General features: G+C 42.9%; 173 protein-coding genes, 2 tRNA genes and 7 pseudogenes (1 of these 182 cut by a window edge). 79 read left to right on the forward strand and 103 right to left on the reverse strand.

Going from position 1 to position 230686, the window contains the following annotated elements; genetic code table 11:
• Positions 1-109: 109 nt before the first annotated feature.
• From H8S63_RS05845 to H8S63_RS05870, 6 genes are all read right to left on the reverse strand, one after another.
• Entirely contained in the window at positions 110-691 is a 582-nt protein-coding gene (locus H8S63_RS05845; protein ID WP_255467630.1) for a DUF4276 family protein, read from the reverse strand.
• A gap of 14 nt (positions 692-705) precedes the next feature.
• Entirely contained in the window at positions 706-1785 is a 1080-nt protein-coding gene (locus H8S63_RS05850; RefSeq protein WP_186926059.1) for an AAA family ATPase, read from the reverse strand.
• A 119-nt stretch (positions 1786-1904) separates the two neighbouring features.
• The gene (locus H8S63_RS05855; protein WP_186926061.1) at positions 1905-4322 is read right to left on the reverse strand and encodes a polysaccharide biosynthesis tyrosine autokinase; all 2418 of its coding nucleotides are present in this window, start codon (positions 4320-4322) and stop codon (positions 1905-1907) included.
• Between the two features lie 24 nt (positions 4323-4346).
• Positions 4347-5159 carry a polysaccharide biosynthesis/export family protein gene (locus H8S63_RS05860; protein ID WP_138343524.1) on the reverse strand — a complete coding sequence of 271 codons (813 nt, stop codon included), beginning with the start codon at positions 5157-5159 and terminating at the stop codon, positions 4347-4349.
• 57 nt (positions 5160-5216) lie between these two features.
• Complete coding sequence (locus H8S63_RS05865) at positions 5217-6623, reverse strand: undecaprenyl-phosphate glucose phosphotransferase (protein WP_061448671.1); 1407 nt, start codon at positions 6621-6623, stop codon at positions 5217-5219.
• Positions 6624-6773: 150 nt separating this feature from the next.
• Positions 6774-6923 carry a hypothetical protein gene (locus H8S63_RS05870; protein ID WP_008021935.1) on the reverse strand — a complete coding sequence of 50 codons (150 nt, stop codon included), beginning with the start codon at positions 6921-6923 and terminating at the stop codon, positions 6774-6776.
• A gap of 153 nt (positions 6924-7076) precedes the next feature.
• On the opposite strand from H8S63_RS05870, the gene H8S63_RS05875 reads away from it, so the two are divergent.
• Together H8S63_RS05875 and H8S63_RS05880 are read left to right on the forward strand one after the other, a co-directional pair.
• Entirely contained in the window at positions 7077-7709 is a 633-nt protein-coding gene (locus H8S63_RS05875; protein WP_061448687.1) for a BT4734/BF3469 family protein, read from the forward strand.
• 36 nt (positions 7710-7745) lie between these two features.
• Positions 7746-9578, forward strand: a complete 1833-nt coding sequence (locus H8S63_RS05880; RefSeq protein WP_186926063.1) for a DUF3987 domain-containing protein — start codon at positions 7746-7748, stop codon at positions 9576-9578.
• A gap of 181 nt (positions 9579-9759) precedes the next feature.
• On the opposite strand, the gene H8S63_RS05885 is transcribed toward H8S63_RS05880, so the two are convergent.
• A complete protein-coding gene (locus H8S63_RS05885) occupies positions 9760-9978 on the reverse strand; it encodes a DUF4248 domain-containing protein (protein WP_186926066.1) in 219 nt (72 codons plus the stop codon).
• Positions 9979-10198: 220 nt separating this feature from the next.
• Here H8S63_RS05885 and H8S63_RS05890 point away from each other — a divergent pair, with 220 nt between their 5' ends.
• Positions 10199-10687 (forward strand): DNA-binding protein, encoded by a 489-nt coding sequence (locus H8S63_RS05890; protein WP_007759257.1) that lies wholly within the window; start codon positions 10199-10201, stop codon positions 10685-10687.
• A 110-nt stretch (positions 10688-10797) separates the two neighbouring features.
• On the opposite strand, the gene H8S63_RS05895 is transcribed toward H8S63_RS05890, so the two are convergent.
• The 4 genes from H8S63_RS05895 to H8S63_RS05910 form a co-directional block, all read right to left on the reverse strand.
• Entirely contained in the window at positions 10798-11547 is a 750-nt protein-coding gene (locus H8S63_RS05895; RefSeq protein WP_186926068.1) for a polysaccharide biosynthesis/export family protein, read from the reverse strand.
• Positions 11548-11574: 27 nt separating this feature from the next.
• Entirely contained in the window at positions 11575-12153 is a 579-nt protein-coding gene (locus H8S63_RS05900; RefSeq protein WP_007759250.1) for a UpxY family transcription antiterminator, read from the reverse strand.
• Between the two features lie 342 nt (positions 12154-12495).
• Positions 12496-13443: a site-specific integrase gene (locus tag H8S63_RS05905; protein ID WP_186926070.1), complete on the reverse strand. Its 948-nt coding sequence runs from the start codon at positions 13441-13443 to the stop codon at positions 12496-12498.
• Positions 13444-13557: 114 nt separating this feature from the next.
• A complete protein-coding gene (locus tag H8S63_RS05910; protein WP_007759244.1) occupies positions 13558-14529 on the reverse strand; it encodes a type I phosphomannose isomerase catalytic subunit in 972 nt (323 codons plus the stop codon).
• Between the two features lie 164 nt (positions 14530-14693).
• Between H8S63_RS05910 and H8S63_RS05915 the strand changes: the two genes are divergently transcribed.
• The 4 genes from H8S63_RS05915 (at position 14694) to H8S63_RS05930 (ending at position 18619) form a co-directional block, all read left to right on the forward strand.
• Complete coding sequence (locus H8S63_RS05915) at positions 14694-15791, forward strand: aldose epimerase family protein (RefSeq protein ID WP_186926072.1); 1098 nt, start codon at positions 14694-14696, stop codon at positions 15789-15791.
• A 49-nt stretch (positions 15792-15840) separates the two neighbouring features.
• The gene (locus tag H8S63_RS05920; protein ID WP_007753700.1) at positions 15841-17151 is read left to right on the forward strand and encodes an MFS transporter; all 1311 of its coding nucleotides are present in this window, start codon (positions 15841-15843) and stop codon (positions 17149-17151) included.
• 38 nt (positions 17152-17189) lie between these two features.
• Positions 17190-18344, forward strand: coding sequence for a galactokinase (galK, locus tag H8S63_RS05925; RefSeq protein WP_007753699.1), 1155 nt, complete (start codon positions 17190-17192; stop codon positions 18342-18344).
• Positions 18345-18469: 125 nt separating this feature from the next.
• Complete coding sequence (locus H8S63_RS05930) at positions 18470-18619, forward strand: ATP-binding protein (RefSeq protein WP_237924148.1); 150 nt, start codon at positions 18470-18472, stop codon at positions 18617-18619.
• Positions 18620-18627: 8 nt separating this feature from the next.
• On the opposite strand, the pseudogene H8S63_RS05935 reads toward H8S63_RS05930, so the two are convergent.
• From H8S63_RS05935 to H8S63_RS19975, 4 genes and pseudogenes are all read right to left on the reverse strand, one after another.
• A pseudogene (locus H8S63_RS05935) lies at positions 18628-19070 on the reverse strand (family 43 glycosylhydrolase); the annotation flags it as partial.
• Between the two features lie 8 nt (positions 19071-19078).
• The gene (locus H8S63_RS05940; protein WP_186926074.1) at positions 19079-21061 is read right to left on the reverse strand and encodes an alpha-L-arabinofuranosidase C-terminal domain-containing protein; all 1983 of its coding nucleotides are present in this window, start codon (positions 21059-21061) and stop codon (positions 19079-19081) included.
• Between the two features lie 24 nt (positions 21062-21085).
• A complete protein-coding gene (locus H8S63_RS19970) occupies positions 21086-21295 on the reverse strand; it encodes a lipocalin-like domain-containing protein (RefSeq protein ID WP_007753693.1) in 210 nt (69 codons plus the stop codon).
• A 23-nt stretch (positions 21296-21318) separates the two neighbouring features.
• A complete protein-coding gene (locus tag H8S63_RS19975) occupies positions 21319-21516 on the reverse strand; it encodes a hypothetical protein (RefSeq protein ID WP_255467631.1) in 198 nt (65 codons plus the stop codon).
• A 359-nt stretch (positions 21517-21875) separates the two neighbouring features.
• On the opposite strand from H8S63_RS19975, the gene H8S63_RS05950 reads away from it, so the two are divergent.
• From H8S63_RS05950 to rpiB, 10 genes are all read left to right on the forward strand, one after another.
• Positions 21876-23015, forward strand: coding sequence for an aldose epimerase family protein (locus tag H8S63_RS05950; RefSeq protein ID WP_055278279.1), 1140 nt, complete (start codon positions 21876-21878; stop codon positions 23013-23015).
• Positions 23016-23040: 25 nt separating this feature from the next.
• Positions 23041-24735: a sodium:solute symporter gene (locus H8S63_RS05955; protein ID WP_007753687.1), complete on the forward strand. Its 1695-nt coding sequence runs from the start codon at positions 23041-23043 to the stop codon at positions 24733-24735.
• A gap of 27 nt (positions 24736-24762) precedes the next feature.
• Positions 24763-25440 (forward strand): NUDIX domain-containing protein, encoded by a 678-nt coding sequence (locus tag H8S63_RS05960; RefSeq protein WP_007759234.1) that lies wholly within the window; start codon positions 24763-24765, stop codon positions 25438-25440.
• A gap of 5 nt (positions 25441-25445) precedes the next feature.
• Complete coding sequence (locus H8S63_RS05965; RefSeq protein WP_007753683.1) at positions 25446-26129, forward strand: L-ribulose-5-phosphate 4-epimerase; 684 nt, start codon at positions 25446-25448, stop codon at positions 26127-26129.
• 40 nt (positions 26130-26169) lie between these two features.
• Positions 26170-27696: an L-arabinose isomerase gene (gene araA, locus H8S63_RS05970; protein ID WP_007753681.1), complete on the forward strand. Its 1527-nt coding sequence runs from the start codon at positions 26170-26172 to the stop codon at positions 27694-27696.
• Between the two features lie 12 nt (positions 27697-27708).
• Positions 27709-29304, forward strand: a complete 1596-nt coding sequence (locus H8S63_RS05975; protein WP_186926076.1) for a xylulokinase — start codon at positions 27709-27711, stop codon at positions 29302-29304.
• Positions 29305-29411: 107 nt separating this feature from the next.
• Positions 29412-31814, forward strand: coding sequence for a glycoside hydrolase family 127 protein (locus tag H8S63_RS05980; RefSeq protein WP_186926079.1), 2403 nt, complete (start codon positions 29412-29414; stop codon positions 31812-31814).
• A 28-nt stretch (positions 31815-31842) separates the two neighbouring features.
• Positions 31843-33387, forward strand: a complete 1545-nt coding sequence (locus H8S63_RS05985) for an alpha-N-arabinofuranosidase (RefSeq protein ID WP_186926081.1) — start codon at positions 31843-31845, stop codon at positions 33385-33387.
• Positions 33388-33528: 141 nt separating this feature from the next.
• On the forward strand, positions 33529-35538 hold the full coding sequence (locus H8S63_RS05990) for a transketolase (RefSeq protein WP_007759226.1): 2010 nt from the start codon (positions 33529-33531) through the stop codon (positions 35536-35538).
• Positions 35538-35972 (forward strand): ribose 5-phosphate isomerase B, encoded by a 435-nt coding sequence (gene rpiB / locus H8S63_RS05995; protein ID WP_007759225.1) that lies wholly within the window; start codon positions 35538-35540, stop codon positions 35970-35972. The genes H8S63_RS05990 and rpiB overlap by 1 nt, the downstream gene beginning before the upstream one ends.
• A 68-nt stretch (positions 35973-36040) precedes the next feature.
• Here the strand turns inward: rpiB and H8S63_RS06000 are convergent, their stop codons facing one another.
• Both H8S63_RS06000 and H8S63_RS06005 read right to left on the reverse strand, forming a co-directional pair.
• On the reverse strand, positions 36041-36517 hold the full coding sequence (locus H8S63_RS06000) for a DUF456 domain-containing protein (protein WP_055278273.1): 477 nt from the start codon (positions 36515-36517) through the stop codon (positions 36041-36043).
• A gap of 290 nt (positions 36518-36807) precedes the next feature.
• A pseudogene (locus H8S63_RS06005) lies at positions 36808-37629 on the reverse strand (DUF3874 domain-containing protein); the annotation flags it as partial.
• Positions 37630-37634: 5 nt separating this feature from the next.
• Here H8S63_RS06005 and H8S63_RS19980 point away from each other — a divergent pair.
• The 9 genes and pseudogenes from H8S63_RS19980 to H8S63_RS06050 form a co-directional block, all read left to right on the forward strand.
• Positions 37635-38025, forward strand: a pseudogene (locus H8S63_RS19980) (HU family DNA-binding protein); the annotation flags it as partial.
• Between the two features lie 368 nt (positions 38026-38393).
• Positions 38394-38663 (forward strand): hypothetical protein, encoded by a 270-nt coding sequence (locus H8S63_RS06015; protein WP_007753557.1) that lies wholly within the window; start codon positions 38394-38396, stop codon positions 38661-38663.
• Positions 38664-38672: 9 nt separating this feature from the next.
• Positions 38673-39227: a 1-acyl-sn-glycerol-3-phosphate acyltransferase gene (locus H8S63_RS06020; protein ID WP_186926083.1), complete on the forward strand. Its 555-nt coding sequence runs from the start codon at positions 38673-38675 to the stop codon at positions 39225-39227.
• Between the two features lie 12 nt (positions 39228-39239).
• On the forward strand, positions 39240-40019 hold the full coding sequence (locus H8S63_RS06025) for an amidohydrolase (protein ID WP_186926085.1): 780 nt from the start codon (positions 39240-39242) through the stop codon (positions 40017-40019).
• Between the two features lie 145 nt (positions 40020-40164).
• Positions 40165-42156 carry a glucosamine-6-phosphate deaminase gene (locus tag H8S63_RS06030; RefSeq protein ID WP_007759217.1) on the forward strand — a complete coding sequence of 664 codons (1992 nt, stop codon included), beginning with the start codon at positions 40165-40167 and terminating at the stop codon, positions 42154-42156.
• Positions 42157-42372: 216 nt separating this feature from the next.
• Positions 42373-45279, forward strand: coding sequence for a xanthan lyase (locus tag H8S63_RS06035; RefSeq protein WP_186926087.1), 2907 nt, complete (start codon positions 42373-42375; stop codon positions 45277-45279).
• 78 nt (positions 45280-45357) lie between these two features.
• Positions 45358-45675: a hypothetical protein gene (locus H8S63_RS06040; RefSeq protein WP_007753530.1), complete on the forward strand. Its 318-nt coding sequence runs from the start codon at positions 45358-45360 to the stop codon at positions 45673-45675.
• A complete protein-coding gene (locus H8S63_RS06045) occupies positions 45675-45887 on the forward strand; it encodes a sulfurtransferase TusA family protein (protein WP_007753529.1) in 213 nt (70 codons plus the stop codon). Before H8S63_RS06040 ends, H8S63_RS06045 begins: the two co-directional genes overlap by 1 nt.
• A 16-nt stretch (positions 45888-45903) precedes the next feature.
• Entirely contained in the window at positions 45904-47763 is a 1860-nt protein-coding gene (locus tag H8S63_RS06050; RefSeq protein WP_186926089.1) for a YgiQ family radical SAM protein, read from the forward strand.
• 4 nt (positions 47764-47767) lie between these two features.
• On the opposite strand, the gene H8S63_RS06055 is transcribed toward H8S63_RS06050, so the two are convergent.
• The 3 genes from H8S63_RS06055 to mfd all read right to left on the reverse strand — a co-directional run bounded on the left by H8S63_RS06055 (position 47768) and on the right by mfd (position 51730).
• Positions 47768-48064 carry a type II toxin-antitoxin system RelE/ParE family toxin gene (locus H8S63_RS06055; protein ID WP_186926091.1) on the reverse strand — a complete coding sequence of 99 codons (297 nt, stop codon included), beginning with the start codon at positions 48062-48064 and terminating at the stop codon, positions 47768-47770.
• A complete protein-coding gene (locus H8S63_RS06060; protein WP_186926093.1) occupies positions 48052-48264 on the reverse strand; it encodes a hypothetical protein in 213 nt (70 codons plus the stop codon). The genes H8S63_RS06055 and H8S63_RS06060 overlap by 13 nt, the downstream gene beginning before the upstream one ends.
• 91 nt (positions 48265-48355) lie before the next feature.
• On the reverse strand, positions 48356-51730 hold the full coding sequence (gene mfd, locus H8S63_RS06065) for a transcription-repair coupling factor (RefSeq protein ID WP_143864706.1): 3375 nt from the start codon (positions 51728-51730) through the stop codon (positions 48356-48358).
• Between the two features lie 335 nt (positions 51731-52065).
• On the opposite strand from mfd, the gene H8S63_RS06070 reads away from it, so the two are divergent.
• The 5 genes from H8S63_RS06070 to H8S63_RS06090 are packed head-to-tail and all read left to right on the forward strand — an operon-like array spanning position 52066 to position 56191.
• On the forward strand, positions 52066-52809 hold the full coding sequence (locus H8S63_RS06070) for a polyprenol monophosphomannose synthase (protein WP_007753522.1): 744 nt from the start codon (positions 52066-52068) through the stop codon (positions 52807-52809).
• Positions 52806-54143, forward strand: coding sequence for a dihydroorotase (locus H8S63_RS06075; RefSeq protein ID WP_186926095.1), 1338 nt, complete (start codon positions 52806-52808; stop codon positions 54141-54143). Before H8S63_RS06070 ends, H8S63_RS06075 begins: the two co-directional genes overlap by 4 nt.
• Positions 54144-54179: 36 nt before the next feature.
• Positions 54180-55091 (forward strand): vitamin B12 dependent-methionine synthase activation domain-containing protein, encoded by a 912-nt coding sequence (locus tag H8S63_RS06080; protein WP_007753518.1) that lies wholly within the window; start codon positions 54180-54182, stop codon positions 55089-55091.
• A gap of 5 nt (positions 55092-55096) precedes the next feature.
• Entirely contained in the window at positions 55097-55609 is a 513-nt protein-coding gene (locus H8S63_RS06085; RefSeq protein WP_007753506.1) for an RNA polymerase sigma factor, read from the forward strand.
• Between the two features lie 6 nt (positions 55610-55615).
• Positions 55616-56191, forward strand: a complete 576-nt coding sequence (locus H8S63_RS06090) for a hypothetical protein (RefSeq protein ID WP_007753503.1) — start codon at positions 55616-55618, stop codon at positions 56189-56191.
• 19 nt (positions 56192-56210) lie between these two features.
• On the opposite strand, the gene H8S63_RS06095 is transcribed toward H8S63_RS06090, so the two are convergent.
• Both H8S63_RS06095 and H8S63_RS06100 read right to left on the reverse strand, forming a co-directional pair.
• Entirely contained in the window at positions 56211-59078 is a 2868-nt protein-coding gene (locus H8S63_RS06095) for an AAA family ATPase (RefSeq protein WP_186926097.1), read from the reverse strand.
• The gene (locus tag H8S63_RS06100) at positions 59075-60325 is read right to left on the reverse strand and encodes an exonuclease SbcCD subunit D C-terminal domain-containing protein (RefSeq protein ID WP_186926099.1); all 1251 of its coding nucleotides are present in this window, start codon (positions 60323-60325) and stop codon (positions 59075-59077) included. The genes H8S63_RS06095 and H8S63_RS06100 overlap by 4 nt, the downstream gene beginning before the upstream one ends.
• A 120-nt stretch (positions 60326-60445) precedes the next feature.
• Here H8S63_RS06100 and H8S63_RS06105 point away from each other — a divergent pair, with 120 nt between their 5' ends.
• Positions 60446-61204 (forward strand): 1-acyl-sn-glycerol-3-phosphate acyltransferase, encoded by a 759-nt coding sequence (locus H8S63_RS06105; protein WP_007754498.1) that lies wholly within the window; start codon positions 60446-60448, stop codon positions 61202-61204.
• A 14-nt stretch (positions 61205-61218) separates the two neighbouring features.
• On the opposite strand, the gene H8S63_RS06110 is transcribed toward H8S63_RS06105, so the two are convergent.
• Complete coding sequence (locus H8S63_RS06110; RefSeq protein WP_007754496.1) at positions 61219-61947, reverse strand: DUF4369 domain-containing protein; 729 nt, start codon at positions 61945-61947, stop codon at positions 61219-61221.
• 163 nt (positions 61948-62110) lie between these two features.
• On the opposite strand from H8S63_RS06110, the gene H8S63_RS06115 reads away from it, so the two are divergent.
• The 3 genes from H8S63_RS06115 to H8S63_RS06125 are packed head-to-tail and all read left to right on the forward strand — an operon-like array spanning position 62111 to position 67715.
• Positions 62111-63361: an anaerobic sulfatase-maturation protein gene (locus tag H8S63_RS06115; RefSeq protein ID WP_022276071.1), complete on the forward strand. Its 1251-nt coding sequence runs from the start codon at positions 62111-62113 to the stop codon at positions 63359-63361.
• Between the two features lie 34 nt (positions 63362-63395).
• Positions 63396-65555: a S46 family peptidase gene (locus tag H8S63_RS06120; RefSeq protein ID WP_022276072.1), complete on the forward strand. Its 2160-nt coding sequence runs from the start codon at positions 63396-63398 to the stop codon at positions 65553-65555.
• Positions 65556-67715 (forward strand): S46 family peptidase, encoded by a 2160-nt coding sequence (locus tag H8S63_RS06125; protein ID WP_186926100.1) that lies wholly within the window; start codon positions 65556-65558, stop codon positions 67713-67715. It begins immediately after the preceding gene.
• 94 nt (positions 67716-67809) lie between these two features.
• Here H8S63_RS06125 and H8S63_RS06130 read toward each other — a convergent pair whose 3' ends face one another.
• On the reverse strand, positions 67810-68925 hold the full coding sequence (locus H8S63_RS06130; RefSeq protein ID WP_186926102.1) for a glycosyltransferase family protein: 1116 nt from the start codon (positions 68923-68925) through the stop codon (positions 67810-67812).
• Positions 68926-69116: 191 nt separating this feature from the next.
• Here H8S63_RS06130 and trxA point away from each other — a divergent pair, with 191 nt between their 5' ends.
• Positions 69117-69416: a thioredoxin gene (gene trxA, locus H8S63_RS06135; RefSeq protein WP_007754485.1), complete on the forward strand. Its 300-nt coding sequence runs from the start codon at positions 69117-69119 to the stop codon at positions 69414-69416.
• A gap of 15 nt (positions 69417-69431) precedes the next feature.
• Positions 69432-69896, forward strand: a complete 465-nt coding sequence (locus tag H8S63_RS06140; RefSeq protein ID WP_186926104.1) for a co-chaperone YbbN — start codon at positions 69432-69434, stop codon at positions 69894-69896.
• Positions 69897-69954: 58 nt separating this feature from the next.
• Here the strand turns inward: H8S63_RS06140 and H8S63_RS06145 are convergent, their stop codons facing one another.
• From H8S63_RS06145 to H8S63_RS06200, 12 genes are all read right to left on the reverse strand, one after another.
• The gene (locus H8S63_RS06145; RefSeq protein ID WP_186926106.1) at positions 69955-70590 is read right to left on the reverse strand and encodes a SagB/ThcOx family dehydrogenase; all 636 of its coding nucleotides are present in this window, start codon (positions 70588-70590) and stop codon (positions 69955-69957) included.
• A gap of 96 nt (positions 70591-70686) precedes the next feature.
• The gene (locus H8S63_RS06150; RefSeq protein ID WP_007754478.1) at positions 70687-71244 is read right to left on the reverse strand and encodes an NADH peroxidase; all 558 of its coding nucleotides are present in this window, start codon (positions 71242-71244) and stop codon (positions 70687-70689) included.
• Between the two features lie 22 nt (positions 71245-71266).
• Positions 71267-71695 carry a Fur family transcriptional regulator gene (locus H8S63_RS06155; protein WP_032839684.1) on the reverse strand — a complete coding sequence of 143 codons (429 nt, stop codon included), beginning with the start codon at positions 71693-71695 and terminating at the stop codon, positions 71267-71269.
• Positions 71696-71821: 126 nt separating this feature from the next.
• On the reverse strand, positions 71822-72304 hold the full coding sequence (locus H8S63_RS06160) for a lipocalin family protein (protein ID WP_186926108.1): 483 nt from the start codon (positions 72302-72304) through the stop codon (positions 71822-71824).
• Positions 72305-72336: 32 nt separating this feature from the next.
• Positions 72337-73146 (reverse strand): DUF1573 domain-containing protein, encoded by an 810-nt coding sequence (locus H8S63_RS06165; protein WP_186926110.1) that lies wholly within the window; start codon positions 73144-73146, stop codon positions 72337-72339.
• 17 nt (positions 73147-73163) lie between these two features.
• Entirely contained in the window at positions 73164-75224 is a 2061-nt protein-coding gene (locus H8S63_RS06170) for a S8 family serine peptidase (protein ID WP_186926112.1), read from the reverse strand.
• A 3-nt stretch (positions 75225-75227) separates the two neighbouring features.
• Complete coding sequence (locus H8S63_RS06175) at positions 75228-76937, reverse strand: BACON domain-containing protein (RefSeq protein WP_186926114.1); 1710 nt, start codon at positions 76935-76937, stop codon at positions 75228-75230.
• A 21-nt stretch (positions 76938-76958) separates the two neighbouring features.
• Positions 76959-79652: a DUF4458 domain-containing protein gene (locus H8S63_RS06180; RefSeq protein WP_186926116.1), complete on the reverse strand. Its 2694-nt coding sequence runs from the start codon at positions 79650-79652 to the stop codon at positions 76959-76961.
• Between the two features lie 11 nt (positions 79653-79663).
• Positions 79664-81220, reverse strand: a complete 1557-nt coding sequence (locus H8S63_RS06185) for a DUF5003 domain-containing protein (RefSeq protein ID WP_186926118.1) — start codon at positions 81218-81220, stop codon at positions 79664-79666.
• A gap of 17 nt (positions 81221-81237) precedes the next feature.
• Positions 81238-82152, reverse strand: a complete 915-nt coding sequence (locus H8S63_RS06190; protein WP_186926120.1) for a DUF4984 domain-containing protein — start codon at positions 82150-82152, stop codon at positions 81238-81240.
• Positions 82153-82173: 21 nt separating this feature from the next.
• Positions 82174-83703, reverse strand: coding sequence for a RagB/SusD family nutrient uptake outer membrane protein (locus tag H8S63_RS06195; protein ID WP_186926122.1), 1530 nt, complete (start codon positions 83701-83703; stop codon positions 82174-82176).
• An 18-nt stretch (positions 83704-83721) separates the two neighbouring features.
• On the reverse strand, positions 83722-86667 hold the full coding sequence (locus H8S63_RS06200) for a TonB-dependent receptor (protein WP_186926124.1): 2946 nt from the start codon (positions 86665-86667) through the stop codon (positions 83722-83724).
• 536 nt (positions 86668-87203) lie between these two features.
• On the opposite strand from H8S63_RS06200, the gene H8S63_RS06205 reads away from it, so the two are divergent.
• Positions 87204-89129: an NAD(+) synthase gene (locus tag H8S63_RS06205; protein WP_186926126.1), complete on the forward strand. Its 1926-nt coding sequence runs from the start codon at positions 87204-87206 to the stop codon at positions 89127-89129.
• 167 nt (positions 89130-89296) lie between these two features.
• On the opposite strand, the gene hisB is transcribed toward H8S63_RS06205, so the two are convergent.
• From hisB to H8S63_RS06240, 7 genes are all read right to left on the reverse strand, one after another.
• Positions 89297-90421, reverse strand: a complete 1125-nt coding sequence (gene hisB, locus H8S63_RS06210) for a bifunctional histidinol-phosphatase/imidazoleglycerol-phosphate dehydratase HisB (RefSeq protein WP_186926128.1) — start codon at positions 90419-90421, stop codon at positions 89297-89299.
• A gap of 3 nt (positions 90422-90424) precedes the next feature.
• Complete coding sequence (gene hisC / locus H8S63_RS06215; protein WP_186926130.1) at positions 90425-91465, reverse strand: histidinol-phosphate transaminase; 1041 nt, start codon at positions 91463-91465, stop codon at positions 90425-90427.
• Positions 91466-91481: 16 nt separating this feature from the next.
• Complete coding sequence (hisD, locus tag H8S63_RS06220) at positions 91482-92771, reverse strand: histidinol dehydrogenase (protein ID WP_186926132.1); 1290 nt, start codon at positions 92769-92771, stop codon at positions 91482-91484.
• 64 nt (positions 92772-92835) lie between these two features.
• On the reverse strand, positions 92836-93687 hold the full coding sequence (hisG, locus tag H8S63_RS06225) for an ATP phosphoribosyltransferase (RefSeq protein ID WP_186926134.1): 852 nt from the start codon (positions 93685-93687) through the stop codon (positions 92836-92838).
• A 253-nt stretch (positions 93688-93940) separates the two neighbouring features.
• Entirely contained in the window at positions 93941-94432 is a 492-nt protein-coding gene (locus H8S63_RS06230) for a PaaI family thioesterase (protein WP_186926136.1), read from the reverse strand.
• Between the two features lie 72 nt (positions 94433-94504).
• Positions 94505-96421 (reverse strand): fimbrillin family protein, encoded by a 1917-nt coding sequence (locus tag H8S63_RS06235; protein WP_186926138.1) that lies wholly within the window; start codon positions 96419-96421, stop codon positions 94505-94507.
• Between the two features lie 332 nt (positions 96422-96753).
• Positions 96754-97407, reverse strand: coding sequence for a DUF2490 domain-containing protein (locus tag H8S63_RS06240; RefSeq protein WP_186926140.1), 654 nt, complete (start codon positions 97405-97407; stop codon positions 96754-96756).
• A 392-nt stretch (positions 97408-97799) separates the two neighbouring features.
• Between H8S63_RS06240 and H8S63_RS06245 the strand changes: the two are divergent.
• The 3 genes and pseudogenes from H8S63_RS06245 to H8S63_RS06255 all read left to right on the forward strand — a co-directional run.
• Positions 97800-97904 (forward strand): annotated as a pseudogene (locus tag H8S63_RS06245) (glycoside hydrolase); the annotation flags it as partial.
• Positions 97905-98047: 143 nt separating this feature from the next.
• Entirely contained in the window at positions 98048-98656 is a 609-nt protein-coding gene (locus tag H8S63_RS06250; protein ID WP_186926142.1) for a DUF6088 family protein, read from the forward strand.
• Positions 98657-98670: 14 nt separating this feature from the next.
• Positions 98671-99690: a nucleotidyl transferase AbiEii/AbiGii toxin family protein gene (locus H8S63_RS06255; protein WP_186926144.1), complete on the forward strand. Its 1020-nt coding sequence runs from the start codon at positions 98671-98673 to the stop codon at positions 99688-99690.
• Between the two features lie 343 nt (positions 99691-100033).
• Here H8S63_RS06255 and H8S63_RS06260 read toward each other — a convergent pair whose 3' ends face one another.
• Both H8S63_RS06260 and H8S63_RS06265 read right to left on the reverse strand, forming a co-directional pair.
• Positions 100034-102085, reverse strand: a complete 2052-nt coding sequence (locus H8S63_RS06260) for a cytochrome c biogenesis protein CcdA (protein ID WP_186926146.1) — start codon at positions 102083-102085, stop codon at positions 100034-100036.
• A gap of 17 nt (positions 102086-102102) precedes the next feature.
• On the reverse strand, positions 102103-102402 hold the full coding sequence (locus H8S63_RS06265) for a Dabb family protein (protein WP_007754429.1): 300 nt from the start codon (positions 102400-102402) through the stop codon (positions 102103-102105).
• A 100-nt stretch (positions 102403-102502) separates the two neighbouring features.
• Between H8S63_RS06265 and udk the strand changes: the two genes are divergently transcribed.
• Both udk and H8S63_RS06275 read left to right on the forward strand, forming a co-directional pair.
• The gene (gene udk, locus H8S63_RS06270) at positions 102503-103114 is read left to right on the forward strand and encodes a uridine kinase (protein WP_007754428.1); all 612 of its coding nucleotides are present in this window, start codon (positions 102503-102505) and stop codon (positions 103112-103114) included.
• A 17-nt stretch (positions 103115-103131) separates the two neighbouring features.
• Positions 103132-104523 carry a transglycosylase SLT domain-containing protein gene (locus H8S63_RS06275; RefSeq protein ID WP_186926148.1) on the forward strand — a complete coding sequence of 464 codons (1392 nt, stop codon included), beginning with the start codon at positions 103132-103134 and terminating at the stop codon, positions 104521-104523.
• 3 nt (positions 104524-104526) lie between these two features.
• On the opposite strand, the pseudogene H8S63_RS06280 reads toward H8S63_RS06275, so the two are convergent.
• The 7 genes and pseudogenes from H8S63_RS06280 to H8S63_RS06305 all read right to left on the reverse strand — a co-directional run bounded on the left by H8S63_RS06280 (position 104527) and on the right by H8S63_RS06305 (position 110970).
• Positions 104527-105562, reverse strand: a pseudogene (locus H8S63_RS06280) (hypothetical protein).
• A complete protein-coding gene (locus H8S63_RS19985; RefSeq protein ID WP_229102133.1) occupies positions 105559-105684 on the reverse strand; it encodes a symporter small accessory protein in 126 nt (41 codons plus the stop codon). Before H8S63_RS19985 ends, H8S63_RS06280 begins: the two are co-directional and overlap by 4 nt.
• Before the next feature lie 112 nt (positions 105685-105796).
• The gene (metH, locus tag H8S63_RS06285) at positions 105797-108544 is read right to left on the reverse strand and encodes a methionine synthase (protein WP_186926151.1); all 2748 of its coding nucleotides are present in this window, start codon (positions 108542-108544) and stop codon (positions 105797-105799) included.
• 13 nt (positions 108545-108557) lie between these two features.
• Positions 108558-109010, reverse strand: a complete 453-nt coding sequence (smpB, locus tag H8S63_RS06290) for an SsrA-binding protein (RefSeq protein ID WP_007754410.1) — start codon at positions 109008-109010, stop codon at positions 108558-108560.
• Positions 109011-109020: 10 nt separating this feature from the next.
• The gene (locus tag H8S63_RS06295; RefSeq protein WP_007754408.1) at positions 109021-109566 is read right to left on the reverse strand and encodes a Yip1 family protein; all 546 of its coding nucleotides are present in this window, start codon (positions 109564-109566) and stop codon (positions 109021-109023) included.
• Positions 109567-109598: 32 nt separating this feature from the next.
• Complete coding sequence (locus H8S63_RS06300; RefSeq protein WP_255467632.1) at positions 109599-110387, reverse strand: hypothetical protein; 789 nt, start codon at positions 110385-110387, stop codon at positions 109599-109601.
• Positions 110388-110469: 82 nt separating this feature from the next.
• Positions 110470-110970, reverse strand: a complete 501-nt coding sequence (locus tag H8S63_RS06305) for a DMP19 family protein (protein ID WP_032839677.1) — start codon at positions 110968-110970, stop codon at positions 110470-110472.
• Between the two features lie 888 nt (positions 110971-111858).
• Between H8S63_RS06305 and H8S63_RS06310 the strand changes: the two genes are divergently transcribed.
• The 10 genes from H8S63_RS06310 to H8S63_RS06355 all read left to right on the forward strand — a co-directional run bounded on the left by H8S63_RS06310 (position 111859) and on the right by H8S63_RS06355 (position 127054).
• Complete coding sequence (locus H8S63_RS06310; protein ID WP_007759112.1) at positions 111859-112560, forward strand: iron-sulfur cluster assembly scaffold protein; 702 nt, start codon at positions 111859-111861, stop codon at positions 112558-112560.
• Between the two features lie 19 nt (positions 112561-112579).
• Complete coding sequence (locus tag H8S63_RS06315; RefSeq protein ID WP_007754403.1) at positions 112580-113590, forward strand: GGGtGRT protein; 1011 nt, start codon at positions 112580-112582, stop codon at positions 113588-113590.
• A gap of 313 nt (positions 113591-113903) precedes the next feature.
• Positions 113904-115004 carry a helix-turn-helix transcriptional regulator gene (locus tag H8S63_RS06320; protein ID WP_186926155.1) on the forward strand — a complete coding sequence of 367 codons (1101 nt, stop codon included), beginning with the start codon at positions 113904-113906 and terminating at the stop codon, positions 115002-115004.
• Between the two features lie 148 nt (positions 115005-115152).
• A complete protein-coding gene (locus H8S63_RS06325; RefSeq protein ID WP_186926157.1) occupies positions 115153-115551 on the forward strand; it encodes a LytTR family DNA-binding domain-containing protein in 399 nt (132 codons plus the stop codon).
• 57 nt (positions 115552-115608) lie between these two features.
• A complete protein-coding gene (locus H8S63_RS06330) occupies positions 115609-121209 on the forward strand; it encodes an alpha-2-macroglobulin (protein ID WP_186926160.1) in 5601 nt (1866 codons plus the stop codon).
• Positions 121210-121242: 33 nt separating this feature from the next.
• A complete protein-coding gene (pbpC, locus tag H8S63_RS06335) occupies positions 121243-123588 on the forward strand; it encodes a penicillin-binding protein 1C (protein ID WP_186926162.1) in 2346 nt (781 codons plus the stop codon).
• 69 nt (positions 123589-123657) lie between these two features.
• Complete coding sequence (locus tag H8S63_RS06340) at positions 123658-124092, forward strand: hypothetical protein (protein WP_186926164.1); 435 nt, start codon at positions 123658-123660, stop codon at positions 124090-124092.
• Between the two features lie 126 nt (positions 124093-124218).
• Entirely contained in the window at positions 124219-125646 is a 1428-nt protein-coding gene (locus tag H8S63_RS06345) for a Na+/H+ antiporter NhaC family protein (RefSeq protein WP_007754342.1), read from the forward strand.
• 68 nt (positions 125647-125714) lie between these two features.
• Positions 125715-126305 carry a DUF4251 domain-containing protein gene (locus tag H8S63_RS06350; protein ID WP_022275085.1) on the forward strand — a complete coding sequence of 197 codons (591 nt, stop codon included), beginning with the start codon at positions 125715-125717 and terminating at the stop codon, positions 126303-126305.
• 89 nt (positions 126306-126394) lie between these two features.
• Entirely contained in the window at positions 126395-127054 is a 660-nt protein-coding gene (locus H8S63_RS06355) for a response regulator transcription factor (protein WP_186926166.1), read from the forward strand.
• Between the two features lie 173 nt (positions 127055-127227).
• Here the strand turns inward: H8S63_RS06355 and mnmA are convergent, their stop codons facing one another.
• Positions 127228-128295, reverse strand: a complete 1068-nt coding sequence (mnmA, locus tag H8S63_RS06360) for a tRNA 2-thiouridine(34) synthase MnmA (RefSeq protein ID WP_186926168.1) — start codon at positions 128293-128295, stop codon at positions 127228-127230.
• Between the two features lie 176 nt (positions 128296-128471).
• On the opposite strand from mnmA, the gene H8S63_RS06365 reads away from it, so the two are divergent.
• Together H8S63_RS06365 and H8S63_RS06370 are read left to right on the forward strand one after the other, a co-directional pair.
• A complete protein-coding gene (locus H8S63_RS06365; protein ID WP_186926170.1) occupies positions 128472-129941 on the forward strand; it encodes a S41 family peptidase in 1470 nt (489 codons plus the stop codon).
• An 11-nt stretch (positions 129942-129952) separates the two neighbouring features.
• A complete protein-coding gene (locus tag H8S63_RS06370) occupies positions 129953-130825 on the forward strand; it encodes a DUF4595 domain-containing protein (protein WP_186926172.1) in 873 nt (290 codons plus the stop codon).
• A 91-nt stretch (positions 130826-130916) separates the two neighbouring features.
• On the opposite strand, the gene H8S63_RS06375 is transcribed toward H8S63_RS06370, so the two are convergent.
• Positions 130917-131729 (reverse strand): alpha/beta hydrolase family protein, encoded by an 813-nt coding sequence (locus tag H8S63_RS06375; protein WP_007754329.1) that lies wholly within the window; start codon positions 131727-131729, stop codon positions 130917-130919.
• A gap of 190 nt (positions 131730-131919) precedes the next feature.
• On the opposite strand from H8S63_RS06375, the gene H8S63_RS06380 reads away from it, so the two are divergent.
• The 4 genes from H8S63_RS06380 (at position 131920) to H8S63_RS06395 (ending at position 137102) form a co-directional block, all read left to right on the forward strand.
• The gene (locus H8S63_RS06380; RefSeq protein ID WP_186926174.1) at positions 131920-134298 is read left to right on the forward strand and encodes a TonB-dependent receptor; all 2379 of its coding nucleotides are present in this window, start codon (positions 131920-131922) and stop codon (positions 134296-134298) included.
• Between the two features lie 19 nt (positions 134299-134317).
• A complete protein-coding gene (locus H8S63_RS06385; RefSeq protein WP_007759054.1) occupies positions 134318-135103 on the forward strand; it encodes a M48 family metallopeptidase in 786 nt (261 codons plus the stop codon).
• Positions 135104-135285: 182 nt separating this feature from the next.
• The gene (locus tag H8S63_RS06390) at positions 135286-136572 is read left to right on the forward strand and encodes a hemolysin family protein (protein WP_186926176.1); all 1287 of its coding nucleotides are present in this window, start codon (positions 135286-135288) and stop codon (positions 136570-136572) included.
• Positions 136573-136625: 53 nt separating this feature from the next.
• Positions 136626-137102 (forward strand): copper resistance protein NlpE, encoded by a 477-nt coding sequence (locus tag H8S63_RS06395; RefSeq protein WP_007754320.1) that lies wholly within the window; start codon positions 136626-136628, stop codon positions 137100-137102.
• A gap of 94 nt (positions 137103-137196) precedes the next feature.
• On the opposite strand, the gene H8S63_RS06400 is transcribed toward H8S63_RS06395, so the two are convergent.
• The 11 genes from H8S63_RS06400 to H8S63_RS06450 form a co-directional block, all read right to left on the reverse strand.
• Positions 137197-138417, reverse strand: coding sequence for a glycoside hydrolase family 88 protein (locus H8S63_RS06400; protein WP_007754317.1), 1221 nt, complete (start codon positions 138415-138417; stop codon positions 137197-137199).
• A 41-nt stretch (positions 138418-138458) separates the two neighbouring features.
• The gene (locus tag H8S63_RS06405; RefSeq protein ID WP_186926177.1) at positions 138459-140105 is read right to left on the reverse strand and encodes a glycoside hydrolase 43 family protein; all 1647 of its coding nucleotides are present in this window, start codon (positions 140103-140105) and stop codon (positions 138459-138461) included.
• Between the two features lie 205 nt (positions 140106-140310).
• Positions 140311-141666, reverse strand: a complete 1356-nt coding sequence (locus H8S63_RS06410) for an alginate lyase family protein (RefSeq protein ID WP_186926179.1) — start codon at positions 141664-141666, stop codon at positions 140311-140313.
• Positions 141667-141673: 7 nt separating this feature from the next.
• Positions 141674-143110, reverse strand: a complete 1437-nt coding sequence (locus tag H8S63_RS06415; RefSeq protein WP_007754308.1) for a DUF4979 domain-containing protein — start codon at positions 143108-143110, stop codon at positions 141674-141676.
• A gap of 48 nt (positions 143111-143158) precedes the next feature.
• Positions 143159-144910, reverse strand: coding sequence for a RagB/SusD family nutrient uptake outer membrane protein (locus tag H8S63_RS06420; RefSeq protein ID WP_186926181.1), 1752 nt, complete (start codon positions 144908-144910; stop codon positions 143159-143161).
• A 10-nt stretch (positions 144911-144920) separates the two neighbouring features.
• Complete coding sequence (locus tag H8S63_RS06425; RefSeq protein ID WP_186926183.1) at positions 144921-148223, reverse strand: TonB-dependent receptor; 3303 nt, start codon at positions 148221-148223, stop codon at positions 144921-144923.
• A gap of 69 nt (positions 148224-148292) precedes the next feature.
• Positions 148293-148808: an RNA polymerase sigma-70 factor gene (locus H8S63_RS06430; protein ID WP_186926185.1), complete on the reverse strand. Its 516-nt coding sequence runs from the start codon at positions 148806-148808 to the stop codon at positions 148293-148295.
• A 530-nt stretch (positions 148809-149338) separates the two neighbouring features.
• Entirely contained in the window at positions 149339-152173 is a 2835-nt protein-coding gene (locus H8S63_RS06435) for a two-component regulator propeller domain-containing protein (protein ID WP_186926187.1), read from the reverse strand.
• A gap of 320 nt (positions 152174-152493) precedes the next feature.
• Entirely contained in the window at positions 152494-154416 is a 1923-nt protein-coding gene (locus tag H8S63_RS06440) for an alpha/beta fold hydrolase (protein ID WP_186926189.1), read from the reverse strand.
• Between the two features lie 127 nt (positions 154417-154543).
• Positions 154544-156472, reverse strand: a complete 1929-nt coding sequence (locus H8S63_RS06445) for a glycoside hydrolase family 127 protein (RefSeq protein ID WP_186926191.1) — start codon at positions 156470-156472, stop codon at positions 154544-154546.
• A gap of 76 nt (positions 156473-156548) precedes the next feature.
• Positions 156549-158159 (reverse strand): hypothetical protein, encoded by a 1611-nt coding sequence (locus H8S63_RS06450; protein WP_186926193.1) that lies wholly within the window; start codon positions 158157-158159, stop codon positions 156549-156551.
• A 153-nt stretch (positions 158160-158312) separates the two neighbouring features.
• Here H8S63_RS06450 and H8S63_RS06455 point away from each other — a divergent pair, with 153 nt between their 5' ends.
• Both H8S63_RS06455 and H8S63_RS06460 read left to right on the forward strand, forming a co-directional pair.
• Positions 158313-159095 (forward strand): HipA family kinase, encoded by a 783-nt coding sequence (locus tag H8S63_RS06455; RefSeq protein WP_004316035.1) that lies wholly within the window; start codon positions 158313-158315, stop codon positions 159093-159095.
• Positions 159073-159456, forward strand: a complete 384-nt coding sequence (locus H8S63_RS06460) for a DUF3037 domain-containing protein (protein WP_004316036.1) — start codon at positions 159073-159075, stop codon at positions 159454-159456. Before H8S63_RS06455 ends, H8S63_RS06460 begins: the two co-directional genes overlap by 23 nt.
• A gap of 112 nt (positions 159457-159568) precedes the next feature.
• Here H8S63_RS06460 and H8S63_RS06465 read toward each other — a convergent pair whose 3' ends face one another.
• Both H8S63_RS06465 and H8S63_RS06470 read right to left on the reverse strand, forming a co-directional pair.
• The gene (locus H8S63_RS06465) at positions 159569-161518 is read right to left on the reverse strand and encodes a glycoside hydrolase family 97 protein (RefSeq protein WP_186926195.1); all 1950 of its coding nucleotides are present in this window, start codon (positions 161516-161518) and stop codon (positions 159569-159571) included.
• A gap of 71 nt (positions 161519-161589) precedes the next feature.
• A complete protein-coding gene (locus H8S63_RS06470; RefSeq protein ID WP_008020334.1) occupies positions 161590-162471 on the reverse strand; it encodes an AraC family transcriptional regulator in 882 nt (293 codons plus the stop codon).
• 119 nt (positions 162472-162590) lie between these two features.
• Here H8S63_RS06470 and H8S63_RS06475 point away from each other — a divergent pair, with 119 nt between their 5' ends.
• Positions 162591-163406 (forward strand): SDR family oxidoreductase, encoded by an 816-nt coding sequence (locus H8S63_RS06475; RefSeq protein ID WP_186926197.1) that lies wholly within the window; start codon positions 162591-162593, stop codon positions 163404-163406.
• 35 nt (positions 163407-163441) lie between these two features.
• The gene (uxuA, locus tag H8S63_RS06480) at positions 163442-164629 is read left to right on the forward strand and encodes a mannonate dehydratase (RefSeq protein WP_186926199.1); all 1188 of its coding nucleotides are present in this window, start codon (positions 163442-163444) and stop codon (positions 164627-164629) included.
• 137 nt (positions 164630-164766) lie between these two features.
• Here the strand turns inward: uxuA and H8S63_RS06485 are convergent.
• The 15 genes and pseudogenes from H8S63_RS06485 to H8S63_RS06555 form a co-directional block, all read right to left on the reverse strand.
• Positions 164767-165072, reverse strand: a pseudogene (locus H8S63_RS06485) (hypothetical protein); the annotation flags it as partial.
• Between the two features lie 500 nt (positions 165073-165572).
• On the reverse strand, positions 165573-166997 hold the full coding sequence (locus tag H8S63_RS06490) for a glycosyl hydrolase family 28 protein (protein WP_370527605.1): 1425 nt from the start codon (positions 166995-166997) through the stop codon (positions 165573-165575).
• 16 nt (positions 166998-167013) lie between these two features.
• Positions 167014-168327, reverse strand: coding sequence for an alginate lyase family protein (locus H8S63_RS06495; RefSeq protein ID WP_186926204.1), 1314 nt, complete (start codon positions 168325-168327; stop codon positions 167014-167016).
• A gap of 71 nt (positions 168328-168398) precedes the next feature.
• The gene (locus H8S63_RS06500; protein ID WP_186926205.1) at positions 168399-170453 is read right to left on the reverse strand and encodes an IPT/TIG domain-containing protein; all 2055 of its coding nucleotides are present in this window, start codon (positions 170451-170453) and stop codon (positions 168399-168401) included.
• A gap of 20 nt (positions 170454-170473) precedes the next feature.
• A complete protein-coding gene (locus H8S63_RS06505) occupies positions 170474-171676 on the reverse strand; it encodes a DUF5013 domain-containing protein (RefSeq protein WP_186926207.1) in 1203 nt (400 codons plus the stop codon).
• A 41-nt stretch (positions 171677-171717) separates the two neighbouring features.
• Positions 171718-173475 carry a RagB/SusD family nutrient uptake outer membrane protein gene (locus tag H8S63_RS06510; RefSeq protein WP_007754245.1) on the reverse strand — a complete coding sequence of 586 codons (1758 nt, stop codon included), beginning with the start codon at positions 173473-173475 and terminating at the stop codon, positions 171718-171720.
• A 24-nt stretch (positions 173476-173499) separates the two neighbouring features.
• On the reverse strand, positions 173500-176760 hold the full coding sequence (locus tag H8S63_RS06515; RefSeq protein WP_186926210.1) for a TonB-dependent receptor: 3261 nt from the start codon (positions 176758-176760) through the stop codon (positions 173500-173502).
• Between the two features lie 48 nt (positions 176761-176808).
• The gene (locus tag H8S63_RS06520) at positions 176809-177339 is read right to left on the reverse strand and encodes a sigma-70 family RNA polymerase sigma factor (RefSeq protein ID WP_007754243.1); all 531 of its coding nucleotides are present in this window, start codon (positions 177337-177339) and stop codon (positions 176809-176811) included.
• A gap of 260 nt (positions 177340-177599) precedes the next feature.
• Positions 177600-177962: a hypothetical protein gene (locus H8S63_RS06525; RefSeq protein WP_186926212.1), complete on the reverse strand. Its 363-nt coding sequence runs from the start codon at positions 177960-177962 to the stop codon at positions 177600-177602.
• A gap of 62 nt (positions 177963-178024) precedes the next feature.
• On the reverse strand, positions 178025-182101 hold the full coding sequence (locus H8S63_RS06530) for a hybrid sensor histidine kinase/response regulator transcription factor (protein WP_186926214.1): 4077 nt from the start codon (positions 182099-182101) through the stop codon (positions 178025-178027).
• A 188-nt stretch (positions 182102-182289) separates the two neighbouring features.
• Complete coding sequence (locus tag H8S63_RS06535; protein WP_186926322.1) at positions 182290-184644, reverse strand: hypothetical protein; 2355 nt, start codon at positions 184642-184644, stop codon at positions 182290-182292.
• Between the two features lie 3 nt (positions 184645-184647).
• On the reverse strand, positions 184648-186702 hold the full coding sequence (locus H8S63_RS06540; RefSeq protein WP_186926215.1) for a tetratricopeptide repeat protein: 2055 nt from the start codon (positions 186700-186702) through the stop codon (positions 184648-184650).
• A 30-nt stretch (positions 186703-186732) separates the two neighbouring features.
• Positions 186733-187290 carry a DUF3575 domain-containing protein gene (locus tag H8S63_RS06545; protein ID WP_022274980.1) on the reverse strand — a complete coding sequence of 186 codons (558 nt, stop codon included), beginning with the start codon at positions 187288-187290 and terminating at the stop codon, positions 186733-186735.
• Positions 187291-187487: 197 nt separating this feature from the next.
• Positions 187488-190253, reverse strand: a complete 2766-nt coding sequence (locus tag H8S63_RS06550; RefSeq protein WP_186926216.1) for a heparinase II/III family protein — start codon at positions 190251-190253, stop codon at positions 187488-187490.
• A gap of 180 nt (positions 190254-190433) precedes the next feature.
• Positions 190434-190521 (reverse strand) — tRNA-Ser (locus H8S63_RS06555).
• A 229-nt stretch (positions 190522-190750) separates the two neighbouring features.
• Between H8S63_RS06555 and H8S63_RS06560 the strand changes: the two genes are divergently transcribed.
• The 9 genes and pseudogenes from H8S63_RS06560 to H8S63_RS06600 all read left to right on the forward strand — a co-directional run bounded on the left by H8S63_RS06560 (position 190751) and on the right by H8S63_RS06600 (position 201408).
• Positions 190751-192034 carry a site-specific integrase gene (locus tag H8S63_RS06560; protein WP_007756660.1) on the forward strand — a complete coding sequence of 428 codons (1284 nt, stop codon included), beginning with the start codon at positions 190751-190753 and terminating at the stop codon, positions 192032-192034.
• 63 nt (positions 192035-192097) lie between these two features.
• Positions 192098-193384, forward strand: coding sequence for a YhcG family protein (locus H8S63_RS06565; RefSeq protein ID WP_007756662.1), 1287 nt, complete (start codon positions 192098-192100; stop codon positions 193382-193384).
• 12 nt (positions 193385-193396) lie between these two features.
• Positions 193397-194461, forward strand: a complete 1065-nt coding sequence (locus H8S63_RS06570) for a hypothetical protein (protein WP_115485124.1) — start codon at positions 193397-193399, stop codon at positions 194459-194461.
• A gap of 221 nt (positions 194462-194682) precedes the next feature.
• The gene (locus H8S63_RS06575; RefSeq protein ID WP_005654521.1) at positions 194683-194991 is read left to right on the forward strand and encodes a DUF3853 family protein; all 309 of its coding nucleotides are present in this window, start codon (positions 194683-194685) and stop codon (positions 194989-194991) included.
• Between the two features lie 11 nt (positions 194992-195002).
• Entirely contained in the window at positions 195003-196070 is a 1068-nt protein-coding gene (locus tag H8S63_RS06580) for an AAA family ATPase (RefSeq protein ID WP_117680873.1), read from the forward strand.
• A 211-nt stretch (positions 196071-196281) separates the two neighbouring features.
• Positions 196282-196449 (forward strand): annotated as a pseudogene (locus tag H8S63_RS06585) (DNA primase); the annotation flags it as partial.
• A 563-nt stretch (positions 196450-197012) separates the two neighbouring features.
• Positions 197013-198821, forward strand: coding sequence for a reverse transcriptase/maturase family protein (locus H8S63_RS06590; protein ID WP_004308094.1), 1809 nt, complete (start codon positions 197013-197015; stop codon positions 198819-198821).
• Entirely contained in the window at positions 198811-199722 is a 912-nt protein-coding gene (locus H8S63_RS06595; RefSeq protein ID WP_117680874.1) for a toprim domain-containing protein, read from the forward strand. The genes H8S63_RS06590 and H8S63_RS06595 overlap by 11 nt, the downstream gene beginning before the upstream one ends.
• Positions 199723-200004: 282 nt before the next feature.
• Entirely contained in the window at positions 200005-201408 is a 1404-nt protein-coding gene (locus tag H8S63_RS06600; RefSeq protein ID WP_022210005.1) for a hypothetical protein, read from the forward strand.
• 146 nt (positions 201409-201554) lie between these two features.
• Here H8S63_RS06600 and H8S63_RS06605 read toward each other — a convergent pair whose 3' ends face one another.
• Genes H8S63_RS06605 through H8S63_RS06620 form a run of 4 tightly spaced genes read right to left on the reverse strand, consistent with a single transcriptional unit; the run spans position 201555 to position 204396 of the window.
• Complete coding sequence (locus tag H8S63_RS06605; RefSeq protein ID WP_005924033.1) at positions 201555-202430, reverse strand: radical SAM mobile pair protein B; 876 nt, start codon at positions 202428-202430, stop codon at positions 201555-201557.
• Complete coding sequence (locus tag H8S63_RS06610) at positions 202427-203095, reverse strand: radical SAM mobile pair protein A (RefSeq protein WP_005924036.1); 669 nt, start codon at positions 203093-203095, stop codon at positions 202427-202429. Before H8S63_RS06610 ends, H8S63_RS06605 begins: the two co-directional genes overlap by 4 nt.
• 23 nt (positions 203096-203118) lie before the next feature.
• On the reverse strand, positions 203119-203583 hold the full coding sequence (locus tag H8S63_RS06615; protein WP_005924039.1) for a cupin domain-containing protein: 465 nt from the start codon (positions 203581-203583) through the stop codon (positions 203119-203121).
• A gap of 33 nt (positions 203584-203616) precedes the next feature.
• Positions 203617-204396 (reverse strand): MBL fold metallo-hydrolase, encoded by a 780-nt coding sequence (locus H8S63_RS06620; protein ID WP_005924041.1) that lies wholly within the window; start codon positions 204394-204396, stop codon positions 203617-203619.
• A gap of 136 nt (positions 204397-204532) precedes the next feature.
• Between H8S63_RS06620 and H8S63_RS06625 the strand changes: the two genes are divergently transcribed.
• Positions 204533-205432, forward strand: coding sequence for an AraC family transcriptional regulator (locus tag H8S63_RS06625; RefSeq protein ID WP_025819263.1), 900 nt, complete (start codon positions 204533-204535; stop codon positions 205430-205432).
• A 226-nt stretch (positions 205433-205658) separates the two neighbouring features.
• Here H8S63_RS06625 and H8S63_RS06630 read toward each other — a convergent pair.
• A tRNA-Ser gene (locus H8S63_RS06630) sits at positions 205659-205743 on the reverse strand.
• 240 nt (positions 205744-205983) lie between these two features.
• On the opposite strand from H8S63_RS06630, the gene pflB reads away from it, so the two are divergent.
• Positions 205984-208212 carry a formate C-acetyltransferase gene (gene pflB / locus H8S63_RS06635; protein ID WP_186926219.1) on the forward strand — a complete coding sequence of 743 codons (2229 nt, stop codon included), beginning with the start codon at positions 205984-205986 and terminating at the stop codon, positions 208210-208212.
• 15 nt (positions 208213-208227) lie between these two features.
• Positions 208228-208956: a pyruvate formate-lyase-activating protein gene (pflA, locus tag H8S63_RS06640; RefSeq protein ID WP_186926221.1), complete on the forward strand. Its 729-nt coding sequence runs from the start codon at positions 208228-208230 to the stop codon at positions 208954-208956.
• Between the two features lie 92 nt (positions 208957-209048).
• On the opposite strand, the gene H8S63_RS06645 is transcribed toward pflA, so the two are convergent.
• The 3 genes from H8S63_RS06645 to H8S63_RS06655 are packed head-to-tail and all read right to left on the reverse strand — an operon-like array spanning position 209049 to position 210219.
• Positions 209049-209495 carry an N-acetylmuramoyl-L-alanine amidase gene (locus H8S63_RS06645; RefSeq protein ID WP_007754101.1) on the reverse strand — a complete coding sequence of 149 codons (447 nt, stop codon included), beginning with the start codon at positions 209493-209495 and terminating at the stop codon, positions 209049-209051.
• Complete coding sequence (locus H8S63_RS06650) at positions 209482-209649, reverse strand: hypothetical protein (RefSeq protein ID WP_007754099.1); 168 nt, start codon at positions 209647-209649, stop codon at positions 209482-209484. Before H8S63_RS06650 ends, H8S63_RS06645 begins: the two co-directional genes overlap by 14 nt.
• Before the next feature lie 27 nt (positions 209650-209676).
• Complete coding sequence (locus H8S63_RS06655; RefSeq protein WP_186926223.1) at positions 209677-210219, reverse strand: HU family DNA-binding protein; 543 nt, start codon at positions 210217-210219, stop codon at positions 209677-209679.
• 214 nt (positions 210220-210433) lie between these two features.
• Here H8S63_RS06655 and H8S63_RS06660 point away from each other — a divergent pair, with 214 nt between their 5' ends.
• Together H8S63_RS06660 and H8S63_RS06665 are read left to right on the forward strand one after the other, a co-directional pair.
• Positions 210434-210664 carry a DUF4248 domain-containing protein gene (locus tag H8S63_RS06660; RefSeq protein WP_007754094.1) on the forward strand — a complete coding sequence of 77 codons (231 nt, stop codon included), beginning with the start codon at positions 210434-210436 and terminating at the stop codon, positions 210662-210664.
• Between the two features lie 90 nt (positions 210665-210754).
• Positions 210755-212869, forward strand: coding sequence for a BT4734/BF3469 family protein (locus tag H8S63_RS06665; protein ID WP_186926225.1), 2115 nt, complete (start codon positions 210755-210757; stop codon positions 212867-212869).
• A 561-nt stretch (positions 212870-213430) separates the two neighbouring features.
• Here the strand turns inward: H8S63_RS06665 and H8S63_RS06670 are convergent.
• From H8S63_RS06670 to H8S63_RS06720, 12 genes are all read right to left on the reverse strand, one after another.
• Positions 213431-213613: a hypothetical protein gene (locus tag H8S63_RS06670; protein WP_017142324.1), complete on the reverse strand. Its 183-nt coding sequence runs from the start codon at positions 213611-213613 to the stop codon at positions 213431-213433.
• A 98-nt stretch (positions 213614-213711) separates the two neighbouring features.
• Positions 213712-213846: a hypothetical protein gene (locus H8S63_RS19990; RefSeq protein ID WP_007754083.1), complete on the reverse strand. Its 135-nt coding sequence runs from the start codon at positions 213844-213846 to the stop codon at positions 213712-213714.
• A gap of 127 nt (positions 213847-213973) precedes the next feature.
• Positions 213974-215329, reverse strand: a complete 1356-nt coding sequence (locus H8S63_RS06675; protein WP_186926227.1) for an MFS transporter — start codon at positions 215327-215329, stop codon at positions 213974-213976.
• A gap of 16 nt (positions 215330-215345) precedes the next feature.
• Positions 215346-216266: a glycerophosphodiester phosphodiesterase family protein gene (locus H8S63_RS06680; protein WP_186926229.1), complete on the reverse strand. Its 921-nt coding sequence runs from the start codon at positions 216264-216266 to the stop codon at positions 215346-215348.
• A gap of 30 nt (positions 216267-216296) precedes the next feature.
• A complete protein-coding gene (locus H8S63_RS06685) occupies positions 216297-218828 on the reverse strand; it encodes a glycerophosphodiester phosphodiesterase family protein (protein ID WP_186926231.1) in 2532 nt (843 codons plus the stop codon).
• Between the two features lie 21 nt (positions 218829-218849).
• Positions 218850-220196, reverse strand: coding sequence for a RagB/SusD family nutrient uptake outer membrane protein (locus H8S63_RS06690; protein ID WP_128859278.1), 1347 nt, complete (start codon positions 220194-220196; stop codon positions 218850-218852).
• A gap of 12 nt (positions 220197-220208) precedes the next feature.
• A complete protein-coding gene (locus H8S63_RS06695) occupies positions 220209-223628 on the reverse strand; it encodes a SusC/RagA family TonB-linked outer membrane protein (protein WP_186926234.1) in 3420 nt (1139 codons plus the stop codon).
• A gap of 170 nt (positions 223629-223798) precedes the next feature.
• Entirely contained in the window at positions 223799-225358 is a 1560-nt protein-coding gene (locus tag H8S63_RS06700; protein ID WP_186926236.1) for an ATP-binding protein, read from the reverse strand.
• Positions 225359-225434: 76 nt separating this feature from the next.
• Positions 225435-226415 carry a FecR family protein gene (locus H8S63_RS06705; protein WP_186926238.1) on the reverse strand — a complete coding sequence of 327 codons (981 nt, stop codon included), beginning with the start codon at positions 226413-226415 and terminating at the stop codon, positions 225435-225437.
• Between the two features lie 67 nt (positions 226416-226482).
• The gene (locus H8S63_RS06710; RefSeq protein WP_186926240.1) at positions 226483-227079 is read right to left on the reverse strand and encodes an RNA polymerase sigma-70 factor; all 597 of its coding nucleotides are present in this window, start codon (positions 227077-227079) and stop codon (positions 226483-226485) included.
• 168 nt (positions 227080-227247) lie between these two features.
• Positions 227248-228546 carry an outer membrane beta-barrel protein gene (locus H8S63_RS06715; protein WP_186926242.1) on the reverse strand — a complete coding sequence of 433 codons (1299 nt, stop codon included), beginning with the start codon at positions 228544-228546 and terminating at the stop codon, positions 227248-227250.
• A 6-nt stretch (positions 228547-228552) separates the two neighbouring features.
• Positions 228553-229086, reverse strand: coding sequence for an RNA polymerase sigma factor (locus tag H8S63_RS06720; RefSeq protein WP_195544964.1), 534 nt, complete (start codon positions 229084-229086; stop codon positions 228553-228555).
• Here H8S63_RS06720 and H8S63_RS20300 point away from each other — a divergent pair.
• Both H8S63_RS20300 and H8S63_RS06725 read left to right on the forward strand, forming a co-directional pair.
• Positions 228975-229247: a hypothetical protein gene (locus tag H8S63_RS20300; protein ID WP_368044774.1), complete on the forward strand. Its 273-nt coding sequence runs from the start codon at positions 228975-228977 to the stop codon at positions 229245-229247. The two genes, H8S63_RS06720 and H8S63_RS20300, sit on opposite strands and share 112 nt — an antisense overlap.
• Before the next feature lie 28 nt (positions 229248-229275).
• Positions 229276-229995, forward strand: a complete 720-nt coding sequence (locus tag H8S63_RS06725) for a NigD-like protein (RefSeq protein ID WP_186926246.1) — start codon at positions 229276-229278, stop codon at positions 229993-229995.
• Positions 229996-230093: 98 nt separating this feature from the next.
• On the opposite strand, the gene H8S63_RS06730 is transcribed toward H8S63_RS06725, so the two are convergent.
• A protein-coding gene (locus H8S63_RS06730) for an MIP family channel protein (RefSeq protein ID WP_143868758.1) crosses the window boundary here: on the reverse strand, positions 230094-230686 show its 3' portion. 88 nt of this gene lie beyond the right edge of the window; 593 of the gene's 681 nt are visible here — the last part of the coding sequence; its start codon lies beyond the right edge, outside the window; it ends in the stop codon at positions 230094-230096.

A 230686-nucleotide genomic window follows, 5' to 3' on the forward strand; every position in this document is an offset into this window, starting at 1 on the left:
AATATCTGCGCCGGCAACACGAGGCTGGCTAGCATGGTCAAATAATCGTTTTTCATAATGCGAAGTAAGCAATACTTCACGAGTATAAAAAATAATCCCCACTAAATTTCTACTGACCCAGTACAAGTCCACTATCGGCTACCTTGTTATAATTAAAAATACGTGACAGTCTTTTCGAAGGCGCAGTTTCCACTCCTCCGTTTATATCTTCGACGTTTGCATAAGAATCTAAGATTTCCTGAATCTGATCCAATTGTCCCCTATCATCAAGCAACAGATTAAATCCATCCATAGAAACAAACAATAAAGTTTCAAACTCATACTTCTGTATGTAAGGCACCAGTCTTTCATACCCCAGATCCGACTTTATCCCTTCCTCGATAGCATCTATATTCCTACACTCAAGACCGTAGTTAGGAAAATCATTAGGTAATCTAAAGAAATCCAGGAAAGTGGTTATCCACACATTACCTTGCTGGGCGGCCACCCGCTCTACCTCATTCTTCAAATAAGCATAGTTCACATTTCCACCTTTTCTGTTCAGCTTACGATTAGTGGTAATCTTTTGGGCATTCATGCTCCATTGGGAAGTCCCGACATACTTATAAAGATAGGGAATAATCATCTTATTAATGAAAGCAACCTCACAATCACCCTCTACGATAAAAACCAGTCTGTTTCCTTTTTCCATAGTGCCAATCCGCTTTAGAAAGGCTGTCCGCCAACAAGATTTTTCTCCCACAACTCGCCCATACTATAATCCTTCAGCCACCCCTCCAATTCCTTTCCGTCCAGACGACAGAATACTGTTTCGTTTCCTTTTCTATCAGCGACGATAATATCTTCCGGTGCGAAATTATCCACCAAATTCACGGACTGCGTCGATACGATGATTTGAGAGCTTGAAGATACTTTCTTCAACATGGCGCAGAGTTTGTTAATGGCCAAGGGATGCAACCCCAGTTCCGGTTCGTCTATCAAAATGGTTTGAGGCGGTTCGGGTTGCATCAGTAACGCAGCCAGACAAATGAAGCGCAAAGAGCCATCGGACAACTGATAAGCATTGAATGTCATATCCGGCACATCTTTCTGTTTCCATTCAAGACGAATCGTATTCGGATTCAATCGATTGGGCTCAAGCACGAATGAGTCGAAAAAAGGAGAAACCGATGCCACCATTTTCTCTATTCGCAGGTAATGCTTGAGATATTTCTGTTTCAGCAAATATAAATATGGCGCAATGTTCGATCCGTCACGTTTGAGACGTACATTGTCGTGTAAAGGTGCAAAGTCTTTCATAGGCGACTTATCTCCCGTATCATGGAAATGATAAATCTCAAACTGTTCCAACAGAGGGCCTACATACCACGCCTGTCCACAACGGTCTTGCTTGATAGACGCCTCTTCCTTATTTGTGTCGCAGGTCTGGATATGCCAAACCGCTCCACTAAGGAAGGCTGTTTTCGCTTCTTTCACAAACAATCGGTCCTGTGATTCCTCCAACACGACAATATATCTATTTTTACTGTGGTCATGCGTAAACAACAAGTCCACAGTGATTCGGTCAGTATACTTCTTGCCATTATAAAGCAGACAGTTGGCCCCTCCTTTTCTCAATACATGATTTTGCAATTGTTGCTCATAGATATCACGTATCAGTTCAAAGGCTGAAATAAAATTAGTCTTGCCTATACCATTTCCACCTATCAAGATATTGATGGGACTTAATTTCACCTCTTGAGCCTTGATGGACTTATAGCCTTCTATTGTTATAGCATCAATCATAATCTAACTTACATTTACTTGCAAAGATAGCACATTTTCTCAAACAATGATACTGCCGGTTATTCTTCTACAAATAGTTCCTCAAAAAAGATCTTAAATGCAAGATTGAATATTGCTATTTACTCTTCTTTTATTTTATGTTCCCCATAGCCATAACCATAGCCATAACGCTTACCATAACCATAGTACTTGCCATATTTACCATACCCGTAATAATAGCCATATTTCTTCTTCTGAAGATCCAGACCATTAATTATCGTACAGAGATTGGGCAGCTTATTGTTTTCAGCCAATTCATTAATTAATGTATATTCGGCTTTTCGGGTATAATCGGCACGACAGACATAGACTGCCAAATCCGCTACACGACCTATGAGCAAAGTATCCGTAACCATACCGATGGGGGCGGTATCCAAAATCACATAATCAAAATTCTTTTTCAACGTTTCAACCGCCTTATCCAAGCCATCACGAGCCAATAATTCTGTAGGATTGGGAGGAACCGTACCACCGGGAAGAATATACAGACTCTTGCTCACATCAGAAACCTGAACGAAATCCATCAGATTCTTTTCAGGATTCGACAGATATTGGGTAATGCCCTGCTCCTTTCGAGAAATATTAAAGACCTTGTTCAAACCAGGTTTACGGATATCAAGGCCGACAATGACCACCTTCTTTCCTAACAAAGAAAGGCTGATAGCAAGATTCGAGGCAACAAATGACTTACCTTCACCACTGATTGTTGAAGTCACCAAAATTACTTTCTGATCATTCTCAAGCATAAACTGAAGATTCGTACGAACATTGCGAAAAGTCTCACTCATCAGGTTATTCTGATTCTCAAATACGGCTATGGAACCTGTTCTTTCAGTAGTCAGAGGTACATCCCCTACAATAGGCAGACGAGTCAGTTTCTCCACATCACCACGACCTTCAATCTTGAATTTTGTTAGACCTATCAGAAAAATGACACCAACAGGCATCCCCACTCCTAGTACCAGAGCAATCATATAAATCATATTAGGTTTTGGAGAAAGCGGTCCTCCTGTCGCCACTGGTTCGTCAATAATCTTGGCATTATTCGCAGTAGCAGCTAATGTAATAGCATTCTCTTCACGTTTCTGCAAAAGCATCAAATAAAGCCCTGCCTTGATTTCCTGTTGACGTGCAATACTCACATACTGCCGTTCCTGTCCCGGAGCGTCACTGATACGACGGGAGAAGCGGCCCGCCTCACGCTCCAAATCAGCCTTGACAATAAGCAAGCCCTGCAAAGTTCCATTAATTGCAGCCTGCACGTTTGACTTCATTGCACGAATACTCGTATCCAGATTCACAATCATCGGATTACTCTCCGTAGAAGTACGAAGCAAACGCTTACGTTCGATTATCAATTCATTATAACGTCCTATCTGGGTGGTCAGTCCAGCGTCAGACAAACCAATATTACCAGGTAACAGTTCATACTCATTCAACGGATTATTGATGTATTTAATGAGATCACGAACTAAATTTATCTGTGTTCCGTTATCCACACGCCTCTTTTCATATTCCGCATTTCCAGATACGGCCAATTGAGCGTCACTGCTAATGTCCGTCAAGCCTGCGTTTCTTTTAAAAGCTTCCAGCTTATCCTCCGTACTACCCAGTTCCTCGTCTATAATTTTAATACGCTCATTGATAAATTCCCTCGTCTTTTCAGCCACCTCATTCTTGTCATTATTCGTATTCCGGTTATACATCTCCATCAACTTATTGATAAAGTCACGGGCACGTTGTATATTCGTATTCATCAATGAGACCACGGCAACAGAAGTAGTCCTAGAAGTCGGGGCTATACTTAACGCGCCCTGATATCCCTTTGCCACTCCAAATGGTCGGCTGACCACCGCGCGGATATGCCGTTCACCTTTATGCCCCTCCATCTGACCGCCTGACAATGAATCTTTCAACGCAAATCCAAACGTACCCGCGTCAGTAGGTAAGACGGCAGGCAGTTTTTCAAAACGCTGATTATATTCATTCAAACCGACTTTCAGATTTACATCCAGAACGCCTTCAGGAGACAATTTCATGGCAAGCAAAGCAGAACCCGGCAATTTATCCGCTTCTTGGGCTGTCAGGTTGACTATGACTGGAGAAGTCTGATACAACTCTTTTTCCGGAAATTCATCCTCATCATAATAAGTGATATAAAGTTCCAGATTATTGACCACTTCTTTCAATATTGTTTTTGAACGCAAGACTTCTATTTCATTATCAATACCTTGCGTGGAAGTAATTACTCCACCTATTCCCAAGTTCCCCAAATCAGTAGAACCACTGCCCTTCTTATCATCCTTAATCATGATGGAAGCGGAAACTTGATACACGGGAGTTTGAAAATGTAAATACACCCAGGCACCAATCAGACAGACCAAAACAGAAGCGACAAACCAAGGCCAATGGATTATATATCTGAAAAGAAGTTCCTGATAATTGATTTTCTCCTCATCCTGTTCATTCATATTATTTTCGTACGGATTTTCTTTCATTGTTGATCAATTATTTTATTAATTTTATCGTAATATAGTTATTAATAAATTGGCTATTGACATCAAAATTGAAATGCCAGAGAACCACAAGCCGGTACTGGCCCCAATATCCGAATTCTTCGCCTTAGTCTTATTAGGTGTCACATAAATTATATCATTCTGTTGTAGCTGATAATAAGGCGAAAGTACCGTTTCGGCCTTATTCAAGTCCAGAGTTATAATCTCCTGTTTATTATCCAGTCCAGTCCGGATTAATTTCACATTATCGCGCATACCATAAATAGTCAAATCACCTGCCATAGCGAGTGCTTCCAGCAAATTAATCTTTTCGTTAGAAACCACAAAACTACCCGGACTAGCGACTTCACCCAACACTGAAATCCGATAATTAACAATACGCACAGTTACAAGCGGTGCTTCTTTTAAATAAACCTTCAACTTATCTATAATCAGATTTTCTATCTCCAGTTTAGTCAATCCACCTACATGAATCTCTCCTAACACTGGAAAGTTTATATTCCCTTGATTATCTACTAAATATTGCTGTAGAGCAGATGACGCGTTTCCTTGTCCTACCGTCTTTCCCTCTGTTCCATTAGCAGTACCCGAATTTACCAGATTGAAAGGTGCAGCCAGTTCCGGAGTAGAACAAGATACGGCAATCGTCAACAAATCCTTGGGCATAACCTTCACACCTGTCTGACGAACACTCTGTTCTGTATCATTCACAAAAGCCGTATCCTGCAAATAAGGCACTTTCTTATATGATTGGCAGGATACCAGCAAAAAAGCAAGTAACGCACCCAAAGTCAATCGTTTCAATTTTCTCATAACCACCTACTCATGTAAATTACAACTATTGATTTAATTTTTATTCAAATTCCAACTCTTCGCCTAATAAGCCTCTTTATCCCCGCGGATTACATTATACACAGTCTTATACATGATATATAAATCCAAAAGAAACGTCCAATGCTCAATATACCAGATGTCACGTTGCACACGTCCTTCCATCTGCCAAAGCTCCTTCGTTTCTCCACGGAAACCTGTCACCTGTGCCCAGCCTGTAATACCCGGCTTTACAAAATGACGAACCATATATTTATTTATTAAATGAGAATATTCTTCTGTGTGCTTCAACATGTGCGGACGGGGACCCACTAAAGACATATCCCCTTTCAGGACATTAATAAATTGAGGAAGTTCATCCACATTCGTCTTACGAATCAGATCGCCAATTCGGGTTTTACGAGGATCATGTTCTGTAGCCTGTAATGTATCACATTGAGCATTTACCCGCATTGAACGAAACTTATAACACCAGAATTCACGACCATCCTCCCCACTTCGTTTCTGTTTGAAAAAGACAGGCCCAGGTGAACTTATCTTTATAGCCAGTCCCACAATGATGTATATAATCGGGAAAAGGGTACAAAGAAACAGTAGCGAGCAAATAATATCAAAGCCACGTTTCATAATACGGTTCTCCAATAACTCAAGTGGCTCACGACGGATAGAAAGTACCGGGACATTACCTAACATTTCAAAATACATTCTCCGTTTCAAATAGTTCCGGACATTGGGAACGCTAAAGAAACGAATCAGATGATTCTCACAATAGTTGATAATCGGCACTATTTCAACACTACGGGCGGAAGGAAGACTACAATAAAGTTGGTCTACCTTTCCCGCATTACGAGTCAAATAATCAACAGCTTCACACGGCTGTCCCAAATAAGCTATGTTCATAGGATAGCGGTCTGACGGAAAATCTTCAAAATATCCCAATACACGATACCCGGATGTCGGATCATCCGTCATGGAATGATAAAGTTCCTGCATATTTTCATGGCTACCCACCAACACTACCTTTCGGACATTTTCCCCACTTTTGCGATAAAGCTCCAGAATAGATCGGAACATCAGACGATAGGAAATGATAACGATAATGAGAACTATATAAAATACCCCCAACTGACGCAGATTGACACATTCAAAATGGAATATATATGAAAGCCCAAAGACTATCAATACAAAAGGAATCATATTCCGGGCCACCCGAAGCATAATTTGTTCCGGGCGAACCACCGGACGATGAAGGATCACTCCTGAACGGATGTTGCAAACCAGATAACATAAAGTCATCAGAGCCATATTCTGGAGAAGAGGCATTGAATACTCAAATAGAGACCGGTTTTCCCAGATCGAAGTAAACATCCATAACAGCAAGTTCAATAAGATGATGTCCCCTAGAAGGACAAAAGATTTTAGGACTTTATTGAAACGTTGGACTTCCTGCATTATTTTATTATCAATTGATTAAATTTCTTTCCCATCACCCGTGTTTCTCACGATAATCAATATAACGGTCGACCCATTCAATTGCTTTGGCTCGAAATTCCTCTTTGGTATGACAGTCATAGAAGTAAGCCAAAAGACGGGTGAAATGGCTTAAACGAACGTCTCCCCTTTTATAACCTTTGCATAGTAGACAGCTTTGCCCAAACCTATTTCAGCGCACATGGGAGCTATCTTCACACCTGCTTTCTTAAACTGCTCGGCGATGAAAAGGCCGAGTGCTACATGAGAGTACTTTTTCATTTTTGTAATTCTGTTAATTGTTAAAGTTATTAAATAATACATGATTCTACCTATAACTGTTCTGATATGTCAGAACAGTTGATTTAAAAGCTATTCCTACCTTCGCCCCGCGTTTTGAAAATTCAAGGCGATAATCAAATAATTAGATACGTTATGACAAACGATTTTAGAATGTCTTATTTCATGCCTCCCATTGCGCCCATTAAAGACGAACACGGACAACTAGTTACTCCTCCTACGCTTATTCCCTGCTGCGAAGTCTCCGTAGAGCAAGTCTTTCAAATGATTACCTGCAACGAGAATCTCAAAGTTCTGACCGAACAAGTACGCAACTCCGAAGATATACGGACGGCAAAAGCATCACTATTACCATACGTGACTCCCTGTGGTACATTCTCACGTCGCAGCAGCAAATGCCTCATAGATCCTTCCCTCCTAACAGTAGTAGATATAGACTATCTCACCTCCTATCAGGAAGCAGTGGAGATGCGTAAGACGTTGTTCAATGATCCTCTTCTCCACCCTGTGCTCACGTTTATCAGTCCTAGCGGACGGGGCGTAAAAGCCTTCATACCCTATAATCATTTACCCATGGCCGATGACGCAAACTGTATTACGGAAAAAATGAAGTTAGCAATGTTATACACTGTGATGATCTATGGTACAGGAACACCTCCTCCTTTCGGAGAAAAGAAAAAAGGCGTGGACTTTTCCGGTAAAGACATTGTGAGATCCTGCTTCCTTTGCCATGACCCGGGAGCATTATTTAGAGCCACCAACGAATAACCATAAATCATAAATTATAAATCATAAATCAAAATAATGACTGATATTGAATCTTTACGCCGCCTCACTGAAGCGGTTGAAACTGCAGGAGCGGATATTGCTCCTACCTATACTGAATATGTACAACTGGCGTTTGCCATCGCAACAGATTGCGGAGAAGCGGGACGCGAGTTTTTCCACCGTTTGTGCCGGACGTCCGCCAAGTACCAACGTGAACATGCCGAACGGATATTCTCCAATGCTCTCACTACCCGACATGGGGAAGTGCACCTGGGTACGGCTTTCCATCTTGCCGAAATGGCAAATGTGAAACTCTGTAATACGGAAGTTATGAACAACCGTAGAAATACAGAAAATACGGAAAATACACCGTCCAAAGTTCTCACACACGCACACGTATATAATAAGGTGGAGAATGACGAACCGGACGAATCCGAAGAGCTGCTGAACGGTAGTGACCCGAACCAGCCATTGCCCACTTTCCCCGAAGCGGACTGGCCGAAAATCCTCTTGCTCATCATGAGCTATGCCACCAGCCCTACCCAGCGTGACGTCATGCTGATTGGAGCATTGACTGCCATAGGTGCCAGCATGGAACGATATGTGAGATGTCCATACGCCGGCAAACTCCAGTCTCCTTGCCTGCAAAGTTTTATCGTGGCTCCTTCTGCCTCGGGTAAGGGAATTCTTTCGCTTATCCGTCTGCTCGTCGAACCTATCCATGACGAGATCCGCCAACAAGTAGCGACAGAGGTCAAGGCTTACAAAAAAGAGAAAGCCGCCTACGACGTCATGGGAAAAGAGCGTAGCAAAGTGGAAGCTCCCCAAATGCCCAAAAACAGAATGTTTCTCATCTCTGGCAATAACACCGGAACTGGTATTCTGCAAAATATCATGGATGCCAACGGCACAGGACTTATCTGCGAAACGGAAGCAGATACTATTTCTGCTGCCATCGGCTCGGAATACGGACACTGGAGCGACACGCTCCGCAAAGCGTTCGACCATGACCGTTTGTCGTACAACCGGCGTACCGACCAGGAATACCGGGAAGTAAAGAAAAGCTATCTGTCCGTCCTGCTTTCCGGTACGCCCGCACAAGTGAAACCACTTATTCCCTCGACAGAGAACGGTTTGTTCTCGCGCCAACTGTTTTATTACATGCATGGTATATGGGCATGGATCAATCAGTTTGAAAGTGGCGAAGCCGATCTGGAAGCTATCTTCACAGACATAGGCCTGGAATGGAAAAAGCAACTCGACCTAATGAAAACACATGGAGTCCATACGCTCCGGCTCACCGACGAGCAAAAGCAAGAGTTCAACACTCTCTTTTCCGATTTGTTCTTCCGTTCGGGACTTGCCAACGACAACGAAATGAGCAGTTCCATCGCCCGACTGGCTGTCAACACGTGCCGTATCATGGCAGAAGTAGCTATGATACGTGCACTGGAATGTGATCAACCTTATCAATTCAAAAATTCTTCTATCCATCTGCTTACTCCTGATAAGGAGATTGCCACTGATAATATCAAAGACGGCATTATCACCCGTTGGGATGTAACGATCACCGCTGAAGATTTTAAAGCGGTTCTGGAGCTTGTAACTCCGCTTTATCGTCATGCCACGCATATCTTGTCTTTTCTTCCCTCCACAGAAGTCAAGCATAGAGCCAATGCCGACCGGGATGCACTTTTCGAAGCAATGGGCAACCAATTCACCCGTGCACAGTTGTCGGAGCAGGCTACAATCATGAAAATCAAACCTAACACCGCTTTCGGCTGGCTAAATCGTCTGATTAAAAAAGGATTGTTTACCAACGCAGACGATAAAGGCATCTATACGCGCACGCACGTGTGCGTGTGTTAGGGAGAGGGGGGTAAAAGTGTATTTCTTGTATTTTAATAAAGCATCGCTTTAGCGTTCGTAAAGCATAGGTTTAGCAACCATAAAGCGCCGCTTTATCCCACACAAATCGCCTCTATTCCTCTCTCCATCTCCCACTTTCATTTTTCAACTCTCAACTCTCAATTCTCAACTCTCAACTTCTTCAAGGTTCTCCCAAAGCGTCCACAATCACTCTCACCTCCAACGGTGTGAATGAGCGACGCTTTGATTCGTACCCTAAGTCGTACAGACGTTGCAGAAGTCCGGGACATAAAGAGATCCATTTCTTCATTTTTCGATAAGCAGCAATGTCGGTAAGTGTCGGAGAATAAAGTTGCGCCAGTTCCATGCGCCCATAGGCACGTATTTTGAATTCGTTCATGATGAATAAGTTTCTGATTTACAGTTACAAAAATAACAAAACATATTCACATATCCTACGTTTTTCCATTGAATAACCGATCGTTACTGCGCATAATTGACAACAATCACGTGCAACTGTAGACTATTGATTTCTGCGGGTTTCAGGGTTGTATCTTTGTATCGTCGAAAGGGAAAAGAATCCCCCGGACACAATGTTTAACCCTTTTATTTATTGTTTTATGATTCGTTACAAAATTTATCAAAACCAACAGCAGAAAGGCCTGAATGCAGGCAAGTGGTTCGCCCGTGCGGTAAGCGACGAGACGTTTGATTTGGCCAAGCTTGCCGAACATATGTCGAAACACAATTCACCGTATTCCGGTGGTGTCATCAAAGGTGTACTTTCTGACATGGTAGACTGCATCAAGGAACTGTTGCTCGACGGCAAATGTGTGAAAATCGACGACCTTGCCATCTTTGGTGTGGGCATCCGCAGCAAGGCAGCTGATACACTGGAAGATTTCTCATTGGAGAAAAACATCACTGGTATGCGTCTGAAAGCCCGTGCTACCGGTAATTTGTCAACCACCAACCTGAAACTCGACAGCCAGTTGAAACAGCAGACCGAATATCAGAAACCGACAACTGCCGGAGGAGGTTCTGACTCGGGTGATACCCCTGATCCGAAACCGGATGGTGGCGGTGAAGCGCCTGATCCGGCTGCTTAAGGGATTCACCACAGAGGACGCAGAGCACACAGAGTCTTCGCTATCGGAGGCTTAATCGGAGTACAGAGCTGTATGTAGCCCTATGCGTACTTACCGGGAATTATAAAGTATTATCTAAGTATATTGATCAGCAGACTGGCAATAGACATTAAGATGGAAAATCCCGAAATCCACATCGTGGTACTTGTGCCGATGTCCGCACTCTGCGCTTTGATTTTATTGGGAGTGACATACAGGATGTCATTCTGTTGCAACTGATAGTAAGGTGACAATAACAGATCCGCGTCGTTCAGATTGAGTGTGACAAACTGTTTATGCCCGTTCTTGTCTTCGCGGATTAGTTTCACATTATCACGAACACCATAAATGGTCAAATCTCCTGCCATGGCAAGGGCTTCGAGCACATTGATTTGCTCATTCACCACCGGATAGACACCCGGAGCCCCCACTTCTCCCAAAACTGAAACTTTGAAGCCGGACATACGGACTACTACCGTAGGTCTTTCTTTCACATATGCTTTCAGTCTCTCCGTTATCAGGTTTTCAGCTTCACGACTTGTTAAACCATTCAAAGGAAGTTTACCTAGAACCGGATAATTGATATTTCCCTGATCGTCCAATAGAAACGTACTGCCTTGCGCATTGAAAGGCTGCGAAACAACCGGATCGGAAGTTGATACAAGAATGGAAACTTCATCACCCGGTATCAGCCTTGCGTCCTGAACAGGCGCAACTTGCGTATTCGCCTGTTTCAAAATTTCCGCATCCTGCAAGTAAGGTACTTTCTTATAGGACTGGCAAGCCGAGAAAAAGAAAAAAAAGAATATCAGTGCAAAAGCACCGGATAATTTCGTATTCATGTGAATGGTGGATAAATGATGACGGGATTAGTTTTTCTCGCAGATAGCCTCGACATAACCAATAGGCATATTGACACAAGCGCATCCCAGCATATTCAGCCGGACGGCAATCTTGCTTTTGCCATCGACATTGACCAGCTCACCAACCAGTCCGGTCAAAGGACCCTTGATGACACGTACTTTTTCACCACGTGCCAAAGGGGAACTACTCATACAAATAGCTTCTTCGGAATAATCGAGCATGAAACGGAAACGAGCCATCTGCTCATCGGGAATCACTGCCGGCGTGCTCTCACCTCGCATCACCATATAGCGACTAACTGTAGAAAGAGTTAGAACTTCTTTACGTTCCTTCGGATCGGCATGGACAAATACCATCATTGGAAGAAGAACTGCTTCAACCATCTTACGACGGTCACTCCACTGATGAATCTCCTGCTGGACAGGAACAAAATTCTCAATCCCCATTTTACCTAAATACTCGGCAACCTTCTTCTCATGGTGCATACGAACCAGGGCGACATACCAGCGTTTAGAGTGTGCTACGCCTTCCCCTGTCCCATTACTAGGCCCAGCATTTTCTGATTTTCGGTTTGTTAAAATCATGTTTTTTTACCCCATATGCATCCGTTACTTCTTAGGTAACGGATAAAATGCACTTTGACGGTATAGAGAGAATTTATACATACAAATGGGTATAAAAAGGTAAGAGCCTAATAATTAGTAAGAAAAAATCTTGAAATTAGGCAAAAGGAAACATAGAACATGAAAATACTGTTATTTCATGTTCAAGCATTTTTTATTCAAAAAATCGAATAAAACGAAAAAAATTAAAGGATTACTTGTTTACTATCTATGTTTTTGACTATCTTTGCGACAAATTTTAATTCCGTTACCTAAGAAGTAACTACTACTATTCACTATTGATTTATAGCACTTTGCAACTTTTTACTTGCCTGAATGGCTATTTTTGATGTAAGATAAATTTCCTTTATTTACCTCTGTCTGTTCCTTAAGTCCGAAGCCTTTCAAATAAGTTTGTGTGGTTTTTATGGATTTATGCCCTAATGCCTCACTGATCATTTCGATAGATACGCCCCTATATTTGGCAATAGTAGCCCAAGAATGGCGTAATGCGTACGAAGTGACAGGTGATTTTAAATGTAGGACTCTTGCCAGTTCTTTCAAATCGTTATTAAATTTCCGGAGGGCGGACTGGTATTCCCGATAAGCTCTTTCATCTTTCCGGCTCCTATCCCCGCGAAGAATATCAAACAGGTAGTCGGGACAATTCGGTTGGGGCTCACGCGTATTCCAGAGTCGGTTCATCTTCTCCATCGCGCTATCAAGCACTTCCACACACATAATAGTTTTGGTCTTGACACGTTTGTAACGCAGTACATTATTTTCAAGAGCCGACTTTTCCATATGAGCCAGATCGACGAACGGCATTCCACAGAGCTGAAACATCAGGGAAGCAATGTCCTGTGTACGGCGCAAACGTTCCGATTGGGGATCTTCATACAGAAGTTTATATAACTCGAAGAGAGGTAACGCCTTCTTTTGCCGGACATCGATCCCTGTATAAGCTTCATGAAACAGAGCAAACACATAGGGTGTATTGCCGGCTTTCACGCCACGATTATAGATACTACGAATCATACGCATATACGTAGAAACGGTATTGGGCTTTAAGCCACGCTCACAAAGGTGCTCCTCGTAAAGCCGCAAACACTCACGAGTAATTTGTCTGAACGACACATTACACGTACCACAAAACTTACTGAACGAAAAAATGGCACTCTGATAAACATGAGCCGTAGAATAACGTCCTTCCTCACGCAAACGACCGATGTAATCATTCGCACATCGGCTAAATCCTTTTTTGTTTTTCATTTACATTACTAATTAATTTATGTATTACATCTATATAATAAAAAGTCACCCGGCTTTGCCCATTATCATAACAGAACAAAGTCGGATGACTAAATTATGGCGATTAAGTATTAATTATACGTACGTTTCCAACAGTTTCACATTACCTCCTACGGGAGTAATAGTGACATCCTGCGTCGTAGCAGGCAGCAAGATCGATTCTCCCGCATTGACTGTCAGTTCATTGCCTTCATTATCTTTCATCACACATGATCCCTCCATACAGATAAAGATCACGAATGAGTCGAGTTCCGAATAATCACAACTGATTTCTTCAGTCATGTCATACAAAGAAGTAGTGAAGTAAGGACAAGCCACCAATTCCACCGGTTCATCCTTCAAAGGTTCGTACTTCGTGCGATAATCATCCAATACCTCATAGTTGATGGCTTCACGGGCTAAATCAGTGTGAAGCTCACGGGTTTTACCATTCGCATCTTTACGGTTGAAGTCGTAGATACGGTAAGTGATGTCGGAAGTCTGCTGAATCTCGGCGATGAATGAACCTGCCCCAATACTGTGCACACGTCCGGCAGGAAGAAAGAACACATCACCCGGATGAATCTCGTATTCCTGCAATACGTCAGTGATCGTATTGTTCAACACACGTTCTTTATATTCTTTCGGAGTAATCTGTTCGGAAAATCCCGAACGCAACTTTGCTCCTTTGTCGGCATCTACCACATACCACATTTCTGTTTTACCCATTGAATTATGGCGTTTCTTCGCCAGTTCGTCTGTCGGGTGTACCTGGATGGACAAATCCTGTTTAGCGTCGATAAACTTGATGAGCAACGGAAATTTGTTTCCGAAACGAGCATAGTTCGCTTCTCCCACCAATTCCTCGCGATACCTTCTTACCATATCAGCCAAGGTTAAACCTTTGTCCGGGCCATTCGCCACAACGGACTCATTGTCTTCAACGCCGGAAATCTCCCAGCTTTCTCCTACTCCCTTCAAGTCAGCGTTCAGATGCTTGAACGGAATAATTTTGTCGCCCCCCCAAAGCGTCTGCTTCAGAATGGGTTCGAATTTTAATGGATACATTTTTGTTTTTCTTGTTATAAACTTAGATTAAATTCGCTCGGATTGTTTCAATCCGGGAACAAACATACGAAAAATAGTTCAAATTTTAGACTATATTTAATAGGAATATTTGTGAGTAAGAAAGAATTTCCTTTTATTTGCAGGAAATTTTAATAATACCAGACATGAATAACACATTCCCAACAGAAGGGAATCTATCAGGGCTCAGCCGGAAAGATTTCCAAAAGGAGATAAACAATAAAGAGACTGATTTATTTATCCTCAAAAACAAGAAGGGAATGGAAGTAGCTGTAACAAATTACGGATGCGCCATTCTTTCTATTATGGTACCGGATAAAAACGGTAAGTATGCCAACGTGATTCTCGGACACGACAGTATCGACCATGTAATCAACAGTCCCGAACCTTTCCTGAGTACGACTATCGGACGTTACGGCAACCGCATTGCCAAAGGAAAATTCACCTTGTTCGGCGAAGAACATGAACTCACCATCAACAACGGACCGAACTCCCTGCATGGAGGACCTACCGGTTTCCACGCCCGCGTATGGGACGCTGTTCAGATTGATGAAGGCACAGTGCAATTCAATTATGTTTCCGCCGACGGCGAAGAGGGGTTCCCCGGTAATCTGGAAGTAGAAATGACTTACCGCCTGGATGACGAGGTGAATGCTCTGAATATTGAATATCGTGCTACAACGGACAAAGCTACAGTAGTCAATCTGACCAATCACGGTTTCTTCAATCTTGCCGGCATAGCCGCTCCCACTCCTACTGTCAACGACCATATCGTTACTATCAACGCTGATTTCTATACACCTATTGACGAAGTTTCCATCCCTACCGGAGAAATAGCCAAAGTAGAAGGTACACCGATGGATTTCCGTACTCCGCACACCGTAGGCGAACGTATCGATGATAAGTTCCAGCAATTGGTATTCGGCGCAGGATATGACCATTGCTACGTATTGAACAAGACAGAGAGCGGTTCGCTTGAGTTGGCCGCGACCTGCAAGGATCCGAAAAGCGGACGTCTCATGGAAGTATATACAACGGAAGCCGGTGTACAGCTTTATACCGGAAACTGGCTCAACGGATTCGAAGGCGCACACGGTGCTACCTTCCCTGCAAGAAGCGCTATCTGCTTTGAAGCTCAATGTTTCCCGGATACTCCGAACAAACCTCATTTTCCATCGGCTACCTTGCTACCGGGCGATGAGTACCAACAAATCACTATTTACAAATTTTCCGTAGAAGAATAACAATTAAAAATAACTAACCTAATTTATAAACTAACATTTTTTTTGAACCATGACACAAGAAAAAAAGAACGGTAAAATCATTGCAATCATTACGATGATTTTCCTTTTCGGTATGATTTCATTTGTTACTAACCTTGCTGCCCCTATGGGTATCGTGCTAAAAAATCAGTTCGACGTATCAAACGCATTAGGCATGCTGGGAAACTTCGGAAACTTCATTGCTTATGCAGTAATGGGTATTCCAAGCGGTATACTGCTGCAACGTGTGGGATATAAGAAAACAGCACTTATCGCAGTGGCTATCGGTTTCATAGGCGTAGGTATTCAATTCTTATCCGGTCATTCAAGCCCGGAAATGGCTTTTGCCGTTTATCTGATCGGTGCATTCGTTGCAGGTTTCTCCATGTGTCTGCTTAACACGGTCGTAAACCCGATGTTGAACAAACTTGGAGGTGAAGGCAACAAAGGAAATCAACTTATTCAGGTCGGTGGATCTTTCAACTCTGTAATGGCTACCATTACTCCGATGTTTGTAGGTATCCTTATCGCCGGTTCTATCGAAAAAGCGACTATCTCTCAGATATTCCCTGTGATGTATACCGCAATGGCTGTATTTGCTTTTGCATTCTTTGTTCTCCTGTTCGTACATATACCGGAACCCAATGCCGCTACTTCAACAGAACCTATTGGAAAATTGATGAAAGGCGCTTTGAAATTCCGCCATTTCATCTTAGGAGCTATTGCAATCTTTGTATATGTAGGTATTGAAGTGGGTGTGCCGGGTACTTTGAATTTGTTCTTGACAGATTCTGTAGAGAAAGGTGGAGCAGGTATAGCGTCTACAATCTCAGGATTCGTAGTAGGAACTTATTGGTTCTTAATGTTGGTCGGACGTCTGGCCGGTGCTTCACTAGGTGCCAAAGTATCCAGTAAAGCTATGCTTACATTTACTTCCGGCTTAGGCTTGATCTTGGTAATCCTTGCTATCTTCTCATCTACTGAGACATTAGTGAATCTTCCTGTACTTCAACAAAGCGAAACGGGTGGTTTGTCTTTCGGATTTGCCGAAGTGCCTATTAACGCCATGTATCTAGTTTTAGTCGGACTGTGTACTTCCATTATGTGGGGTGGTATCTTTAACCTTGCAGTAGAAGGACTGGGCAAATATCTTGCTGCAGCTTCCGGCTTATTCATGGTATTGGTTTGCGGTGGCGGTATCCTTCCTGTCATTCAGGGTATAGTTGCCGATATCGCAGGTTTCATGCCGAGCTACTGGGTTATTATCGCCGCTCTTGCTTATCTGCTGTTCTACGGTCTGGTAGGTTGCAAGAATGTAAACAAAGACATTCCTGTGGAATAATAATATACTAATTTATTCATCTTTAAAATATCAATATCATGGATACAGAATATGTAAGAAGTCGCTTTATCAAACACTTTGACGGAACTACTGGTTTTTTATATGCTTCTCCGGGCCGTATCAACCTGATCGGTGAGCATACCGACTACAATGGCGGATTCGTTTTTCCGGGTGCAGTAGACAAAGGTATGATTGCAGAAATCAAACCGAACGGTACTGACAAAGTAAGAGCGTACTCTATCGACTTGAAAGATTATGTAGAATTCGGCTTGAACGAGGAAGATGCTCCCCGTGCAAGTTGGGCAAGATATATTTTCGGTGTTTGCCGTGAAATGATCAAACGTGGCGTTGACGTAAAAGGATTCAATACGGCTTTCGCAGGTGATGTGCCTCTGGGTGCAGGTATGTCTTCTTCGGCTGCTTTGGAAAGTACATACGCTTTCGCATTGAACGAATTGTTCGGTGACAACAAGATAGATAAATTTGAACTGGCTAAGGTCGGTCAGGCTACAGAGCATAATTATTGTGGCGTGAACTGCGGTATCATGGACCAATTCGCTTCCGTATTCGGTAAAGCCGGCAGCTTGATCCGTCTGGATTGCCGTTCATTGGAATATCAGTATTTCCCGTTCCATCCGGAAGGTTACCGTCTGGTGTTGATGGATTCAGTTGTCAAGCACGAATTGGCTTCTTCCGCTTACAACAAGCGCCGCCAAAGTTGTGAAGCTGCCGTTGCCGCTATCCAGAAGAAACATCCGCACGTAGAATTCCTGCGTGACTGTACGATGGAGATGTTGGAAGAGGCTAAAGCTGAAATCAGTGCCGAAGACTATATGCGTGCAGAATACGTAATCGAAGAAATCCAACGTGTATTGGACGTTTGCGATGCTTTGGAAAAAGATGATTACGAAACTGTAGGTAAGAAGATGTACGAAACTCATCACGGCATGAGCAAGCTGTACGAAGTAAGCTGCGAAGAACTCGACTTCCTGAACGACTGCGCTAAAGAATACGGTGTAACCGGTTCACGCGTTATGGGTGGCGGTTTCGGTGGTTGTACAATCAACCTTGTCAAGAACGAATTGTATGACAACTTCGTTGAAAAGACCAAAGCTGCGTTCAAAGCTAAATTCGGCAGAAGCCCGAAAGTGTACGATGTAGTAATCGGTGACGGTTCTCGCAGATTGGAATAAAAGACCATCCGGTTGTATCAGATAATTATGTAGGGCGGCTTTCCGTAATGGAGAGTCGCCCTTTTATATACCAAAATCATTTATACAATGATGAAGGAGAAATTATCGGAGAAAACCGTTTTTCGATGAAAGGACATGAGTCATCAGGAACTAATAAATTATTTGACTTAGCGGCTTTAGTTATCGGCCAATTGGATTTTGGTTATCCGTTAATTGTGGATGAACTTGATTCCAAGCTTCATCCGTTACTAACCCAACATATAATTAAAGATTAAAGCACAGAGACAGGCGAATCCGACACAGCCACACCGATTGACTTTCCGGGAATCGTCTTATGTTCCACCGTCACATACCAGTAAAACTTACCGTCCCGTTCAATGACCTGACTTGCCCATGCTTCCCCCTTTGCCCAACTGAAATCTTTCGCTTTCAAAGGAACGGGATGCTCCGTCCATGTCTTCAAGTCGGGAGAAGAAAAGACACACCACTCATTGATTAAATAATGCTCATTGGGAGGGGGACACTCATCGTGTCCGCCATAAATATACACTTTCCCATCATGTACCATAGCAGCGGGATCACCTACATACTTATATTTATAATGGGGGTTCCATTCGCAACAAACGTAGTATCATTCTGCGCCGACAGCCCGGTAAAGGCTGCCAGCACAAATGATAAAACAACTAATCTAACCCCAACCAACCTTGCTTTATTAAAACGAATCATGTTATCCTTTATTTCTTCGTAAATTTATAAACAGCGAATGTGTTCGGCTCCAGCTCGGCAGTAAACACGTGGCCCTGAATAGACACGGGTGTTTCCTTTGGAGTGATGGCAAAAGGCTGTTCAAGCGTATTATCCTTGTCCAAATCAAGTGAGCGAAGCTTGATGCAACGGCCGTCAGATAATACGTTTTGTTTCTTCAAGCCTTCAAATTTCAACGAAACCGGTTGAGCCGTATCGGAAGTATTGGCTACTTTTACGATAAGCTCATTCTTATTCTTGTCGTACACCGCACTGGCGAAAAGCCCGTTCTGTCCTTCAGCTCCCGTCACATTTCTCTTGTTCATGGTAAGCGGAAGAACATTGGTCCCCTTATTATGGGCAAACAACTGTTGCACATAGTAGCTTACGGTGCGTACGGAATTCAGATTGTCGAACCAGATCATGTCCGGACGCCATTGCCATCCTTCCACATGAGCGAAAAGCGGAGCGTATGTAGCCATATGGACAATATCGGCATTACGTTCCAAACCGGTCATAAAGGCAGCCTCGAGCAAGGCTGCGTGGAAATGATTCCATTTCTTACCTTTACCGTGACAAGCATATTCGCCGGCAAAAACTTTCGGACCTTTGCGGTCGTAATTATCATAACGCGCACCTTGAGCCAAGAACCAACTTTCAGGGCGATAGAAATGCTCGTCTACCAAATCAGCTTTCAAGCGTTTCATTTCAGGCCACAGATAATCAAATTCTTTTCCTTCGGAATTAGGGCCGGAACTACCTACAATCTTCATATCCGGATAAGCCTTACGAATAGCCTTTATGAACGGTTCAAGACGTTCCGGATATTCTTTTCCCCATTGCTCGTTACCGATACCGATAAATTTCAGGTTGAAAGGAGCAGGATGTCCCATATCGGCGCGCACCTTTCCCCATGTAGAGTTCACATCACCATTGGCGAACTCAATCAGATCGAGTGCATCCTGAATATAACCGTCCAGATCGCAAACGGCAACGTGCGCTTTCGGATCGTTATTCTGGTATTGGCAGGAAAGACCGCAATTCAAAATAGGAAGCGGTTCGGCACCCATTTCTTCCGATAACAGGAAGTATTCATAGAATCCCAATCCGTAACTCTGATAATAATCCGGATAGAAACGATGGGTAAAAGTGTACTGCCAACGGTTCTCGTTCAAAGGTCGGTTTTCTACCGGACCCACCGATTTCTTCCAGTCATAACGGGTATTCAAATCAGTACCTTCCACAATGCAACCACCGGGAAAACGGAAGACTCCCGGATGGATATCTGCCAAAGCCTGTGCCAAGTCCTTGCGAAGTCCGTTTTCATGTCCTTTCCACGTATCGACCGGGAAGAGAGAGATATGCTCCAGATCCACTGTTCCTTTGGAAGTAAGGAAAATACGAAGTGTCGATTTCGGCTGGGTCATACCCGGCTTCAAGATCAGCTGGTACTTCTTCCATTCTTTCGAATCGACTGTCAAGTCAGCGGTGGCAAACGCCTGATGTTCACCCATAGATTTGGTATCCACCAATTCAATCCGCAATGTTTCTTTTCCGTTCCCCTGCGGCAGACGTGCCCAAACAGAGAAACGATACTCCTCCCCTTTTCGGACACCGATACCGAAGAAGCCTTCGTTATCCAGTCCGGTATGTTTATGGGCATGTCCCGGATTGGAAAGACGCACATAATGCGGATTCCGTTCAAAAGGACCGTCGTCCATCAAAGTTACTTTACCGTAAGTTTTCCATCCCATCAGGTTCTGCGGAAACTCAAACGAGCGGTTCTTCACCAGTTCGGCGTACAAGCCACCGTCGGCCGCATAGTTGATATCCTCAAAAAAAAGTCCGTACATGGTAGGCTGGATTTCCGCTCCCAGTTTCTTTGTCTGTATCACCATTTCATTGGTTTGCGCATGAAGTGCCATTCCGGCAGATAAGGCCACTACAGCCAATAAATTTGTGTATCTTCTCATGGTTTTCAATAAAAAATTATATAGTTATTCTATTCTTTTTCCCCAGACAGAACGTCCCCGACTATCGAGTCCGGTAAAGAGAATGGTTTCCGTCTCATTCTCCCAGTCGTGTCCTGCAAAGATAATCAGATTTTCTATCTTCTCCGTACCCAAATCAAGCATTAACAGATAGTTTTCGGTCAAAAAAGGCCACTTCCCGCTTGCAAGGACAAACTTTCCCTCCACATCAACCATTTCACCGTTACAAGTACCGTCTTTTAATAAATGGAAGCGGGAAGAATCTGTCCGGCTTCCAACTGACACTCATATCTCGGCTCCTGTACCCGTATGATCTCCCACTCCCCTGCCAGATCGGCTTCGGTGAAACGGCGTGACGGTGTACCTGCATACCTTTCGGGAGAAACGACCGGCCAACCTTCCGGAGTAAAGGACAACTGGCGTAAATGCAGCGCCATCAACTGATTCTGCGGAGAGAGGCGTCCCTGATGTGCCAGATAGTAATTTCCTTCCCCATCGGAGATCAGTGTATTTGTTCATCAATCATGGTACAAAAATACGCCCCGTTACACTAATCACAGGTGGACATACGAACACATAGACCGATATACATTCGCAACCGAATATTTTTCCTTCATCAGAAAAATATTTTTTTTATATCCGCCCTTTTATATATAATAATAAGGTATAACAATAAGTGCATTTTTTACGTTTTATGTTGTATAACATACATCAGTGTATTGAACACACCGAAACAAAGTGTTACTTTTACACCCGAATTAAGATAATCAACTCATTTACATAAAAAAATATAACCATGAAAAAACATTTTCTACTAGCAGGATTTGCCGCACTTATGCTCTTTGCGTGCAATAACAAGCCGGTTTCCGAGCTGACTCTATCAGGTCTTGATCCGGCAAAATTTCAAACAGAAGTAAATAATACCCAAACCAATCTTTATACTTTAAAGAATAAAGCAGGCATGGAAGTGTGCATTACTAATTTCGGAGGTCGTATCGTGTCTATCATGGTACCGGACAAAAACGGAAAGATGCAGGATGTAGTTTTAGGCTTCGATAGTATTGCCGACTACATCAATGTCCCCAGCGACTTCGGTGCTTCCATCGGACGTTATGCCAATCGTATCAATCAAGGACGTTTTGTTCTTGACGGTGATACCATCCAGCTACCACAGAACAATTTCGGGCACTGTCTGCACGGAGGTCCCAAGGGATGGCAATATCAAGTATATGAGGCAAATCTTATTGATCCGATGACATTGGAACTAACCCGTATCTCACCCGACGGTGATGAAAATTTTCCAGGTAATGTAACAGCCAAAGTCACTTACACACTGACAGAAGACAACGCTATCGATATTAAATATAGCGCAACTACCGACAAAAAGACGATCATCAACATGACCAACCACTCTTATTTCAACCTGGCCGGTAATCCGTCGAAAGCCTCAACCGACAATATTCTGTATGTGAATGCAGACTACTATACTCCGGTAGACAGCACTTTCATGACAACAGGTGAAATTGCCCCGGTAAAAGATACTCCGATGGACTTCACGACTCCGAAAACAGTAGGGCAAGACATCAGTAACTATGATTTTGTCCAGTTGAAAAACGGAAACGGTTATGACCACAATTGGGTACTGAACACTAAGGGAGACATTTCGCAGGTAGCTGCCAAACTGACTTCACCGGAAAGCGGTATCACTCTGGAAGTATATACCAACGAACCGGGTATCCAGGTTTATACAGGTAACTTCCTCGACGGTACTGTAACCGGAAAGAAAGGGATCGTTTACAATCAACGTGCTTCCGTATGTCTGGAAACGCAACATTATCCAGACAGTCCCAACAAAGTTGATTGGCCTTCAGTAGTTCTGGAACCGGGACAAACCTATAACAGCGAATGTATTTTCAAATTCTCAGTAGAGAAATAATATTAACTTATAAATCATATTTATTGTGGAAGCATTAGATTGGGGGGTAATCGGCGTCTTTTTTTTGGCGCTGATCGGTATTATTGTTTGGGTAGTCAGACAAAAACAAAATGACTCGGCAGATTATTTCTTAGGCGGACGTGACGCAACTTGGCTCGCAATCGGAGCCTCTATCTTCGCATCAAACATCGGTTCGGAACACTTGATCGGACTGGCAGGAGCCGGAGCCTCCAGTGGTATGGCGATGGCTCATTGGGAAATTCAGGGATGGATGATTCTGATTCTGGGATGGGTGTTCGTTCCATTCTATACACGAAGCATGGTATATACAATGCCGGAATTTCTGGAACGCCGCTATAATCCTCAATCACGTACCATCCTGTCGGTCATCTCTTTGGTGAGTTATGTGTTAACCAAAGTAGCTGTAACAGTCTATGCCGGTGGTTTGGTATTCCAACAGGTATTCGGTATCAAAGAACTTTGGGGAATCGACTTCTTCTGGATTGCTGCAATCGGATTGGTAGTTCTGACAGCACTTTATACTATCTTCGGGGGTATGAAATCCGTATTGTATACTTCTGTACTCCAGACTCCTATCCTTCTGCTTGGTTCGTTGATCATCCTCGTGCTTGGTTTTAAAGAATTGGGTGGCTGGGACGAAATGATGAAAGTTTGCGGTGCGGTAACTGTAAATGATTACGGAGATACAATGACTAATCTGATCCGTAGTAACGATGATCCGAACTTCCCTTGGCTGGGTGCTTTGATCGGTTCCGCTATTATCGGATTCTGGTATTGGTGTACTGACCAGTTTATCGTACAGCGTGTACTTTCCGGAAAGAATGAGATGGAAGCACGTCGCGGTACCATCTTCGGTGCTTACCTGAAACTGCTGCCTGTCTTCTTGTTTCTTATTCCGGGTATGATCGCATTTGCATTACATCAGAAATATATCGGTGCCGGTGGTGAAGGATTCCTTCCGTTACTGGCTAACGGAACAGCAAATGCTGATGCCGCTTTCCCCACTTTGGTCGCTAAATTGTTGCCGGCCGGTGTGAAAGGTCTGGTTGTATGCGGTATCCTTGCAGCTTTGATGAGTTCTTTAGCTTCTTTGTTCAACTCATCCGCCATGTTGTTTACTATTGACTTCTACAAACGTTTCAGACCGGAGACTCCGGAAAAGAAACTAGTAGGTATCGGCCAGATTGCAACAGTTGTAATTGTAATCTTAGGTATCCTTTGGATTCCTATCATGCGTAGTGTAGGTGATGTTCTTTATACTTATTTGCAGGATGTTCAGTCTGTATTGGCTCCGGGTATCGCAGCCGCTTTCTTATTGGGTATCTGCTGGAAGCGTACTTCCGCTCAAGGTGGTATGTGGGGATTGATAGCCGGTATGGTTATCGGCTTAACTCGTCTGGGTGCTAAAGTATATTATAGCAATGCCGGAGAAGTGGCAGACTCTACATTCAAATATCTGTTCTATGATATGAACTGGCTGTTCTTCTGCGGATGGATGTTCCTGTTCTGCATCATTATCGTAATCGCAGTCAGCCTGGCTACAAAAGCTCCGACAGCGGAAAAGATTCAAGGCTTGGTATTCGGTACGGCTACGAAAGAACAAAAAGCGGCTACACGTGCAAGTTGGAATCATTGGGATATTATCCATACAGCAATTATCCTGGCTATTACCGCAGCTTTCTACTGGTATTTCTGGTAACAATTAATTAACTAATATAAAAAAACAATGAACAATTATTATAGCTCGAATCCTAGCTTTCATGTAGGCATTGACTGCATCATTTTTGGATTTAACGATGGTGAATTAAGTCTGCTACTGCTGAAAAGAAATTTTGAACCTGCAATGGGCGAATGGTCTTTGATGGGAGGATTCGTGCAAGAAAACGAAAGTGTGGACGATGCGGCCAAACGTGTACTTGCGGAACTTACCGGATTGGAAAATGTGTATATGGAACAAGTGGGAACTTTCGGAGCGGTCGACCGTGATCCGGGAGAACGGGTAATCTCCGTCGCATACTATGCGTTGGTCAACGTCAATGAATATGACCGGAAACTGGTTCGGAAACATAACGCTTACTGGGTAAACATCAATGAACTTCCCCCACTGATTTTCGATCATCCTGCAATGGTGACAAAAGCAAGGGAGTTGATGAGACAAAAAGCTTCTACCGAACCTATCGGTTTCAACTTATTGCCTAAACTTTTCACACTATCCAAATTGCAGAGTTTATATGAAGCCATTTACGGTGAAACGATGGATAAGCGCAACTTCCGCAAGCGTGTTGCCGGAATGGATTATGTGGAAAAGACCGATAAGATAGATAAGCTATGTTCCAAACGAGGGGCAGCCTTATATAAGTTTAATAGCAAGGTTTATCGTAAAGATCCGAAATTCAAATTATAATCAATATGCTGGAAGAACTGAAAGAAAAAGTATTTCATGCCAATCTCGAATTGGTAAAGCATGGATTAGTCATCTTTACTTGGGGGAACGTTTCTGCCATCGACCGTGAAAGCGGATTGGTAGTAATCAAACCCAGTGGTGTAAGTTACGATGAAATGAAAGCAGAAGATATGGTAGTAGTGGATCTGGATGGCAAGGTCGTTGAAGGACGGCTGAAGCCATCTTCAGATACTCCGACTCACGTAGTACTCTACAAAGCATTCCCGGAAATCGGCGGAGTGGTACATACCCACTCTACCTATGCGACCGCTTGGGCGCAAGCCGGATGCGATATTCCGAACATCGGAACTACTCATGCCGATTATTTCCATGACGCTATCCCCTGCACGGCAGATATGACCGAAGCAGAAGTGAAAGGTGCCTACGAACTGGAGACCGGGAACGTGATCGTGAAGCGTTTTGAAGGTTTGAATCCTGTACATACACCGGGCGTGCTGGTAAAGAATCACGGTCCTTTCTCCTGGGGAAAAGACGCACACGATGCAGTACACAACGCCGTAGTAATGGAACAGGTAGCAAAAATGGCAAGTATCGCATACGCCGTTAATCCCAATTTAACAATGAATCCTCTGCTGATTGAAAAACATTTCAGTCGCAAGCATGGTCCGAATGCTTATTACGGACAATAATCAATTAAAAACTAGAAATTAAAAATTAAAGCAAAACATTATGAACGCATTTGATCAATATGAAGTATGGTTTGTAACAGGAGCACAGCTCCTGTACGGAGGTGACGCAGTAATCGCAGTAGACGCACACTCTAATGAAATGGTTAACGGGTTGAACAACTCCGGCAAACTCCCTGTAAAAGTGGTTTACAAAGGAACTGCCAACTCTTCCAAAGAAGTGGAAGCTGTTTTCAAAGCTGCCAACAACGACGAGAAATGTGTCGGTGTCATCACTTGGATGCATACTTTCTCTCCTGCAAAAATGTGGATTCACGGTTTGCAACAGTTGAAGAAACCGTTGTTGCACCTGCATACTCAGTTCAACAAGGAAATTCCTTGGGATACAATGGACATGGACTTCATGAACCTGAATCAGTCGGCTCATGGCGACCGTGAATTCGGACACATCTGTACTCGTATGCGTATCCGTCGCAAAGTGGTAGTAGGTTATTGGAAAGACGAAGACACACTGCATAAGATTGCTGTATGGATGCGTGTTTGTGCAGGTTGGGCAGATTCTCAAGATATGCTGATCATTCGTTTTGGCGACCAGATGAACAATGTAGCCGTAACTGACGGTGACAAGGTGGAAGCGGAACAACGTATGGGTTATCATGTAGACTATTGTCCGGTAAGCGAACTGATGGAATATCACAAAGATATCAAGGACGCTGACGTAGACGCATTAGTAGCTACTTATTTCAAAGAATACGACCACGATGCTTCTTTGGAAGACAAATCAACCGAAGCTTATCAGAAGGTATGGAACGCCGCAAAAGCAGAATTGGCTCTTCGCGCTATCTTGAAAGCGAAAGGCGCAAAAGGATTCACAACCAATTTTGACGACTTGGGCGACTTGGAACATAACGGTTTCGACCAGATTCCGGGACTTGCTTCTCAACGTCTGATGGCGGAAGGTTATGGTTTCGGCGCCGAAGGCGACTGGAAATCCGCTGCTCTCTACCGCACTGTATGGGTAATGAATCAAGGACTTCCGAAAGGCTGTTCTTTCCTCGAAGATTACACATTGAACTTCAACGGTGCACAAAGTTCTATCTTACAATCACATATGTTGGAAGTTTGTCCGCTTATCGCAGCCAACAAACCTCGTCTGGAAGTGCACTTCCTCGGTATAGGTATTCGTAAGAGCCAGACAGCTCGTCTTGTCTTTACTTCTAAAGTCGGTACAGGTTGTACTGCAACTGTAGTAGACTTAGGCAACCGTTTCCGTCTGATTGTAAATGATGTGGAATGTATCGAACCGAAACCGCTGCCGAAATTGCCGGTTGCTTCCGCTCTTTGGATTCCAATGCCTAACTTTGAAGTAGGTGCCGGTGCATGGATTCTGGCAGGTGGTACTCACCATTCTTGCTTCTCATATGATCTGACCGCTGAATACTGGGAAGATTATGCTGAAATCGCAGGTATCGAAATGGTACATATCAATAAAGATACGACTATCAGCTGCTTCAAGAAAGAGTTGCGCATGAATGAAGTATATTATATGTTGAATAAAGCACTTTGCTAAACACTATCCAACATGAAATCAGATGCAAAATCAACAATCGAAACAGGCAAAGCCATTCTTGGAATCGAACTCGGTTCTACACGGATAAAAGCCGTTTTGATTGATCAGGAAAACAAGCCGATTGCTCAAGGAAACCATACTTGGGAGAACCAGCTAGTTGACGGGCTTTGGACATACAGCATCGAAGCCATCTGGTCCGGTCTGCAAGATTGCTATGCCGATCTCCGCTCCAACGTGAAGAACTTATACGGCATAGAGATCGAGAACCTGGCAGCTATCGGTGTCAGTGCCATGATGCACGGTTATATGCCCTTCAATGCAAAAGAAGAAATCCTCGTACCTTTCCGTACCTGGAGAAATACGAATACCGGTCGCGCGGCAGCAGCTTTATCAGACCTGTTTGTCTACAACATTCCGTTGAGATGGAGTATTTCTCACTTGTACCAGGCAATTCTGGACAACGAAGCACATGTCAAAGACATTGACTTCCTGACTACTCTGGCAGGTTATGTGCATTGGCAGTTGACAGGCGAGAAAGTATTGGGCATAGGCGATGCATCCGGAATGCTCCCCATAGACCCGGCCACCCACAACTATTCAGCCGAAATGGTGGCGAAATTCGATAAGCTGATTGCTCCGAATCAGTACAATTGGACACTGCAAGATATCCTGCCCAAGGTACTGTCGGCAGGTGAAAGTGCAGGTGTCCTTACACCTGAAGGAAGCAAGAAACTCGATGCATCCGGTCATTTGAAGGCAGGAATACCGGTATGTCCGCCGGAAGGAGACGCGGGTACCGGTATGGTTGCAACCAATGCTGTGAAACAACGTACAGGAAACGTATCGGCAGGAACATCCTCTTTCTCCATGATTGTATTGGAGAAAGAGTTGTCAAAGCCATACGAGATGATCGATATGGTCACCACTCCGGACGGAAGCCTGGTAGCTATGGTACATTGCAACAATTGCACATCCGATCTTAACGCATGGGTTAACTTGTTCAAAGAATACCAGGAGCTTCTGGGTATACCTGTAGACATGAACGAAATTTATAGCAAGCTCTATAACATTGCTCTCACAGGTGATGCCGATTGCGGAGGTCTACTCTCCTACAATTATATTTCAGGTGAGCCCGTCACAGGACTTGCAGAAGGAAGGCCCTTGTTTGTACGTTCTGCCAATGACAAGTTCAATCTGGCAAACTTCATGAGAAGCCATTTATACGCTTCCGTCGGAGTACTCAAGATTGGCAACGATATCCTGTTCAATGAAGAGAAAATCAAAGTGGACAGGATCACAGGTCACGGTGGATTATTCAAAACAAAGGGAGTAGGTCAAAGAATACTCGCAGCTGCCATCAACTCGCCTATTTCTGTAATGGAAACAGCTGGTGAAGGAGGTGCTTGGGGTATTGCCCTGCTCGGTTCTTACCTCGTGAACAATGAGAAACAACAATCGCTTGCTGATTTTCTGGATGAGAAAGTATTTGTCGGAGACGCCGGTATCGAGGTATCGCCTACCGTTGAGGACGTAGCCGGTTTTAATACATACATCGAGAACTACAAGGCAGGATTGCCCATCGAAGAAGCAGCAGTGAAATTCAAATAGCCCTCATCATGGAGGGCTCTCCGCTTCTTTCTTAATCACCTAAGTATTAACATAAACTATCCCCATTCCCTCTCCGGAAAGGAGAGGGACAAGGGGAAACTATTATCATGAAAACCACACCGTTCATACTTGCACTTCTTCTATCCGCCTCACTGTCTAAAGCACAGAACGTTCCACAGGTTTCATACTTCCCCTTACAAGACGTCAAACTATTGGATAGCCCGTTCTTACAAGCCCAACAGACTGATTTGCATTACATACTCGCCCTTAATCCCGATCGCTTGCTGGCTCCTTTCTTACGCGAAGCGGGACTCACTCCGAAAGCTCCGAGTTATACAAATTGGGAAAACACCGGACTGGACGGACACATCGGCGGACATTATTTATCCGCACTCTCCATGATGTATGCCGCTACCGGAGATACCGCAATTTACAACCGGCTTAACTATATGCTTGACGAGCTATACCGTGCCCAACAAGCTGTCGGAACAGGTTTTATCGGAGGAACTCCGGGCAGTCTCCAACTTTGGAAAGAAATTAAAGCAGGTAATATCCGTGCCGGAGGTTTCGACCTCAATGGCAAATGGGTGCCTCTCTACAATATACACAAGACATACGCCGGATTGCGGGACGCCTACCTCTATACAGGCAGCAACCAGGCACGCCGGATGTTGATTGCTTTTACAGATTGGATGATCGACATTACTTCCGGTCTGAGCGATCAGCAAATACAAGACATGCTCCGTAGCGAACATGGCGGACTAAACGAGACTTTCGCTGACGTAGCTGCAATTACGGGAGATAAAAAGTACTTGGAACTGGCACGTCGGTTCTCCCATAAGATTATCCTTGATCCGCTTATCAAAGATAAAGACCGACTGACAGGCATGCACGCCAACACCCAAATACCGAAAGTGATCGGTTACAAACGAATCGCCGAACTTTCACAGGACGACAAAAATTGGAATCACGCCGAAGAATGGGATCATGCAGCCCGTTTCTTCTGGAATACGGTTGTCAACAATCGCTCTGTCTGTATCGGAGGGAATAGTGTACGCGAGCATTTCCACCCGGCCGATAATTTTACCTCCATGATAAACGATGTGCAAGGGCCGGAGACCTGCAATACCTACAATATGCTCCGCCTTACTAAAATGCTTTATCAGAACTCTCACAATCCCTGCAATATAAATGAGCCCGACCCCAACTACATCAACTATTACGAACGTGCACTTTACAACCATATCTTAGCGTCTCAAGAGCCGGATAAAGGCGGATTTGTATACTTCACCCCTATGCGGCCGGGACATTACCGCGTTTATTCACAACCGGAAACATCTATGTGGTGTTGTGTCGGCTCTGGTCTGGAGAACCATACCAAATACGGTGAATTCATTTATGCACATCAGAAAGATACGCTTTATGTCAATCTTTTCATCCCCTCACAACTGAACTGGAAAGAACAAGGCGTCATCTTGACACAGGAAACCCGCTTTCCCGATGACAATAAGGTTACTTTGCGAATAGATAAAGCTTCTAAGAAACAACGTACTTTAATGATACGCATTCCGGAATGGGCTAACCAATCTTCCAACTATTCAATTAGCATTAACGGGAAGAAAGAAACGTTTCCCACGAAAAAAGGAAATCAATATCTTCCTCTTTCCCGTAAATGGAAAAAAGGAGACGTCATAACCTTCAACCTGCCGATGAAAGTCACTATTGAACAAATCCCCGACAAGAAAGATTATTATGCTTTCTTATACGGTCCTATCGTTCTTGCAGCTTCCACAGGCACAGAGCATCTCGATGGTCTGTATGCCGATGACAGTCGCGGCGGACATATCGCACATGGCAAACAAATTCCTTTGCAGGAAGTCCCGATGTTGATAGGAGCTCCCAATTCAATATGCAAAGATCTTCACAAAGAAAAGGGGAACCGGATCGCTTTCCGCTACAATGGAGATGTCTATCCGGCACAAGGCAAAGCATTGGAACTCGTTCCTTTCTTCCGCCTGCATAATTCCCGTTATGCCATTTACTTCCGGCAGACAAGTGAAGAGCGCTTCAAAGCCATTCAGGAAGAAATGGCAACAGCCGAACGAGAAACGGCCGAATTAGCCAATCAAACTATTGATCTTATCTTTCCCGGTGAACAGCAACCGGAGTCTGACCATGCTATCCAATATGAGCAGGCAGAAACCGGAACGGATAAAGACAGACACTTCCGCCGTGCCAAAGGTTGGTTCGGCTATCAACTGAAAGTAAAAGAGGAAGCAAGCCGTCTCCTGATTACGATACGGAAAGATGACCGGAACAAAATGGCTATCCTCTTGAATAATGAAAAGTTGGCTGTTAAACCGACAATCAGTGAAGCGAACAAAGGCGGTTTTATTACTCTTTCTTATGCCCTGCCCCAAAAGTTGAACACGGGCAATTGTCCGATACGTTTCATCCCTGACGGAACGGAATGGACTCCTGCCATCTACGAAGTACGTTTGCTAAAATAAAAAAACAATCATTAAACAAATACCATTTATGAAAGCAAAATTATTAGTCAGCACAGCCTTTTTGGCAGCTTCAGTATCTCTCTCTGCACAAAAGAGCGCTACCATCACTTTACACGCCGATCAAGGTAAAGAAATTATCCCCAAAGAAATTTACGGTCAGTTTGCCGAACATTTGGGTTCATGTATCTACGGCGGCCTTTGGGTAGGCGAGAATTCGGATATTCCTAATATAAAGGGATATCGCACAGATGTATTCAATGCATTAAAAGAACTCGCCGTTCCTGTTCTTCGTTGGCCGGGTGGTTGTTTTGCCGATGAATACCACTGGATGGACGGTATCGGACCCAAAGGGAACCGCCCGAAGATGGTAAATAACAACTGGGGAGGAACCATTGAAGACAATAGTTTCGGTACTCATGAGTTTCTAAACCTGTGTGAAATGCTAGGTTGCGAACCATACGTCAGTGGAAATGTAGGCAGCGGTACGGTAGAGGAACTCGCCAAATGGGTAGAATATATGACATCTGACGGTGACTCTCCTATGGCGAACCTTCGCCGCAAAAACGGGCGCGACAAAGCATGGAAGATTAAATATCTGGGTGTAGGAAATGAAAGTTGGGGATGTGGCGGCAGTATGCGTCCCGAATACTATGCAGACCTGTACCGTCGTTACTCCACCTATTGCCGCAACTATGACGGCAACCGTCTCTTCAAGATTGCCAGCGGAGCCAGTGATTACGACTATAACTGGACTGATGTATTGATGAATCGTGTAGGACACCGTATGCAAGGTCTTTCTCTTCATTATTACACCGTAACGGGCTGGAGTGGCAGTAAAACTTCCGCTACTCAATTCAACAAAGACGACTATTATTGGACAATGGGCAAATGCCTTGAAGTGGAAGAAGTCCTCAAAAAACATTGCGCCATCATGGACAAATATGACAAGGATAAAAAAATCGCCCTTTTACTCGACGAATGGGGAACTTGGTGGGACGAAGAACCCGGAACCATCAGAGGACACCTCTATCAGCAAAACACATTGCGCGACGCTTTCGTTGCCTCTTTGAGCCTTGACGTATTTCATAAATACACCGATCGTCTGAAAATGGCAAATATCGCACAAGTTGTCAATGTACTTCAATCCATGATTCTGACAAAAGGAAAAGAGATGGTACTGACTCCCAGCTATTATGTTTTCAAAATGTATAAGGTACATCAAGACGCCACTTATCTCCCTATCGACCTGGAGTGTGAAAAGATGAATGTACGCGATAACCGTACCGTACCGATGGTAAGCGCCACAGCCTCCAAAGACAAAAACGGTGTTATCCATATTTCCCTTTCAAACGTAAATGCCGATGAAACACAGGAAATCACCATCAATCTGGGAGACACAAAGGCAAAGAAAGCTACCGGAGAAATCCTGACCTCTGCAAAACTCACCGATTACAATTCTTTTGAAAATCCTAATATTGTAAAACCGGCACCTTTCAAAGAGGTAAAAATCAATAAAGGCACAATGAAGGTAAAACTTCCTGCTAAGTCGATTGTTACTTTAGAGTTACAGTAAATCAAGGGCTATTACTTATTGTATTATAAACAAGAAGACAAGTAAAATGGTAACAAAAAAGATAGCTCTTTTGGATTGTTAAATCCACATAAAGAGTTATCTTTGCCAACAATCTTACAGAAATCAATTAATTTTAATGATATGAACGATAATAAACTTATGAATCGTGCAGCGGATAACATCCGTATTCTTGCTGCTTCAATGGTTGAGAAAGCCAATTCCGGTCACCCGGGTGGCGCCATGGGTGGTGCTGACTTTGTGAATGTACTCTTTTCTGAGTTTTTAGTATATGATCCGGAGAATCCCCGCTGGGAAGGACGCGACCGTTTCTTCCTCGATCCGGGACATATGTCTCCAATGCTTTATTCAACATTGGCACTGACCGGTAAATTCACATTGGATGAATTGAAAGAATTCCGCCAATGGGGAAGCCCCACTCCGGGACATCCGGAAGTAGACATCATGCGGGGCATTGAAAACACTTCCGGTCCGCTGGGACAAGGACATACCTTTGCCGTAGGTGCTGCCATTGCCGCTAAATTTCTGAAAGCACGCTTCAACGAAGTGATGAATCAGACTATCTACGCTTATATCTCTGACGGTGGTATCCAGGAAGAGATTTCTCAAGGTTCCGGACGTATTGCCGGTGCATTGGGTCTGGATAATCTGATCATGTTCTACGACTCCAACGACATTCAGCTTTCTACAGAAACGAAAGATGTAACTATAGAAGATACTGCCATGAAGTATGAGGCATGGGGATGGAACGTACTGAGTATCAATGGTAACGATCCTGACGAAATCCGTGCAGCGATCAAAGAGGCACAGGCGGAAAAGGAACGTCCGACATTGATTATCGGTAAGACTGTGATGGGTAAAGGCGCACGCAAAGCGGACGGTAGCAGCTATGAAGCTAACTGCGCTACACACGGTGCTCCTCTCGGTGGCGACGCTTATGTAAATACAATTAAGAATTTAGGCGGTGATCCTACCAACCCGTTCGTTATATTCCCGGAAGTAGCCGAACTGTATGCAAAACGTGCAGAAGAATTGAAAAAGATCGTAGCTGAAAGATATGCAGTGAAAGCCGCATGGGCAAAAGCTAATCCGGAACTTGCAGCCAAACTGGAACTGTTCTTCTCCGGCAAAGCTCCGAAAGTGGATTGGGCCGCTATCGAACAGAAAGCAGGCAGCGCTACTCGCGCCGCATCGGCAACCGTATTAGGTGCCCTCGCTACACAAGTAGAAAATATGATTGTAGCTTCTGCCGACCTTTCCAACTCTGACAAGACCGACGGTTTCTTGAAAAAGACTCATTCGTTCAAGAAAGGCGATTTCAGCGGAGCATTCTTCCAGGCAGGTGTATCCGAACTGTCAATGGCTTGTATCTGTATCGGTATGTCGCTTCACGGTGGTGTAATCGCAGCTTGCGGTACATTCTTCGTATTCTCCGATTACATGAAACCTGCCGTACGTATGGCTGCATTGATGGAACAACCCGTGAAGTTCATTTGGACACACGATGCGTTCCGTGTAGGCGAAGACGGCCCTACTCACGAACCGGTAGAACAGGAAGCGCAAATCCGCTTGATGGAAAAGCTGAAAAACCACAAGGGACACAACTCTATGTTGGTACTCCGTCCGGCAGATGCAGAAGAAACAACTATCGCATGGAAACTTGCAATGGAGAATATGTCCACTCCGACAGGATTGATTTTCTCCCGCCAGAATATTGCCAACTTACCGGAAGGAACAGATTACGAACAAGCAGCGAAAGGCGCTTATATCGTGGCCGGTTCTGACGAAAATCCTGATGTAGTTTTAGTAGCTTCCGGTTCTGAAGTTTCCACTTTAGTAGCCGGTACAGAGTTGCTTCGCAAAGATGGCGTAAAAGTACGTATTGTATCTGCTCCGTCTGAAGGGCTGTTCCGTAACCAATCTAAAGAATACCAAGAATCTGTTCTCCCTGCAAATGCTAAGATTTTCGGTTTGACCGCCGGTTTGCCTGTTACTCTTCAGGGTCTGGTAGGCTGTCATGGCAAAGTATGGGGCTTGGAATCTTTCGGTTTCTCTGCACCTTACAAAGTACTGGATGAGAAACTTGGATTCACAGCCGAAAATGTATATAACCAAGTAAAAGCAATGCTCTAATGAAAACAATCGGATTAGCATGCGACCACGCCGGTTTTGAACTGAAAGAATATGTTCGCGGCTGGCTGGAAGTAAAAGGCTGGGCATACAAAGACTTCGGGACCAACTCTGCAGCAAGTGTAGATTATCCGGATTATGCCCACCCGCTGGCTCTTGCAGTGGAATCGGGTGAATGTTATCCCGGTATCGCTATCTGCGGCAGTGGAAACGGAATCAATATGACACTGAACAAGCACCAGGGGATTCGTGCAGCTCTTTGCTGGAATGCAGAGATTGCGCATTTGGCACGTCAGCACAATGACGCCAATATCTTGGTCATGCCGGGACGCTTCATCAGCACAGAAGAAGCGGACATGATTTTAACCGAGTTTTTCTCTACCGAGTTTGAAGGAGGACGTCATCAGAAACGTATCGACAAGATTCCGGTGAAATGAGCCTGAAATAAAGTAAACAAAGCAGTAAAGCTGTTCTTCTTTCCGGAGAGCAGCTTTATTTATATTTATCAAACAAAACCGGCAATAAACTGATAACAGAAATAACCGCAGACAACCAGTTTTAACAAGGTTCCCAATATGAATCCTATCAAGGAACCGAATCCTGATTTAAGCGCCTGTGAGAATTCCTTATTTCCCAACAGTTCCCCAATGACAGCCCCCAGAAACGGACCGAGAATAATCCCCCATGGCAAGAAAAGAAGACCGGCAAGAGTACCTATTACACACCCCCAATTTCCCCACTTACTGCCACCGCTGTATTTACTGCCCAACATTGGAGTAAAATAATCCAGGACCTGTAATACAACCACAATCAGCAACCATACAATTAGTTGCGTAGTACTGTACCCCACCTTATCTGTACAATGAAGAATAAACAGTCCCAAATAAGCAATAGGAGGACCAGGAAGAAACGGAAGAATACAACCGGCTAATCCGGCAATCATACAGAGAGCACCAATGATAATCAAAATAACGTCCAGCATAATCTCCATCGACAATTATCCTCCACTATTTTTCCAAAGTTGGTAATGTTATCAAACTCTCGAAATTCTGTATACCAATAGAAAATTTGCGCATCACACTATCCATAGTTATTCTTCATTTAATAATTATTCAAAGATAAACATTATTTTCGAGTGCCCCTCACATTCCAAGTGATTTTTATAAGCCCTTCACCTTTTAGCTACAGAGCCTTATCCATGGGCTAAAGCGGGTGAAGGGGCTTCCTTCACCCAACCTGTCACTCAAGTCGTCATCCAAACCAAGTTCTCTCCTACCCAATTTTTACCACCCGATATACATTTCCAAACTTTGTATGCTTCCGTTCTATCCCCACCGCTACCAGAATTTGCGCCAGACTCGCCGGATTTGCCCCACGCATCGCTGACGGATTCTTCTTTTTCAAACATTGAAAGATCTCGGCTGCTGAACGAAGTTCACCCTCCTCCCCTTTTTCTACAGAACGATAGCAAGAACGCAATACATCCTCTACCGGACCTTGACGGTAAAAAGACAGATTATTTTTTTGCAATACCTGTTCTTCCTCCTTTGTAAACCAATAACGTTCGCCCGACAAGATTTCCGCTTTCAACTGCGCATAAATCTGCTTATGCTCAATCCCATTACAGTCGATAGGACGTTTCACCATCACACAAATAAACCTCCTGCTACCCGTCGGATCTGTCAACAGTTCCTTCCGGTTGGATGTTCCGATAAAAGAAGCGATTCTCGGTAATGAACGATGGTTTTTCTGATATGCTTTGCATAAACTCAATGAAGCCATCTGCATCAAGTTTTTCAACAACGGCATCTTTGTCGAAGGATATTTATCAAATTCATCAAGATTGAGAAGTCCTATCTCCGCCAATCTTCGTTCCACCCGCCCTTCACTCGTCAAATCCACCTTATCCATATAATATCGCTGAAGCGCAGCAGGAAGCAGGGACTTACAAAAAGTAGATTTCAGATCCCCCTGTTCCGTACTGACAAGCAAAGGAGCCACACTATTGGCATGTTCTCCCATAATTCCCATCCATTGCGCAGTCATTCCCAACATCCAGATATGAAACTCTTTCACCCAAGCCGAATTGGTAGACTCCTATGCCGAAGGAGAAAAAGAATAAGGTGAGGTATCACGCACGTCCCATCAGTTATGAAACAGTAGATACGGAAAATTTGGTTTACCGCATCCACGAACGTTGTTCATTAAGTCCGTCGGACGTTATAGCTACACTGGAAGAATTGAAATACGAAGTGGCTCAATGTCTCAAGGAAGGAAAGAAAGTGCATATCGACGGATTGGGATACCTGCAGAATACAAACCTCACTCCACCGAACTGTCCAACACTGAGATAGACATGGAATTGACGAAATACTTTGCGAGAATCAGATTATTACCCGGAAAGACTTCCAATATCTCTGCGGAATGACACAGATTACGGCATATCGACATATCAAAAGGCTGATTGCGGAAAAGAAGTTAAGTTTAAAAGTAATTTTCAAAGAAGCTATTCTCAACAAGAAAGAATGAAAGCCGAACAGTTTTAAGCATTAACCCAGCAAAATTATTCGAATAACCCAAGGGAAGAAACGGATGAAAGGGTAGCACTTCACCCGCTTTTTCCCATGAGCAAAGGGATATAGAAGCCAGGTGAAGGAGTCTTTCTTTTTCTAATGGAGGTCTGGACGGCAAAAGTTACAAGAAGTTTATAGACGGTTGTCGGAAGTGGCAAGTCGGTAATTCCGCCACATAGGCATACTCTCTTTCTTATTTTTTCTTCATATTATTCGCCCAAATCAAAGAAAGTAACTATCTTTACCGCAAGTATTTTTTATTATTCACCATTAAATGTAAAGATTATGGCAAGTAGAAGAGAACTCAAAAAGAACGTAAACTATATCGCAGGAGAATTATTCACCGAGTGTTTAATCAACAGTATGTTTATACCTGGTACTGACAAGAGTAAGGCCGACGAGTTAATGGCGGAAGTACTGAAGATGCAGGATGAATTCGTATGCCGCATCAGTCACACCGAACCGGGAAATGTGAAAGGTTTTTATAAGAAATTCCGTGCAGACTTTAATGCAAAAGTAAACGAGATTATTGAAGCGATCGGAAAATTGAACTAAAAAAACAGAATGAAGAAAGCAATTTATAGCTTTATCTATTACCACCTATTGGGGTGGAAGACAAACGTTACGGTAACCAATTATGATAAATGCGTGATTTGTGCCGCTCCACACACTACGAACCTTGACTTATTTATTGGAAAACTATTTTACGGTGCTTTAGGTCGTAAGACTAGTTTCATGATGAAGAAAGAATGGTTTTTCTTTCCACTCGGACTTTTTTTCAAAGCAGTCGGCGGGATTCCTGTAGACCGTAGTCGGAAAACTTCGTTGGTGGATCAGATGGTCAAACATTTCAACGAATGCAAAAAGTTTCATTTGGCTATCACGCCCGAAGGAACCCGCAAGGCAAATCCAAATTGGAAAAAGGGTTTTTATTATATCGCCTTGAAAGCGCAAGTACCCATCGTATTGATCGGTATCGATTACAGCAAAAAGATGATTTCGGCAACGAAAGCCATCATGCCGTCGGGAGATATTGATAAAGACATGAGAGAAATCAAACTTTATTTCAAGGACTTTCAAGGAAAACATCCTGAGAATTTTGCCCTTGGCGAGATTTAATCACTAAACAGTGTGGATTCAATCCGTATTTCCATAGTACAAACCGATATCGTTTGGGAAGACAAACAGGAAAATCTCCGTCTGCTCCACAAGAAACTGCAAAGTCTCTGTGGAACAACGGAGATTGTTGTTTTACCGGAAATGTTTTCTACCGGCTTCAGTATGCAGAGCAAAACATTGGCAGAACCTAATTCCGGTGAAACCATTACCACTCTCAAACTATGGGCCAGGCAATTCCAGATAGCCATCTGCGGAAGTTATATCGCAACGGATAACGGGTTGTTCTACAATCGGGCATTTGTTCTGACACCGGAAGGAGAAGAATTCTATTACGACAAACGGCATTTGTTCCGCATGGGACGGGAAGCCGAACATTTCTCCGCCGGCACGAAACGGCTTATCCTTCCCTACCTCGAATGGAACATCTGTCTGCAAGTCTGCTACGACCTTCGTTTCCCGGTATGGAGCCGAAATATAAACAATGAGTATGACTTATTGATATATGTAGCCAACTGGCCTATTCCCCGCCGTCCGGTATGGGATACGTTGCTTCGGGCTCGCGCGTTCGAGAATCAGTGCTATGTATGCGGTGTCAACCGGACAGGAACCGACGGTTACCATTTAGACTATAATGGAGGAAGCAAAATCTATTCAGCTTTCGGAGAAGAGATAGCCTCGCTGCCCGATGGCCGGGAAGGAATAGCTACGGCAACTCTCAACCTGTCCGCTCTCCGTCAATTCAGAGAAAAATTTCCGGTATGGAAAGATGCAGACGAATTTCATCTGTCATAGTTGCTATCAAACAAATGTTAAAAACCAATTAAAACGACAACAATACCACAAAGCAGGTAGTTAATTATATAAACCTCTTTTGTATCTTTGTCGTGAAAATACAGTCGTAAGAATTCTAATCTTACATAACTTAATTAACAACTTTATGAAAACAAATCTTAGTTCTCAAATCAGTCTCCACCGGGTCTCCCCCAGATATTACAGACCGGAGAATGCTTTTGAAAAATCGGTCTTGACAAGACTAGAAAAAATTCCTACGGACATTTACGAATCTGTAGAAGAAGGCGCTAACTACATTGCACGCGAAATAGCACAAACCATCCGCGAAAAACAAAAAGCGGGACGTTTCTGCGTATTGGCTCTTCCGGGAGGAGATTCTCCCAGACACGTATATACGGAACTTATTCGTATGCACAAGGAAGAAGGACTCAGCTTCCGTAATGTGATCGTATTTAATATGTACGAATATTATCCATTGGCTCCTGATGCAGTCAACAGCAATTTCAACGCTTTGAAGAATATGCTGTTGGATCATATCGACATCGACAAGCAGAATATATTCACTCCCGACGGAAGCATTGCCAAAGATACAATCTTTGAATATTGCCGTCTCTACGAACAACGTATCGAAAGTTTCGGAGGCATTGATATTGCTTTATTGGGTATCGGCCGTGTGGGTAACATCGCATTCAACGAACCGGGTTCACGCTTGAACTCTACCACCCGTCTGATTTTATTGGATAACGCCTCGCGCAATGAAGCATCCAGAATTTTCGGAACAATGGATAATACTCCGATCAGTTCTATCACGATGGGAGTAGCTACCATTCTCAGTGCAAAGAAAGTATATCTGCTTGCATGGGGCGAGAACAAAGCAGCTATGATTAAAGAATGTGTGGAAGGTGCGATTACCGATACTATTCCTGCTTCTTATCTGCAAACTCACAACAATGCACATGTAGCGCTTGACCTTTCGGCAGCCATGAATCTGACACGCATCCAACGTCCGTGGCTGGTAACTTCCTGCGAATGGAATGACAAGTTGATCCGTAGCGCTATTGTCTGGTTGTGCCAGTTGACAGGCAAACCGATTTTGAAACTGACCAACAAGGATTATAATGAAAACGGTCTGAGTGAACTGTTGGCTCTTTATGGTTCTGCATACAATGTAAATATCAAGATCTTCAATGATTTGCAGCACACCATCACCGGATGGCCGGGCGGCAAGCCGAATGCTGACGACACTTATCGTCCCGAACGTGCAAAACCCTACCCGAAACGTGTGATTATTTTCTCTCCCCATCCTGATGATGACGTTATCTCTATGGGTGGAACTCTCCGCCGTCTGGTAGAGCAGAAACATGAAGTACACGTGGCATACGAAACTTCCGGCAATATCGCTGTAGGTGATGAAGAAGTAATTCGTTTCATGCACTTCATCAACGGATTCAACCAGATCTTCAACAATAGTGAGGACCAGGTTATCAATGAAAAGTACGCAGAAATACGTAATTTCCTGAAAGCAAAGAAAGACGGTGATATGGACAGCCGTGACATACTGACTATCAAAGGTCTGATCCGTCGCGGTGAAGCCCGTACTGCTTGTACATATAATAACATTCCATTGGAACGTTGCCACTTCCTTGATCTGCCTTTCTACGAAACGGGTAAGATTCAAAAGAATCCGATCAGCGAAGCCGACGTAGAAATCGTACGCAACCTGCTCCGTGAAGTGAAACCTCATCAGATTTTCGTAGCCGGTGACTTGGCCGACCCGCACGGTACTCACCGTGTATGTACGGATGCAGTATTCGCTGCCATCGACCTTGAAAAAGAAGAAGGTGCCAAGTGGCTGAAAGACTGCCGTATCTGGATGTATCGCGGCGCGTGGGCCGAATGGGAAATTGAGAACATTGAAATGGCAGTGCCTATCAGCCCGGAAGAACTTCGCGCAAAACGTAATTCTATCTTGAAGCATCAGTCGCAGATGGAAAGCGCTCCTTTCTTGGGTAACGATGAACGTCTGTTCTGGCAACGCAGCGAGGACCGTAATCGCGGTACAGCTGCATTGTATGACAAATTGGGCTTGGCTTCATACGAGGCAATGGAAGCGTTTGTTGAATACATTCCGCTATAAGGAAAGAAGGTATTCTTGATTAAGAGAATATAAAACAATAAAAGAAGAGTGGGAAGTGGGATACTTCTCGCTCTTTTTTGTTTATTTTTGCGGAGTAATTCACCACAGAGGAAAGGAGGACACAGAGGACTTCATAAATAAAAGAATTATGTAGTTTCCACATTTACCCCTCTGTGTCCTCCTTTCCTCTGTGGTGAGTATAAAAAAGCAGCAAGTATGAAGATAATAGTGTTTTTCCTATGCCTTACATTGGGAGTAAATTTCCTTTCTGCTCAGGATATTGAAAGGAATGTAAAAGAACGATTGACAGATTATTTCGGCAGATATACCGTAACGGCGAAAATCAGTACACCTAAGCTGAAAAGTGTTGATATAGATTATGAACGCAAAACGATTGCTATCCATGCTTCGGAAAGTTTTGCTTATCAGCCTTTTCGACCGGAGACTGTAGAAGCTGTTTACAATCAAGTGAAGGAGCTGCTTCCGGGACCCGTCCACTACTATCGACTCACTATCTTTGCAGATGGAAAGCCCATTGAAGAACTTATCCCGAATATTTATCGGAACAAGAAAAAGGATAAGGAACGGATGTCCTTGAAAACCGATTATAAAGACGAAGCGTGGGTAAAGAACATTTCACGCCCCAATGAAATATCACGAGGATTGCAAGACCGCCATATCGCAATCTGGCAAAGTCACGGCAATTATTTCAAGAACGACAAGAATGAATGGGGATGGCAACGCCCCCGTCTGTTTTGCACAACGGAAGATCTGTTCACACAGTCGTTTGTCCTTCCGTACGTAATCCCGATGTTGGAAAACGCAGGCGCAATCGTTTACACTCCCCGCGAACGGGATACTCAGAAAAATGAGATCATTGTGGACAACGATACACCTAATGCTTCTCTTTATCTGGAAGTAGGAAGCAAAAAAGCACATTGGGCTACTGCTCCAATAAAAGGATTCGCTCAAAAGAAGGCGATTTATAGAGATGGAGAAAATCCCTTCACAGACGGGACCTGCCGCTTTATTCCGACCGAAAGAAAGAAGAAGAAGAATAAAGACCAGGCTTTCGCCGAATGGGTGCCTACCCTACCGGCAAAAGGAGAATACGCGGTTTATGTCTCTTACCGGACATTGCCTAATAGCGTGAGCGACGCCAAATATCTTGTTTTCCACAATGGAGGGGTGACCGAATTCAAAGTGAATCAAAAGATAGGCGGAGGCACTTGGGTTTATCTGGGCACATTCGAGTTTGACAAAGGCAATAACGATTATGGCATGGTAGTGCTAAGCAACGAGAGTAGCGAGCACGGCGTAGTATGCGCAGATGCGGTACGTTTCGGAGGAGGAATGGGAAATATTGAGCGAGGAGGAAAGACAAGCGGTTTGCCCCGTTATCTGGAAGGGGCACGCTACTCTGCCCAATGGGCGGGAATGCCATACGAGGTATATGCGGGGCGGAAAGGTGAAAATGATTATGCGGATGACATCAATACACGCTCCAACACAATTAATTATTTATCCGGAGGTTCTGTCTATAATCCGCAACAACCCGGTTTAGGTATTCCTTTGGAAATGACAATGGCGCTGCATAGCGATGCGGGATGCAGCAAAACGGATGAGCTGATCGGCTCATTGGGAATATACACCACTGATTTTAATAATGGAAAACTGAACACAGGAATCGACCGGTATGCCTCACGGGATTTAGCCGATATTCTACTCACTCAGATTCAGAAAGATATATATTCAAGTTATAATCTGTCTTGGACACGACGCAGTATGTGGAACCGCAATTACAGCGAGACGCGTCTTCCGGCTACTCCTTCTACCATTATCGAATTACTTTCCCATCAGAACTTTGCCGATATGCAGTTGGGACATGATCCGAATTTCAAGTTTACGGTGGGACGTGCCATCTATAAAGGTATCTTGCAGTTTGTTGCCGGCCAGCATGACAAAGAATATGTAGTGCAACCTCTTCCTGTCAGCAATTTTGCTATCCGCTTCGGAAAGAAAAAGAATACGTTGGAGCTTTCGTGGAAAGGTGAAAACGATCCGCAAGAACCCACCGCACAGCCACGTGAATACATTGTATACACACGCATTGGCTATGGCGGTTTCGACAACGGTACATTAGTCAGCAAGACGTCCCATACCGTCAAAATAGAACCGGGACTCGTTTATTCCTTTAAAGTAACTGCCGTAAACCGGGGTGGTGAAAGCTTCCCGTCCGAGATACTCTCTGCTTATAAGGCCAAACGCGAACGGGAAAGAGTATTGATAATCAATGGATTCGACAGAGTCAGCGGACCGGCTGTCATTAATACGTTTGACAAAGCAGGATTCGACCTGGAACAAGATCCCGGAGTTCCCTATTTATCAAACATCTCATTCAGTGGAGCGCAAATAGGATTCGACCGGGCACAGGCCGGGAAAGAAGGAGAAGGCAGTCTGGGATATAGCGGAAGCGAGTTGGAAGGAATGAAAATAGCAGGTAACACATTCGACTATCCTTTCATTCATGGAAAAGCGATTCAAGCCGTTGGCAAATATAGTTTCGTGTCATGCAGCGACGAGGCTGTGGAAAACGGTACAGTCACACTGGAAGATTATCCGGTTGTGGACTACATTTTGGGAATGGAGAAAGAAGATCCGGTCCATAAAGTATACTACAAAACATTTTCTTCGGCCATGCAACGGATCATCACCAGTTATTGCCAGTCGGGAGGAAATCTATTTGTCAGCGGTGCATACGTGGGAAGCGATATGAGTGGAACACAGGGGAACCGGGAATTTACGGAGAAGATCTTAAAATACGGTTATCAAAGCAGCATGACGGACAAGAGTTCAAACCGCATTAACGGGTTGGGACGTACGATTACCATACCGAGAGCACCTAATGAAACCAGCTATGCCGTCCCTGCTCCCGACTGTATCGTTCCGGTAGATACGGCATTTCCTGTCTTTACATACGTTCCCGGCAACCAAAGCGCAGGTATCGCTTATAAAGGAAACTACCGTACCTTCGTATTGGGATTTCCTTTTGAAAGCATACAATCGGAAGCCGACCGGGCAACTATCATGGCAGGTATACTGGGATTCTTTACGCAGAGATAAAAAATATCCCTTTTTTTAATCTGCTTTTCATTTTAAGTTCTATCTTTGCTACTATAATAACCCTTAAAACTAGAAAAGATGTATACTATACAAGCAAATCCCAGCGGTACACGCAGCATAGAGGTCTCTAATGAGAATCTGAGAACGATCGAGAAATATGCATTGTTCCGCCATCTCATTGATAGTACCGGCATTGTAGACGAAGCGGTTTTGGACAAGTTGAAACTAAACATCCGTTCCCTCATCGCCAGTCAGGAAGAAGACAGCAAGGACTTGCTGGACCTTTGTATTGATGTGATTTACCACAATAATATGAAGGCATTCGGCTTGCAACAGCTTATCAAGCTCTATCTGACGTGGCTTTCCAGTCCGGAAACGGAAGAAGAGGAGGCATAATGATTACAGTAAATACTTGCGGAATCACAGCCTATAGTCCGCTGATTCCTGCAATAAAAGCGATGTGTAATGCGTCTCCCGGTGAAACACTGGAGATTATCATGAACCATGCCGATGCGTTTCAGGATCTGAAGGAATATCTGTCCGAACAAGGCATCGGTTTCCGCGAAATTTATGACGGAGAACAAATGACAGTACAGTTCACCGTATAATGCGTATCTTTGCAGCATGAAAGAATATCGATTGACTGACTGGTTACCTACTACCAAAAAAGAAATAGAACTTCGCGGATGGAATGAACTGGACATCATCCTTTTCAGTGCGGACGCGTACGTAGATCACCCTTCTTTTGGTGCAGCCGTTATCGGCCGCATTCTCGAAGCGGAAGGTTTGAAAATAGCCATTGTACCCCAACCTAACTGGCGCGATGACTTGCGCGATTTCAAGAAGTTGGGGCGTCCGCGCCTGTTCTTTGGCATTTCCGGCGGGTGCATGGACTCGATGGTAAACAAATATACCGCCAACAAACGATTGCGTAGCGAAGATGCGTATACACCGGACGGGCGTCCGGATATGCGGCCGGACTATCCTTCTACTGTTTACAGTCAGATTCTCAAGAGACTTTATCCGGATGTTCCTGTCATCTTGGGAGGAATTGAGGCCAGCATGAGGCGGTTAAGCCATTATGATTATTGGCAGGATAAGGTACAGAAAAGCATTTTATGCGATAGTGGAGCGGACTTGCTTATTTATGGAATGGGCGAAAAGCCGATTGTCGAATTAACCCGTAAAATAAAAGGTTTGCTGCCGACAGAAGACGCCGTATGCACTGTCAACGATTTAAAAACAATCATCGGAACGATTCCTCAGACAGCCTATCTTTGCCGTGCCTCTGAGTGGACTTCCGATACGGAAGATATACAACTCTATTCGCATGAGGAATGCCTTGCAGACAAAAAGAAACAGGCAAGCAATTTCCGGCATATCGAAGAAGAGTCCAATAAATATGCGGCTTCACGCATCACGCAAGCTGTCGGAAACAAAGTCGTAGTCGTCAATCCTCCTTATCCCCCGATGAGCCAGGAAGAAATTGACCGTTCTTTCGATTTGCCCTATACCCGTATGCCTCATCCCAAATATAAAGGAAAGCGGATTCCGGCATACGATATGATAAAATTCTCCATCAATATCCATCGGGGATGTTTTGGCGGGTGTGCATTCTGCACCATTTCCGCACATCAAGGAAAATTCATCGTCAGCCGCAGCAAAGAATCCATTCTGAGGGAAGTAAAAGAGGTAACTCAGTTACCGGACTTTAAAGGATACTTAAGCGATTTGGGTGGTCCTTCCGCCAATATGTATCAGATGAAAGGGAAAGATGAGTCTATCTGTAAGAAATGCAAGCGTCCGTCCTGTATCCATCCGAAAGTCTGCCCGAACCTGAACTCAGACCATCGTCCGTTATTGGATATTTATCACGCGGTAGATGCCTTGCCCGGCATTAAGAAATCATTTATAGGCAGCGGGGTACGTTATGACTTATTATTGCATCGTAGTAAAGATGAGGCCATCAACCGCAGTACTGCCGAATATACCCGCGAATTGATTGTCAAGCACGTTAGCGGCCGACTGAAAGTTGCTCCGGAACATACAAGTGAACGGGTATTATCCGCAATGCGCAAACCTCCTTTCGAGCAGTTTGAAACATTCAAAAGGATATTCGACCGAATCAATAAAGAGGAAAACCTGCGCCAGCAACTGATTCCGTATTTTATTTCCTCGCATCCCGGATGCAAAGAAGAAGATATGGCGGAACTTGCCGTTATTACCAAACGGCTGGATTTTCATTTGGAACAAGTGCAGGACTTTACCCCCACTCCTATGACAGTAGCCACGGAAGCATGGTACACAGGATACCATCCCTACACGCTGGAACCGATATTCAGCGCCAAGACTCAACGGGAAAAACTGGCACAACGTCAATTCTTCTTCTGGTACAAGCCGGAAGAACGGAAACATATCATTAATGAATTGAGACGTATCGGACGGGGGGATTTGATAGATAAGCTATACGGAAAAAAGAGATAGCTCCTTAAAAAGGGGCTTTACCCGGATCCTGTCTAGTATCAAAAACAGCTTCCACAAGAATCTGTTCTTCAAGCACCCTATAATACACCTTAAAGTAATCACAATGAAAAACACGTACGTTAGGTATAGAAGTAGCTTTATACATATATGGGTATTTGGCAACTAACTTTAGCACATCGTTTATCATTGTATAGATGGAACGGCTATATTTTGAATTTCCATTTCTAACATAATAAAAAGTAAGAATCTGTCGCAAAACGATTGTAGCAGTTTCCGTCCACACAATCTTTAATCCAGCCATTGTCTCACTTGCTTGTCAACCTCTTCTTGAGTATACAACCGACCTTCTTCATAATCTTTTTCCGAACGCATTATAATTTCCCGTTCGTATTCTGTAGGAACACAAAGACATACATCAGAACCGGCCCTTTGATAAGCAACTACCGGATCATTTACCTGTTCCGGCTTTTCATTTTCCTGTGATTTATATTTTGCAGTCATATCTCTATTGTTTATTATAAGCCCAAAGATAGACAGACTTTCCTCAAAAAACAAACTTATTCAGTTTAATCTCACTAAAGGAGGCAATTTATTAAAGCCCATTCGGTTGTAACGCAACAATCTCCTGCAATACGCTAACCGCTGTCTCCACATTCGACACATCTTTAATCAGCATACTCCGTTTCCCGTTCTGCTCGCGAAGATCGCAACGGCGGGTATACTTCATCATATAATCAATCACCTTTCCGAAAGCCTGGCTCTGATAGAACGGGCTATCCGGATTGGACACAAAGAACAATGTCATGCGTCCACCCTTCAAGAATATCTTCTCCGCTCCCAAACGTGCCGCCAACCGGCGCAGAGGAACGATACGGAGCAATTCTTCCGTTTCCGGCGGAACAGGGCCGAAGCGGTCTTCCAGACGAGAACGGAAAGCTGCAACGTCTTTGTCCAATGTCAGACTGTCCAATTCGCGATAAAGCAACATACGCTCACTGCTACCGGTCACATAATTCGCCGGTAATAACAACTCCAAATCACTTTCCACCTGACATTCATCCACAAATCCTTCACCGCTGATCTGCCCTTCCCCTTTGATTTCCTCCGCATACAAATCTGCAAATTCATCGTTCTTCAGTTCATGAACAGCCTCACTGAGAATCTTCTGATACGTCTCATATCCCAAGTCGGCAACAAATCCGCTTTGTTCCGCCCCCAACAGATTACCGGCTCCGCGAATATCCAAATCCTGCATGGCAATGTGAATACCGCTTCCCAAATCGCTAAAGTTCTCAATCGCTTGAAGGCGCCGCTTTCCCTCTGCGGTAAGACTGCTTAACGGAGGAGCCAACAGATAACAGAACGCTTTCTTATTGCTACGTCCTACCCGCCCACGCATCTGATGAAGATCGCTCAAGCCGAAATTCTGCGCTTGATTGATTATAATCGTATTTGCATTCGGGATATCAATACCGCTCTCAATAATGGTAGTCGCCAAAAGGACATCATAATCATAATTGACAAAATCCAAAATAATCTTTTCCAATTGCGCCGGCTCCATCTGTCCGTGACCGATAGCCACACGGCAATCCGGAATGTGACGCTCAATCATCGCTTTCAGTTCCGGCAAATTAGCTATCCGATTATTGACAAAGAACACCTGACCGTTACGGCTCATTTCGAAATTAATCGCATCCGTAATCACCTCCTCATTAAAGGTATGCACCTCTGTCTGAATCGGATAACGGTTAGGCGGAGGCGTAGAGATAACACTCAGATCGCGCGCACCCATCAGCGAGAACTGAAGCGTACGGGGAATCGGAGTAGCGGTCATTGTCAATGTGTCCACGTTCACTTTCAGCTGCCTCAACTTTTCCTTTACAGAGACTCCGAATTTCTGTTCTTCATCAACAATCAGCAATCCCAAGTCTTTAAATTGGACGTCTTTTCCCAAGATGCGGTGAGTACCTATCAGTATATTGACATCCCCCTCCTTCAATCCTTTCAATACTGCCTTGGATTGTGCGGCCGTACGTGCACGGCTCAAATATTCCACCCTGCAAGGCAATCCTTTCAAGCGGTCGCGGAATGTCTGGAAATGCTGGTAAGCAAGCACCGTAGTCGGCACAAGCACAGCCACCTGTTTATTATCGGCAACCGCCTTGAAAGCCGCACGGATGGCAACCTCCGTCTTTCCAAATCCCACATCCCCACAGACCAGACGATCCATCGGACGATCACTCTCCATATCCGCCTTGACATCAATTGTCGCTTTGCTCTGGTCCGGCGTATCTTCATAAATAAAGGAAGCTTCCAGCTCACGCTGCAAGAAACTATCCGGACTATAAGAGAAGCCCTTTTCCTGGCGGCGCTGCGAATACAGCTTAATCAGATCACGGGCAATATCTTTTATCTTACTCTTTGTACGCTCTTTCAGTTTCTCCCACGCACCCGTGCCCAATTTATTAAGTCGGGGAGCCTCTCCCTCTTTTCCTTTGTATTTGGAAACTTTGTGCAAAGAATGAATAGAAACAAATACCACATCATCATTCTGAAAAACCAGTTTCAGGACTTCTTGCGTAGTATCTCCATTCGGAATACGCACCAGACCGGAGAAACGTCCGATACCATGATCCGTATGCACCACATAATCGCCCGGAGTAAACTGGTTCAATTCTTTCAAGGAAAGGGCCACCTTTCCCGAACGGGCTTTATCACTCTTCAGATTATACTTATGGAAACGGTCGAATAACTGATGATCTGTAAACACACACAGCCTCAACGTATTATCAACGAACCCTTCGTGAATGGTACGCTCAACAGGAGTAAATTGTATCTTATCACCACGATCCTCAAAAATAGCCTTGATACGATCCGTTTGCTTCGTGCTGTCGCTACATATATAAAGCAGATAACCTTTCTCCAGATACTCTTTGAAAGAGGAAGCCACCAAATCGAAATTCTTATGAAAGATAGGCTGGGCGGATGTACTGAAAGAGACACTGGCTTCCGGTGTTCCGGTTGGCTTGTTACCAAATTCCAACCGACGGAAATCAAGAGCGCGTACAGTAAACTCACTGCCATCGATCAATTTTCCCTCCAACGTAATTCCCCCATTCTCTTCGGCCTCCTGAACGGCTATTGCCTGCGGAGTCAACGCCTCATCATGCACCACTTGGATTCGCTCGCGCAACCAAAGAAAGTCACGCATGGCGAGCACGGTTTCTTTCGGAATAAAATCCAGAAAAGAAGTGGTTACCTCTCCCGTCACTGCCAAATCCGGAACGATAGACACTTCCTTTTTCTTCTCACGGGACAACTGAGACTCCACCTCAAAGGTACGGACACTCTCTACTTCATCACCGAAAAAGTCAATACGATAAGGATATTCCGAAGCAAAAGAGAAAACATCGATTATGCTGCCACGAACGGCATATTGTCCCGGCTCATATACATAATCCACATATTCAAAACCATAACTATGCAACACATCCGTTATAAAAGTAGTATCCACCTTTTCACCCACACTCAGTTTCAAGGTCTTATTGCTCAGTTCCTTACGGGATACCACTTTCTCAGCCAACGCATCGGGATAAGTGACGATACACAATCCTTTCTCTCCTTTCTGCAGACGGCTCAGCACCTCCGTACGCAAAATCTCATTGGCTGCGTCTTTCTGTCCGTACTTGATGGAACGCCGGAAAGAAGATGGGAAAAAAAGCACCGTTTCCGAGCCTAATATCTGTGTCAGGTCGTGATAAAAATACCCGGCTTCTTCAAGATCACCCAAGATAAACACAAACGGGCAACCACCCTCTTGCACCAATACAGAAGAAAAAAGGGAAGCAGCAGACGCATACAGTCCTCCACAAAAAACAGTTTGAACAGAAGTGTCCTTCAACAAGCGCTTCATTACTGCCGTATTGGGGTGGGCAGCATATTGTTGTTGCAACTCAGTTATTGTCATACCTATAAAATTTCACCGCAAAAGTACAAAAAAGATTGGGAGTACATACTTTAAAAATGGAAGTATTATCAAGAAATACACAGTAAGAATTACCGAGCTATGGGCTCAGCGCCATTGAGACGTGGGCTGAGTCTCGGTGAAGCGTGGGCTCAGTATCGCTCAGGCGTGGGCTTAGTATCAGTCAGACGTGGGCTTACCTCCCGTAAGGTGTGGGCTTAATTCCGGTGAGGTACGGAGTTATCCATAATGAGCCGCAGAACACGTTAAATATTCCTTAGTTCATCTATAACTAAAGGAAAAGAACTACTTTTGTTCTTAAATATTATAGTATCTATATGCAGACATCAGACAGCATTGTAATTATTCCTACTTATAACGAACGAGAGAATATCGAAAATATTATCCGTGCCGTTTTCGGACTTCCCAAAGTATTCCATATTCTGGTAATAGAAGACGGTTCGCCCGACGGAACGGCAACTATTGTAAAAACCCTGCAACAAGAGTTTCCCGAACGCTTGTTTATGATCGAGCGTAAAGGGAAGTTAGGATTAGGAACCGCCTACATCACCGGATTCAAATGGGCATTGGAACATACATACGAATATATCTTTGAGATGGACGCCGATTTCAGCCATAATCCGAACGATTTGCCCCGTCTGTACCAGGCCTGTGCGGAACAGGGAGGCGACGTATCCATCGGTTCCCGGTACGTCAGTGGGGTAAACGTAGTAAACTGGCCGATGGGACGTGTGCTCATGTCCTATTTCGCTTCCAAGTATGTGCGGTTTATCACGGGAATCCCCGTGCACGACACTACCGCCGGATTCGTCTGCTACCGTCGCCAGGTATTGGAAACGATAGATTTAGACCACATCCGCTTCAAAGGATACGCCTTTCAGATTGAGATGAAATTCACGGCTTATAAGTGCGGCTTCAAAATCATTGAAGTTCCGGTGATATTCATCAATCGCGAATTGGGTACTTCCAAGATGAATAGCAGTATCTTTGGAGAAGCCATATTCGGTGTGATTAAATTAAAAGTAAATAGTTGGTTCCATAAATTCCCGCAAAAGAAATGAAACGTACACTGATTCAAAATGCCATTATTGTCAACGAAGGAAGAACTGTTCCGGGTTCGGTTGTGATTGAAGACGAGAAAATCGCCGAGATATTGGTTGGTGAAGAAAAAGCGTCTGCCCCCTGTGATGAAATAATAGATGCAACCGGATGTTATCTTTTGCCGGGTGCCATTGACGAGCACGTACACTTCCGCGATCCCGGTCTTACCCATAAGGCGGATATTATCACCGAAAGCCGTGCTGCTGCGGCGGGTGGCGTCACCTCAATCATGGATATGCCGAATACCAATCCACAGACTACCACTTTGGAAGCTCTTGATGAGAAATTCGCTTTATTAAGCGAGAAATCCGCCGTCAACTATTCCTGTTATTTCGGAGCAACCAACAACAATTACACTCAGTTTGCAAAGTTGGACAAACACCGTGTCTGTGGCGTTAAACTGTTCATGGGTTCAAGTACCGGTAATATGCTGGTAGACCGGATGGCCAGTCTGCGCAATATCTTTGGCGGTACCGATTTGCTTATCGCCGCCCATTGTGAAGATCAGGGAATCATCAAAGAAAATACGGATAAATTTAAGAAAGAGTACGGAGAAGATGTCCCGCTGTCCCTTCATCCGCTCCTACGTTCGGAAGAAGCCTGTTACCGTTCTTCGGAGCTGGCGGTGCAACTGGCACGTGAAACAAATGCCCGCCTGCATATCATGCACATCTCTACTGCCAAAGAACTCAGTCTGTTCTCAACCGCTCCTCTGGCACAAAAACGAATCACGGCAGAAGCCTGTGTTTCTCATCTGCTTTTCACAGAGGAAGATTACCGGACACTGGGCGCACGCATCAAATGCAACCCCGCCATCAAAACAGCAAAAGACCGGAAGGCCCTGCAGGAGGCTGTCAATAGCGGTTTGATAGACGCCATCGCAACAGACCACGCTCCGCACCTACTAAGCGAGAAAGAAGGAGGAGCATTGAAAGCAATGTCGGGAATGCCAATGATTCAGTTTTCACTGGTCAGTATGCTGGAACTAGTGGACAAAGGAGTATTTACAATAGAGAAAGTGGTAGAAAAGATGGCTCATGCTCCTGCCCAAATGTACGAAATACAGAATCGGGGATTCATCCGGAAAGGTTATCAGGCAGACCTTGTGTTAGTACGTCCGGACAGCAATTGGACGGTAACGGCAGACTGCATTTTAAGTAAATGCAAATGGAGCCCGTTGGAGGGACATACATTCAATTGGAGAGTAGAAAAGACTTTTGCAAACGGGCATCTGCTATGTAATAACGGAGAGATAGACGAGAATTATCGTGGACAAGAGTTAAGGTTCAGATAGTAAGTGAATTTCTCAAACAGAAAAACAAGCCACATTATGCAACCTACAGTCTTATCTTATAAAATACATACGGTCGCCCCCTACATCAACTGGATTTACTTTTTCCACGCATGGGGGTTCCAACCGCGTTTCGCGGCTATCACCAACATTCACGGATGCGATGCCTGCCGTGCCGTATGGCTGACCACTTTTCCGGAAGAAGAACGGAATAAAGCCTCCGAAGCCATGCAGCTTTTCAAAGAGGCCAACCGTATGCTGGATCTGCTCGACAAGGATTACGAAGTAAAGACAATCTTCAAGCTCTGTAAAGCAAACTCCGACGGAGACAATCTGGTGATTGAAAAGGAACAAAACCAATACATCACGTTTCCTTTACTCCGCCAGCAAACACCTAAAAGAGACGGCAGTCCATTCCTTTGTTTAAGTGACTTTGTGCGCCCGTCATCTTCCGGCATAGCCGATACGATCGGCGCTTTCGCCGCTTCCATCGATGCGGATATGGAAGGGCTTTACGAACAAGATCCCTACAAACATTTGCTTGTCCAAACTCTTTCCGACCGTCTGGCTGAAGCTGCTACGGAAAAGATGCATGAGTATGTACGAAAAGAAGTATGGGGATATGCGAAAGATGAGAATTTAAGCATTGAGGATTTGCTAGTTGAAAAATATCAAGGTATTCGTCCGGCGGTCGGTTATCCGTCTTTGCCCGACCAATCCGTCAATTTCCTATTGGACGAACTATTGGATATGAAACGGATAGGTATCTCACTGACCGAAAACGGAGCAATGTATCCTCACGCGTCCGTCTGCGGACTTATGTTCTCACATCCGGCTTCCGAATATTTTTCAGTAGGGAAGATTGGAGAAGACCAACTCGAAGATTATGCCCGCCGCCGGAATAAGAGTGTGGCAGAGATACGCAAATTCCTGGCTGCCAATTTACAATAACGCTCATGAGGGAACAGTCGGCAGAAACAGACAGGCCTGTTGAACAAGAATTCTTGTCAGTCATCCGTGAATATGAACGGGTGATCTATAAGGTGTGTTATCTGTACGCCAATCCCAATGCCCCTCTCAACGACCTTTACCAGGATGTTGTGCTGAACCTTTGGAAAGCCTATCCAAAATACAGGAAAGAGTGTAAAATATCGACATGGATTTATCGTATTGCCCTCAACACCTGCATCAGTTTTTATCGCAAGGAAAAGAATATACCGGAAATTGTCAGCCTCACCAAAGAGATTGACTGGAGTATCGAAGCGCATGATCCGGTCAATGAAATGCTGAAACAGCTTTACCGGATGATCAATCAATTGGGGCAACTCGACAAATCCATCATCCTGCTCTATCTCGAAGAGAAGAGTTACGAGGAGATTGCGGAGATTACCGGACTGACGGTAACGAATGTGGCTACCAAGTTAAGCCGCATCAAAGACAAACTAAAAAAAATGAAAAAGGAAGACTAAAGATATATGGAACTGGAAGAATTGAAGAAATCCTGGAATGCACTCGATGAGCACCTGAAAGACAAAGAGCTCATTAAAGAAGAGGAACTTTCGAAATTGCTGGGACATACCGGCAAGGGCATTCATGCCATTGCCAATCTGAACATAAAGCTGATTCTGATTTCCCTGCCGATACTGATCCTGTTCCTGGCGGAAGTCCTGTTGCACAACAGGCTGAACCCTATCTATATCATTATCCTTCTAGCCTGGATTCCCGCACTTTGCTGGGATATCGTCACTACCCGCTACCTCCAACGGACCCGAATAGACGAAATGCCTTTGATAGAAGTAATCAGCCGTGTCAACCGCATCCACCGATGGACCATCAGAGAGCGTCTGTTTGCCATCTTTTTCCTTCTGGTATTGGCTGTTCTTTCATTCATTTACTGGCAAGTATGGCAATACGGTATAGGCATGATTTCCTTTTTTGTCTTGTTATGGGGAGGCGGTCTAGGACTGATCTTATGGATTTACCGCAAGAAGTTCCTAAACCGTATCCACGAAATCAAAAAGAATCTGAACGAATTAAACGAATTCAGATAATAAAGAGGAAAGAGTGTGCTTATCCTACAACACTAAGCACACTCTTTCCATTCACTTTCTTGTGTACCTGCACTTGAACGGAAATCCGTTCGCTCATTTCCTGCACATGAGAGATCACGCCTATTTTTCTTCCCTGCATTTGCAGTTGCTCCAATGCTTCCATAGCCGTACGCAGGCTTTCCGCATCCAAAGATCCGAACCCTTCGTCTATAAAAAGCGACTCCACCTTCAAATTATTGCTGGATAAAGATGACAATCCCAATGCCAATGCCAGCGAGATTAAGAATGATTCGCCTCCGGAAAGGGAATAAACCGTTCGTATCTCATCACACATATCACAGTCGACAACCTGCAAGGCCAATGTACCGGGAACCTGTTGCAATTTATAGCGTTTGGAAAGATAAGACAAATGTTTGTTGGCATGAAGCAATAACAGATTCAAGGTATAACTCTGCGCTATGACTTTGAATTTTGCTCCATCCGCACTGCCAATCAGCTTATTCAACTTTGCCCAACGGTCGGCAACCGATTGTTTCTCTGAAAGTTCTTTTGCTATCTGCTCCACCACCGCTTTATTCTTAGCCTGCTGCAACAAACGGGCTTCAATAATGGAAAGGCTGCGTTCCGTATTCAGATTCTCCTCCTGTTGTTTCTTTATTGCTTCCGGAAGCTGTTCGGGGAATTCAATTTGCTTCTGCCGCACTTGCAACTCTTCAATAGACGAAGCAATCTGTTTCAGCTCTCCTTGCAAGCCGGAAAGTCCGTTTTGAGCCGTCTCTACCTCCTTACGGGCTTTCTCCAACGCCAGATTCAATTCTCCTTCCCGCCTTGCTACGGCGGCTTCCGCCTCATCGGCACTCTTTCCTTTCAATAAGCCCGAACGTTCCCGACGAAGTGTATCCAATGCTTTCTCTATCACCTCAAAACGCTTTTGTTCGGCAATCGCGGCATTCTGTAATAGCACCGACTGTTCATTGGCAGCCGATACCTTTTGCATGGCTAAACGGCATCGGGAAACATTCTCACGCAAGGCTTCATAATGCGAACGCAGCTTCTTTATCTCTTCATCACCCCGCTGCCATTCCGCATACAGATTACGGTATTCTAAAATAAGCTTCGCCAGTTCTCCCAAGCGTTGTTGTATCTGTTCCTCATTTCCGGTGTCAGCGCTTTCTTTTTGGAAAGCCGACAATTGTTCACGTACCTGCCCCGCAATCATCTTCTGATGTGCCAAATCACGTTGCAAGGCAATGCTCCGGTTGTTCACCTGCTGATAAACCGCTGTTGCCGCATTATACTCCTGCTCCATATTCCGGAAAAGAGTATCCACCACTTCCTGTTCCCGATGATACGGATGCGAAGTACTACCACAAACCGGACAGGCTTCTCCTTCCTCCAACTGCCGCCTCAAAGCTTTCACATCCTTCCCTACCGCCATGCGGGCGTTTTCATAAAGACGTTGTACTGTTTTCAAGGCAACTTCCCGTTCCGAAAGCTCCTTCGAACAATCTGCCGCCTCTTTTTCCAAATGCTCTATTTCCGACATCGCCTTCTTCAACGCTTCCGTCAATTGCCGGATATTCTGCTGACGTGCCAATTCTTTCTGCAACTTGACCTGTTCGTCAGCTAACGACGGATATCCGAAAGCATTCAACCGCTCCAGGCGTTTTTCGTTCGTTTCTATTCCGGCAGACAAATTTCCCTCTTCCTGCCGTAACGTTTCTTCCACCTGTTCAAGCAGCAGACTGTCTTCCGTCCCTGCAACATTCAATAGACGGCGTAAGGTCTGATAAGACAAATGCAACTGTTCCTCAACCATCTGTTTTCTCTTGTCCTGCTCCCGCACCTGCTTGCGGGCTGCCTGCAATAGTTGTTGAGACTGTATATAACCCTCTTGTTGGGACTGTATCTGCACATCCAGTTGACGGGCTCGCTTCAAGTCCGGCTGTATAGCTTCCCATTGGGCTTTGAAACGAACCAAGCCTTCCTCCTGCGAGGCCAATATGTCCAAAGCGGTCTTTAGTCTGGCCTGTTCTCCTTGTTCCTCTTTCTGCTTCTTTGTCCGGAGCTCCTCTTGCGTCTTCAATGAACGGACAACATTCAACTGCGCATTCTGTTCCGCCAGCAATTTGATTCCTTCCGAACGCTTTTCAGCCAACAACTCTTTTTCTTTCTGCAAGGCAAGCTGTTCCTCTTCCGGAATCAATTCAATCACACTCATCTTATTATGAATCAAAGCTACCTCTTCCTGCGCTGCCTTATTCCGGGCAAACACTTCCTGCGAAATGAAAGAATACACTCCGGTCCCCGTCAGTTTTTCAAGCAACTCCGCCTTAGCCGCTCCTTTAGATTTCAAGAAAGTGGCAAAGTCATTCTGAGCTAACAATACGGTACGGGTAAACTGCTCATACGTCAACCCGATCAACTCAACCAACTGTGCCAGCAACTCCTTCTTCGTCCCTTGAAATTCTTTCCCCGTATCCAGCTCCTTCACCTCCATCATTTGCGGCTGCAAAGAGCCGCTCACTTTATTCCGTGTACGTCTCACCGACCAACAAGAGCGGTAACGGTGTCCGTCTACTCCCAGAAAATCAACTTCTGCATAACCGTCACTTGTGCCACGACGCAACAGGTTACGCACATCGGACTGATTAATCCGGTTATCCCCTACATCCGCCAGATTCACACTTTCCACCGAAGCGGCGAAACGGGGCGCTTTATCATACAACGCCAGACATAACGCGTCCAACAAGGTTGACTTTCCCGCTCCCGTAGGACCAGAAATAGCGAATATACCAGCCGAGCACAATGGCTCAGCGGTGAAATCCACTTCCACCGTCCCTTCAATGGAAGTAAGATTCTTCAATCGTATAGCTAATATTTTCATCTTTCCTCCTCTTCTTTACGGGTGGCAGCCAAATAGGCTTCTTGAAACAAATCAACCAAATCCTCCGGCATTTCTGACTGATAAATCTTCTCAAATGCAGACTGTGCAATCTGCAACGGTGACATCTCCTGTAATCCTTTTTTCCAGTCTGTCTCCTCTTTCTCCACATTTTCCGCACCGGTACGGTAAAAAGAGACAATGCGTGCCAGGCGATAATTCTTATCCGCCAGAACATCCTCTATCTCCTGCCGGAGCATGGGTTCGGGCTCTTCCAGCAAAACCTTCACTTCCAGATAGGGAGCGGTTCCTTCCGTCTCCGGCAATTCGCCCAACATCTCCAATATCTTTTCAGGCAATTCCGGCTCACCGCTCGGCACACTTATCAAAGGTATTGATTTCGGACATTCTATCCGTCGGATGTCTACCGCACACCCTCCGTCAAAAGCCACCATTACCACTCCGTGATGATAATGCCTTTCGGCAAAAGACATCGGAATCGGACTTCCCGCATAGCGTACATTCTCCCGGCCGGATACCCGTTGCGCTTTATGAATATGTCCTAGAGCCGTATAAGCGATCTGTTCGGGAAAAGCCTCCGGTGACACGCACTCCAGTCCGCCTATCACTGTGCGTTCACTATAATCCTTTTCTGCAATCTCCGAACCGGTAGCTTGCAGATGACCTATGGCAAGAATGGCCTGATTCGGCTTACGGCGTTTCCACAACTTTCGCAGAAGCTGCGTATAAAGTTCACGAACCCCTTCCGAATATGGATTCCCCTCTGTCTGCACTACCGGATAGTCTCCTTGACGCAAAAAAGGAACCGCCATACAAAGTAATTCAACTTCTCCCTGCCGGTTCTTCAGTTCCACGCATAGATGATCGTAATCAACCGCTCCGCCTTCCAACTTACGTACCACTCCCCTGACCTCTGTTCTCATAGCCTGCAACAAAGGTAAAGGAGCTTCCAGACGTGCCGCCGAATCATGATTTCCGGCAACAATCACAATTTGCAGATTGGGATTCTCCGCCGTAACCCGGTATATAAACCGATAATATATACTTTGGGAAGCAGCCGAAGGATTGGAAACATCAAACACGTCTCCGGCTATAATCAATGCATCAATCTCCTGCCGGAGGATTTCTCCCGCCAGCCAATCTAAAAACGCCTCATGCTCCTCTGTACGGTCATAACCGAAGAACGTTTGCCCCAAGTGCCAATCGGCAGTATGTAATATACGTATCATATTTTTAACAGCTATCTCTAATAACGAGAGACAAAAATAACACAATCGAAAAGATTATATGGTATCCGCATCTCTTTTTTACAATAATCATGTATATTTGCAATGTAAAAATCCAACCCTATGAAGATACTTTATTATATTTATCAGATTTGCATCGCTTTACCTATATTATTAGTGTTGACTATCCTTACGGCACTCGTCACCATCGTAGGTTCTCTTTTGGGAGGAGCCCACATCTGGGGATATTATCCGGGAAAGATATGGTCACAATTAATCTGTCTGTTCCTGCTGATTCCCGTAAAGATTCAAGGGCGTGAAAAGTTGCATGATAAAACTTCCTATATTTTTGTACCCAACCATCAAGGTTCATTCGACATATTCCTGATCTACGGTTTTATCGGAAGAAACTTTAAATGGATGATGAAAAAAAGTCTGCGTAAACTACCGTTCGTTGGAAAAGCCTGCGAAAGCGCAGGGCACATTTTTGTAGACCGGTCCGGTCCGAAGAAAGTGTTGGAAACGATCCGGCAAGCGAAGGACTCTTTGAAAGACGGAGTATCTTTGGTCGTTTTCCCGGAAGGGGCTCGTACTTTCACCGGACACATGGGGTATTTCAAGAAAGGAGCTTTTCAATTGGCGGATGACTTACAACTGGCAGTAGTGCCCGTCACCATTGACGGCTCATTTGAGATCCTTCCGCGTACAGGCAAATGGATACACCGTCACCGCATGATTCTCACGATTCATGAGCCTATTCCGCCTAAAGGAAAAGGTATGGAAAATATCAAAGCGACTATGGCGGAAGCATACGCCGCCGTTGAAAGTGCTTTACCGGAGAAACATAAGGGAATGATAAAGAACGAAGATCAAGACCGATAATAGAGAAGTTATATTCACTTCTTTACCGAAGCATTTTCTTCCAGACGCTTGTGCTCTTCTATCAGTTTCATATTCTCTTTCGCCTTCGAAAGAAACTCTCTTACCAACTTATTGCTTTTAAAAGAATAAGGAGCGTCTTTTATGATGTCATCTATCTGCGGAGTCATAATAGGATAAGGCAACGAACTGCAAAGCATGATAAACACATTGGGTCCCAACACATTTTCGTAGTTGGTGGAAATGAAAGTCTTCACATATTGATTCATCTCTTTCATCAGCGAATCTCCTTCCACTGCCAATTGTGAATGAATCTCATCCAAATCACCTCCGTCCATCACCATACGGGTTTCTTTCTGTTCCAACTCTCCGATACTTTCCTCCAGTCGGTTTCTTTTCTCAATAAACTCGTATAGTGCCGTATTCAAAGGAGTACCCACCGCTTTGATATCCGAATTACTGATGTTTACCTTGATTTTTCCATTTTCCAGCACAATCGGCATGATGCTTTCATCATCCATATAAAGTGTCACCATCTGTACGGAATCGACTTTGCCTTTCATGGAGAACAGACCGTGCGCTACCTCAGCAGAATCCAGTTTCACCCATTCACCATCACGCAAGGACTTAAGATACAGCATTTTTCCATCCAGGCTATTCACAGAAGATGTTCCTTCGATCTTGTACTTATTAGTGCAGGAAGCCAGAAACGGGAGCAAAAACAATAAAGATAAAAGTTTATTCACGTTCGTCTATTCATTTGATTCTGCGTGCAAAGGTACAACCGATTCATTTTTCAGAGAAACATTTTATCAATATTTAAATCTTGTAAGTCTCTTTTCTTTAATAATCCTTATAAACATATGGAGAAGGCTTTTTTTTTCATTTAGTTTATCTAATTTTGCGGCTATGAAAACATCAACTTACGCCCCTTTTGCCAAACCTCTCTATGTGATGGTAAAGCCGGTAGGTGCCGTATGCAACCTGGCTTGCGACTATTGCTATTATCTGGAAAAGGCAAATCTATACAAAGATAACCCGAAACACGTAATGAGCGATGAGCTTCTGGAAAAGTTCATCGACGAGTATATCAACTCACAAACCATGCCACAGGTGCTTTTCACCTGGCACGGGGGAGAAACACTGATGCGTCCGCTTTCTTTCTATAAAAAGGCTATGGAACTGCAAAAGAAATATGCACGCGGACGTACCATTGACAACTGTATTCAGACGAACGGAACAATGCTCACCGATGAATGGTGCCGGTTCTTTCACGACAACAACTGGCTGGTAGGAGTTTCTATCGACGGACCACAGGAGTTTCATGACGAATACCGTAAAAACAAAATGGGCAAACCTTCCTTCGTGAAAGTGATGCAGGGTATCAATCTGCTGAAAAAACACAATGTAGAATGGAATGCAATGGCCGTTGTCAATGACTTCAACGCTGACTATCCGCTGGACTTCTATCACTTTTTCAAAGAGATAGATTGTCATTATATACAGTTTGCTCCTATCGTCGAACGTATTCTTCCGCATCAAGACGGACGGCATCTCGCCTCTCTTGCCGAAGACAAGGAAGGAAAATTGGCCGATTTCTCCGTCACTCCGGAGCAATGGGGCAATTTCCTGTGTACTCTTTTTGACGAATGGGTGAAAGAAGACGTAGGCAACTACTACATACAGATATTCGACTCCACTCTGGCAAACTGGATGGGTGAACAGCCGGGAATATGTACGATGGCAAAAACTTGCGGACACGCCGGTGTTATGGAATTCAACGGTGATGTATATTCGTGCGACCACTTCGTTTTCCCCGAATATAAACTGGGAAACATCTATAATCAGACATTGGTGGAAATGATGCACAGTGAACGCCAACATCACTTCGGCAACATGAAATACCAATCTCTCCCCACCCAGTGCAAGGAATGCGAATTCCTGTTTGCCTGCAACGGAGAATGTCCGAAGAATCGCTTCAGCCGTACATCGGAAGGCGAACCCGGCTTAAATTATCTGTGCAAAGGATATTACAAATTCTTTAAGCACGTAGCGCCTTATATGGATTTCATGAAGAATGAACTAATGAACCAACGTCCGCCTGCCAATATCATGGAAGCTTTGAGAAGTGGAGAGTTGAGAGTGGAAAAGACAAAATAAGAATCATAAATATTTTAATTATCAGCATTAAAGAATGAATAGACTAAAACTTTATTTATTGGCGCTGACTGCGCTAATCGTATGTTCCGCTAAAGCGGATGAAGGTATGTGGTTATTGCAGCTAATGCAACAGCAGCATTCTATAGACATGATGAAAAAACAAGGTTTGAAACTGGAAGCGCAAGATTTATATAACCCCCATGGAGTTTCCCTAAAAGACGCTGTCGGTATCTTCGGAGGAGGCTGTACCGGAGAGATTATCTCACCGGAAGGATTGATCCTGACCAATCACCATTGCGGATATGCTTCCATCCAACAACATAGCAGCGTTGAACACGATTATCTGACGGATGGTTTCTGGGCTACTTCCAGAGAGATGGAACTTCCTACTCCGGGATTGAAATTTACATTTATCGAACGTATCGAAGATATCACTGATATTGTCAATGCTAAGATTGCTGCTAAAGAAATCACTGAGACTGAATCATTCAGCGGTGCGTTTCTCCAGAAACTGGCAGAAGAGCTGTATGCAAAAAGTGATCTGAAAGACAAGAAAGGAATCGTGCCACAGGCACTCCCATTCTATGCCGGAAATAAATTCTATATGTTCTATAAGAAAGTATACCCGGATGTGCGTATGGTGGCAGCTCCTCCTTCTTCTATCGGTAAGTTTGGCGGAGAAACAGATAACTGGATGTGGCCCCGTCATACCGGTGACTTCTCTATGTTCCGTATTTATGCGGATGCCAACGGAGAGCCGGCAGAATACAGTACAAGCAATACTCCCTTGAAAACAAAAAAACATTTGCCTATTTCTATCAAGGGCTTGAAAGAAGGAGACTATGCCATGATTATGGGATTTCCCGGAAGTACAAGCCGTTATCTGACCGTATCGGAAGTAAAAGAACGCATGGAATCGGAAAACGAGCCGCGCATCCGCATTCGTGGAGCCCGTCTAGCTGTTTTGAAAGAAGTAATGAACGCCAGTGACAAGATCCGTATTCAATATGCCAACAAATATGCAGGTTCCAGCAACTATTGGAAAAATTCTATCGGAATGAACAAGGCTATTATCGATAATGATGTACTGGGCACAAAAGCGGCACAGGAAGCCAAATTCGCTGAATTTGCCAGAAAGCAGAACAATACCGATTATGCGGAGGTAGTGAAGAAGATAGATGACTTGGTAGCTAAGACAGCTCCTCTCAACTATCAGTACACTTGTTTAAGAGAAACGTTCTTCGGAGCTATCGAGTTCGGAAGTACCCTGCTGTCCAAAACTCGGGAAGCATTGGTAGAAAAGAACGATTCTTTGATTAAAGTACGTATCGAAGCTCTGAAAGAGACATATGATGAGATTCATAACAAAGACTATGACCACGAAGTAGACCGTAAGGTGGCCAAAGCATTGTTCCCTCTTTATGCGGAAATGATTCCGGCAGAGCAACGTCCGTCTATCTACAAACTTATCGAACAGAAATATAAAGGCGACTATAATAAATTTATCGATGACATGTATGACAATTCCATTTTTGCCAATCGTGCAAACTTCGAGAAGTTTATCAAGAAACCGACTGTAAAAGCTATTGATAACGACCTGGCTTTGCAATATTGCCAGTCCAAATATGATTTACTCGAACAACTCATAGGACAGTTGAAGGATATGGACAAGGAATTGGCTTTATTACACAAAACCTACATCCGTGGTTTGGGTGAAATGAAATTACCTGTTCCTTCTTATCCGGATGCGAACTTTACAATCCGCCTGACTTACGGTAACGTGAAACCTTACGACCCGAAAGACGGTGTACACTATAACTACTACACTACTACCAAGGGTATTCTGGAAAAGGAAAATCCGGAAGATCGTGAGTTTGTCGTACCTGCCAAGTTGAAAGAGCTGATAGAGAAAAAGGACTACGGCCGTTATGCTTTGCCGAACGGTGATATGCCGGTTTGCTTCCTTTCAACCAATGACATCACCGGAGGTAACTCAGGCAGTCCGGTTCTGAATGAGAACGGAGAACTGATCGGTTGTGCATTCGATGGAAACTGGGAATCGCTGAGTGGTGATATCAACTTTGACAACAACCTGCAACGTTGCATCAATCTGGATATCCGCTATGTCCTGTTCATCTTGGAGAAATTAGGAAACTGCGGACATCTGATAAACGAAATGACAATTGTAGAATAAATGAAAAAACAAATCCTATTTGCAGTCTTTTCATTGGCAACGCTCAGTATCCACGCCGACGAAGGTATGTGGATGCTGACCGACTTGAAAACACAGAATGAAGTTGCCATGCGCGAGCTTGGACTTGAGATTCCTATTGAAGAGGTTTACAATTCCAACGGTCTTTCTTTGAAAGATGCAGTCGTACACTTCGGAGGAGGATGCACGGGAGAGGTTATCTCTTCCGAAGGATTGGTACTGACTAACCACCACTGTGGTTACGGAGCCATCCAGCAACACAGCAACGTGGAGCACGACTATCTGACAGAAGGCTTTTGGGCGATGAACCGCGATGCGGAGCTCCCTACTCCGGGACTGACCGTTACTTATATCGATCGGATTCTTGATGTGACGGATTACGTCAACGAGCAGTTGAAAAAAGATCCGGATCCTGACGGAATCAATTACCTGTCCCCCAGCTATCTTAGTAAAGTAGCGGAACGTTTTGCCAAAGCTGAGAACATAGAAGTTACTCCCGCTACCAAACTGGAGCTCAAAGCCTTTTACGGCGGGAACAAATATTATATGTTCATAAAAACCGTGTACAGTGATATCCGTATGGTCGGTGCCCCTCCTTCTTCCATTGGAAAGTTCGGAGCGGATACCGACAACTGGATGTGGCCGCGCCATACAGGTGACTTTTCGCTGTTCCGCATTTATGCGGACAAGAACGGAAAACCGGCAACATATTCGAAAGACAATGTACCGTTAAAAGTGAAGAAGCATCTCACCATCAGTCTGGCCGGTGTACAAGAAGGTGATTTTACTTTTGTCATGGGATTTCCGGGACGTAACTGGCGATACATGATTTCCGATGAAGTGGAGGAACGGATGCAAACAACCAATTTCATGCGCCAACATGTACGTGGAGCACGTCAAAAGGTACTTATGGAGCAAATGCTTAAAGATCCTGCCGTACGTATTCATTATGCCAGCAAATATGCGTCATCTGCCAACTATTGGAAAAATGCAATTGGTATGAACGAAGGTTTGGTACGGCTCAAGGTTTTAGATACCAAGCGTGCACAACAAGAAGAACTCCTGGCACGCGGTCGTGAAAAAGGAGATGACTCTTACCAAAAAGCATTCGATGAAATCCGTTCCATTGTAGCTCATCGTCGTGATGCGCTCTACCATCAACAAGCCTTGAATGAAGCATTGGTGACAGCTCTTGACTTCATGCGTATTCCTTCCACTATGGAATTGGTAGCTGCCTTGAAATCGAAAGACAAGGGGCAGATAAAAGAAGCGACTCAAAAACTGAAAAAGGAAGGTGAAAAATACTTCGCATCTGTTCCTTTCCCCGAAGTAGAACGGATGGTGGGAAAAGAAATGTTGAAAACCTATGCTAATTATATTCCGGCAGAACAACGGATCAATATCTTTGAAATCATCAATTCACGCTTCAAAGGAAGTATAGATGCATTTATCGACGAATGTTTCGAACATTCCATCTTCGGTAATCCCAAAAACTTTGAGAAGTTCATCAAAAAGCCAAGCCTATATAAGATAGGATATGACTGGATGATATTATTCAAATACTCCATTACCGACGGCATACTGAAAACTGCTATCGCCATGAAGGAAGCGAATCAGAATTACAATGCAGCCCACAAAGTATGGGTAAAAGGTATGATGGATATGAGAAAGGATAAGGGAATTCCTATTTATCCGGACGCAAATTCAACTTTACGGCTAACCTATGGTCAGGTACTTTCTTACGAACCGTTCGACGGAGCTGTTTATGACGCTCACACAACCCTCAAAGGAGTGATGGAAAAAGAAGATCAAGGCAATTGGGAATTTGTAGTTCCTCAGAAATTGAAGGAGTTATACGCAGCCAAGGATTATGGGCGTTACGGTAAGAATGGTGAAATGCCCGTTTGCTTTATTGTAAACACCGACAATACGGGAGGAAACTCCGGCAGCCCGGTCTTCAACGGTAAAGGCCAGCTGGTAGGAACTGCTTTCGACCGTAACTTTGAAGGATTGACGGGCGACATTGCTTTCCGCCCGTCATCACAGCGCGCAGCCTGTGTCGACATTCGTTATACACTCTTTATTATAGATAAATATGCGGGAGCTTCCCACATCATTGATGAATTGACTATTGAGGAATAAAGAACCTAAACAGTTATAAAGAATAAATGGATAATGAATGATGATTGAATCATCTGACTTCATTATCCATTTTTCTTTGCTCATTCCCCGTCAATCAGACAAAGCTTTCTACCATATACATTTCATCAGTTACCACATTCATTGTTTCTTCCAATTCAAAAATTATCCGCCGTTCACAGCTACGCGCCCAAGAGGTAAAGTTCCGGTTCGGAGTATATCTTCCGGCGAAACGAAGCAACGATTCCAAATCAAAAGAATCACTGATAATTCCCGCACCTGCCCTCATCGCGTCATAGGCATTACAATCTTGTTCGATATGTGCCGGCACCATCAAGACAGGTTTTCCAAGATACATCGCTTCACAGATAGATTCAAACCCTGCCGTACTTGCATAAGCCCGGCAACCAGCCATTCCGTTGAGAAACTTGATATCATCAATCTGATAAAAACAGAGCGTCTCATCAACCTTTGTCACTTCCTCCGTATCCGCTTTATCCCAAAAGAATTTCAGCGGTATCTCCGGATGACAAATGTGAAACTTCTCCACACTATCGGAAAAACCTGAATTCACCATATATCCATGAATATAATTCCCCTCTTCCGGTTGGATGGACGTCACTTCCTGACGAATCAGAGGTGGTACTACAACTATCCGATGTACATCATCCTGTTCCATAGTTCTAAAAGATAAAGCTAGCTTCTTCGAAGCCCTAATAGCCGTCATCCGCGTAAAGAAACGTAACATCCATAGTTGAACGAAGTTCTTCTCCGGAAATTCAAAATCACGATGCAGAAATAAGTACTGATGTCCGATGCATACATACGGGACGGCAGGACGGAAAAAAGCGTATGTAAGTCCCGTCAAAAGTTCGTAGAAGTTAATGACAATCTCTGCACCCGTCTCCTTGATCCGCTGATTTATATAGCACATGCTACGAAAGTATTCCGGTATCTTCCGCAAATTATAAAAAACACTTTTCTTCAAACTCGGGCGTTTACTATCTGCTGCAGGCAGAAAGTTCGGACTAATAAAACGTTTCACCGGTGCATGAATACTCCGGTTGAAAAATCCCGGTAAGGTACGTGACGAACTCTTACCCACCAGCACTTCCACCACTTCGTGCCCGTTACGCAGTAACATTTCTTCGAGGGTGATGGCTTGTGTCAAGTGTCCCCTACCCTCACCTTGAACAATAAATAAGAATTTCATAGGCTATCATTATTTAGTTCAACCTTTATTTCGTTTCGATACGCAAAATTCCTTGTTTCACATTACAATAAGATGTCTCTACAATTACTATTTTGTGAACAAAAACGGCATTTTTCCGTTATATATATAAAACAGAGTTTATATTTGCAGTCTTCAATGACTGACAGTTAATTTTAAGAAAGGAAAGATTTATGGAAAAGTTTGAAGATTTAATAAAGTTGCCGATGCCGGTTTTAGTAGATTTTTTTGCGGAATGGTGTGGACCCTGTAAAGCGATGAAACCTGTTTTGGAAGAAGTGAAACAGAATGTAGGTGATAAAGCGCGTATTGTAAAGATAGACGTTGACCAGCATGAAGAGCTGGCTACAAAATACCGTATACAAGCAGTACCGACCTTTATACTGTTCAAAGATGGAGAAGCTGTCTGGAGACATTCAGGTGTAATCCACAGTAGCGAACTGCAAGGGGTAATTGAGAAACATTATACATAAAAGACAGAATAACGAATGAAGAAAGTATTAGCAATGGTAGCTTTCGTCATGGTAAGCGTGATTATATACGCTTTCAATGACAAAGCTGAAACCAATCAAGGTAAAAAAGAAGTAACAGGTAACGGTGAAGTCGTCGTAATGAACAAGGAAATGTTTCTGAAAGACGTCTTCGATTATGAGAAATCAAAGGAGTGGAAATACAAAGGCGACAAGCCTGCCATCATTGACCTTTATGCTGACTGGTGCGGACCATGTCGGCAGACAGCTCCTATCATGAAAGAGTTGGCAAAGGAATATGCAGGGAAGATAATTATCTATAAAGTGAATGTAGACAGGCAGAAAGAACTGGCAGCCCTGTTCAATGCAACAAGTATCCCTTTATTCGTATTCATCCCCATGAAAGGAGATCCACAGCTTTTCCGTGGAGCAGCCGATAAAGCAACCTACAAAAAAGCAATTGATGAATTTCTATTAAAGTAAAATCAAAAGTGACGGTATCTCATAAAGATATCGTCACTTTTTTATATCCCCGCATTTCTTATTTAAAATATCCTACCGGATGATTCATCATGGGAATCTGACCGTCTTTTAGCTTTAGCACTTTCTTCAACTGATTGCCATCCATCGATGCACGTGGCACTGTAGCCAATTTAGCGGAAGAACAAAAGACAGAAATGTTCTGTGAAACGATTCCTGCATCCATAGCTCCCATCAACTGGTTACGGACATTCTTTGCATCTCCGAAACGAGAAACATCGCTGACCAGAACCAAAGAGACAGGCGCCGATTTCACAAAAGCCTGCCCACCTGCAACTGCGCTGCGATAATCTCCTTCAGCAACCAGAGTCAACTGATGATTTTGAGCATCATACAAATAACTTCCTTCCGATAAAACAACATACACATTCACATCCTGTTTGTTCAAAGCAGAAGGAGCTGTGCGTTTACCCGAGTCTTTGCGGTTAACTCCATTAGCAGCCCATAATAAATCCGAAAGATCCGACAAGCTCAAAGCCTTTGCAGCAAATTCCCGAGTAGAATGCCGTTCAGACAAGGCTTTCATTACCGAACCTGTACGGCCCAAGTTAGGTTTCGGCAACTTAATTACTTTTTCAGCAGCCAAAGCGACTACAGAAAACATCAAACAAACTAACAACAGTTGTACTTTTCTCATAATTGCGGCATTTAAAAGTTGATGAGCAAATATAAACAAAAAAGGTCTGCATTCGTATGAGAACACAGACCTTTTAAGAGTTATTATGAGGCTTGATTATTTATCACCGAAATAACGGTTGTACAAACCTTCAAAACCTTTACCGTGACGAGCTTCGTCTTTACACATTTCGTGTACAGTGTCGTGAATAGCATCCAAGTTCAAAGCTTTAGCACGGGTTGCGATACGTTTTTTATCTTCGCATGCACCTTGTTCAGCGTCTTTACGTTTCTGCAAGTTAGTTTTGGTATCCCATACACAGTCACCCAGCAACTCTGCAAATTTAGCAGCGTGTTCAGCTTCTTCCCAAGCGTAACGCTTGAAAGCCTCAGCTACTTCAGGATAACCTTCACGGTCAGCCTGACGGCTCATAGCCAGATACATACCAACTTCAGTACATTCGCCCATGAAGTGGTTGTTCAGGTCCTTGATCATTTCTTCATCACAACCTTTTGCAACACCGATAACGTGCTCATCAGCAAAAGTCAGTGCACCGCCTTCAGTCTCAACAACTTCAACGAACTTGCTGGCAGGAGCTTTACACAAAGGACATTTCTCAGGAGCTGCGTCACCTTCATAAACGTAACCGCAAACAGTACATCTAAATTTTTTCATTTTCTTCTCAATTTTAAATTAATTAGTCAATACGTGTTTCTTTATCTTTACTTAAGCAATTCTTGCAAATACCTTTATAATAATAATGAACTTCTGCTACCTGATGCCCCTCCATTTCCATACTTTCCACATCTTTCACCGCCTCGGGACATTGCAAATCATAAATATGTCCGCAACATTTGCAAAGGAAATGAGAATGGAGAGAAGTATCCGCATCAAAATTAGTATTTTTTTCATCAATTGTGAGCATCTGTGCCGCTCCCTGCTCCGAAAACAGTTTCAAAGTATTATAAACCGTAGTTTTTGAAAGCGTAGGCATAGATGGAGACAATGCGGTGTAAATATCATCCGCCGATGGATGGACAGGATATTCCATCAAGTATTGCATTATGGCAATGCGTTGTACTGATGGTTTGATATTATGATCTAATAATCGTTCGTATGGTTTCATCATTTATCCCTTCCTTTCCAAACTTGTATTCATTACAATTATAAATCTAATGCAAAGATAGAAACCCTTTATCTTATTTCCAAATAATTCATTACTTTTTTTATGACATGACCGGTATTATCAGATTTAATTATCCGTATCAACTTCAGTTTCTTCTACAATATCAGAAGGAACTCCGTCACAGCGTACATACTTAGACACATCTCCCGTATCATCTTTCACTGTCCAGACCATAGAACCAGAAGGTAGAAGATCTGTTACGATATATGAATTGTTCCAACGACCACCCAAACTGTAATCATACTTGCCACTCACAATATATCCCAACTCATTATCTTTTTCAATCTCGAATGTCCCGCTGAGAAAGCGGGCATACATACTATCGAATTTCTGATACATCTGAAAAGTTTTATCTCTGCGGATAAAAGTTATATAGCAATAAGTGCCTTCGGCGAGGGGCTCCCCGTTCCACTCCATCAACTGCCAGGTGCCGTTCAGATTGGCGGAAGTCACCTCCAGTGTCTCCACTTTTGCCTCATCTTCATCATCACAGGCCACAAAGCCAAGCAAGAGTATACATAATGGTATTATTCTGAAAAGAATTCTCATATTATAGTTTTTTAAAATGTTAATCAAAAATATTATTGTAAACGTTTGACAGTAACTTTGACCATGCGGTCCGTAATCGGCGCATCAATTCCTTCAATCATAAAATTGAACTGCCATCTGTCGTCCGGAGTATCGGGCAATTTACCGCCATCCACCGTGATCACCATATCCGCTTCCTTTCCCGGCTGTATTACTGCCGGTTCCGTATGAAAAGCAGCATACGGAGGAAGCATCAGCGCAGAAAGCTTCAAAGGTTTCTTTCCTGTATTAGCACATAAAATACGTTCTGCAGGACGGATACCGGAGGTCATTTCCGAAAAGGTAACCTGTTTGCGTTTCATGCGCAGCACCCCCATTACGGAAGGAAGGTAACTCCATTCGTCGGAGCAGACCACTTCACCTGTCAGCACCAGACGTGCAACAGGATGCCTATCCGATAACTCTGTATACACAAACGCGTATGTTTCTACTGTTCCGATACGGTTTTTAGGATTATACGCCAATGTCACCGCACTTTCCATCCCCGGAGCAAGCGCTTCCGGACTGAATGCCGCCGCCGTACACCCACACGAAGTGGTAATTTTCGTAATCCGCACATTTCTTCCGCTGACATTACGGAATGGAAATGTACAAGTCAAGGGAGCATCAGTATCGTACATACTGCCGATATGCATATGAAGAAAATCGAAAATGAATATTCGCCCACCCTCTTTCAGTAAAGGAGGATTGACCAACGAATCGACTGCCACAGAGTGATAGTCCGTTCCCTGCGCCCCCAGATAAGGGACAGGGAAAAAGGCCATCAGCCAGCAAAGCCAATAATATTTCCGTTTCCTGTTCATCTATCTGTCAAATCCAATTACATCCATCCGTTATCATTCGCATTGTTGCGGACAGTAATGGTGAAAGATTGTTCCTTGCCACCACTCGTTTTCAATGTGGCGTTTGTCATCCCCGCAACAATCCCTCTTACTGTCATTACAGTACCTTCAAAGGTAGCGACCGCCTTCGACGTATCATTAATGCTGCATTCGTACGTCAAATTTTCCCCATTCAGGAAATAACGTTTCAGGTCTATTTTCACGGTTTTACCGACTCCTACATACAAATTGGGCACTTTCATATCCGACCCGCTTCCTGCAATAGCACGCAGCAACGCTCCGGCATCAACCAGTTTACCCATTTTACCCCTGTAAAAAGGAAGTTCCATTTTAGTGGCCGACCAACCCGGAGAATCATGTACATAATAATAGGTCTTATAACCTTTATAATAAGAATCAACTTCTTTCGCCGTTTGCTTCATCAAATTGATAAACTCCTGTGCCTTGAAGTGACGACGTTGCTGCATGGCATACGACAAGCCTAATGCCGCCACTCCCGACACATGAGGACAGGCCATAGATGTACCTTCACTATAGCCGTAGGTTGCTTTACCTTCAACGACTAAAGTAGAAAGAATCATTCCCAAATCAGCATCTGTCTCATTACTGTCAGTACCTTCACCCGGAGTACAATGATATTCACTGTCCCCTCCCGGAGCACAAAAATCCACCTCCGCTCCATAGTTAGTAAAAGATGACGGTGTGTAATCAGCAGCGATAGAAGCAACCGACAGACATCCTTCATAAGCTGCCGGATAGGAAGACATATATGAATATTCATTACCGGAAGCAAAAATAGCCAGTCCTCCCTCAATCACTCCGTTAGGAGAACCTGCATTATGAATAAAATAATCCAAAGCTTCTTTTTCCAACGGATAAATTTCAGCCCATTCTTCATCACTGGCAGGTCCCGGCATATATCCCAGCTGAGGATTAGCGTAAGCGGAGTTATATCCCCAGCTGCATTGCAGGATTACTGCTCCATTGTCGGCTGCATACTTGATAGCTCTTGCTTCATTAACCATCTTGACCTGATCATCACCATCAAAAACCTGACAAGACATAATCCGTACGCCCCCTTTGGCTCTATTTCCTCCGGCAATGCCACAGACTCCTATGCTATTATCATTCACAGCTGCTATCGTTCCTGCCACATGAGTGCCGTGACCGGTATCTTCAGCAGCCTGCCAACTAATGTTCCCGTTGTTTTTCACAAAATTGTAACCATAACGGTCACCGTTATAACCATTATTGTCATTATCCCGGTCAGAACCAACTGTCTCTTGTTCGTTCACCCACATATTATCCGACAAATCAGGATGTTTCCACATGACACCTTCATCGAGTACGGCAACAATAATTTCCGGATCACCCGTACACAGTTCCCATGCTTCCTCACAATTAACATCAGAACCGACAATGGCAGGAGCTTTCTCTGTTACAAAATCATAATCTCCCCGATTGACATATCCCCATTGATGCGACAAAAAAGCATCATTAAACTTTAAACCGTTATCCGCTACCGCACGCGTTCTCATTCTGTTTAGAGTAGCTTCCGAGACCGGAACCGGTTTCTTCTTAGGGTTATAGGCACGCTGAATGGCAGGATTTATCTGAAGTTTGGAAATCTCGCCCAAAACGGACAATCTTTCCATAGCTTCCTTCAAATCCGTATCTTTATCAAAACGTACCAGATACCAAAGATGTAATCCCGCCTTACGGCTCTTTTCTTCAGTGCGCGGATCAACAGGAAAAACGCGTTCAAAATCATACGCTCCCAAGATAGAGAGTACCTCATCCGTTGACGGAATACCTGACCGGGTAGAGGCTCCCGCCGCACGTGTTTTCATCGTGCGGTCGAGAATTTCAGTCATTTCGGGAACGAACTTAATCAATAACTCCCCTTCAGCAGCCCCTTCCGGTATCACTATGTCCGGAGTGGCGGGAATCACCGGAGCATCATCGTTCAGTTCGTTGTCACTGCAAGCTCCCGCCAACAATGCAAACGCTGTGATTGCATAAATATATATTCTCTTCATATCCTATTCTTTGAGTTCATATTTTTCCTTTAATTTAGGGAAGGCTTTAAAATATGCGTCAAATGTAGACGGCACATTATCAAACCGTACCATTTTTCCCTCTGAATTCAATCCTTTTTCCATTTGATTGTATATCAACACTTCCGGATCCCATTCTATCAAATGAGGATGAAACAACATCCATTCAGGTAGATTACCGGTAAAAAAGTTCAGGTTGACACTAAGTTTTCTCATCTTAGGAAGAATTTTAGGTATATCGGCCCCTCCATTTATTAAATATTGAATGGTATCACCGCCAAATGCATCTACGTCTTCCTGTGAGTAACCGGTCACCCCGTCCTCTCCTATTTTAAAGTCAGGCAATGTACCTTCAATGAAATTATAAGATAACCTTAACTCCTCCAAACTATCCCATAAGAACAATCTACGAAGCGTGTTATCATCTTTGGTATTAAAGAATAAACCAATACCATCCGGGTATTTGACAAGATCATTCGCTTCTCGCAGGTCAGAAAGAACCGATCTTCTGTTACCGATCAGACTTAATGACTTCAATTTCGGGAAATTCTCCTTCGTAAGAATGGAAGGTACGGAATTAAAATTGTTACTGCCTAAATCCAATGTCTCAAGACGGTCTCCCAGTTGAACTAGATCATCGGAGAGTGCGACTAATCCATATGCACTTACAGTCAAAGACTTAAGATATCTTAAACTGCACACATCATCTTCCAGTGTAATACTCTTGGTTGCCGTATTGGTATTACCAAAGAAAGTCAAACTTTCAACATACGTCAGATAATGTATTTCGTGCGGAATAGATTCTTCCGTATTAATCATATTAAAAATCACAGAGCGTACACGCCCCACCACATTTTCACCCTTCGGGAGGTCTTTATCCCCTTCTTCCCATAATACGACATTATCCCAATATCTCATGTTTTCACCCGGATTCCAATTATTACCGACTTCAAGGCGTTCTCTGATTGTGAGCAATGCCAATGAATCACCCGAACGATTATCCTCAATCTTAGGTGAAGCCTTCTGAGTAACTGTCACTACGGCAGGCTGTTCCAAATTGTCATCAGCATTTTGAGGTTTAAAATGAATTTTGGCTGTACGAATATCAAAGTCCGGATTCATCATCCATTCCACACGGATTTTAGCCGTACGCGGACGAGAGCCACGATCCAAATTGACGGTAGGGTCCTTAGGCAAGGTGAGCCACTCCTTTTCCGGAACGGCATCATATTCCGTATTCATCTTAAACGCAACATTTGTGGTGACAGTCATATCAAAGTAACGTTTACTGTAATTGTCTGACGCTTTAATTTCCACATCAGGCTTTTCGATATAAATCATCTTGCCGTAACCGGTCTGATGTACTGTCATTACGCATGGTGCCTGTCCACGCGGGATAAAACGGATTTCCGCTTTACGCATCCCGTTAATCAAGGTAGAATCGATCGAAACCGTACACTCGGTAACACCGGAACCATTGGCAGGAGAGATACTCACCCAAGGTTCCGACGCACTGGCAGCCCATTCGCCTCCCGATGAGACGGTGAGCATATCCCTGCCACCGTCAGCACCCATCGTGATATCCTCTTTATCTATAGAGAATCCGGTAATACCACTATCGTCATCATCTTTACATGATGCCACAGCAGCCATATAGACGAATAATCCTAATGCTATTTTTACTAAATATTTCATTGATATTTTATTCTATATTGTTTATTTATCCAAATCAAGCGCATCACAACCGCGAATATCCTGAGACTTATCATAAATCAACGTATATTGTCCTGCTTTGATATACGGGCAAACAGCGCTCATGTCAATCGATATATTGGGATTATCTTTGATTTCAAACACCAGGATAGTTGGTGAGATGGTATCCTCGATTTTCCGTAAATCGTTTGAACCGATACTGAACACCTTAAGACTCGGATTTTTATAAAGCCCCGTAGGCCATTCGCGCAGCGTTCTGTTACCATTATCGTCCCGTTGATGTCTGATACCGAATATTACCAGATAATTGATAGACAGCGGTTGAGTAGGGAATTGGGAAAAACTATTATAGCTCAAATCCAATCCGTACAATACCGGCATATTAATCACATAAAAATCATCTGTCAGTGCAGTCAATTTATTATAAGTTAAATCAAGGCTGGTAAGATACTCCAAAGATGTCTTTCCTTTCAATGCTCCCTTAGGAATGGTGGTCATACCGTTAGCAGAAAGATTCAAAGTTTGCATCGGTGACTCTTTCTCGAACAATAGTTTAGGAAATACCGTAAATTTGTTATGGTGTAAATTTACAGTAGAAGCATTAATGCCCCTATGCTCCTCACCATCCTCAAACTTATCTATCAGATTGTTGGAGAAATCTACCGTTCCCATCACATAATCGGACTTGGCATTGAAGATATTCGGAACTTCCGTCAACTGGTTATTCGTGCAACTGAATGTTTCCAGATCATTCCAACCAAAGAAATATTTCAATCCATTTTCCTCTTCGACACCCGGAATTTTTGTGATATTATTATTATCCAGATACACTTTCATCAACCTGACTTCCTTGCCAAAAGGATGTAATGTTTCAATTTCATTGTTAGTACAATCCAAAAGTGTCAGCTTTTTCATCTTTTTCAAGAGGTCATATGCAGGGAATTCCTTCAATTTATTGTATCCCATATATAACAACTGAATTTTATCCGCACATTTGGAATCGTCTCCGATAATTTCTTCCCAGTCCGATTTCAACTGCTCATCGGAAATACTTGTATTATGCGCCACATTAAGTGAAATCAATTCCGGTAAGCTCTTCAGCATATCCGTTGGTAACTTTTCCAAATAAGGACAGTTATAAATTTCTATGTCTGTCAAGGTAGTCATATCCTCCCATTTCCATTCATCCCGTTCTTCATAATAAGGAGAATCCGGACTTACGTCTATAAAGAGACCCTCACTGCGAACAGGTGAGTTGGCTATAAAGAATTGTTCAAGCTTCTTCAACCTCATGATAGCCTTAGATACACCAGTAACTCCATTTGTCAACGTGCCGAATTGTACATCTTTCGTAGAAATACGGCTGCTCTTAATGGGTTTCATATTCGGATTATCATTAATACCTTTACATAGAATGCCGGATAAATCTTCACGGGCATCTCTCGCAAGGAACTTCGTATCATAATCCATTCTCATAGCTCTGCGCTGTTCATCGCTCATGTTGACAGAGTATCCATCGAACAGATGTCCGCCGAGCTTTTCATCATGTGTTCCTAATGACAGAATCCTCAATTCGGTAAATTGTCCGATTTCATCAGGTACCGCCTTTTTGGCACCAAATCCGGCAAGCGATATAAGTGCCACACGTCCGTTATCCAATAACTGTACACCGGGCTGGTTTCCCCACAAGTCGATATCCTTATTGAAATTCCAGTTGACTCCCATCGGCGAAGATTCTCCATAATACTTCCAGTTCGGCCCATCCATCTTCTCCCAAATAGCTTTTAGTGCTATATAGTCTTTGATATACTCGGCTGTCTCGTTAAGACGTACAGGTACTTCGGCCTCACTTGTCAATTCATTGTCTTTCACCACAAATGACTCGGATGTCTGCACAGAAGCCACTTCCAATACGTTTTTAGCCTTCTTATCCGAATAGGCTGTATAACTGCTTATCTGATAAGTACCGGCTTTCAACCATGCCACCGTATCACATTCAGCATAAGATGTCTCCTGCCCTCTGTCTGTATATCCGTCAGCAGGCTTATCTGTAAAATCCTCCATGTATTTCACACGAACGCCTTTTATCTCCGTCAGCTCCTGAGTAAAAAGGTTTTTCACTGTAATATCTATTGCCAGGATATTGCTAAACGGGTAAGCCTCACTTTCCGCTGCACGGGTTTTTACGAAATTCTTCACCAATTTAAATGTGACCATGCCCCGTGAGACAGCGTCTACGCTCAATTTTTGCGTATGCAAACCGTCGGCAATAATCGTAAAGACATTGTTCTCTTCAGCGGGTCCGGCATACAACACATTGTCCAACTTGTCATACAAGTAATAACCAATAATTGTATAAGTCCCCGTGAGCAACTTCAATTTATCACTACGCAATCCGAACTCTGCATTTTCCGCATTATATGAATCCAGCAGTAAAGTCTGAGTAATAGTTGAACCATTGTATTGCATGACAACTTTCACTTTCTTCGCATCGTTCAGTTTATCCAGTTGATCGGTCACTGCACGAGTTGTCGTTCCCTTGTCTACAGATGCGCTCTTCAATAACTTAAACTGTACATATCCATAAGTGGATTGCAACGGTTCGTCATCATCAGAACATCCTGTTACCACAGTCATTGCCAAAAAACATGCAATGAAGGGAACAAAAAATAATATGGAATATAGTTTCTTATTCATCTATTCAATGATTAATTATAGTTGGGAGTAACAATAAGCACTTTCTTTGTTTCACCGTCTTTCTCAAACAGAATATGGAATTCCTCTGTTACTTCTTCTTCCCAAGCACTGATTGAAGTAGACGATGCTCCACCTTCACAAATTCCTTCACTAGTTATATCTTCACCATTACGTTTTACCTTTATATTCCAGTCAGTCTCGAAATCACCCAGCAAAGGATCAATTTCAATGGAAGCAGAAGGATATTCCACGGTATAAATCTCGCTTATTTCAGGATAGCTATCTGTTATGTCCGAATTCGTAACTTTCGTACAAACAGCTTCTTTCATACTACTCGTACTAGAATCAAAATAAGTCACTTTAAATGCCTGTGCCGCCTCCTGCTTTTTCTCTTTCTGCACAAAATTGATCAATAGATTACTTTGCTGATAAGTGTATTTGATATCCTGCTCGTATGTTCCCATATCCGTTTCTATCAGATTCTCCCATAAATCCTCTTTAATTTCATCATATAGTGCCTGAGGCAATAGCAACACGTATCCTTCCCGTTCTTCGGAAGATTTATCAACTTTCAACCGCAAATTACCTTTTTCATCATCTTCAAGCTTCATCCATTCCACCCCATCTTCCGCTCCAATCTTCATCTGCGTCATTCCATACTCAATTACTTTCTGAATATATACCGGAACCACTTTGTCGTTCAAAGCCTGTACTGTATAGGGGATAAATTTATTATAAGTAGAGGTTGTTGAAGTACCGGTGCCTGCGCTACTTGTTTGTGTGAAAGTCTTGCCATCCAATGACACCTCCCAATTCCAAGGATTGGAATCAAGTATTTTAATACTTTTCGGATTCATACCTTTATATACCAAAGGGAACGAGTAAGGCATCACTCCATCTTCATCAACAAAAGTCAATGTACCATTTTGTGCATACTTTGCATACTGAGAGTTATCAACCACCTTCACCTCACCTTTTGTCATTTCATTTACATTACCCACAATTGCATTTCCGGCTATGTCCAACCACTCCGGTCTATTCGTTGCAGCAAAACGGAAGTTAGCTTTTATCTGGAAAGGTTTATAATCATCATATCCGACTTCTATTTCATGAATCTCATTGCCTTCCATATCATATATTTTCAATTCACGTACTTTACTATCACGTACCACATCAGCAACAATCGCCTTATTTGCTCCTATCATCATAGTCAGGCGGGCAACAGTAGGTACATCGAAAGACATAGCTTCATCTGTTATCTTCAATATAACGGTCTGTTTTCCGGCAGTTCCCGACAAAGAATAATCCTCATGATCATCATTCATAAGCCGACACCATGTAGCCGAAGAAGTCAGCTGCCAGTCAGCATTTGTTTCAAAGTTCAACTCTTTTACATCATTAGGAACACAACTGACGGTTTGTTTTTCGGGAAAAACCGATTTTTCAGCATCATCATCGTCATCCGAACAAGCACTGATACATAATGCCATGAATAGAACCGTGAAGCAACTTCCCAAACAGAATTTCCGCATAGGTGCAACCACGCTTTTTTGTTTAAGCTTTCTCATATCTCTATTTTTTATTATTATTTTAATGAATTATTGACGCCCTCTTCGATAAGAATCTGCGCTTCGTCATCACTGACCCATTTCACGGCATTGATGTAAGTTCCGACTTCATCTTTTCCGGCCGGCATCCCCGGCACATGCAATGTCATATATTGAAAAATGAATCTCTCACAAGTACTATAATAAGACACATAATATCCCGATTGATATGCCCATACTTCCCAATCACCATAAATCGTATCAAAAGCGTCAGTAGTAGAGGCAAAAGGCTGATCTTCCATCTCAATCAGCGGATTAAGTAAATCGTCAGTAGTGAATTTCACTTTAAGGTCATATCCTTTGTAGAAATAATCTTTCATAATGATCGTATTTTCCTCTTCAGGATCGACTACGGTACGAATCAGCCGCTGGCTTACACTCTGCATATACGAACTAAAATAAGTGGAATTTACAATTAAAGCATACCCTTCGAACAGATGAATATCGAACGGACACACTTTCTGCAGAATCACTTTCGTTTCAGTTCCGTAAAGTTCCCACTTCGATTCTTCTTTACTGACCAGTTGAAGAACCATTCCAAGTGAATCAGTAATCTCTATATTATCATAAATACCACGTATACGGACATTCGCCATGCGCTCACCCGCCTTGATGGTCACCGTGTTTGATTCGAGGGAAAAATGCCGTCCTTCCACCGCATTCGTCTTTTTATCCAAAATCTCCACTCCCAATGTGCGGTCATAGCTGCAAGCCTCAGTGGCCGCTACCGGTATATCAAAATACTCCTCGTTATTTTGTACCGGAAGTACGGTCAATGTATCGGAGAACATGATATAATCGGGACCGCTATACTTAACATAATCGGTGTTGCAGCCACAGAATCCAAGCGCAAAAGCGAATATGACTGATAGTCCGATAAAAATCTTTTTCATGTTTATTGGTTTTAAAACTGATTATTTATTGCTTTCATTCGGCTGGATATCAGATCCCGGTGCATCCAACTCATTTTGAGGAATGGGCCATACAAAACGCGGGTCGTCCTTCTCTACTTTCAAACTGCTGCCGTTATTCAATGACTCACTTTGCGGTTTTCTTTCAAAGCCCTTGTGCCAACGTTTCAAATCTTGAAGACGGAACCCTTCCATATAAAGTTCCTTCACACGCTCCTCCTCGATAACTTCCAACGCATTCTTTTCAGATACACTCACTCCTCCGCTATATGAAGAATAACGCGCAGCACGTAATGTTCCAAGATCCTTGCCTGCATTTCCATAATCCGGCGAGTCCTTGAAGCAATATGCTTCCGCACGAATAAGATATTGTTCCGACAACCGGAAAGGTTTCGGCATAGAAACGTGGCGAATATTATAGCTTTCCATAAGTACGGAATTTCCCCAATATTTCTGGAGCAATGACCATTGCAATGCGTGTGGATATCCGGTAAGATAAGTCTGGAAAAATATTGAAAAACGGAGATCATATGGATCGTATAATTCCAAAGCCCATTTCGCAGGTACATAATCAGGACGTACTGTCGAATAGTCATAATTAAAGAATATAGTACCTAAAGCTCCCCCATAAGAAGTAGATGTAAAGCCCACTTTCCAGATTATTTCAGTCGAAGCATCGTTCGTCCACATATACTGGTAGAAACTCTGTCCGGTATTTCCATATTGTATGGATGCGCTCGAAAGCACATAGTAACCGCTATCAATGACTTTAGTCGAATACTTGATTGCTTCGGTATAATGTTTCATATATAAAGCAATGCGGGCACGGAGAGCATAAACCGTATATTCATTAATATATGTAGTACTGTAGAGGTCATCTTTCGACACCTTTTTTTCATCTATTTTCAAGTATTCTGCAGCCAATTCAAGATCATCCAAAACAAACTGGTAGGAATCCTTCAAGGAAGCACGGCGGGCATTGTCTACCGAATCATAATGAGAAGTGAGCACTACGCCCAACTCATTTTCTGCTTCCGCATCGCTTTCGTATGATTTACAAAACAACTTGATCAATTCGGCATAACATAACGCCCGTGCAAAAAGGGCTTCGCCGTGAATCATTTCCAATTTGTCAAGCGCATCATCATCCGTTGTGCTTTGTTGCACACTCGGAATGTAATCCAACAGGAAATTACAACGATTGATAATGGCATACAAAGCTCCATATACGGCTTCAATGTCTTCATTAGTAGCTAATATATTCCAACGCCACAAATCACCGTATTGATTGGAATATCCGGTGACTGCATACACCAAATCGGTCTGCAAATCAGGCAGCAACGTCAGACGTCCGCTATAAAGCGAAGCATCCTTGAATGCCGCATAAATGCCAATAATTGCCTGATTGGCATCGTCCACTGTCTTGATAGCCTGACCGGCCTGGATAGCATCGTCAGGATACTTGTCCAAACATGATACGAAGCCGGTGCCCAAAGCTATCAACAACAAATAAATCTTTATCTTACTCTTCATTGTTTTATAGTTATATGTTTAGAATGAAACTTCCAGACCAAAAGTGAACTGGCGGGTTGAAGGATATTGTGCCTGATACATATTACTTACCCCTTCAGGATCGAGCCCCGAGAATTTGGTGAATGTGAGCAGATTTTGTCCTTGCGCAAACACCCGCAAATGTGTCAGGAAATTAGTCTTCTTGAGCAATGTCTGAGGGAAGTTGTAGCTAAGCATCAAATTCTTCAATCTCAAAAAAGAAGCATCTTCCAGAAAACGGGAATCCATCTGCGGAGTAACTCCATAACGCGGTATATCCGTCACATCACCCGGCTTCTTCCAACGGTCATAAAGCAAGCGGTTGGATTGGTTGTACGTCTCGAACAGTCCATTGCCTTCATCCAGATAACGGTCATTATTGAACACCCAGCGGTCGGCCACCCAACTGAACTGCGCAGCCAGTGAAATTCCTTTCCACGTCAATGTCGTGCCGAATCCACCTTGCCACGGAGCCACAAAGCTCTTGCCGGTCATCACTTTATCGGAATCCTTGAATTCAGTTGTAATCTCACCATCTTTGGTATACCACAATGCGTCACCATTAGTAGGATTGACTCCGGCATAACGGTTGATATAGAATTCGGTAGCCGAATGCCCTACCACATACTTAAGATTGGAACTTGCAATTTCGTATTCGTCCACACCGCTATAAAGTTCGGTAATCTTATTCTTGTTGTATGAGAAGTTCGCGTTCAGGTTCCATGAGAAATCTTTTGTACGGAGTATATCACCGTTTACGGTAACTTCCACACCCCGATTGACCATTGCACCGATATTATCCCAACGGCTACCCGAACCATTCACTGCATAAGACTGCGGAACATTCATCAGCATATCTGTAGTCTTCTTATTATATAACTCAACGTCCAGGTTTACCCGGTTCCAAAAGCCCAGATGTAAAGCCAAGTTAGTGGTCCATGTTTTCTCCCAGCTCAAATCGGGATTACCGCTTTGTGCGGGATAAATACCTGTTTCGCCCATATAGTCCATTCCGCCTTTCACCAAAGACTGCCATGCATAATAGCCGATGTCCGAATTACCGGAAGTACCTGTACTAAGGGCCAGACGCGTAGTTGTCAACCAGTCATACTTCTTCAGAAAATTTTCCTTCTTCATATCCCACATCAATCCCACAGACCAGAAAGCTCCCCATCTGTTGTCCTTGCCAAAACGGGAAGAAGCATCCGTACGTACTGAAAAATCCGCATAATAACGACCGGCATAATTATATTCGCCTCTTCCGAAGAAAGAGAGGTACGAATAGGAGTAAACATTTCCTTCTCCGGTATCCGACCATGAAGTGGCCAGTGTACCATTTGAAATATTGGTAAGAAGGTCATTATTCTGTCCTCTCATGGAAATGGAGAAACCTTCCGACTGGGCATCCACCCCTTCCTGTCCCAATAAGAAATTGAAATCATGTTTTTCCTCCAACGTAAAATGGTAGTTGGCGGTATTGGTAATCGTCAGACTGAGCCTGTCATTGGAGCTACGACCGGCATTACCCGAGCCATTATTGGTGGAGAAACTGGGGAATGATTGTCTGAACGCCGTCATGTGTGCATAATCTGCCGCAAACTGTGACTTTATAGTCAGCCCTTTAATGGGACTCACTTCGGCATATAAAGTAGACAATACTTTGTACTTCTTATAGTTAACGGGGTTATTCTGCATCCAGTCGACCGGATTCTGATTGGTGCCCGTCCAACTTCCGTCTTTAGTGGAAGCAACCGAACCGTCTTCATTATAAGGATTCCAGTAAGGCATCATGAAGTGTGAAGCGGAAATAGGTGTTACAGAAGTATATTCTCCAGTCTGCGCCTGCTCTATCTCTTCATAAGACACTGTTGAAGTAGTGCCGACTTTGAGCCAATTACTAGCTTTCACATCTGCATTTGCACGCAGATTATAACGTCTGAACCCTGATCCCTGCGCAATTCCGTCCTGATCGAAAAAGTTACCCGACACATAATAATTCAAACGATCGGTAGCACGATTGACGGACACTTCATAATTCTGCAACATGGCTTTGTTATTGAACACCACGTCAAGCCAGTTGATATCCGTTTTGCGAAGAAGATCATAATCTTTTCCTTTATCCAGACCTACTTCCTTTTCAAAAAGAATACGCTCTTCCGTATTCATTTGGTTCCACTTATCCTGAGCCAATTGAGAGATACCCAGTTGGGTACGGAACGTCACTTTCGCCTTATCCAAAGCCAGTCCGCGTTTTGTTGTTATCACCACTACACCGTTTGCCGCACGTGCTCCATAGATGGAGGTAGAAGAGGCGTCTTTCAATACGGATATTGATTCGATATCACTCGGATTCAGTGTGTTGAAATCAGCACTGGACACCGGCACCCCATCAAGAATAAACAAAGGTGAAGTTCCCGAACTCAAAGAGTTGATACCGCGAATCTGAAATGAAGCGGCCACACTCGGTTCCCCGGATCCCGACATCACCATTAATCCCGGTGCCTGTCCCTGCAGTGCCTGGTCAAAGCTGGCGGCTGGTACATTTTCCATCTTCTCTGCCTTCACGGTGGATACAGAACCGGCTATGGTCCCTTTCTTACGTACACCGTAAGCCACCACCACCACTTCGTCTACCTGCTGTGCATCACTTTCCATCGACAAGTCAATACGAGTGGAAGCAGTGACCTGCTTGTCTACGGTTCTCATCCCGATATAAGAAAATTGCAAAGTGGCGGGAGATTTCGTCACTGTGATACTGTAATTACCATCCATATCGGTAATTACACCATTTGATGTCCCCTTCTCCAATACAGATACGCCAATCAAAGGCTGATTGTCTTCAGCCGAAAGAATGCGTCCCGTTACCCGATATCCGCCCTGCGCGAACAGCAACAGAGGAATATTCATCAGAGTAAAGAGCACAAACAAGAGAATTGATTTTCTCATCTTTGATACTTAAATTAAAATTAATGAAATTGATTTATTTTTATTGATTTATCAAAACAAAACAGAGAAGCTAACTTGGCTGATTTTTGATGTTGCGCCAAATTTCTAAAAAAGATTTTCGTGTTGCCACCGTGTGAGTCTGTTGTATGTTCATCTACCCTTAATTTATTTTCTCTACCAAGTAATATCGCTCGTTTGTTTAGTGTTACAAGCATCTATATTACTTAAATTTGGCTACAAATATAAATATTATAGTTAAATATAAGAAACAAAATGTCGTATATTTTATACCAAAATTCCACAAATATCTTTTTGACAGCTTATATTGTTAAAAATCAGTTATATCATTAAATAAGGCTAAACATAATTTATATTAAAAGACAGACAGACTATCTTTTTGACATACCGTCTAATTATGCAACCAACAGTATCATAAACCGTCCGAAAACCGTCCTTTTAAGGATTCACTGGAGAAACGACAATTATTCAAAACTATTTTCTATTTTTGCACCCATTATATATAAATAAGGTATAAGATGAATTACGGATTTGTAAAAGTAGCAGCAGCCGTACCGCACGTAAAAGTGGCCGACTGTAAATTCAATGTGGAGAAGATAGAAAGTCTGATTGCTGTAGCCGAAGGAAAAGGGGTGCAAATCATCCTGTTCCCGGAAATGAGCATTACGGGATATACTTGCGGTGATCTGTTCAGCCAGCAACTTCTGCTTGAAGAAGCCGAAATGGGATTAATGCAGATAATGAACAATACCCGCCAACTGGATATCATATCCATTGTCGGCATGCCCGTTATCGTCAATTCAACGGTAATCAATGCAGCCGTAACCATCCAAAAAGGGAAAATATTAGGTGTCACCGCCAAAACATACCTGCCCAATTACAAAGAGTTCTACGAACAGCGCTGGTTTACTTCCGCACTTCAATTAAGAACTGAGACGGTACGCCTGTGCGGACAAATTGTCCCGATTGGCGCCAATCTCCTTTTTGAAACTTCGGACACCACATTTGGCATTGAAATTTGCGAAGACCTCTGGGCTACCATCCCGCCCGGCTCCTCCCTCGCACTGCAAGGGGCGGAGATCATATTCAATATGTCCGCCGACAATGAAGGAATCGGAAAACATAGTTATCTCCGTTCACTTATCAGCCAGCAATCCGCACGTTGTATCGCCGGATATGTATTCTCATCCTGCGGCTTCGGAGAATCTACTACAGATGTGGTTTTCGCAGGCAACGGATTGATTTATGAAAACGGAACGCTTCTTGCACAAAGCGAGCGTTTCAGCATGGAGGAACAATTGGTTGTAAGCGAAATTGACGTGGAACGTATCCGGGCGGAACGAAGAGTGAATACGACTTTCGCTGCCAGCCAAGCTAACTTGGAAGGCAAAAGGGCGATTGCCATTGCAACGGAGTTTGTAAACAGTAAAGAGCTGAATTTAACCCGTAAATTCAATGCTCATCCTTTCGTGCCGCAAGACGATGAACTGCATGAACATTGTGAAGAAGTTTTTTCCATCCAAGTGGCAGGACTGACACAACGTCTCGTCCATACCGGAGCAAAGACTGCCGTAGTCGGTATTTCCGGCGGACTGGATTCAACACTGGCCTTATTGGTCTGCGTGAAGACTTTCGATAAACTGGGATGGTCAAGAAAGGGGATTCTCGGTATTACCATGCCCGGCTTCGGAACAACTGACCGGACTTACCACAATGCTGTCAATCTGATGAATTCATTGGGCATATCCATCCGCGAAATCAGTATCAAGGATGCCTGCATCCAACATTTCAAAGATATAGACCATGATGTAAACGTACATGATGTCACGTATGAAAACTCACAGGCACGCGAACGTACACAAATATTGATGGATATAGCCAACCAGACCTGGGGGATGGTTGTAGGTACGGGAGACCTGTCGGAACTGGCTTTAGGATGGGCAACCTACAATGGCGACCACATGTCCATGTATGGTGTCAATGCCGGTGTACCCAAAACGCTCGTGAAATATCTGGTACAGTGGGTGGCGAAAAATGGCGTGGATGAGGAATCCAAAGCTACCCTGCTCGACATAGTAGATACTCCTATCAGTCCAGAGCTGATTCCGGCAGATGAAAACGGGGATATCAAACAGAAAACAGAAGATCTGGTAGGTCCTTATGAACTGCATGATTTCTTCCTCTATTATTTCCTGCGTTTCGGCTTCCGCCCGTCAAAGATTTATTATCTGGCAAATATCGCATTCGGAGGGGTGTATGATGAAGAGACAATCAAGAAATGGTTATCCACTTTCTTCCGCCGTTTCTTCAATCAGCAGTTCAAACGTTCATGCCTGCCGGACGGTCCTAAAGTGGGAAGCATCTCCATCAGCCCGAGAGGAGACTGGAGAATGCCAAGTGATGCGAGTTTCGCCATGTGGCTTAAAGAAATAGAAAACTTATAATTCCTCCTGACAGAAATTTCATTTTGGCAGGCATTTTGTCTGTGACATTTTTGTATTTATTCTAAGTATTATAGAGGAAGAAACAAAAATGTCACAGTACTATATAAATACACTATGTTACAACGTATTAATCTCAAATATAATGCTTCCGCCCAATCATGCAACAGTCAAAGCACCCCCTTACTAGATGGAAGTTCGAAATGATAAATATCTCTCTTAATCGCCATCTTCAAGGCACGTGCAAGGGCTTTAAAGATTCCCTCTATCTTGTGGTGCTCATTCTGTCCTTCCGCTTTGATATTCAGATTCATCTTTGCAGCGTCGCTCAATGACTTGAAGAAATGAAGGAACATTTCTGTAGGCATTTCTCCTATTTTCTCGCGTTTAAACTCCACATTCCACACCAGCCAAGGACGTCCGCCAAAGTCCAGACAAACCCGGCAAAGACAGTCATCCATCGGCAAAGCATACCCATAGCGTTCAATCCCTCTCTTATTTCCCAAAGCCTGATAGATACATTCGCCTAAAGCAATGGCAGTATCTTCAATTGTATGATGTTCGTCCACTTCCAAATCTCCTTTCACACGAATGACCAGATCCATGCCGGAATGTTTACCAATCTGTTCGAGCATATGGTCGAAAAAGCCAAGACCGGTAGAGATGTCACAAGCACCGTTCCCATCCAGGTTCAAAACCACATAAATATCTGTCTCTTTTGTTGTACGGCGTACTTCCGCTTTCCGTTCTCCGGCAAAAAGAAATTCGGCTATCCGGTCCCAGTCAGTCGTTGCAAGGGCACAGATTTCTTCCAATCCTTTTCCTTTCAGTGTTTCGGTCGAATTCTGCAGATAAATAGCCCGACACCCCAAATTACGAGCAAGCTCCACATCAGTAGGACGATCACCGATTACAAAACTTCCGGAAAGATCGTACTCCGGATTATTCTGATACTTCGCCAGCATTCCGGTACGCGGTTTACGGGTGGGCGCATTGTCTTCAGGAAAACTACGGTCTATCAGAATCTCATCAAAAGTAATCCCCTCTCCTTCCAGTGTTTTAAGCATCAGGTTATGGGCAGGCCAGAATGTTTCTTCCGGAAAAGAAGATGTACCCAGTCCGTCCTGATTGGTGACCATCACAAATTCAAAATCGAGTTTGCTGCGGATAAAACCCAAATTACGGAACACTCTCGGATAGAATTCCAGCTTTTCCAATGAGTCAAGCTGATAGTCGACAGGAGGTTCGATCACCAAAGTGCCATCTCTATCTATAAATAATACTTTCTTCTTCATAAATTATCCCTGATAGTTTTTAAGGGCGGACAACAGCGTGTCATTCTCTACACGGGTACCGACAGTTACACGTAAACAGTTGCAGCAAAGTGAAATATTGTGCCGATTGCGCACTATAATCCCTTCCCCCACCAGATAATTGTAGATTTTCACCGCATCCGTCACTCTTGCCAGAAAGAAATTCGCATCAGATGGGAACAGTTTAATGGTACAGGAAAGTTTTTCAAATTCCGCTTCCAGATAATCACGTTCTTCCTTCAACGTCTTCACCCAACGCTCTATCTCATAATGTTTATGCAACATGGAAATGGCCTGCTGCTGAGTCAGCTGATTGACGTTATAGGGGTATTTGATCTTGCTAAGAATATCTATAATTTCTTTGGAAGCAAAAGCCATTCCCAAGCGGATAGCAGCACACCCCCAAGCTTTGGAGAATGTCTGGAACACGACAAGATTGGGATATTTATCCAACTCTTCGAGGAAAGACGGAGCCTGGGAGAAATCATTGTAAGCCTCATCCAACATCACTAGTCCTTCAAACCGGTTCAGCAGTTTTTCTATTTCAGAACGAAGCAGGTCATTTCCTGTCGGATTATTAGGTGAACAAAGAAAGATAAGCTTGGTGTGCCCATCGGCAGTTGCAAGCAACTTGTCGGCCGAAAACTGGAAGTCGTCATCCAACAATACTTTCCGGTATTCAACATCGTTCACATCAGCACAGACCTGATACATTCCGTAAGTAGGGTCGATAGCCACTACATTGTCTTTACCCGGTTCGCAGAAAGCACGAAAAACCAAGTCGATGGCTTCATCACTTCCGTTTCCGAGAAAAATATGTTCGGGAGCTACTTTTTTGATTTTCGACAACAACATTTTCAGCTCGCACTGCATAGGATCCGGATAACGGTTGTGAGGCGTATTGTACGGATTCTCATTTGCATCCAGGAAAACAGAAGCGGTGACTCCTTTATATTCATCACGTGCCGAAGAATAAGGCTTTAATTTCCAAATATTCGGCCGGGTTAACTCTTGTAATGTTTTCACTTATTTAAATTTTAAGTTATGAATTTTGAATTGCTTTGAGACGGACAGTTACGGCATTTTTGTGCGCATCCAACTGTTCGTTAGCCGCCATCACTTCAATAGCAGGACCAATGGACTTCATACCTTCCGGCAGAATCTCCTGAAACGTAATTTTACGGATAAAACTATCCAGGCTCACACCATTATATGCCTTGGCGTATCCATTGGTAGGTAACGTATGGTTCGTTCCCGAAGCATAATCACCGGCACTCTCGGGAGTTAACGAGCCTAAGAAGACAGAGCCAGCATTTGTTACCCGCCCGGCTACTTCCATATAGTTTTCCGTTTCTATAATCAAATGCTCCGGTGCATATGCATTGGTCAGCTCCAACGCTTCATCCAGATCCTTCACTAAAATCAGCTTACTGTTCTCCAATGACTTGGCAGCAATTTCATGGCGGGGCAATCCGGCTAACTGACGCTCCACTTCTGCCATCACCTCTATTTGAAGCTTCTCGGAAGTAGTAATCAATATAGCTTGGCTATCTATTCCGTGTTCTGCCTGTGACAAAAGATCTGCTGCCACAAAAACGGGATTGGCAGATGCATCAGCCAAAACTTCCACTTCTGAAGGACCGGCGGGCATATCAATCGCCACATCACGCAGACTCACCAATTGTTTGGCAGCTGTTACATATTGATTGCCCGGACCGAAGATTTTATAAACCTTAGGTACGCTTTCCGTTCCATACGTCATAGCAGCGATAGCCTGTACACCTCCCGCCTTGAATATTTTGCTGACTCCTGCCAGTTGCGCGGCAAAAAGAATAGCCGGATGGATATCTCCATTCTTATCGGGAGGCGTACAAAGTACAATCTCCTTACATCCCGCAATTTTAGCGGGAACGGCAAGCATCAGTACTGTTGAGAAAAGCGGTGCTGTCCCCCCCGGAATGTAAAGACCGACCTTCTCAATACCTACCGACTTTTGCCAGCAAGTTACCCCCTTCATCGTTTCAACCTTCTTGCCGACAAAACGTTGGGAAGAATGAAACGTTTCAATATTTTGTTTAGCCAAGGAGATGGCTGCTTTCAATTCATCACTTACCAATGCTCCGGCCGCCTGTATCTCTTCTTGAGCGACAGCAAGAGCGGACAAAGTCACTTTATCAAAAGCGGCTTCATACTCCAGCACCGCCTTGTCACCTCCTTCCTTTACCTTATTTATTATAGAACGGACGGTATCAAAAAGGCTTTCGGTGTTGAGAGCAGGACGTTTCAGCAGTTCCGCCCACTGCTCTTTTGAGGGATATTTAATCAATTTCATGATTCACCACAGATTTTACACAGATTATTTATTTCAATCACATTACACGGTCTATCCCGATATATCACAGAATCATCTTTTCAATCGGCAGTACCAAGATACCTTCTGCTCCCAATCCTTTCAACTTTCCGATGATTTCCCAGAAACGTTTTTCATCAAGTACTGTATGTACCGAACACCAGCCTTCTTGTGCCAACGGCATTACGGTAGGACTCTTCATACCCGGTAATACGGCTATGATTTCTTCCAGTTTATCTTTGGGAGCATTCATCAACACATATTTCTTATCTTCGGCAGTTTTCACCGCATTCATGCGGAACAACAGTTCTTCGAGTACCGCTTTTTTCTCATCGCTCATGTTCTTATTGCCAATCAACAAGGCTTCCGATTTCATCACGACTTCCACTTCTTTCAGCCGGTTGCTGACCAAAGTGGAACCTGAACTCACGATATCAAAAATCGCATCGGCCAATCCAATGCCCGGAGACACTTCAACCGAACCGGTAATCACGTGAATCTCAGCATTTACCCTACTCTTTTTCAAAAAGTTGCGAAGGATTACCGGATAAGAGGTGGCAATCTTCTTTCCTTCGAACCATGACAATCCCGGATATTCAATATCTTTCGGCATGGCCAATGACAAACGACACTTGCTGAATCCCAGACGCTTGACGATTTCAGCGTCCTCCTCTTTTTCCACAAACTCATTCTCACCGACAATTCCCAGGTCAGCCACCCCCGTAGCCACTGTCTGCGGAATATCGTCATCACGGAGGAAAAGTACCTCAATAGGGAAATTGGAAGATTGCACTAATAAGGTGCGTTTCGTTGTGCTCAACTTGATATCCGATTCTTCTAAAAGCGCCATTGTCTCTTCAAAAAGACGTCCTTTGGCTTGTACTGCGATTCTTAACATGACTTTACCTATTATATTTTATTAGTTGCAATTCATTTTGAGTAAAATAAAAAAGGCTTACCGTATTCGGCAAGCCTTCGTTATCGTTATATAGAGATATACAATATCATCCACGCCTACCGAGTTATTCGTCAGGAAAATGATGATGATGATGTGTAGCTGTATATTTCATAATTCAATTATTAACTGCGACAAAATTAAAGCATTTGTTTGATACTTCCAAACATTTATCACAAAAAAATAAGTTTTTATTTCAAATTAAAGGCAATATTTCTTCCGGTTCTACATCGCACTGAAGAAAATGCATCTCTTTCTTCGCTTTTTCCTGCGGAAATGTGAAATAGGTACAAACGGCTTCCGTACATACTTCGCCATCCTTATTATACAGCTTCGCTTCAATGATGACAATGTTCCGCTTTATTTCTTTGATGGATGCACGCAACACGACATGGGAGTCTTTCGTATCGATTGGTTTCCGGTAGCGGGTTTCCATTTTCGAGGTTACTCCTGTTGTCTGCAATTTACGGAGTACGACCCAAGCACAAATCTCATCCAGCAAAACGGCCTGAATACCACCATGCAATGTATCAATCCAACCTTGATACTCCGGACGGGGCTTCCAGATACTTACGATTTCCTCGCCGTCCTCGTAAAATTCCATTCTTACTCCGGCTTCATTATTGGGAGCACAACCGAAACAATTGTACCCTTCCATTCCTTTCCAGGGATTTATTATCTTCTTCATGTTTTTTTCCTTTATTAGTTTCACTTCCCAAATATAGCGAAAATATGAAATAGAAGAATAAGTTTTATCCATTTACTTGCGGATACAACGGATAGCCAGTGCTTTTTTATCAGTACCTGCTTTGGAAGATTCTGTCTGGTTTGTATCGCTTTTCAGGTAAAACACAGTTTCGGCTATCTCTGCACCTGTTTCATCCAGAGTCCAATATGCCAAATATTTGCCTTCATAGTTCGACTGAAAGGTTCCTACATACATTCCCACAGGAACCGCATTAAAACCGGACCAATTGGTCGCAGGCTCAACCGTATCTCCGGTGTTCAAAGGCAGCCATGTACCGGATTTCAGCAAGGAGGCATCCTCTTTCAGGTAAGCTTGCAGTATATTCCAATCCTCCCAATCCGGAATACTCCAATGATTCGGCAGGATATTACCGGATAATGCAACACTGGCAGTATAGAAATAATATGTTGTATTTGCTTTGGATTGCAGATATCCGACTGCACCATCTGTTACCGCATCCAATTTGGGGATTTCATTGCCATCCGCATAAAGGGAGACCTTCAAATTATCCCGCATCCAATATTGGGTTCCGATCTTCACCAACGGATAATTATAAATCATTCCTCCACGCACATCACGAACGACATCCTCCAATGCCAAAACCTGCAATACATCATCTTCCATAGTCACTGACAAAGAGACCTCTCCGTTCGCCATCACATAAACATTATTTCGGGCCGGTAAAGTTCCCGGTATATATTTCAAGGATTTTTTTTCCATATCCCATACGACACTTCCACCATGCACTTTGCCGGTCTTTCCCAACAGTTGCGCTACAAGTCCTTGAGATAAATCAGCCTTTCCATCTTGTTTCATCGGATAGATCACGATTGCTTGCGAAGAAAAATCCGGAGTCAGCAGGTACTCCTTACAAATCTCAGCTACTTGTTTTCCTTTATTCAATACTTTACAAACATTTGAATTCCCGAAAGTCAATTTTGACACGTCTATATATTTGTGAAGAGTTTCCGATCCTGCATGGTCTACTTCAGTTCCCTCCCAATCATTGATTTCTCCATTGAGCTTGCTCATGAGGATATCTTCTGCTGCTACAAAAGTTATTTCCAGTTCTCTTTGTTTGCCTTCCTGAAGTTTCAAAGTAGAGGGCAACAAGCAAGTGTAAGGTTTTCCGTTAGCCTCCAATGTTATATATTGGTATCCTACTGTCGCTTCCTGAGGTATCAAAATCAGGTCTTTACCTACTAGCCTTTCATCGACTATCTCCCACTCACCGGTAGGAATGATATCTTTCTCATCTGTAAAGGAGGAATAAGATTTCTTCTGAAAGTCATAAATGCTTTTTGTGTAAAAGCCGGAAACAGAAAGTTTAGGATTGACCGTCAACATACTTTCCACGTCTTCTCCCTCTCCAGGTACTAAAGCTATCTTTAAGCGGAAAAATTTATGATTGTAAGTCAAGGATACAGCTTCTTGACTCGCCAGTACATCTTCTTTAGTAGCAACCAGAAAATCAGAATGAGAATAGTTCACCGGAATATTTTGCTCTGTTTCAATAGATACCGGCATCTTGCTTTCTCCCATAGCTACTCCTTCTTCCCGATATGGATAATAACTGATGAAATTCAATGTCACACCATCATCCGGATAATACACCGATTCATCAGCTATAAACTCTCCATCGGCCGAACGAACAAAATGAAGATTGTCCGCATAACGTTCTTCCTGTATGGTAGTAGAACCGGCTAATGCGAACAGTCCCACTTCATCTCCTTTCTCAAAGGTGTTATTTGCCACACGCGTACTGGCAACTTCATGAATATCAGCTATAATTTTCAATGGAATATTTCCATCATTAACTACCACACCTGCTTCTTCCTCCTCCGAAATGTGATTTACACAAGCTGCAAGCAAAATAGAGAAAAGAACGAGAAAACCTACACATCTCTGCAGGTTATAAAATACTTTCATCTTAATATCTTTATTTATTTCCAAATAGAAATCTTTGATTGGACAGAAGAATAGCATAAGAGGAAGTATTCGCTTTCAGTTATGGGATACCGAACAACACGTCTGTTGCACTGAGGAATCATCAATTTCAACACACCATTTTGATGTATTGGCGGCAAATGTATATAATAAAAAGGACGTGAAGTATTGTTTTACTAGTATTTTTTTACATTTACATATAATACACCAATAATCAAGCTGTTATAAATCAGCCATTAAAATCATAGAAATTCATTCCCACATTATTATATTAGAAACTCACTAGTTTACGATAATAGTAGAGCTAACAATTTTTAGAAAGAATAACCAACTTCTATTCCGGTAATATGTTTCCCTTTTGAAGGTTCATACTGATAACAATAAAAAGCATCCAACGACCAGCGTTTAGCCAAATTTAGTTCTACTCCCGGACGATAACGCATGCGAGCCGCTCTCCAAAAAGGTGCATCATCCAAACTTTGGTAAAGTTCAACAGAAAAGTAAGGGGAAACAATTCCTTTTGTAGGTGCATAAGATAACTTCAAACGAGAGCGTAAACGAGTTTCTGCATCACCACTATCGAAAGTTTGTTGAAATCTTTCCCGTAAAGAAACTTTCAACCACTGATAGCGAAAACTTGCCGTAGCACTTAAATGATAGCGATGCCTGAATTTCCAGCCCGAATTCCCTAAATCACGAAGATGAGTTTCATAAGCAACTCCCAATTTCAAAAAGGAATATGCCCGATAGTCGCCTCCGACAGTAAGTCCCCAACGATCCCACTTGTTCATATCATCCTTTGTACGCAGCTCCACATCACCGGAGACAGAAAACCGGGAATCAATTTTATGACTTATTTTAAATTTTGTCCATGTTGTGAAATCATCATCTTGTGCATAAACAGAAGAAACGACACTCAACAATAGCATTAATAGCCAAATCTTTGTATTTAATAATATTCTACTCATTGATTATCGGGTTAAAGTGGCAAAGATAGTAAAACTCGCTCACATACGGATGGATTTCGGAAGAATAATGTAAAGTGTTTGAAACCGAAAGGGATATGCAGTTTTGTACCAAATTCTTCCGCTTATGGTTTTTGACCGGCTTTTAGGGAGTTAGGAAAACAAATCGCTACTTATCCGTTGCCTTTTCAGGATTGGAAAAGAGGTCTGGAATTTGTTTCCGTATCCCGTTCGAATATCCTGTCCACCACCGTTGAGAACGCTGTTCCTTTCTGTTTTGTGGGGTAAAGTTACTCAAATTTTTCCGTATCAGGAAAAAATACAGGCTTTGCCTGCAAGCCGAGGGGCCTTATTCTTCGTTTCGCTACATTTTTCATGCCATTCATTTGCTCGTGGATATTTACGAGGAGTATATCTCGTTCCGATGCTATAAAGGGAAAGTGATACCGAGCATCGAGCGACGGCGGAAAAAGGAGTTCGAGTTACTGTATATTCCATAAATCAAGAATAAGGATGAGATTCGATAAGGATTTCATCCTTATATTATTTCGAGTCAAACGAATAAATTACTTGACGATTTCTCATTTATTAAAATCATTTTGTATCTTTGCATTTGAAAAATCATCAAAATTTCAAAGGTAAAATGACTAATGAATATTCTATAGATGGTATAACTCTTAAGCAACGCATAGAAGCGATGCCAGAAGATTGCATTCTGTTTCGGTCTGATTTCCCTGAATACCACACAGAATTTGTGGGAAGCATTTTGTCTGAGTTAACGACAGAAGGTATGCTTGTTAAAATAGCACATGGCATATATACCAAACCGAGAAAAAGCAAATTTGGTGTAGTGCTTCCTTCAGTTGATAAGGTGGTACAGGCAATTACTGTCCGAGATAACGCAGAGGTGTTACCATCTGGCATGACAGCATTGAACGCATTAGGGCTATCAACTCAAGTGCCGATGAATTACACTTTCTTGACTACCGGTAGCGAAAGAACTATAAACTTATCTAATAGGAAAGTAGTATTAAAGCGAGGTGTACCCAAGAATTTCTGTTATGGTACTCTACTCATTTCTTTACTTGTTCAGGCACTTAAAGCTCTGAAAAAAGAGAATATAGGAGAAAGTGAATTGAATATAATCCGACAATTGGTGTCAAAAGAAACCGACAAGGAGGCTTTAAGTAAAGATGTAGACATGATGCCTGCATGGATGAAAAGAATTATAAAGCCAATGCTAACCGCTTAAAATAGAAATAGATTATGGGAAAACTGTGGTTAAATAATGAAATAGTAGACCGATTGGCAATGTTACAGCAAACAGAAGCTGGACATCATGGTGTTAATCAAGTTGCTATTGAAAAGGACTGGTGGGTAACCGTTACATTGAAGGCATTATTCCAAACAGATTGCCGTGATTCTTTAATATTCAAAGGCGGAACATCGTTATCAAAAGGGTTTAATATCATAGAGCGTTTCTCTGAAGACATTGACTTGGCAATCAGTCATTCATTCTTTGATATTGAGAAGACTGGTAAAAGTCAGCGTGAGAAATTACGCAAAATGTCACGAGCATATATTCATGAGATTCTTTCTGCTCAATTAGATGCTCGCTTGAAAGAAATGGGAGTTTCTGGGTACAATATAGAGAATGTATCTCAAGTACAGGATAAAAATGGAGAATGGCGACCGATAGACTCAGACAAGGATCCTACTGTAATCTTATTACACTATCCGTCGATTCTTGAAGATACGATCAATTATATTCCTCCACGTGTAAAGATAGAGATTAGTTGTCTTTCAATGGATGAACCTACGGAGTTGCGGCAGATTCGTTCTCTAATAGGTGAAAGTTTTGATGGCGAAGATAGAGGTGCAGAAAGCCTTGTCAGAACTGTAGTGCCAACTCGTACATTCCTTGAGAAGTTATTTCTTTTGGCGGAAGAATTCCAAAAAGAAAAGCCAAGAAGTGTCCGAATGTCACGCCATCTGTATGATTTAGAAAAACTGATGGACACAGAATATGGTTTAGAAGCATTGTCGAATCGCAAACTTTATGATGCCATAGTTGAGCATCGTAAAACTTATTATGCTTTGAAGTATGTAAATTATGATTTGCATGCTCCATCATCCATTAGCTTTACAATACCAAAATCGGTTATGGATGCATGGCAAGATGATTATGCCGATATGAGGCGTTTCTTCATTTATGGTGAATCATTAGAGTTCGATGCACTTATGCAGAAAATGAGAGAGTTGCAAGAAAGAGTGAGGGTTATGTAAAAAGTCAAATAACCGAATAGTTCTGCGCCAAATTGCCGAAAATATATATATTTATTCTACGCAAAGAAAAAACATGATACTGAAAACATTCTGAAAAAGATTATATTCGTCTTCTGCCTAAATTCTCATTTGCATATTGTATCTTTAGAAAAGAACGTGCGATCAAGGATTTTATATCGGAAATATCTGATTCCTTATCAGAAAGGCTATCGGAAAGTATGAAGATAGGTGTGGAATTTACACAATATCAATCGTTGGCTGGTAGAGACGAAATAAAAAAAATAAAAGGCGGCTTCATCCAAGAATGAAGTCGCCTTTTATTAATCCATCGCCAGAGAAGTCATTACTTCTCCTTCCTATAATTTTCCAGTCCTACTTGCAGGAAGTCAATATATTTAGTTATATCTTCATCATAAGCATACGACTTGTTCAACGGTTTTCCCTGACCATCCAGCAATACATAGAAAGGCTGGGCGTTGGCACCGAATTTCACACGTTGCAGATAACTCCATTTGTCGCCTACAGTACGCAATGTACGTTCTGTACCATTTTCTACTACTTTCACCGGTTCCGAAAGCGGAGTTTTATCATCTACATATAAAGAGATGAGCACATAATCCTTATTAATAATATCACTCACCTTTGAATCTGTCCATACGGCAGCTTCCATCTTACGGCAATTCACACAACCATGTCCGGTAAAGTCAATCATAACCGGCTTACCTTGCTGGCGGGCATACTCCATTCCCAGCTCGTAATCCTTGAATTTTGGATGCACCTCATTCTCATACAAGTTAAAATCCTGCGTATGCATAGGCGGAGCGAATGCACTTACCGCCTTCAACGGTGCTCCCCACAAACCGGGAACCATATATACCGCAAACGCCAAAGAAATAAGCGCCATAAAAAAACGGGTAACTCCTACCTTATTATCATCATCGTCGTGCGGGAATTTAACCTTACCCAACAAATAGAATCCAAGCAAAGCAAAAATCACGATCCACAAAGCAAGGAACGTTTCACGGTCGAGCAGTCTCCATCCGTATGCCAAATCGGCTACCGACAAGAACTTAAGTGCGAATGCCAATTCAAGAAAGCCCAACGTCACCTTTATCACATTCATCCATCCACCAGACTTCGGCATAGATTTCAGCCATGACGGGAACAGAGCGAACAGAGTAAACGGCAGAGCCAATGCAATGGCAAATCCTAACATACCAATTGCCGGAGCAACCACACTTCCCGTTGTAGACACCTGTACGAGCAAAAATCCGATAATCGGACCTGTGCAAGAGAAAGACACCAAAGATAGAGTGAAAGCCATCAGGAAGATACTCAACAGACCGGTCGTTGATTCAGCCTTACTATCTACCGCATTTCCCCACTTCGACGGGAGCCTGATCTCGAAAGCTCCAAAGAATGAAGCTGCAAAAACCACCAACATCAAGAAGAAAAGAATATTAAAGATAGCATTGGTAGACAAAGCATTCAGCGCACTGGCACCGAAAATCAGTGTAATAGCCAACCCCAACGCAACATAAATCACTACGATAGACGCACCGTACGTCCATGCGTCACGAATACCTTTCTTCTTATCCTTGCTACGTTTCAGAAAGAAACTGACGGTCATCGGAATAATCGGCCATACACAAGGAGTAAACAATGCCAATAATCCACCTAGAAAACCTGTTATGAATATATATATCCAAGACATATCTTTCTGTCCATGCTCCTCTCCCAGCGCTTGCAGTTCACTAATGACCGGCTTCCAAAGCTCACTGGATGCAACAGCAGGCTGGATACCTGTAGACGCATCCACCGGAGTAGCGGGAAGCAGTTCGGTCATGGCAACCGTATCTTTTGAAACAGCTAAATCTGTCTCTGTCTTGTCTGCTTTATCCTCTTTAACCGATTTGTCCTCTTTAGCCGCCACCGTATTACCCTTAGCTTCTCCGGCAAACTTGAACGGAACCTGTGTCGGAGGCAGGCAACTTTCATCATTACAAGCTCCATATTCCAGATACCCATCTATCGCATAAGCCCCTCCTGTGAACTTCACCTTTTGGATAAACTTAGCCGTGTTCTCGAAATAGCGTACTTTCATCTCGAACAACTTGTCGAAAGCAGCTATCTCCTTACCTACCGGTTTCAACTTTCCTACCGGTTCAATCCCCGATTTGCTATCGACGTTGAATGTGGCGGAAATAGGTCCTCCGTCCCCAAGCTCAGTAGAATATACATGCCACCCCTTGTCAATGGTTGCAGTAAATACAATCTCCGCTTCCGTATCGGAAAGAGATTTCAACTCCGTTTTAAATTTCACAGGATCCTGTATCTGCGCTTGCAACACATAGACCACAAAGTTTAAAAGCAGAAAAGAAAATAGTTTTTTCATTCTTTTATTATTGGGGGTTATAACTCATAATCCACGCACGCACGGCTTTCCTTTGTTTCAGCCAGAATCTTACCGGCCGCAACATGTTCCGGATGCGTTGCATAGTATCTCACATCTTCTAAAGTATCAAACTCACTGTAAAGCGCGATGTTCCAAGTCTCACCCGGATTTATATTCAATCCGACCTCTACCTTACGGATTACAGAGATTTTAGCGGGAAGTGCTTCTATCGCTTCCTTAAATTTAGTCATGACTGCCAGCTTCTCTTCAGCGGGAACATCGTCTTTTAACTTAAATAATACAATGTGTTTTACCATTACCGTTGCTATTTTAATGAATTGTTTCTATATTTGTCTTCTATATACTGTATAAACAATGCAAATTTACTCCATTTAGTTTAAATATATACTTAAAGAGATGTTAATAATAGGCATAGCAGGCGGAACAGGTTCCGGAAAGACCACCGTTGTACGGAAAATCATAGAAAGTCTCCCCACAGGAGAAGTGGTGTTACTACCTCAGGACTCATACTACAAAGACAGCAGCCACGTCCCGGTGGAAGAACGTCAGAATATCAATTTCGACCATCCGGACGCTTTCGAATGGAGTTTGCTATCTAAGCATATCATGCTGTTGAAAGAAGGAAAAAGCATTGAACAGCCTACCTATTCTTATCTTACATGTACACGGCAGCCCGAAACGATTCACATCGAACCTCGCGAAGTGGTTATCATTGAGGGAATCCTTGCTTTATGTGATAAAAAATTGCGCAACATGATGGACCTTAAAATATTTGTAGACGCTGATCCTGACGAACGACTGATACGTGTTATCCAAAGAGACGTGATTGAACGCGGACGTACTGCCGAAGCGGTCATGGAACGTTATACGCGGGTTCTGAAACCAATGCATCTACAATTCATCGAACCTTGCAAGCGTTATGCCGATCTTATTGTACCGGAAGGTGGAAACAATAAGGTAGCTATTGATATTCTGACAATGTATATCAAGAAGCACCTCAAGAATTAAAAATTGAAAATTAAAGAATGGGCGTTAGGACACTGATTATTCCTTTATTCCTTGTATTATTCTGTTGCGTGTTCGGATGTAAGAACACGCGACCCAATCCTGTAAGCGAGAACGCATACGACCTTCCGCAGATAAAAGACAGCGGCGAACTGGTTGTATTGACACTATACAGTTCTACTTCCTACTTCATTTATCGGGGACAGGAAATGGGATTTCAATACGAACTTAGCGGTCAGTTTGCCAAAAGTCTGGGATTAAAACTTAGGATCGAAGTAGCTAACAGTGTCGATGAACTGATCCGGAAATTACTGGCAGGCGAAGGAGACATGATTGCCTACAATCTACCCGTAACAAAGGAATGGAAAGACAGCCTTATCTATTGCGGTGAGGATATCATCACCCATCAGGTTATTGTGCAACAGGGAAAAGGAAAACAAAAACCCTTGAAAGATGTAACGGAACTGATAGGGAAAGATATCTATGTAAAGCCCGGAAAGTATTACGACCGTCTTGTCAACCTGAACAACGAATTGGGAAGCGGCATTCAAATCCATAAGGTAACCAATGACAGTATCACTACCGAAGACCTGATCACACAAGTAGCACAAGGCAAGATTCCATACACGGTAGCCGACAACGATTTGGCCAAGCTTAATAAAACGTATTATCCCAACTTAAATATTGGCTTGTCTATCAGTTTTGACCAACGTTCATCATGGGCTGTGAGAAAAGACTGTCCCGAGCTGGCGGCAGCAGCCACCAAATGGCATGAGGAAAATATGACCTCTCCTGCCTATACAGCCAGTATGAAACGCTACTTCGAGAATAGCAAAATGATGCCCCATTCTCCTATCCTTTCACTAAGAGAGGGGAAGATATCGCACTATGATGATTTATTCAAGAAGTACTCCAAAGATATCGGTTGGGATTGGCGTATGCTTGCTTCATTGGCTTACACGGAATCCAATTTCGATACCACAGCCGTGTCTTGGGCCGGAGCAAAAGGGCTGATGCAATTAATGCCCGCTACCGCACGGGCTATGGGAGTTCCGCCCGGAAAGGAACAGAATCCGGAAGAAAGTGTCAAAGCGGCAGTCAAATATATCGCAGCTACCGACCGTAGTCTCAGCATGATTCCCGATAAGCAGGAACGTCTCAGTTTTATCCTGGCTTCCTACAATGCCGGATTAGGACATATTTATGATGCGATGGCACTGGCCGAGAAATACGGTAAGAACAAACTGGTATGGAAAGACAATGTAGAAAACTTCATCTTGCTCAAGAGCAATGAAGAGTACTTCACCGACCCGATCTGTAAAAACGGATATTTTCGTGGCATAGAAACTTATAATTTTGTCCGTGACATCCTGTCGCGCTATGAATCCTACAAAAAGAAAATCAAAGCGTAATACTTATTTCTTATAGGTCATCATGCTGACTCCGATAATAGCCAACACAGACAGAGGCAACGCAAACAATATCGGATCTATGACCGAAAAAGGATAGGTGGAGATCAGCACATCCCTGCCAAACAGCGCCTTACAGATACCCAATACAGAAATAGGCGGGCAGGAAAGCAGCGGCACAGATTCCCATGAAGATAGAAGTGCCACGTGCTATGATGTCATGCGGAAGCATATAACAAATAATATAACTGACCAAGATAGAAAACAGTACCCCAAGACGAATAACGTTAGTCAACTTGTCACGCGAACGGGGTTTGTACGTCCCATAAATATCGGAACCGACGGAAGCCCCCATCGTATGGAATTGCGAACTGAACGTAGACATACTCCGTTGCTACCGCACCCTCCGTCTTCAAAAAGAATAGATTGCTCAATGCGTCGGCATGATAGATAGCTCCTACGGTTATTATCAAGAAAAAACAACCGATGAACACCCCGCGATTCAACTGCTTGCTGCTCTCCACAGTCATAAAACGAACCACCAGCTGAGGTTGTGCAAGACAACCGATTCCCACTCCCCGAATAAGGGAAGTAACCAATGAATACCATTGCGGAGAACCGGTCACTGGCATTGCCGTCCACCCTTGATGTCCCAATACCCTGAACTTTTCCGGAACTAACGGAGCAATTGCCGTCAATTCCTTATTGGCTTCGGTAAAGTACTCACATTCAGTTTTACCCCCATACGTCGGGTACGCAAACCGAAAAAGATAAAGGCAATGACAACTCCGATAAACATATTGAGGAAACACAGCCATTGGATTCCCATTCCGAAAGCAGCAGCCACTCCCCCGAAACCAACGATAGCGGACGCCGAAATGAAAGTAGCCCCATAGGAAAGTACCATAACGATAGGATTCATCTGACGGCCACCTACCAGATAATCGCTGGCGGACGTCGTTTTCTTATATCCCAGAAAGCCTAAATAAGCGAGTGACAGCAGATAGGCTACCACAATCAGTCCAAGTGTAAATGTATTCATCGTGTTTCGTCTTTTTCGTCGTCCTTATTCCAATATTCCAGCCCGAACCAGACCGCAAACACCACGCATACCACTGAAAGCAGGTATGGCAAAATGATAAAAGGGTCGTCTATTCCAAACATTTACGTATTAGATATGAATTAATCAGAACGCAAATGTAAGGAATTTATCGAAAAGACAAAACTTTTGCTTACTAATACTGATTATAACGTATCTTTTTTCTTATACAGAATGCTAAAACAGATTCAGCCGGTTCTTCTGGGCCTCTTCCAATGAGACGGTTTCACGACGCAGCAAACCACTCTTTTCACGAAGCGCTCTATATTCCGTTTCCAACTCATTTACCAGTTCGGCTTTCGCCTGTGGATTCAACAATCTGGCGGCAACGCCCGCATTCTGGGAAGCGTCTTTCAAATGCACTACCGGAGCATGATAGACAGGAGCTATTTTTAATGCCGTATGCATCTTCGACGTGGTGGCTCCACCAATCAAAAGAGGAATATCCAATCCCGCTTTCTCAAGTTCACCTGCCACATGAGCCATTTCTTCGAGAGACGGCGTAATCAGCCCACTCAATCCGATCATATCCACTTTCTCTTCAATAGCCCGCTGCACAATGGTTTCGGCTGGGACCATCACTCCTAAATCAACAATATCGTAACCGTTGCAAGCCATTACTACGGCAACGATATTCTTTCCAATATCATGCACGTCGCCTTTCACGGTTGCCAATAATATCTTTCCGGCAGAGGTCGTTCCCTCCGTCTTTTCCGATTCGATGATGGGTTGCAAGATGGCAACGGCTTTTTTCATGGTACGCGCAGTCTTTACAACCTGAGGAAGAAACATTTTACCCGCCCCGAAAAGTTCACCGACATAATTCATTCCATCCATCAACGGACCTTCAATCACATCGACCGCTTTATTATAGAGTGGCAAAGCCTCCGCCAAATCCTGTTCGAGATAATCACCGATACCTTTCATCAAAGCATACTTCAAACGTTCTTGAACAGAGTCCTCCCTCCATGCATCCTGCTTGACAGCTGTCTGTCCGGTTGTTCCGTTCATGGTCGCTTTCAAAGACTCCGCCAACTCAATAAGACGTTCGGCTGCATCCGGACGACGGTTCAACACGACATCCTCAATCTTCTCCAGTACGTCCGTCGGGATATCGCTATACAGAACAGAGGTTCCCGGATTCACAATGCCCATATCCACTCCCTGCTGAATAGCATGATAAAGGAATACGGCGTGCATCGCTTCACGAATATAATTATTGCCGCGAAACGAGAAAGAAAGATTACTGACTCCCCCACTGATATGGGCACCGGGAAGATTCCGTTTAATCCATCCGGTAGCTTCGATAAAATCTACCGCGTAATTATTGTGCTCTTCAATCCCTGTAGCTACGGCAAGCACGTTGGGGTCAAAGATAATATCATGCGGATTGAACCCCACCTTATCTACTAAAAGGTGGTAAGCACGTTGGCAAACCTCTATCTTACGGGCGGCAGTATCCGCCTGTCCTTTCTCATCGAAAGCCATTACTACGGCAGCAGCGCCATACTGTTTGACAATCCGGGCATGTTCAAGAAAGACTTCTTCCCCTTCTTTCAAAGAAATAGAGTTGACAACCGATTTACCTTGAAGGCATTTCAATCCGGCTTCTATTACCTCCCACTTAGAAGAGTCGATCATCACCGGAACACGAGCTATTTCCGGTTCAGACATGATGAGATTCAGGAAAGTTGTCATTTCCGACTTTGCGTCCAACAATCCGTCGTCCATATTCACATCAATCACCAAAGCTCCGTCCTCCACTTGTTGGCGGGCTATGGAAAGGGCCTCATCATATTTCTTCTCATTAATGAGCCGGAGGAATTTGCGTGAGCCTGCCACGTTACAACGCTCGCCGACGTTCACAAAATTGATTTCCGGTTTCACTTCCAGCAGTTCAAGTCCGGAGAGCCACATACATTCCGGCTTGGCAACAGGAATATGGGGTTTCGCACCTTCCACCAAAGCCGGATACTCGGCTATGTAAGCATCGGTTGTTCCACAACAGCCCCCGATAATATTGACCAATCCTTCGTGAATATATTCTTTCACCTCATGGGCCATGTCCGCAGGAGTCTGATCATATTTGCCCAGACTATTCGGCAGACCGGCATTCGGATAAACACTTATATAGTAAGGTGCACGTGCCGCCAATTGTTCCAGAAAAGGTTTCAGCTGGCGGGCACCGAACGAACAGTTCAAACCGACGGAAAAGATGTCGGCATGTTGAACGGAAGCAAGAAACGCATCTAACGTCTGTCCGGATAAGGTTCTTCCACCGATATCGGATACGGTCACCGACAACATAACGGGTACTTTGACACCTGTTGTTTTCATTGCTTGTCCGGCAGCAAAAATAGCCGCTTTAGCATTCAACGTATCAAATATGGTTTCAATCAGGATAGCGTCTACTCCCCCCTCAAGCATAGCCTCCATCTGTTGCTGATAGGATGCAGCCAATTCGTCATAGCTTAAAGCGCGATAAGCCGGATTGTTGACATCCGGACTCATGGAACAGGTTTTATTCGTAGGTCCGACAGAGCCCGCTACAAAACGCGGTTTTTCGGGATTCTTCGCTGTATACTCGTCGGCTAGTTCGCGGGCAAGTTTTACTGCGGCAAGGTTCATTTCACGCACGTATTCTTCCACGTGATAATCAGCCATAGAAACAGTGGTCGAACTGAATGTATTCGTTTCGATGATATCCGCACCGGCTTCAAGATATTTACGGTGAATATCCTGAATCACATCCGGGCGTGTCAGACACAACAGGTCATTGTTTCCTTTCAATTGTCCGGGAATATGAGCAAACCGCTCACCACGAAAATCTTCTTCCTTGAGGTTATATTGTTGAATCATTGTACCCATTGCTCCATCTAGGATAAGGATGCGTTCGGATACAATCTGAGAAATTGTCTTTTTCATTTATCCTATCATGTCATCGTTTGAACATTCTTGCCATATCCCTGCGGTCGTCTTTCTCTTTGATCGATTCTCGTTTATCGTATTCTTTCTTACCCTTCGCCAAGGCAACTACGAGTTTCGCCAACCCTTTCTCATTGATAAACAAACGCACGGGAACAATCGTAAAGCCGGGATTCTTCATTTCCCTTTGGAGTTTTTCCAATTCTTTTTTGTTAAGCAACAACTTCCTCTCTCTACGTGCCGTATGATTATTATACGAACCGTAGAAGTACTCGGCGATATGCATATTCTTCACCCATAATTCGCCTTTCGCAAAATAACAAAACGTATCTACCAGGCTTGCCTTTCCCAAACGAATGGATTTGATTTCCGTACCTGTCAACACAATACCTGCCGTATAGGTATCTATCAGTTCGTAATCAAACGTAGCCCGTTTATTTTTTATATTTACAGAGGGTTGTTTCATCTTCACACATTTAATTAAGTATGGCTGTCAGTTTATTGAAAACAATCTGAATCACCGTCGGACATAGTATTAACAACGCAGATGAGAAAAGGGTGTATCTCAATCGCAATTTTTCTTCTACGCCCATCAATGCGGGAACTCCTTCCCATACCACATATACGATGTAGAATTGCAGCAGCCAAGCAATAATTCTAAAATCAGGTAATAGTCCGGTTACAATCTGGAGCAGGAATGGTACAACAAGCGCATATCCTGCAAACTGTTGCGCCAATGGTATATCACTATGCATACCAAACATTCGCGTCCCCATCTCATTTATGGCGTATGCTGCCAGAAAATAGCCTCCGAACAGGGCTACCGCTACGGCACAACAATTGGTCATAGCTATCTGGAAACTTTGCGGACCTCCCCATCCATTGGTCAGTAACGAACCAATGAATACGGACAGACCGCATAAACCAATCATAGGATAAACAAAAGCCATATATACTTTTCGCCTATCCTCTTCCATAGAAATTTCCTCCCAAGCCTTAGCCGGAGAGGAAATCAATTTCATTGCTATGTTAAATAGTTCTTTGTAGTTCAATGTTATTCAGTAGTATAAGTTACCTCGTTCGTACCATCTATCGCCCCTTCCAAAGAGCCGCCAGTAGATGTATTAAGTTTCGTCTTTATTTTTATAGTAGTAGGTACTGTTCCCGATTTTTCACTAAAAGCTGTTATAGCTGCAGTCAAATCGTACACTTTATAGCCTTCCGCCCACCTGTCACGAGTAACTTTCTCACCTTCTGCGTCACTAATTTTATGATTAAGTGTCAATTCAAATGTTTTCGCACCACTTGCTATGTTAGTAACATCATACGTTAAAACAAAAGAGTGCTTATTAAATTCTTCTTTTTGCTTATCAGTATTTTCTTCTACTTTTACCCAATAGCCAAAGGGAACCAGCAATTTTTTATTATAAAGTAAAAAAGAAGATGGAAATAAAGATGTACCCAAAGAATACAATGCTGCATCAGCCTCGTAATCCGCAGAGTTTGCCACCGGTCCCTCGTCATCATCAGCATCAATTGCTACCGGAGCACTTCCTTGATAGAGTGTCACAGTTATTGAAGCTGCAGAAACAGATTGTTCCTCTGTATTAAATTGATAATAAAACATATACGTTTTCCCATACTTTAAGTCAAGCAAGGTCGCATCTTTTACAACTAATTTCTGATTGTTTGAGACTGCGAAAGTAGCAGGATATGTACTAACACATTCAGCTACAGCCAATCCTGTATAAACTGGATTATTTTCTCCATTCATACAAGAAGTCACCGACACACTCATCACCACAGCCATCAAAGCTACCAATAAAAATTTCATCTGTTTCATAAACATATTTTTTAGATTTTGCAAAGATATAAATTCTGATTCACACTTACTAAATGCAAATACTTAAAAAATACTGCATTCATCATTTTATTATTTTTGCAAAAAGGTCTAAATGGTCATCCACATAACTTGCGACCAATGCCGTAACCTGTTCCTCCATCTCCAAATAAGCCTCTTCCAACTCATCAAAAGCCTCATACTGCTCGTACATAGCCATAAATTCATCATCTGTCCGTTCCTTCTCCAGGTCTTTTCGGTTGACATCATATATTTTTTTTGCTTTATAGACCAATTTCGACAACTCATCCGCTCCCCATGAACGCATTACTTTAGCAAACGGATTATCAAAAATATATCCGCCATAGCCATTCTGAATCAACTGACAAAATCCGCCAACCATTATCTCGTCACGAAAAATCTGATAAGCGAGTAAAGAATGTTGTTCCCCCGTTAACAAAGGCATAGTTTCGGCAGTCAGTTCACCACCAATCACCTCCTTATATTTATCGGTAAACACTTGGATGAATTCATCCATTCCCTCACCCGCAGCTTTTTGCAAAGCGGACTCCATTACTTCTATCATAGTTCTTTCCAAATAAATGATGTGCAAAGCTACGAATTTCATCCTATATCCAAGTACGAAAAACATAAATAAATTTGCAGCCCTACGAATTATAAGCTAATATCTACATAAGGTTTTAAAACGCCAGTTTTATTGTCATTTGTCATTTTCACGAGTTAATCAACTGATAATAAGAAAGATAAAAATGACAATAGACACTGACAATAGGATGACAATAAAGTGACAAACGAACTATATTATCACTTTCAACGTTCACCACATCAAACTATCATATTGAAAATCAATCAATTCAGTAAAAAGTCATCTTTTATCCGTTTATTCTAAGAATTGCACTTTTCTCCACCAAAACTTCAATTTCGGCTCACAAATGATCATACTTAGACCATTTAACAAATATATCCTGCTATTCTCTTCCGAAAATCGACACGTTCATCACCTTTATTTATTACCAGATAAGTCTCACTCCAGCATAGACAAAGTTGCTTTCAACTGATAATTAATTTACTTCGATTGCATACAAACTATAAATGAAAGTTCCGTTTATAAAAACAAAGGCTTTGATTATACAAATGAAGATTGCGTTTATAAAAACGAAGCCTTCGTTTATAGTTTAGCAGTAGTCTAAAGCAACTTAGAGATTAGGTAAAAAGAACTTTACGATAAGAAGAAAACAAGTTTACCCTCAATAGACAATGTCAATAATAGCAGTAGTTCGGCAAATGCAATCCCGACTTTACAAACTGAGAAAAACATAAAGGGATTTATCTCTTTTCACAAAAAAGTAATAAAAGGCGGTTTGCAGAAACAAATAAATCGACTACCTTTGTGGGCGATTTAGAGAATCGTGACTACGTATTTTTAATTATATCACTTAAAAAAGAGCTAATTATGACTTATTCACACGAAGTGGAACACATGTGTGTTGTAAAGAAGGGTCCTAATCACGGACCGGCTCCCATACCCGAAGAAGGCAAATGGGTAAAATCTAAAGAAATCGTTGATATTTCAGGTTTGACACACGGTATCGGTTGGTGCGCTCCTCAACAAGGTGCTTGTAAACTGACACTGAACGTTAAAGAAGGTATTATCCAGGAAGCTTTGGTTGAGACTATCGGATGTTCCGGTATGACTCACTCCGCTGCTATGGCTGCTGAAATCCTTCCGGGAAAAACAATCCTTGAAGCATTGAACACCGACCTTGTTTGCGATGCTATCAACACAGCTATGCGCGAACTGTTCCTGCAAATCGTTTACGGACGTACCCAATCAGCTTTCTCTGAAGGTGGTTTGATCATCGGTGCAGGTCTGGAAGACCTGGGTAAAGGTCTGCGTAGCCAGGTAGGTACTCTTTATGGTACTTTGGCTAAAGGTCCTCGTTACCTCGAAATGGCAGAAGGTTATATCAAACAAATCTTCTTGGACAAGAACGACGAAATCTGCGGATACGAATTCGTACACATGGGTAAGTTCATGGACGAAATCAAGAAAGGTACCGATGCGAACGAAGCTTTGAAAAAAGTTACAGGAACTTATGGACGCGTAACAGCAGAACAGGGAGCAGTTAAATCTATTGATCCACGTCACGAATAATATAAGGAGGAAAGAAACTATGATTAGAGAAGTAAAATTCGAAAGCCAAGACCGTCGTATGAAAGGCATTATCGAAGCCTTGAACGCTAACGGCATCAAAGATATCGAAGAAGCTAACGCAATCTGCGAAGCTGCCGGACTTGATCCTTATAAAACGTGTGAAGAAACTCAGCCTATCTGTTTTGAAAATGCAAAATGGGCTTATGTAGTAGGTACTGCTATCGCTCTTAAGAAGAACTGCACAAATGCTGCTGAAGCTGCTGAAGCTATCGGTATCGGTCTGCAAGCATTCTGTATTCCGGGTTCTGTAGCTGACGACCGTAAGGTTGGTATCGGTCATGGTAATCTGGCTGCCATGTTGCTGCGCGAAGAAACTAAATGTTTCGCTTTCCTGGCAGGTCACGAATCTTTCGCTGCTGCTGAAGGTGCTATCAAGATTGCTGCAAAAGCAGACAAAGTACGTAAAGAACCGTTGCGTTGCATCCTGAACGGTCTTGGAAAAGACGCTGCTCAGATCATCTCTCGTATCAACGGCTTTACTTATGTTCAAACTCAATTCGATTACTTTACAGGTGAACTGAAAGTTGTTCGCGAAATCGCTTACTCTGACGGTCCTCGTGCAAAAGTAAAATGCTATGGTGCTGACGATGTTCGCGAAGGTGTAGCTATCATGTGGAAAGAAGGTGTAGACGTATCTATCACAGGTAACTCTACTAACCCGACTCGCTTCCAACACCCAGTTGCTGGTACTTACAAGAAAGAACGTGTTCTTGCAGGCAAACCTTATTTCTCAGTTGCTTCCGGTGGTGGTACAGGCCGTACTCTTCACCCGGATAACATGGCTGCCGGACCAGCTTCATACGGCATGACAGACACAATGGGCCGTATGCACTCTGACGCTCAGTTCGCTGGTTCTTCATCAGTTCCTGCTCACGTAGAAATGATGGGATTCCTGGGAATTGGTAACAACCCGATGGTAGGTTGTACTGTAGCTTGTGCGGTTGACGTAGCTCAGGCTTTGAGCAAGTAATTTAATAAATTGCTATATACTAAATCCCTGTAACTAATAAGGTTATGGGGATTTATTGTTTATATACCTATAATGCTTACTTCTATTTCAATTCTGACAAACGGTCACAAATTTTGGCATATCATCCTAATATATTGGAAACGCTACGAAGATCAGTTTTAGAATTAACTAATTATATTTTGTAAGTACGCAAATAAATGCAATTTATCAACCGAATTTTGTTGGATAGAAACAAAACAACTACATTTGCATAAACTCATAATCACGTTATTAAACTTAATAGCCTTAAATATGCAGGTGAAGACTTATAAACATGGGAATACTACATTTATCAGTTGAACTAGCACTTGATTTGATTGCCCTTATATCGGGGATTATTCTTATCATTCGTGCCAAAGACAATTATCCTCAATTATATTGGGGAATCATAGCAGTCGGTATAGGGTTCATGTTTTCATGGGAAAACATCGGATGGCTGACGATTGTCACGGACACCCCGGAATATGACTTCACAGAATTGCTCAATATTGATAAAATGCTTAAATGGTACGCTTTGGCCAATATCGTAGCACTATTTCCCATCGCATCCTTATCTCCGGGATATTTCAACCATTTCAGAATATTCACCTTCTTATTGCCTCCTATCATTACCATAACGGTAGGAATCTGCTATCTGTACTTCAATGGCAACATAACGGCTATCCATTCACTAAATGAGATAATGCCCAATATCGGTAATATGGATGTCAAACTCAGAATCAGTATATTCCTGCTTTCTGTCATCACTCCTCTCTTTATTCTCATTTATGTCACCAGCCGTGTTAAGACACATCGTAAGATGAATAGAAACATGTATCTATTCATGGGATTCTTATTCCTATTTCTTGGTATATACATCCTATTCACATTAAGCATTAATGAGTTTATCTTCAATTTATTCGGTATTACAGCAATCGTTTTTACTGTTTTATTTTCAATGCTATATTTACGATATGAGAATCCGTTTTCAGACCATATCAGTATGGTGTATAATACAGAAGAAGAAAATCCTGAAGAAATGAGAAACTCATTTCAGCCACTCACACTCTTCACCACAATCGAGAGTTATTTAAAGAAAGAACATCCTTACACAGATCAGAAATACAGTATAAAAGATTTGGCAGAAGCCTTAAATGACAAAGAACGCAATATTTCGGATGCAATCAAAAGTCAGGGATTTACAGGTTTCCGTGAATATATTAATTATATCCGACTAGAGCATTTCAAACAACTAATCGCCCAAAATCCGGAAAAGAATGTGAAAGAGTTGATGTTTGCATGCGGATTTAGCTCACGGGCAACCTTCTACCGGAACTTTTCCGAAAGATATGGTATTTCTCCCAGTAAGTTCATTGAATATCAACAAAGTAAATAGAATTCTTCTATTTTGTAACGTACAAATCTTAATAATAAAAGTGTCTCATTATAGAAATGAGACACTTTTCATTTTTATAATTAAGAGTAATCTGCTACTTTTGACAGAAAATAAAAATTACGACACGGGAAATTAATAAATTAATATCATGAACCATCAACACATAAACATTGAACATTGCGACCAGACACAAATTACGCAACATCAAGAAAGCATATTTTTATATACCACTATTACCGGAAATTTGCAACTGATTCACTTGGAAGAAATCGGTTATTTCCGCTATAACTCAAAAAGCAAATTGTGGGAAGTCATGTTATCCAACAAACACACTCTGATATTAAAAAGAAACACGAACTCGCAAAAGATATTGAGTTTACACCCTTATTTGCTTCAGATCAGTCAATCCTACATTATTAATATCAGCTATCTGGCATCAATTGAAGACAATAATTGTGTATTACTCCCCCCTTTTAATGACGCCGAGCTCCTACAAGTAAGCAAGTCCTTCATGAAAAAGTTGAAGGAAAAATACCCCTGTCTATAAAAGAATCTATTATAAAAACAGTATATTTGTCCACTGAACCAATAAAAACTCTTTGCTATGGGACAAATAAAAACTGGACGTAGCAGCCTCGCTACCAAACTATTCTTTTTCATAATGTGGATTGTGACCTTTTCCGCATGTATGCACAGTCCGAAAGACATCATCCCCTCTGCAAAATATGCCCCCTATGTAAATGCCTACACAGGAGGAGTCATCTCCCAAAGTTCGACTATACGCATCGAGTTGACACACGATCAACCTATGGTTGACGTAAATAATGAGTTAAAAGATAATCCGTTCAGCTTTTCACCGTCTTTGAAAGGAAAAGCATATTGGATTAGCAATAACACCATCGAATTTGTTCCGGAAGAAGGTACTTTAAAACCGGGAGCATTCTACGAAGGAACTTTCCAGCTTGGAGATTTTATCGAGGTAGATAAAAAGCTAAAGGAATTTAACTTCTCATTCCGGGTGCAGGAACGTAACTTCACAATTCATACAGAACCTATAACGATTACAGCTACTCAACCCGACGAAGTGAACATAAAAGGAGAAATACGCTTTAGTGACGTTGTAAAGAAAGAAGAAGTTGAGAAAATGCTGATAGTCGGCAATGGCAAAAGTAAAAATTATCCGGTCGATATTACCTCCACCAACAATCCGACTCGTTATGAATTCAGTATCACCCGGATCTTGCGGGAAGCGGAAGATTACCAAATCCAACTGACAGCAAACGGCAATCCCGCCGGAATTGACCATACGCAAATCGAAGAAATCATGATTCCGGCAAAAGATAGTTTCCGCTTTCTGACCGCCAAACGCATTGACCAACCGGAAAACGGGATCGAAGTCGTATTCTCTGCTCCCATATCCAATATGCAAGATCTGAAAGGACTGATCGAGATACCGGAAGTATCTTCTTGCATCACCCAAATTAAGGATAATCAGGTTCTTATCTATTTTGAAACCAATAAAATAAATAAACTGACTTTGAATATCCATGAAGGAATAAAAAGCAGTCAAGACCGTAGTCTGGGGACTTCCCACTCTATCTCATTCAGCGAATTGAATCTGAAACCGCAAGTAGAGATGGCTACCTCAGCCGCTATTCTTCCCGATTCGAAAAGCCTGATTATTCCATTCCGTGCTGTCAATCTGTATGCAGTAGATTTAAAGGTTATCCGCATCTTTGAGAGTAACATCTTGATGTTTATGCAAAACAACTCTCTGGCCTCTGCCAATGAGTTGCGCCGTTCGGGACGCCTGGTTTATAAGAAAACATTGTGGCTAAGCAAGGATTCATCAAAAGATATTCATCAATGGGAAGATTACTCTATCGACCTTGCCGGACTGATTCATCAAGAACCGGGCGCCATCTACCGGGTTATCCTGTCTTTCCGCCAAGAATATTCCGCTTATCCTTGCGGTGGAAGTGAAGAAAACAAAGAAATGAAGTTTTCCGACACGACTTCCGACGGTCTGACAAAAGTTAGCGGTAGTATTTTGTCAGAGGCAGACGAAGCTGTATGGGACACTCCTGAGGCTTATTATTATTACAACGGCGAAACTATGGACTGGAGTTTGTATCGGTGGAAAGAACGGGATAATCCGTGCCACCCGTCCTATTATATGGGAGCAGACCGGACAGCTACCTGCAATGTCTTTGCCTCTAATCTGGGAATGCTCGTAAAGAAGAACTCCTTGAACAATCTGTGGATTGCAGTAAACAACATTTTGGACACAAAACCTGTCGGAAAGGCGCAAGTAACTGTTTACAATTTCCAGTTACAAACCATCGGTAAGGGAGAAACAAACGGAGAAGGCTTGGCGGAAATCGCTCCGAAAGGAGTTCCCTTCATTATCGTAGCAGAGGCAGACGGACAAAAAGCTTACGTACGTGTTGCAGACGGTGAAGAGCAATCGGTCAGCCGCTTCGATGTGGGTGGAAAGGATATTCAAAAAGGCTTAAAAGGATTTATGTATGGTGAAAGAGGAGTATGGAGACCGGGAGACACCTTACATATATCTTTCATTCTGGAAGACCGGGAAAAAAGAATACCGGACAAACATCCGGTAGCGCTGGAAATCTACAATCCGAAAGGCCAATTCTATACCAAAATGATCTCAACACAAGGGATGAATGGCTTTTACACATTTACTGTCCCTACTCAGGCAGATGCCCCTACCGGTCTGTGGAACGCATACGTAAAAGTAGGCGGTTCGACTTTCCATAAAGGGATACGCATCGAAACAATAAAACCCAACCGACTTAAAATAACGTTGGCATTGCCTAGAATTCTTCAAGCAACAGACAAAGAAGTCTATGCTCCACTCACTTCTGCCTGGCTGACAGGGGCTAAGGCTTCACATCTGAAAACCAAAGTAGAGATGTCACTGTCTAAAGTAAATACACAATTTAAAAACTACGGACAGTATATTTTCAATAATCCGGCTACAGATTTCACTACCATCAAGACAAATATGTTTGACGGAATGCTCAGCGCGGAAGGAAGAGCGGGAGTCACTTTAAAACTCCCTGCAGCAACCAATGCGCCGGGTATGCTAAACGCATCTTTCACCACCCGTGTATTCGAACCGGGAGGAGATGCCAGTATCTATACCCAAAGCGTTCCTTTCTCTCCGTTCACATCGTATGTGGGCATTAACTTGAATCAGCCAAAAGGCAAATACATAGAAACGGACAAAGATCATGTATTTGACATTGTGACAGTGAATCCGGAAGGACAGGCGGTGAGCCGTTCAAATCTGGAATATAAAATCTACCGTATCAGTTGGAGCTGGTGGTGGGAAAACAATGAAGAATCTTTCAGTTCCTATATAAACGGAACTTCCATCACTCCGGTAGCCAGCGGGAGTCTGCAAACCAACAATGGAAAGGCTTCTTTCAAATTCCGCGTCGATTATCCCAATTGGGGACGTTATCTGGTCTATGTGAAAGACAAAGAAAGCGGACATGCCACCGGAGGTACTGTCTACGTAGACTGGCCCGAATGGAGAGGACGTTCAAGTAAATCGGACCCCAGTGGTATTAAAATGCTTGCTTTCTCATTGAACAAAGATTCCTATGAGATAGGAGAAACAGCTATGGCTATTATCCCCGCAGCAGCCAACGGACGTGCATTGGTATCCATCGAAAACGGATCGACGGTACTCAAACAGGAATGGATCGAAGTTTCCAGCAAAGGAGATACAAAATATACGTTCAAGGTCACAGAAGAAATGGCTCCGAACGTATATCTGCACATCAGCTTGTTGCAGCCTCATGCGCAGACAGTGAATGACTTGCCTATCCGTATGTATGGTGTTGTCCCGGTATTCGTAACTAACAGTCAAACAATATTAAGACCGCAAATACAAATGCCGGAAGTGCTACGACCGGAAACGAACTTCAATGTGACCGTCAGCGAAAAGAGCGGGAAACCGATGACTTACACATTGGCTATCGTAGACGACGGTCTGCTGGACCTTACGAACTTCAAGACACCCGATCCTTGGAATGACTTCTATTCACGCGAAGCGCTCGGTATCCGGACATGGGATATGTACGACAACGTATTGGGAGCTTCCGCCGGAAGTTACGGTTCTCTTTTCAGTACAGGCGGGGACGCAGTTTTGAAACCGGCAGATGCAAAAGCAAACCGGTTCAAACCGGTCGTTAAATTCATAGGCCCTTTCTATCTGGGAAAAAGCAAACATCAGACACATACATTGAAACTTCCGATGTACGTAGGTTCTGTACGCGCTATGGTAGTGGCAGGACAGGACGGTGTTTATGGAAATGCAGAAAAGACGGCCTATGTACGGACACCGTTAATGCTGCTTTCCACCTTGCCGCGCGTGCTTAGTATTCAAGAGGAAATCACTGTTCCGGTAAATATCTTTGCAATGGAAAATCAGGTAAAGAATGTCACCGTATCTATTCAGGTTTCCGGTGGAGGAGTACAAATTGCCGGACCTTCGCAACAGTCGCTAACCTTCAATCAACCGGGCGACCAGCTTACATTCTTTACATTGAAGACCGGAAACAAAACAGGTAAAGCAACTATCCATCTGACGGCAAACGGGGGTGGACAGCAGACTAAAGAAACCATCGAAATAGACGTACGCAACCCGAATCCGGTCGTGACATTGCGCAACAGCCAATGGGTGGAAGCCGGACAAAGTGGAGAGGTATCGTATAGCCTAAGCGGTTTTTCCGACAACAATCATATTCAGTTGGAAGTATCCCGCATCCCATCCGTAGATATCACACGTCGATTCGACTTCTTATACGATTACCAACATCAGTGTACAGAGCAGTTGACTTCCAAAGCATTGCCGCTTTTGTTTATCTCTCAATTTAAAACGGTAAACGAACAGGAAGCAGAGAAAATAAAAACAAATGTACAGGAGGCTATCCGTCAGATTTATGCCCGGCAACTTCCCAATGGCGGTTTTGTCTATTGGCCGGGGAATGCCGTCGCAGACGAATGGATCAGTTCATATACCGGAATGTTCCTGACATTGGCACAAGAAAAGGGATATGCCGTCCATTCAAACGTATTGAATAAGTGGAAACACTTCCAACGTGCAGCAGCCCAGAACTGGCGTATGCCACAGGATGCAAACAGCTGGCAACTATGGCAGTCGGAGCTGATGCAAGCCTTCCGCCTATACACGCTGGCATTGGCCGGTATACCGGAGTACGGAGCTATGAACAGAATGAAGGAACAGCAAGGATTATCTATTCAAGCCAAATGGAGATTGGCAGCCGCCTACGCATTGACAGGAAAAATGAAACCAGCCGAAGAATTGGCATATAAGACAGCAACCAGTGTCACTCCCTATTCTTCAATGAACTTTATTTACGGTTCGTCCGACCGGGATGAAGCAATGATTCTGGAAACATTAATCTTGATGAACCGGGAACGGGATGCACTTCAACAAGCAAAGAAAGTCTCGCAGAATCTGTCACTAGAGGACTATTTCAGTACTCAGTCTACCGCATTTGCCCTCATGGCAATGGGACGCTTGGCAGAAAAGTTATCAGGCACACTTGATTTCACATGGACATGGAACGGCAAGCAACAACCTGCCGTGAAATCTGCCAAAGCGGTATTTGACAAAGAGATTCCTACTTCACCGAAATCCGGAACAGTCTCTGTAAAGAATCAAGGCAAGGGAGCATTGGGAGTAGACATTATCACGCGCACACAATTGCTGAACGATACGTTGCCCGCCATCTCAGATAATCTTCGGATGGATATAAGATATGCAACTCTGAACGGCACGCCCATATCCGCAGAAGAAATTAAACAAGGAACTGACTTTACCGCTGTCGTTTCCATATCCAATATTAGCGGAACATCGGATTATACCAATCTGGCATTGACACATATTATACCATCCGGGTGGGAAATATATAATGAACGAATGGCGACTGCCGGTACAGCTATCAATTACTCCTATCAGGATATCCGCGACGATCGTGTATTGACCTATTTCAATTTGTACCGTGGTGAGACAAAGGTATTTACTATCAGATTGCAAGCGGCATACACCGGTAACTTCATTCTTCCGGCTGTTCAGTGCGAAGCCATGTATGATACAACCGTGCAGGCACGAAGCAAAGCAGGAAGAACAACGGTGAGTCGCTAATACGAATTCTGTTGGTAAGAACAAACGCAATTCATGAAAGTTAAGATATCCGAGGTATTCAGAAATTTATCCGTCACCAAGAGAGTAATACTTGGCAGTATTACTCTCTTGGTGATGGGATATATGTTTTGTCTTCCCCGACAACTCTTTCATGTCCCCTACTCGACTGTCGTCACTGCTAGGAACGAAGAACTGTTGGGAGCACGTATCGCTTCCGACGGGCAGTGGCGTTTCCCTCCGAGGAATACGACACCGGAGAAAATAAAACACTGCCTTATCACTTTTGAGGACAAACATTTCTATCATCATTGGGGTGTTAATCCACTTGCCATCGGAAGAGCCGTTTATCAAAACATCAAGAACAAACGTATTGTAAGCGGAGGAAGCACACTGACCATGCAAACTATCCGGCTTGCACGAAACAAGCCCAGAACTTTCGGAGAGAAAATAATCGAAATGATCTGGGCTACACGTTTGGAATTCAGGGCTTCTAAAGAAGAAATCCTATCCATGTACATATCTCATGCCCCTTTCGGAGGAAATGTGGTAGGACTGGATGCGGCCGCCTGGCGTTATTTTGGTCATTCAGCCGAAGAGTTGTCATGGGCGGAATCGGCCATGCTTGCCGTATTACCCAATGCTCCAGCCATGATTCACCTATCCAAAGGACGGGAGACATTACTTGCCAAACGTAACCGGGTCCTTAAACTGCTCCATGAGAAAGAAATCATAGATTCGTCTACTTATGAGTTGGCTGTCAGCGAGCCTCTTCCCGAAGAGCCACATCTTCTTCCGCAAACAGCTCCCCACTTAGTCAGCCGTTTCTACAAAGAAAGAAATGGACAGTACTCACATTCCACCATTGACCGGGGGATTCAAATGCATATAGAAAACATCGCTGAACGTTGGAGCAATGAATTTAACCGAAGCGATATCCGCAATCTGGCCATTTTAGTAATCGACCTCCCTGCCAATCAAGTGATAGCCTATTGCGGGAATGTACATTTCGACCATCGGCAAGGAGGTAATCAGGTGGATGTAATTCAAGCTCCCAGAAGCACAGGAAGTATTTTGAAACCTTTTTTATATTATGCGATGTTGCAGGAGGGGGCATTATTGCCACATACACTACTTCCTGACATCCCCATTAACATAAACGGATTCAGTCCGCAGAATTTCAGCAGGCAGTATGAGGGGGCTGTGCCCGCTTCGGAAGCACTTTCCCGTTCACTGAATATTCCAGCTGTGACAATGTTACAAAAATATGGTGTTCCCAAATTTCATAATTTCCTGCAACAGACTGGATTCAAAACAATCACCCGTCCATCGTCCCACTACGGTTTATCCCTGATTCTGGGAGGAGCAGAAGCCACTTTATGGGATGTAACAAATGCGTACGCACAAATGGGACGAAGCCTGATTCCGAATCAGCATAGTGATGCAGTCCCTCAAAAAGAAGCCGACATCTTAATGGGAGAAGAGAACAAAAACGAAGCGATACAACAAAAATTCACTTGGGACAAGGGTGCAGTGTGGCAAACTTTCGACGCGCTAAAAGAAGTCAACCGCCCCGAAGAGATCGATTGGAAGTCCATCCCTTCCATGCAGACCATCGCCTGGAAAACAGGAACGAGTTATGGATTCCGGGATGCTTGGGCGGTAGGCGTCACTCCTCGTTACGCAGTCGGCGTATGGGTAGGAAACGCAACCGGTGAAGGAAAACCGGGATTAGTGGGCGCACAAACGGCAGGTCCCGTATTATTCGATGTATTCAACTATCTTCCCTCTTCATCGTGGTTTGAACGTCCGACCGGTGTTTTTATTGATGCAGAGGTATGCCGTCAATCCGGTCATTTGAAAGGACGCTTCTGCGAGGAGACGGACACAGTGCTTATACTTCCCTCCGGACTGCGAACGGAATCCTGCCCATATCATCACTTCATTACTTTATCTGCCGACGAGAAATATCGTATTTATGAGAATTGTGCCAATACGGAGCCTACTTTCCAAAGGTCATGGTTCGCACTGCCTCCTGTGTGGGAATGGTATTATAAACAGCATCATCCGGAATACAAGCCTCTTCCTCCGTTCAAATCAGGTTGCGGAGAAGATAGTTTCCAACCCATGCAATTCATTTATCCTCCGATGAATGCACGAATCAAGCTACCGAAACAATTGGATGGTAACAAAGGATTCATCACTGTCGAACTGGCTCACAACAATCCCGAAGCAATCGTTTTCTGGCATCTCGATGATATATATCTGATGCAAACACAGGATTTTCATAAAATATCCTTGCAACCTGAACCGGGAAAACACTCTCTGACAGCCGTTGATGGGGAAGGGAATACGGTTTCCACCACTTTTTTTATAAAATGAGTTATAAATCATAAGAAATGACTCAACAAAATAAGCAGTAAAACCGTTTATAGCAAAAAAGTAAAGCGAATGAAATACGGAGTCAACAAACAAATCTTACTCATTACAGCCGGCGCAGTATGGATTACAGCCGGTATCAATATATTACGAATAGGAATCATTACATGGTTAAACAACTCCCAAGACTGGATGTTCAAAATCGGAGAAGCAACTGTAGTTTTCCTGTTATTCTTCATACTCATCTTTAAAAGACTTTATTATAAACACACCCGGCGAATTGACGAGAAAAAGAAAACCCGTAACTGCCCTTTTTCTTTTTTTGATGTAAAGAGTTGGATCATTATGATATTCATGATCTCTCTAAGCATTACCATCCGGAGTTTCCATCTATTACCCGACAGTTTTATTTCCGTTTTCTACACCGGACTATCTATCGCTCTGATTCTGACCGGAATACTTTTCATACGATATTGGTGGCTAAAACGTAAGGTAAATTGGGGCTGATTCTATGTACCAAGAATATATAAACTTATACTAATTTTTATTGCTTCGTTCCATAACGCTAAGAATTTCGATCATTTTGTTATATCTTTGCAAACCAAAATAATATAGAGCATTAAAGAACTTAATATGAAAAAAGCCCCCTCCCCTTTTGTATCCCTGATACCAATTATCGTACTTATACTATTATTATTCGGTACTATCCATACTTTCGGTAGTGATGCTTTAAGTGGAGGAAGTCAAGTATCATTACTCACCACTACCGCTATTTGTATTCTTATCGGTATGGCATTCTACAAAATTCCTTGGAAAGATTATGAGATTGCCATCACAAACAATGTGGCCGGAGTGGCAACGGCTATTATCATTCTATTGATTATCGGTGCATTAAGTGGAATGTGGATGATCAGCGGAGTAGTACCTACTTTGATTTATTATGGAATGCAAATCATACATCCCAGTTTCTTCTTAGCATCCACCTGTATCATTTGTGTACTTATTTCCGTTATGACCGGTAGTTCGTGGACTACCATCGCTACCATTGGAATCGCACTGATGGGTATCGGCAGGGCACAAGGATTTGAAGAGGGATGGATTGCAGGAGCCATTATTTCCGGAGCTTATTTTGGAGATAAGGTCTCGCCTCTATCGGAAACAACCATATTGGCAGCTTCCGTAACTGATACTCCACTATTCCGGCATATCCGATACATGATGATAACGACAGTTCCTTCCCTCATAATCACTTTGATTATTTTTACTGTGGCAGGATTCTCACACGATGCCAGCAATACACAACATATCACCGAAGTGGCAACTGCTTTGAATGAAAAGTTCCACATTACTCCCTGGCTCTTGATTGTACCTATTGCAACAGGCATATTAATCGCCCGTAAGATTCCTTCCATCATTACCCTGTTCTTATCGACACTGCTGGCAGGAGTCTTCGCTTTGATTTTCCAGCCGGAGTTATTACAGGAAGTTTCCGGAATGGCAACTTCCGGCTTCGATTCATTGTTCAAAGGATTAATGATAACGATATATGGAAGTACAAGTCTGCACACAGACAATGCCGTTCTGTCAGATTTGATTGCCACACGCGGCATGTCCGGAATGCTGAATACGATTTGGCTCATTCTGTGTGCCATGTGTTTTGGTGGAGCAATGACGGCCAGCGGTATGTTGGGTAGTATCACTTCAATCTTTGTTCGATTTATGAAAAAGACGGTCAGTGTGGTAGGAGGTACGGTTTGCTCAGGCTTGTTTCTTAATCTGGCAACAGCCGACCAATATATCAGTATCATTCTGACGGGGAATATGTTTCGTGACATATATGCCAAGAAAGGATATGAAAGTTGCTTACTAAGCCGCACGACGGAAGATGCAGTAACCGTTACATCCGTACTGATCCCATGGAACAGTTGCGGGATGACTCAGGCCACCATTTTAAGTGTGCCCACACTTGTATATCTTCCCTATTGCTTTTTCAACATTATCAGCCCTTTAATGAGTATTGCCGTCGCAGCTATCGGATACAAAATTGCACGACGTTCGTGAACAATCCGGCATACTCTTTGTTTTTGCAATAAACGGACAACGTATTAAACCTAAACAAAAAAAAAGTTATGAAAAAGTTTATTGCATTATTAGCATTAGTATTAGTAAGTGCAAGCACGATGATGTATGCACAGGAAAGTAACGCAGCAACCCGCCGCGCAGAACGAAAAGTTCAAAGAGACGCAGAAAGAGCGAAACTCCGCGCCGAAGAACAAGTACAGGACATGGCAGCCTATCAACAAGCTGTACAGGCTTTAAAGAACAAGCAATTTGTATTGGAAGCCAATCAAGTAATCTTCCGCAATGGAATGAGTGCTTTCGTGACTTCAAACACCAACTTCGTTTTGATGAATGGCAACAGAGCCACTGTGCAGACTGCTTTCAATACAGCTTATCCAGGTCCTAACGGGATCGGTGGTGTCACTGTAGATGGTAATTCTTCTGATATGAAAATGAACATTGACAAGAAAGGAAATGTGAACTGTTCATTCAGCGTTCAAGGTATTGGTATTTCCGCTCAGGTCTTTATCAACATGAGCAGTGGAAATAATACAGCTTCGGTTACAATCAGCCCGAACTTCAATAACAACAATCTGACATTGAACGGAAATATCGTTCCGCTTGACCAATCCAACATCTTCAAAGGACGTTCCTGGTAATCGGAATTCAAGAATCTAATTAAAACTCCGCTACAAATCGCACAAAATATGTACATTTGTAGCGGAGTTTTTATTTAGCTATTCCTATTATGAGAGAATTTATCATTGCAGACAATCAAGATATCAGCAAAGCGGGAATGATGTTCCTACTGACCAAGCAAAAAGATGTATCCGCGCTTTTAGAAGCTGATAATAAAGCAGAGCTGATTCAGTTGCTGCGATTGTATCCGCAAGCAGTGGTTATTCTTGATTACACACTATTCAATTTTGCCGGGGCAGATGAACTGATCGTTCTGCAGGAAAGGTTTAAAAAGGCCGATTGGATTCTATTCTCCGATGAGCTAAGTCTCAACTTCCTTCGACAAATATTATTTAGCAGCATGGCTTTTGGAGTAGTAATGAAAGATAATTCCAAAGAAGAAATTATCACTGCTATTCAATGCGCTATCCGCAAACAAAGATATATCTGCAATCATGTCAGCAACCTATTGCTTTCGGGAACTGGCTCTCCGTCTGTTACCTCATCCACAGACAATCATTTGCTAACGCAAACAGAAAAGAATATTCTAAAAGAAATCGCACTGGGCAAAACGACAAAAGAGATTGCAGCAAAGAAAAACCTTAGTTTTCATACGATTAACAGCCACCGTAAAAATATCTTCCGCAAGTTAGGCGTAAATAATGTGCATGAAGCCACCAAATATGCCATGCGGGCGGGAATTGTTGATTTAGCGGAATACTATATCTGATGTGTTTTCAAGAGCCTTATCCGCCTTATCATAGATATAAAGAAGGTTTAACACCGCATCTTGTTGGGAATTCCATCGTTGTCATAATCAAACCTCCTTTATTTATAATTCTACGAAACAAAAGTAATGAAAATAATCTTGTTTATTCAATCTTCGCCACTCAAAAAAAATATTTAACAGATAATCTCTCCACTTCCCACACAAATCCGCGCTTCTTTATCATAAATCACTCCAAACTGTCCCGGAGCAATGCCTTGTAACTTTTCAGAAGATAGGATATGAAACTGATTATCTCCCTTCATAATGAGCTTCCCTTTAGTAAATTCAGGAGTATGACGAATTTTAAAGGTTATATCCACTTCCTTATCCTGACCCTTCCAAATATTATCCGTTATAAAATGAAAATCACGCATTTGGAATTCATTCCCATATTGGGTCTCTACACCGTAGCCGCGAGATACATAAATGATATTTTCCTGAATATCCTTTTTAACAACAAACCAAGGACCTCCACTCAAACCAAGCCCCTTCCGTTGCCCGATAGTATGAAACCAATAACCATGATGTGTACCTAGTTTCTTTCCGGTTTCCAATTCTACAATCACTCCTTCCCGCTCGCCAAGAAAACGACGGACAAAATTATTATAGTTTATCTTTCCCAAAAAGCAAATGCCTTGACTGTCTTTTCTTTTGGCACTGGGTAATCCAGCCGCATCTGCAATTTCACGCACCTCATGTTTCGTCAATCCTCCAATGGGAAACATTAGTTTGGAAATTTGCAGATAATCAATCTGTGCAAGAAAATCCGTCTGGTCTTTTACGGGATCTTTTGCCGTACCCAGCCACACTTTTCCATCACGCTGTATCGTAGTAGCATAATGACCGGTAGCCGTAAAATCAAACTCTTTCCCGATGCGTTGTTCAAAGCAACCAAACTTTATCAGTTTATTGCACATCACATCCGGATTCGGTGTCAATCCCTGCCGGATCTTACCAATGGCGTAAGTCGCTACATTTTCCCAGTATTCCTTATGAAAATCAACTATTTCAAGAGATAAACCGTACTTTCGGGCAGTAGCAGCCGATAATTCAATATCTTCCTCTGCCGAACAATCCATATACTCCGCTCCTTCCATACCGATCTTTATATAAAAAAGAGTCGGTTTGTAGCCCTGCTCACAAAGCAAGTGAACAACCACCGAACTATCAACACCTCCCGATAACAATGCAGCTATATTCATGAAATTACCGTTTATTAATCACTTATTCTATTTTACTAATGCCTATTGATAATTTTGGAAGCACAAAGATAACGCAGGATTCTCTAACAGCCAATCACACATTAAAGGCATTTTTATACCATAAATGTGGTAGATAAGCAAAGTATTTCCTACATTTGCAACGTGAAAAGCTTTTTATGATGACGAAATTAAGAAAGATAATCCTTATACCCGCCCTGACCATCGTATCTCTCAGTGGCTTCTTCTCCTGTGGTGTTGACCGCTGGCCGGAGTATGCCCACCAAACAGCATTGGATACATGGATATTAGACATCATGCAACAGAACTATCTATGGTATCAGGAGCTACCTTCCTATGATGATGTAAATTTATTTGTAGAACCTGCCTCTTTCCTGTCTAAAGTGAAATCGAAGCAGGATAGTTATTCATTTGTAGACTCTGTTATGGCAACCCCATTGCCCACATATGGATTTGATTATTCATTAGTTAGAAATCCGGATATTGACACTGCCTACAACGCTTTGATTACTTACGTTATTCCAGGTTCCCCTGCCGCACAGGCGGGTTTAGAACGCGGTGATTGGATCATGAAAGTAGACACTTCCTACATTAGTAAGAAATATGAGACATATTTATTGCAAGGAACTAAAGCCGTAAAACTGACTTTGGGCGAGTGGAAAGAGGTGGAAATAGAAGATGAAGAAGACGGAAATGAGGGAGGTGACGGAGAAGATGAAGGACCGACGATGGAATATAGAGTTGTTCCAATAGATGACCCCGTTGAAATGCCTGCAGCACAGATAGTAGAAGACAATCCCGTACATAAATATGAGATTATTGAGTCGCCGGTCAAAAAGATAAGGGTAGGCTATCTCATGTACAATAGCTTCACAGCCGGTACAAAAGCCGAACCGGAAAAATACAACAATGAATTACGCAGTGTCTCGCAAAAGTTTAAGGAAGCAGGCGTACAAGCTGTTATTCTTGACCTTCGTTACAATGAGGGAGGTTCAATGGATTGTGTTCAGTTGTTAGGTACTATTCTGACCTCAGCCGACCGTTTAGGAGAGCCAATGGCTTATCTTGAATATAATGATAAAAATACGGATAAAGACGCCACTATTCTGTTCGGTACAGATAGGGAGATCAATTTAAACTTACACAGTTTAATCGCCATTACCAGCGGAACGACAATGGGAGCACCGGAAATGCTCATTAGAAGTCTTTTTTTAGAGGATACATATCCCATTGCTACTGTAGGCAGTTCGACGAAGGGACAAAATGTAGCAACAGAACAGTTTATTAATGAAGAATTTCTATGGTCGGTCAACCCGGTAGTATGTACAGTTTACAATTCCCAACACGATACTTATGGTGCCATTTCTCCAGCTACCGATTTAAAAGTCAGTGAAACCACAATAGATGGGAGTACAAATTACAGTGAATTCCTACCATTCGGTACATTCGACAAGGATGGTAAAAGTGAAAGATTGCTGAAGATCGCCATAGGAGTATTGGACGGTACATATCCGCCTAAAGATGACGAAACTCCAGAAGAAAGTACACCACAGACTCGCTTCAAGGTCGAAAAGAGTGTAAGCAGTCCAGCCAGCCGACGTTTTAGCAGTAAAGGGCTAAGGCTTTAATAACATTTAAAATGAAAAAAGTAGTTCTACTATTTATCACCACTATTCTACTTTTCAGTTGTTCCGACGATGATGAGAAAGAGAAGACGTGGAATGAGATTAATATACCTGTTCCGACAATGTCTAAAATGGTAATGACCGAAGTTGAAGAGACATATATGACCACCTCCACTGCTATCAACACTATAAAGAATGAGTATGCATATACGGATAATAAGCTCACATCCTATACCAATACACAGTCAATCAGCATTGGTGAGGAAATTGTACAGGAACTTTCTCATCAGGTAACTTTACAATATGAGAACAACCTTGTCACCATGATAGATAGTGAAGATAACAAATGGATATATACATTGAATGAACAAGGTTATGCAACTCAATGTACATACACGACCATTTCCCAAATACGCCAATATAATTTTACATATACAGACGGATACTTAACTCAACTGCATGAAAATATTACATCTATAAATGGTACACTACAGCCCGAAAACGCTTCCCATACCCTGTCGCTTGTTTATCAATACGGAGAGCTGATCAGTGTTACTTCCCCGTCACTGACAAATGAATCTTTCACTGATTACGGAGAAAATAAAATAATGTATGAAGCCGGAGAAACAATCAATTACTATCGCCTGCCCTGTTTGGATTTATTAGAAACTTATCCGCTTTCATTCCACCAATGCGCCCTATTTGCCGGAATCTTAGGCAAGCCGACACAACATCTGGTAGCCCGCTCCACTCCTGAAAACAATAATAATGAATATACTACTTATTCTTATACATTCGACAACGAAGGAAAACCTACGAGCATTTATAGCCGCACACATTATTCCAATAAGATCAATACTCAGAACATATCAATTGCCATTGAATAAGGAGCCCCATTGGGCTCCTAAAAAGATAACTGTGACAAAGAAGCGGCACAATCATGGCACTAATATAATGCGCCAATCATATCAATACAATTTATTTCTTGAAAAACTTATCGAAGAAAAGTATCTGATAGTCAATAGAGTTATTCCAATACTGTCCGTTATGCGCTCCCGGACGGGTAATAAAATCATGGTCAATCTTTTTCTCCAACAAACGATGGTGTAAATTCTGATTCACCTTCAGGAAGAAATCGCTCTCACCACAATCGATTATAATGGCTAAATCTCCATTTTCAAGACCATCGATCAGATTGATAACAGTATGATTATCCCACACTTCTTTATTTGAATCATAATCTCCTAACTGCTTGGACATTTCCCAGTTCTTCGGGAAAGGACGGATATCCATTCCACCACTTGTCGTTCCAGCACCGCCAAATATATCTTTATGACGGATCGCATTCCACATTGCTCCATGTCCACCCATACTCAATCCGGTAATGGCACGTCCTTTCCGATCAGCAATCGTTTTATAATGCTCGTCAATATACTTAACCAACTCCGATGAAATGAACGTCTCGTAACGATATGACGGATTGAGCGGACTATCCCAGTACCAGCTATTTTTCCCATCAGGACAAACAAAAATCATTCCCTTTTCATCCGCTATTTGTGGAAGATTCGGTTTTATTCCAATCCATGTTTTGGCATTTCCTCCGTAGCCGTGTAGCAGATAAAGAACGGGGCAAGCTAGCGCTTTTTTCCCCAATGCTACATCTGGAGTTACTACCACCACCTTCACATCCTTATTCATGGAAGGACTTTTAATCAATAAGGTATCTACTTTGGCAGCAAAAGAGAGAGCTGCCCAACCAAGAAAAAGAGTAATTAACAGAAGTTTTTTCATTGTGTATTATTTTATTTTAATATATAATTCTTCCGTGTCTTCTGAACAATGTGTGCCTTCATCGCATCATTGCCAGTAATCAAATTTACATTTTCATCAAAGAATCTGTCTAATAGGTCTCACAAAAATAGAACTTATAAACGAGAAATAAAACAATTTAATTATTTTTGCACCACTAAACTCTAATTGTATGAAGCGACTTCTTACCTTTTTCTTTTTTTGCAGTTTTCTGCTTCTCCTGATTCAAGCTCAACCTGTGCATCAGATAAAAGGAACAGTAATAGACAAAAACAGCCGTCAACCATTAGAGTTTATCAATGTAACGGTCATCGGACTGAATAAAGGTGGCGTAACCAATGCAGAAGGACACTTTACAATAGAGCAGGTACCTCCCGGTATCTATCGTTTACAAGCAACAGCTATCGGCTACAAAAGTGTCACTACGCCTGAATATATCTTGTCCACCAGGAATTTAAATATCTCGATAGAGATGGAAGAGAACCTGACGGAGCTCGAAGGCATTACTGTCACTGCTTCCCCTTTTCGGCGTGATTTGGAAAGCCCTGTCAGCCTGCGTATCATAGGACTACAAGAAATAGAAAAGAGTCCGGGAGCCAACCGGGACATCTCACGAATCGTACAGTCTTATCCCGGAGTTGCCTTTTCACCAATAGGCTACCGCAACGACTTGATTGTACGTGGCGGTTCCCCTTCTGAAAACCGTTTTTATCTGGACGGAATAGAAATTCCCAACATCAACCATTTCAGCACGCAAGGAGCTTCCGGTGGTCCCGTAGGTATCCTCAATGCCGACTTGATACGTGAAGTCAATTTTTATACCGGTGCTTTTCCTACAGATAAAGGGAATGCACTCAGTTCTGTCCTAGATTTCAAATTACGTGACGGAGATATGGAACGCAACTCGCTGAAAGCAACTCTTGGAGCTTCTGAAGTCTCCCTTGCTTCCAACGGGCATATCGGGGAAAAAACTTCTTATCTGGTATCCGTACGCCAATCCTATCTGCAATTCCTTTTTGATATGCTTGACCTCCCTTTCTTGCCGACCTTCACAGACGTACAGTTCAAATTGAAAACCAGGTTCGACAAACAAAATGAACTGACTATTTTAGGATTGGGAGGAATCGACAATATGCGCTTGAACACAAAAGCGGATAGTGAAGACAACGAATACATTCTCAGCTACCTGCCTAAGATCAAGCAGGAGACGTTTACATTGGGCTCTGTTTACCGACACTACGCAGGAGCACATGTACAATCAATAGTCGTCAGCCACAGTTATCTGAACAACCGTAACACGAAATACCGCCAGAATGACGAAAGTGTTCCGGACAATCTAATGCTTCGCCTCCGTTCTACCGAACAAGAAACGAAGTTCCGTTTCGAGAACAAATCCTCTATCCGAAACTGGAAAATCAATCTTGGAGTGAACTTAGATTATAGCCAATACTCTAATACAACTTTTCAAAAGATATATACGAATCAGGCACAAATATTCGACTATCACACCTATCTGGATATTTTACGATGGGGAATTTTCGGTACTGTCAATTATTCTTCAATGGATGAACGTTTCACTGCTTCTTTAGGGTTACGGGCCGATGCCAATAACTATTCATCGGCAATGAAATCCCTCTCCGACCAATTATCACCCCGTATATCACTTTCTTACCAGTTAACCGATCACTGGTTTGTAAGCGGCAATGCCGGACTTTATTATCAGCTTCCTCCATATACAGCGCTTGGATTTAAAAACAATCATGGAGCATACGCCAACAAATACAACCTCCGCTATATGAAAGTCAGTCAGGAAAGTTTGGGAGTCAGTTGGCGGAAAGGAGATACTTTTGAAGTTTCCATTGAAGGATTCTACAAAGATTATGATAAGATTCCGCTCTCCGTTGTAGACGGCATTCCACTGGCCTGCAAAGGAAATGATTACGGAGTGATTGGCAATGAACTGCTAACTTCCACCGCACAAGGGCGTTCTTATGGAGCAGAAATCTTAGTAAAATGGTTAATTGCCAAAAAGTTGAACCTGGCTTCTTCTTTCACCCTGTTCAAAAGTGAATACCGTAACAATAAAGAAAGTGAATACATCGCATCCGCATGGGATAACCGATATATCTTCAATCTACGGGGAACTTACAATCTCCCGCATCTATGGAGTGTCGGAATGAAAGTCAGTTGTATCGGCGGTGCTCCCTATACCCCCTACGATGAAGAGAAATCCTCTCTGGTATCTGCCTGGGATGCACAAGGAAAGGCATATTATGACTATTCGAAGTATAATAAGGAACGCCTTCCCGCCTTTGCCCAAGTAGATATCCGTGTGGATAAGACTTTTTACCTGAAACACTGTATGCTGGGATTCTATCTGGATTTGCAGAATATCACCGTAAGCAAACTAAAACAACAGGACGTACTGATGAGTACCGGTGTTATCGATAACCCGGAAGCTCCAGCCGATAGTCAGCATTATAGAATGAAACGTATCAAGCAGTCAAGTGGGACCTTACTCCCTACCTTAGGAATTACATTTGAATATTAATATAAAAACCTTTAAAAGTATGAAAAGACAAATTACTATGATCGCCTTTATCCTCTTAGGAATGGGCATGACAGCATCTGCACAGTTCGGTAAAAAGTTTAATTTAGGGAAAGCATTACAAGCCGGCAAAGACGTAGTATCAGCCGTAACATTATCTGATGCCGATATTGCCAACATGAGTAAGGAATACATGGAATGGATGGACACTCACAATCCATTGACCAAACCGGATACGGAATACGGCAAACGCCTGGAAAAACTGACCGGTCATATTAAAGAAGTAGACGGGCTAAAACTGAACTTCGGCGTATATGAAGTAGTAGATATCAATGCATTTGCCTGTGGTGACGGTAGTGTACGTATCTGTGCCGGACTAATGGATGTAATGACTGACGAAGAAGTCATGGCCGTAGTAGGTCACGAAATCGGTCATGTAGTTCATACCGATTCAAAAGACGCCATGAAGAACGCCTACCTTCGTTCGGCTGTAAAGAATGCAGCTGGTGCTACCAGCGACAAGGTTGCCAAACTGACCGACTCTGAACTCGGAGCTATGGCCGAAGCATTGGCAGGTGCGCAATATTCACAAAAACAAGAAGGCGAAGCCGACGATTATGGTGTAGAGTTCTGTGTAAAGAATGGTATCGACCCTTATGCCATGGCTAATTCGCTGACCAAGCTGGCAAAACTCTCAGAAGGTGCAGAAAAGCCTTCTTATCTCCAAAAGATGTTCTCTTCACATCCCGATACAATGAAGCGAATCGAGCGAGCCAAAGCAAAGGCGGATACTTATGCTAAAAAATAACAGACATCCTTCCTGAATTGGACGGAAAAAGGAGATACGTTGGTTTTACAACCTTTGTATCTCCTTTTCTTTTTCCGATAAAAAGAATCCACTAGTATTAAAAAATCATTAATCTATTACACAGATTTGCATAGTGTCTTGATTTCATGTAATTTCGAAGCAATAACCATTTTAATCCATTTATGGAATTTCTTATAATTCTTTTCTTACTCATACTGAATGGCATTTTTGCCATGTATGAAATTGCGCTGGTATCATCCAGCAAAGCACGTCTTGAAACACTTGTCGCTAAAGGTAACAAATCCGCACGCGGAGTTCTGAAACAGTTGGAAGAACCGGAAAAGTTCTTATCCACCATCCAGATAGGTATTACCCTGATCGGTATCGTATCCGGTGCGTATGGTGGAGTAGCCATTGCCGATGATCTCGTTCCTCTATTCTCCCTTATTCCGGGAGCTGAAGCTTATGCGCGTAATCTTGCCATGATTACTACGGTAGCAGTCATTACCTATCTTTCTCTCATTATCGGAGAATTGGTCCCTAAATCCATTGCTCTTAGTAATCCGGAGAAATATGCCATCTTATTCAGTCCGATTATGATTCTGCTGACAAAAGTCTCCTACCCCTTTGTCTGGTTACTCAGTATATCCACCCGTTTGTTGAATAAGCTCATCGGTCTGAAAAGTGAAGAACGCCCTATGACACAGGAGGAGATTAAGATGATTCTTCACCAAAGCTCGGAACAGGGTGTGATTGACAAAGAGGAAACGGAAATGATACGTGATGTGTTCCGCTTCTCGGACAAGCGAGCCAATGAGTTGATGACACACCGCAGGGATCTCATTATCCTTCATCCGGATGATACGCGGGAAAAGGTAATGAAAGTGATCGAAGAGGAACATTACAGCAAATATCTATTGGTAGACGAACGGAAAGATGAGATTATCGGTGTAGTGTCCGTGAAAGATATTATCCTGATGGTCGGTAACCAGCAGAAGTTTAACTTATGTGAAATAGCCCGTCCCCCTCTCTTTATTCCGGAAAGTTTGTATGCAAATAAAGTTTTAGAGCTATTTAAGAAGAACAAAAACAAGTTCGGAGTTGTTGTTAACGAGTATGGTAGTACGGAAGGTATTATCACACTGCACGACCTGACGGAAAGTATCTTCGGAGACATCCTTGAAGAGGACGAAACGGAAGAAGAAGAAATCGTCACAAGGCAGGATGGTTCGATGTTGGTAGAAGCTTCAATGAACATTGACGATTTTATGGAAGAGATGGGAATTTTATCATACGAAAACCTGAAATCCGAAGACTTCACAACTTTAGGCGGACTGGCAATGTTCCTGATTGGTCGTATCCCGAAAGCCGGAGACATCTTCACATACAAGAATCTGCAATTCGAAGTAGTGGATATGGATCGGGGACGAGTAGACAAACTACTTGTCATCAAACGGGAAGAGGAATAAAGTAAAACCGAGCGATAGCTCACTATATTTATATTAACTTAAAGCACTTAGCAATGAAAAAAGTAATTATGTTAGCAGCCGTCGTAGCTGCTTTGGCATCTTGCCAATCAAAAGCCAACAAAGCCGCAGAGGCACAAGCAGACAGTCTTGCCCTCGCTATGACTCCGATTACCGAAATGACAGAAGTCTATGCCGGTACTCTTCCTGCTGCCGACGGTCCGGGTATCGATTATGTGTTAACCCTGAATGCTGCAACTGATGGTGTTGATACTACTTACACACTGGATATGACTTACCTGGACGCTCAAGGCCAAGGTCAGAACAAGACTTTCACTTCCAATGGAAAGCAACAGACAATACATAAGGTGGTAAACAAAAAACCTGTTACTGCAGTCAAATTAACCCCGAAAAGTGGTGAAGCTCCCATGTATTTCGTAATTGTGAATGATACAACTCTTCGATTGGTAAATGACAGCCTACAGGAAGCCGTTAGTGATTTGAATTATGACATCATTAAGGTAAAACAATAAATAGCCCTAAACCTAACCAGTAAAAATGCTCTGCAACGAATGAATCTTTCTTGCAGAGCATTTATTATTCTTACCAGTATTCAAAAGAGCCTTATTATCCAAGCACTCCGTATCCTTCTTGCAGACGTTTCAACCTCAACAACGCTTCGATATAATAGTAATCAGCATAAATGATAGAAGCGTCTATTTCCGAGTGATTCGGCCAGTGTCCTACACTATGAAGCAAGAAAGAAGGTTTACTTTCACCACTCTGGTAACTGTCGGAGCTGAGACTCGTCAACATCTCGATTGCCGCATCCTTATAACGTTTTCCTGTTCCATTAGGAAGATAGGTAGACAATTCGAGCAAAGCAGAAGCAACCACCGCTCCTGCCGAAGCATCACGGGGAGCATTCGGTATACTCGGATCATCAAAATCCCAATAAGGAACTTTATCCTCAGGGAGTCTATCCAAATAAACATCCGTTACCTTCTGAGCAAAATCCAAGTATTTAGGATCTTTTGTCTCACGATAGACCACAGTATATCCATAAATAGCCCATGCTTGTCCACGCGCCCACATTGTACTATCTGCATATCCCTGGTGAGTAACACCTTTAATCAGATTGCCTGTGATTGTATCATATACAGCCACATGATAAGAAGTATAATCAGGACGGAACTGGCTTTTCATCGTTTTGTCCGCATGAGACACGGCAATGTCATACAAATAAGGATTACCGCCATTCTTAGCTGCCCAGAAAAGCATTTCCAGATTAATCATATTGTCCATGATTGTATTGTGAGGCCAATTACGCGGTTCTACCTCACGAGGCCATGAAAGAATTGTTCCTACAATTGGATTGAACAAGGTAGCCAATGTATCGGCAGTGTCCAATATCACCTGTTTATATGCCGGATTCTTAGTCAGACGGTAACCATTTCCGTAGCTACAAAATACAAGAAATCCCAAATCGTGATCGTAAGCTGGAATATGAGAAAGAAACTTCAATGAGTGAGTGAAATTCTCCGCTTCTTCCAACACTTGCTTATCTTTTGTATATTCGTAATCATACCAAAGTACTCCTGGCCAAAAACCAGCACACCACTCCTCCTTCGTCGCCTTACGACAATTCCAATGTTGTTCGTCAGCCATGATATTGCGCGGCATCATCGTATAGTCAATTCCGGAATCTGTTTTCAGTTCCGTAAGTGTACGTTGTGTCTGCTTTGCGCAGTAGTCCAATGCCTTATTCACATCCAATGTACCGGAAGGCTGATGAGCACACGTACAGAAACCTAACACCACAGCCAGACCTACTACAATCTTTTTCATCTTAATCTGATATATCTACTTTAATTTCTAATTCTTAATTTTTAATTGACTCTGAACCAGTCTACATCCGCCCATCCACGATTGCCCTCATTCGGAGTTACACAAAATACTCCAACTTTGGCTCCGATCCATTTGCCTTGTCGGGCTGTGAAAGGCTCTCCCATTGTCGTGTATTTCTTTCCGTCCAGACTATAAGCGAATGTACAAACGGCTCCTTTACGAACCTTTACTTGCAAGTAAACTGTTTGCCACTCATTATCTGCTACTCCCGGCATCTTCAGATGTTCCACCGGAATGTTTGCCAATTCTTTTATCTGTTCGGGATTTTGCTGTTCCGCATCCTTACAAACTGCCTGTTGCAGAATAAACTGATCTCCCGCTTTGCGAATAGAAAGATAACTATAATCCCATCCCATCACAATGATTCCGGCTTGTTCTCCATCCTGCTTGGCAGTAAATGTCAGCTTGGTCGTAGCTGTAAATTCTTCAGCCGGGAACTTTTGCATCAGCAGGTTAGGAACTTCCCAGAAGTTCACAAACTCTTTCGAAAGGCTGCCTGCATAAAGACGGATAAATCCCAAATCGGTAGTAAACCCGTAAGTATCTTTTTTATTGGCATGCCATTGCCATTGTAATCCCAAATGGCGGGTATTGAATTCATCACTCTCCGGCGGAGTGGCTATCGGATATGTCTTTCCTACATTCGGTTTCTTATAAGTCGTTACAGGTTCACCGCAACCGTCTTTATCCTTGTCCACTCCGATTACAGGCCAGTCATTTACCCACATCATCGGATTCAGATGAATCACACGTCCGTAAGCACCTTTATCTTGAAAATGGACGAACCACGATTCTCCAGTGTTGGTGTCTACCCAGCCACCTTGATGAGGCCCGTTGATACTCGTCTTTCCTTGTGCCATTACGATCTTCGATTCGTAAGGGCCGTAAATGTTCTTCGAGCGAAGTACCAATTGCCAACCAGTTGCTACTCCACCTGCCGGAGCAAAAATATAGTAGTATCCGTTGCGTTTGTAAAGTTTCGGTCCTTCTACCGTATGGTTCTTTCCATCATTTCCGTCAAAGACCATCACCGGATCGGAAATTACTTCTGTTCCCTCTGCATTCAGTTCGCAAATAACGAGAATACTATTCACTCCGCTACGGCTTCCGGCATAAGCATGTATCAGATATACTTTTCCGTCTTCGTCCCACAAAGGAGTGGCATCAATCATACCTTTCCCAGCTTTCACCAATACAGGCTTGCTCCATTTTCCTTTCGGATCTTTAGTTTTAATCATATAGATTCCATAATCCGGATCCCCCCAGTAAATATAAAATTCTCCGTTATGAAAACGAATGGCCGGTGCCCATACGCCTTTGCCATGCTGTGCCTTATCGAAGAAAGGTTCCGGCTCCTGAACCGGTAATGCATAGTTTACTAACGACCAATTAACCAAATCATTGGAATGAAGAATAGGAATTCCGGGAATACAATTAAAACTGGACGCTGTCATATAGAAATCATCTCCGGCTGCACATACATCCGGATCCGAATAGTCTGCATGAAGAACCGGGTTCTGATAAGTTCCATTTCCCTTATCAGCCACCCAGGTCTTAGAAATTTCTTGTGCGCCTGCCAATGAACAGCAAGCCATCATTCCTGCTAAAAACAGAATCTTTTTACGCATAGTACCTAACTAATAATTCTTTTCTAAATTCAAATGTTATTCCTAAAAACAGATTCTTTCTACCTCATAGATAAAACTAATCTCTCAGAAAACTGAATCTAATTTCCTTTTCAAACAATCTATTTACTGACCTATTTGCTTATATATACGAAGGGGATTAGGTAAATACCTAATCCCCTCATAATTATTTTTAGAAAATAATATTTTATTCTCTTGTGTACATTAGTGTACCAAACCCTAATTGGTCAAATCCACCACTTGTGCTTCCGTAATGTCCTCCACCACCTTCGACACCCATGCCATCCATAAACTGTTTGGTATAATATGCATCCAAGCCTTTGGTTTTATAATGATTATAAATCAAAGCCCAACAAGGACGTATTTCACCTCTCGATTTATCATTCTCTTCCTGAGAAGAAAGTTCAGGGCACTGCCAGCTACAATTCTCATAATAGGTATAGGGGAAATCTTTTTTACGATACACAAATTTCTCATCTGATGTGGAAGAAGTATCATCAAAGTCTTTCCACAAATTATATTTAGCCGTATATTCAGCCATAGCAAGCACCTTGTTTCCATCATAAGCAAACAAATCCTCACCGATATTATATGCCATTTGGCAGAATGCTCCCATCAAAGAAACACAAAGCGTTGCATGACCCTGATCACGACCGGACTCCTGTCCTTGCCCTAACATTCCATGACCATCCGGATCTTGATGAAGAAAAGGTACTGCATTGTCAATACAACCATTTCCTACTCCATATTTAAAATAAAGAATAGCCTCATTAATCATATCCTGATCATCACAAAGAATACCAATAGACAAAATAGAAGTCATCTGTGCCAGATCCCAATTTAACCAACTGTGCTGTTTGCAACTTTCTCTATGAGCCAGAAAATCAGAAGCAGCCGGATAAAAAACATTCTTTACCATTGTTTGAAATGCAGCCAATTCATCCTTCTTGAAAAGAGTTTCGTCTGTACGCATGATTTCTGCAGCATTTACCATCTGATGAACATTAATAGAAATCAAATATTCATTCGGGTCGGCAATTTCTCCATTCGGATCATACGTTCTATCGTTGGCAAGACTCTTGACACGAACAAGTCCTTTGCAAGTAGTAGCCCATTCATTCAAGATTCTAACTGCAGCTTGTCCGCAAGCTATGTCACCTTCTAGTTTCCAGCGAAGGGCTAATTGATAAGCCGCTGCTGCATCTTCATAGAAATAAGTATAATTATTCCACCAATCGGGAAATGTAGCAGACCAATTCTTTTCATCCATACGCCCTAAGATTTCTTGTGCTTCAGGAGTATAATTAGAATAAGAATATCCCGAATTTTTCAATTTATCCAATCCTTCGCTCCAAGGAGTCCGAGTTAATTTAGACTTCACATAAGTAAAATCAGCATCCGTATGAAGCATACAAGGATGATTCAATGTATATTCATTTATAGCTGGCCATGAATCAATATCAGTAGTGCCATCTTGGATATCGGTGCATGCACTCAAATTGAGTGCAAGCATCGTTGATAATATATATATTTTTGTTCCCATGATTCAATTAGTTATTAGCATTTACATATTCTGTCAAAGCCTCTTTAGTTTTAAATGTTCTAATCCAATATACCTCATATTTACCAGCCGGATATTTAGACTTCAAGACATCAGCAACCTTAAACTGGAACGTTTTGAATTCTGTTACTCCATCTAATGTAGTAGCTCCTGACTTATTTACAAACGTATTTTCTATTGTAAGATCATAATAATAAACAGGTATTTGATCCGTACCGTACATAATTTCATGTCCATTAGCACCATTCTTCTTATATGTTCCCAAAGACGTATCAAAAGTAAGATTACCAGTGCCACCTTCAAAACCTATGCCACTAATTTTAATCGCAACATACGGATAGTTATCCGGATCTACAAATGTATTCTCAGTCTTCTTGCCATCTAGACTCAAAGCGATATCTCCACGCCATTTTTCATTATTTTGTGATCCCATTGTCACTACAAATTTACCATCTTTGATTTCTCCTGATGCTCCCTTGAAGTTTGTAAACCAAGAAGTAGTCTCTCCATCAAAGTCTTCCTTTATCAAGCCCTTAGGAACTTTTACAGTTGTGGAAAACTCCTGTCCCATAGTTGTAGCAGCCATTATAGTAACTTCACCATATTTCTTGGCAGTTACAACTCCCTGGTCACTTACTTCTACAACATTCGGATCACTACTAGTCCACGTCAAAGAAGCTACGGTTGCATTTTCCGGATAGGTAGTGAAATTCAGTTTCACACTTTCACCCGGCAACAAATCTTCTTGTGTCCCGAATGTGATTTCATCAATATAGATTATCGGCATTATCTTTAATTCAAAAGATTCCTCATACCCTCCTCTATCCAAAGAAACAGCAGTAATGGTAACAGTTCTTCCCTCTTCTCCACCATCAACACCTCTCACTACACCATCCTTCGTTACAGTCGCAATAGACGTATCACTACTTTTCCATGTTATCGTAGAATAAGTACGGTCTGCCGGAAGAATGGTTGGTTTCAATGTCCTTTCTTCTGAAGCAAATAGCTCAGCCTTATCGGCTTCCGTAAATTCAAAATCTGTAATCGGCTTAAATTCAGGCACAACAGTCAATTCAAAAAGAGCTGTTGCACCAAAGCCTACTTCCGGAGTAATCATAATATTTGCCTTACCTGCACTTACAGCATGCACAAGTCCATCCTGTGACACAGTAGCTACTTTTTCATTCGATGATGTCCATTTAACCTTAGGGTTACTCGGTTGTTCCGGAGAATATTTATAAGTAATCAAAGAGTCTGTATAATCTACAGTTGCAGCCAATGTTAATTTTCCATTCTCCACATTGGTCAATTCAATCTCGGAGATTAGTGTCTTTTCATCCAGCCCATCACCAAATACCTTACCGTCATCACATGCCGACAATGAGAAAACAGCCACTAAGCCTAGACTCAATAATGTATATTTCATAATTCTATTCTTTTAATGTTCAACATATAAAATCAGTTTTTCCCGACATTACCATCCCGGATTCTGACCGATATTAGGATTCAACTGACGTTGGTCTGACGGCAGTGGATAAAGATAATTTTTATTACTCCACACACGATTGGTTTCGATAAGCAAACAGCCATCTTCCAACGAATAAGAAGGAGACCATTTTCCGGCCCACGTTGCCCAATCACCGGACGTGTTCCATTTTACGCCTAACATATTCTCCGGCATTTCCGTTTCAGCAGTTTTCCAACGTTTCAAATCATCAATACGGAAGCCCTCATTGAAAAGTTCCACTGTACGCTCCCGGCGAATCTCTTCACGCATTTTCAGATTATGAGTAGTAGCAAAAGAAGTAGTGAGTTCCGGCATATTCGGATTCACACGTTGACGAACCTCATTCAAATATACCAATGCTGCATCCACTTTAGAAGCATCCATGATGTTACCTTCTGCATCCGCATTTCTCTCAAATACCGCTTCGGCATAATTCAGTAACACTTCAGCATAACGAATAATCGGAAAGTCATATCCTTCATATTCATCTTTCACATTACGTTCCGTTGCCCATTTTTGATTGTTATATCCACTACCACTAGTCGGATAGAAATCTTTATTATCAAAAGCAGCTTTATCCGCATCTGTCCAAGTGGTATGAGAAGCATTGTTATTCCAATATTTCCGTCCCGGTGCCATTAAAGTATTCGTCATGCGGTTATCACGTTTTGCATACTCGTTGTCTGGAGTAGAATAGTCAACACCGGCAGTCGACTGCGCATTGTCAATTGGAAGTCCATCCGCTCCCAAATACATTTCCGCCAATTTACGAGTTACCCATTGTACATTGGCAAAACAATTCTTAGTAATATTCTTACCGATTGGAGCAATCACTTCATCATGACGACGTGAGAAAATATATTCCTTATTTTTATCTTTCTTAATATTAGCCGGATTGGACTGAACATCTTCTAAAATAAATAGATATTTATAAGCATCTGTACCTAATTCCGCCGGTTTAAATATTTCATACTGCTTACTATCAATTACTTCCCAAGCAGACTCAGCAGCAATATCAAGCAAATCATTGATTCGAGTTACATCCCCTGTCCTAAATTTCTGCCATGTACCTTCATACAACGCCACACGAGAAAGAAAAGCCTGGGCAGCTCCCTGTGAAACACGTCCCTTATCAGCTGTTGCAATAGCATTCTCTTTCGGTAAATTAGGAATGGCTTGCTTCAAATCTTCAATGATCAGGTCTACCACTTTCGAACGGTCATCACGAGGGGCATTCATTTTCGGATCAGTGATATCAATAGGTTCAGTCACCACAATTACATCTCCAAATAACTGAAGTAAATCAAAATATTCGTATGCACGAAAGAACTTAGCTTCAGCAACATAGCGTGCTATGTCTGTCGGGTTAGGATAACTTTCTGCTTTTTGTAACAAAATATTAGCATAACGAATCTTTGTATAAGCTCCCGTATAATTTCCATCCGACACCGGAATATTATTAATTCCCTTACTATATTCATTGTAGCTACTTGAAGTCATCAAGTCCGAACGGGTATCACTATGAGGACCATCATATACGGCACTCGAAAAATCACGAGTCCATTCATAAAACTGATTAGCATACAGTTTATAATCATTTGGAGTCTGCCACAAATTTGCATCCGACATTTGATCTTGCGGATCAAGATCAAGGCAAGACGGTAAAATCACCACTACCGAAAGCAGCAATATAGTTTTTATTGTATTTACTATTTTCATATTCTAAGTATTAAAAGGTTACATCTAATCCGACAGTACAAGTACGATTGAACGGGAAACGTCCATTACCGGATACCTTGCGTGAAGCTTCGGGGTCCCATCCATCGTTAATCTTACTCACTTCCCACAAATCGGCTCCAGATACATATATACGAAGTCTGCTGATCGCTTTCGTCTTGCTAAGCAATGAAGCCGGGAAGTTATAGCCTAACGTCAAACTCTTCAGACGCAGATAATTACCATTTTCTACCGACCAAGAAGAACACTGATAATTATAATTATTAATCGTACTAATATTAGTATATGTCGGATAGCGTCCGTCTCTATTATCAGGACTCCACACATTTCCCACAGATTGTGTCGTTGAATTCAAGTGAGCGGCTCGCATCGGTATGCGATAATTATCATTACTTTCGTCACGGAAAATGGTTCGTTTGGCCGCACCTTGGAATACAGCAGACAAATCAAAATTATTCCATTCTATTCCGACATTGAACGAATAGGAAATTTTCGGATCATCCGAACCCAAATAAACATAATCCTTTTCATCCAACTTACCATCACCGTTTACATCTTCATACATATTATCACCCAAACGGAGATCCTTCGGCATACCTATACCGTTACTATTATAATATTTATAAATGTACTTGCGCAATTGTTCTTCTGTCTGAATCTTTCCACAATATTTCAGACCGAATACCGAGTTCAACGAGTACCCCTGTTGTTTGTCTACAAAGCCGGATTTAAATACCGTCACTCCACCATAGTCTACCAGTTTATTATCAGCATAGGTAAATGTACCTCCCACATGATAGTTCACTTTTCCAATTTTATCCGACCATGTCACAGTTCCTTCATATCCTTTTGCTTCAAATTTTCCACTATTGGAAGCAGGAGCTTTATCTCCCAGAATTCCCGGATAAGCAACTGCTATCAGCATATTGTTATTCTTCTTCATAAACAATTCTACCGTACCCTGCAGGCGGCTGTCAAACAAATGAAAGTCCAATCCTAAGTTATAATTATGAATACGTTCCCAACTACGTCCCATAGTAGCAATTTCACCGCTAGTCTTAATATAGGAGATTCTTCCATCACCAATGTAAGCCCCATTGACTGAATTAAAGTTGTATAACTGCATACCATCATAACGTGAAATACCTGACTGATTACCAACAACTCCATAAGAAAGACGCAATTTTAGTTCATTGACAAATTTCACGTTTTTCATAAATTCCTCTTCGGAAAGACGCCATCCACCCGAGAATCCATAAAAGAAATCCCATCGGTTCTCAGGACGGAACTTAGAAGAACCATCATAACGGAGATTCATTTCCAACAGATACTTAGACATATAATTGTAATTGAAACGTCCGAAATATGACATCATAGCTTCATGCCATTTACTTGGACCGGAGGTTTTTGCCGAGTTTTTCAATGTTATTTCACCCGATCCATTCAATATTTCCAATGAACTCTGCACATCCTTCGCTGTCACCACTGTATAATCATACTCTTTCAAATTATATTGTGCACCAAGCATAGCTGTAACATTATGTTTTTCTCCCAATGTCTGGTGATAATTCAAATAGCCTGAAACAGAGTAGTAATCAGTACGGGCAAAAGATTTCGAATATTCCGTAGAGGCCTGATTAGGATTATTGATAGCATTTGTCTTTGCCGTACTCAACGTTCCGTCATAGGTGTACCAAGTAATGCTGTTCTTTACTCCATCACGTGTCGCAGTAGATGTATTGTAGCCTAAATTGACTACTGCATCCAAGTAAGAAGTAAATTGATACTTCAAATTCTCACTAATATTAATACCGGATACTTTCAATTTATTATCACCTCCCAGTTCTGCATACCAGTTGGGAGTATAATTTCCACCCCAATGATAAGGTTTGCCATCCATAGTAGAGGAAGGCAATCCCGGCTGGGGATAACTGGAAGTCAGAACCCTGTCAATCATCGTTGGAGACACCTGATCCTGGCGGTTATAAGCCATCACGGATTCGATAGTAAACCTATCCGTCAACTTTACCGTATTCGTCAAACGAACATTGAAACGTTTATTATTATTATTTCCCCATTTCAAGGTACTATCATCATACATATAACCTACAGAAAGACGATACAACGACTTTTCGTTTCCACCGGATACGCTCAAATTGTGCTGCGTAGAACCTGCATTGCCAAACAATACATCCTGCCAGTTAGTATCCATAAAGACATAATCGTCCACATCACCGAAAGCGGGTATCGGATTCGGATTTTTAGATAAATCAATATATCCACCTTTATAAGCTTGAGCAAGCTGTGCATATTTTATCCATTGGTCATCATCACCTAAACCATCGTTGTGACGAGTAGTAATAATAGCTTCACTCCATTGGTCAATACTCATCATTTTAGGCTGTAAACCGACAAATTTATGCGTATAAGAACCACTATATTCTATTTTAGCCTTTCCTTCTTTAGCCTGTTTGGTAGTCACCAAAATAACACCACCTGCTGCCTTCGATCCGTAGATAGCCGCCGAAGCATCTTTTAAAAAGTTGATGGATTCAATATCGGCAGAGTTAAGCAAACGAAGTTCATTCACACTTTCGTATTCTACTCCATCAATAATGATTAACGGGTCTGTGGAATTGGCCGATACAGCACCACGCAGTTTCATTCCCCAGCTTTCATCACCCGGAGCACCGGAGGAACGGGTAATAATAACTCCCGGTACTTGCCCTTGCAATGCCTGTACAGGACTCGACATAGCACCTTTATTTTCCAGCATTTTATCGGAAACGACTGTCACCGCACCAGTTAATGTCTCTTTCTTCTGTGAACCATATCCCACAACAACTACTTCATCCAGAACTTCACTATCTTCCTGCATTTTCACATTGACAATAGTTTGCGTACCCACCTCCACTAGCTGGTCTTTATAGCCTATATAGCTAAACTTCAATTTTGCACCTGTCGGCACACTGACCGTGTAATTCCCGTCAATATCAGTAATCGTGCCTTCAGTTCCACCAATAACGCTAATATTCACACCAATCAATGGTTCGCCAGTCGCATCAATCACTTGACCTTTCACTTTCTTTTGCGTCTGCATTACTACCTGATTGTCACTTAAATCCGCATCAGCCCATGCCTTTGAAACAGGACAAAGTCCCAACATTAATCCTAACGCAAAGACAGCTGTCTTGTTAGGTCGCGAATTAAATATTAATCCTCTTCGTTTCATAAAATTAAATTTGAGGTTTAAAAATAGTATTAAATTTTTGTTCTCTAAAATAAGGTAAGGCATACAAGTGCCTCTTTGTAAATTCTGACTCCTTTTCCATAAGCACAAAGGGTTATTTATTAATGAATAAGATTATATACAATTTCGGAAGAATTCTCGCATTTCACGACGTCCAAGAAACAGGTGGTTTTCTACCGTCCTACAACTTAGATTCAGTTCATTAGCGATTTCCGGAGAAGTTTTATTTTCGAAACGGCTTAATGTATAAATTAACCGACGTTGTTCGGGCATGGCAGCCAGACGAGTCCGTTCCATTGTCATTAAATCATCACCGATAATTTTTTCTTCGGTTTCATTGGTAGAAGTAGACATAGTATCATAGATGTAGCTGTCTATCTCCTGCTTCTTATAATAACGACGGATATAATCGATTACAATATTGTGGGCAATAGTGAACAGAAAATATTTCACTGTGTCGGGACGGAGCATTTGTTTGTAGTCCAGCAGACGTACAAATACATCTTGGGTTAGATCCTCCGCTTCGTAGCGATGAGTGATACGATAAGTAATATAGGTAAGAATCACCTGATAATATTCTTCATAAGAATGGGTGATAATGTCGTCGTAAGTTTTAGCTATTGTTTCCATAATACTATCTTTTTCGGTTTTAATCACGATGCAAATATAGAAGGGATTTCGGATATAACGGTCGTAAAATAAAGCGGATCAATCTCAACGAATCTAGTTAGACTTATTCAAGCATATACTTCTCATTATCAATAATTTACATTCACACCAAATAGAGTATCACTTTATAAAATGAGACTCCATACACTAAAATCTACGCATTTTCGCTCCACTTACACCTGTTTGCCCTTACCTTTCTCTCCTTTTCAATCTCACCATTTCACGATCTTACCGATTGGTAAACTATAAATGAAAGCTTGCAATTATAGATTACGTCCTATAAAAAACAACTTTGCAATAGGACCAAAAGAAGTTTATATAGGGAGAAGAAGAACTTATCTATTAATAGATAATGGAAAGAAACAAGTGAAAAGAAGAAAGTCACTCAGTGAATCGAGAACCTTCACCCTCTATCCCCGATGAACAGAGAGAAGTGAAGGGTGAAGGGAATATGGGTGCAAAATAGATTTCAGAGATAATAAGTCGAAAAGTTACTCTTCTTTGGCTGTTCCGCCTATACTACGGATGTATTCATTCGGAGTAACTCCCGTACTCTTTTTAAATGAACGGAAGAAAGAAGCACGCGAACTAAAACCACAAAGTTCTGCCAGTGCAGTCAAAGTATAGCGGGAATATTGGCTATCCGCTACCATCTTTTTGAATTGGGTAACACGGTATTCATTGATGAAGTCATAGTAAGACTGATTAAGATACTGGTTCAAAAGATACGATAATGAATGTGAAGAAGTATCCAATGCAGAAGCCAAGTCACCCATTTTTAAGTCGGGATTGATATATGGCTTTTCTTTCTCTACATAAGCCACCAGTTTCTTATGAAGTTCTTTACACTCCTCTTCGGTCAGTCTATTGGTCTTATATTTCTCTTCAACAACGGAAGATTGTTGCTCTGAAATTACTTCTGGCTGTTCTACAGTTTGTTCTCTCTGTTGTATTTCCTCCTCCGTTGATGTCGAAATCGACAAAGCAGAAGAAGCAAGCAAACGACGCATACGTTTCCAAACATAATACCGTATAAAGGCTATAATTCCTACGATTAATAAAACGGAAAGTGCCCATCCCCACCAAGGTATCATAGGGCGTACTGTTACTTGACAGCTAGCTTCGGATTGCTCATTTCCCGGAAGACGTACACGGAAAGTATAAGTTCCGGAAGAAAGTCCGTAATAAGAAACTTCGTTCTGTGCAGCCAATAGTTTCCAGTCCTTGTCCACTCCCTCCAATCGATATTCATATAGTAAGGCAGATGGCAGACCATAGGCGAAATCTGTGAAACAGAAAGTCAAATTATTCTGGTTGTATTTCAAAGAGGAACTGGTAAAAGGTACGCCATTAGCCAGTATATCGGTAAATACAATCGGACGAACCTTGCCACGCACTTCGTCCACACGTTTCGGATCAACATAAATTAGTCCTTTGGTGTTACCAAACCACAATAGTCCTTTTTCATCTTTATAAGCGGCTCCATTCGTAAAAGTTGGTCCCGGCACTCCATCATTGAAAGTGAAGGCATCGTACTCTTCCCCTTCTTCTTTGATACGCAACAACCCGTCATTACAGGCTACCCACAGCCAACCCTGGTTATCTTCTATAACAGACATCAGCGAATTGTCAGGAAGCGTAGAAAAGACGGAACGATTCCGAAAACGATCCATCGTTAAAGTAGAGGTAAACAGACTCCCCTTTTCACGAATAAAATAAAGGTTGTGTCCGGCATCTTCATAAATGGTGCGCACCTTATCCCTATGCACAAATCCTTCAGGGAACACATTCGATCGTAAACTTTGAGAAGCAGGATCATATATACACATACCGGTTTCCGTGGCAATCCATCCTTTGCCGGTAGAGTCAAAACTAACTTCATAAACGTTACCTTCTGGCAATTGGGAATTGGCGCTGGTAAAGTGTTTGATCTGTTTTGCCTGTTTATTATAACAGAACAATCCCTGTGAAGTGCCTATCCAGAGATTTCCTTTCTCATCCGGTCGCACACAAAAGATATGTCCTTTCTGAAACAGCTCTGCATCTCCATCTCCTCCCTGGGCAAAATATTTTAGAGATAACGTCTCCGGATTCAACACCATCATGCCTCCGCCATACGTACCAATATAATATTCGCCTTCATAAAAGCAGATTGTCAATATCAAATCCGAAGTCAAAACAGGTTTCACAAAACTCTTTACGACTCCGGTAGTTTCATTTATATAATACAAACCATCACGTGAACCGATGACCTTTTCGTGTCCTCTGTTGACATAAGAACGAATGGAAAGATTGGCAGAGTTAAACAGAGGAGGATAAGCATAAGTTTGGAAAAGACCATTCTGATAAAGTGAGTAATCTAAACCTGCCTGAAAGTGCCCCACCCAAACAGCACCTCTGTCATCCACCAATAGTGAATAAATGGAATTACTGCGAATACCTTCTTTATCACTTACATCGTGACAAAAACGACGTGCCACTTGTTGGGCTTTATGCGAAAGGAAATGAACGCCATTGCCATCTGTTGCTATATATACAGTCTCCTTTCCATCACTGGATATGTCGGAAATGACATCACAGCCTAAAGATACTGTATGCGAAAAGCTCTTTTTGTTTATATCGAAACGAACTACTCCCTGGCTCATTGTACCTAGATAAAGGGTTTCTCCAATACGAGTCAGGCAGCGGAAGTAATCGGCCTCGGGAACATTCTCCTGGAAATGCCAGGAATCAATCTTACCATCTTTCAATGAATAAGAGAATAAACCTTGCACTGTAGCCAGCCATAACGCACTTTTATCTTCATTCAGACAGAGATCCATAATTCGATTACAGGCAGCCAGCATATTCCGGTCGGTCAATACTTGGAGCAATTGCCCGTCCTTTTGGATGAACAGCCCTTTCTCCGTACCGATATAGAGAATATCTCCATCCGGAAGTAAGGTATTTACAGCAAAATCTATCTTTTCGGGAACAATTCTCTCCAGCTGGCCGTTTACACGATTCAGACGCCAAAGTCCGATACCGTTTCCCACCCAAAGCTGATTGTCGGCTGTTTCCGTGATGCAGTTCACCCGTTTCTTCCTTCCGGAATCCACGCCTCGAAATTCATAATGGCGAACTTTCACACCATCAAAACGATCAAGACAATTATCTGTTCCTAGCCATACAAAACCTTCCGAGTCTTTATAAATGGCATTCACCAATAACCCGGACAGTCCATCGGACATGACTACATTACGAAATGTATAATTCTGGGCTTGCAGATTTACACCGCAAGCCAAACACATTATTAAAAGAATCAGATATTTAATCGTGTTCTTCACTTACAACCGCTTCCTTTCATATTAAACATGTGACAAACATACATAAAAATCTCCAAAAGAGCACATTCCTTCTTATAAAAAAAGTCTCCCCTTCGTATCTGTTATATGTGATAAACAAATACGAAGGGGAGAAATTATTTACTCAATGCTATTGAAGATTTATTGATATTTCACTTTCACATGAGCGTTTTTGTAAACAACAGGGAAGTTATTACCATTCACAATAACAGTTGTCGGTTTCTTCTCACTTCTGAACGTTGCATGGAAAAAACAATGCAGGCCTTGTTCTATAATATATTAATCAGTTACAATATTATTCTTTATTGAACGCTTTTCAAAAATTCTTCCAATGCTGCATTAAATTCTTCCGGGCGTTCCATATTCAGCATGTGTCCGCAATCGTCAATTACTTTCAGTTTTCCATTGGGAAGATATTGTAAGATGGGAGGTTCTTTTGAGAATCGGTTACCGGAAGAATGACCTTCAACAATTAAAGCAGGTACATCGGGATGATTCTTTTTCAATTTTTCGATGGCATCCAAACCAGCTACTACCCGTACTTCTTTGTGTAAAGGTTGCCACGCATCCCACTCATCGATCATTTGCCATAGAGACTCACGCATTCGTTCCCGCTGACTTCCTCCTGACTTCATCAATCCTTCAAACCACTCTTTCTTCATCACATCTACCCCTTTCTCTTTCAAAGCAGCAATCTCCTTATCACGTACTCTTGCTTCTTCCGGAGTCATCGGTTCACTTGGGCCTTTCGATTTCCGAATGTTTCCACTGGCTAAAAAAGCAGATAACATCCGGTCAGGGAAATACGCCAACATATCAGCAGTAATAAACCCACCCAAAGAAAGTCCAACGATATGCGCTTTCTTGATGTACAAAGAATCCATCAAAGTAACTAAATCTTCAGCGTGTGTGAATTGATAGTCTTCCGTTTGTGAAGACGAAATGCCATATCCTCTCAAATCATAGCGGATCACACGATATTTTTTTGCCAGTACGGAAAATTGTTCATCCCACATACGATGATCCAAAGAATGACCATGAACAAGAATGACGGGAGCACCTGTGCCGGCTTCCTCATAGTAAAGAGAACCGTTGCCCACTTCAACGCGGCCTTGTTTCACAACCAACGGATGTCCCTTTACAATCTCTGAAACAGTTCTCGAAATTACAGGACTACCATAAAAAGACGAGAAACCATCTTCTTTACTGGAAGCACCAACTACATGAGCAATAAAGAAGCCATAAACGTTCTCCCGTTTATTGATCCATGGGTAAGCACCAGCCCATCCTGGTGAACTAATCTGATAGGCTTCACCTGTCTTTTTATCGATTAATTCACGCCATTCTCCTAATCCGTAGATTCCATTGTGGGATTGTCCTAGCCCTTTCGCTACATAATTATCCGAGTTATTCGAAGGGATTATTGCGTCTTTCACTTGGTCGGCCTGCATTTCCTTTACAGTTTTTGCTGATATAATCCGCTTATCGTTATACATTCCATCATGATAAATCATAGATAGGAAATGAATATAATCGTTCAAGGTAGTACACAGACCACCACCTAACATCGGGGCATGTCCGCCATCTGTATTTATCGGAGTAAAATGAGAATTTTTCATTTCTAATGGCTGTGCTAATAATTCCTGAAAAAGAGTTTCAAACTCTTTCCCCATTGCCACTTCCGCCATTCTTCCGGCAATCTGCATGGCAAGCCCTCCATACTGAAACCGGCTTCCCGGAGTAAAAACCGTATCTAACGGCAATATCTCAATAATGGCGGAATCCAGATGATTGTAATTATCTACACGCGGTTCAGGAAGATAGGGACGCACTCCGGAAGTATGAGATAACAATTGTCGCAAAAGGATTTTTCCTTTGGCATCTCCCTTAAATTCCGGCAACCACTTTTCCACAGGGTCATCCCAGTCCAAACTGGTACTATCCACAACCGCTCCGATAACAGCAGCCGCCACCCATTTTCCGGCAGAGGCTACGTATACTTTTGTATCAGGAGTATAGCTACCATAGTTCTTCTGAAAAATGACAGAATCATTCTTTACTACACAGATAGAAGCACCGGGATAGTACTCTTTACTCACCCATCCTTGAATAACAGAATCTAATAAAGAGAAGTTATAACGACTCCCTTGTACGGATGATACATTGCAGGAACCTGCAATAAAACAGATACTTATAAAAATTATGATTAATAATCTTCCCTTCATTTTCGTTATCTATTAACTTCGTATTAAACACAAATTACACGAACTACGCTGTTGTTTGATGCAATTATATTTGATGCAATTATAATTATAAAACCGCGTAATTCGTGTAATTCGTTCTTAAATTTTTCTATTTCGACTGCAAATCCCAATATACCACATAACGCTGATGATGCAAATCATAAAGCGGACGAATCACATCTCCTTGTTCTGTTGTAAATTCCAGTTCTTTTCCTGTACGCTGCAAAGTACGTTCCGGATGTTTCATATCTACTTTCAATGAGGTACGCAAATCGGCAGGTACATGGAAATTATAAGTATAATAATCATTATAAAGAGCAGGATTAGAGAAAGGTGCGGGAGCCTGCATACCTTCCGTACCCCGTTCTCCGGCAAGCACTAACGGGCCATACAATAAAGCCACTTTATTCGGATTATCGGGAGTGGCTTCCAATTCAATCTGCATCGGGTAAGTAGCCGAGATACGGTCATTATCTTTCCAGTCACGGGTGATAGCGATGTAAGAACCCGACTTTTGTTTTACTGCTACTTTTTTACCGTTCACAAGAACTTCCGCTTTTTTACTCCATGAAGGATATCTTAGATAAACAGTAGTACGAACCGGTTTCTCGGCACGAATAATAAACCGGGTCGTTTCCTCTTTCGGAAATTCCGTTTCCTGGAGAAGGGTTAATCCTTTTTCTTTCCAGGTGACTTGGGAAGGAATAAACAGATTTACGTAGATTCCCTGGTTGTTGTGGTAGTAGATAGCTTCTCCATATTTAGCATGATTTTCGAATCCGCTGCCGACACAACACCAGAAAGAGTTCTCTTTGGTACTATACAGTTTATGTGAGCCCGAAAGTAAGGGTAAGAAATAAGTAACCATTCCTGTTTCCGGATCTTGCTGTCCCAGGATATGATTATATAGTGCCCTTTCATAATAATCGGCAATAGATGAATCGCCCGTCCAACAGAAAAGATGACGACTAAGTTTCAACATATTATAAGTACAGCAGGTTTCTCCGGTATAGCCGGTCAAGTGTTTAGAAAATTTCTTCGGGTCGAAAAAATGCTCCTTATCACTACTGCATCCCGGAGCAAAAGTATGGTGGTCAATCATGGTATGCCAGAAGAATTCCGAGAGCTTTTTGCTGGTCTCATTCTCTGTCAGTTCATAGTTACGCGCTTCGGCTATGACTTTCGGGATAAACGTATTCGTATGTTTGGTTCCCAAATCGTCCCGAAGTTCTTTCAACGGGTCAATTACATCATTATGGTAGAAATATTCAGCCAACCAACGGTAACGTTCATCTCCTGTGATAGCATACAAATTGTAGAATGATTCATTGACACCTCCAAACTCATTGCGTATCATGAGTTTGCGGGTTTCTTCACTAAGTGGTTTCAGTTTGTTATAAGCCCAGTCGCCCATTTTGGTCACTGTTTTCAAAGCCTGCTGATTATCCGCATACAGATATTGGTCTATCAGACCGGAATAAAGCTTATGCAAAGTGTACCAAGGTGCCCAAACACTCTTTCCACGGATATTTCGGTTTATCAGTTCTTCGGGAAAAGCACTTAAATATCCGCCTTTCAAAGCGTTCTGAACTTCGGTCAGCCCGTTGACAAGGCTATCCCCTTTCAGCTTGAAAATCTCACTTCCGGTAGCGGCATACATCAAAGCGTAAGCCGAAAGCAGATGTCCGGTAGTATGTCCGCGAAGTTCACAGTCCAAGGATTCCCAACCACCGAGTTTTTTCACTGTCATATAACCGCCTTCACGACCGGCAAAGACTCCGGCATTTGTCCGGAAACTATGCAACAGACGACTTACGTCAATAGAGGTCATCCATGCGGAATCCCGCAACATATTGCCACGAAAGCGACTCGGTAATAAACGGACGTCTTTCAAATCAAAACTTTCTACCCGAACAGGAGCCACTGTCTCTTTTTTCATTTTCCCCTGGTGCTGTCCGGGGTACACAGATTGAGCCGACGATATAGCCGATACTGCCAATAATGCGATTGCAACTAAAGATTTCTTATTCATAATCATTTTTAATATCCTTATTTATTATTGGATACGAATAGACTCCGCCTATTACTCAATGCAAAAATACGAATTTAATATTTCATGGATAAATGAAAAAACTCCGTTCTACCGGTTCGGCAGTCTGTACTTCCCCTGCCAATCCATATTGCCATGCCACCACAGTCACTTTCAACGGGAACTTACTGCGTGGGGGAATTCGAGTAAATACCAACTTGTTTCCCTCTATTTCTGCCGGCCCTTCTTTCACGTAGTAATATACGGGTAGCCCGCAATCGGAAGTTGCATGTAAAGAGATAGTTTCCGTGCCTTTCTTCACATCGTCAAGACCCGGAAAAAGAATATGCTGGCGTTTACCTTCCGTATTGCGATAAGGAATCCGGAAACTAAGTTCCTGAACTGTGCTTTTATAGTGCTTGTCACCATCATTGCTGGCTAGAAGGCAAATATCTCCCGTACGGCGCTGATTGTACATTCCCATACGGTAAAAACGGACAGTAAAAGTAGTGTCGTTCACTTTCTGAACCGGGCCACAGATACGGGTTATTTCAGGAGAAGTGAGCGAATGTTCGTCAGAAATTGCAGTATGTAAGCTATCCGTATATACAGCTTTCAGATGAAAAGTCAATCCGTCTTTTTCCGGCAGGAAGCGGGCGGCAACTTTCACATGGGATTTGGGATTATATGTGAGTAATTGCCCCTTTTGTACAAAACCTAAATATTGTGGTTTCTTCCCTCTCTCCCGGCGATAGCGTTCTTCCGTCATTTCAGCCATTTCCTTATCGAAATACCAGAATGCATCGTGCGAGTCTCCTTTATACTCTTTATAAGGAGCAGCTTTTGCACGTTTCTTCTGATTCGGATGCCACCTTTCGGCAAGCCAGCCATTCTGCGGATTCAGCTTCTTCAATTCCACAGGCTTATCCAAATCATACGTTGCGGGCATACGATATTCCAGTGCTTTCTTTAAGAACAACGCAATATAACCAGCGGTACGGTCGGCTATATCGAAATGCCCGCGTCCTGTGTCACAAAGGAAAGAGACACAACTTTTAGGATACATCATACGGAATGCCAAAGCCGGATTTACACGGTCTTCCCACCATTCGTATTCGCCTTCAATCATCAATCCAGGGATGCCGTCAATCGTACGTTTCCCCCACTCCATATTGTCACGACCATATCCGGTAAGGTTAGTGCGTGGCGCATCTCCATGCAAAGAGATAATGGCTAATGTGCGGTCGGGATTCCAGGCTGCAAAGTTCCACGGATAGGTAGCCATTGCCGAATGTCCGAACGGAACAATCGGAGCATATTTCAATTCACTATAGCCACTGACATTCGCAAAATCCTCCATCATCTTTTCAAAAGCTTCCTGACATCCGGTACTTATATCCCATCTTTGATCCCATCCGGGAGTAATCCATATCAGTGCTATACCCGTTTCTGATAATCTTTCACGAAATAGAAAATTTTCAAACAAAGTCTCCTCTGTCATATTATGATTGCCTATTATCACAGCTTTCACTTGAGTACAATCGGAAGGTATCCACAAGAATGCTTGCGGATGATCGTTCGTTTCGTTGGAAATAATATCTGGCAGCTGTACAGACCACTGCCATTCGGCTGCCATATTGCTGGGTAACAGAATAACGGACATTATTCCAAACACCAAAAATCGAAGTAGTTTCATGTTTAATTTATTTATCATTGTTTTATATAATACGCAGCAGGAAGAAAGTATACTCAACCGAAAAATACAAAAAAACTATTATTATAGGAAGCCTTTCACTGACTATTCCATAAAAACGTTGTATCTTTATTCTCAATTTAAGAAAGGAGTGATATGGATTTACGTACAGCAAACGTAACAAGATACATTCTTCCCTTGCGGGAAGGAGGGTCATTGCCGGCTTTGGCTGAAGCGGATGATGAATTTAAATATGTCGTAAAATTCAGAGGAGCAGGACATGGGACTAAAGCCCTTATTGCCGAATTGATAGGGGGAGAAATAGCCCGTACACTGGGATTCAGAGTTCCGGAGATTATATTTTTGAATCTGGATGAGGCTTTCGGACGGACAGAAGCGGATGAAGAAATACAGGATTTACTGCAATGGAGCCGTGGGTTGAACATGGGTCTGCATTTCCTGTCCGGTTCATTGACGTTCGACCCTGTTGTGCATAAGGTGGACGGTAAAACTGCTTCGCAAATTGTATGGCTGGATGCATTATTGACCAATGTAGACCGTACAATCAAGAATACGAATATGCTGATGTGGCATAAAGAATTGTGGTTAATTGATCATGGAGCTTCCCTTTATTTCCATCATTCGTGGACGAATTGGCAGAAACACGCACTTAGTCCGTTCGTACAAATAAAAGATCATGTACTATTGCCGTTTGCCGATCAGCTGGAAGAAGTAGACGCAACATTCAAACAACTACTTACCGATGACAAGATACGGGAGATAGTCAATGCCGTCCCTGACGACTGGCTGAACTGGACGGAAGGACAGGAAACTCCGCAAGACTTGAGAGATGTTTATATTCAATTTTTAGAAGAAAGGATCAAGCATTCCGAAATATTTGTAAATGAAGCGCAAAATGCAAGAAAGGCACTTATATGAATACGCAGTTATCCGTTTCGTTCCTAAAGTAGAACGTGAGGAATTTATTAATGTAGGTATTGTACTGTTTTCCAAACGGTGCAAATATCTCAAATCTCTTTATACAATAGATGAAAACAAATTGAAACTGTTCTCTTCCGAATTGGACATCAACTGTCTGATAGAAGGTCTGAAAGTCTTCGACAAGATTTGTCAGGGAAATAAAGAAGGAGGAGTTATTGCCAATATGGATATTCCGGACCGCTTCCGGTGGCTGACTGCGGTAAAAAGCTCCTGTATTCAAGTGTCCCGTCCTCATCCGGGATTCTCTACAGATTTAGATAATACTTTAGAAAGGTTGTTCAAGGAATTGGTTCTTTAATTCCTTGAATAACCTTTCCACTCAATGAATGAGAAAACTCTCCTCTTCTCTCATTACGACCCGGAAATGGTGAAGTGGTTGATTAATTATAGCAAATGAAACATAAACTTGCCTACTTAAGCGGAATAAAATGCAATGCGGCTCCGCCACTTGCTTTTAGCTTCAAAACAAGCTTATCTCCGGCTTTTATCTTCTTATGAGTACTGCGTACTTTCGTTCGTGTATTCAGCTTGTCATCATCTTCGTACAGATGAAGCATATACTTCTTACCCGGTTCCAGAAAATCCGTAGTCAATGTAATTGTGCGGGCTTCCGTATTCGTCATTGCTCCTACAAACCAGTCATTCCCCGAACGACGTGCTTGAACGATATATTCTCCGATTTCACCATCCAGTGCACGGCTATCATCCCAAACGGTTGGAATTGCTTTCCAGAATTCCAGTTCTTCTTCTCCTTTATAAAATTCAGGCCGGTCATACCAGAACATAAACTGCAAAGGACTGTAATACACTGCTGCCATTGCCAACTGATGCGCTTTCGTATTCTTCACTCTGCCATTAAAATAACACAGTGTATAATCCGCAGCGCCTGCCAGGAAACGTGTATACGGAAGAATCGTGTTATGTAAAGCATCCGGCATCTCTTCATTGCCACCAATGCCTTCCTGTGTCATCAAGTTAGGATAAGTACGGCTGAAACCTGTCGGACGATATTCGTCATGAATATCTACCATCAGACCATATTCTCCACATTTACGAACTGCATCATGCAGCCAAGTACTCCAACGCTGATTACCTATCTGTACAAAACCGAACTTGATACCTTTCAATCCCCATTTTTTATACAAAGGCAACAGAGTATCCAACTGCTGCACTAATGCACGCTGATTGACATACACCATAAGTCCGATTCCTTTCGATTCGGCATATTTACACAAAGCGGGTATATCAAGGTCTTTATCAGGAGAAACAGTAGTAGCGTCCGAACTCATTTTCATCTCTGGTCCGTACCAGCCTGCATCCATGTGCACATACTGAATACCACGTTCTGCCGCAAAGTCAATGGCTGCTTTTACTCTATCTTGTTTCAAGTCGCCCGAACGGAATACTTTCCCGGGTTTAATCCAAGAAGTATCAGCCAGCTTACAAGCCGGATTCAGATTCAAGACAATATCATTGTTATTAATTAAATCGACCGGACGTTCGCCAACCATGATTACACGCCACGGAGTGCTGTAAGGAGAAATAATATCAACGCTACTATACAGGCTTGTCTCCAAAGTGGAAGGTTTCTCTGCCGATAAACGGAATTTACCACGAACATAATCCACCATTTCCGCTTCCAACAAAGCTACAGATAATCCATCAGGCAGTTTCAAGGTCAAAGGACGCTCACTCTCCTCTTTGCCCCATCCTTCCAACGGACGAAGTTCATAAGGTCCTTGCGCCCAACGTTCATAATACGCCATCGTTCCTTCAGGCATTGTGAAGCTAGTCTGCTCACCGACGATATGCAAGAAAAGCCCGTTTGTCATTTCCGGAAAATGATAGCGGAAAGCAACTCCTTCATTATAGGCGCGAACTATGATATTCATAAAGTAATTCTTACGCTTATCATAACCACCGTCCTGATTGCCATTTCCTTCTCCCTTCTTGAGTTTCAAAGTCATCTCATTGTAGCAATCACGTACTTCCGCACGTTCGCCATATACAGGCTTCCATCTCTCGTCCGTCTTTTGATGTTCAGTCTCTGTCAACTTCAGATTCTCACACCAAAAATGACAAGTATCATTCGGTATACCCAATGCCGATTCAAATAACTGATTTTCAATCAGAACACCCAGTTTACTTTCTTCAATCACCGGACGATTCTTATAAGTCAAGGTATAATACATTTGTGCATTATCCTCTCCCACCGCACGTTGATAAAAGGTAAAACGATAAGCTCCATCAGGAGACGTCAGTTCCTGACGGGTTTCTGTCATCACATCTTGCGCTTTTACCAATGCCGGCATCACCAACAACAAAAGCAAAATTCTTTTCTTCATTCTATTTACGTTCATGTTTATTCATCTTTCCTAATTATATACGAACGAGGAAGAAATTATACTCAAATGTTTATTGCCTGAAAAGCTTATTCCATCTGTTCCCTATAAAAAGTAGGTGTCATTCCTGTCACCCTTTTAAAAATGCGGTTAAAATGTACAGGTGATTCAAATCCGCAAGTAGCACTGATTTGAGATATATTCATCATACTACTATTCAATAGTTTACAAGCATATCCGATACGCATATCAAGTACATACTCTTTGAATGTCTTTCCTGTGTTTTCTTTAAAGTATCGGCAGAAAGCAGCAGGGTTCATCGCTGTATAAGAAGCAATTTCATCCAGACCGATAGACTCGGTATAATGTTTATTCAAATAGGCAATCACCTTTTCCATTCTTTCATTACGCATAATAGAGGGGGACGGAGTATAATGAGAAGTAGTCAGATATTTCTTATGATTACTGGTAGCCATCATCTGTAGAAGTGAAAGCAACAGGATGATTTGATCTGCTCCTTTGGCAGAAGGAATTTGTTCCAATAACTTAATGATTTTCCCCGAACGGGTAATTGTGAATTTAATTCCTCTGCAAGCATCCTCCAATAAATTCCTGATAGGAATAAACTGGGAGTATTGAGAAATAGAATAATGCATAAAATCTTTCTCAAACTGAATATTGACTCCTCTTACTTTCGGTTCGGATTTTTCTTCGTTATCAGATTCTTCCCCGCCGTCCGGTGGACTTTGCATACTATGAGGCAGTTCGGAACCAAAAAGAATCAAATCACCTTTTGAATAGGAGATAATGCTGTCACCCACCAGACAATCCCCCTCTCCCTTTTCCACATAAATAATTTCATACTCACTATGAAAATGCCACGGATACGTGAAACGTGGATATTCATAAAAGCGGGCACGGACGGGATTGGAAGTCGTAATAGTCAACTTCTCATTCATTATCTTCTTCATAAATCTCCTTTCTAAACTGCTTTTGCAAAGATAGGTAAATATCTTGCAAAAATACGCATCATAGCATGTATAAAAACCCGCTATTTTTGCATCATTCATAAAAACATTTGATAGAAACCATGAACGAATTATTTAGTATTGCCGGTAAAGTTGCTGTTATTACCGGAGCAGGTGGTGTATTGGGCGGAAATATTGCCCAACACTTTGTACAGCAGGGAGCAAAGGTTGTAGCTATTGACATTCGTCAGGAGCAACTGGACAACCGTGTGGCTGAACTTAAGCAATATGGTAACGATGTAATCGGCATCATCGGTAATGTACTTGACATCGCCAGCCTGGAGAAAGTAGCCGAAGAAGTCGTTGCCAAATGGGGAAAGATCGATATTCTATTGAACATTGCCGGTGGCAATATGCCGGGAGCCACTCTCGAACCGGATCAGCACTTCTATGATATGGACATCTCTTGCTGGGAAAAAGTGACTAACCTGAATATGAACGGAACGGTTTATCCGTCTATGATATTCGGTAAAGTAATGGCAAAACAAGGCAAAGGATGTATTATTAATGTATCCTCAATGGCAGCATACAGCGCTATCACCCGCGTACCGGGATATTCGGCTGCAAAAACTGCCGTAGCCAATTTCACTCAATGGCTGGCAAGCGAAATGGCACTTAAATACGGTGATGGTATCCGTGTAAACGCTATTGCACCGGGCTTCTTCATCGGCGACCAAAACCGTCGTGTACTCATCAATCCAGATGGTTCATTGACAGATAGAAGCAAGAAAGTATTGGCTAAAACTCCAATGAAACGTTTCGGTGACATCAAAGAGTTGAATGGTGCAGTGCATTTCCTGTGTAGTGAAGCCGCTAGCTTCGTAACCGGAGCAATGTTACCTATTGATGGTGGTTTCAGTGCATTCAGCGGAGTTTAAGCAATAAATAACAGCCTGTTATAAAGAGAAAGACTATGATGGAAAAGACTTGGAGATGGTTCGGCAAAAAGGATAAGATAACCTTGCCGATGCTCCGACAAATAGGGGTAGAAGGGATTGTCACTGCCCTGCATGATGTACCGAATGGTGAAATATGGACAGTAGAAGCTATTAACGATTTGAAATCATACATCGAATCTTATGGTTTACGTTGGTCGGTAGTGGAAAGTCTTCCTGTATGCGAAGCAATCAAATACGCAGGAGCGGAACGTGAACAGTTAATTGAAAACTACAAAATAAGCCTTGCCAATTTGGGCAAATGCGGTATAAAGACAGTATGTTACAACTTCATGCCCGTTATCGACTGGATACGTACAGACTTGCAACACCCTTGGCCGGACGGTACCAGTTCCCTGTATTACGACCGTATCCGCTTCGCTTATTTCGACATCCGAATCCTGGAACGTGAAGGAGCTGGAAAGGATTATACTGAAGAAGAACTTCAGAAAGTTGCCGAGCTAGATAAGGTTATCACAGAAGCAGAAAAAGACGCTTTGATTGATACGATCATTGTCAAGACTCAAGGTTTTGTTAATGGCAATATCAAAGAAGGAGATAAAAATCCGGTTTCCATCTTCAAGCGGTTACTTGCTTTGTACAAAGATATAGACCGGGATGCTTTGCGTGAAAATATGTGTTACTTCTTATCTGCAATCATGCCTGTATGCGAAGAATATGGAGTTAATATGTGCGTACATCCGGACGACCCTCCATTCCAGGTATTAGGTTTACCACGTATCGTTACCAATGAAAATGATATTGAATGGTTTCTGAATGCCGTAAATAATCCTCATAATGGATTGACTTTCTGTGCAGGCTCTTTGAGTGCAGGCGAGCATAACGATACACGTGAGTTGGCTAAGAAATTTGCAAAAAGAACTCATTTCGTACATCTGCGCAGCACAGCTGCCATGCAAGGTGGAAACTTCATTGAAAGCTCCCATCTTACGGGAAGAGGACATCTGATTGACCTTATCCGTATCTTCGAAAATGAGAATCCGGGATTACCGATGCGTGTAGACCACGGACGAATGATGCTGGGAGATGAAGATAAAGGCTACAACCCGGGATATTCTTTCCACGGACGTATGCTGGCTCTTGCACAGGTAGAAGGAATGATGGCTGTGGTGGATGATGAGAAAGAACGACAGATAATATTATAATCATTACAGTATTCACAATAATAAAGGCTTCGTGAAAATCAAAGCTAAAACAGCCTTGATCTCATGAAGCCTTTAATTTATCATTTTATTAATATCTGTTTAGTCTTGCCCCCTCTCAAAACCAAAGCAAGTTGTTACAAAAGAATATTTGTTTTCGGGTCGATGGTCTTGTCGAGGATATAGGAAATATATCGTTTCATGGCGTCATAGTGTTCAGCCAAGAGAACTTTGTCTCCGTATTGCAGGTAACACTCCCAAGGAACTGTGATTCCGGCACTTCCCCACAGCAAACCACCGAATCCTCCACCCAAAGGAGCAATGTCCGGAAAGCGACCATCTTCCCGCTGTACATCACGCATAGAACGAAGGTATCTTCTCAAAAATTGAGGTACGTCCACCAGGTACGTAGCCGTACGGGAGAATACTGAAATATCTCCTGTAAAGGTTGCTCCTCCGCTCCACCATCCTTCGGACAGCAAAGCACCGAGTGCATTTTGACCGGAATACCCCACATCTCCTACCACCGGAAAAGCGATAAAGTCACCGCCCTGCCCTAAAGGATTCAGATTGACAGAGCCAATCTGCTTGTCGGTATTGTCCACACTGTTTACTGCCATACTTCATCTATTAACCTTTAATCAAACAGAGAAGCTTACAGCAGTGAGCTCTTCTATCCACAAATGTAAGCCCAAAAGCCCACTGCTGTGAGCCTGTCTATTCACACCTGTAAGCTCTTGAGAAACAAGACAGCTTGCAAGAAGAATATAAGGAGCCATCATTACAATACTACAGGCCGACATAATATCCAACGGGGTATGAGAGCAAAAGTTACCCTCATGCTACCATCATACTTACCCTCATAGCTCAAGCACCGATGAATAAAGGGATTCAAGAGACTATGAGGGTATGACAGCAAAATTGAATAAAACTTTTAGTTGAAAAGTTACTTTATTCTCACTTTTCCTACAAAATCTTTCTTATCCACGTTCAACTCTTCCAATGTAGTCACCCGTTTACCGTTCAATACGATATTCTCGAACAGAATATTCTCTACTTTGCGGTTCTTATCATAACCTTCTATCAAGGAAGGATTGATATACTTGCCTGTACAAGAGATATTACGGAACACAATATCCTTCACGCCTCTTCCCGGACCGGTATTATACTTTTGGTTATACATCACACGAAGATGGAACAATTGCCCTTCCTGAATATTTTCGACCCGAATATCCTCGAACGTTATGTTGCGTGCCAAGTTATGGTCTCCAACGTTGATGGTCATACATCCTTGATAATTGCGGTCGTCTTCATCATGCTCCAAGATATCGATATTTTTGAATAACATATCTTCGAGCACTTCATCTTCCGTCTTTGTATTGCCATGCGTACCGATATTAATGGGGTGCGCAATATCAGCCCAAAGAGTAGAATTCTGAACACGTACTTTCCGGCAATCTCCATAATAATTCCAACGGTGAGTATAGAAAGCAAGACAATCATCGGAATTACGCAGAAACACATCATCAATGACAATATCGGAGCAAGACATGAAATCCAGTCCGTCACTCCACCCTTGATAGCTGAATGATTTCAGGTTTTTGATGGTTATTCCTTGACTTTGTCCGCCGGAAACGGTATAGTGACGTGAATTGACAACAGTAATTCCATCAATCAATACATTTTTGGAATATGCCACCGATATGCCCTGTTGCGGTTCGAGCAACATACCATATCCCAGAATCTTCACATTTTCTACGCTGTCACAATTAAGACAGCCTTTCAGCACTGCCCCACCTTCCAAATAGACCGTAGTGTTGGAAGGAATACGGAAGCACTTGCCTGCCGCATCGGTAGGTTCATGGATACCGGACTCAAAATACATCACGTTCGGATCATTCTTATCAGGTATATCCTTAATTATCGGATTGGCAAATACGTGCAGATTATTCAAACGGTCACCGTTAAATTCTACAGATAGTTTTTGTGGCTTATCCAATGTGAACAGCAGAAAGTTTCCGTCTATCTTCGGCTGAATGCCTTTAGATAGTGGACGTACTATTGCCGAACGGATCTCTCCATTGTTCTTCCGTATTAATACTTCCACTTTACCGGAAAAATCAAACTGCACCATAGTTGCATCCGATTTTGTATCCATATCCACCTTTACGTTATATTCGAAAAGATCTACCCAATCTTTTTCACCTGCTTGCCGTACTTTTACTGTGTAGTCGTCGTTGTGACGGGCATAGTAAATACCTTGCGGGACAGGGTATACGAGTATTTCCGCCCGTAAAATACTATTCCACCCTAACAACAATAAAAATACAACTATTAACTTTAATGATATCTTCATATTAAATAAATTCATTAAACACATTCTGCTTTTATCTTGCAAACATCAATGTACCGAATCCTAATACATCGTAACCGCCGGAATTGGGATCATAATATCCACCGCCACCTTCTACACCCACATATTCCGTAGCGATTTTAGTATATTTCAGTTTTTCATCCGACATATTTTTGATACTCTTATAATGATAATACGGCAATGCCCAAATAGCACGTTTCATCCACTTTCCACCTCCTACAACTGTCTGTTCTTCCGGAGAAATACCATTCCACTGATTGTGTTTTTGCCATATATAAGTAGTGAAAGGCACGGTCTCCTCTGTATAGTTGCAACATGCAGCATACTCACATCCCCGCAAGAAAAGATTATCATCATACGCAAAGAAATCATCTCCCTGACTCCATGCTAACTGGCAAATAACACCAACCAAACCGACACACATTAACGTATGGCCCTGATCACGTCCACTTTCCTGCCATTGTGCAAAATTGTATTCGGGTGAATAGTCGTAATAGATAGCACGACGCAAACGTCCGTTTGTCACTCCCGACTGGAAATGTTCAATACCTTCATTATAAATATCACGCCTATCGGTGACAATGCCAATAGCGATTGTAGAAGCAATGTTGCACAATCCCCAGTTTGCCCAATAATGCAAGTGGTTAGTATCATGATGACGCACCAGGAAATCCTTATTGGCCGGATAGAATACTTTTAATAACCACTGTTGAAAAGCCAGAAAATCTTCGGGATCCCAACCTTTATATTCCCGCAATAATTGACCGGCAATGGCGAACTCATAACCATAAAGCCCTGCAGCCAAAGAAACATTAGAGTTGCCAGTAACTCCAACACAGGTCTGTACCCATTTATTCAAGTTTTCAACAGCCTTAGCGGCATATTCATCATCATTTTCTATCTTCCAACGCAATGCCTGCTGGTAAGCTATTGACGCTCCACGTGCTGCATTGATATAGTTTTCCCCTACCGTTGCCCCATTTATAGTCACTGCCGCTCCACGCACAATATACTCAACCGGATATGTATCCGTATTTTTCTGAGAGAAAGAACTCTCTTTCAACATCTGATAACCCGTGAACCACGGCTCTTCCACATCTTTTTTCTCACGAATACGGGCAAAATCTTCTTCAGAATGTATACCAACCTTTTCCATAGGTACTGAGTTGTCTTTCAGTTCAACTTGAACAAGATTGATATTATTGTCCGGCAAAATAATTTTATTCAAATCGGTTTCTACACCTAAACTCGGCAAATCAACGCCATCACCGCATCCTGCGAAGGAGAAGAGGACGAATGCGGCTGCTATACAATATATTTTTCTCATAATAATTTTCATTTTAAAGATTCGGTGCAAGTAATGCAATCGTTATAAGACTGCATTACTTGGGTAATTGATTATTTCAACAGAACTTTGATAGACGATATTTTTAGTGCTCTATTACTATCAAAATGAACAACAAATCCTAGGGTCGTTTCACCCTCATAATTTATAGTAAGATTTTCAATAACGAAACGTTGGTCTTTGTAATTTTCGCTATAAGTTTCTCCTGGCATATAAAAATCAACCGATTTAAGTAGGTTTGTATTTTCTGTCCAATTTCCACTTGAATCCATATTAGGAGTTTGCTCTTCCCCTCCCTTAGAGATAAATAAACCGGCTTTCTTTCGACCGTTTCCGCTTGTGGCAAGTTCTGCCACATCAATCACTACATCATAGACGCCCTGAGGTATATTAAAGGTCTGGAACATCTTTCCATTCATTTTTTTGGACAAACGATCCCATCCGCTTTGGATTACCAATAATCCCCCTTGATCATTCATATACAACCCTTCACCAGGCTCTTCAATTTTAGATTCATCATGACAAAAACCATCATTGCCAGAACCATAGTTAAATTGCCAACCTACGGGTGTGCAATGTCCACTCGCCTTTCCTTCTTTAGATTCGAATGGTTGTTTCACATTGGTTAATATATAATCCGAAATATCACTTCCCGCTTTCAACATATTCAGCTTATCGCTGCTTACCACATCCACCACCACATCATCAAACTTGAATGTTATCACATCTTCTCCTTCAGCACATTGCTCAGAGACGCTAGCAGTAATTTCCGTATCACTTACTACTGTATAGTTCAAATCTTGTCCTCCGAACGTGGCACTGGAGATTGTACTATTCCGGAAGCCTGTTCCTTTGATAGTAACAGTATTACCTACTTGAACAGCTTTTGAACTGAACTTATTATCAGTCTCAACGGAAGTGATTACGGGCGACGCCAATATTTCAAACGCCGCATAGTCTCCCATATTCATTTCAACTCCATGAATAGTCATTGACAAAGGAATCTCACCAAACGTTGTCAATGAAGGAACCTTAACCGTAAAGGTGCTTTCATCCACTATTGTTATATCAGTAGCCGGAGTTTCACCGAACATCATCTGAATATCTTCTTTGGCAATCGTTCCAAGGTTTTCGGCAACAACGGTCACCACTGCACCTACGTATCCTTTCAATGGCTCAATACTTGTCAGCACCGGATTCGGAAGAATCTCAAAGTCTAAAGTCTTTTCTATCTTCTCGAAAGGAGTAGTTACAGAAATCGTATAATCTCCCGGCGCAAGTGTGGCAGGTATCTGTATATCCAACAGTTCATCTTCTTGTGTTTTCACTTCGGCTTCCACAGCATCTCCTCCGGCTTTAGGAGTGAAGAATGCTTTCACTGGTTGCAACACTACCGTTTCATCCAGCACCGCCTGATTGAGATTTGTTCCGCTGACGGAAGCCATTCCGGTGACATATCCTGCCGCCTCTCCTTTTACAGCATCCAATGCGGCATGCTTAAGAACAGTAAATGCGACGGGCACATTGACCGGCTTGTCTGTAATATTAAGTTTAATCTCCCCACTTTGCGCACCTTCCGGCACTTTCACAGAGAAACTTTCCATTTCCGGTTCCGCCATAAATGTAGCACTTTCCTCTTTTCCACTAAACAGTACTTTATAATGAGCTGAAGGAACTCCTAAATCGTGACCATTAAATTTAATCTCATCGCCGACAAAACCATACGAAGGAATCACCGTCCTAATACCCGGAACCCCGAGTACGTCGTACATCAATTGCGTATCTACACGTTGCCCGTAAACTACTACGGAGATACGCCCGGCAGTGGTACCCTCCGGAACTCTTACGGTCAGTTCTTCATCTTCACAAGAGATGAGTTGCAATTTCGTATTGCCGACAAATACCTCCACATCATTTGCGATTATACCAAAATTTGTCCCGTAAATAGTAAATTCATTTCCCACGTAACCAACTGCATCCGAAACGGATGTCACCGTCACGACAGGATCCTGATTCTGCATACGGATGACTTCTTCATCATCCCCGTCGCACGATGCAGCAAATACCGTAAACAAAACCGGCAGTATATAATTATATATCTTCTTCATACTTGTTGCTTTTTATATTTTTACTCAAGAACCAACTTCACTTCTGTTATTTTGAAATAAGAATTAGCACCACTATTCATTGTAGTAAGGAAGCCGATCAACACATCAGTCTCTCCCTCCAAATTGAACGAAGCAGTCACGAGTTGCCCTGAAGCACCATCAACTGTTGAAGTCTTATATGAAGCATACACACCTTTCGTGCCATCCAAAGTTGCAACCTGATCAGTATCCGGGATATCATTTTCTTCCGTTCCTTTTACAATAAATGCTGCCACAAAATTTCCGTCGAGTACTTTCGTATAGGCATACGTCACTTCCAATCTGTACGTCCCCGGACGTAATTTAACTTGTTGGTACATCTTACCGTTAGCATATTGCTTCTTATTCCAGCCGTGTTGGAAGGCCAGCGTATATCCTTCCGCCGCCTTATATTGCATTCCGGAAACAGTCGTACTACCATCTGCGTTAAAAGACACCGCATTCTGTATCCAATCGGCAGGTGTCCACCATTCACCATTCTTCCAACTTTCTTCACTCGCTTTAGCAAACGGCTGTTTATAGTTTTTCAGATAAACAGAAGTCACGTCACCTTTTGCATTAGGATTAAACAATGCATTTCCTGTCATAGCATATCCGCGAATTGTAATAACCACATTACCGGAAACCCAATTTCTGGGGGTGACAGCTTCGATGGTAGACTCATCCACCAATCGTATTTCCTTAGCTGATGTCCCGTTAAAACTAACTTCAATGTCATTAACATCCGTTCCGAAATTTTCACCGGTAATCGTTACTACATCATCCTCTTCCGCTACTCCTGTTCCCAAAGGATTATCAGAGACAACAGAGTGCACGTATGGTGTAGGCAACACTTTGTATTGACCTATTACACCCACATCATTCGTCCAGATTTGCATTGTTACGTCACCGCTTGCAGCTCCGTCCGGCACTTCCACTACAATGCGATTATTTTTACACATCAATACTTTCGTCGCTAGTACACTTCCGAAAAAAACTTTCACAGGTTCCGTACGATCACCGAAATTTGTTCCGGTAATAACTACTTGTGAAGAAACATATCCGATATTCGGTGACATTCCGGATACTTCCGGCATCGGATATTCATATTTTGTTATCTGCGGATCTTGTTCGCAAGCATAGAACAGCAACACAAACAATGTTACCGCAAATATTCCAATCATATTTCTCAATAAATGTTTCATATATCCTATTTTTAATTAATAGATTATTAGATCTCGGCTAATTAATATCCCGGATTCTGTTTTAAATTCGGATTCAGATTAATCTGGTGTTGAGGTATCGGCCAAAGGTAATGTGCTTTACGTACAGTACTATTAGCCTTAGGAGAAATCACAACACAAGCATGTTCTTTTCCATCTCCTGTTATTACTGTTTCCTCACCATAAACATACGATTTAGCATCGTACTTCGAAGTTGGATTTCCAGATGCATCTTTAAACGGAGTGCTATATCCTGCTTCTCCGACTACTCTTCCCAAACGGGACTGGTTCAACGTTTCTTCCAAGATTCCCCAACGTTTCAAATCATCATACCGGAAACCTTCCATATAAAGCTCTACAGTACGTTCACGACGAATCTCGTCCAACATAATCTCTGAAAGCTCCTTTTCTGAATTAAGTTGTTTTTTAATCTTCTCTACCAATGCATTGGTAAGATGAGCCACTCCGGCACGATCACGCAACTTATTGATTGATATCCCTAGTTGGGCATCCGTTATTTCACCATAACGTTCCATTATAGCTTCCGCATAATTCAAACAGACTTCCGCCAAGCGCAGTACCGGATAATTGGCTGATTCTTTTTTATCACCCACAATAGGGTTACGGAACTTCTGGTCACCATACCCTGAAGTGCTACCAATAGATTCGGCCGGACCTCCTACATATGCCATCAGGCGATAATCACGATTCTGATACTCATCTGTAACATTCTGATATCCTTTAAACTGTTCATTATTAGTTGTCGGCATTCCGTTGGTGCACACAAACATATCAATAAACTTACGGGTAGGATAAATATAATTCATTTCATTATTCAAGGAAAATGCACCTGCATTCAGAACACGGTCAAAAACAGAGTAAATAATAAACTCTTTATTGCTATCTTTTCCATAACCTCCTGTCTGACTTCCATCTTCCAAACAGAAAAGATAACGACTGCTCAAATTATCAAGTTCGTTGTTATGGTTCCAAATTCTAAAAACCTCATCATCCAATACATCTTTAGAAAGAGATATTGACTCCTCCAAAAACTCATTTACCTGATCACTTTTCGGACCTGCAGAGCCTTCATAATCGGTAGATGTTTTATTGTATTTGCGCCAAGTAGCTTCATACAGCAACACACGAGCCTTAAATGCTTTTGCCCCTTGCTCACTTATATGTCCTTTATCCGAGGTAGCAATGTTCTGCTCTTTTGGCAATCTGCTGATAGCATTTTGAAGGTCACTAAGTATCAGGTCCGCTACCTCATAACGGCTGTTACGCGGTTTTTGCAATTCCGGTGAATCCGTATCGAGAGGAACTGTAATAATAGGCACGCCTCCAAAATATTTCAACAGGTAAAAATAGTTATAAGCACGAAAGAAATACGCTTCGCCAAGATAGGGATCAATTTCACTCTGGTTACCACTATACGCTTCCCCACGTTGAAGCAATATGTTACAAGTACGTATGTTATTATAATGGTCCCAACGGGCATCATCATAACCGAGGGTCAATGTACCATATCCCAAATAAGCTTGGTTTCCATTACGGCTGTTTACTAAATCAGACTGCAGGTCCATGTGTTCCATTATACCCGAGCGCCAGCCAAGCAGCTGTCCGTAAAATCCATTTGCAAACTCACGGAAATGTTCCGGTTTTTTAAAATAGACCGCATCAGTTCTTGAATCCAACGGTTCTAAATCAAGGAATGTATCTGCACAAGAAGTTAATCCCATCATGCAAGCACAAGCCAATATATAAGTTATCTTTTTCATACAATAGTCTATATCTTAGGTTGATTATAAAGTAACATTAAGTCCGAATGACCAAGTACGGGCAAAAGGATATCCGCTCGTATTGGAAGCGGAACCCATTTCCGGGTCAAAACCGTCACGAATACTAGTAGCCTCCCAAAGGTCGTTACCTGAGAAATAAAGACGGACTTTCTCCAATTTCACTTTACGTGTCCATATCTGTGGCAATGTGTATCCTACCACCAATGTCTTCAGACGGATATAACGACTATTCTGCAACATGAAGTCGTTATTCTGGTAATTCCAGGCAGAGCGGTTTGTATTATTTGTCAGACGCGGATATCTGGCATCTTTATGATCTTCCGTCCAAGTTTGTCCGAGAAAAGTCGGATTCTGGTTTGTATAGATTGTACGGAAAGGATAAGCCATCCAGTCATTACGCATAATATATTGTTTGGCAACTCCCTGAAACATTGCGCTGACATCAATACCTTTCCACGATGCGCCAACTGTAAGACCATATACAAAATGCGGATTGGCATCTCCAATATACTGAAGGTCGCTATCGGCATTACCAAGATCAGTAATCTTATAATCACCGTTCAAGTCAAGACGTTTAGTATCACCGGGACGAAGTTCGGCAACCGTTCCCTTTCCTACATTATTTAGTGCTCCTACCTGATCGGCATACAACGCATAATAACGGTCTACTTCCGCTTGATCCTTAAAGTATCCATCTGTACGATAAAGGAAGAATGCATTCAAAGGATAACCATTGACAGTCTTATTCACTCCTGCTCCATATCCGTCTGCTCCGGTCAGTTCTTCCAATTTGCTTTTAGTATCTCCGATATTGAAATTAGCATAATAAGAGAAGTCTTTAATCTGATCACGCCATCCGATAGTAAATTCCCAACCTTTTACATTCAGATGTCCACTATTGGTTTTCGGAGATTTACCTCCCAGTACACCGGGATAAGTGACTTCCGACAGCATACCGATATTATCCTTAATAAAGTAGTCGAAAGAAGTAGTCAGGCGACTATTGAAAAAGTGCAAGTCAATACCAACATTTTTCTGCTCTACCCGTTCCCACGTACGATCAAGACTGATAATGCCATTATTCCCCAAACCAGTACTTACCTGTGCTGCAGGAGAATAGCCAAAGACAGTACTTCCTTGTGTTACAGCAACTAAATAGTCAAAATCTCCCAATCCCGCATCATTTCCGGAGTTACCGTAGCTGAGACGTAATTTTCCAAAATTAACAACAGGAGTAATAGCTTTTAAAAAGTTCTCTTCCGTAAAGACCCAACCTCCGGATACCGAAACAAAGTTTTTAAATTTATGTCCCTTTGCGAACTTAGAATTTCCGTCACGACGTCCGATCAATTCAATCAAATACTTTTCAGCATAATTATAATTCAACTTCATAATGTAAGAGTAAGAACCGTTGTGGGTCTTACCTCCTCCATTTCCTTGTGCACCGGAAGCAAGATTCAAATCATACACACCTGTATCTTCCATCTTCTCACGGGCTGTTACCATCTTTTTCTGTACCCACTTTTCAGCATTGATACCAGCCATCGCCTCAACATTATGCACTTTCGCAAAAGTACGTTTGTATTTCAGTAAGGCAGAATAATACTGATATTGCATATTATTGGCCTGCATCAAATAAGCAGGATTATGAATATCCTTAATATTCAATACATCTGTCGGATAAATCAATGACTGATTTGTATTGCTCACAACTTTATCGGCAGGATTTCCAAACCAATCATATGTCTGTACAGGAATCACATAACGGTCACGACGATATTCTTCATTTTGGAATGAAGCCATACCTTCAAAACTGATTCCTTTCCAAATATCAACAATGGCTTTCACATCAACACGAGTAGTCAAGTTCATGCGTTCGTCACGCCCGCCATCAGAGGTTGCAGCTACAGGTTGACGGTCTCCAACTTTACCAAAATTGGCATACCACTGCCCATAGGGATTTTTAGCAGGGAAAAACGGAGGTTCGTTTCCATATAAAGATGTATCAATACCGGCAGAAGGTGACTCAGTGTCAGTCTTAATCATACTAGCCGATGTTTCCAATTTAAACCAGTCAGTAAGTCTGATTCCATAATTTAAACGCAGATTCAACTGTTTTTGGCCATCATACGCTGTCGCCAAGTTTGCCTGATTATCTGCATATGCTAAAGATATACGATAATCTGTTTTCTCATTAGAACCTGATAAACTTAAATTATGCTGATAAGAAAAACGACGTGCAAACATCTCCTCCAAACGATTGGCATCTCCGATGAAGAGATCATATCCCCAGTCTTTAGCATTCGTATGATAAATACCGGAGATTCCCTGTTGCATTTTCAACATATTCTCTTCAGAAGTCCAGTTCCACCAGTCTTTTGTTTTCTGTTCTTTATTCGCTTCAATCCACATAGTAGCATATTCCTCCATACTTGGAGAGAAAGCCATGATACCGTTAGTCGTGAAACGCATATTGAAATTATAGTCTACTGTCACCTTTCCCTTACCTTTTTTCGTTGTTACCAGAATCACACCGTTGGCAGCCTTAGCACCGTAAATAGAAGCAGAACCATCTTTCAACACACTGATACTTTCTATATCATCCGGATTCAGATTCTGGAAAGAAGCATCATTCAGTGTAGGGACTCCATCTACTATAATCAAGACTTTCCCACCATTTACAGATGTCGCACCACGAATCTGGAAATTCAATCCTTCATTACCCGGACGTGAGCTGGAACGGGTAACAACCAAACCCGGAGTAGCTCCTTGTAAAGCTGCACCAACATTGGTGATGGCACGACTTTCCAAAACCTTACTACTTACTTGTTCTACCGCACCCGTCAAAGTAGCTTTCTTTTGTGTACCGTAACCAACAACCACCACTTCATCCAATGCATTATTATCTTCTTTCAGTACAACCTTAAAATCCGAACGGTCATGAAGAGTAATAATCTGGTCTACATAACCGATATAGCTAATCTTTATTTGCTTAGCATCCGCAGGCACGTTCAATGCAAACCGACCGTCGATGTCGGTAATTACTCCTGCATTACTTCCTACAACCACTACATTACAACCAATCAGCGGTTCGCCATTCACATCTGTAACAAGTCCTTTGATAGTACGTCCTGTCTGGGCTACAGTCAAACTCTCTTCTACAGAATCATTCGCATAGAGCAATACACCGGGTGAACCACCCAGCAATATGGCAAAAGCCAATGCAACTCCTCTACTACATAAGAATTTGGATTTAATTTCCATAATACTATTAAATTATTAAAGTTAATATGCTTTATTCCGAGACGGTATTTAACCGACTTGGGAAAATTCATTCCGCAAACAACCACGTACAGTCTTACGCGCCAACAATAACTGACACTCTACCGTACGAGGAGACAAAGACAATTTTCCTGCAATAGCAGGGCAAGATAGCTCATGATTAAAACTCAACTCGTAAATCCGGCGGCGCTTGGCAGGAAGACTTTTCACCACCTCCTCATGCTTTTCTTTCAGTTCACGATAACAGATTACATCCTCCGTCGTGTTTCTATCAGAGTCGTTCACCTTATTATATATATAAGCAACAAAATCTTCCTGCTTATAATAACGGCGTATCTGATCAGTCACAATATTACGGGCAATCGTAAAAAGCAAAGACCAGACAGTGTCGGGTTTTACAAACATTCTGTATTCCCACAAGCGGACAAAAACATCCTGTGCCAAATCTTCCGCTTCATACGGACGGCAAATACGAAGAGCGATATAGTTTTTGATATGCTCCCGATATTTCAGGTAGCACTCTGAAAAGAAGTCGTCAAATGTAGCTTGTTGTTTACTCATGGCATTAAATTTATCCGTATAACGATGTTACAAAAGTAAAAACAAGTTTTAAAAACAAATAGCACAAAAGTAACAGAAAACAAAACTATGGTAACAAGCGTGTTTTTTTGCAAAATATCCCCATTCCATCGGCATAAATGCAGGTTTCATAGTAACAAAAAAAAGGGGAGGCCGTTACATTTGGCGACTCCCCTGTTCTGTACTTTGCATAAGTCTGTGGCATGATTCGCCACAGATGCAGATTATCTCTGGTATTTGCTTTACTGCGCAGCCTGAAAATCCGGAATACGTTTCACATCCGCACCTTTCATGACACCTTTTTTAATGGCCTCATTTGTTTCGGTGATTTCTTTCTTGACGCGCTTATAATATTCTTTCGTCAGACCTTTTTCTATTGCGTCCGATTCCGTCACTGCCCAGAAATATTGATAATCCATCAACATCAGATCCGGAGCCACTACTTTAAAGAAAATACTATCCCCTGCAAACTTCTCACGTAAATCACCCAGATAAATTGTATCTGCCGGATTTACTTCCTGACTGTTCGCACTATTTTTTGAACTACCTCCGCAAGAGGACAACAACAAACCTCCTACCAATGAAATTAAAACTAATACTTTCATATCACTATTTATTATAAATTGGCACAAATGTAATAATTAAACTAATAAACGTAACTATAATGTCATTCTTTTTTTCCAGTCTCTTCTGCATATTGCTTAGGCAACATCCCAAACATTTCTTTAAAACACTTCGAGAAATAACTGGAAGAGCTGAATCCTACCCGATTCGCTATTTCGATGATCGGCAATCGGCTTCCTTGCAATAATTGCGCTGCCCGTTTCAAACGGATACTGCGGATAAAGTCCGTCGGGGTATGTCCGGTTATGGATTGCAGCTTACGATAAAGACTCATGCGTACCATCCCCAAATCGCCACTCAACTCCTCTACACCATATTCCGGATTGTCCATGTTCTTTTCTATGTATTCCAAGCATTTCTGTATCAATTGCTCGTCTACGGAAGTAATTGTGATAGCACTCGGATTTACTTCTATATTCTTACGGAATTCCTGTTTCCTCCTTTCCTGCTGTTCTATCAACTTCTCAATGCGTACCATCAGCATATCAAAGTTGAAAGGTTTCGACATATAAGAGTCGGCTCCTACTTCGTAGCTGTTTATCTTGATATCATCGGCAGTACGGGCTGTCAATAATATCACAGGTATATGGGATGTCTGCACGTTCGTCTTGATTCGGCGGCAAAGTTCGATACCATCCACTTTCGGCATCATGATATCACTGATAATGAGATCGGGATTTTCTTCAATCGCCTTTCTTTCCCCTTCTTCACCATCCGCCGCTTCCACTATCCGATAAAAATCCTCCAACTGCTCTTTCAGGAAAGTACGGAATTCCTGATTATCTTCTACCAACAACAATTTCTTTATATTCTCATCTGACGCAGATACAACGGTTTCCTTTTCTTTCATACCCGTCGATTCCATATCAGTTATTTCATCCGGCAGCTCATCCGGTTCAGGTGTCAAATCCATAGGTAACCAAACGGTGAAGACCGACCCGCGATCCATCTGACTGTCAACCTTTATACGCCCACCGTGAATATTCACATATTCCCTGACCAGATGGAGTCCGATACCACTGCCTATCTTTTCATCCCCTTCATTGCCAACCTGATAGAAACGGTCAAAGATGTAGGGAAGATCGGACTCGGATATTCCGATTCCTGTGTCGGATACCGATATTCTCACATAGTTTCTCCCTTCCACTTCCTCCGTCGCAAGTAATAAGTTCACGGTTCCTCCCTCCGGAGTGTACTTAAAGGCATTGGACAAGAGATTATTTACAATTTTATGTACTTTATCCCGATCGAAAAACATATAAAGCGCTCTGTGTTCCGACTGGTTTACAAAGTTAAGATGCTTCTCTACAGCCATCGGCATAAAATTATTGTAGGCAGAAACAATAAACTCCTCCATATCGCCATTCATCAAATGCAATCTCTCACCCTTCATTTCAAGTTTACGAAAATCCAGTAATTGATTTACCAATGACAAAAGGTTTTGAGCATTCTTATAAATTGTATTCAGTTGCTTTTTCATCGTCTCATCCGTCAAACGGCGTATCATCATATCCAACGGAGTGATAATCAGTGTCAGCGGAGTACGAAGCTCATGACTGATATTGGTAAAGAAACGGAATTTCATCTGGTCCAACTCTTCTTTCTGCCTCAAAGCTTCCTCTTCTTGCATACGGATCATCTTCTGCCGATTACGGCGGTTAATCACATAAATAAGACCGAAGACCAACAAAATCCCCAAAACGGCATAGAGGATGCGGGCAGCCAATGTATCCCAAAACGGAGGATGAATCACAATTCTGAATTCAGACTCCGGTCCCCATATCCGGTCGTTTCCGGCTGCGGACACACGGAAAACATATTCGCCAGACGGAAGATTATTATACACAACACGTCCCTGTCCATTCTCAAACGATGTTTCAATCCATTCTTTATCAAAGCCTTCCAACTGATAACGAAAAGAAGTCTGAGAAGGATTAGAGAAGTTCAGTCCCGAAAATTCAAGTGTTACATAATTCTCATCATATTCCAATTGCACTGCATCCGAATAACTCAATGCTTTGTCAAACAATATGCGCCCATTATATTCCTCTCCCGACACTACCGGAACATTGAACAGGCGGAATGAAGTGAATAAAGGCCGATTGAGGCATTGGTTATCAACCATATTCTCAGGAGAAAAGACAATAAATCCATTCATCAAGCCTAAGAAGAGTTGATTGTCACGGGTTATCAGAGAAGGAAAGCTATATAAATCATCCTGCCGGATCTCATCTTCGGACAAATAACTGACAACGTGAAAACTGTATTTATCTGTCTTACGGTCTACTTTTATCTTATAGATAGAAGTGACTGTCGATATCCATATATCATGATTTTTATCTTCCACCACATTCAGGATAGCTTGTGACAACCCTTCTTCTTTCCCCAATGTATAACTTTGCCCATGATGGGTAAGGACATTCAAACCGTATTGGGTAGCAAACCATAAAGTACCTTCATGATCTTTCAATATCTGGTTATACTTCATACTTCCTTGATTAAAGATTGAATTGGCTTGTCCATCCTGTTCGGATATCCAGATTGTATTTTTTGCAGGATCATAGATATACAAGCCATTATCGCTACCCACTACCAATCGGGACCGGTCGTCAATAGCCAACGCATTGGCTACTTTATATTTCTTCAGCTCGGGAAACTGTTCGGATAATAGTTTTATCTGCCCATTCTCCGGATTGAACAAGCCTACACCTCCGTATATACTCACCCACAACCGTCCGGAAGGATCCTCGACCATAACACGTATATTACTGAAATCCAACTCATTCTGATAATCCGTGTCCGGATAGTCATAAGATCTTACTTTCCCATGTTCTATACAATATAATCCGTCATGATAGGTCCCCACCCAGATACGGTTTTCTTTGTCTTCGTAGAGGACACGGCAATTCTTTTGATTGAATTCATTATATAGCCTGTTCAAGCTCCGTGTTGCCGGTTCGTAACGATACAGTCCCGAAGTGGTTCCCATAAGAATCTCGCCTTTCGAAGTCTCCAACATACAACGGATCTCCTCTCCTTTCCAGTCTCCGCGAATCATTTTCTTATTACACAGCATTATCTTGTTCATGCTGGGATGGTAATAGCACATTCCCTGATTGTAAAGCCCCATCCAGACAGAATTATTCTCATGATCGCAATAAATGCTCTGAACTGCATTTCTCACTCTGTTGCCTGACAACAAAGGTATATCCAGTATTTGAGTTACGGAGAAATTATGCATATCAATTACATAAAATCCGTCAATAACGGTTCCTACCCATGCATTTCCACCTTTATCCACATCCATTGAGGTGAACCATGAATAATGTCCCAACCGGATACTTGAAATCGGGTTCCATTTTTTATTATAAACATCATAGTAACCTATCCCCCGATCCCACATCAGCCAGAAGTCACCGTTATCGAGTATCCGTAAGACAACACGGTCATCCGGTTTCAGCTGGCCTTTCAAGAAATCGAGTTCCTGAACAAAACGTTTCTTCTCCCAATCATAGCAGCGGATAGCCCCTTTCTGATGCACCATCCAACTATAGTTGCCGTGACTTTCTATTCCCAACAGTCCGCCATAATATTCCATAAACTCATCATTCCTGCAAACCAGTTCTGCCGATTTCGTTTCCGTATCATACGTATAGACGGAAGATCCCGGCGTGAGAAACCAATAACGCTTCTCGGAATCAATAATCAGATCCTCCACCCTATCTTTCAGCCCGAACTGAAGAAACAGTGAATCTACATTATAGATATACTGTTCGGTAGTCAAATCAAAAACGCGCAGGCTTTTACGTTCTTTCATCCACAAACGTTTATCGGTATCAATATATTGTTCGGGAATGATGTGGTTATATACTATCGGATATTCACCATGAATATTGAAAGGGAAATTTGAATAGTTCGCACCGTCATACAGGCTTAGCAACACAGTGCTTCTCACCCCGATACGTCCGTCGGGAATAGGAAAAACACTCTTGACATAGTTATCCGGCAATCCTTCGACAACTCCGATTTGCCGGAATACGTAAGGGGATTCCTGCGAGCTCAGATACTCCGGATATAATATCCCCCATATAATAATCAATATGCATATTCGAATCTTCATAGTTTTCTTTTTTGTAGTACTATTATTAGTACGAACGAAAAATGAAATCCCCTTATCCTACTCCACTATTATTTTGAAACAAAGATAACAGTCAGCAGACAAAATCAAGTAAAGAGCGACAAAACTTTCACTCTTGAATTTGTTTTTATCGAATATACAGCTGTGTTTTTGTAAGTAGAATGCTAACTTTATTTAAAGGTAGGCATTTTAAACTTGTAAATCAATCCTCCCACCATAGAAGCAACGCAGTCGGGTCTTCCCTGATCCATACCATCATACGTGTCCGTGCGAATGCCTACTTTGGGTTCCACATAGAAATCGAGGGAAGAGCCCAGTTTCAGTTTGACTTGCGCACCGGCGTCAATTCCCGGAACTGCTTTAAATTCACCTCTACGACGTACCAATCCGGCTGTCACTCCGACAAAAGGAACAACATCTATCACGTGATCCCGGCTATATCCCTTCGCCAAAGTAGCGAGACTCATCATATAATCCATTCCTAACCCAGCATAATGAAGATTCAACTTATCCGGTGTTTTCGCCTTATACATGATTGTTCCGTTCACACGCCATGCAGAAAGCGGAGTATACCATTTTCCGATACTACCCTTAGCTTCCACACCCATATTCTTTACCAAATCCCGATTGGCAACCAGCAGACTGCTTACGCCCAATGCTCCCGATATGAAATACCGTTTGTCATCTTTCTCAAACACACTGCGATTGACCGCTTTGGAATAAGGAACAAAACGATAATGGAAACCGGCATTGATCCCCACCATCACATCCTTCTGCATGAAATCCAGATTTCCTTCGATAAACTTATCACGATACAGGCGGATTTGCGGTTCGAGATACAAACCGAAGAAATCATTGATGTGCCATACTCCCTGTACCCCCGCATTGAGTCCCGGCTGGAACTTATGCTCTGAATTCGACGTATAAGCCAGATTAAATCCTACCGAACCGATCAGTTCAAAAATACGTTCCGGATCATATCCGCTCATGGTAGAAGTGATATTCCATAAATAATCCAATCCTCCGGTTACGGTGAAATGTCTGAGTCTCTCCGCCTCCATATCTGTCGGAAGCAAATAATTGGAGAAGAAACCTCCCGTCCCTACCAGTCGCAGACCGGAATACGGAGTAAACCATTTTCCGATAGAAGCGGAAAGTTGCGGTCCCCATGCAGCGAGATGTTTCAGATTAGTCTTATTCAGGAATAACTGTGCCCCGATACCTGACGTCATGAATAGATTGTCGGCAATATGATTGCTTGAGAATCCATTCTGAGGACGGGCTGCACGGTCTATTGTGTGATACGTCACACCGAAGTTCAGTTCTCCGAGCTGGTCTGTACTACCGAAACCACATCCACCGGCATATCTCTTCTGATAAACATTAAGGCGGGGTTCCACAAACAAATCTACGGAACGGTTCAACCGGAAACTTCCTTGAAGCCCGATACCCAATCCCGGTGCATACTTGGCTGTCTGCGCCACTCCTTTTGTCCCGGACAGATTGACACCGGCTATACCGATCAAAGTGAAAAGCCTCTGTTCGTCATATCCCCAAAGTATATTATTGATATTCAGCAAATAATCGGCATGCAGGTCTATATGCTTGAAATAGCTGCTCGCACTACCGGCAGGCGTATCGCTGTAGCCAACGGTTCCGGACAAGCGTACTCCCGACGACGGACTGAACCATTTACCGATTCCGGCAGAGAACTGCGGTCCGAATCCTTTGAGTGTATTCTTTATCCCCGGCATTTTCAGCGTACTGATTCCACCGGACAACGAGACAAACATATGATTGAGGAATGAGCTGTTATCGAAGTTGTCAAAATGAATCTTCCTACCCATCGCCGCAGCAGGCATATAGGTCAGGCCCACCAAGACCGATCCTCCCATTTTATAGTTTCTCCAACTTTCCGTATGCCCCAATCCATCGTTATACCATCCGATTCGGGGTTCGACAAATAAATCGAGTGTCCGTGAAAGACGGATATTCCCCTGCAATCCCATACGGACACCATAATAGAACTCATGTCCATTCTTCACAGCCGGATTATCACCGGCCGAATTGTCATTGGCCCTGGAATAGCCGGCTTCAACTCCCGCTATACCCAAAAGTTCGAACCTGCGCTGTTCGTTGTATCCGAATGTAAGAGAAGATATATTCAGCAGGTAGTCGAAGCTGCCTCCTACCATTTTTATCTTACTGTTATATACTTCCGACGGCAAATAGCCCAAAGCCGCTCCCAGACGCGCCCCATGAACAGGAGTGAACCATTTGCCTATAAAAGCATTGGCTGTCATTCCCATGCCATCCTGTCCTCCGCTCGTCAGCAAACCGTAAGGTCCCAGCCCGGCAGAGAAAAAGAGGTGTTCATTGAATTTATTACTTTCAAACCTCTCATTGGCAGGTCTTTTCTGCAACATATATTTCAATGCACCATAATCCTGTGCCTGCAAAGCAACAGACAACATCAAGAACAATGCCACTGCCGCATATTTATTTTTGATTCTGAGGATATCCATCATTTACTCTTTCGTTGTATTATCATTCTTTATTTTCTGCTCTTCGGGCAACAGGTCAATAATGTCACCGTCCACTCTCGCGGTCTCCAGCAAGGAAGGATCCAGTTCCAAAGCTTTCTCAATATACATAAGTGCTTCACCCACCTTTTCCATACGGTTGGCAGCGATAGCCTTCACATAATACTCGCGAGCCGAGCCCGTATCCAGCTGCGAAGCCTTCTCCCATGCTTCCTTATTCTTCTTCATCGCCAGCAACATGATCACTTCATTGAAAGGACTGGTAGCCGCCACTTTCTCAAACGCATCGTCGTAATAGCCTGCCATCGCCTGAACGATCGCCTGCAAATCATCGGCAACAACTCCCTCCGGAAGCAGTGTCAACACAGAATCAGCCTTCGTATATTTACCTTCATGCAACAGGGCAATCGCCTGATTGGAAAGCAATTCCACCGGAGCCGACTTGCTGACGAACGGTTCAAGAATCTTGGAGTCCGGCGTATCTTTCTGAATATTCAACACAGCCAGCTCATTCGCCGCATACGTAAAGTTATCGTACAATTCAAGAGCTTCTTTACAATACCTCTCTTTTTCATCCGGCGTTTTAGCCGTTGCAATCATCCGGTAATATTCAAAACGTGTCAGCTCCTTCGGATCTTTCTTATAGAGCTGCATAATTTCCTCATCCGTCAAAGAACGGAAAATAGAATATCCGTAAGTGTACTGCACTTTTCTCAACTTAGGCAGATACACAGCAGCAACCTCCTTATAAAAAGGTTTCGATTTCAGCGCGCGATTCAACTGGTAATTCTTTTCTCCGTATCGCTTAATCAATTCCGTGATCTCGTCGGCCGTATCCTGTCTGGAATCTTTCCGCAGCAACTCCGCCACTTCTTTCCACGAAGCGACCGACGCGTCCGATTTCACCTCCAGAAGTTTGCGGGTCTCCGGGTCGAGTTGCGACAAGATACGGTCCAGCGCCTTGTCCGTACGCAACTTAGCCAGTCGCAGATTCGATTCATACGAACCGTCCGGTGAAGCGACACCCGTAATATGGAAACTTTTCAATGAAGCCTCCGGATTCATCTCGATAGCATGCAACTCTTGATTCAAACGATTCAGTTCCACCTGATTCTGTGGATTCTTATCATCCAGATCAGCTTTTCCCACAACGAAAGTCAAGTTGACTTCTCCTTTGGTATCCCTCAATTGCATCACAGGTTTGGGGAGATATTTCTCATCCGTCAGATTGAAAGCGGAGAATTTATATTCCAGGAAACGCAACGGATTGACAGTACCGCGTGCGATAGAGAAAGAATCCCGATAGATAATAGCACGGTAATTCTCCATCGCAAGATGCACATCCGCACGATAATCATGTTGCAGATACTCTATATAGATAGAATCATGATAGGCGATAATATCCCCGTTCCGCGAGGAAGTAGTCTTCACCTGTATGTATTCGTGCAGCGGGTCCTGTTCGATATTATAATCATACATACGCCGCTGGGTAGTATTATATGTACCTCCGTCGAACACCACGGGACGTAACAGCAAACGCTTCTTCTGTGTCACATCATAGATAGAAGGTTGCAACACCAAACGGCGGTTGGAAGTGAACATCTCCTTAGGCACCGGCACACGGGTTTTCAGATGGAAGTAATTACCTTTTATCTCAATGTCCGTAGGCTCGGGCACCACTTTATCCTTCACTTTTGAAATCACAGTCACCTCGTCAAGTTCAATGACCGCATCTTTGAGCACCACGTTGATAATCTGCTTTCCGCCCACCTTGACCGTCTTGTCTTCATACCCGACACAGGTATATTTCAACGATCCGTGCCGTTCCGCCAGCACACTGTAGCGTCCGTCCTCATCGGAGATTTCAATGCGTTCATTCGTCACAGGATCTATAATATTCACGTTCGGAATACTTTTTCCCTGTTGGTTGGTGACGTGTCCTTGCACACGCATACGTTGGGCGTACGCATCCGCACCGAGTAGCAGCATGGCTGCCAGGAGGATTCCGATTAATCTATCACGTTTACAATTGATTTTCATTCTCTTTTCTAACTATAAATGTTCGTTCCGTTACCGGATTATATACACAAAAGACACTCCCAGCTTCACTGGTGCCAGCGTTGTCTTACTGTCATTCGCCGCATCCGGTTTCGGAGCACCCTTGTCGTACTTAAACTGGCGGTAGCGCATCACCCCGATACCTGCCGTCGCCTCAATATTCCAATGATCGTTCAGCACCCAAGCATAACCGTACGTCAAACCGACTGCCAGCGCATCGCCTTTGTGATGCACATCTTTAACCAGCATATTAAAATTGTTCGCAAAAGCGGTGACACCTAGAAAATGGCTCACCATCGGACGGTTTAACCAATAACGTACTTCCGGCTGAAAATGTGTGAAAGTAGTTTTAAAATTGTCTGTACTGATCGGATTCGCAGCGACTCCCATATTGAGAGAGATATGACGACCCAAAACAAATTCGGCCTCGACATTAGGGCTGGCAGTCAGCCATCCCAACGTGTTCGTTTTCACAGCCACTCGTTGTGCGTGTACATGTACCCCACAACACAATAACAGAAATGACAACAGAGCGACCACTCTGCGACCATTTCTCAGTGCATATACCATAATTATTTTCCCACTAAATATTTCCCACTAAATATCCACCCTATATAAATAAGGACTTCCTGTCCGTTTCTTCCGAATCAGACAAGAAGCCGCAAATTTAGAAAAAATATGGCATTCACAACGTTTGCCTACGTTTTTTTTATTTTTTATTGCAATATTTCCTTAGCAGTCTGCCAATACATTACAATATTATCAATCTATGGACAGGATATACATCTTTTTGTCTTCTGCGCAGCTTCCACTTTCATCTTCTTGCCGCCGATCACCACCGTGCAAGAAGCGGAAGACAAGATATACCATTTCCCTTCCTTCTGTTCGAGCAGAACATTGGCGGGAACAGAAGTACGGATACTGACTCCCGGTGCTATCAGTTGCGTTCCGTTACCCATAAACAGCGTACGGTTATCTCCCGCATACCGGTTACTGATTACCGCATAATCCGCTTTTACTTTCATCCCTTGATAAGTAGCCGTCTGCGTAGCGTCGGAAAGCGAGAAGATATGATCTGTACGCCCATTCTTGCTTTTCACGCAGATTCCGGCAAAATCCGTCAGAGCGGTTTCCTCCGCATCAAAGTAGGACACAGCCTGAATGGCCGACGGCTCTTTCCGTGTACTCGGTTCATAAACAGCGACAAAAGGACGGTTCCAAGCCTCTCCATGCTGGCGGGCAACAAAAGTCAATGTGGGTTGCTCCTTTATATTATAAGGCATACCGGGTGTACGGCTCAACCCTTCGGTCATAGGCGACAGAGCCGTAAAGACTTCACGGTCCGGCTCTCCCTTCATCCAGAGATTCATGGATATATCATCGCCTCCCTTATCTTTCATATCAATGGTAAAGGTCGCTTTCACATCCTTGCCGGTAGCCGCCACTTTCTTATCATATAAATAAGAATAGGCATAAAGATGCGCACCGGCAAACGCCAGTTCCTCCGTAGGCTGCAGATTCAGATCCGTTCCGTCGGCAGCGGTCAATGTGAGCGTCTGCCCGAGATTATGATAAAAATAATCATGCATCTTGTCCCCTCCTTTTTCTTTCCGGCTGCGGAACACATCCACATAATACCCCGTTTCCGGAGCAGTGGTGACGATACCCATCATACGCGTCTGATCCGCCCTGCTTTCCGGTTCGCGGAAATAGAGGTTGCTGTATGTGACAGAGGTAAACTCCCCACCCGGTTCCGCCGAAGCCGGGAAACAGGAGAGCAACTCAAAAGAATGATTGCTTTTCATCACCGGATAACTCGATATTCCATCTACGCAAACCGTATTATGACTCGGAAACTGAGAATAATATTCCGCATAATCCAACCCGCTATACAGGGAAAGACCGATACCCGCATCGGGTCCCAGCACATATCCTTTTCCGTAAAGTTCCATAGAAATGCCGTTGGCGTGCATATGGTTGCCCTCACTTCCATTCTGCGAAATCATCAGACTGCTGCGCGGATCCATACCATTTCGCTGCACCAGCCAAGAGACGTTAGGTGCATGGAACAAAGGAGAGACATATTCTTCTATCTTTCCCGCCTGCACCTCCGGATTCAGCGTCAATGGCTTATCTTCAAAAAAAGAATTGACAGACACCCGCACATTCTTCTTTTCCGCTTTCTCATTTCCGGCACCGGGATTCAGGCATTTCAACAAGGCAGTGAAATAGTCTTCCTGTTCCTTCTTCCCGTTTGCCTGTGCATTCTGTATCATACGGACAAAGAAATTAGTGTTCAGATACCCCGGATGCGTATCTCCGAAACCGCAAATCATACGGTTGGGAAACAGATATTGAGGGGTTGTCGCTACCGCTTTCGACAATACAGGCATCGCCTTCACCAAATCATATCGCAGGTTGTTGTCAAACTGATTCACGAAATTGGCATAATCATTAATCACCACACTGCTATATCCCGGACATTCCGCCCAGATACCCGTTTTAGAGTCAAAACCATATTCGGCAAGACGCGTCAAGCTCCATTGACGAATGCTGGAACGGTTCATCACATAGTCTATGTAATATTCCCGTCCTTTCCCGTCGGCATACGCCTTGTTGTCTTCCAGCACCAGCCCCACATTCATGATAAACCGTGCCTGCAACAAATCCCAGTTATTATGCGGCACTCCGTTCGCTATGATATTGTCCGCCCATTTCTTGAATGCTCCGGCGTAGATTTCCATCTTCTGCGGGTAGTTTGCTTTCAGATAATCATACAGGAAGTCGTATAGAGGGACAGCGATATGCAACGCATCTTCATGGATCACTTCAAAGGAAGTCAGTCCCACCAGTGTCTGCTGATGACCGTGATTCAGATCAACCGGAACATTTCTGTAATAAATACCCGTCATATAAGTATCGAACACTCCGGCTGCCAACTTTGCAAATTTCTCCTCCTCCGTCATCCAATAGAGGAAAGCAGCATCACGGGCGATTCCCAATATCTCACAATTCAGACTTTCGATGTTACGTCCGGTTTTAGACGGATGCACACTCTCCATAGGACGGTCGGGAAGCGCATTATTACAGAATGTCACATTCCCGTTATCATCATCATCGTACGGCACAATATCTGCCAGTCGGGGACGGCCGTGAGTAGCGGCAGTTCCACGTGTTCCCGTATAGCGCACGGTAGGATACGGAGCTTTCTCACCGCCCGCATGGTCGAAAGTTTCACCTTTTATATACACCTCAGTAGCATGGGATTTCCAATACATAGCCAGACGCGACAACAACCAATCCGGCCGGGTGGCCGTCAGATCGGTATATTTCTCCGTACGCTCTCTCAGCTTATCGAAAACATCCTTTGCCCATTCTTCAGTCTTAATCAAGTTCCACGTTTCCTGCTTCCCTTCCGGTGTAGTCAGCACTCTCGGATGAGCCTGCGGCATACTCTCCGGCAAGGGAATTTCTTGTCCGGACGCACTATTGAGGAAAGATAAAAAACATAGTCCCAGTAAAATTCGTCTCATACTTCAATATCTTTTTTAGGTTTGCTACCTATTAAATACGAAGATAAACATTTATTTACCTAAAGCCCCCGTCAAAGGCAGGTTTATTTTCCCGGTATCTCTATACAACACAAAAAAACGACTCTCCTGACAAATCAAGACGGCCGTTTTCATCAAATAATCAAAAAAATAATGAAAATGCGGAGAGAACGAGATTCGAACTCGTGATACCCTTTAGGGGTATACACGCTTTCCAGGCGTGCCTCTTCAACCACTCGAGCACCTCTCCTTAAGGGGAAAATTCGCTTCCCTATAAAATAAAAAGCAGCTAACTTGCTGCTTTTCAGCGGAGAGACAGGCTCTCGAACTTATACTTTCACAGAATCTCATAAAACCGCAAACAACTGATAATCAAGTGCAAATTACAACATAGAGTAAAACTAAATGTTTCTAAATGTCTTTTGCTATCTCAATAATTGGGTGTATATTTGGGTGTAGAATTTCAAACGCACCCAATTATGAATATCAAGCGCAACATCATTTTTGCATTGGAGAGCCGGAAAAAGAACGGTGTGCCAATCGTAGAGAACGTACCCATCCGTATGCGTGTCATCTTTGCCAGCCAACGCATCGAGTTTACAACGGGCTACCGGATTGACGTAGCCAAATGGGATGCAGACAAGCAGCGGGTAAAGAACGGATGTACCAACAAGCTAAAGCAGAGTGCAGCCGAAATCAATACGGACTTGCTGAAATACTATGCCGAAATCCAGAATATTTTCAAGGAATTTGAGGTGCAGGAGGTCATGCCAACGACCCAACAGTTGAAGGAAGCTTTCAACATGAGAATGAAAGACACCAGCGAAGAACAGCCGGAAGAAGCCCCTGTCAGCTTTTGGGAGGTATTCGATGAGTTTGTAAAAGAGTGCGGTAACCAGAATAACTGGACGGCATCCACCTATGAAAAATTTGCAGCAGTGAGGAACCACCTCAAAGAGTTCAAGGAGGATGCAACGTTCAACTATTTCGACGAGTTTGGATTGAACGAATACGTCAACTTCCTGCGTGATACCAAGGATATGAGAAACAGCACCATCGGCAAGCAAATGGGATTCCTCAAATGGTTCCTGCGCTGGAGCTTCAAGAAAGGACATCATCAGAACATTGCATACGATACATTCAAACCGAAACTGAAAACCACCTCGAAAAAAGTAATCTTCCTGACTTGGGATGAACTGAACAAGCTGAAAGACTACCAGATACCCAAGGATAAGCAATACCTGGAACGTGTGCGTGATGTTTTCCTGTTCTGCTGCTTTACGAGTTTGCGGTATTCGGATGTTCGCAATCTGAAAAGAAGCGATGTGAAGTCCGACCACATCGAAATAACCACAGTCAAGACTGCCGACAGCCTGACGATTGAACTGAACAAATACAGCAAAGCCATACTGGACAAATACAAGGACATCCATTTCGAGAATTACATGGCTCTGCCCGTCATCAGCAACCAGAAGATGAACGATTACCTGAAAGAGCTGGGCGAACTGGCAGAAATCAACGAGCCTGTACGGGAAACCTACTACAAGGGAAATGAACGTATTGATGAAGTCACACCCAAATACGCTTTGCTCAGTACCCATGCAGGAAGAAGGACATTCATCTGCAATGCGCTGGCTCTCGGAATCCCGGCACAGGTGGTCATGAAATGGACGGGACACAGCGACTACAAAGCTATGAAACCCTACATTGACATAGCGGATGATATTAAGGCAAATGCCATGAACAAGTTTAATCAACTATAAAAGTATCAAACAGTTTCATAGATAGTTATCAATGACTATATTTGTAGAAATTATCATCACAATATGAGCAACAAGGAATCCAACATAGAGAAAACGAATTTTGATGCATTCATACAAGCGGTCGGTTCGGAAATAGAACAGGCACAAGTAAGGCTGATTGTTGCAGCCAATGCACAAATGCTGTTCCATTACTGGAAGATAGGCAATTACATCCTTTATCACCAGCAGCTGCACGGATGGGGAAGCAAAATCATCAAGCAGTTGGCAAAGGCTATCCGACTGCATTACCCTGAAAAGAAAGGCTATTCGGAACGTAACCTTACCTATATGTGCCAGTTTGCAAAAGCATATCCTTTAAGAGCGTTGCAAAGTTTCATAGAAACAGATGCAAGCCTGTCTGTCCCAACCATACAGAGTGTGACCAATGAAGTATTAAAACTGAATGACAAGCAATTTACGCAGGAACTTACTGCGCAAATACAATCGATTGATTGTCAATCATTAGCAATTACGCAGGAAGTTCCTGCGCAATTTGAAGATGTGGGAAAAACCGTGTCTGCCATTTACAGGATGGGAATCAGGGAAATAGAAGAAGTTTTCTTGACCTCTCCTATAGCCAAAATAAACTGGACAAGCCAAATGACTATACTTGACAGTTCGCTACCTTTAGGTCTAAGCTACTGGTACATGAAGCAGTCTGTGGAAATGGGATGGAGCAGCAATGTATTGAAAATGCAAATTGACAGTGATTTGTATAGCCGACAAATCAGCAACAACAAGGTAAACAATTTCACGACCACACTTCCGGCTCCACAAAGCGACCTTGCCAATTACCTACTCAAAGACCCGTACATCTTTGATTTGGCAGGAGCCAAAGAAAAAGCAGACGAAAGGGATATTGAAGAACAGCTGGTGAAACACGTTACCCGCTACCTGTTGGAAATGGGCAACGGTTTTGCCTTCGTTGCCCGGCAGAAGCACTTCCAAGTCGGAAACAGCGATTTCTTTGCCGACCTGATTCTATATTCCATTCCGTTGCACGCATATATTGTCATAGAATTGAAAGCCACTCCTTTCAAGCCGGAATATGCCGGACAACTCAACTTTTACATCAACGTGGTGGATGATAAGTTGAGAGGAGAACACGACAACAAGACCATCGGTCTTTTGTTGTGCAGAGGAAAGGACGAAGTGGTTGCCCAGTATGCCCTTTCCGGCTATGACCAGCCCATCGGCATCAGCGATTACCAATTGAGCAAGGCGATTCCCGAGAAATTGAAATCAGCGTTGCCCAGCGTAGAAGAAGTGGAAGAAGAACTGGCTTCTTTCCTTGACAAGGATCCCCAATAATAAGAGTATGCCATGCAGAAAACGATAACAACCCTCATTCCTCAATACGGGGAGCTGAACAGAATCTGCAAAGATTGGATTGTAAGCCATACTTTCTCTTTTGAAAAGCAGAAATTCATCGTTGATTTCTACTCGAAATGGAGCGATATAAAGGCTTTTGAGCAAGCTATCCTTGAACTGGTGCTGCATACACCGCCAGAACCATGTACCCTGCTGCTGAAAAGTCTGAAAAAGGAAGTCAAAGAATACATACGGCTTTATGAATCTTACCGCCTTCTCCATGACGAAGTGATCATACGTGTATGCTACCAATACGCAGACCGCTACAAGGAAACCATCAAGGAAGAGATGGAAGTGGTAAACAGGCTGCGCAAACCGATGAACGAAGCCAACAACCGCTATGATTCCATTGGCTACCGAGAGCATACACCCGAAGAAGAAAAGCTGGCGGAAAGAGAATATGAGCGTTGCAAGGCTGAATATGAAAGGGAGAAAGCCCAACTGGAGCATCTTTATGAGCAGCAAACCCTTCTCTGGAAAGAAGCCCGGCAATACATGAAAAACCGTTGCGACGACATCTACCTGCTTAGCGTACACTTCATGGGCATCCTGACCAAATATGTACCGGACGAAGAAAGCCAACCGAACGAAGCAGACAGGCAGAGCCGTACAGACAGCCAGCCGGAAGCTGAAACTACAACCGCATCGACTACAGCTACGACTGCCGGATTGCCTGAATATTTCAGCATGAAGCTGATTTCCCTAATTCATGAAGTTTGTGCAGGGGAACAGTTTGAAGACATTACCGCACCGGATTTCTATGCCTGCATGAATCTGCATCCCTGCCAGTGCGTACTGAAAATAAAGCCAAGGGAAAAGATACGGGTATGCTATCTGATTTCCCTGATGAGGGAGCAGTTGCCGGGGCAGGATAAGGACAAATGGAAGGAAGCCATCCTGAAACACCTGGATATTGATGAAGACTATTACAAGTCCAAGTACAGGGAACCCGTTTCCGATTTACCCAGTATTCCCAACCAAAAGTTCGCCAAGGAAATGGACGGAATATTCCGATAACCCGTGATATTCCAATATATTTTACGACATGACCACTTATACCACTCAAAATAATTTTTGAGTGGTATTTTTATTTCTTGATATTCAGCGATATAACAGAACAATCCATATCTATCATCCACATACTTACCACTCAAAACCCTACCTAATTTTGCATCGTTCGAGAACAGAAGAAACAGCCTGTGCGCAGGGCTATTGTCAAACAAGTAATCATACGGACGATGAACAACCTCAAAGAACTGTTAGTGAAACCCGTCTGGCAGATGACAGGCGAAGAGTTCCTTTTTCTAAGCAGACACGCTTCGGTACAGGCAGAGGCGCAACCGCAGCCGACCACCGACACGGAAAGAAAGTACGTGTACGGCATACTCGGCATAGCCAAGCTTTTCGGGTGCAGCCTGCCCACAGCCAACCGCATCAAGAAAAGCGGAAAGATAGACAAAGCCATTACCCAGATTGGACGCAAGATTATCGTGGATGCGGAACTGGCGCTGGAACTGGCTGGCAAGAAAACCGGAGGACGCAGATAAAGGAGGTGATTATGGACTATATAAAAGAAATATCACCCGAACAAGCCGTTATCCTCTGGCAGGAATCCCGGCTAAGTCTGTCAAGATGCTACGAAAAAGCCCCCGAAATTCTGAAAGTACACGGCTCTGTCATCGGGACGCTGGGCAATTTCAGCGCATCCATCGGCAAAGCCAAGAGCAAGAAAACCTTCAATGTATCGGCTATCGTAGCCGCTGCATTGAAGAACGGTACCGTGTTACGATATGCGGCTGAACTGCCCGAGGAAAAGCGGAAAGTGCTTTATATAGATACGGAGCAAAGCCCCTACCACTGCCTGAAAGTGATGAAGCGGATCCTGCGGATGGCAGGATTGCCCGATGACAGGGACAGCGGTTATCTGGAGTTTCTCGCTTTGAGAAAATACATCCCGGAACAGCGCATCAGCATTGTAGAACAGGCTATCTACCACTCACCGGATATTGGGCTGGTCATCATAGACGGCATCCGGGATATGGTGTACGACATCAACAGCCCCGGTGAATCCACCCGCATCATATCCAAGCTGATGCAGTGGACGGACGACAGGCAGATTCATATCCATACGATACTGCATCAGAACAAGGGGGATGAGAACGCAAGAGGGCACATTGGTACGGAACTGAACAACAAGGCGGAAACAGTCCTGCTGGTGGAAAAGGACAAGGGGAACAGCGACATCAGCCATGTTTCCGCCATGCACATCCGGGCGATGGATTTCGAGCCTTTTGCATTCTGCATCAACGACAGAGCCCTGCCCGAACTTGCGGAAGGCTACAAGCCGGAAGCAAGGAAGCCGGGAAGACCCTCGGTGGAAAAGTTTGACCCTTACAAGGATATTTCAGAACCGCAGCACCGTGCCGCACTGGAAGCCGCTTTTGCACTGAAAGAGGAATACGGCTACAAGGAGCTGGAAGACACCTTAATCAGGACTTATCTGGCAGAAGGGGTTAGACTGAATCACCAGAATGCAGTGGCGCTTATCACCATGCTGCGCAACAAACGGATGATAGTGCAGGAAAACGGCAGGAAGTATTCCTTCAAGCCCGATTACCACTATTAGCCGACAATCCCGAAAATCGCTTCACTTTATTCCCGTATCCTATATATACGACAATTTAGTGAAGTGATTTCAGAAACAGACAAATCACTTCACTTTATTCCGGGGGTCCATATATTAGGAGTTTAGTGAAGTGATTGTACTGACCGCATACTTTTAAGAGTTGCGGGCAAAAAGAGAAATAATCAAAGCACTCACTAAAAACGATTTCCTTATGAACATCGAGACTGCAAAACAAATCAATCTGGCTGACTACCTGCACAGCCTGGGGTATTCACCCGTCAAACAGCAGGGTATCAACCTTTGGTACAAATCTCCCTTGAGGGAAGAAACAGAGGCTTCCTTCAAAGTGAACACCGAACGCAACCTATGGTATGATTTTGATGCGCCCATATAGGCTACACAATAAATATCTCTATGGCAAGAGATTAGGTTAGAGTTCAACAGACCTATCCTCAACGACTTAGCTGGAGGAGAAATCCAAAGGTGACAAAAGCATGTCGGTAAAGTCATTAGTCAGCTAAATACCAAGCTGCGACTGCATGGCGAGAGGAAAAGACAGACACAAGGATGAAGCCTGATTGGTTGAACGATAGTTCTGCTGCACACGTACCAGCCCCGACGAAAGGTATTTGATTCACGTCGGGCTGAAGCACCCCATGTAAACCGAAATTACAATGGAGCAGGAGCTGGCTTCAGAGCAACCACAATAAGTGGAATAGGAACGTAAGTCGCATCCGACAGTCTGCCGAGCCAAACAGTTATTGTGAAAGCAAATGGGGATTCCCTAAATCAGAATGCCGTAAGGCTATGGGCATAGGACCCTGAATATCTGACATGGGAACGGAGCTTCCGTAGTAGTCCGAGCAAGGGAAAGCCTTGTAACATGGCGAAGGGAAGCAGTTAGATAACTTAATACAAATAATGGAAAATGTGTGAGACATTATGAGAAGTCCTGAGCAAGTATTAAAAGCTTTAAACAAGCATGGTAAAGTTTCGGATTACAAGTTCGAAAGGCTGTACCGTATCTTATTCAATGAGGAGATGTTTCATGTTGCTTACCAGCGTATTTACGCCAAACCAGGCAATATGACACCCGGTACGGATGGGAAAACCATCAATCGGATGAGTCTTCAAAGAATAAACAAAGTCATTGCATCTTTGAGAGATGAGTCTTACAAGCCTAATCCGGCAAAAAGGATATACATACCCAAGAAAAACGGTAAGAAAAGACCGCTTGGAATTCCTTCCTTTGAGGACAAACTTGTACAGGAGGTGGTGCGCATGATTCTTGAAGCCGTCTATGAAGAGGTGTTTGCAAACACCTCACATGGATTCAGACCAAACAGAAGCTGCCATACCGCATTGACCCATATCCAAAAGACATTTACAGGTACAAAATGGTTTGTGGAAGGAGACATTAAAGGATTCTTCGACAACATAGACCACAATGTATTGATTGCAACTTTGCGGAAACGGATTGCCGATGATAGATTTCTAAGGCTTATCCGCAAGTTGTTGAATGCGGGATATATTGAAGACTGGAAGTTTCATAATACAAACAAGGGAACTCCACAAGGCGGTAATATCAGTCCTATACTGGCAAACATTTATCTTGATAATTTTGACAAGTATATGGAAGAATACGCCCTACGCTTCAATAAGGGAAAAGAAAGACACATCACCAAAGAATACAAGCAACTTAGCGATAAGATGCAACGCATCCTTAAAAGCATCAAGAACATACAGGATGCAGATGTCAGATTACAGCTTAGGGATGAGTATGAGAAACTGAGACGTGAAAGGCAAAAGATTGAGAGCAGAGACAGTATGGATGAAACATACAGAAGGCTTCGATACGTAAGATACGCAGATGATTTCCTCATTGGTGTTATCGGAAGCAAGGCAGAGTGCGTTAAAATCAAGTCGGACATTACCAAGTATATGGAAGAAAACCTCAAGCTGGAACTGTCACAGGAAAAGACATTGATAACAAACGCACAAAAGCCCGCGAAATTTCTTGGCTTCGATGTTTCAGTCCGTAAGTCTGATGCTATCAAGCGGGACAAGAACAATGTGCCAGCCCGTTATTACAACGGTAAGATAGTCCTAAAGGTCGCCATAGAAACGGTGCGGAACAAACTGGAAGAATACAGCGCCATCAGATACAAGGTAGAAAATGGCCGACAAGTTTGGTTTGCAAAGTTCAGAGGCAATCTTATGAAGAAGAAAATCGAGGACATAGTGGCGGCATATAACTCTGAAATCAGAGGGTTCTACAACTACTACTGCATTGCCAACAACGTGGCATACGCGCTCTCAAAGTTTGGATACATCATGGAGTACAGTATGTACCATACCATTGCAGGAAAAACCAATAGCACTGTAAGCAAAGTCATTGACAAATATAAGGTTGGGAATGACATTATAGTGCCATATCAGGATGCAAAAGGTAAATTACGGTACAGGAAATTCTATAATGAGGGATTCAAACGTAAACCACCAATGTACTATACGGAGGTAAACGACTTATCCTACACAATCGCAATTCCACAGCCGACACTTACTGAGCGATTGGATGCGAGAACATGTGAATTATGTGGAAAAGTCGGACCTGTAGTCATGCGTCATGTCAGAAAGCTAAATCAGCTTAAAGGAAAAACTGAATGCGACAGGCTGATGCTTGAAAAGCATAGGAAGACATTGGTTGTCTGTGAAAAGTGTTATGCCAAAATACACAGCCATGCTAAATAAAGTCATGTTATCAACGGAGAGCCGTATGCGTGGAGACATGCAAGTACGGTTTGGGGGCAGGTACGGGAAAACCTACTGCCGAAAGGCAGTAAGGCGTTCTGTACCGAGCCTACGTTTAGGGAAAGGGGGCGGTATCATTGAACTGGCTGCACACCTGTATGCTACCGACCATGTACCTTACCTGCTGGAGCGGATTGCGGAACAGACACCGCATGTACACCCGGTATCTTTCTCTTTTGGCAAGCAGGACTCTTTCGGTCCGAGCTTCCAACAGCTGGAGATAGTACCGCTATCGTCTCCTGCCCTGCTTTCCTATTTACAAGGTAGAGGAATAAATCTGGAACTGGCAAAAAGAGAATGTAGTGAAGCCCGTTACACCCACAACGGCAAGCGTTACTTTGCCATCGCATTCCCTAACGGTTCGGGTGGGTTTGAGGTTCGTAACCCCTATTTCAAGGGCTGCATCGCCCCCAAGGAAATCTCCCACATCAGACAGTCGGGAAAAGCAAGGACTGCCTGCTATGTGTTCGAGGGTTTCATGGACTACCTTTCCTTTCTGACATTGAGACAAGAGAGCTGCCCAAATTATCCGGAATTGGACGGGCAGGACTATATTGTATTGAACTCCGTATCGAATGTGAACAAGGCTCTCTATCCGTTGGGCAATTACGAACGCATCCACTGCTTTTTCGACAACGACCATGCAGGAATGGAAGCACTCCGGCAAATCCGCATGGAATACGGCAGAGACCGGTACATCCGGGACGCTTCGCAGATTTACAGCGGATGCAAGGACTTGAACGAATACTTACAGAAACAGGTTGAAAGAAAAAGGCAGCTCCAGTCCGCCAAAGGGGTGCGCAGCCAATCACCGGAGAAGAAGAGCGGCTTCCGGTTATAGCCCACTATAACTACACGCTCCGCTTTCGTAGTTGTGGGCTCTCCCGAGGGGATTAGGGCTTTGCCCTAATGACCCACTCAGGGCGTTTCACCCCTGAGAACCCCGAGCAAAGAGTGACCCTCTCTTTGCAATCTCCGCTTATGGGTTACCCCTAAGAAATCTCGTGCAAATGAGAGCAGAGGCAAACTTGCTTGACCTATGCCGAATGCAGCCGAGATTCATAAAATAACCCCTCTGCGAAAGCGAGCAAAGTAAATTAATTGTAAACAAAGAAAAGAAGCTATGGCAACAAAATCAAGCATACACATCAAGCCTTGCAACATCGCATCGAGCGAGGCACACAACCGAAGGACTGCCGAGTATATGCGTAATATCGGGGAGTCCAGAATCTATGTCGTTCCCGAACTTTCCACCGATAACGAACAGTGGATAAATCCCGACTTCGGCACTCCCGAACTGCGAACTCATTATGACAATATCAAGCAAATGGTCAAGGAAAAGACCGGACGTGCCATGCAGGAAAAGGAAAGGGAACGCAAGGGAAAGAATGGAAAGATTATCAAGGTGGCGGGATGCTCACCCATCCGTGAAGGAGTATTGCTTATCAGACCGGACACCACACTGGCTGATGTACGCAAATTCGGTGAAGAGTGCCAAAGACGCTGGGGCATCACTCCGCTACAGATTTTCCTGCATAAAGACGAAGGGCATTGGCTGAACGGTCAGCCGGAAGCGGAAGACAAAGAGAGCTTCCAAATAGGAAGCAGATGGTTCAAGCCGAACTATCATGCTCATATCGTATTCGACTGGATGAACCACGAAACCGGGAAGAGCCGAAAGCTCAATGACGAGGATATGGCAACCATGCAGACCCTTGCTTCCGATATTCTGCTAATGGAACGTGGGCAGACAAAAGCTGTCACAGGTAAAGAGCATCTGGAACGAAACGATTTCATCATTGAGAAGCAGAAAGCCGAACTGCAACGTATAGAAGAAACCAAGCGACACAAGGAGCAACAGGTAAGCCTTGCCGAACAGGAACTCAAACAGGTAAAAGCTGAGATACGTACAGACAAACTCAAAAGTGCAGCTACCGATGTAGCCACTGCCATAACCAGCAGCGTAGGTTCTCTTTTCGGAAGCGGTAAGTTGAAAGAACTGGAACATAACATCGAGCAGCTACATCAGGAGATTGCCAACCGGGACAAAGCTACTGATGAATTAAAAATTCAGATGCAACAAATGCAGGAACAGCACGGCAGACAAATACGCAATCTTCAAGGAATACATAATAAAGAGATTGAAGCTAAAGACAAAGAAATATCACGGCTAAACACCCTGCTTGAAAAGGCATTATGCTGGTTCCCATTACTCAAAGAAATGCTGAGAATGGAAAAATTATGCTATGTCACTGGTTTTACCAAGGGGATGGTTGATTCTCTTTTATACAAAAAGGAAGCTCTCAGATGTAGTGGAAAAATCTATTCCGAAGAATATAGACAGAGATTTGAAACAAAAAATGTAATTTTCAAAATTGAACGAAGCCCGATCGATAAGAATAAATTGATGCTGACTATAAACCAACAGCCAATCAGCGAATGGTTCAAAGAACAATGGGAGAAGTTACAGCAGCATCTGCGTAACTCAGTGCAGAAAGAACAAAAATCCAGAGGATTCAGGATGTAATATAGAGAAGTACAATTCATCATGGATTGTACTTCTATCGTAATATATAGTACAAAATCTAAGTTGTCTAACTATTCTAAAGTAAAATAAGCAATAAAAGAATATCTTATTCACTATTAATATACCATATTGTCAATATCTTTCCCTCATTTAGTCAATCGTATCTTTTCGTGGTAGAAATAATTTACGATAACCGGCTTGCCTTTTTCCGAGCGCCCGTAAGGCAAATCATTTATTCTATATGGAAACCCCTGTGCCTTGGCGTATTGGGAAATGTCCTGTTCCAATGCCTGCCAGTAATCAAGCCTCTTTTTGTTGTATATTTCTTCGTATAACGGAAAGAGGTCGGGATGCTTCTCACGGATATACGTCATTATCCCTCCCTTGAACTGCCCGCGCAGATTCAGGTTTTCGAGCCATATCAAATCGGCATATCCTTTCACTTTCTCGATAATCGCCTTCATATCGGTTATTCCGGGGAATATGGGCGATACAAAACACACGGTACGGATGCCCGCCTCATAGACCTGACGCATTGCGTTCAGACGACGTTCTATGCTCACGGCATTGTCCATATCCGTACGAAAACGCTCGTCAAGCGTATTGACCGACCATGACACCGTTACTTTGGGAAAACGCTTCAACAGGTCGAGGTCGCGCAGGACAAGGTCGGACTTAGTGCATATCATAATCTCGGCGTTGCTCCCACGCAGCTCTTCGAGCAGCCTGTGGGTACGGCAAAATTGCTCCTCATACGGGTTGTAACCATCCGTCACGGAACCTATCACAATGCGCTCTCCGTCATATTTGTGCGGATTGGCTATCGGTTTCCAGTTCTTCACGTCCAGAAATGCACCCCACGGTTCTGTATGCCCGGTGAATCGTTTCATAAACGATGCGTAGCAATACTTACAGGCGTGGGGACAGCCCACGTAAGGGTTGACCGAATATCCTCCGACCGGCAGTGAGGATTTGGTCATAACGCTCTGTACGTCTATTTCTTTGATTATTTCGGTATTCATTGTAAGCGTTTTGTAAATTGTTCCGGCAGTTCCTGAATCATCCTTTCTTCGCCCATTATAGGCAGCAAATCCTCTTTCATAAACACGGGGACGCCCTGTGTTTGGGCTTGGTCGGCAATGTGAAGCACCCATTCGGGACGGGAATCCACTTTGCCTTTCCGATGTCCGGTCTCCGTACCTATGACAATCCAGTCGATACCCTCGAAATCTATATCGCCGATTTCATCGAAAATAGGTTCGAAAGTGACATGGTAGTGCTTGGCCTTGATATTTCTTTTCAAATCGTCTAGCCGCTTTTTTTCGGAATTGCGCGTGACGGTCACGCCCATCCATACATTCTCGTCATCTGTAGAGAAACTGATCTTGTCCGGACATTTCGTAAGGAATATATAAGCGTGTTGCGGATTGCTTTTCATTCGTCTGAATATTTCCGCATTCCATTCAGGCTTCCAATCGGAGAAATCGCTCATTCCGGTCATCAGCCATACGTGAGGCTTGGGCGTGTCGATGATACGCAGCTTTCGCACCATATATTCCGGTACGGAGAAGTCGTCCGTAATATGGAAACGGCGGCAGTTGTTACGGGCATAGCAGTAGCTGCACCCGATGGAGCAGCCTACCACTATGTTCATATTCTTTATCAGGGATTTTATACAGATAGTCATCTGCTTAGAGTTCCTTTTTAGAATCATTTCGGAGAGACTTTCCATTTTACCGGTTCTTTCAGTATGATTCCGTCAGTGGCATCCTCCTGTGAGAATGTATTGCTGCAATATTGTATGCAGAGCATGAGGAGCGGAGTCGTTCCGTTGTTACGGACACTTCGTTTTCCTGCAGGAGATACCCTGACAACGCTACCTTCTTCCACTGGGAACACTGTTCCGTCTACTTGAAATTCACCTTTACCGGAGAGGAAAAAATAAAGTTCCTCATGACTCTTGTGACTATGCAGAAATCCGGTTTCTGTACCCGGGGCGAATGACTGGAAAGAAAACTCGCTTCCCGTAGTTCCGAGAGCGGTGCTGCAGAATACTTTTCCGGGAATTTTCACATCCGGGCCAAGCTGAAGTTCGTATTCATTCAGTTCATTCAACTTACCGACACTGATCGCGGCGAAATTCTGTTCTACCGCGATTTTCCTAATCTTTTTCATCTTTCTAATATTTTGAAATGATTGTTTATACAGTTATTTAAGTGTTATGCTTTCTCCGTCTTCCGGTATAATCAGTCGGCTCATATCCGTCCCGTGATGGCGAGCTTCGTTGCGAAGGATGGCACGGGTGGTCTGGCAATGATCGATGGCATCCATGTGTACGGTAATCAGCTTGATGTGTGGGGGGAGTGTGTCAAGCATCGCCATTACTTCCTGTTCATTGGGGATGATACAACCGTCCGTCTTAGAGAATTCGGGGAATACCGCACCGCCACTGTTCACCACAATATAATTAGGACGATACTTTTCCACGGTAGCAAGAGTACATTCTTCCCATTTGCAATCGCCCATGATATAAATAGTCGGAAGCCCTTCGGACATCAGCACATAGCCCGAAACAGGTCCCATCATCTGGCCTATCTGACCGAAACCGTGATGGCCAATAGCACGGTGGATGGTCAGATGACCTAAGGTTATGCTCTCTTCAATCGCTTCTACATTTGAGAAACCATCTTTCAGGATGGCGGCCTTATCTTGTGGCTGGGTGTAGAAAGGAATGTCTTTCGGCAAATGCTGCTTTACACTTGGTTCGTAATGGTCGATGTGGTTGTGGGTGAGCAGTACCATATCAACACCTTCAGTAATGTCGCTAATAGGCATTACGAGATGTACCCTCGGATTCTTATATACACCGAGAGCTGATTGCAGGGTTCCTTTGTCGGCAAATACGGGGTCAATAAGAATGGTATGTCCTGCATAGTTGATTTTCAAGGTGGCACTGCGTACCAACCGAATAATTGCTTTTTCGTTCATGATGTTATGTTTTGTATTATTTTTCGGGTACAAAGTTCGAAAGGATATCCCAATGTCTCTATGCCTTAAAAACAGGAATATATGCCATTTTGATAAAAGAATGATGTATATTTGCAGAAAGCAAAAAACAAGAGTGATGAAAGCTATAATCAATCCCGAAAGACTTGTAAGCGTTCCGTTCAATAAAACGCAATGTGGCGTAGACTTCTACATTAACACAGGCGAAAGCAAGGACATCTGTGGTGTCTTGACCGAGCATAAGGCGTTTAAGACAGATTTTTTCAGCTTCTATTTCTTTCGTCGTGCCAATGGATATTTGTTGCTGAACTTCCGAAAAGTGGAGTTACGGGATGGTATGGTGCTGCTTTTGTCGCCGCACCAGCAACAGGAATGGCACGTGAACGAGGTAGAACTAGATTACACTTTTCTTATTTTCCGCGAAGACTTTATGCGCACGTTCATTGCTGACAAGTTCTTCGTATATCGGCTGTTGTATTATTATCAGACTGATACACCGCCCTACTTGTTTGCCGAGCCGGAGGAGCTGACGGAATATATGCGCCTCTTAAAAAAGATAAAACAAGAACTACAACATCCTGTGGTAGACACTTACAACCTCATTGTGTCAGTGCTTTATTATCTACTGGTAATTATCAACCGGGCATACGCTCAAACTTATCGTCTACCTGTCGAAGTGCCAAAAAACAATTACGCATTCAAATTCAAGGACTTACTCGAAAAACATATCCGAACGACACAGCGCGTTCAAGAATATGCTGATATGCTTCGGGTAAGTCGTATCACCTTGAATAATTCTGTCATGGCGCAATTTGGTGTATCAGCCATTCACTTACTCAAGCAACGTCTTTTGGAAGAGCTGAAAAATGAGCTACTGTTCTCCAATCTGAATGTGAGCCAACTGGCAGACGAGTTCCACTTTTCCGACCCCAGTCACCTCATGCGTTTTTTCAAAAAAGAAACAGGCAAGACTTTTACCCAATATCTAATGAATTACAAAAGAGGAATATATGAATAGAAATTTCATATTTGGCAAATGAATTCCATATTTAAGATATTTATTTTTTTGAATAACTATATTTTTCGTCATAAAGGTTCATTCTGCCAGTCCATAGAAATACCAATCGCTTTGTAATTGACATTCTTTTGAAGAATCTTAAAAAATACAAAAACACCCAATTTTACATTCTTGGGTGTAAAAAAGGGTGTAAATCTCGCAAATGCTTGATTTACACCCTTTATTGCGGAGAGACAGGGATTCGAACCCCGGGAAGTGTTACCTTCAACGGTTTTCAAGACCGCCGCAATCGACCACTCTGCCACCTCTCCAAAACTCCTTTATCAGGAGTGCTTTTCGTCAAAAGCGGTGCAAAGGTACGAAGATATTTCAAATCTGCAAGAGTTTCTCTAAAAAAAATCAGCCATCTATTTCTAAAAGATAGCAATTTATAGGTATTTTATGTTGGACAGCATAAAATCAGAGTATATTTATGCTGATTATATGAAAAATGATTGTAACTTTGTGCGCTCTAAAGAAAAGGATAACTACAACCTCTAATTTTATCATTTATGGAATTAAATAAGATCTTTAAAGACGGTCTTTGGAGCACAGAAATCAACGTAAGAGATTTCGTTAGTCATAACATCACTCCGTACTACGGAGATGCATCTTTCCTCGAAGGACCTACCGAACGCACAAAAGCTGTATGGAACCGCTGCCTCGAAGCACTGGCTGAAGAGAGAGCAAACAACGGTGTCCGCGCACTGGATAATGTTACCGTATCTACCATCACTTCTCATAAAGCCGGATATATCGACAAAGAAAACGAACTGATCGTCGGTCTGCAAACAGACGAACTTCTGAAACGTGCAATCAAACCTTTCGGAGGTATCAACGTGGTGAGCAAAGCCTGCCACGAAAACGGCGTGGAAGTGGACGACCGTGTAAAAGATATATTCACTCACTACCGCAAGACGCACAATGACGGAGTATTTGACGTATATACCGAAGAAATCCGTTCGTTCCGTTCTCTGGGATTCCTCACCGGACTTCCTGACAACTATGCGCGCGGACGTATCATCGGTGACTACCGCCGTATGGCTCTTTACGGTATCGACCGACTGATAGAGGCCAAGAAAGAAGACCTCCGCAACCTGACCGGCCCGATGACCGAATCCCGCATCCGTCTGCGCGAAGAAGTAGCGGAACAGATCAAGGCATTGAAGGATATGAAGGTGCTGGGCGAATACTACGGTCTCGACTTGAGCCGTCCCGCCTATACCGCACAGGAAGCCGTACAATGGGTGTACATGGCTTATCTGGCTGCCGTGAAGGAACAAGACGGAGCAGCCATGTCATTGGGTAATGTTTCTTCTTTCCTCGATATCTACATGGAATATGAATTGAGCAAAGGAACCATCACCGAGTCTTTCGCACAGGAGCTGATCGACCAGTTTGTCATCAAACTGCGTATGGTGCGCCACCTGCGTATGCAATCCTACAACGATATCTTTGCCGGCGACCCGACTTGGGTAACCGAATCTCTGGGAGGCCGTCTCAACGACGGACGTACGAAGGTTACAAAGACTTCTTTCCGTTTCTTGCAGACATTGTACAATCTCGGTCCTTCACCGGAACCGAACCTGACTGTACTGTGGAGCCCGGAACTGCCAGAAGGGTTCAAAGAATTCTGTGCTAAAGTTTCTATCGACACTTCTTCCATCCAGTATGAGAACGACGACCTGATGCGTGAAGTGCGCCAATCGGACGACTACGGAATCGCCTGCTGCGTATCTTACCAGGAAATCGGAAAGCAGATCCAGTTCTTCGGTGCACGCTGCAACCTGGCGAAAGCCCTGCTGCTTGCCATCAACGGCGGACGTTGCGAAAACACCGGTACGGTAATGGTGAAAAACATCCCCGTACTGACAAGTGATGTTCTCAACTTCGAAGAAGTAATGAGCAACTACAAGAAGGTATTGACAGAAATCGCCCGTGTCTACAACGAAGCGATGAACATCATCCATTATATGCATGATAAGTATTACTACGAAAAAGCCCAGATGGCTCTTGTAGATACCAACCCACGCATCAACCTTGCTTACGGTGTAGCCGGACTTTCTATCGCCCTCGATTCACTGTCGGCCATCAAATATGCCAAAGTAACTGCACGCCGCAACGACATCGGTCTGACAGAAGGTTTCGATATTCAAGGCGAATTCCCTTGCTTCGGTAATGACAACGACAAGGTAGACCACCTGGGTGTTGACCTGGTCTATTTCTTCAGCGAAGAATTGAAGAAACTTCCGGTTTACAAGAATGCCCGTCCTACCCTTTCGCTGCTGACCATCACTTCCAACGTGATGTATGGCAAGAAGACAGGTGCTACTCCCGACGGCCGCGCCAAAGGTGTCGCTTTTGCTCCGGGAGCCAACCCTATGCACGGACGTGACAAAAACGGTGCCATCGCCTCTTTGAGTTCCGTAGCGAAATTACGTTACCGCGACTCACAGGACGGTATCAGCAACACCTTCTCTATCGTTCCGAAATCCCTGGGAGCTACTGAAGAAGATCGCGTAGAAAATCTGGTGACAATGATGGATGGTTACTTCACCAAAGGCGCTCACCACTTGAACGTAAATGTGCTGAACCGTGAGATGCTTTACGACGCCATGGAACATCCGGAAAAATATCCGCAACTCACCATCCGTGTTTCCGGTTATGCCGTAAACTTCGTGAAGTTGAGCCGCGAACATCAATTGGAAGTAATCAGCCGTAGCTTCCACGAACGTATGTAATCAGATCTACTCAATATGACGATAAACGTACATTCATACGAAAGTATGGGAACATTCGACGGGCCGGGCTTACGGCTCGTCGTTTTTCTTCAAGGATGCAATTTCCGCTGCCTATATTGCGCCAACCCCGACACAATAGCCGGAAAAGGAGGCACACCTACTCCACCGGAAGAAATCGTCCGCATGGCTATGAGCCAACGTCCTTTTTTCGGGAAACGCGGAGGAGTCACTTTCTCCGGAGGAGAACCTACGTTTCAGGCCAAAGCACTGGTTCCTCTGGTGCGTGAACTGAAAGAAAAGGGAATACATGTATGCATAGACAGCAACGGCGGTATCTGGAACGAAGAAGTAGAAGAACTTTTCAAACTGACGGATCTTGTATTGCTGGATATTAAAGAGTTCAATCCGACACGCCATCAGGCACTGACCGGAAGAAGTAACGAGCAAACCATCCGCACGGCAGCATGGCTGGAAGAAAACGAGAAACCTTTCTGGCTGCGTTATGTATTAGTGCCCGGATACAGCGATTTCGAGGAAGACATCCGCCGTTTAGGAGAGGCTCTGGGAAAATATAAGATGGTGCAACGAGTGGAAATCCTGCCTTATCATACATTAGGCGTACATAAGTATGAAGCGATGGAGCAGGAATACAAGCTGAAAGACGTAAAAGAAAATACCCCCGAACAACTTGAAAAAGCCGCAGAGGTATTTAAAGAATATTTCACTACTGTGGTGGTCAATTAGTTGAAGAAGTTGAGAATTGAGAGTTGAGAATTGAGAATTGAGAGTTAACTATGCAGTATAACAGTGCGCAGCCAACTCTCAACTCTCCATTCTCAACTCTCAAATTCTTCAATCACCTCGAAACAGGGGCATTCTTTGATCCGTTCCCACGGGTCCACGATTCCGTTATAATTCGTATCAGGACTCAGATCCCGGTGTCCCACAACTTTCGCTTCAGGATAACGCTGTAACAACTCTCTCACCAAGCGATGCAAAGCCTCTTTCTGACGCGGGGTGCGTGTATCTGCCGGTTTCCCGTTCGCGTCCAATCCGCCTTCAAAGCACACACCCAAACTGATCGAGTTGTAGCCACGCGCATGAGCACCTACCATATCCTCGTCCCGCATCGGTTCTATCTGCCCCGACTTACGCACGTAATAGTGATACCCCCAGCACGAGAATCCCCTGAAACGGTGAGCCGTATCCACATCCTTCGCCGTAAAATCACGGTCGGCACGGGTGGCGGAACAATGAATGACAATCAGACTAATCTTTCTCATCTTCCTTCGCCCTTTCCGTTGTTTTCACGTTGCACACCTCCTTGTGCGTAGCATTATAACGCACTTCCCTCACTACTCTTTCACGTTTTCCCTTTCCGAAGAAAGGAATGAGGCACATAATCACCTCCAGGATTTTACTTACGATCTCTTTCATATTTTTACCAAATTAATGTTAGTACTATTATTCAGCCGGATCCGGAGCTTCTCCGTTGTTGTCCGATCCGCCATCACCGAACCCACCGTCACCTTTATCACCACTACCTCCGTCACCGTTGCCACTACCTCCGTCACCGTTGCCGCCATCGCTTCCATCGCCCGACTGGGCAGCCGCGCGTGTACGCACTTGCTGATAACTAAGAATCTTCAGCAATTCCGCCAACTGTTTTCCCGGACGGAAAATGATATGCGCTCCCTTGATCATCGAAGTGGCGAACTCCTTAACCGACTCTGCTCCCTCACTGGTCAACCCGATCTGCAAACTGCCCAAATCACCCAGCCGCACAATACGCCCCGCCTTCAACGAACGCTTCGCCTCATAAAGAATACCGGAAATCGAGGCACGCACATCCGTTTCCGTACAGGTGGAACGACTGGTGATCGCCTCACACAACTCTTCAAAATCCAACTCGCCCGCTGATTGCGCTTGGGCATAATACTTAGCCGGTTCATCCTTTTTTGCAGGATTCTTACGCGGCACTACTGAATAAGAAACTGTCATTGCCATACTAAAATAATTTTAAAGTTTTTGTACATTAGAAATGCATTTCCTTCTTGTTAACGACACAAAGATACAGCCTCTTCCACACTCCCTGTTCCCCAACGAAGTTTCTTGATCTCGAATGAAGTTTCTTGATTTCCAATGAATAAAAGTGAGGTTATTCCTTTCTCAAACCGTTTATTTTCAGTAACTTTATAGCATACAACAAGAACAATCAGTTATGAATAACAAAGAAAACCTCTTCATCATCCGCACCTATACGAAAGCAGAGCTGGCACATCTTTACAACCCTACCGTATGCATCAAAGTTGCTTTACAAATTCTCCGGAGATGGATTCTCTTCAACCTCCCTCTCCTACACGAACTGGAAGCGGAGGGTTACCGTGCACGCAACCGCCTGCTCTCTCCCAAACAGGTGGCTACCATCGTGCAATATCTGGGAGAGCCCTGAAAGAACTTTTCACTATTTTCCCGAAAGTTTCGTTACATCTCGCTGCAAAAGAGTTATTTCGCAGCCGACTAAAAAAAGTAAACTAAAGAAATGAATCAATTCAACATTTTTCTTGACTTCTATCGCATCATAGCAGAAATGACCGAAGAAGAAATCGTATCTGCCATCGGTAGTCCAAAGTATCGTAACACAGTAGAAAGCGTACGACGCATCTTCCTGGAGCAGGGAGAGAAAGCTGCAAACGAAGAGAAGAAGAAACTGCCTTCCGTCACATTCTCCGCCAATTATCGGGGTGGCCGTTCCAATGCGACCCTTGTCAAATATCTGGGATATATCGTGATAGATATAGACCATTTGAGTAAAGAAGAGTTAGCGCGTATCCTGCAAACGGTGAGAGCGTGCAGCTACACCCGAATCGCCTTTATCAGCCCCAAAGGTATGGGACTGAAAATCATAGCGCACACACAACGGCCGGACGGGACATTGCCCGACACCATTCAGGAAATAGAAGATTTCCACAATGCAGCCTACAATAAGGTCGCTTCTTTTTACTCCCAACTTTGTCAGACCGAGATTGACACCTCCGGCCAGGATGTGGGGCGTACCTGTCTGTTGTCATACGATCCGGGCATCTATTTCAATCGTGACGCCACTCCCTTCATCGTGGAACAGCCCCCTCTGTTCTATAAAACGCAAAAGAAGAAGAAGAAAACACCCGGAAGGAAAAAGCAGGAAACGGACAACAATCCGGTCAGTGAAGAGACCGCACTCAACTATCATTCCTCACACGCTTCATTAATGGTGACTCTGAACTACTATCACAACAAGTCGGAAAAATACACCGAAGGAAACCGCAACAATTACCTGCATCATCTGGCGTGCAAATACAACCGTCACGGCATTCCCGAACAGGAAGCGGCAGCTTTCATAAAGAGCCTGTTTACCGACCTCCCGGCGGAGGAAACGGATTCGTTGATTGCCAGTGCTTATGCACATACGGAGGAGTTCAACACGAACAAGCTGAACAGTACCCAAAAACGAATGCTGCAAATAGAACAGCATATCAGCGAGTGTTATGAGACGCGCTATAACGAGTTGCTTCACATCATGGAATATCGCCGGAGGGTTTCCGAAACAGAGCAGCCGGATCCTTTCCGCATTCTTGATGACAGGATGGAGAACAGCATCTGGATGGAGATGAATGAGCTGGGCTATGCCTGCAACGTGAAGATGATTCAGAATCTGATTTACTCCGATTTCAGTAGCAGCTACCACCCTATCCGCGAGTATTTTAAGGAACTTCCCGAATGGGACGGGACAGATTATATCCGTATTCTGGCGGACAGTGTCCGTACCAACCACCAGAGTTTCTGGACGGAGTGTCTGGAGCGTTATCTGGTAGGGATGTGTGCTGCCGCCACCCAAGACGATGTCGTCAACCACACCGTGCTTTTACTATGCAGCGAGGTGCAGAATATCGGCAAGACAACCTTTATCAACAACCTGCTTCCGCCCGAACTGCGCACTTATCTTTCTACCGGCCTTATCAATCCGAACAGTAAAGACGATTTGGCCAAAATAGCGCAATCAATGCTTATCAACCTTGACGAATTCGAGGGAATGAGCGGGCGCGATCTGAATACATTCAAGGATTTGGTGACCCGCAAAGTAATCAGTATCCGTCTCCCGTACGCACGCCGTTCGCAGAACTTCCCACACACCGCCTCCTTTGCCGGAACGTGCAACTATCAGGAGATTCTTCACGACACGACAGGCAACCGCCGCTTCCTTTGTTTCCATGCCGATTCCATCGAGTTTATCAAAATCAATTATACTCAACTGTATGCGCAGATAAAGCATTTGCTCAACACTCCGGGTTATCAATATTGGTTCACGCAGGAGGACAACAACCGGATCGAAAAGAATAATGAAGATTTCATTTTCCATTCACCGGAAGAGGAACTGGTACTCACCCATATCCGCAAGCCAGAACGGTTTGAAAAGGTACAGTACCTCACTGTCAGCGAAATTGCCGAACTGATCCGTGAGCGTACCGGTTATCAATATTCCATCGGAGCGAAGATCCAGATTGGCAAAGTAATGGTCAAGCATAATTTTGAGTCCAAAAAGGGAAGAAATGGAAGAAGATATGCCGTATTTGTCATTGCCCCCGAACAGGTAAAATCGAACAGGCTATACGAATAAAAAGAGCAACCCATGATTGGGTACAGTAGCTAATAAAAATGCAGAGTTGTCAAAGATAACTCTGCATTTTTTATCCCTACAAATTCATCGAAAATTCGATTCTACACCCTAAGGCATTCATTATCCGATATAAACTTAACAGGTATCCTATCCAGTGTCTCCAAAAGCATTAGCACATATAATATTTTATCTTGGGTCTTGCATCCAAGCTATTTAAGAACTCTTTAAAATATCCTTTATATACAATTATTTTCCTTTCCATACTGTTAAATATACGAGATGTTGTTCAACTATACAACAAAACTTCCTGTTTTTATCTGTTTTCATTCTATTTACCAAGAAAGTGTGAGAGGTGTGAGAGAGGATTTGTAACATTTGTATTTTTTTAATTGAATATATAGACAATAGAATTAAATAATAGAAAAGTAGAAAGTTGAAAACTCTCTCTCACACCTCTCACACTTTTGTATTCTCTTTCTGAAAAAGACAGCGGGAAATCTGAAAAAGCCCACCGTCTTTTTCAGATTTCCCGCCACGTTTTTCTCAATCCAGCAACCTGGCTTATCCAAGCCAGTCAAACTCCTCTTCCTTACAGCCCTCTATCTCTCCGGCATGTATCTTCTTCGCATAAGATACCAGTGTCTCTACCTTAAGTACCTTGCCAGTTTTCGGGCTAATCACGTCTATCACAGTCGCTAAATAACGGATAGTCTGTTCGCTATTAGCAGTTCCATTGAAAGTCAATCTCTTCTGATCAATAGCCTGCAGAATAATAGCGATGAATCTTTTCGGATCTCCCAGATATTCTATGCTAGCAGGTATCTCCGACTTCGTTTCCCGAATCAGTTGAGCGGATATTCTTTTTTTTGGTCGATCAGACCCATCAATTTTGCACTTTGCGCATCAATCTGTGCGCTTACCTCACTAAGTTCGTTTTTCAACGAACAAAATAACTCATCGTCAAATACGTGTTTCATAAAACAATCACATTAAATTATTAAATAAATAAAAACTATTCCGTGAAGACTTATAATAACTCTCACCCGAAATAGTTACTAATACTTCGAAAACTAAGACTTTATTTTTAACCTAATGTACTCACTTTTAATCAACTTCTTTCGACTTCGCATTCCAAACCAATAAGGCAAACAACACTGAAAGTAGAGCTGAACCAATCCAAAACCAATTGATATAGGTGAAGTCATAAACATCTACTCCATTCTGAACAGTCTTTTGCCCTTCTATCAGTATACCGCTCATCACGTCCTGCAATCCGGCACCGATGTAACTGGCAATGCCGACTACTCCCAATGCAGCACCCGAAGCATTACGGGGAGCAATATCCACTGCCATCAAACCACCCAGAAAACAGATCAAAACTCCGATACCTAAACCGAAAAGTACCATTGCCAACACGTCTATCCAAAAATGTACACCCGGAACCAAGAGAAACAGACAAAGTGCTATTACATTCATCAACCCAAATACTAAAGCTGGAATATTACGACTGCCGGAAAACATTTTATCGGAAATGATACCGGAAAATACCGTGCCAATGATCCCACAGATAGAACTGATTGATATTATAAAACTGGCATCCAACGTAGAATATCCCTTTTGAGCTTCCAGATAGAAAACACCCCAACTATTTACCGCATAGCGGCTAATATACATAAATGCACTGGACAGAGCCAAAATCCAAATTGCAGGATTCTTCAAGACAGCCTTTTGTGCTTTGTTGAAATCTTCCGTTTGTTTACCAGACAAAGAATGGGAATCCACAGATGAAGAATTTTTGTTCAACAAGAATCCCTGACTCTGTGGCGTATCACGCATAAAGACAAGCATCATAAAGAAACCTAATATCCCAATAATGCCAGCTCCAATCATCCCATACCTCCATCCCATCCAACTGACTAACAAGGCTATGGAAATAAAGGTTAATGCTTCACCCAAATTATGACTAGCAGACCAAAAGCCGTAGAAAGTTCCCCGTTCTTTACTACTGTACCACCGAGTGAGCGAAACCACCCCGGATGCAGCTCCCATTGACTGAAACCAACCATTCAATCCCCAAAGTACGACAAAGGCATAAAATGAACTGGTGAAGCCCAAACACAGATTTATCAAAGCGGAACACAATAACCCGGTAGACATAAAACGCCGTACATTGCTACGGTCGGCAAGAAAACCATTCGTCAACTTACCCACTGCATACACAAAAAACAGACAGGAACCGATGATTCCTAATTGCGTTTCGGAAAATACTCCCTCCTCTACAATTGGCTTGCGCACTACATTCATGCTAAGACGACAAACATAGTAAATGCCATATCCGATAGTAGCCGACAAAAATGTAGCCCAACGGATGCGCTTAAAGCGGGAAGAATCTTCTGAATCAGTCTCTCCCCCGGCTAGCGGGGAAGAGATTTTATAAAAATCCAATATTTTAAATGACATAACCGAAGTTTACATATTAATGAAAGGCGTCTATCTTATGCTCATTACGTTTCTTACGGGCTTGCAAATATTCCAGTAAATAAGCGGTACGATCAGTCTGAATAATTGTTGCTCCAAGTTTATCTATCAAATATCCATATCCTTCATCCGGGTTTTCCAATGATTTGTCGTCATCATGTCCGCCTGCCATCGTATCCCAAAGGGTATTATACCAGATTTTACTTTTTCCTTCCAGCTTCGTCCTCACTTGTTTGGGGAGTTGACAAGTATCCGATTCGAACAACAATTCGAAGGCTACCGGATGAAGTTCTTTCATGAAATCATCTATTTGCTGCATAGCTCCCGGTCGATCCAAATGTACGATTGGCATATATATGATCCGGTCTAAATATTTTCCCAAATCCTTTTTCACTTCTGCAACAGGCTTTGACCCCTTCATGATGATCTGTTCAACGGTTCCGGTTTTCTCCAGAATGGGGAAAATCTCATCGAATATCGGATAAGCCTTATCCAAATTTACCATAACGCGCCCTTTGGTCGTCAATAATGCTTCCTCTAATGTAGGCACACGATGTTTGGTTCTCAAAGCAGCGCCATTCTTCAGACGAAGTGTCCGGATAGAATCCAGTGTCCACTCGGCAACCTTACCTTTTCCGGTGGTCGTTCTATCCAAGGTCTTATCATGCATAAGGATCAACTGTCCGTCTTTGGTTTTCTGAACGTCCAGCTCCACGACGTCGGCTCCCAACCGGATAGAACTCTCTATTGCTGCCAGCGAATTTTCTGGTGCAAAGCGCCAATCCGCCCGGTGGGCGACTACGGTTACTTCTTTATTATCAGGATTCGTAATCTTTGCGTAAATTGCCTTCACCGGTTCATCTGCAAACAAGCGGAAAGGAAACAGCAAAATAATTCCTATTATCAGATAGTTTTTCATATTCATTTTTATCATCTATACTTTGGGGGATTATCTATACTTTTTGGATTTTAAATACTTGGCAGCTAATTCGGCATAATCAGTCTGTACGACATTAATACGTTTGTTTATCATGCCTACCAGCCCCGAATAGTTGTCCGACAACATGTTCGTATCATTCGCTCCTACGATATTGGAGAATAAAAGCCAACCTTTGGATTTAATGTCTTCCGTCATCGCTCCCGCAAGAGCATCCGAGGTGGAAAGTTGCATCATCTGCACATTGTCCGTGTAAGATGAAGCAAAATAGGTAATATCATCTGAAGCTTTTGCCATCGGATGCAGTAACAGAGTGCTGTTCGCCGCTTTCAAATCGTATGCATAATTACGGTTGTTTGAAACATAAAGCAGGACTTCGTTTTCCATGTCGAGTTTTTTAAGTAATGCCACCATTGTCGCTACGGCAACGTTTTTGTTGACTATATCCAAGTTAAAATAAACCTTTCCTTTGCCTTTCTTCAATGCGTCCTCTAAAGTGGGGATTCGTTCGTTTGTCAGATTCCCTGCTGCATCTTTAAGATAGAGCTGCTGTAATTGCTGATAAGAGTAATCTCCTACCGCACCGCTTCCGTTAGTGGTTCTGTCGATCGTATTATCGTGCATCAGCACCAATATTCCGTCAGAGGTGGGACGTGCATCAAGTTCGATCATTTCTACTCCTGCATTGATTGCATACTCTATGGAAGTTAATGAATTCTCCGGTATGCCATCAGCTATACCTTTCTGCGTGTTCGCCCGATGGGCACAAAGCCAAACCTTATAGGAACTATCATCAAATAAATTCTTTAAATCGGTCTTCAGATTTCCTGTAATAGGCAATTGTCCGCCCGGTTCGCCGCCCGGATTCTCTCCCGAGCCTCCCAACTGTGCACTGGTGTGGCGGCTGTCTTTCCCTTTCATCGGCCATGCCGAAGCTGCACATCCGGTTATACCTTCATCTTCCAAAGCTACCAGGACACTCTTCGACGGATCTACCGTGTGAGTAACGCCAATATAGATCGTTCCATCCGGTCCGATTGTAGGCGAACTCCAGATTTTTCCGATACCCGCTTCCCAGTTATCTTTTAAAGGAGAATCGCTCTCGCTAATCAGTGCAGCCAAGTCTTTTTTCAAGATTAGCTGTTCTTCCGAGGCTTCGGGTTTAATGATATAATAATTACCGGATTGTGTTCCAAAATGAATATTTCCGGCCTGATCGATTGCCGCACATCCACTGACGTCTTCCGGCACACCGTAATGCCATTGAATAACTCCATTAGGAGATAATGCAACAATTCCTCCCGTGGCTTCGCCCGGAGCACGTTTTACCGTCACAATGATACTTCCATCCAAGCCTATCACAACGCCCCCTTGGTCTAGTGTTCCTACATTTCCTAACGAAGTACGCCATTTCTCAACCCCGTCGCTTCCAATAGCAAACGCACTGCTTCCTATACTCGGGAAGGTGGCAATTCCGTATATAGTGCCGGTTGCGTCCACAGCTACAGAAGCATTCATATTTTCTGAAGGCTTATCATTTCCCGAACTATATATTTGCCATGCCCACATCACATTACCACCTGTATTCAGTGCAGACGCCGACGCGCCGAATAAGCCGTTCTTTCCACCAGCCCAAATTAATGTGTTGTTCGCCAATGCTATTCCGGCAGATACTCCCCCCGACGGGCCTCCGGAATTGTCTGCGTTTGCCACATAACCTACTCTGTAACCGGTATTCTTATCGACAGCAAGCACAGATCCCGTAGAGCCGCCGTTACCCATATAGATATGATTCTCTCCAATCGCACAAGTCAGATAATTAATACGAGGCTTTGAAGCCTGTCCTTTATTCCAAAATCCTTTTTCAGCATCTCCGGCAACGACCCATTTCTTTGTTCCATCGGGATTGATGGCATATACGCGCCCTACTTTGCCACTTGTGTCGCCTGTTCCTACATACACAGTACCGTCCGTATCAATGCTCGGAGTGGTATGCGTATTACCGGACGGAGAATCACCGTCAGCCGATGTCCATAAGTCGAATTCCCACAATTGCTCACCGGTAGTGGCCGAGAATTTCCGCAAATAATGGTCATTGGAAGTCATATATACATTATTATCATCACTGACTGCCGGAGCCGTAGAACGTATTTCGCCCAACACGTGGGCACCTACCCATTTCAGTTTCACATTGCCGACTTCGGGCAGAGGTTCAGCTTCAATCGTCAATAATTTATGAGCCATTGCATAATTTCCTTTACTGTCTTTCACATGTAAAGTCACTGTATATGCTCCATTCGTTTCGTAAGTCACTTTAGGAGCAACTTCTGTTGAAGTCTCTCCATTCCCTAAATCCCATTGGCAGGTATAATTACCTTCTCCGCCTACTGTCTCATTCGTGATACTGACTTCTTCGCCTACATAGTAGGTTGTCTTGTCAAAAGTAAATTTAGCTGTCAGCGCATTTTCCTTCCAATCATCCGAGCATGCTGAAAGTAGCAGCAAGCAGATAAAAAACGTTGTTACTATTTTTATATTCTTCATACTTTGTTCTTTCTAAGATAATTAATAGCCTTCATTTTGAGGGTAATTTTCCTCTCCCGCCAAATCGCGTTCCGACTGGGGAACAGGATAATACATCAGGTAGTTTCTACCGTTCAAGGAAGAAAACAAGTCCAAACGGTTGGTTCGCTTCAAATCATACCATCGTTGACCTTCCGCATACAACTCGCGGTGACGCTCATCAAGTATTTGATTCTGAAACTCTGCATCAGTCATATTTGAAGGCAACAAGACGGTTGCGTAGCGTTTGTTCATAAATTCTTTTAATGTAGCCAACCCATTGACTGCTCCCAATGCTTCCGCTTTAATCAGATACATTTCCGCCACACGGGTAACCACAATCGGGGTTTGTGACGGTTGTTCATTGGTAACAAACTGACCGGTACTTCCATTCGGGAATTTAATAATACGGCTATTATCTGCACCAAATACTGCCTTTGCCCGTATATCCTTTGACTTTACGGCGGTATCATCATAAAGATGGCTGTAACATTCGGTAGAAGGAGAGTAATCCCAAGTCGGATCGATGTCATTGACCGTTTGGTAGAATAACAGCAAACTTGTACTACGCTTGTTGGCTAACGCAAAGACCAGTTCTTTGCTACTGCTATTAGAGACAAACGCCTGGGCATACTCAACTGATGTAGTACTCAATGCGAAATTTGATTTTGTAATCACTTTGTCGGCATAAGCTGCCGCATTTGTATAGTCTTTCAAGGACAAACATACTTTGGCTTGAAGCGCATCACAAGCACTAAGAGACACATAAAAACGATCGGTGAAATCAGACAGTAATCCTTCCGCTTTCGCCAAGTCTTCTTTTATAAAACTCCACACTTCGGTTTCGGGGGAAATGGGAACGACGTCGTAAGTGCGCTTACGCAAGATAGGAACTCCTCCCCAGCGAGTGACCAGATGATAATAAATCAAAGCTCTGAAGTAGTATCCGGTCCCTCCTGTCTGCTTCACAACCTGACTCTCTTTATTAGATGACGCTTCGTATGTTTCGACCAAGAAATTAACTTGCTTCAAGGCTGTGAAACATTTCTGCCACTGGCTCAAAACTTCTTTAGAACTAGGAGCCATCAACATGGGGTCGTTCATGGAAAATCCGGGACCTGCCTTGAAATTCTCACCTTTTACATCACCATCCATATAAAATTTGAATACCAGTTCTTCCATTTCGGCATACACTCCATTCAATAACTTTTCCAAATCGGATTCGCTCAACATATCTTGAGGTATCTGATCTTTAGGCCGCATATCGTCCAGTATACCTGAACAACCCGTCATCCACAAAAGGCAAATGCTACATAGCAAATAGTTGATTATAGTATAGTATCGTTTCATACATCTATATTTTTAAAAGTTTAGATTCAGACCAAAAATAAATGTTCGCAATACAGGTTGCAACCCGAAGTCAACTCCATAATTTGAGTTTCCCGGGCTACCGGAAAATGATGTTTCGGGATCATAACCGGAATACTTGGTGAGAGTGAGTAGATTATCAGCCGAAACGTAGACTCTTAATGAGTTCACGCGGAGTTTCTTAACGACTGATTCCGGCAAAGTGTAACCCAAAGTCACAGTTTTCAGTTTAAAATAGGAAGCATCTTCCAAATAACGTGTTGAGGTTTGCACGTTATAGTCATAATCATACCCGGTATGTACTCCTATTCTTACAGGACGAGGAATCGTGTTGCTTGTGCCCTCTCCACGCCAGTATCCGTTAGCCACTTCTTTGCTTACATTAAAGTATTGCTCGACAGATTCGCCACGGTCATTTACTTTTACATTGGATAGCGCCAATCCTAAATGGTCAGTACCTTCGGAACCGTTCACTCCCCGCCATGCCGACATCACTTTACCACCTACCGAAAATTGTCCGAACAATGACAAATCGAAACCTTTGTAAGAGAAGTTGGAAGTAATACCACCGTAAAAATCAGGAATGGCTTTTCCTACATTCATTCGGTCGGCGTCAGATATATCTCCGTCTTCATTATAATCGAAATATTTCACGTCACCGGCACGGACTCCTTTCGCATACAGTTTCGCAGGCACTTCGTCGTCACGCTGGTAGATACCTTCCATCTTTAACATATAGAATGTACTGATAGGCTGTCCGTTAATCAACGCATGCATCGAACCTCCTAAAAGGTTACTACCGCTGCTGGGAACAATATACATATCATTTCCTTCGATGAGGGAAAGCAATTTGTTCTTTACAAAAGAAATGTTACCACCCAAATCCCATTTAAACTTTCCGGTGAAGATTTTACCATTCAAAGCCAACTCAAGTCCTTTATTCTCTAATGAGCCGATATTGGACTGTAATGTGGTATATCCGGTGGTTGCATTGACTGGTTTCTTAAACAGCAGGTCGGTAGTCTTTTGATAGAACATATCTATGTTTAAAGTCAGGCGAGACTGAAACATTTCTATATCAAATCCGATATTAAACTGGCTGGCTTTCTCCCAAGTCAAAGCACGGGCATCCTGCGAAATCTGGAATCCGGCAGAACCGTTGTAAGAAGCACCACCCGCACTAATCAGTGATAACGGAGCATAATTACTCACTCCTGCCATGCTACCTGTCATACCCCAGCTTAATCTTAACTTTGCATCATTGACGTATTTGTTTTTTGGGAAAAATTCCTCATTGGAGGCACGCCACGCAAAAGAAGCAGAAGGGAAATAACCATATCTCTTGTTCTTCGCAAAGCGGGAAGAACCATCACTACGCAAAGAAGCATTCAGTATGTATTTATTGTCCCAATTCAAAGCGATTCGTCCGAAATAGGATTCTAAGGCATAAGATGTATAACTAATATTTCCGGCGTAAATATTAGGACCTGCATTGATTAAATCAAAGTTGGAGGAAGGAAATGCGCCGTTAGCATAGTTATCACTCTTTGCCCCGAATTGTTCATAAGTGTATTTCTCAAACGAATGTCCCAACATGACGGAGTAGATTAGTTTATTCCATTCATTGTTGTAAGAGAATATATTATCTATCACATAGCGGAAACTCTGGTCTTTTTGTTCGGCTAATGCTCCCCAACCACTACTATTTTTACGGGCATCATGCTTGTCCGACAATTTTTTAGATGTGTTGTCCAAAATACCATATACGCTTACTGTTGGTGTGTACTTAAATCCTTTGAAAGGAGTTACGTCTATACTGAACACACCAGACAGTTGATATTTCTTAGCTACCCAGTCTTCTTCATTAATCAGCATCACCGGATTGTGGCGCAAAATATCTGTCCCGTTCACTTTATAAGATGTTCCGTCTTCTTTATAAGGTGAATACCAGGGCTGCTCCTCACGAGCTGTACGAAGTACTTTCAAGCTGGTACTCGTTTCTTCCAATAAGTCTGAACGGCTGGCCGAACCTGCCATATTCATATTCAGCTTGAACAGGTTGTTTATTTTATGTGTGAATTTGGCACGCATATTATACTGGTCATAGCTGCTCTTATTCAAATATCCTTCTTGAGTATTAGCGCCTAAAGAAGCAAAGAAGGTGGTCTTTTCATTTCCACCGGAAATGCTGATAGAGCCGGTACCTGTTTTCGAGTTTTTTCTTGATATTTCTTTCACCCAATTGGTTTCCTGAATTTGAGAAGGAACATACAATTGAAGGTTAGCTCCCATTTGCACATTGTAATTATCAATAGCGGCTTGCATCGTATTCATATATTCCATCGAATTGGCCATTTCAATGTCGCTAGCCAGATAAGCGAATCCGTAACGACCGGACACCTCTATCTTCGTCTTACCTTGCTGACCTGATTTGGTTGTTATCAATACAACTCCGGCATTGGCACGCGAACCATAGATAGCGGCCGCAGACGCATCTTTCAAAACTTCCATGCTCTCAATGTCATTCGGATTCAAGTTGGGATATTTTTCGCTGGGGATACCATCGACCACATAAAGCGGCGAGCTTCCCCCACTAACGGAACCGATACCACGAACGGTGACATTCGGCGCTTCTCCCGGAGTTCCTGATGCAGAGGAGATGTTCACACCCGCCACACGGCCTTGCAGCATTTTAATCGGATTATAGTCATTACCCTGATCTATATTTTCCATCTTTACTTTACTGATAGAAGTAGTGACTAGCTTTTGTGACTGGACTCCGTAGCCGACAACAACGACCTCGTCTATCATTTTACTGTCTTCCTGCAGTACAACTTTTACGAATGTCTGCCCTGCGGCAGAAAGGTCAACTGTTTTATAACCGATATAAGAGACGGTCAATATTCCCTTTTCCGGTACGTCTGCTAATGTAAACTTTCCATCAAAATCTGTAATCGTTCCGTGCGACTCACCTTTTATCACAATACTGGCACCAATGACTGGTTCGCCTTTTTCATCGACAACAGTACCTGTTATTTTTTTAGTTATCGATTTGTCCTGGGCTTTGCGAATCAATACAATCACATTGTCTTGTTCTTTCTTATACGCTAAGTCCATTCCTCCTAAAAGTTGTTGCATGGTTTGTTCAATCGTTGCGTTCTTCACATTCAACGATACTTTTCGGTTTAACTCCGGTAAACTCTCATTGTAGAAGAATTTGTAATTGCTTACTTGCTCGATTTTCTTTAAAGAGGCTCTCAAAGAGATGTCTTTCACATTCACTGTTATTTGGGAATAAGCGGTGAAAGAGACGCTTAAAAACAATAGCAGACAGATAGTCCGCAGTGTTTTCCAGTTCTTACTTCTCCCTGTATTTGCTTGAGGGAGCTTTTCAAAGGTTGTTTTGTGCTTCATATATCAAAACTTTTAAGTTGTTTGATAGGTATACAGACTACTATACTCGCTCGTCCAATCGCCTATCAGACTTTAACTCTCGTTAACTTATTCAATTCAGAGAACAAAAAAACCATTCCTAAGTAGTGGGCTTCGGAATGGCTCTATTCTATATTTTACTCAATAAACGATTATATTACTTTGTATTCACCAATATTACGTTCTTCAGCATTAAAGGAAACTCCCACTTTTACTAGCTCACGCCCGTCTGTCCGGTAAGGTAACAAATATCCTTTTTCATCTATTTGTTTCAGAGCTTCGTCTACTGTTCCTTCCAATTTAAACTCAAAAACATAAATACGGTCTTTCGTTTTCACCACGGCATCGGCACGACCTTTTGCGCTACGGACTTCTGCATCCACATATTGTCCCATCAACTTAAAGACGAGATAAAAGATAACCTGATAATGACGTTCGGTCTTTGTGTTCAATTCGTAGGGAATGTCGGCAAAGAATGATTTCATACGTTCCATAAAGGAATGAACGTCGCCCGACTGAAGTTCACGGACAAACTTAACTGCATTAAAATCCGTTTCATCAGAAGAGATGGGTGTATAATAAGGGATCAGGAATTTAAGAAAGCCATATTTTACCTCATCATTCGGAAAACCTAGCGTATATAGGTTCAATGATTTATCAAAGTTTTTAATTGTCAGATAACCACTTTGGTAGATCATCGGAAGGGGATTCTTTGTCTCTGCACGGTATTCGGCAAATCCGGAACTTCCTACTTCCAAGCCATCTATCAGCAAACGTAAATCATAATCACTTTGTTTCAGCAGGTCTACAAGATAGGTAGGAGTACCGGTCTGGAACCAGTAATTATCAAACATTAATCCATCAAAGACATTGAGGACACTGAAGGGGTTAAACAATCCATCTTCGCTATATGTAAAGTGATAGCCATCGTACATCGCCGTCATTTTATCGACAGTATCTTCAAAAGACATCTCCTGCACTTCTGCCAACCGCTCCAACTCGGGAGTAAATGTGGATACTAACTCCTTTTTAGTAATACCACAAATATTGGCGTATGGAATTTTCATACTTATATCATTCAACTGATTCAAATCACTGAACACACTTACTTGGGCAAATTTTGTGACTCCTGTCAAGAATATAAACCGAAGATAGCGGTCGGAACTTTTCAGTACACCATAAAAGGCTTTCAGAATACGACGGTATTCATCCAACAGGTTCTCATCTAAAAGGGCTTGCAGCAAAGGTTTATCATACTCATCAACCAATACCACAACTCCTTTTCCTGTTTTCAGGTAGGCTTGCTCAATGATATAACTAAAACGTTCTTCAGGACTACGGTCTTTCTTCTCATCACCATATACGGCTTCCCATTTCTCCAAATACTGGTTTAGCATGGCGACCAAATCTGCCGCCGTCTCATATTTCTTCGCATTCAAATCAAGATGCAGAACCGGATATTGCTCCCACTTCGTCTCTAACTTTTCAATTGCCAAGCCTTCAAAAAGGTCTTTACGACCCTGAAAGTAGGCTTCCAAAGTGGAAATTAGCAGACTTTTGCCAAAACGACGGGGACGACTAAGAAAATAAGGCACTTTAGTAGCTGCTATCTGATATATAATGGCTGTTTTATCCACATACAAACACCCCTCTGCACGCATCTTTTCAAATGTCTGTATCCCTATCGGCAATTTACGTTCCAATGTATTCATTGCATCTTCAAATTAGTGTACCACAAATATAGACGTTATTCAATGAATAAACAAAGATACTCTATGAAAGTTCCACTTATTTCTCTTTCAAAACAATCACCGAACCGTCCATTTCATAATAGAAAGGTGAAGTAAGCATCAGGATATTCAATGCATTCTGTATGCCACCTCCCGGAATGGTTCCGGTGAAATATTCATTAGGTAGTTTATTGGAGTCGAAACGAATCTCTACGTCATAGATGCGTGAAAGGGTTTTCATTATATTCTCCAAAGATTCTTTCTCGAAATAAATATTTCCTTTCGTCCATTCAATGTAGTCACTCGGGTGTACTTGAGTAGCTGTTATCTTATGAGTGGCTTTATTATATTCTATTTTGTCGCCGGGCTTCATGATATGCGATGTTTTCTGCGCATAGACTCCTACTTTTCCTTCCAAAAGAACGACTGTCACGTCTTTGGCATCTTCATAGGCAGATACATTAAAAGAAGTACCGAGTACTTTCACTTCCAAATCACCTACCTGTACAATAAAGGCGCGCTTTTCATCATGAGCTACTTTAAAATAGGCTTCACCATTCAGTTGCACACGACGCACATTTTCTCCGAAGTTATTCAGATAGCTTAATTGCGAAGCAGAATTGAGAACGACATTCGTTCCGTCCGGCAATTCGATGGTTGCTTTATCTCCTTTATCAGCTTTTACTATAAAGGGTGCTCCCACTGTTTGGGAAGAATCTACAAGATAGTAGGTGAAGAAGGCAATACAAATGGGTAAAACGATGGCGGCAGCCCATTTCCAAGGATTCATGCGAATAGTTCTTGGTTTCTCTTTTCCCTGTGTCTCTTCTTTTCCCTGCGTCTGTTCTTTGATTCGGGCAAATAGTTTGTCGCGCAATACCGGATTAATGTCGGCATCCGATTTGGAAAATTCTTCTTCCCACCAGTTCTGTAAATGGCGGTCGTTCTTTATCCAATCGGAGAGCTCTTTTATTTCAGCATCCGTTATATTTCCATCGAAATACTTTTCAATCAGTTCTTTATAATATATCTTATCCATCTTCTTTCCTGCTTATTTACAAGTATACATTTTCATACTATCTACTATCCAAAAACATGTATTACAATTACATTTCATTAACAAAAAAGGCGATCAGAAGCGCAATTACCTTATCGTAATGCTTCATCAACTGCTCACGCATAAATTTCACCGCCAAAGATAATTGTGTGGCGACTGTACTTTCAGAAATACCCATCATTTCAGCAATTTCCTTATTCGTATAGTTCTGACGCTTACTTAAGATAAAGATTTTCTTTCGCTGTGCCGGCAATTCTTCTGCTAATGAGTCGATATAGTCGTTCAAGAAATGAAGATCAATATTCTCTTCTGTTTGCGAATCACGATCCACACTGCTTTTCAGCAGATATTCATTGTAAACATATTCAACGGTCTGACGCTGGTACATGTTCATCAGTAAATTTTTGGCTATCGTACAAAGAAAAGAAATAAATGAAGCGTTCGTATCGACTTTCTCACGTACTTCCCATATACGGATAAAAGTGGATTGCACTACTTCTTCAGCCATATATTGATTGCCGGAAGAAAGCCGCATAATGAAATTGTACAGTTTACCGCTGTACATATTATACAATCTTTCAAATGCTTGAAAAGAACCGTTTTTTAAATCGATTAATAAATGTTTTTCATCTGTAAAATTCACCATAGCTTAGAATTTTGCAACAAAGGTATGCAACCATAGACCATTAACAGGTGACAATATTATTAATATTTTCTCAATTATCCGATTTTTATGAGGAAAAAGATACTAATATCAGGATAGTGACGCTATCTTGAACGGATACCGTCACTATGTTCAGTAAGGTAGTTCGCATTAATAAGTCAAGCGGATACCAGCCTGTATATTGAAGTTAAACGGATTCTCTTTACGTATGGTCTGCATATCCGAACCGTCATCAAAATAATAAGCAACACCGGGTTCTACATAGATACCCAGACGTTTCGTTGCGTTCACCTGTGCACCTACCGCACCGGATACCGAGAATTGCAGAGGTTTCACCGTTTCTTTCTCGGAACCGAGCTTTCCATAAACACATTTCTCCACCATACCTCCACCGGAAACGTAGAGAGTGACGAGTTTTTTATCAAGGAAATTCCAGTTGGCACGCAGCGGAATACCGACATAATGAAGTTTTTGTTCTATCTGCTGATCTTCACCCGCCAGTTTCGCATCCGAAGAAAGCAATGTGTAAGTCAATCCCGTTTCGAGAGAGAATCCTTTGGCCAGCCCTTTACGGACAGACAATCCGAAAGAAATAGGTTGATGGTGCTTAATGTCGACCACTTGTTTTGCCTGACGCAGATAAGGCACTCCATCTTCAAAAACCAATGTCTGATCGTTAGGTATCTCCATCAGACCGTTGGAAACAGAAAGCATACTCACACGAGACATATAAGCATGAGAGCCGGCACCGACTTCTGTGGATGCTCCGCCCGAATTTCCGACCGAGAGTCCCATGGACCATGTTCCTTTTTGAGATGCTCTTTTTTCTGCCGGAATATGCAGCTTGTCTCTGCCGGAAGGGCGACGCGGCCTGTTGTTCGGCCGTTCGGTATTCTGTGACTGTGTAGCCTGACCCACATTTTCACTGTCTACCTGCCTTGCTTCATTTTTCATCTGTTCCGTCTCACCTTTGAGCATCTGATCTTTCTCAATCACAGGATTATTTTCATTCCCTGTTACAGGTTCGTTGTTATTTTCTATTGCAGATTGGTCTGCATTTGTTTTCTGTTCTGTAAGATTCTTATCAATTTTCGCCAACCGGTCTTCACGAGCCACCGGTCTCAATACAGGTTCCACGGAAGAGCCCTGCACATCCGGTCGCTGCACTCCCGGCAACGCATCGGGCATAGAAGCCAATGCCGGAGTTTGCGTATTACGTATATGATCCGCAGCAGGTGTTCCCAGAAAATACAGGCTTACGGACGAGACAACGGCCAGTAATATAACGGCTGCAGCAACCATCATCCATCTTCGATAAGGATATATTCTCCTCTCCACAGGAGGCATAAGCTCTTTCTCCAGTTGTTCCCAACCGGAAGCAGGTACAGGCTCGGAATAATCCGCGAGCTTCTCCTTCAACTTATTCATCCACAATTCTTTCTCTTCCATCTCTATCTATCCATTATGCATTATCCATTCTTTTACTCTTTTTGCCAATACACTCTTCGCGCGAAACAGTTGCGAGGCCGAAGATTTTTCATTGATACCTAATGCTTGGGCAATTTCCTTATGCGACTTGTCTTCGAAGGTATAAAGGTTAAACACGGTACGGTATCCGACGGGCAACTCTTCGATAAACTGCATCAGCACTTTTTGCGGAATCGCCTCTACATCGGATGCATCCGGCTCTTCATATTCCTCTGGCAGCTCTTCCAAAGGTGTCGACTGATTCATCACATCGTTCTTGCGAAGATACTGCAATGCAATGTTGACCATCACTCTCTCCATCCACGCCCGCAGGGAACCTTCACCCCGCCAGGTGAACTTGTCGAAAGAATCGAATATCTTTATAAAACCGTCGTGAAGCAGGTCTTGGGCTGTATCACGATCGCCGGTATACCGAAGACAAATGCCAAGCATACGCCCCGAATACTGCTCATACAGTTCCTTGCGGGCACGGTTATTGCCTAGCCTGCATTGTTCCGACAACTCAAATTCTTCCATTCTCCTATACACGTGTTTACCTTATAAATGCAGCAAAGATAGAAATACTGCACCTAGAGAACAACTCTTTTTGCACTTTTGTTTCTTTAACAGATTCGAATGCAATATTTCCGTTCTCTACGCATTTCTCCAATACAAAGCAATAATTAATCAATCTAAAACCTAAGTATGTATATGAAGAAATTTAAATTCATTGCCTTTATCTTTGCTATTATGACCACTACGCTGATTCTTCAGTCATGCCTGGACGATAACGACGGTCCGGCCGACCTGCTGGTTATCAGCACGATCAACAAAATCAGCCAGGATAGCAAGGATTTTTATTTCACTCTCGATAACGGTGAAAAGATGTATCCCAATAATGGCCAGGAATGGAACAGTGCGGAATTTGCAGAGGGGCAACGCGCCTTTGTCATTTTTAACGAACTGGAAACTCCCGTAAACGGATATGACTACAATGTGCAAGTAAAACAGATTAATGAAATACTTACAAAAGATATCGTCGAGATGGATGACGATGAAAATACTGAGGAGAAAATCGGAGATGATAAAATAAACACTACTGATATGCGTATCAACAAAGATAACAAATATCTGACGATTGAATTCCAATACTACGGTACGCACAGTGCAGATAAAAAACATTTCCTGAATCTGGTAATCCCCAAAGCGGAAGCCGCTCCTACCACAGAAGACGGTAGCGGAAAGGATGAATATATCAATCTTGAATTCCGTCACAACAGTGAGGGAGACTATCCCCAGACTTTGGGTGAGGGATACGTATCTTTCAAGCTGGATAAAATCAAGGACCGGATGGAAGGAAAGAAAGGACTGAGAATTCGCGTAAATACCCTATATAGCGGCATTAAAACTTATGAAGTAAAATTTCCCTAATCTGCTAATCTAAAATGAAAAACACTCTTTTTTTAATATATTAATTACGCAAAGGAGGACGGTAGTTGTGAAACTGCCGTCCCTTTCTTTTTTATGAGTTATTTCTTATCTCCCAGATAATTCCATACGGCAGCGCTCAAGGCAGCTCCGACGAAAGGAGCAATGATGAATAGCCACAACTGCGACAAGGCCTCTCCTCCCTCAAACAATGCCGGAGCAATACTGCGTGCCGGATTGACAGAAGTGCCTGTAATAGGAATACATACGATATGCACCAACACCAGAGTGAGACCGATAGCAAGTCCTGCCAAATTACCTGCCCCCTTCTTCGAGTCGGTAGCACCAAGCACTACCAATACAAAAATGAAAGTAAATACCGCTTCCGCAATGAATGCCTGTAACATCTCCCCGTCACCAAAACTGTTCGATCCCGTTGCCGTAGGACCGTCATGGGCTCCGGTAGAAACCAAAGCAAAAAGAATAGCCGAGCCGATAATAGCTCCGATCACTTGGAAAAGCATATACATTCCTGCATCTTTTCCATTCATACGTCCTGTCAGAAATACCCCTAAAGTGATAGCAGGGTTAATATGACATCCCGAAATGCCTCCGATAGCATACGCCATCGCCACTACTGATAATCCAAAGGCCAAAGCCACACCTACCGTGCCCACACCGGCACCTACCGTTC

Origin of the sequence: Bacteroides sp. NSJ-39 (assembly GCF_014287315.1) — a bacterium.
GTDB lineage: Bacteria > Bacteroidota > Bacteroidia > Bacteroidales > Bacteroidaceae > Bacteroides > Bacteroides finegoldii.

Bases quoted from the DNA above. Each gene is read 5' to 3' on its own strand.
- H8S63_RS05845 (WP_255467630.1), bottom strand. From the start codon at position 691: ATGGAAAAAGGAAACAGACTGGTTTTTATCGTAGAGGGTGATTGTGAG.
- H8S63_RS05850 (WP_186926059.1), bottom strand. From the start codon at position 1,785: ATGATTGATGCTATAACAATAGAAGGCTATAAGTCCATCAAGGCTCAA.
- H8S63_RS05855 (WP_186926061.1), bottom strand. From the start codon at position 4,322: ATGAAAGAAAATCCGTACGAAAATAATATGAATGAACAGGATGAGGAG.
- H8S63_RS05865 (WP_061448671.1), bottom strand. From the start codon at position 6,623: ATGCAGGAAGTCCAACGTTTCAATAAAGTCCTAAAATCTTTTGTCCTT.
- H8S63_RS05870 (WP_008021935.1), bottom strand. From the start codon at position 6,923: ATGAAAAAGTACTCTCATGTAGCACTCGGCCTTTTCATCGCCGAGCAG.
- H8S63_RS05875 (WP_061448687.1), top strand. From the start codon at position 7,077: ATGACAAACGATTTTAGAATGTCTTATTTCATGCCTCCCATTGCGCCC.
- H8S63_RS05880 (WP_186926063.1), top strand. From the start codon at position 7,746: ATGACTGATATTGAATCTTTACGCCGCCTCACTGAAGCGGTTGAAACT.
- H8S63_RS05885 (WP_186926066.1), bottom strand. From the start codon at position 9,978: ATGAACGAATTCAAAATACGTGCCTATGGGCGCATGGAACTGGCGCAA.
- H8S63_RS05890 (WP_007759257.1), top strand. From the start codon at position 10,199: ATGATTCGTTACAAAATTTATCAAAACCAACAGCAGAAAGGCCTGAAT.
- H8S63_RS05895 (WP_186926068.1), bottom strand. From the start codon at position 11,547: ATGAATACGAAATTATCCGGTGCTTTTGCACTGATATTCTTTTTTTTC.
- H8S63_RS05900 (WP_007759250.1), bottom strand. From the start codon at position 12,153: ATGATTTTAACAAACCGAAAATCAGAAAATGCTGGGCCTAGTAATGGG.
- H8S63_RS05905 (WP_186926070.1), bottom strand. From the start codon at position 13,443: ATGAAAAACAAAAAAGGATTTAGCCGATGTGCGAATGATTACATCGGT.
- H8S63_RS05910 (WP_007759244.1), bottom strand. From the start codon at position 14,529: ATGTATCCATTAAAATTCGAACCCATTCTGAAGCAGACGCTTTGGGGG.
- H8S63_RS05915 (WP_186926072.1), top strand. From the start codon at position 14,694: ATGAATAACACATTCCCAACAGAAGGGAATCTATCAGGGCTCAGCCGG.
- H8S63_RS05920 (WP_007753700.1), top strand. From the start codon at position 15,841: ATGACACAAGAAAAAAAGAACGGTAAAATCATTGCAATCATTACGATG.
- galK (WP_007753699.1), top strand. From the start codon at position 17,190: ATGGATACAGAATATGTAAGAAGTCGCTTTATCAAACACTTTGACGGA.
- H8S63_RS05930 (WP_237924148.1), top strand. From the start codon at position 18,470: ATGAAAGGACATGAGTCATCAGGAACTAATAAATTATTTGACTTAGCG.
- H8S63_RS05940 (WP_186926074.1), bottom strand. From the start codon at position 21,061: ATGAGAAGATACACAAATTTATTGGCTGTAGTGGCCTTATCTGCCGGA.
- H8S63_RS19970 (WP_007753693.1), bottom strand. From the start codon at position 21,295: ATGGTTGATGTGGAGGGAAAGTTTGTCCTTGCAAGCGGGAAGTGGCCT.
- H8S63_RS19975 (WP_255467631.1), bottom strand. From the start codon at position 21,516: ATGGCGCTGCATTTACGCCAGTTGTCCTTTACTCCGGAAGGTTGGCCG.
- H8S63_RS05950 (WP_055278279.1), top strand. From the start codon at position 21,876: ATGAAAAAACATTTTCTACTAGCAGGATTTGCCGCACTTATGCTCTTT.
- H8S63_RS05960 (WP_007759234.1), top strand. From the start codon at position 24,763: ATGAACAATTATTATAGCTCGAATCCTAGCTTTCATGTAGGCATTGAC.
- H8S63_RS05965 (WP_007753683.1), top strand. From the start codon at position 25,446: ATGCTGGAAGAACTGAAAGAAAAAGTATTTCATGCCAATCTCGAATTG.
- araA (WP_007753681.1), top strand. From the start codon at position 26,170: ATGAACGCATTTGATCAATATGAAGTATGGTTTGTAACAGGAGCACAG.
- H8S63_RS05975 (WP_186926076.1), top strand. From the start codon at position 27,709: ATGAAATCAGATGCAAAATCAACAATCGAAACAGGCAAAGCCATTCTT.
- H8S63_RS05980 (WP_186926079.1), top strand. From the start codon at position 29,412: ATGAAAACCACACCGTTCATACTTGCACTTCTTCTATCCGCCTCACTG.
- H8S63_RS05985 (WP_186926081.1), top strand. From the start codon at position 31,843: ATGAAAGCAAAATTATTAGTCAGCACAGCCTTTTTGGCAGCTTCAGTA.
- H8S63_RS05990 (WP_007759226.1), top strand. From the start codon at position 33,529: ATGAACGATAATAAACTTATGAATCGTGCAGCGGATAACATCCGTATT.
- rpiB (WP_007759225.1), top strand. From the start codon at position 35,538: ATGAAAACAATCGGATTAGCATGCGACCACGCCGGTTTTGAACTGAAA.
- H8S63_RS06000 (WP_055278273.1), bottom strand. From the start codon at position 36,517: ATGCTGGACGTTATTTTGATTATCATTGGTGCTCTCTGTATGATTGCC.
- H8S63_RS06015 (WP_007753557.1), top strand. From the start codon at position 38,394: ATGGCAAGTAGAAGAGAACTCAAAAAGAACGTAAACTATATCGCAGGA.
- H8S63_RS06020 (WP_186926083.1), top strand. From the start codon at position 38,673: ATGAAGAAAGCAATTTATAGCTTTATCTATTACCACCTATTGGGGTGG.
- H8S63_RS06030 (WP_007759217.1), top strand. From the start codon at position 40,165: ATGAAAACAAATCTTAGTTCTCAAATCAGTCTCCACCGGGTCTCCCCC.
- H8S63_RS06035 (WP_186926087.1), top strand. From the start codon at position 42,373: ATGAAGATAATAGTGTTTTTCCTATGCCTTACATTGGGAGTAAATTTC.
- H8S63_RS06040 (WP_007753530.1), top strand. From the start codon at position 45,358: ATGTATACTATACAAGCAAATCCCAGCGGTACACGCAGCATAGAGGTC.
- H8S63_RS06045 (WP_007753529.1), top strand. From the start codon at position 45,675: ATGATTACAGTAAATACTTGCGGAATCACAGCCTATAGTCCGCTGATT.
- H8S63_RS06050 (WP_186926089.1), top strand. From the start codon at position 45,904: ATGAAAGAATATCGATTGACTGACTGGTTACCTACTACCAAAAAAGAA.
- H8S63_RS06055 (WP_186926091.1), bottom strand. From the start codon at position 48,064: ATGGCTGGATTAAAGATTGTGTGGACGGAAACTGCTACAATCGTTTTG.
- H8S63_RS06060 (WP_186926093.1), bottom strand. From the start codon at position 48,264: ATGACTGCAAAATATAAATCACAGGAAAATGAAAAGCCGGAACAGGTA.
- mfd (WP_143864706.1), bottom strand. From the start codon at position 51,730: ATGACAATAACTGAGTTGCAACAACAATATGCTGCCCACCCCAATACG.
- H8S63_RS06070 (WP_007753522.1), top strand. From the start codon at position 52,066: ATGCAGACATCAGACAGCATTGTAATTATTCCTACTTATAACGAACGA.
- H8S63_RS06075 (WP_186926095.1), top strand. From the start codon at position 52,806: ATGAAACGTACACTGATTCAAAATGCCATTATTGTCAACGAAGGAAGA.
- H8S63_RS06080 (WP_007753518.1), top strand. From the start codon at position 54,180: ATGCAACCTACAGTCTTATCTTATAAAATACATACGGTCGCCCCCTAC.
- H8S63_RS06085 (WP_007753506.1), top strand. From the start codon at position 55,097: ATGAGGGAACAGTCGGCAGAAACAGACAGGCCTGTTGAACAAGAATTC.
- H8S63_RS06090 (WP_007753503.1), top strand. From the start codon at position 55,616: ATGGAACTGGAAGAATTGAAGAAATCCTGGAATGCACTCGATGAGCAC.
- H8S63_RS06095 (WP_186926097.1), bottom strand. From the start codon at position 59,078: ATGAAAATATTAGCTATACGATTGAAGAATCTTACTTCCATTGAAGGG.
- H8S63_RS06100 (WP_186926099.1), bottom strand. From the start codon at position 60,325: ATGATACGTATATTACATACTGCCGATTGGCACTTGGGGCAAACGTTC.
- H8S63_RS06105 (WP_007754498.1), top strand. From the start codon at position 60,446: ATGAAGATACTTTATTATATTTATCAGATTTGCATCGCTTTACCTATA.
- H8S63_RS06115 (WP_022276071.1), top strand. From the start codon at position 62,111: ATGAAAACATCAACTTACGCCCCTTTTGCCAAACCTCTCTATGTGATG.
- H8S63_RS06120 (WP_022276072.1), top strand. From the start codon at position 63,396: ATGAATAGACTAAAACTTTATTTATTGGCGCTGACTGCGCTAATCGTA.
- H8S63_RS06125 (WP_186926100.1), top strand. From the start codon at position 65,556: ATGAAAAAACAAATCCTATTTGCAGTCTTTTCATTGGCAACGCTCAGT.
- H8S63_RS06130 (WP_186926102.1), bottom strand. From the start codon at position 68,925: ATGAAATTCTTATTTATTGTTCAAGGTGAGGGTAGGGGACACTTGACA.
- trxA (WP_007754485.1), top strand. From the start codon at position 69,117: ATGGAAAAGTTTGAAGATTTAATAAAGTTGCCGATGCCGGTTTTAGTA.
- H8S63_RS06140 (WP_186926104.1), top strand. From the start codon at position 69,432: ATGAAGAAAGTATTAGCAATGGTAGCTTTCGTCATGGTAAGCGTGATT.
- H8S63_RS06145 (WP_186926106.1), bottom strand. From the start codon at position 70,590: ATGAGAAAAGTACAACTGTTGTTAGTTTGTTTGATGTTTTCTGTAGTC.
- H8S63_RS06150 (WP_007754478.1), bottom strand. From the start codon at position 71,244: ATGAAAAAATTTAGATGTACTGTTTGCGGTTACGTTTATGAAGGTGAC.
- H8S63_RS06155 (WP_032839684.1), bottom strand. From the start codon at position 71,695: ATGAAACCATACGAACGATTATTAGATCATAATATCAAACCATCAGTA.
- H8S63_RS06160 (WP_186926108.1), bottom strand. From the start codon at position 72,304: ATGAGAATTCTTTTCAGAATAATACCATTATGTATACTCTTGCTTGGC.
- H8S63_RS06165 (WP_186926110.1), bottom strand. From the start codon at position 73,146: ATGAACAGGAAACGGAAATATTATTGGCTTTGCTGGCTGATGGCCTTT.
- H8S63_RS06170 (WP_186926112.1), bottom strand. From the start codon at position 75,224: ATGAAGAGAATATATATTTATGCAATCACAGCGTTTGCATTGTTGGCG.
- H8S63_RS06175 (WP_186926114.1), bottom strand. From the start codon at position 76,937: ATGAAATATTTAGTAAAAATAGCATTAGGATTATTCGTCTATATGGCT.
- H8S63_RS06180 (WP_186926116.1), bottom strand. From the start codon at position 79,652: ATGAATAAGAAACTATATTCCATATTATTTTTTGTTCCCTTCATTGCA.
- H8S63_RS06185 (WP_186926118.1), bottom strand. From the start codon at position 81,220: ATGAGAAAGCTTAAACAAAAAAGCGTGGTTGCACCTATGCGGAAATTC.
- H8S63_RS06190 (WP_186926120.1), bottom strand. From the start codon at position 82,152: ATGAAAAAGATTTTTATCGGACTATCAGTCATATTCGCTTTTGCGCTT.
- H8S63_RS06195 (WP_186926122.1), bottom strand. From the start codon at position 83,703: ATGAAGAGTAAGATAAAGATTTATTTGTTGTTGATAGCTTTGGGCACC.
- H8S63_RS06200 (WP_186926124.1), bottom strand. From the start codon at position 86,667: ATGAGAAAATCAATTCTCTTGTTTGTGCTCTTTACTCTGATGAATATT.
- H8S63_RS06205 (WP_186926126.1), top strand. From the start codon at position 87,204: ATGAATTACGGATTTGTAAAAGTAGCAGCAGCCGTACCGCACGTAAAA.
- hisB (WP_186926128.1), bottom strand. From the start codon at position 90,421: ATGAAGAAGAAAGTATTATTTATAGATAGAGATGGCACTTTGGTGATC.
- hisD (WP_186926132.1), bottom strand. From the start codon at position 92,771: ATGAAATTGATTAAATATCCCTCAAAAGAGCAGTGGGCGGAACTGCTG.
- hisG (WP_186926134.1), bottom strand. From the start codon at position 93,687: ATGTTAAGAATCGCAGTACAAGCCAAAGGACGTCTTTTTGAAGAGACA.
- H8S63_RS06230 (WP_186926136.1), bottom strand. From the start codon at position 94,432: ATGAAGAAGATAATAAATCCCTGGAAAGGAATGGAAGGGTACAATTGT.
- H8S63_RS06235 (WP_186926138.1), bottom strand. From the start codon at position 96,421: ATGAAAGTATTTTATAACCTGCAGAGATGTGTAGGTTTTCTCGTTCTT.
- H8S63_RS06240 (WP_186926140.1), bottom strand. From the start codon at position 97,407: ATGAGTAGAATATTATTAAATACAAAGATTTGGCTATTAATGCTATTG.
- H8S63_RS06250 (WP_186926142.1), top strand. From the start codon at position 98,048: ATGACTAATGAATATTCTATAGATGGTATAACTCTTAAGCAACGCATA.
- H8S63_RS06255 (WP_186926144.1), top strand. From the start codon at position 98,671: ATGGGAAAACTGTGGTTAAATAATGAAATAGTAGACCGATTGGCAATG.
- H8S63_RS06260 (WP_186926146.1), bottom strand. From the start codon at position 102,085: ATGAAAAAACTATTTTCTTTTCTGCTTTTAAACTTTGTGGTCTATGTG.
- H8S63_RS06265 (WP_007754429.1), bottom strand. From the start codon at position 102,402: ATGGTAAAACACATTGTATTATTTAAGTTAAAAGACGATGTTCCCGCT.
- udk (WP_007754428.1), top strand. From the start codon at position 102,503: ATGTTAATAATAGGCATAGCAGGCGGAACAGGTTCCGGAAAGACCACC.
- H8S63_RS06275 (WP_186926148.1), top strand. From the start codon at position 103,132: ATGGGCGTTAGGACACTGATTATTCCTTTATTCCTTGTATTATTCTGT.
- H8S63_RS19985 (WP_229102133.1), bottom strand. From the start codon at position 105,684: ATGTTTGGAATAGACGACCCTTTTATCATTTTGCCATACCTGCTTTCA.
- metH (WP_186926151.1), bottom strand. From the start codon at position 108,544: ATGAAAAAGACAATTTCTCAGATTGTATCCGAACGCATCCTTATCCTA.
- smpB (WP_007754410.1), bottom strand. From the start codon at position 109,010: ATGAAACAACCCTCTGTAAATATAAAAAATAAACGGGCTACGTTTGAT.
- H8S63_RS06295 (WP_007754408.1), bottom strand. From the start codon at position 109,566: ATGAAATTGATTTCCTCTCCGGCTAAGGCTTGGGAGGAAATTTCTATG.
- H8S63_RS06300 (WP_255467632.1), bottom strand. From the start codon at position 110,387: ATGAAACAGATGAAATTTTTATTGGTAGCTTTGATGGCTGTGGTGATG.
- H8S63_RS06305 (WP_032839677.1), bottom strand. From the start codon at position 110,970: ATGATAGAAGTAATGGAGTCCGCTTTGCAAAAAGCTGCGGGTGAGGGA.
- H8S63_RS06310 (WP_007759112.1), top strand. From the start codon at position 111,859: ATGACTTATTCACACGAAGTGGAACACATGTGTGTTGTAAAGAAGGGT.
- H8S63_RS06315 (WP_007754403.1), top strand. From the start codon at position 112,580: ATGATTAGAGAAGTAAAATTCGAAAGCCAAGACCGTCGTATGAAAGGC.
- H8S63_RS06320 (WP_186926155.1), top strand. From the start codon at position 113,904: ATGGGAATACTACATTTATCAGTTGAACTAGCACTTGATTTGATTGCC.
- H8S63_RS06325 (WP_186926157.1), top strand. From the start codon at position 115,153: ATGAACCATCAACACATAAACATTGAACATTGCGACCAGACACAAATT.
- H8S63_RS06330 (WP_186926160.1), top strand. From the start codon at position 115,609: ATGGGACAAATAAAAACTGGACGTAGCAGCCTCGCTACCAAACTATTC.
- pbpC (WP_186926162.1), top strand. From the start codon at position 121,243: ATGAAAGTTAAGATATCCGAGGTATTCAGAAATTTATCCGTCACCAAG.
- H8S63_RS06340 (WP_186926164.1), top strand. From the start codon at position 123,658: ATGAAATACGGAGTCAACAAACAAATCTTACTCATTACAGCCGGCGCA.
- H8S63_RS06345 (WP_007754342.1), top strand. From the start codon at position 124,219: ATGAAAAAAGCCCCCTCCCCTTTTGTATCCCTGATACCAATTATCGTA.
- H8S63_RS06350 (WP_022275085.1), top strand. From the start codon at position 125,715: ATGAAAAAGTTTATTGCATTATTAGCATTAGTATTAGTAAGTGCAAGC.
- H8S63_RS06355 (WP_186926166.1), top strand. From the start codon at position 126,395: ATGAGAGAATTTATCATTGCAGACAATCAAGATATCAGCAAAGCGGGA.
- mnmA (WP_186926168.1), bottom strand. From the start codon at position 128,295: ATGAATATAGCTGCATTGTTATCGGGAGGTGTTGATAGTTCGGTGGTT.
- H8S63_RS06365 (WP_186926170.1), top strand. From the start codon at position 128,472: ATGATGACGAAATTAAGAAAGATAATCCTTATACCCGCCCTGACCATC.
- H8S63_RS06370 (WP_186926172.1), top strand. From the start codon at position 129,953: ATGAAAAAAGTAGTTCTACTATTTATCACCACTATTCTACTTTTCAGT.
- H8S63_RS06375 (WP_007754329.1), bottom strand. From the start codon at position 131,729: ATGAAAAAACTTCTGTTAATTACTCTTTTTCTTGGTTGGGCAGCTCTC.
- H8S63_RS06380 (WP_186926174.1), top strand. From the start codon at position 131,920: ATGAAGCGACTTCTTACCTTTTTCTTTTTTTGCAGTTTTCTGCTTCTC.
- H8S63_RS06385 (WP_007759054.1), top strand. From the start codon at position 134,318: ATGAAAAGACAAATTACTATGATCGCCTTTATCCTCTTAGGAATGGGC.
- H8S63_RS06390 (WP_186926176.1), top strand. From the start codon at position 135,286: ATGGAATTTCTTATAATTCTTTTCTTACTCATACTGAATGGCATTTTT.
- H8S63_RS06395 (WP_007754320.1), top strand. From the start codon at position 136,626: ATGAAAAAAGTAATTATGTTAGCAGCCGTCGTAGCTGCTTTGGCATCT.
- H8S63_RS06400 (WP_007754317.1), bottom strand. From the start codon at position 138,417: ATGAAAAAGATTGTAGTAGGTCTGGCTGTGGTGTTAGGTTTCTGTACG.
- H8S63_RS06405 (WP_186926177.1), bottom strand. From the start codon at position 140,105: ATGCGTAAAAAGATTCTGTTTTTAGCAGGAATGATGGCTTGCTGTTCA.
- H8S63_RS06410 (WP_186926179.1), bottom strand. From the start codon at position 141,666: ATGGGAACAAAAATATATATATTATCAACGATGCTTGCACTCAATTTG.
- H8S63_RS06415 (WP_007754308.1), bottom strand. From the start codon at position 143,110: ATGAAATATACATTATTGAGTCTAGGCTTAGTGGCTGTTTTCTCATTG.
- H8S63_RS06420 (WP_186926181.1), bottom strand. From the start codon at position 144,910: ATGAAAATAGTAAATACAATAAAAACTATATTGCTGCTTTCGGTAGTG.
- H8S63_RS06425 (WP_186926183.1), bottom strand. From the start codon at position 148,223: ATGCCTTACCTTATTTTAGAGAACAAAAATTTAATACTATTTTTAAAC.
- H8S63_RS06430 (WP_186926185.1), bottom strand. From the start codon at position 148,808: ATGGAAACAATAGCTAAAACTTACGACGACATTATCACCCATTCTTAT.
- H8S63_RS06440 (WP_186926189.1), bottom strand. From the start codon at position 154,416: ATGAAGGGAAGATTATTAATCATAATTTTTATAAGTATCTGTTTTATT.
- H8S63_RS06445 (WP_186926191.1), bottom strand. From the start codon at position 156,472: ATGATTATGAATAAGAAATCTTTAGTTGCAATCGCATTATTGGCAGTA.
- H8S63_RS06450 (WP_186926193.1), bottom strand. From the start codon at position 158,159: ATGAAACTACTTCGATTTTTGGTGTTTGGAATAATGTCCGTTATTCTG.
- H8S63_RS06455 (WP_004316035.1), top strand. From the start codon at position 158,313: ATGGATTTACGTACAGCAAACGTAACAAGATACATTCTTCCCTTGCGG.
- H8S63_RS06460 (WP_004316036.1), top strand. From the start codon at position 159,073: ATGCAAGAAAGGCACTTATATGAATACGCAGTTATCCGTTTCGTTCCT.
- H8S63_RS06465 (WP_186926195.1), bottom strand. From the start codon at position 161,518: ATGAACGTAAATAGAATGAAGAAAAGAATTTTGCTTTTGTTGTTGGTG.
- H8S63_RS06470 (WP_008020334.1), bottom strand. From the start codon at position 162,471: ATGAAGAAGATAATGAATGAGAAGTTGACTATTACGACTTCCAATCCC.
- H8S63_RS06475 (WP_186926197.1), top strand. From the start codon at position 162,591: ATGAACGAATTATTTAGTATTGCCGGTAAAGTTGCTGTTATTACCGGA.
- uxuA (WP_186926199.1), top strand. From the start codon at position 163,442: ATGATGGAAAAGACTTGGAGATGGTTCGGCAAAAAGGATAAGATAACC.
- H8S63_RS06490 (WP_370527605.1), bottom strand. From the start codon at position 166,997: ATGAATTTATTTAATATGAAGATATCATTAAAGTTAATAGTTGTATTT.
- H8S63_RS06495 (WP_186926204.1), bottom strand. From the start codon at position 168,327: ATGAGAAAAATATATTGTATAGCAGCCGCATTCGTCCTCTTCTCCTTC.
- H8S63_RS06500 (WP_186926205.1), bottom strand. From the start codon at position 170,453: ATGAAGAAGATATATAATTATATACTGCCGGTTTTGTTTACGGTATTT.
- H8S63_RS06505 (WP_186926207.1), bottom strand. From the start codon at position 171,676: ATGAAACATTTATTGAGAAATATGATTGGAATATTTGCGGTAACATTG.
- H8S63_RS06510 (WP_007754245.1), bottom strand. From the start codon at position 173,475: ATGAAAAAGATAACTTATATATTGGCTTGTGCTTGCATGATGGGATTA.
- H8S63_RS06515 (WP_186926210.1), bottom strand. From the start codon at position 176,760: ATGGAAATTAAATCCAAATTCTTATGTAGTAGAGGAGTTGCATTGGCT.
- H8S63_RS06520 (WP_007754243.1), bottom strand. From the start codon at position 177,339: ATGAGTAAACAACAAGCTACATTTGACGACTTCTTTTCAGAGTGCTAC.
- H8S63_RS06525 (WP_186926212.1), bottom strand. From the start codon at position 177,962: ATGAAAGTATTAGTTTTAATTTCATTGGTAGGAGGTTTGTTGTTGTCC.
- H8S63_RS06530 (WP_186926214.1), bottom strand. From the start codon at position 182,101: ATGAAGATTCGAATATGCATATTGATTATTATATGGGGGATATTATAT.
- H8S63_RS06535 (WP_186926322.1), bottom strand. From the start codon at position 184,644: ATGGATATCCTCAGAATCAAAAATAAATATGCGGCAGTGGCATTGTTC.
- H8S63_RS06540 (WP_186926215.1), bottom strand. From the start codon at position 186,702: ATGAAAATCAATTGTAAACGTGATAGATTAATCGGAATCCTCCTGGCA.
- H8S63_RS06545 (WP_022274980.1), bottom strand. From the start codon at position 187,290: ATGGTATATGCACTGAGAAATGGTCGCAGAGTGGTCGCTCTGTTGTCA.
- H8S63_RS06550 (WP_186926216.1), bottom strand. From the start codon at position 190,253: ATGAGACGAATTTTACTGGGACTATGTTTTTTATCTTTCCTCAATAGT.
- H8S63_RS06560 (WP_007756660.1), top strand. From the start codon at position 190,751: ATGAATATCAAGCGCAACATCATTTTTGCATTGGAGAGCCGGAAAAAG.
- H8S63_RS06565 (WP_007756662.1), top strand. From the start codon at position 192,098: ATGAGCAACAAGGAATCCAACATAGAGAAAACGAATTTTGATGCATTC.
- H8S63_RS06570 (WP_115485124.1), top strand. From the start codon at position 193,397: ATGCAGAAAACGATAACAACCCTCATTCCTCAATACGGGGAGCTGAAC.
- H8S63_RS06575 (WP_005654521.1), top strand. From the start codon at position 194,683: ATGAACAACCTCAAAGAACTGTTAGTGAAACCCGTCTGGCAGATGACA.
- H8S63_RS06580 (WP_117680873.1), top strand. From the start codon at position 195,003: ATGGACTATATAAAAGAAATATCACCCGAACAAGCCGTTATCCTCTGG.
- H8S63_RS06590 (WP_004308094.1), top strand. From the start codon at position 197,013: ATGAGAAGTCCTGAGCAAGTATTAAAAGCTTTAAACAAGCATGGTAAA.
- H8S63_RS06595 (WP_117680874.1), top strand. From the start codon at position 198,811: ATGCTAAATAAAGTCATGTTATCAACGGAGAGCCGTATGCGTGGAGAC.
- H8S63_RS06600 (WP_022210005.1), top strand. From the start codon at position 200,005: ATGGCAACAAAATCAAGCATACACATCAAGCCTTGCAACATCGCATCG.
- H8S63_RS06605 (WP_005924033.1), bottom strand. From the start codon at position 202,430: ATGAATACCGAAATAATCAAAGAAATAGACGTACAGAGCGTTATGACC.
- H8S63_RS06610 (WP_005924036.1), bottom strand. From the start codon at position 203,095: ATGACTATCTGTATAAAATCCCTGATAAAGAATATGAACATAGTGGTA.
- H8S63_RS06615 (WP_005924039.1), bottom strand. From the start codon at position 203,583: ATGAAAAAGATTAGGAAAATCGCGGTAGAACAGAATTTCGCCGCGATC.
- H8S63_RS06620 (WP_005924041.1), bottom strand. From the start codon at position 204,396: ATGAACGAAAAAGCAATTATTCGGTTGGTACGCAGTGCCACCTTGAAA.
- H8S63_RS06625 (WP_025819263.1), top strand. From the start codon at position 204,533: ATGAAAGCTATAATCAATCCCGAAAGACTTGTAAGCGTTCCGTTCAAT.
- pflB (WP_186926219.1), top strand. From the start codon at position 205,984: ATGGAATTAAATAAGATCTTTAAAGACGGTCTTTGGAGCACAGAAATC.
- pflA (WP_186926221.1), top strand. From the start codon at position 208,228: ATGACGATAAACGTACATTCATACGAAAGTATGGGAACATTCGACGGG.
- H8S63_RS06645 (WP_007754101.1), bottom strand. From the start codon at position 209,495: ATGAGAAAGATTAGTCTGATTGTCATTCATTGTTCCGCCACCCGTGCC.
- H8S63_RS06650 (WP_007754099.1), bottom strand. From the start codon at position 209,649: ATGAAAGAGATCGTAAGTAAAATCCTGGAGGTGATTATGTGCCTCATT.
- H8S63_RS06655 (WP_186926223.1), bottom strand. From the start codon at position 210,219: ATGGCAATGACAGTTTCTTATTCAGTAGTGCCGCGTAAGAATCCTGCA.
- H8S63_RS06660 (WP_007754094.1), top strand. From the start codon at position 210,434: ATGAATAACAAAGAAAACCTCTTCATCATCCGCACCTATACGAAAGCA.
- H8S63_RS06665 (WP_186926225.1), top strand. From the start codon at position 210,755: ATGAATCAATTCAACATTTTTCTTGACTTCTATCGCATCATAGCAGAA.
- H8S63_RS19990 (WP_007754083.1), bottom strand. From the start codon at position 213,846: ATGAAACACGTATTTGACGATGAGTTATTTTGTTCGTTGAAAAACGAA.
- H8S63_RS06675 (WP_186926227.1), bottom strand. From the start codon at position 215,329: ATGTCATTTAAAATATTGGATTTTTATAAAATCTCTTCCCCGCTAGCC.
- H8S63_RS06680 (WP_186926229.1), bottom strand. From the start codon at position 216,266: ATGAAAAACTATCTGATAATAGGAATTATTTTGCTGTTTCCTTTCCGC.
- H8S63_RS06685 (WP_186926231.1), bottom strand. From the start codon at position 218,828: ATGAAGAATATAAAAATAGTAACAACGTTTTTTATCTGCTTGCTGCTA.
- H8S63_RS06690 (WP_128859278.1), bottom strand. From the start codon at position 220,196: ATGAAACGATACTATACTATAATCAACTATTTGCTATGTAGCATTTGC.
- H8S63_RS06695 (WP_186926234.1), bottom strand. From the start codon at position 223,628: ATGAAGCACAAAACAACCTTTGAAAAGCTCCCTCAAGCAAATACAGGG.
- H8S63_RS06700 (WP_186926236.1), bottom strand. From the start codon at position 225,358: ATGAATACATTGGAACGTAAATTGCCGATAGGGATACAGACATTTGAA.
- H8S63_RS06705 (WP_186926238.1), bottom strand. From the start codon at position 226,415: ATGGATAAGATATATTATAAAGAACTGATTGAAAAGTATTTCGATGGA.
- H8S63_RS06710 (WP_186926240.1), bottom strand. From the start codon at position 227,079: ATGGTGAATTTTACAGATGAAAAACATTTATTAATCGATTTAAAAAAC.
- H8S63_RS06715 (WP_186926242.1), bottom strand. From the start codon at position 228,546: ATGGAAGAGAAAGAATTGTGGATGAATAAGTTGAAGGAGAAGCTCGCG.
- H8S63_RS06725 (WP_186926246.1), top strand. From the start codon at position 229,276: ATGAAGAAATTTAAATTCATTGCCTTTATCTTTGCTATTATGACCACT.